This is a genomic window from Paenibacillus sp. Leaf72, from assembly GCF_001422685.1.
Lineage (GTDB): Bacteria > Bacillota > Bacilli > Paenibacillales > Paenibacillaceae > Pristimantibacillus.
Map to the genome: position 1 here is coordinate 115344 of NZ_LMLV01000023.1, position 230686 is coordinate 346029.

The following is a 230686-nucleotide window of genomic DNA, read 5'->3' on the forward strand; positions in this document are numbered from 1 at the left end:
GACAGCCGGCGCAGCAAAATGTCGAGCAGCCACAGCGCCAAAATCAATAGGAGCAGCTCACGAGTCCAATCATAAGGCTGCCTGGACTCTACGGGAATGAAGCGGTAAACCTCCTGCGGCGCGTCCAGCGACAGCAGGCGTCCGCCAGTAGCGTTAGCAAGCTGCTGCAGCGCTTCTGTTCCATTTTCACCCGTCAATCGATACTCAGGCGAATATGGAATGACAAAACCCGTTGTCGTGCCACTACCCGTATTTGGCGTTTCCGCTCCGCCCGCAGCAGCGGTCTGTTCATTCACTTGCATTAAATACACGCCCGGCTCAGACACCGGAAGGCTTGCCGCATATTCGCCCGGAGCCGCGGGAAGCGGAGAAAGCGTCGTGCTTTTGCCAGCTTCGTCCGTGACCACAGCTGACAGCTTCGCTGCTGTATCACTGCCCTCGGTGCGCAAGCGCAGCATCGCCTCTCGACCATCCAGCTCAGCTGTTGCGGAATACGGCGTGCTCTCAAATTGGGGAAACGTCCATTTAATCCACTCGGCGAGAACATTAGGCAAGGCGGACCACTGTACCCAGTCTCGTGACCATTTTCCAGTCAAGTCGCTCGTCCAGGCTACCGTTCGTCCTGAGCCATAAGCCCAGCGTGCCAAAATCGGATCGCCTTGTGGGGATCGCAGCGCGACCTCTGCCGTTTCCTTCGCTGTCGTTGCGATGTACGCCTGCAAAACCGGCAAGCCATTTTGCCACATCGTCGCCCAGCTTCCGGCTTGCCCGATGAGCGGCGGCGCATTTTGCTCCACAATATACGTTCGTGACATTAACACCGTCTCACGGCTGAAAATAGCCGGAAGCGTGCTTTCATCATTTGTAAAATAAAACCGTCCCTTTGCCTGCTTCGCAAGCTGCTCCAGCATCACCTGATCCGCACCGTCTCCTACTGCAACTGTAGACATCGTCATTTTATTGTCGACCATGCCTTGTGTCAGTGCAGCATATCCCGGATTAGAAGCCGATTGGCCATCGGTGAGCAAAATAATATGCTTGCGCTGGGCATCCATTTCCAGCAGCTTGTTGTAAGCGGTATCCAGAGCCGGGAAAATTTCCGTGCCTCCATCAGCCTGAATGCCTTGGATTTTAGCCAAAACATCGTCGCGTTCCGTCAGCTTGGTCGGCTCCACGATCCACCATGGCGTCGAGTCGAAGGCGACTACGCCTACCGAATCCTCGGGACGCATCAGCTCAATCGTTCGCATCGCCGCTTCCTTCGCGAGCTCCAGCTTGCCGCCAGACATACTGCCGGAACGGTCAATTACTAATATCAAGCCGAGCGACGGAAGCTGTCGCTTGCCCTTCAAATCCATGTAAACCGGCAGCGCCTTCTCGATAGGCGTTTGAAAATAGCCGCCCAAACCAAAGCTGTTGTCGCCCCCTAGCATGACTAGGCCGATGCCATAATCGCTGACCGCTTTGCCGAGCCACTCCATCGGTTTTGCCGCAATGCGGGTTGCCGGAACATTATTTAAAATAATGCTGTCATAGGCAGCATATGAAGCCAGCTGTACAGACAGCCGCTCAGGCGGAATCGTCTCGTAACGAATGAGCGAGGCTTTCAAAGCTGCCTCCACATTTCCCGATGAGCCCGGCACGCCTTCGACAATAAGCACAGCGGGCGGGCCGCTAACTCTGCTGAACGCATAAGCCGTATTGTTCTGCTCGCGTTCATCCCCTTCGGCATATAGCTCGGCCCGGAAACGGTGAAAGCCCGGTTCCAGCGCAGCGCTTTGCAGGGCAAAACGATTTTCGCCCGGCTCCAGCACGATATCACTTGTCGAAAGCTCACGGTTATCTTCATAGAGCCTCAGCTTGGCCGCACCGGATGATGTGCTGTTAATCGTAAACTCAAACGTAAACTTCTCGCCCTGACGCAGCGTTTGCGGTACGTCCATCGCTTCGAGCGAAGCGTCCACCCGCTGCGGGGCAGCTATCGGAACGACATCCACCTCAATGCCAGCATGCTTTAGCAGCTCCGCTTGGCGCAGCATGCTTCCGGCGTTTTCAGCGCCATCGGAGAGCAGCACGATTTTGCCGCCACCGGCTTCATGCAGCATGCCAGACGCAAGGCGGAGCGCTTGAGACAGATCCGTGAAATTTTCATTCACACCTGAACGGAACGTATATCGTTCCGCACTTGGAAGCTCATCAGGCGAAAGTACCTTATCGATTGCCGCATCCAGTCCGATGGACACAATTCCGCTTCGGTCCTCTTCGTCTTTCGCCGCCGAGGCTTTGGCAATCCACTCGCCTAAAGAGGCATCGGCATTGACGGACGCGGAGCGATCCGCTACAAAAATAACGTTTCGCTGCTCGACACGCCAGTAAGGCTGCACGCCAGCAGCGATCGCAATGACCAGTAGCAGGATGAGTCCACGCAGCGCAATGGCTATCTTTTTACGAGTGTCCTGCAGCCGCAGCGTACCTCGAATCATCCACCACACCGCCGCAGCCCACGGGATAAGAAGAAGGAGCGCCCAAGGTGAATCAGCCTGCATTCCCACGCCTATACACCTCCCATTCCACCAGCATCAGCGCAAGCAGTGCCAGCGCGAGCCATGCGGCAAAAGCATTTGCAGCATTTGCCGTCTCCACGCTGCCCGCAGCACTTCCCGCATCAGCCTGGTTTTGACTTGTCTCAGAGGAAGCAGCTGCAATCGGCTTAATATCGGCAGTTGCAGACATCGATGCACTTTCGGCGGAAGCCGCATTTACAGCAAGCATCCTCTGGCCGATCGTTTCTCCTTCTGCGTTTTGCTCCATTAAACGGTACAAGCCCGGAACCGCTGGGGCGATAGCCGGTTCTTGCGAAGCAAGCGCCGCAGACAGATTGCTGTCAGGCAGCGATTTTTCGCTATAGCCGCCTATAGTTTCAATCATTTCCCACTTGGCACTTACTGTCTCATTTAAAAAAGCAAGCTGTAGCGCACTTCCGGCATCCGCCGTCCCTAGCTGAGCCCGACTGCCACCGCTCATCCAGTCCGCAGCCTGTACAATTAGCACGGGAAACTCCGGCCGCAGCGGCAAATCGCTGCTTTGCATATCAAAGGTAAAGCGCAGCTGCGGCCTGCCTTGCACCGAGCCTGCATAAATAGCAGGCAAGCCGCCATAGGTGACAATGGCATCTCCCCAAGTCCCCGCATCCTTCGCCTTCACCATCCGTCCAATATGGGTATCTTCAAATGAAAGATAGGCGGTAACGGGATGGTCGGCTATCGCCACCCTGCTATTCGCAGGCGAAGCCGTCTCTTCCTCGGTCGCTTCTGGATGATCAATATACCAGACGGGCTTGGAGGCAAACAGCTCCTGCCAGCTTTTGTCCGTACGAAGCTTCGCTGTGTCTCCATCCATAATGACCCAGTCGATGTCCTTAACATGCTCCTTGGAAGGAACGTATTGTGTTGGATCAACCTTTATCGTTTTTACCCCAGCGAGCTGGAGTGCTTTTTCCAAAAACAAGTTGCCGGATGTAGCCAAAAGCACCTGCTGCGCTTTAGATACAATCGGAAACTGATAGGCGATATTGTCCGCCGCATAATCATCGGTCGTTCCGCTGATTTTGGCTGTATAATAGCTTGCCTCTTCCGGCAGGCCAATCACATCTACGCTCGTCCAGCCTCCAGACTCAAGCTTGACTGATTTTGTCGCCGCAGGCTCAGATTCCTTGTCCGCATAAACAGCAAGCTGGATCTGCTTGGAAGCAGCGCTGTCATTGCGAAGCGTCACTACGCCTGCCCGATTGCCATCCTCCCCAACTGCCGCATGAATGCCAAAATACAAAATAGCACTATTATTGCTGCCAGCTTGTGGGGCAGAAAGCTTGAATTGCTCTAGCTTTGCATGAAGCGTGAGCAGGTTAACGGAGTCCGCATCCTGCCACCTGCCATCGGTTAAAAGCAAAATCTGCCTGCCTTGTTCATTCGCAAGCAGCGAGTCGGCTAGTGATAAAGCCGCTACGTTGTCCTGAGTACCGAAATCTGGCGTTATGGCTTTCAACTGCTGCAGCACGAGCTCATGGTCCGTTTCCTTGGACAAAATAATGCGAGGCTGCTCGCCCGTTACAAGCAAAGTAATGAGCTCCCCTTTCGGCTGCTCGCTCAGCCACAGCTCCGCCTGCTGTACAGCGGCGTGCAGCAAGCTGCCTTGCGAGCTTCCTCCGGGCATAGCCGCTGTCATGCTTGCGGAGCGGTCAAGTACGATGACGGTATGACTGCCGCTGCGGCTATCTGCCGTGAGATACGGCTGCATGAGCGCCAGCATTAATACAGCAGCTGCGAGCAGCTGCAACAGCATTAGCGGGCGGGTGCGCAGCTTTTGCCATGGACGATTCGCCTCCTGCTCGCGCAGCATGCGATTCCACAGCATGTGGCTCGCGATTTCGGTATCCATATACGTACGCTTGAATAAATACATTAATACGATGGCTGGAAGCGCCAAGCCGAATAAAGCCGATAGCGGCGATAGCAGCTGCATTTCTCCTCCTCCTTTCACCCAAGTTGCACGTTTCTCCTCACATCAGTTCCCGTTCAAACTTAACTATGACTGTGCAGCACACCAGCGCGCAGCAGCGTATGCTGAACCGTTTGCTCCATCGGCTTGCTCGTATCAATAAAAATATAAAGCGCTCCGCGCTCTGCGCAAAGCTTCTTAAGATGACTGCAATAATCGTTAACTGTAACGCAATATTGTTCGAGCAAACGGCTGCCTAAAGCAACCTCCTTGCCCGTGCCGAGTTCACTGTCGAGCAAATTCAATTCACCTGTCAAAGCTGGGTTTAGCTCCTCTGGGCTCAATAAATGGAGAAAGACAACCTGCTGCCGGGCAGCAAGCAGGCTGAGCAGCGTCTCTTCAATGCCCGCTTCATACATCGCATCGGATACGACCCAAGTGACGCCCGTACGATGCGGGAGCTGACCAGCCTGCTGAATAGCTTCCCTCATAGACAGGGCTGCCGCCTGTTGTTCCATTGCTCTTCCTAGGCCCGTCATAGAAGGCTTAAGCTCCTCGCCCTGTTGAAAAGACGGCTGCTCCATTCCCCGTTCCAGAGCCGCCGCCAAAAAATGAAATAAACGCGCAGTGGAGCCCCTGCCGCGAAGCGAGGGAAGCTCTGCCGGAGCTGTGCCGCCAAACAGCTTGACCGCAACGCGGTCCTCGCCTGACAGCGCAGCGTATCCGCCGCTGGCCGCCAGCTGCAAGGCGCAGCGCAGCTTATTAGCCTGTTCGCCGCCGAAGTTCATCGATGGAGATACATCAACGTACACATGCAGCGTAAGCTCCTGCTCATCCCAATATTGCCGCATATACGCTCTGCCCGTTCGGCCGTATACATTCCAATCCAAGCGGCGAATGTCGTCGCCGGGCGCATAAGGACGATAGTCTGCAAATTCCTGCGAGCCGCCGAGGGTGCTAGAGCGGCGCTTGCCAGCCATCGAACCCTTCACCCGGCTGCCCGCAGCCACTTTCATCCGCTCCAAACGATGCAGCAGCGAGGAATCGGGAAAAAGCTTGGCTAAGGCACCGCTGAACGCTGAATGCTGGAATCCGCTTCCAGAACCGCTGCCTTGCCCATTCATCTTGTCAGCTCCAATGCGCTTAGGATGGATTCGGTCATTTGATCCGTCGTTATGCCTGCTGCCTGTGCCTCGTAACCGAGCACAACCCGATGCCGAAGCGCTGGCACAGCTACCTCGCGAATATCGCTCCACGATACGTGCAGCTTTCCGCTGCAAAGCGCCCTTACCTTGCTGACCGCCACAATCGCTTGCAGCGCCCGCGGTCCGGCGCCAAATCTAACATATCGCTTCACATCATCAGGAGCATCTGCTTCAGCGGGATGCGTCATCATCACTAGCCTGACCGCCAAGTCCAGCACATCATCAGCGACCAAAATATGCTTGGCATACAGCTGCAGCTCGGTCAGCTCTTCCCCGTTCATCTTCACTTGGGCGCGGGGCTGAGCAGCCGCCGTTGTGCGCAGCACAATTTCTTTGAGCTCCTCGCGCGTCGGATAGCTGACGCCGATTTTGAGCAGGAAGCGGTCAAGCTGCGCTTCCGGCAGCGGGTATGTCCCTTCCTGCTCGATAGGATTTTGCGTTGCCAATACAAAAAAAGGACGCGGCAGCTGGCGGGTTTCTCCGCCAGCTGTCACCGTGCCTTCCTGCATCGCTTCGAGCAATGCGCTTTGTGTTTTTGGCGTAGCACGGTTAATTTCATCGGCCAGCACCAAATTGCCGAAGATCGGTCCGGGCTGGAAGCTGCGTCCCGCTGCCCCCTGCTCGGTAAAATCGATCAGCGTCGTTCCCGTAATATCCGCAGGCATTAGATCAGGCGTAAATTGAATCCTTGAATATTGCAAGGAAATGGTATCCGCCACCGTGCGGACAAGCATTGTTTTCCCAAGACCGGGGATGCCTTCCAGCAGCGCATGTCCGCCTGCCAGCAAGCACCACAATAGCTGCTCGACTACCTTTTTTTGCCCTACAATGACGCTCCCAATTTCCGCTTGCAGCGCAGCTATACGCTCAGCCGCTTGTGTAATCTGTTCCTTGGATTCTATCATTTGACCACCCCGCTCCTTATCGATTCGGCTGTATGTTGTCGAAATATTGCTTTACTTTATCCTGCATGGCCTGTGGCAGCTGGGAGCGTCCAAGCGCTTTTTTGGCTTCGGTCGCATATTCGCTGTACACTTCCTCGTAAGGGCGTGTCGTGCCGTCAATCATTGGAGACTTGCCGCCCGTTTGCTCTTGGCCGCCAGTAGATGGTCCGCCATCCTCCTGCACATTGCCCTCACCCGCCATCGTGCGCGGCGTTGTTACAAGCGTTCGTCCGCCCGCTCCAGTACCGCCTTGCAAGCCTCCTTGCCCACTGCCCGAGCCACTGCCAGCACCTTGGCCGGCCCCGGCGCCTGTACCTGAGCCAGCACCAGCTCCTGCTCCAGCACCGGCCCCAGCACCGGCCCCAGCACCGCTGGACGAAGGATCGCCGCCGCTGCCAGAAGCGCCGGAGCTTCCCGGCGCGGCGCCCGATCCGGGCTCGCTCGGCGAGCCCGATGCTCCGCCAGCGCTGCTGCCGCTAGGCGAGCCATTGCCGGAGGCCGCCGCTGCCCAACTCGGCGGCACGGTACCGCCGCTGGCAGCCAATTGGCCCGCAAGCGGCTGTCCGCTATGTCCAAGCTGGCTCGCCATTGCGCTAGCCAGCTGCTCCAGCTGTGCCTGCGACAATTCGCCGGCCAGCGCTTCTTCCAGGGCGGCGAGGCCATCGCCGCCCTCCGTTTCGCCCGAAGCGTCATCACCCGCTTCGGAATTGCGCGCTTGCTCCGCGGCTTCTGCCAATGCGGACGCGAGCGCCTCCTTGTCTTGCGGCAGCTGCTCGGCAAGCTGCTCCAGCGCCTGCGCAAGCTGCTCCTTCTGCTCAGGCGTCAGCTTCTGCAGTTCCGAGCGCATATCGCTAATCGCTTCGCGCATGCCCGATTCCAGCCGGTCCTGCAGCGCAGCTCCCAGTTGCTTCAGCGCAGGCTCGCGCTGCATCGCTTTCGCAGCCTCATCAAGCTGCGACGCCGTTTGCTTCGCCAGCTCCGCCGTCTGTTCAAGCTCGCGCATCGCCTCGGCCAGCTCGGCAAGCGCCGCTTCCATGTCGCTGTCGTTTTCCTCCAGCTTGCTGCGCAGCTTCTCAAGCGGCTCGGCAAGCTGCTGCTTCGCCTCCTCAGGCACATCTGCCTGCTCCGCTTCCTCCGCGAGCGCAGCCGCTTCTTCCCGCAGCGCTTCGAGCTGCTGCCGCTCAGCAGCCCGCTCCTCCGCCAAATGATCCAGCGGATTCGCCCATACGAGCAAAAGCGCGGAAATAGCCCATACCGCGCTAACCCCCAGCACGGCCCGCTTCCACGCTGGCCATGCGGGCCAAGGCAGCCGCTTGCTCAGCATAGCGGCATAAGCTTTCGCTGCAGCGATAGCCTCCTGCCGCTGCAGCATAACAATAGCAGATGGCTGCCCAGCCGGGCGCAGCCATCCATCAAGCGCGGTCGACACGGCATCATCCGTGTCATGCCGATCCATCGCTCTCGCCGCATCACGCAGCGAGGCGCGCCGCCAAAGCCCATACAGCAGCCCCGCCAGCAGCCCCGCCGCCGCCAAAATCACAGCCGCTGGCCGCGCATGTAGCAGCGGCCACAGCCTGCTTGCGACCAGCAGCAGCAAGCCTGCCGAGCTGCCTATAAGCAAGCCTTTCAGCCCATACTTGCACATCGTGAACATCGTCAATCTCAGGCGCACCGGCAATAGCAGCTCAGGAAGCTGCTGCTGTTCTTCTTTAGCCCGACTGCTTCCGCTTGGCTCCATTCGTGTTCCCTCCTGATTTAATACCGACTTCTCATCCCTTATTTCCGGTTTTGCTTCATGCGAGGACGCAAGTAACGAATACTTAACCAAATCGCTAGAGCGGCTAATACTAGATAAATGAGCATGAACTCCTGCCATAGCTGCAGGAACGGTTCAGATGCTGTTGCACCAGATCCCGAATAAACGATTTCTCTGGTTATATTAGGGTCCAAAATGCTGTACATCGCCACCGCTGGATTCCATGCAAAAATATGAGCGATCCATTCGTTAGAAGAGCTGTTTCCTGAAACCTGCATCGATACCATTATCGCTACATAACCGATGAGCGCCGTGCCCGCGTACAAAAACAAGGTCACGCCATACGTCAAAATGACAGCAATCATCGTCCGCTTGACGAGGGTGGAAAACAAAACGCCGAATGCTCCGATTACGATCATCAAAAATAAATAAAAGCAAAAGACGAGCAGCAGTTGCACAGGCGATATGCCGCCGAACAGAAACATCATGCTGTATATGGGAAGTGTACTTATGACGATTAAAATCATAAAGCTCAGGGAAGACAGCAGCTTGCTTAAAATAATCGTTGTCGAGCTTTGCTGCGTCGTAAGCAGCAGATTAAGCGTCTGCCGCTCGCGCTCCCCACTTATAACGCCAGCCGTCAAGCCCGGAGCCATAAAGGAAATGAGGCCGAGCTGTACGAAGCTGAGAAAATAAAACAATATCCGGCTTTCACTCGGATTAAAGGAAGCAGTATTGCCCGAGCTCATATTGAGCAAATAGATAGAGCTAAGGGCAAACAGCCCAATGGCGAATAAATAGGCAAGCAGCGTCCACATCGTGCGCGGCGTCCGCATCCGCAAGCGGAATTCCTTATCCAGCACCGGATTGATCAACTTGCTGCGCCAGTCTTTGCTTACTGTATCGTTTCTCATTCGAAGCCGTCCCCTCCTCTCGTAATTTCCAAAAAGACATCTTCCAAATTCGTCTGCCCTTCACTGAACGAAATAATGCGATAGCCCGCAGCAATCAGCTCGCCGACCAGCTCAGCCTGTTCGAGATCCTGTCCGCTAAAATGGACATGAATGCCCCGTTCATCGCGCATCAGGCGCGTCACATGCGGCTGCTCCTGCAAAAACTGCTCAGCCTCGTCCAGCCGCTCCAGCAGCCGAATATATAAAATCCGCTTCACCCGCAGCCGGTTCTGAATATCCGACACATTGCCCTGAGCAATCATCTGTCCATGCTCGATGACGCCAATTTCGTCAACCATCTCCGCAAGCTCCGGCAAAATATGCGAGGAAATAATGATCGTTTTGCCCATTGCCTTCAGCTCAAGCAAAATTTCCCTCATTTCGATTCTCGCCCGCGGATCAAGCCCGGAAGCGGGCTCATCGAGTATGAGCAAATCGGGGTCGTGCACAAGGCAGCGTGCCAAGCACAGCCGCTGCTTCATGCCACGCGACAGCGTATCGACATAAGCGTCCCGCTTGTCACTGAGATTGACCAGCTCAAGCAGCTGCGGAATGAGCTCTTCCCGTTCCTTTTTGGGAATGCCATAGCTCGCACCATAAAAATGCAAATATTCGACCGCTTTAAACTGATCGTACACACCGAAGAAATCCGGCATATATCCAATGCGCTTTCTCACTTCTGCCGGATGCTTCGTCACATCAAAGCCATCTACTTTGGCATAGCCTGATGTGGGAGACAGAAGCGTAGCCAAAATCGACATCGTCGTTGATTTTCCTGCTCCATTCGGCCCTACAAAGCCAAACACCTTGCCTTTGGCAATCGTTAAATCGAGCGATTTTAAAGCATGAAACGAGCCGAAAGACTTACTTAGTCCTTTAATTTCAATCATAGGAACGGCTGCTTGCTCATGCTCAGGCACAATCCCCGCTTCCTGCTCCCTTTGTATTTCCGCCTGCTCCGCCTTATTCATGCTTCGCCACCTCGCCTTCCACTGCAACTTGCGGCATTCTCGTCTCGAGATCCGTGTTTACGATCAGCTTCATCCGCAATTTGAAGCCGTCAATGAGATAGCTCGAAGGATCGTCCATTTCCGCTGCTACTTTAATCCATTTGCCTTGCGCTTCATCCCAAATGAGCCACTTCAAATTTTGCCCGGATTGGGAAGGATCAAGGTGAATGTCCAATTGGTCGTATGTCAGCTGTTCACGCTCAGGGAAGCTGTATTCCAGCACCAGCTCACCTTGCCCAATTGAAAAAGTTGAGTTTCCATAATTTTCTATTCGATTGACGCTTTTCTCAATAATAACAGGATTCACGAATCCTGCCGGCACGACAAGGCGGCCGTTTTCATCCGGCTCCATCTCGCCCAAGCTCTGCACCCACATCGTCAAATTAGCAGCTTTTACTTTATTGTTATTAACAGTAAACAATGCGTCTTCATTTTCACTGAATCCGATAATGACCGGACCATAAATCATCGGTATTGTCGAAGAACTGTAGTTCATATTAAAATACGTTTCGACCAGCGTGCGCTGCCTGCTGAACGTATCCTGATTGCCGCTCTGATACGGGAATATCATGCTGCCGTAATTAAAATATCCCATATTCGTGTTGGGATTGTTGGAGATGAGCGCAGAACCTTCTTCGCCTTGCTTTAAATCACCGATTGAATAGCTGCTGCCGTTCATCACCACAACCACATCATTTAAATCGTTCAAGGTGTCATTTTTAATGATATACTCCATTTGCCCGTTGCTGTTCTGGTAGGACACCTTGAATTGTCCGACCTGCTCCTGCATGGGAACATTTTCAAACACGGCTTTGCGTGTCGACCAATATTCCACATTTTTCCATTCAGCTGTCGTTTGTCCTTCTATGCTCACCACTCTGCTGTCGCTGCGCAAATTCAAGTCGCCCGTGCTGCTGCCTGATGCATAAGGTGTGAGGGGAAGCATTTCATCGAAGCGGGCAACAACTTCGCCGCCATTCGGAACGAAGATCGAAAATGCCCCGGTTTTAACCCCGTCGCCTTGGCCAGATAATTGCACGGTTTGAACCGTGTGGGTAGACATAAAACGTTTATTTTCAGCACCGAAGAAGAAAATAGCAACAGCGCAAATAATGGAGATGAGCGGAATGAGCCACCATGACCACTCCCGCTTATCTGCCTTGCGCAGCACCAAATACAGCACTGGAGCTACAATAATCATATAAATGATAAACATGACGAGTAGCAGGCCAAAATTAGGCGGTGTAATCGAAGGAAATTGATCTACAATTTGTTGAAAGCCCCAATACGCATTGTTGCCGCTCATATAGCCCTGCTGCATCGGAAATAACGAGCTTTGCAGCCAATTCGCATATAACGTGGCACTTCCCGACCAAGAAGCAATGGGCTCCAGTGCGGGATCAAAAGCAATGTACAGCACCTTGCCAAGTCCCAGCTTGCGCTCAACCGCAATCGGCGTTTCCCCGCCTATCAGCTTTGTTGCCCCAGTTGCAAGCTTGCCTGTCGACAGTGTCATATCACCTGCACTTGCGCTTTTTGCTTCGCCGGCGTTCACCATTTCAGGCGAAATCGGCTGTGACACCGTCCCGCCATCCGGCTCAACCGGCGCAATAGCTGCAAAAGCTTTCGCTGTTTTGCTGTAGCCTGCGCCTCCAGAGAGCAGAAGCGTGCCTCCCTTGCTGATCCAGCCAGTAATAGCCGCCACCTGCTGCTCGCTCCAATCCGAAGTCGCAACATCATTAATGGCAAGGACATCAAAGTAATCGAGCAGCGAAGCTTCGTTCGGCAGTTGCTCCCGCGTCAGCGGCATTACGGAAATTTGATAGCCTCGCACATTCAGCGAAGGCATGAAATTTAACGTATCGGGATCGCTTGCAAGAACCCCGAAAGTGTAATCGGAAGTGCCATTGCTATCCAAAAAGGCTTTGCCAATGAAAGCTACTTCCTTCCCTTTGGCTGATGCGCCTTCAAAAAAGCGTATTTTGTTATTGTCTTTGCTCAGCTGCGTGCCTGGCAATGAAACCGTCAGCTCGACGGGCGTTTCTTTCGGCAATTCGACCGGCACGACATAATCGGTCGTCATCCCGCCATAAGGCGAAATAATCGAAATGACAACCTCGCCCTTTAAGTCGGCATTCGTCCGATTCGTCAATGTGAGATGGGCAGGCATTCTTTTATCCACTTTCACACTGCCCTGATAGCCTGCTTCTGCTTTCAGCTCAATGCCTGCCGTTTCGGCAAACGCTTTCGAGCCTGTTGCTCCAAGGTCCGCACATAAACTGGCGATCATAATCATCATGACAAAAAGCTTTAATTTAAACCCTAATCGACTCACAGACAGACCCCTCCCTATTTTTTTATGTACTCATCCAAGTTTCTAACGCAAAATACGACGAAAATGTTTCATAATTTTACATAATTCATCCAATGCAGGAAAAAGAAAAGCCTTGTTCGCATAAAGCGACCCAAGGCTTAAGCACAATCTCATTTATTTACACTTGCTGGATAAATCCATAATCGGCAGAAGTTCGCCCCTTCGGGACCACACTGCGGCTTCACGGTACTAGCAGCATTTATCTTATGCCAAAAATATAAAACTCGTCATTCCCATTTATTTGAAGAAACCAACCATATTTGTGGGTGACAAAGAGCCGGATCGTAGGCTAAAGTAGTGATGAAAGGGGTTTTATAAAGATGTCTACTACTTTGTCAGCTTCTGAACCAGCTCATTCTACTGCTTCACAGCGCTTGTTGTTTACGATTGTTACGCTATTATACTGGACTTCAATGTACGTTTACGTACCGACGTTATCGCCTTTTTTGAGCGGCCGCGGCTTGTCGATGCAGCTGATTGGCATTGTGCTTGGCAGCTATGGCTTTGTTCAAATGCTCGTCCGTTTCCCAGTTGGTGTCGCTTCTGACCGCTTCGGCAAACGCAAGCCTTTTATTATACTGGGCATGGTGACTGCTCTGTTAAGCTGCCTGATGTTTCTGGTGCCAGGACACTGGCTATGGCCGCTCGGAGGCCGGGCAATGGCAGGCATATGCGCCTCAACGTGGGTTGCTTTTACAGTCATGTATGCCAATTATTTTGCCGCAGAAGATGCTGCGAAGGCGATGGGAAGCATCAGCGTGATGATCGTTAGCGGCCAAATGCTCGGCATGCTGATGAGCGGAACAGTGACCGATATGTGGGGAGAAGCAGCACCATTCATTACTGGGGCTGTTATCGCTGGGGTAGGGCTGCTGCTAGCCCTAATTTTAAAAGAACCGCAAAAACAGCTGCATGAGCGCATCGGCATGACACTCGCGATGGCGCGCAGCATTATCGGCACGAAGCTCTTGCTTCAAGTATCGCTGCTCTCCATTCTCGCACATGGCGTGCTGTTCATAACGATGTTTGGCTTCACGCCACTCAAGGCAGAGACGCTGGGCATTACCGGGTATGGGCTGACTTTCATTGTTTTTGCCTTTATGCTGCCGCATGCGCTCGCTTCGATGTTCACCGCCAAATGGTTCGCACCGCGTTTTGGCAACTGGGTCACGATTGGAATTGGCTTCGTGTTAAGCGCAATATGTACGGTGGCCATTGCCTATACGGATTCGTTCGCTATGCTGGTACTGACGCAAGCGATAAACGGCTTCGCTCAAGGCTTGCATTTGCCGCTGCTGCTCGGGCTCTCGATTCGTGACGTCCAGCCTGCTGGGAGAGCTACTGCAATGGGCCTTTATCAGGCCGTGTATTCGATTGGAATGTTCTCCGGCCCTTTTCTAGCCGGTTGGCTCAACGACAGCTGGGGCATGAATAGCGGCTTCTGGTTCGGCGGCATGCTCGGCGCTGCCGCAGCGCTGCTTAGTGCGTGGTGGTATATGAAGGAGCTCAGAGAAAAAGGGCGTTGAGTTGTAAGCGTGCTGAAACAACGGTTCGTTCGTGATGAAGATAGCCGTTTCCCAAAAACGAAAAATAGCGCCACAGGTGTAAGTGCCTGCGGCGCTATTTTTGTAATTTCAGCAGAGGGTCTCAAAGGTTGTCGTTCATTTCTGCCCTTTATATATCCGCCCAATGTATTCATTCACATTTCATTATTTGCTTTACGCATCCAGGATCCGCTAATCCATCCAATTTATTTATTCTTCTGTGCCAGCATGTTAAGCAGCACCGTAACTGCCTCAGCTCTTGTCGCAAGGTCTTGAGGGGCGAAATCATTATCTCCTTTTCCTTTTCCTTGCATTAGACCGGATTGCTTCATAATAAGCAATGCTGCCTTTTGCCCATGCCGGAATTACCGCTTCATCTGCAAACCCAGTTGCAGCACTCGCTGCGCTTGTATGGCCTAATGCAATCGCGATCATTGCTGCCATCTAGCACGTGTAATTTGTGCGTTCGGACGGAAGCTTCCATCCTCGTAACCGTTAATAATGCCAGCTTGTAAGGCTTGACCGACTGCTTTATGAGCCCAGCTGCTAATATTCGTTGTATCTGTGAAGGTTAGAGCCTTTCCATCATCTTGCGGCTTCAGCGTATAGCGTATTCATCAGCATCACAACAAATTCCGCTTGAGAAACCATTTTACCCGGTTTAAAGGTGCCGTCTGCATACCCGTTCACAATGCCGCTGCTGACTGCTTGATCAACATTTGCCTCCGCCCAATGCCCGGAGATGTCACAAAAATTAACATTAATTGGATGAATATCCACAACTAATACCGCAAACTTCGTAAAGGGATTGACATCCACTGTGATTTTATTGCCGCTTATTTTGCTGCCTGCGTATCTACTGTCGTTACTGGAATTTCCCCAAAGACAGGCACCCAGGCACCGTTATTCCCGGTATCGCTGTTTCAGCAATTACCGCTGCTGTTGCTGGGAATATCGCTGTTACAACTCCTGAATCCGTTTCATTTGATGCTGCTGCTTCGAAGACATCCAAGGAATCTTCCATTCCTCCTGTTTATGTATATCCGTTTTTCGGTGTAATGGTAATGGTTGCTGTATATGCTGTATTGACAGCAAATGTGCTATGCGCAGGCAACCAGCCAATAGTAGCTGTGTAATCGGTCGTATCCGCTAGAACCGTTACTGGCCTTTCGCCAACTACTGGCACGTTTTTTCCAGCAATTGAAGAGCCTGCAATTGTGACAATTTTGATATTCTCGCTTACTACCACCAGCACTTGTTCATAGGATGCCTGTTTGCCCGTGGTTGCCGCTGTTCGGACATAAATTTTAGCTCCTGAGACAGGCATACTGCTCCTTGCTTAGCGCTTATTCCAGGAAAAACGCCTCTGACGCTTCAAGGCTTGGAAACTACAGCCTTACAGCCTGCGATTGTTGCTCGGATCACTATTGCTGAGAACACAATTGCTGAGATTACTGTGGCTTGGAACACGAAACTCTGGACCCTCACTCCCTTTTTGGCGGACTAAGGATCCGCTATTCTTACTTTTTCTCCGATTTCAGGCCGCACGCGGACAGGAGATCCGCTATTGCCCTCCTCATCCTGCCAAAATGGCGATGGGCAGCATATTAGCGGCTTCTGAGTCCGCAGCCTGTCCCAAAACCCATGCTTCGATTGAAATAGCGGCTGCTGTGTCCTCCAAAGACACCTTTGTGCAGGGAATAATGTAAACACTTGAAATTAAGAGCATGGCGCTACCTTTCAAGGCGTATGCTCACATTCATTAGACGGCAGCATTCCCGGTAGTAGAGGGATTAAGTACAGGGTTCGAATGTCAGTGAAGCCAGCTTGCTTCCTCGAAAAATACGAAAAGAACGCTAAACCTTCGTCATCGTGAACGTTTAAAATAATGCTACCATATACAGCAGAGCCGCTCCGAAAACCGCCCCGGCAAGCAGCAGCACATCCTGACGGCCAAATCGCAAGCGAAAGCCTTGTGTCGAACGAATCTCACTGTTGCCAAACCCTCTCGCCTCCAGCGCCTCTGCCATTTGCTCCGCCATTCGCAAAATCGAACGAATGTAAGGGATAATCGCCGATGCCAGCATCGAGGGCGGCAATGAGCCGACTGGCGTAATTGCCTTCCCTCGCGCATGCGCGATTTTCGCAAACCGCTCCCATTCCTTAAGCAGCAGCGGAATAAATCGAAATATTAAGGTCACGGTCAACGTAATCGCTGAGATCGGTACTTTAAACCGGCTCAGCCAGCCGAATGTTTGCTCCAGAGCCCGCTGAATTCGCAGCGGCGTCATAAGCAGCAGCATCGGCAAGCCCAGCAGCATGGCGCAAAAAAGCGTCGCCAAGCGGAGCATCGTTCGTGCTGATTGCTCCCAATCAAACGATAAGGGCTGGATCTGCGCTCCGGCTACTACACCGAAGAGCAGAATGATTAAGGCGTAGGCTCGAATAAAGCCGAGCCAAGGCCGCATTTGAGCGCGCAGCGGCAGCCATATGGCGGCTGCAAGCGCTCCTGCCAGCAGCAAGCCGCTCCAGCTATGCTGCATGATGATGGTCGCCGCCAGCAGCATGTAGGCGGCGATAAGCGCTCTTGGATCGAAGCGCGTCGCCAGGCGCTGCGCTTCGGGCTGCGCCGGCGGGAGTTGCCGGCGCTTGGTTTTAGGCAGCGGCGGCGAAGCGTTCGCCGCTGTGGGCTTTGCGCCTGGCGATGGGCGAAGCTCCATCGCTGGAGGCGCCTGCGGCGCGGCGAGCGGCAAAGCCGCCGCGCCAGGCAGCGCCGCTGCGGCCGGGGCATCCGCCCGGCCGCTTTGCGGCTGCGCGGCGGCGGCATGGATCGCCGCCGCAAGCGCCTTTGGCGCCGGCCATACGGCGGCGCCACCGCCCGGCGGCTGCGCCGCGAAGCCGCGCAGCTTCGCCAGCGCGCGCAGCGCCTGCGGCGCAGCTGCATCTGCAGCGTGTGCGTTCGCCCACGCCGATGCAGCGACCGCTTCGCGGACTGAGCCGCCCTCGACCACGACGACTTCGTCCGCAAGCGGCAGCAGCGCTCCCGGGTCGTGCGTTGCCACGACCGCTCCGCGCCCAGACGCCTTGTGCGCCGCTAATACGGCGCACAAGCGGCTTATGCCCTCGGCGTCCAGCCCCGCCGTCGGCTCATCCAGCAGCAGCCATTGCGGCTTGCAGGCCAGCAGGCAAGCGAGTGCGAGCCGCCGCTGCTGTCCGCCGCTGAGCGACCAAGGATCGCGGGCAAGCAGCTCGGCAGGCAAGCCTGCTGCTTGCAGCGCATCATGCAGCCGCCGCTCCTTCTCCAGCGGCTCCAGCTTATACGGCTTCAGTGAATAAAGGAGCTCCTCCTTCACGGTCGCCGCAAACCATTGCGACTCCGAATGCTGGAGCGCGATGCCCGTATTCTGCACGACGCTGCGACTGAGACGTCTGCGTCTGCCCTTTTTCATCCAAAGGTTATCAGCGCCAAGCGCAATTTCGCCTTCGTTCAGCCTGCGAAGCCCTGCCATTGTTTCCAGCAGCGTGGATTTGCCCGCACCATTGCTGCCAATGAGCAGTGTAATCGTGCCTTCTTTAAAAACGAGCTTTTCTTTAATAGTCAGAAGCGTCTTGTCTCGTTCTCCCGCAGCACAGACGCGTATCTCTTCCAGTCTCCAGCTAAGGTCGGTCATCTTTGCAGCGCCTCCGCAAGCCTGTCTACGGTCAAAGGCAAAGGCTTTATTACGATGCCCAGCTTCTCCAGCTCCCAAGCGGTCTGTACCGCATAGGGGGCTTCAAAACCGAGCCGCTCGCACCAGCTCCGCCCTCCTTCTTCACTCCCCGTACTCGCAGCATCTTTTACAATAGCACTACGCTCATAAAACGACTCCGTAGTCCCGTCAAAAACGATTTGGCCCTGTTCCATCACAACGACTCGATCACCATGTCGAAGCTCAGCCAGCTTTTGCGTAATCCATATGATCGTTCCTCCTGCGGCATGAAGCTCCCGCACTTGCTCCCCAATAGCCAGGCTTGCTTCAGGATCAAGCATTGCCGTGGCTTCATCGAGCACCAGCACAGGCGAGTTGACCGCCAAACAGCCAGCAATAGCTGTCAGCTGCTTCTGCCCGCCCGACAAGGTGCCGACAGCTTGGTCCTTCCGTTCCAGCAAGCCGGTTAAGCTAAGCGACTGTTCTGCCAATGCAGCTATTTCATCGCTAACAATCCCATGCTGCTCCAGCATCAGCACAACATCCTCCCAAGGTGTTGCGCCAAGCATGGAAGCCTCGGGCTGCTGCATCACAATTGGAATCGGCTTATTGTAGGCAGCAAGCTTGCCCCCCATCAAATAAGTCCCGCTTTTCTCGCCTACAGGAAATCCGGCAATGACCTTAGCGAGCGTACTTTTGCCACTCCCATTGCTCCCTAGCAGCGTCAGCCAATCCCCTTCCTTCAGGGCAAGACTGACACCTCTTATAATTGGAGGCTGCTCACTCGCCGCATCAAAAACGCGTGGCTTAACCGTCAGCCCCTCAACCCGTATTAAATAATCGTTCAAAAAAATTTCACCTGCCCTCTTCCCCAAAGCGCCGCTCTGTGCTACAATCCATTTTGTTAACCATAAACAAATGATAATTGGTTAACATTATAAAAGCAATCATCATTTTAAAGGAGACGATTTCATTGATCAAAAGCAGTACGAATATTCGCAGCATGGTGTACATAGCCTTGTTCGCTGCCTTATTTATTGTCATGAGCAGCCTTCAATTCAAGTTTGCCGCTTCACCCGTACCGATTACCCTTCAAACGCTCGCCGTTGCCCTCGCAGGACTATTCCTCGGTGCACGCAATGGATTTTTCTCTATTTTGATTGTCGTTGTACTGGCCACGATCGGACTTCCGCTTATTAACGGAAATGGCGGCTTCGGCATGATAGCTGGACCTACCGGCGGTTTTCTCGTTGCCTTCCCCTTTTGCGCTCTGCTTGTAGGCTTCTTCACATCCAAGCTGCTTCATAGCTCTTTTGCAGCAAAAAATCGGGTCGCAACTGCTATTTTGCTATTTGTCATTTTCGAGCTGTTTAGTTCTTTTTTTGCTTATGTCATCGGCATCCCTTGGCTCATGCAAGCAACAGGCCTCTCGTTTCAAAAAGCAATGATCAATGGCTGCTACCCATTCCTCCCCGGCGATGCTGCCAAGTCCGTACTGGCCGTCATTATAACGCTGGCGTTAAAGCCTTATATTTTGCGGATACAAGCTTCAACTAGCAATAAAAACGCCGCTCCTGCTGTTCCATTCACAACAACACCATAAATTCCTTCAAATTCATTACACTCTTTACCTTCAATAGTTACAAAAAAAGGGGCTGCAAGCAATGGTATTCCACCATTGCACAGCCCCTTTCCTGTTTCATTGCACTTGCCCGAATTCCACTGGTTCAACCTCAAGCAAGTTGTTAGTCGCACTCAGCAGGCGCTTCCTCAGCTCCTGCCTCCACATTGATTTTCTCAGAAACCGTATCCCGTACAATGGAAATAACGAGCTGCAGCAAATAGTTGATGTCGGACTGGCTTTGCTGGAATTCCGTTACAATCGGAATGCCGTCCAGCTCATCCTGCAGCACTTCCATTTCCTGCTCGATTTTTTTGACCATCGTTTCGTTTTTGAAAGTTGTCTCAAATGCGACTAGTTCCTTCTGCTTTTTCTTTACAGTCGCAATTAATTCCTGAATTTTCGTATTGCCTTGAATTTGGCTTTCCGCACGGCGGTAATGCTGTACTTCCTCAGAAGTATAAATCAGGTCAGCAAGCTCCTTCGCCTTCTTCATAATGTCTTCGCGAATTAGCAAATCACGCGTATCAAACTTTGGAATGCCGCATCCTTCACCATGCTCATGATGGTGATGGCCATGCTCCGTATTGCCTTGGACCGTTTGTTGCTCAGACATATATCATCTCTCCTGTTATTTAGTTTCAAGTGTAAACGGCTGAAGCCGTCCTTTGGCAGCAAAGCTTCCGTTTCGTTTAGAGTACAACCGCTTCGCGCAGCTCCGTTCCTGTAGGCTCTGCTTTAATATACCAGGTTTTCGCTTCTGTTACTTTCGCTTGAATGAGCTGGCCAATCCATTCCTGTGGGCCTTCCAAATGAACGAGCTTGTTCGTACGTGTACGTCCAGCTAGCACATTTGCGTTATTTTTGCTCTCACCTTCAATCAGCACCTCGATTGTCGTGCCGATCATCCGTTCATGACTCTCCAGGCTCATCTGCTTCAGCAAATCATTCAGACGCTGCAGCCGACGTTTCTTGACATCAAGTGGAACATTATCCTCCATACCGGCAGCTGGCGTGCCCTCACGCGGCGAATAGATGAAGGTATAGGCTGAGTCAAAGCCCACCTCGCGAACGAGCGAGAGCGTATCCTCGAACTGCTCATCCGTTTCGCCAGGGAACCCGACGATAATATCAGAGGTCAGCATAGCATCCGGGATAGCCGCCTTAATTTTACCCACAAGCTCTAAATACATTTCACGTGAATATTTACGGCTCATCCGTTTAAGCACTTCCGTGCTGCCCGATTGAACAGGCAGATGAATATGCTCAACCAGATTGCCCCGCTGCGCCAGCACCTCAATGAGATGATCATCAAAATCTCTAGGATGGCTCGTTGTAAACCGAACACGCGGAATGTCGATTTTAGACATGTCGTTCATGAGGTCGCCAAAGCGATACGCTATATCTTCAAAATCTTTGCCGTAAGCGTTCACGTTTTGCCCAAGCAGCGTCACTTCCTTGAAGCCTTGTCTTGCCAGCTCCCTTACTTCGGCGATGACGTCCTCCGGACGGCGGCTGCGTTCCTTGCCTCTTGTATAAGGCACAATGCAGTAAGTGCAAAATTTATCGCACCCATACATAATGTTAACCCAAGCCCGCATGCCTTCACGTTTCTTCGGCATGTTTTCGATAATGTCGCCTTCTTTGGACCACACCTCGACAACCATCTCTTTGCTGAAATAGGCATTTTGCAGCAGGAACGGCAAGCGGTGAATGTTATGCGTACCAAAAATCATATCGACGAAGGAATGTTTTTGCAAAATACGTCCGACAACCGATTCCTCCTGCGACATGCAGCCGCATACGCCGAGCAGCAAGCCCGGCTTCTGCTGCTTCAGCACCTTAAGATGCCCAAGCTCCCCGAACACTTTATCCTCGGCATTTTCCCGGATCGCACATGTATTCAGCAGCACCACATCCGCCTCAGTCCGATCCTCCGTCGCCGTATAGCCCATTTCCTCGAACATGCCCTTCATAACTTCCGTGTCATGCTCATTCATTTGGCAGCCGTACGTTTGAATCAAATAAAACTTGCCTTTGCCCAGCGTCCGGAATTCCTCCGGTATGGAAAAATCATAATGAACCTCTATATCCTCTTTGCCCCGTTTTTTCTCTTCCTTGTGGTTCGGAGCAGCATTGATTTGAATATTGCGTCCTTTGATTCGATAGGTGATTTTGCCGTCTTCCTCGCTAAGCACCTTCGCATCAGAGAAATCAAAATATTTCGAGTAATCCCTATCTTTATTAGCGGCTTTCAAATCCGCTGAATTCCCCTTTGTCATGCTTTAGTCACATCCTTATATCCTTGTGCTCACCCGTGTTTAAACATCAATAAGAAATTATAACACATATAAGTCCATCGAATCCATTACTGTTGCTGCTAATGCTCTATTTTTTCCAACAAATCTTGAAAACGCCTTCTTATTTGCTTGTTAAAATCAAAAAACGGATAGCAGCTTCTTCGCTGCTATCCGTTTCAAAAATGAGAAAAACCTATTACAGCTTCTTCACAAGCTGTATCTTGGAAAAAGGATGATTAGCCTACAATTTCAGCTGTATCCCCGTTTTTAATGCCTGCGGCATTCGCTTCATCCGTATCAATATGCATGTCCAATGCGAAATCTGGGGATACACGGGCGATCACTTCCTCAAATACGACGCCACGATCTCCGCCAAAACGCACTTTCAGCTTTTGCTTGTCGGCAATGCCCCATTTTTCAGCATCGCTCGTGTGGAAATGAATATGGCGGGCTGCAACGATAACGCCCTCCTCAATCGTCACTTCGCCAGCCGGCCCTTTCAGCGTAATGCCAGCCGAGCCGCTAATATCACCGGATTCTCGGACCGGCGGGTTTACGCCAATCGAGAAAGCATCCGTGCGGGAAACTTCAAGCTGAGTCGCCTTGCGGACAGGCCCAAGAATTCTTACTTTAGGAAAAGAAGATTTCGGTCCGATTACGGCAACCGTTTCATTTGCTGCATATTGTCCTGGCTGTGAGAGAGCTTTCGCCTCCGTCAGCTCGTAGCCTTCTCCAAATAAAATCGCGACATGCTCTTGAGATAAATGAATATGGCGTGCCGATACCCCTACAGGTACTAGTTTTTGTGTCATTGCATTTACTTCCCTTCGCTTATTGATCTGCTTTCCTTGCAACAAGGATCATGTGCCTAATCTGCAACATGCTAGGCAATCATAACATTTATTTGTTTTATCCCACAACAACATATGTCACTATAAAGCAAAAAACCTGCTTACGCGATTGTAGGCAGGCGTTACATATGAACTTTTTTCTACATTTCTCTAACGACTTAAGGCTTCGTTTAAGCGCTTATCTAGGCTCAACAATGAGCTTAATCGCTGTCCGATCCTCGCCATCAATTACGATGTCTGTAAAAGCCGGTATACAAATTAAATCCACCCCGCTGGGAGCAACAAATCCTCGCGCAATCGCAACTGCCTTAATTGCTTGATTTAGTGCACCCGCCCCGATAGCTTGTAATTCAGCGGCGCCGCGTTCACGTAAAACTCCGGCCAGCGCACCTGCAACGGAATTTGGATTGGACTTTGCTGAAACTTTTAATACATCCATAAAAATGTACCTCCTCGGGAATGATGGATGGATTCCACTACTAGCAATAGTATTCGAGAGAGGTAGAAAAATTCCTGCTTTTATTGCCGAAATTAACGAACTGTTCTGAATTGTCTAAACTTTCAATAAAAAAAAGCTGCTACATGAGCAGCCAATCTTCTTCTACAAGTCTAATTTTTTGGAATTTGGTCGTTTCGCCTGTCGCATCGTCGATTTGGATCGACACGCCATGCAAATGCCATTTGCCTTCATCCACGACAAAACGTGTAGGCATTTGGGTCATAAACCGATGCAGCACCGCATTGCGCTCCATCCCCAGCACACCGTCCTTCGGCCCCGTCATGCCAACATCCGTCAAGTAGGCTGTGCCGCCTGGCAAAATCGTGTCGTCATTCGTCTGAACATGTGTATGTGTCCCTACAACGACAGAAGCATGTCCAGCCAAATGCCAGCCCATTGCAATTTTTTCCGAAGTCGCTTCCGCGTGAAAATCGACCAAAATATTTTTCGTTGTTCCATGCGCCACCTCGATTAGCTCATCCGCTTTGCGGAACGGACAATCAATCGGCGGCAAAAACGTTCTTCCCTGCAAATTTATAATGGCGAGCTGCTTGCCGTTCGCTTTAATAATCGCCATGCCTTGTCCTGGCGTTCCTTCCGCGAAGTTCGCAGGTCTTACGATACGAGGCTCATCATCTATCCAGTCAAAAATATCTTTGTTATCCCAAGTATGATTGCCCATCGTAATCCCATGAACACCGCATTCAAACAGCTCATTGACAATGTTCTTTGTAATGCCCCGGCCTGCCGCTGCATTTTCGCCATTTACGATAATAATATGCGGGTTGTATTTCGATTTAAGCGCTGGAAGCACTTGCTTAACGGCTGCACGCCCTACACTTCCAACAATATCCCCAATAAATAATACGTTCATTGCTGCTCACTTCCTTTACCTATTCAGACAGGAAAAGTGGCTGCAGGGCAGCCACTTTTCCGCGTTGCTATGCTGTTTACTTCGCGTATTCCACAGCCCGTGTCTCACGAATAACGGTGACTTTGATGTGGCCTGGATAATCAAGCTCACTTTCAATCTTCTTCGTAATGTCGCGAGCGAGTCGGAATGCTTCTGTATCGTCAATCTTCTCAGGCTGTACCATAACGCGTACTTCACGGCCGGCCTGGATGGCATACGATTTCTCAACACCATCGAATGACTCCGAAATATTCTCCAGCTTCTCCAGACGCTTGATGTACGTTTCGAGCGTCTCACGGCGTGCGCCTGGACGTGCTGCCGACAAGGCGTCAGCTGCACCAACCAGCATTGCGATAACCGAAGTGGCTTCACAATCACCATGGTGGGAAGCGATACTGTTAATAACAACAGGATGTTCTTTGTACTTCTTGGCTAATTCAACGCCAATCTCAACGTGCGAGCCTTCAACCTCATGGTCAAGTGCTTTACCGATGTCATGCAGCAAGCCTGCACGCTTCGCGAGAGTAATATCCTCGCCCAGCTCGGCAGCCATAAGTCCAGTCAAGTAAGCAACCTCCATGGAGTGCTTGAGCACGTTTTGACCGTAGCTTGTCCGATACTTGAGTCTTCCCAAAATCTTAATCAAGTCAGGATGCAAGCCATGCACACCCACCTCAAAAGTAGCTTGCTCCCCGTATTCACGGATACGCTCGTCCACTTCCTTGCGTGATTTCTCAACCATCTCTTCAATACGAGCAGGATGGATACGTCCGTCAGCGACAAGCTTCTCAAGTGAAGTTCGGGCAATTTCACGCCGGATAGGATCGAAGCCGGACAGGATGACCGCTTCCGGTGTATCGTCGATAATGAGATCGATACCGGTCAATGTTTCCAGAGCGCGGATATTACGACCTTCGCGTCCGATAATGCGGCCTTTCATTTCCTCATTCGGTAAGGAGACGACTGATACAGTCGTTTCTGCTACGTGATCAGCCGCACAACGTTGGATAGCGAGCGATATAATATCACGTGCTTTTTTATCTGCTTCTTCTTTAGCCTGCTGCTCGATTTCCTTGATCATCTGCGCTGTCTCATGTCGTACTTCCTGTTCAACATTAGACAAAATAATCGATTTCGCACCTTCCATCGTCAAGCCGGAAATTCGCTCCAGCTCGCTAAGCTGCTGCTTATAGATGGTATCAATCTGTTCTTGGGTTTCATCGATCCGTTTCTCTTTGTTGGCAACTAATTCTTCTTTGCGTTCCAGCGCTTCTAATTTTTTATCCAACGACTCCTCTTTCTGGAGTAAACGTCTGTCCTGTCGCTGAACCTCATTACGACGTTCACGAATGTCTTTTTCAGCTTCGGTACGAAGTTTGTGGACTTCATCTTTCGCTTCCAGCACCGTTTCCTTTTTCTGCGCTTCTGCTTCTTTTTTCGCATTTTCTACGATTTGGATAGCAGCCTGCTCAGCACTGGAAATTTTGGCTTCGGCAATCGACTTTCGAATAAAATAACCAACTCCAAAGAAAATAACGCCAACAACGAGACTGATCAAGATCGTCCAAATAGGATTCATCCTCTTGTTCACCTCCTCGTTGCATTCACAAAAGCAAACGCTTGGAATGATATTTGATTTTAGTCGGTTTCCATACCGTTTTCATCTTCTAACAACTTGCCGAAAATAATCTTCTCAAATCAATTTTTGGAAGGAAAATAGATTTGATGTGGAAGGAATACAAATTCATTTTATCTTTTGGTAAAATCAATTGTCAAGCAAAAGCCCAACGTGATCTTTTTGCTTTATTGATTATGCATTCTCTTCCGCTGATTTTACTGCGGCTTTAATAATGTCTACAGGAAAGCCCCTTCGTATTAAAAAAGCTGCCAGCTTGCGTCTGCGCTCAAACGGCTCGCCTTTTATAGTTCGCCATTTTTTGGAAGCTGTAGCAATAGCTGTTTCAAGCTCCATTTCACTGTCAATTGCCGAAGTAGCGGCAAGCGCAGCTGTTTTCGACACACCCCGCTGCAGCAATTCCTGCTGAATGTAACGCCTGCCCTTCTGGCTGCTTTTCATTCGCTGAGCAGCAAATTGCATCGCATACTGTTCATCATCCACAATATGTTCCTTTTCTAAACGCTCAATGGTGTAATTAATATGATCCTCAGCAATTATTTTCCGTTTCAGATACTGCTCTATTTGCTTGCTTGTCCGCGGCTTAAAACCCAAATAATAAACCGCCATCGCATAAGCGCGATAACGCTCGTCCTCGCTGCCAATTTCCTCTATTTGCGCCTCTGTAAGAAGTTGTCCTTTAAACAGTGTATGGCGGATCAACAGATCCTCATGAACCGATAAAATCGGCTCTTCGCCTTCTGCGAATATAAGATAGCGGCTTCGATGCTTGCTGTCTTTCTCAACCGCTCTGATTTCAATCATAGGCCCTCCATGTTACGTTTTGCAACTAGTTATAAATGCTAAATAAAACAAGTTCGCCGTCCCTAGAAAGGAACGGCGTCATCATCATTCTTTATCCATTTCGCTACTAATTGAGCGTATTAGTCCAATTCAGACTCATCAAAATCGTCTTCATCCTCTTCTTCTTGACCAAGACCTGTCGCTTGAGTAGCAGTCGCTACCAAGTTGCTGGCATCACGAATTTGCTTATCAATGACGTCTGCAATATCTTCATGGTCTTTCAAAAACTGCTTAGCATTTTCCCGGCCTTGACCGAGGCGCTCGCCATTGTAAGAGAACCATGCACCGCTTTTTTGTACAATATCGAGTTCAACGCCCAAATCAACGAGCGTACCCTCTTTGGAAATGCCCTCACCGTACATAATGTCAACCTCGGCTTGCTTGAACGGCGGAGCCACTTTGTTTTTGACAACTTTAATACGTGTACGGTTACCAATCATATCATTGCCTTGCTTCAGTGTCTCAATCCGGCGGACATCAAGACGTACGCTGGAATAAAATTTCAAAGCGCGTCCACCTGGTGTCGTCTCAGGGTTACCGAACATAACGCCGACTTTCTCACGCAGTTGGTTAATAAAGATCGTAATCGTCTTCGATTTGCTGATGGCTCCGGATAGCTTGCGAAGTGCCTGTGACATTAGGCGTGCCTGCAAACCAACGTGCGAGTCACCCATGTCGCCTTCGATCTCAGCCTTAGGTACCAGTGCTGCAACAGAGTCGATAACAACAATGTCAACCGCGCCACTACGAACGAGCGCTTCTGCAATTTCCAGCCCTTGCTCCCCTGTATCTGGCTGGGAAAGCAGCAATTCATCGATATTAACGCCCAGCTTGCTTGCATATAACGGATCAAGTGCATGCTCCGCATCGATAAAGGCAGCTTGTCCGCCTGCACGTTGAACTTCTGCAATCGCATGAAGCGCAACGGTCGTTTTACCAGATGATTCCGGTCCATATACTTCAATAATACGTCCTCTCGGGAAACCCCCGATTCCAAGTGCGATATCTAAAGCAAGCGAGCCGCTCGGCACGACCTCCACTTGCATATGTGTTGATTCCCCTAGTTTCATGATAGAGCCCTTGCCGAATTGTTTCTCAATTTGACGCATAGCCATATCTAACGCAGCACGACGATCAGCCAATCAACTCACATCCTTCGTTATTTATAATATAATGATAACCTTTTTCCGACCCTTTGCCAAGCACTTTTTCGAACATACATTCGTTTTTTTTGTGAAGCCGACGGAAGGCATGCAACTTTTAAATATCTGTAACTAAACAAAAAAAACCGCAGCAAAGTTATCTTCGCCACGGTTCTTCCGTAAGTTGAGTTCAGTATACGCCCGTTTCCGGCAAAAAGCAACACCTTTCGCCAAATTTTGGTCGAAGAACTCTTATATAGTTAGTTTTGAATTGCAAGCCACAAACGGTACAGCAATGTTTTTACAGCGCGAACGCGAATAATCGTCCGGCTGCCGCTTAATTGCAATGGATAAACCATCGTCTCCTTGCCACGCTCGGCAATAGCTATATAAACAAGCCCTACCGGCTTGCCTTCACTCTCCGCAGGGCCAGCAACACCTGTTATAGACACGCCGAAATCGCTGTCTGCGAGCTGCTGCACCCGCTCAGCCATTAGCGCAGCTGTCGATTCGCTTATGGCGCCAGGAGCCCCTTCGCCCTCTAGCTGCGCAAGAGGTATGCCTAGCAGCGCATGCTTCATTTCATTCGTATACGTTACAACACCGCCCGTGTATTCCCCACTGCTTCCAGGTACGCTCGTAATCAACTCTGCTAGCAGACCGCCGCTGCAGCTCTCAGCACTAGCTAGCTTGCGTCTGCTAGCGCGAAGCAGTCTTATGACCGCCTCCTCCAGCGGAATGTCCTCTTGGGCGTATAGATGCTCTCCAATGCGTTCAATAATCTGCTCCACTGTCGCATCAATCTTGCCATCAGCCTCTGCCTGTGTGGCCGCCTTCGTCGAAACGCGAATAGCTACCTCGCCTTCCTTCGCATAAGGAGCAATTGTCGGGTCAACCTGAGCCTCGATTAGATCGAGCAGTTTAGCCTCCAAATTGGATTCCCCAATGCCTGCAAACTTCAGCAACCGCGAATAAAGCGGCTGCTCATGCCCGAGCAGCGTCCGCAGCCATTCCTTGCCCGGCCCGTCGATCATCGGCTTCATTTCCCGTGGAGGTCCCGGCAGCAGCATATAATGCGTGCCATCCTCCGTCAGAGCGTTGCCTACCGCAAGGCCCGCCGCATTGTGCAGCGGTACGCTTCCATCGATAGACAATGCCTGTCTGCGATTGCTTTCAACCATATGTACGCCTCTTGAGCTGAACAGCTCTTCGATTTTATCCATGGAAGGCTTGTGCAAGGACAAACCACGGCTCAAATAAGCAGCCAGCACATCCTTCGTCAAATCATCAAGCGTGGGCCCCAAACCGCCTGTAAACACGAGCAGGTCAGCGCGTTCTCTCGCTGTCACAATTGCTTTGCGAATACGCTCGGGGTTATCCCCGACTACGGTTTGAAAATAAACATCAATGCCTAGCGCGGCCAGCTCTTGGGACAAATACTGTGCATTTGTATTTACAATCTGTCCGAGCAGCAATTCTGTACCTACTGCAATAATTTCTGCTTTCATGCTATTCATCCTCCTTTAGGTAATGGCAGCGCCATTTCGCGATGAAATATAAGCCCATTATAGGGGTGTAACTTATAAATTTCTTATATTTTAAGCAAAAGCATCCTTCCCGAAACAGGAAAGATGCTTTTCAAAAAACGGCAAAGCGCGTTTCATCGTTATTCAACCGGTATTAGATGTTTATTTTTCACAAAATAATCAATTCCGGAATAAAGCGTAATCGCAACTGCGACCCAGCTTGCAATCAAATCAAATGGAAATGAGATGAAAGCAAATGGGAAATTGTTAAGCAAAAGCGAGATAATCATCGTAATTTGTATAGCTGTTTTCCATTTGCCCCAGTTGCTGGCCGCCATAACACTGCCCTCAAGCAGCGCAATTTGACGAAGTCCCGTAACGGCGAATTCACGGCTAATAATCAGGATGGCAATCCAGCCAGCCAGCTTATCCATCTCCACAAGGGAAATCAGAACCGCAGCCACAAGCAGCTTGTCAGCGAGAGGATCGAGAAGCTTGCCTAAGTTGGTTACGATTTTGTTCTTACGGGCGATATACCCGTCCAAACCATCCGTACTCGCTGCCACAATAAAAATAATCGCCGCAATAATCTGGTTATATGTAATGGAATAGTCATCAAATACAACTGAGCCCACATTCATATTAACGAGTAGGAAAACCATAATAATCGGCACTAAAATAATTCTAACCAGCGTGATTTTATTGGCGAGATTCATACCTCATCCTCCCCGAATAAAACAAAATCCGTCCTGCCATTGCCTATCATTGCAATCACCTGTTCTGTCATCTGCGTCTCCCCAGATCCCTTCCGCGAAACTATCTTATCAAGTATAATACATTGTTTAATCTGGTGTCAAAATGAAGAAAAACAGGTTTAACAAAGCCCCCTTCTCCCGCAAAAAGCGAAAAAAGAGGACTTCAATACCGCCACATGCGGTTAACGATAATTTGTAAATTGCAGCTCAATCGGCAAGTTAGCACCGCGCAGCAAATTCATAACAGCTTGCAAGTCGTCACGGCTTTTGCCGCTTACGCGAATTTGATCGCCTTGAATCAGGCTTTTCACCTTAAGCTTCGAATCGCGAATCAAAATATTAATTTTTTTGGAATGCTCCTGATCAATGCCCTGCTTAAGCTTTACATGCTGACGAACAGTATTCGCCGAAGCCGACTGAATTTTGCCGTAATCCATATTTTTGATCGGCACGCCGCGTTTAATCATTTTCGATTGCAAAATATCAATTACACTGTTCAATCTGTACTCATCATCAGAGACGAGAACCAGCTCTTCATTTTCCAGCTTAATGCTGCTTTTGCTGCCTTTAAAATCAAAGCGCGTCTCGATTTCACGCTCCGCCTGCTGAATCGCATTGTTTAGCTCCTGCATGTCCACCTTGGACACAATATCAAATGAACTTTCTGAAGACATGTAACTCCACTCCCCTATAAAATAGCTATTATCCGTGTTATGGCGTAGCCGAACCGGTCGCTTCCGGGCTGCCTGCATTCGCCGATGCCGCCGGATTCAACTGGATTTTTTTTGAGCCTGCACGGTCCCCATCGGGAACAAGCACGCCATCAACTGAAATCGTGACCAGATCGGCACGGCCCACATTGATATATAACGGCTGAGTCAATTCAAAGTTCAATGTCGAGCCGTCATTTGCATTTTCCGATAGCAGCGCGCTGCCTTTTGAGCCGCCTTCACGAACTTCCATCCAGCTTTTCCCGCCAGCAACCTTGATTTCCAGCTTGTGCACGGCTGTTCCTGGACCTACATCATAATGGTCGACCTTGCCGATTTTCGATGAAAAAGTAACCGTCACATCCTCCTGAATCGTCGGTGTAGGAGATGGTGTAACCGTAGGCGCAACAGCACCCGTTGACGCTCCAGCTTCCGGCGTTGGCGTAGGTGGTGCAGATTCATCGGTAATTTTCGTACCTTGATCAACCATATCAGAAGGTTTGTCTTTTTGATTAATGACAAAAATCCATACGACCGCCACAATCAAAATCAAAAATGACCACATCATCACATTAAAGCCGAGCTTGCCAATACGGTCAGAGCCGACAGACTGTACGCGTCTGGGCGGCCTTGTGGTAACAGGCTCCGTTAATGTTTCTGTAATCGTATTCGGTACTTCCTTCTCGTGCAGGCGCAGCACCTCTTCGGTATCAAGCCCTACAGCTTCGCAATAATTTTTCACAAAGGCCCGCAAGTAGAAGCTTCCCGGCAGCACGCTGTGATCGCCGCTCTCGATAGCTTCGAGGTAGCGTTTGCGAATTTTCGTCGTTTCCTGAATATCGTCAAGCGTCAGCCCGCGTTCTTCACGCGCCTTGCGGAGCAGCGCTCCAAGATTAGACATGCCTGCTTCCTCCTTTCAACTTAAAAATCATCCGAGTAATTTGCAGTAAACGATTCGTACGTAATTTCCTCATCCGGCGTATTGCGCAGCTCTATAATAATATCAAAATGGCTGTGATCGTATTGGGACTCTTTAATAAAAATATCGGGATGCTCAATGACCTTCGTCGAAGGCATAGCCATAATTTCCTGCAGCAAGGCATGATGGCGCTCATTGGAACGAATCGTGCTCACAATGCCGTCAATAATAAAAATATTATTTTCGTTCATTTCTTCTTCCGACAGCTGGCTTCTTACCGTTTGGCGGAGAAGCGTTGAAGAAACGAACGCCCACCGTTTATTTGAGCATACGCTGCCAGCGATGATGGATTCTGTTTTCCCTACGCGCGGCATGCCACGTAAACCTATTACCTGATTGCCTTCACGTTTAAACACTTCGCCAAGAAAGTCAACGAGAATACCCAGTTCATCGCGGGTAAAACGGAATGTTTTGCGATCGTCAGAATCCCGTTCGATATATCTTCCATGGCGCACAGCTAAAATATCTACAATAGTTGGCGTCCGCAGCTTGTTCACTGTAATATTATCAACTTTTTTCAGCATTTTGCCGAGCAGCACGATTTTTTCTTCATCATCGGTTTGCAGCAGCATGCCGCGCGTCCGGTCTTCTACACCGTTAATCGTCATTATATTAACTTCCAACATACCAAGCAAAGAAGCTATGTCGCCGAGCAAGCCTGGCCTGTTCTTATGTATCTTATATTCCATATACCATTGTTTTGATTCCAGCCTAATCACCATCCCAGCACATTGTTGACCGTACATTTCCTGTTGTCCGTCAAAATCTTATTCTACAATTTTCGCCACAATCCTGCAACCTCACATCAAAACTATTGAAAAGATAGCGGCCGGTGCTTGCGGTTATGATTCATATTCGCAGAAAAGCCTCCGTGCGGGAGGCTTTTCTGCGAATAACATGTAGCGGATTACGCCTTTTGTACCAGCTTTATCATGAGGCAGGCTAGAACTTTACGCTCGGAATCGTCGCCTGCATCCCACAGTTCCTTCAATACGCGCTGCTCCTCATTTTTCGGATCGACCTTTTCATCGAGAAAAGAACCGATTTCGAAGGCCAGGCTGGTGATGGCCTCATCATTCATTCCGATTTGCTTCGCATGCTGCACCTTGTCAGCCAAAAACTGCTTCCACGTATCGAAGTTTGTAAGAACGGTTGACATTTTTCTTCGCCTCCTTGTTTTGTGAAGAATCATCAACAGTCATTATTTTGCTTCGATACGAGGCAGATTATGCGGATCATTTGCCATCAAAAAACAGCATTTTTCCTTACGTATGCCAGCCGCCATTCGGACTTATGACTTGACCTGTAATGTAGGAAGATTCCGGCAGGGAGAGAAAATAAACGAGCGAAGCGACTTCATCCGGCTGGCCGAGGCGGCCCAGCGGAATTTCCTGCTCTAATGCTGTTTTCTCATCCTCATTGAATCCATCCATCATTTCGGTGTTTACCGCTCCAGGAGCAACCGCATTGACTGTAACGCCCGACGGCGCCAATTCCTTAGCCAAAGCTTTCGTGAAAGCGTTCATCCCTCCCTTGGAAGTGGAATACAGCACTTCACAGGAGGCGCCTGATATTCCCCAAACGGAGGAAACATTAATAATTCGGCCGAAACGATTTTCAATCATGGGCGGCATAAAAATCTGGCTGCACAAAAACATTCCCTTCAAATTGACAGCCATCAGGTCGTCCCATTCTTCCTCCGATACGTCCATGAGCATGCCATAATGCGCAACACCGCCATTGTTAACGAGTATATCAGGCATTCGGTTATGTGCCTCAAGCTTGTCTCGCATGCGCAGCAGCTGCTCCTTGGAGCGCAAATCAGCGGTAATGGTCATTGCATCTCCGCCAAGCTGCAAGCATTCCCTTGCTGTTTCATTTGCCGCCTCATGGGCGTTTAAATAATGGATGACGACATTCATGCCTTCCGCCGCGAAGCGCCGCGCAATTGCGGCGCCGATGCCACGGCTTCCCCCTGTTATAAGCACAGTCATCTCCCCCAGCGTCTTCACGCCTCAGGCTTCTCCACTATTGATACCGCCAGCTGATTAAAATCGAAATGCTCGCGCAGGCGCTCATTTGCCTGCTCAAGCGTACAGCTTTCATACAACGGCAGTACATCAAACATATCGCTGTCGCGGAAGCGGTAGCGTGTAAATTCGCCTGCGATGGATTCAGGGGAGTTCAGCATCCGCAAGTAACCGCCGATTTTTTTTCGTTTTGAGCGTTCAAAGGCGATTTCATCGAGTCCACTCTCAAGCGCTTGCTCAATAGCAGACTTAACACGAGCTAGCAGCTGCTCTGGATTTGGCGTATCTCCGCCAAGCACCGAAAACGCATAACCCGGATTTGCATTATATTCGGTTCCAAAGGAATCGGAAATAAGCTGGCTTTCATATAGCTCTTCATACAAAGCGGAGCTTGGCCCGAACAATACGTCCAGCATTAGCTTGGAAGTAACTTCCTGACGCAGCAGCTCTTCGCTGGATAGCCCTGTGTTTTTCTCCTTAAAGCCAAACATGCATTTTGGCAGCGATACCGGAAGCTTCGTTACTTTATGCGGCGTTTTGACCGAAGTCGGCTCATCCTCAAATAAACGACGTATTTCACCCTGCGGCTTGAAGTTTTTAGCCGCTTGATTGCGCCTTACAAGCTCAAATACTTCCTTCGCATCTACGCCGCCAACGACGAACAGCAGCATATTGGATGGGTGGTAAAAGGTTTCATAGCACTGATACAGCGTTTCCTTGTCAATTTGATAAATCGACTCTACAGTGCCGGCAATATCAATATGAACCGGATGGGTGTGGTACAGCGCATCAATAAGCCCAAAATAAACGCGCCAATCGGCATTATCCTTGTACATATTGATTTCCTGTTCGATAATGCCTTTTTCCTTGTCCACATTCGTATCGGTGAAATAAGGATTTTGCACGAAATTAATGAGCGTCTCTAAGTTGGCAGGAATTTGCTCCGTCGCTGAAAACAAATAGACAGTACGGTCGAAGCTCGTAAAAGCGTTCGCTGAAGCGCCTTGGGAAGCAAACGTAGCGAAAATATCGCCAGTTGGCTCCTCGAACATTTTATGCTCCAAAAAATGGGCAATACCGTCGGGAACTTTGACCGCTTCCCCATCGCCGACTGCAAACCAATTATCTACGGAGCCATATTTCGTCGAAAATGTTGCGTAGGTTTTATGAAAGCCCTCTTTAGGCAGCACTATGACTTCAAGCCCATTATCCAGCACTTCACGATAAAGCGTCTCCTGTACGCCCTTATACTCCAATGGTTGCACGATGGTTACGCCTCCTTCCGATCACGCAAATAATAAATCGTATCGAGCTGCACATTTTGTGCGACTCTGACAATATCAGCAGCAGTAACGGCCTGCACCTGCTCAAGCAGCTTCTCGGCACTTCTTTCCTTGCCGGACAGCACCGCATTAAAATCGTAAGCAATCATTTCATAAGCGGAATCCTGCAGCTCGCGCAAATGATTCGCTATCATCGCTTTCGTCTGGCTCATTTCAAGCTCGGACAGCTCGCCTTGACGCATGCTCTCAAGCTGCTCGCGAATAATTTTGACCGCTTTCTCATAGTTCTCGATTTCGATGCCTGACTGCACCGTGCATATGCCTTTATGTCCATCAAGACGGGAAGCGGCATAATAAGCCAAGCTTTCCTTCTCACGCACATTTAAAAATAGCTTGGAGTGCGGATATCCGCCCAGCACACCATTATACATAAGTGCTGCTGCATAATCATCATCGCCATAAGCGACGCCCGTACGCAGGCCCAAATTAAGCTTCCCTTGGGTCACATCCATCCGTTCAACAACCATATGAACCTCGCGCACCTGGTGAGTAACGTCTGCCTTTGGATAATTTGCCGCTGCTCCGTCTGTCAGCTTGAATGCATCACGTACATAAGCTGTCACTTCCTCAAGCGTAGTATCGCCTACTACGTACAAATCGAGCGCCGCTTCATCAAGCCACTTCTTATATTGCTTGTAGAGAGATTCCGGGGTTATCTCGTCAATTACAGCCAGCTTGCCAAGCGGATGCAGCCTATAAGGCTCATTCGCGCACATTTCTTCAACGCAGCGCTCAGCGGCATAGCGAATTTTATCATTGACGATGGACTCCAGCCGCTTCGTGAGCGTCACTTTCTCCGCATCGACGTATTTGCGGCTGAATGCGCCATTTTCCAGCAGCGGCTCAGTCAGCACCTCGCCAAGCAGCCCTAATGACGCAGCAAGCAGCGGCGTGCCCGAAGATACGAATTGATCATTAATCACATCCATGCGGAATTGAACGATTTGAGAATCGCCACGCTTATATACATCAAAGCCGAAGCCGGCACCGTACAAATCGTCGAGTCGCTCGCGAAATGCTTTCGTCTCAGGCGTCGCCGCCGTCCCTCTGCGCAGCACAAAAGGAATAAGAGCTGTCTCTGTAACCGTATCTTCTGCAAGCACGCGCCCGGCAAACAAGGAAATCGCGAACGTCTTGAAACGCTTAGTTGGCAGCACATGCAGCCGTATTCGACCAAATTGTCCTCTTTCGAAAAGTGTCACCTTCGCTAGCTCCTTCCAAACTAAATTCTTATGCCTACAAAAAGCATAACGTTCTATGCTTCAAGTAAATGTATTCCAATTTCGAGCTTCCTATACCATTCTAACCGATGCGAAAAGGAAGAAGCAACCAGAGCTGCGTTAAGGCAGAACGGTTGCTTCTTTACAGGCTCTACATGCAAAAAATATGCTTGCCTATCGTTTTCACTTGAGGCCTGGTCCATATCCACTTCGAGGTTGCCGTTTCCGGATTAAAATAATACAAGCAGCCATTTGATGGATCCTGGCCATTGATGGCATCCATCACCGCACGGCTGGCTGTTTCATTTGGCGTCAGCCAAATTTGGCCATCCGCTACCGCGGTAAAGGCACCCGGCTGAAAAATAACGCCCGAAATCGAATTCGGAAAGCTCGTCGATTGCAGTCGATTTAAAATGACGGCTGCAACGGCTATTTGCCCTTCGTAGGGCTCGCCTCGGGATTCGCCGTAAACGGCGTTGGCCATCAGCTTCAAATCATTGGCGCTGAGGCCCAGCTTATTGCCCTTGGAAAGCGAGCTTCCACCTCCGCCGCCATTGCTAGGGGCAGCTGTATTACCCGAGCCAGCTTGTCCAGATGAAGAATCTGCTGCTGTCGGCTTCCAGGCTTTAGTCGCTTCCCAAAGCTTCAGCTTTGTCGATGCCCCAACTACACCATCGGCCTTCATTCCAAATTTCCATTGGAACCAGGTAACGGCATTTTTCGTGCTTGCTCCAAACTGTCCATCCACTTTGCCGCTGAAATATCCAAGATGCTTCAGCCTGCCTTGCAGCTCGTACACATCATTGCCCGAGGAACCAACCTTGAGCGTAGCATTACTGAACGTCTCCGAAGTCTTGACTTGATGCATATGCCGGAGAGAGTAGGAGCCAAACAAGACGAAAACGAGTACTGCTGTTATGACCATTAGTCGCTTTTTCATAGAAGGATCTGCCTTTCTCTTACAAGATAGTACGCTAATTAGCAGCGTTGCCTAAGTCTAGTATGAGAAATCAGTGCAGCTTCTATGCAAAATTTTTCGCTGCTGGCATTTTAAGAACTGATTCGTCCCGCTTCGAGCTGATCTATTGTAAGCAGCACCTCACGCGGCTTGCTGCCTTCGTATGGCCCCACGATATGACGGGCTTCCATCTCGTCAATAAGCCTTGCAGCCCTTGTGTAGCCAATACGCATGCGGCGTTGAAGCAAGGATACCGACGCCTGCTTTGCTTCGACGACGATCTGAACGGCCTGATCATACAGCTCGTCCATGACCTCGTCAGAGCTAGCCGTCTCCTCCTCAATTTCCGGTACAAGATCTTCTTTGTACTCCGCTTCTGCCTGTCCTCTGGCATAACCGACAAGCGCCTCTACTTCCTGATCGGAAAGGAATGCGCCCTGTACCCGCGTCGGCTTGGAGGTACCCATCGGCAAGTAAAGCATATCGCCGCGGCCGAGCAGCTTTTCCGCTCCGACCATGTCGAGTATCGTTCGCGAATCGACCTGTGAGGAAACGCCAAAAGCAATCCGCGATGGAATATTCGCTTTAATGACACCGGTAATGACGTCAACAGACGGACGCTGCGTTGCAATAATAAGATGAATGCCTGCCGCACGGGCCATTTGCGCGAGTCTGGCAATGGCATCCTCGACATCATTAGCCGCTACGATCATCAAATCGGCAAGCTCATCGACGATGACGACGATGTAAGGCAGAACCGCTTTCGGATTGTCTGCCATTAAAGTGTTATAGCCTTCAATATTTCGCGTTCCCGATTTGGAAAACAGCTCATAGCGTTTTTCCATCTCGACTACGATTTTCTTAAGCGCAAGCGATGCACGACGCGGATCGGTTACAACAGGAGCCAGCAAATGCGGGATACCGTTGTATACGTTTAGCTCCACCATTTTTGGATCGACCATGAGAAACTTCACTTCATCCGGCGTTGCTTTGTACAAAATACTAGTAATAATTCCGTTTATACAGACTGATTTACCGGAGCCCGTCGCTCCCGCTACAAGCAAATGGGGCATTTTCGCCAAATTGCCCACGATTGGCTTGCCCGCAATATCACGGCCGAAGGCAATCGACAGCTTGGAAGGAGAATCATAAAATTCCTTTGTTTCCATTACTTCGCGCATCGTAACAATCGATATTTCCATATTCGGCACTTCAATGCCGATGGCCGATCTGCCTGGAATAGGCGCTTCCATCCGAATATCCTTAGCTGCAAGCGCAAGTGCAATATCATCAGTCAAGCTGACAATTTTACTAACCTTCACGCCCGATGCCGGCTCAACCTCAAAACGGGTAACGGCTGGACCGATAACGGGATCAAGCACCTTCGCCTTCACGCCAAAGCTTTCAAGTGTGCGCTCCAGCTTAAGCTTCGCCTCCATGGAACTGGAGCCAATGCCGCCTCTAACCATATGGCTAGGCTTGGACAGCAAAGTAAACGGCGGTAAAACGTATGGCTTGACTAGCGGTACGTTTGATGCGGCTAGCGCCGGCTTGCTTTCGGCTGCTTGTTGGTTCGCTTCATGGCTGCCAGCGTTTGAGCCAGGAACAGCAGCAGCTTCCAAATGATCTTCTGCCACTCTCTCGCTATCCATTAAAGGCTCATCATATTCATCGTCACCTTGTTGAACAGCTTGCTCCCCAAATGCACCATTCGCTTGCTCATCTGCGTCATACTCCGAATCTTCTGCTTCATTTCCTTCTATATGTACCAGCTCTTGCTGTTCCTGCGTTTCTTGCGGTCTCCATGGCTCTGACCATTCCTGTTCATCGGTTATGCCGGGGTGAGCGTACGGCTGGGCATCTTTAGCAGCCAAATTCTCCTGCTCACTAGGCCATAAGCTAGCGCTTGTCTCTGGCAGCGGAACTGCAGCAGCTGTTGATGAAGCAACTGTGCTGGGCGCTGTTTGGGCAGCAAATTCATCCTGCTCATTGTCCCAGTCCTGATCCCAATCTTCCGCCCAATGCGGTACTGCCGCGCCCTCTTCGCCACGACCAGACTCACCGTGAAGCGGATCATCCTCCAGCTCCCATTCGTCATGGCTGGCGGCAGCCTTCGACTTATCGGATTGTCGCCAGGAGAAAAACAATGACTTTTTATTTTTGACTGGACGTGGTGCAAAATCCTCTTCATCATCGTCAATCGTATTGTCCGAAGTAAGCACGGTGCTTGCTGACGTTACCACGCTTGCATTTCTAGTTGATTGTGCTGCAGCCCGCTCGGCGGAATAATCCGACCATTTGGCTGCGAGCAGCTTGAGCATACGGACAAAGCGGGTACGCAGCGTCTTGAACAACTCCACATACGACTTCCCCGTTATGAGCATAATGGAAATTGCGATCATGACAAGCATGAGCAACTGAGCTCCAATTTTCCCAAATAAGGTGAAAAGTACGGAATATTGCAGCGCTCCAACATAACCACCGCTAATAGCCTTGTCCTTAAGCGGGCGCAAATCCTGCGGATTGGAAGTAAGCAGCTCTCCCCTTAAGTCGCTGTCCAACTGATTCAAAATCACTTTGCCAGACAGCAGTGTCGTATCCCCAAGCTTGCGGTCGATTTCCGCAATGGAGCTCCACAGCGTAAAGGCAAGCACCAGCACAAGCATGCCTGTTTTCCGATTGGACCAGCCTTTCGGCCACATCCGTTTGACCATCACGACCAGCCCCACATATATGCCAATCAGTGCAATCACAAAGTAAAATTTACCCAGAAAGAGGCCGAACAGTTTGGACAATGAACGTCCTACCGTCGCCTCTCCCGATAAAGCAATAATCGATACCGTAATGAGTAAAATACCGTAAACCTCATATTTCAAATTTGCTGCGAGCGATTTCTTGCCCCTTCTTTTCTTAGCCAACGTTCGTCACCCCCGGTAAAACATTATACCATAGGTGGACAAATGTTCCTATTCGTTCGATAGTCCCTTAAACGGCAAAATCCTTTATCAATATTTGACAACAGCTCCTGGCGAAAGCTGCGGATTTAAATAATCATCCAGCCCGCAATGAATGAGTCGAATGACTTTGCCCATCCCTGGCGCAATTGGCTCTACCTGCATATATACGCCATCCACCCAAACTTCGCGGCCCTGATTAATTTTCTCCTCCGCTTGCCGGCCCGCCAGCACTTCTTCCAGCGGAACAATCGTATATAGAACAGACATTAGTTAAACACCCCCGGCATTCCCGTCTGCCTGCGTTCCTCTACTAGCCGCTTAAGCTCCCGAAGCGCATCGCCAAGACCGCCTACCGCATCAATCAAGCCATGGCGAACCGCGTCTCCGCCAATGACTGTTGTTCCGATATCGCGTGTCAGCTCTCCTGTTTTAAACATCAATTCCTTGAAAGTCGCTTCCGACACTTTGGAGTGCATCGTAACGAAGCGAACGACGCGCTCCTGCATTTTATCCAAATACTCGAACGTTTGGGGAACGCCAATCACGGTGCCATTCAAGCGAATCGGATGTATGGTCATCGTTGCTGTCGCAGCAATGAAGGATAGGTTGCCCGCTACTGCTATCGGAACGCCGATCGAATGTCCGCCACCAAGTACGAGCGTAACTGTCGGCTTTGACAAAGAAGAAATCATTTCAGCAATAGCGAGCCCCGCTTCCACATCACCGCCAACTGTGTTGAGAACGATCAGCACACCTTCGATTTTTTGATTTTGCTCGGCTGCGACCAGCTGTGGAATCAAATGCTCATATTTTGTCGTTTTATTTTGCGGCGGCAGCACCATATGCCCTTCAATCTGTCCAATAATCGTCATGCAAAAAATATTGGATTCGACCTGCGGAATGTTTACCTGGCCCAACTGCTGCAAAGCGTCAAGCGCCCCAGCCGCCTTTTTCTTCTCTTCGTCATACGGCTCAGGTTGTTCTCCTGTTAAACTCATTGAATACGGCCACATCGGCGAATTCCCCCTCTTGAACAAGGCTAATACCGTTTTGGCTGAACCTACGGCTCGTCATAGTATGGGAATGTCGCGTTTATTTATGCCCCTGCTCATGCAAAACGTCACTTTACGGCCGAATTATTGTAAAATCGCCAACATGGCAAACGCTCGTTAAGTCAAACTAAGAAATGCGGCCTGCCTTCCTGCCTGAAGGCCTTCACTAGGAATCGCTGCCAATGCATTTGCCCCGGCAAAAGCAGCAATATTTCCCGATTTATCGTTCGGCAGCGGCCTAACCCGCCATTCCCCCTCCTCCATCCACACAAATGCGCGAATATAACGGGGATACGGCGAAGGCTTATCCACATCGTCCATTAATATGGCTTGCTTCCACCCCGCCTCACTTCCATCAAGCCCCATCCCATGTTTTACGATTGGTTTCACCAACAGCACAAGCCCTGTGTAACATGCTCCAGGATTGCCAGACAAGCTGATCAGCAGCTTGCCTTGATTTATAAATGCTGATGAATGCGGCCCAGGACGCATCATCACTTTCGTGAACAAAGGCTCAAAACCAAGGCAGTCTGCCGCATGAGCAACGCAATCGTAATCACCTACCGAAATGCCTCCAGTTGTAATAACCAAATCCGCCTGCTCCGCAGCTAGCTTAATCGCCTTAGCAATTAATTCGGCATCATCCTTAATGGGCAAGGAACGAATAACCGATGCTCCCTGCTCCTGTAGAAAGGCTTCCACGGCGAAGCCATTGGCATCATAGATCCGATTAGGCTGCAAGGGCTGGCCTGGAAGCAGCAGCTCATCTCCAATAGGAAGGATTGCAACTATCGGCCGAGCGACGACTACAGAAGCGTGTTCCTGTCCAAAAGAGGCGAGAATGGCGATTTCCTTCGAACCAAGTATGGTGCCTTTTTTAATGACGAGGCTGTTTTCAGCTATATCTTCGCCTGCTTCGGCAATATTTTTTCCCAGCTGCACGGGCTGATTGATTTGAATTTGCGACATGCCCAGCGCTAAGGCATCCGATTGCTGTCCATGCAGGCTCGGTTGCGACTGAATCTCCTCCTGCCTAATTACAGCATCAAAACCACCGGGTACAGGGGCTCCAGTAAAGATACGTACTGCCGTCAGCTGTTCATTAATGAGAGGACGGCTGCCAAAGCTCGTATGCCAAGCTATTTCTCCCGCCCCCGCCTGCACCTCGCCAGTTACAATAAGCCGAATCGGGTTGCCAGGTGAAGCCGTCTGCGTAAAAGCAGCATGGAGCGCATATCCATCCATCGCTGCTCGACGAAAAGGCGGCATTGGAAAAGGGGAGTAAAAATCCTCGGCAAGCACTCGCTGAGCAGCTTTCTGTAAAAGCACTTGCTCCACCTTTCCCGGCAGCGTATGTTCGAGTAAACAGCGAACCGCTTCGTCAACGCTAAAACCTTTTTTTATATCAACACGATCTACACGGGCAACTGCCATGCTCGACTCCTCCTTCTTATAGCTGAAAATAAGCATAAAAGCCCGTTCCCTGTCTGCAGGGAGCGGGCTTCATTGCCGGTGGGCGGCGGCACACCATTGTGCGGCCTTTTATGTGGATTATGATGAGCATAAAAGAATTCGACATTCATGTCAATATATATGACGCAAATTAAGCGTATAGAGAAAAATTAAGTTTTGTGTAATATTTGTTGACATGAATTAGTCGATATTCTATAATTCAGCTTGAGTTCACAATGAGGTGAGCAACTATCGTCCGCACAGAGTCGTGCTGGCGTTCGGCAATGAGGCCGCAATCCGTCCGAGCTTTAGCTTGGGGCAGACTGCGGCCTTTTCTTCATATGACAGCTGGAATTGCGGTGCGCCATGCACCCCGGGAATGCGAAAACCGCCATCAACCATGCTGACTGAGCACGTGAAAATCAATCATAGAGGAGATAGAGACATGTTAGATAAAAAAGCGTTTTGGAAAAGTGGACATAAACCATCCTTGTTCAGTTCTTTCTTGTATTTCGATATCAGCTTTATGATTTGGATTTTGATGGGGCCGCTCATTGTCGTCATCGCCAGCGATTATCCGATGGATGCTGCACAAAAAGCGAAGCTTGTAGCGCTCCCGATTTTGGGCGGCTCGGTGCTCCGGCTCGTGCTTGGTTTCATGACAGACCATATCGGTCCAAAAAGAACAGGCCAAATCGGCATGCTCGTCACTATGATTCCGCTTATTTGGGGCTGGAAATTCGTTGACTCGTTAACTGAGCTCCACTTTGTCGCTTTATTGCTCGGTGTAGCTGGAGCATCTTTTGCAGCAGCGCTTCCGCTCGCCAGCAGATGGTATCCGCCACAATATCAAGGACTTGCGATGGGTATTGCTGGAGCCGGAAACAGCGGTACGGTTTTGACAACGCTTTTTGCGAACAGGCTGGCACAGCATTTTGGCGGCTGGGAAGCCGTATTTGGACTTGCCCTCATCCCTATTGCAGTCGTATTTGTAATATTCACGATTTTTGCAAAAGAAAGTCCGAATCAGCCTGCTCCTAAAAAACTTTCCGAATATGCGCAGGTTCTTAAGCAAAAGGACGCTTGGCTATTCTGTCTTTTATACAGTGTAACGTTTGGCGGCTTCGTTGGCATGTCGAACTATTTGACGATTTTCTTCAATACGCAGTATGGACTTTCCGCCATACAGGCGGCAGATTTTACAACGATTTGTGTCATTGCCGGAAGCTTCTTTCGACCAGTAGGCGGCTGGCTCTCTGATAAGCTGGGGGGTATTCGCGTCCTGATGTCGCTGTATGTTGGAGCTGGTGTTATGCTAGCTTCCATCTCCCTGCTGCCTCCACTCTATGTAGTAAGTACCTTGTTGTTCCTTGGCATGATGTGTCTCGGCGCAGGCAATGGCGCTGTATTCCAGCTCGTACCGCAGCGCTTTGGTAAAGAGATTGGCATAATGACCGGCATCGTTGGCGCAGCAGGCGGTGTTGGCGGTTATTTCCTCCCCCTTATTCTCGGCAGCCTTTATCAATCGACGGGCTCCTACACGCCAGGCTTCCTCATTCTCAGCAGTATCGCCCTGCTCAGCATGCTCATGCTCGCGTTCATTCAAAAGGAATGGAAGCGTACCTGGATTGGCAGCGGCGGCAAGGCTAAAATCGACAGCAGCGCTACTATAGCAGCAAAATCCTAATCTGCTGCTCTGTTTCAACGATAAAAAGGAGTGGCGAACGTTCCGGCTATCCGGGCGTCCGTCACTCCTTTTTATTTTTAAACTACACTTCCATAATAATCGGCAAAATCATTGGCCGACGACGCGTTTTCTCATAGAGGAAACGTCCCAGTGCATCCTTGACATTCGTTTTTAGCGAAGCCCATTCGTTCACTTTATCGTTCATCAGCTTCAGCAGCGTAGCAGACACAATTTTGTTCGCTTCATCGAGCAGACCTTCCGATTCACGTACATAAACGAATCCGCGCGAAATAATATCAGGTCCAGACACAATGGTGCCCTCCTGCTTCCGCAGCGTCACTACAACGACGAGAATGCCATCCTGAGACAACAGCTTGCGATCCCGCAGCACAATATTGCCGACATCGCCAACGCCAAGACCATCAATCAGCACATTGCCTGCTGGAACCTTCGAGCCTCTGCGCGCCTTGCCCCCCTGCACCTCTACTGTGTCGCCATTTTCCATAACGAAAATATTGGATTTCTCAATGCCAACCGCCTCGGCCAGCAAAGCATGCTGCCGCAGCATCCGATATTCACCATGAATGGGAATAAAATATTTGGGCTTAATCAGATTAAGCATCAGCTTCAGCTCTTCCTGGCTGCCGTGACCAGAAACGTGGACTCCAGATACCGAGCCTGGACCATAGATGACGTTCGCTCCAAGACGGAACAACTCGTCCACTGTCCGCCCTACATACCGCTCATTACCTGGAATGGGCGTCGCTGCAATAATGACCGTATCTCCCGGCAAAATATCGACTTTACGATGCGTCGAGCGCGCCATGCGTGTCAAAGCTGACATGGGCTCTCCTTGACTGCCGGTACATAAAATAACGACGCGATCCGCGGCCAGCTTATTCACGGCTTCCGGTTCAACAATCATGCCGTCTGGAATGTTCAAATAACCTAACTCTCCAGCGATTCCGACCACATTGACCATGCTGCGTCCTACTACAGCAATATAACGATCCGTAGCAATAGCTGCGTTGATGACCTGCTGGATACGGTGAACGTTGGAAGCAAACGTTGCAACTACGACACGCTGCGGCGATTTGCGGAATATATCTTTGAGCTCTTCCCCTACATTTTTCTCTGAAGGCGTATAGCCTGGACGCTCCGCATTCGTGCTGTCAGACAGCAGAGCAAGCACGCCCTTTTGCCCGATTTCCGCCATCCGCTTAATGTCAGCATATTGCTCATTGACTGGTGTATGGTCAAACTTGAAGTCGCCTGTGTGCACGACGACACCTTCTGGCGTCTCCAAGCACACGCCTACGGAGTCAGGAATGCTGTGGTTCGTTTTAAAAAAGGATACATGGATGCTGCCCAGCTCTATCTCCGAATCCGCATTAATCAGTATTCGCTTCGTTTCGCCCAGCAGCCCTGCTTCCTTCAGCTTGCCTTCAATCAGTCCCAGCGTAAGCTTCGTGGCATATACCGGAACGTTAAGACTGCGAAGCATATAGGAAAGCCCGCCGATATGATCCTCATGTCCATGCGTTATGACAATACCGCGCACCTTCTCGCGATTTTCCTTCAAATACGAAATGTCCGGAATAACTATATCTATGCCGAGCATATCCTCTTCCGGAAACTTAAGCCCCGCATCTACAATTACAATATCATTGTCATATTGAATGACGTACATGTTTTTACCAATTTCACCAATACCGCCTAATGCAAAAATCAACAGTTTATCCTGCACATTTTTTTTGGACAATGACTATCCCTCCTTTTTCCAACCTGATGAGGTCATGTTTTTTTCCTGTTAAACAAGAAGGAAGCTGCTCCATTCTTAGCTTAATTTGCAAATCATTTCCGCACCCGATCACTTGAACTTATTATACATGATGAAAAAGATCGAATACAAGGCTGAGGGGCTGGGTGCGGGAAAAGAATGGGGTGAGGTTGGGGCGCTGCGGGAAAGGTTTGGGGGTCGATCGCCATTCCCCTGTGATTTCTCCAATCTGTAAAAGCTTTAGCGGTAGAAATCACAAGGAAAAAGCGAACGCTCGCGCTTCTCACTCCCAAACCTTTCCCTCCGCTTCTTCCTCTTCACCCATTGCTTTTAAAACCGCTTATTGCCCGCATCACCGGCTGTATATGAAAAATAGGGAGTACAAATGTAATAGGAATAACATGAAAGTTCATGTTGGAAAAATAAAGTGAATAAAAAAAGCTGGTGCCTAGGCACCAGCTTAATGATTTATGAAGAGCTTGAATTAAAATGCGGTTGATGAATCGACGAGGTTTTGCAAAAATTCAGCTTCCGATTCGGTAACGCCTACCAATGGAAGTCTAACTCCGCCAACCGGGAAGCCGCTCAGTCCCATTACATGCTTCAGAGCAACCGGGTTCGGTACCGGATTCGGACATTCGAACAAGCCCTTGAATACCGGGAAGCATTCAGCGTTTAGCTTGGCCGCCAAAGCAACGTCTCCACTCACATAAGCATCGATAAGCTGCTTCATTTTTTTGCCGATAACATGGCTAGCTACACTGATAATGCCATAACCGCCTACTGCTAAAGTCGGGAGCGTTGCGGCATCGTCGCCACTGTAAACCTTAAAGCCCTCTGGAGCGCCTGCTACAAGCTGAATAATCTGTTCCGATGACGCACAATCTTTTGTAGCTACAATGTTGCTAATCGCCGCTAGGCGCAGCGTCGTTTCAACCGAAATATTCACGACTGTACGGCCCGGAACGTTGTACAATACAACCGGAAGCTTCGTCGAATCTGCAATCGCTTTAAAATGCTGATAAAGGCCTTCCTGGCTCGGCTTGTTGTAATAAGGAGCAACAAGCAGCACGCCGTCAACTCCACATGCCTCTGACACCTTTGTCAAATGGATGGAATGTGCCGTATCATTGCTGCCTGTGCCTGCGATAATTTTAGCCCGTCCAGCAGCGCGCTCTACCGAAAAACGAAATAGCGCTTCTTTCTCCGCATCCGTAAGTGTAGGAGATTCCCCCGTCGTACCGGATACAACAAGACTCTCGCTAAGCTGCTCTTCAATTAAGTAATCGATTAATCGCCCAGTCGCATCCCAATCAATTTCGCCAGCGGCATCGAATGGGGTGACCATCGCCGTAACTAACCTTCCATATTCCATTTTGACTCCTCCTTAAAGTTTTGCGGAGCAAAACTTACTTCGTAAGCATAATCTTAAAGTTTTGCGGAGCAAAACTTACTTCGTAAGCATAATCTTAAAGTTTTGCGGAGCAAAACTTACTTCGTAAGCTATCTACATTCAAGTTTCGCAAAGCAAAAGCTTCTTCGCAAGCTCAGGCCCAAAGCTTTGCTTCGCAAAACAGGTCTATTGCCTGTGTTTCCTGCTACAAATGAAGCTCGAACTTGGCATGAAGCGCACGCAGCGCAGATGCCATATCCGCATCTTTAACCAGTACCCAAATGGTCGTATTGGAGTCCGCCGCCTGCATTATAGCAATTCCCTGCAGTGTAAGGGCTTCTACAATACGGGCCATAATGCCTGGAACACCGTTCATGCCGCCGCCAATGACAGATACCTTTGCACAGCCGCTAATCGCGGTCGGTGCATAACCGCAGTCCGTCAGTACGGCTACAGCCTTAGCTGCATCGTAGTCAAATACGGTGTAGACGACTCCGCTTGGCGTCACATTTATAAAATCTACGCTAATATGATGACGGGCCATCGTTTGAAAAACTTGCAGCTGGACGTCCGCCTTGCCTTCTACCGTCTGCACCGAAATTTGAGTAATGCCCGCTACATGCGCAATGCCTGTTACATGACGGTCACTTACCATTCCGGTAGCATGGAGCGGGCTATCCGTTACTAACGTTCCTTCATCGAGCGAAAAGGTCGAGCGCACACGAATCGGTATTCTGGCTTGCTGGGCAATTTCAACAGCACGCGGGTGAATGACCTTAGCCCCTTGACGAGCCATATTGCAAATTTCTGCATAGCTGACGACAAGAAGCGGTTTTGCATCATTCACAATTCGCGGATCAGCTGTCAAAATTCCGTTAACATCGGTATAAATATCTACTCGCTCTGCACGCAGCGAAGCGCCAAGTGCAGTCGCCGACGTATCGCTCCCGCCGCGGCCGAGCGTAGTCAGCTCCCCACTTTCGGTACCGCCTTGAAAACCGGTAACGATAACGACTTTATTTTCACCAAGATTCGTTAGAAGCTGTTCCGGACGCAAGTCGGCAATTCTCGCTTGGCCGAAATGCCCGTCCGTTATAATGCCTGCCTGATAGCCGCTTAAAATAGTAGTGGGAATGCCCTTTGAACAAAGCAAGCTGCATAAGACCGCGGCAGAAATCATCTCACCACAGCCCAGCAGCATATCCCGCTCACGCAGCGGAAGCGAGTCACCATTGCTTCGTACTAAATCAAGCAGCGTATCCGTAGCATAAGGGTCGCCTAGGCGACCCATAGCCGAAACGACAACGACGAGCTGAAAACCATTTTCGCGTTCACGCTTAATATGCTCCAAACAATGATTTCTGGCAAAATCGGATGATACCGAGGTTCCTCCAAACTTCATAACGAGAGTTCGCATAAGCCTCTTCCCCCATCACCGAAAGGCAAGATGCCGCCAGCTATCAAGTCCTTACACCGTTTATTCGTTAAGCCTGTGCGATGTGCTCGGCGATTTGAACCGCATTCCATGCGGCCCCTTTAAGCAGGTTATCCGATACGATCCATAGGTTAAGCCCATTTTCATGGCCAAGATCGCGTCTCAAACGTCCGACAAATACTTCCGGCTTGCCGGCTGCTTCCGTTGCGAGCGGGTAAAGCTGATTCGCCGGATCATCAACCAGCACGACACCCGGGGCGTCAGACAACAGCTGCTTGACATCTTCCAAATCGTAGTTATTTTTCAGCTCAACAAAAACCGATTCCGAATGGCCGTAAACGACTGGAATACGTACGCAAGTAGCAGTAACCTCAATGGTCTGGTCATCCAAAATTTTCTTCGTTTCATTGACCATCTTCATCTCTTCAAGCGTGTAGCCGTTTTCTTGGAACTTGTCGATTTGCGGAATCGCATTAAAGGCGATTTGATGCTTCACAGGCAGCGAGCCTACTGGCAAAATAGCCGGATTGACCGCTTCGCCGTCAAGGGATGCACGCGTCTGGCGCAGCATTTCCTCAATGGCTTTCGCACCTGCTCCAGATACTGCTTGATAAGTCGATACGATAATGCGGTTAATGCCGTATTTGTCTTGAAGCGGCTTAAGCGCAGCTACCATCTGAATTGTCGAACAGTTCGGATTCGCAATAATACCTTTATGCTCGCTTACCTTGTCAATATTCACTTCAGGCACAACAAGCGGCGTATTTGGGTCCATACGGTAAGCGTTCGTATTGTCAATACATACCGTTCCATATTCAACTGCATGCGGCGCGAGCGCCTTCGTAACGTCTCCACCAGCGCTGAATAATGCTATATCAATGCCCTTAAAGCTTTCCGGCTTCGCTTCCTCCACCGTCACTTCCTGGCCTTTGAATGTGATTTTCGTACCAGCAGACCTCGCTGAAGACAGAAGCTTCAGTTCCTTAATAGGGAAGTTTCTCTTATCGAGCAAGTTTAGTATTTGTTCCCCTACTGCGCCTGTTGCGCCAACTACTGCAACGTTAAACAATTTTTGATTTGACATTTGCCGTAATGCTCCCCTCGGTCTTATAAAAACTCAGAATAAAAAACTTAATAATTAAAACGCTCAATAATGAGCGGTTGTAACTGTTTGCCTTGCAGCGCCGCCTCGCATGTTTCCAGTGCCAAATCCATTCTCGCTACGAGCGAATTGGGCTTCTGTACCGGATTATCTTGGCCGAACGGCACAAAATAAATATTTTTCGTTACGATCAGCTTCGCAATATTCGCCAAATTAAGGCCAAGGCCATCATTCGTAGAAATTGCAATGACGATTGGCCTTCCATTTCGCATTTGCGATTTGGATGCCATGAGCACCGCACTGTCAGTCTGCGCATTAGCCAGCCTGCTTGTTGTATTGCCCGTGCATGGAGCAATGAGCAGCACATCAATAAGCTTGGATGGGCCAAGCGGCTCCGCTTGCACGATCGTCGAAATAATTTCATTGCCAGTTATCGCTTTGAGCTGTGTCTGCCACTGCTCCGACGTTCCGAATCTCGTATCCGTCGTCATAATCGTCTGCGATACTATAGGTACTACGTTCGCGCCTGCGTCTACAAACCGCTGGATTTGCGGCATAACCTCGGCAAACGTGCAGTGAGACCCTGACAATGCATACCCTACCGTAAGTCCGGACCAATTCATTCCCCATTCCCCCGATTTATCAAGTCGTCCATAATCAATTGTGTTAAACAATCGGCTATGATTCGTCCAGCAGTTCTGGGTGCGACGATACCGGGGAGTCCGGGCGCGAGCATCGCCTTAATAGCTCGTTTCTCAGCAAAGCGGAAATCAGTTCCGCCAGGCTTCGAAGCCAGATCAATAATGACGCTTCGCGAAGGAAGATTTGCTATAATTTGCGCTGTGACTATCATAGTCGGAATTGTGTTAAAAAGCAAGTCAATATTGCCCGTATATTGCCGCAAATTGCTGGTGTAGAAAGGCTCGAAGCCCATTTCGAGCGCTCTTGCAAAATGCTCTCCCTTGCGTACTCCGACAAGCACATTCGCCCCTAAGCCCTTTAACGTCCGCGCCAATGTGAACCCCGTTCTTCCGAACCCGAGCACCATGCAGGTGGAGCCATGAATCGTAATATCGGTATGTTGAATCGCCATCATTACCGCACCTTCAGCTGTCGGAATGGAGTTGTAAATTGCGACATCGTCGCGCTCAAATAACTCTACCAATTCCAGCTGATGCTGCTTGCAAAGGTCGCTTAAATATGGTTTTGCCATACCAGCGTATACTTTGCAGTGCTTAGGCAAGCGTGCCATATGGCGCTCTTCCAGCCTGATCTTGCTATCGCTGAATACAGCGCTGATGACGCCCTGGTCATCGGTTCCGACGGCAGGCAGCACTAGTGCGTCAACCCCGTCAAACAGCCGTTCATTATATTCAGCCTGAACCGCTCCCTCTGGCGTCGACTGCAGACCGTCAAAGCCCGTTATGACTACGGTCGCATCCAGCTCCGCCAGTTTGCGGATCACCTCAAGCTGCCTGGCGTCGCCGCCGATAAGCAGCACTTGAACGCCTGTTAGCATCGGCTTCACTCCTCTCTTGCGCATGTAGATATAGACTATCTTATGCCTGGGCCTAGAATGGGTGAAAAAAAAGACCGGAGCATCTGCTCCGGTCTTCTAATCCTTAAACGCCAGTATGTCCGAACCCGCCGCTGCCACGCACGGTATCCGGCAATTCGGATGTCTCTTCAATGGTGACAACCGGAACTTGCTGGAACACCATTTGGGCGATGCGCTCGCCGCGTGCAATCGTGAACGGCTCCTGCCCCAAATTGACGAGCAGCACCTTCACTTCGCCGCGGTAATCGGCGTCGATCGTTCCTGGGGAGTTCAAGCATGTAATGCCATGCTTGTAAGCCAGGCCGCTGCGCGGGCGGATTTGCGCCTCCAGCTCGGCTGGCATAGCCATGGCAAAGCCTGTAGGAATGAGCTTGCGCTCTCCCGGTGCCAGCTCAACAGGCTCTGATACAGCGGCCTGCAGGTCGAAGCCTGCAGCCCATTCGGACATTTTGCAAGGAAGCTTGATGTCTTCGTTGCCCTCTACTCTTTTAAACAGTACGCGATACAAAACGATCCCTCCCAAGTTTAGATGCAGCCCTTTCACTCGAACCTACCATCGCCACCGCAAAAGGTGCTGCAAGCAAACGCTCTGTTACGTTCCTCACATCTTCCATCTTCACGGAATCAATGCGCTCAAGCAGCTCATCGAGCGTGTAATGCCGGCCCAGCATCAGCTCATTTTTCCCAAGACGGGTCATTCGGCTGCTCGTGCTCTCCAGACTGAGAATCAGGCTGCCCTTCAACTGCTCTTTGCCGCGATGAAGCTCAGCATCCTCAAGCCCCTTGGAAGCAAGCTCCTCTAACTGCTCCATCGTCAAATCAAGCACTTCCTTCGTTTGCTTAGGCGCCGTACCCGCATACAAGGTGAACAGGCCGCTGTCCGCATAAGAGGAGTGATAGGAATAAACCGAATAAGCAAGGCCGCGTTTTTCGCGAATTTCTTGGAACAGGCGCGAGCTCATGCCGCCGCCAAGCGCATTATTGAGCAGCACCATCGCATAAAGCTTCTCATCGGAAATCGAACAGCCCTGAAAGGACAGGCAAAGATGATTTTGCTCGGTTTTCTTTTTATAGAAAATATAATCGCCGCGGAAATCCGGCGCCTCCACCAGCTGCGATGTACCTTTACGGTCAAACTTGCCAAAGTACTTCTCCAGCAGCTCCAGCAGCTTGCCCTCTTCCACATTGCCGGCGACACTGACGACGGTGTTGTCAATCGTGTAATAATCGTTCATATACGCGCGCAGTGTATCAGGCGTCATTTCGGCAAGACGCTCCTCTAGGCCCAGAATCGAATAAGCGAGAGGGTGATCGCCATAAGCGGCACGCGAAGCTTCATCATGCACCTTGTCATCTGGCGTATCCTCATACATCGAAATTTCTTCTAAAATAACATTCCGCTCTTTCGCCAAATCCGCCAAATCCAGCTTGGAATTGAAAAACATGTCCGAAAGCGCATCAACAGCGAGCGGCAAATGCTCATCCAGCACCTTGGCGTAATAGCAGGTATACTCTTTGGAGGTAAATGCATTTACATTGCCCCCAATACCATCGAACAGATCGGCAATATCTTTAGCCGTCCGCTGATCTGTCCCCTTGAAAAGCATATGTTCGATAAAATGGGAGATCCCGTTATTTTCAGGCGTCTCATTGCGGGAGCCTGTTTTGACCCAAATGCCAAATGAAACCGAACGGCAGGTTGGGATATATTCAACTACGACTCTTAAACCGTTGCTAAGCGTATATTTTTTCACGTAGGGTCCTCCTGTAAGCATGAATGTTAACACTATATCAAAATTATGGTTGCGGCTCAACAGCAGCAGGTATCCGCGCCTCCGAAAGCGTCTCGCTAACGGGGCCAAGCGCATAGCCCTGGCGTTTAATTTCACGAATCATTCCGGTTAAAGCATCGCGCGAGGACGCTGTCGGATGCATCAGAATAAGTGCGCCTGGCTCCAGCCGCGACGAAATGCGCCGAATGATCCAGTCTGCTCCCGGCTTGGTCCAATCGACCGTATCGATTGTCCATAACACCGTGCGAAGCCTCTGCTCCGCCGCCACCTGTACCGTCATTTGGTTAAAATCGCCCGAAGGCGGGGCAAACCACTTATTCGTCACGCCAAGCGTCGATTTGAGCAATTCCTCCGTACGGGAAATTTGCAAATAAGCATCATTTCGGCTGAGCTCGCTCATCTTCGGATGCGTATACGCATGATTGGACATTTCATGCCCTTCCGCTTGAATTTGCTTGGCGATTTCCGGATATTTCTTCAGCCACGAGCCATCTAGAAAAAAAGTTGCCTTTACCTCTTCCTTGTTCAAGGTTTCAAGGATCGGCGTTATGTATTCATTGCCCCACGCAACATTAATCATTAGCGATACCATTTTTTTGTTTGGATTGCCTTTGTATACCGGAAGCGGCCCTAAATCCGCAAGCTTAATACGAGGAGGCGTCTCCTTGTATACATATAAAATCGGCGAAAGGGAGCCCGATGCAATCGTCTTCTCCACCGTGGCGTCGACATCCACCTCCAGCCCATTGTAGCCGGGAATAGCCTTCCATACGCGGTCAATCCGGGCATCGATAGGCTTAATGGAGCGGCTCTCGGCTTCGGCTACGACAGCAGCGCGCAGCTTTGCTTTATTTTCATCCAAAACCGACTCTTGCAGCTGCGTCATCATGCCTTTTTCCTGTTTAATTGCGCTGATATAGTCCGCCGTACCTCCTCCATTCGCCCGAATGAACACCACCATAATCAGCATACAGCCTATGGCTGCCCCTATTTTTCTCAGCACCTTCATTCACCCCGTCCCTCATTGCTCCATATGTATGAATATTGGGACGAGATTATGTTAGGGAGATAATGGTTGCCTTATATAAGCAGGGGATTTTTGACGGCAAAATAAAAAGAGACAGATGGAATCTGGCTCTTTGCTTCGAGTATAAAAAACAAGTGTAAACGGCGTTGCCGTTTTTTTGCGGCAACAGTCCGTTTGGCGTAGAAATAGACGCGTAAATATAAGAGAAAATCTCTGCATTCTTATATTTCAAGAAAGCACCTTGCGGTGCCCCTACCATGTAACGCTGCAGCCGTTATTGTGCTGGTACAGTTGGCGTCAATACAGCTTTACGGGACAAGTTAATACGGCCCTGCTGATCAATTTCCGTTACTTTAACTGTAATTTGGTCGCCGATTGCAATGACATCTTCCACTTTAGCGACACGTTCGTTCGCCAGCTGGGAAATATGCACAAGACCATCTTTGTTCGGTAAAATTTCAACGAATGCGCCGAACTTCTCGATCCGTTTTACTGTACCTAAATAAATTTCACCAATTACAACTTCCTTCACGATACCTTCGATAATCGCTTTGGCTTTTTGGTTCATCTCTTCGTTCGAAGAAGCAATGTAAACCATGCCATCCTGCTCGATATCGATTTTCACGCCAGTTTCCTCAATAATCTTGTTGATGATTTTACCGCCAGAGCCGATAACATCACGGATTTTGTCCGGATTAATGCGAAGCGTGAGAATTTTAGGCGCATACTCAGAAAGGTTAGGACGAGCTTCCGAAATAATCGCTGTCATTTTACCTAGAATATGCATGCGTCCTTCACGTGCTTGCTCAAGCGCCTGCTCCAAAATCGAACGATCGATACCGTCAATTTTGATATCCATTTGAATGGCAGTTACACCTTCTGCTGTACCCGCTACTTTAAAGTCCATATCGCCGAGATGATCTTCCATCCCTTGAATGTCAGACAAAATGGAGAAATGGTCGCCATCTTTAATCAGACCCATTGCAATACCTGCAACCGGAGCTTTAAGCGGAACGCCTGCATCCAGCATTGCAAGTGTGCTTGCACAAATACTAGCCTGCGAAGTCGATCCATTGGATTCGAGCACCTCGGATACAAGACGAATCGTATACGGGAAGTCAGCCTCAGATGGAATAACTTTCGACAAAGCGCGCTCGCCGAGTGCACCATGTCCAATTTCACGACGGCCTGGAGGACGAAGTGGTCTTGCTTCGCCTACGCTGAATGGCGGGAAATTATAGTGATGCATAAAACGTTTCGTTTCTTCTGGGCTGATGCCGTCAAGTATTTGCACATCGCCAAGCGGTCCAAGCGTACAAATGCTGAGTGCTTGTGTTTGTCCACGTGTGAATAGTCCAGATCCGTGTGTACGCGGCAATATCGCCACATCACATTCGATTGGACGAATTTCTTCAGGCGCACGGCCATCAGGACGGATTTTTTCATGTGTGATCAGGCGGCGAACTTCTTCTTTAACGATATCATAAAGCACTTCTTTGACATCGCCAAGCAGTTCAGGCGTCTCTGCATATACTTCTTCAAAATGCGCAACCGTGTCCGCATTAACGGCATCAATGGCATCTTGACGCTCATGCTTCTCGGGAATGCGAATCGCTTCTACCAAACGAGCAGATGCAAATGCGCGAACAGCTGCATTTACTTCTTCGTTGACGGCATGAAGCGTTACTTCCATTTTTTCTTTGCCGGCAATGGCCTGCAGTTGCTCGATTGTAGCAACGATTTTCTTGATTTCATCATGCCCGAACATAATCGCTTCCAGCATAACGTCCTCAGGAACTTCATTAGCTTCTGCTTCCACCATCATAATGGCATCTTTCGTACCAGCAACTACAACGAAAATATCGCTTTTCTGCTCTTGCTCAACGGTTGGAATGATCACGAATTGACCATCAACACGACCTACGCTCACGCCGCCGATTGGCCCGTTGAATGGCACATCAGAAATGGCCAGCGCTGCGGAAGTACCAATCATTGCAGCCATTTCAGGCGAGCAATCTTGGTCCACGCTCATGACGATATTCGCGATTTGAATATCATTACGGAACCCTTCAGGGAACAACGGACGAATCGGACGGTCCGTCAGACGGCTGGACAAAATCGCTTTCTCACTTGGACGTCCTTCACGTTTAATAAATCCACCAGGGATTTTACCAACTGCATAAAGACGTTCTTCATAGTTCACCGTAAGCGGGAAAAAATCTAAATCCTTCGGACCTTTGGAAGCGGTCACTGTACAGAGTACAACGGTGTCGCCATAACGAACAGTTACAGCAGCATTCGCTTGCTTCGCAAGTCTGCCTGTTTCCAATACAAGCTTCCGTCCACCCAAAATCATTTCAACTTGTTGCAAACGTATCCCTCCTGTATTTCAAAAATTAATTTAAACGATTGACAAACATAACCTTCGCCAGCAGGACCTCTATATCCTGCTTAACCCTCGCATATTACAAAAAGCAACCCGATTTTGCCAAGTCCGTAATGCCGGACAGCAAAACAACCAGGTTGCTTCTCTTGAAACATGTTTTAGCGGCGAAGGCCGAGTTTTTCGATCAATGCGCTATAACGGCTAACATCTTTGTTTTTAAGGTATCTCAACAGCTTACGACGTTGACCTACCATCTTGAGCAAACCACGACGGGAGTGGTGGTCTTTCTTGTGCTCCCGGAAATGTTGCGTCAAGTTAACGATGTTTTCCGTTAGGATAGCTACTTGAACCTCCGGTGAACCCGTATCGCTCGCATGCGTTTTGTGCGTATCAATCAATTCTTGTTTACGCTCTTGTGTAATTGCCATCCTAAAGTCACCTCCTTGAACTTATATTCAATAATCGCCATTAGCCCAGGCGCCGTCGGTGAGAGCGGACATCCAAGCTAAGGTTCCAATTGCAGCTGCGTATTCTGACAAAAAGTAGAATCGCAACGTGTTTCAGTATATCACAAGCCTATAGCAAAAGTAAATGCCGACCGGCATTTATTCGACGCCAAACTGCCGCTTCGCCTGCTCGGCATCCGCATGGATTTGCCGAATAAGCTCATCTACACCGCTAAAACGCTGCTCAGGACGAATAAAAGAATGAAATTGCAGTTTAATTGGCTCGTCGTAAATAACTTGATGAAAGTCAAATAAATGGGCTTCCAGCACAGGACGAATATCTTCTTTATTAAAAGTAGGTTTCATCCCGTGATTTAATACGCCATAATACGACTTGCTGAGTACGACTGCTGAAATGCCGAAAACGCCGAGGCGCGGCATAACATATGGCAAGGAAACATCCACATTAGCTGTCGGGAAGCCAATGCTGCTGCCTCTGCCATCGCCATGCACTACTGTCCCTGCTAGCTCATAGGGCCGGCCAAGCAGCTTCGTAGCAAGCTCAATATCACCGTCGCTAAGCGCCTGCCTAATGTAAGTACTGCTCACCTTCAAGCCATTATCGTATAACGGTTCAACGATTTCGACCTGAATGTCCGGCTCGCATAACGCCTTCATTGTGGCAGCATTTCCTTGGCCCTTGTAGCCAAAATTGAAATCAAAACCAACTACAATTTGGGCTGCACCTAAAGGGCGAAGCACTTCATCAACAAACTGCTCCGGCATAATCGCTGCAAAATCATGGTCAAATTTGACGACTAGCACCAAATCGACACCTAATTCAGCAAATAGCGATTGCTTGACGGCAAGTGGCGTCAAACAATTGTAATATTGATCGCCACGGCCCAGAACTTCCTTTGGATGCGGGTTAAACGTCATAACCGCAGACAATCCTCCGGTTCTCTTGGCAGCGGCAACGACTTGCTCAATGACATTGCGGTGTCCGCGATGTACACCGTCAAAATGTCCAATTGCAATAGAAAGCGATTTGTTTCGCAGCTGTTCCGGCAGCTCAATTGCCGGATATTCCAATGAAATCATTTCCAACGCTGATGCACCTGCAATTCCTATATGACTTTCCGATAACCGAGTATGGGCTCAGTTACGAGAACACCTTGATAGGCTTCAACACTGATAAAGCATGATCGGCCTCGAAAATACCAATAAACAAACCATTTTCATCAAAAAGACGTACCGGCTGCTCCGTTTCAAGCTTTTCAGCAAGCAAGCGAAGCGGAAGCTTTTGTCCTTTCAGGGCAAGCGAGGCCGAATGAGCATCGACCGTAACGCGAGGCAAATGCTGGATACCCAGCTCAGCAGGCAAAATAAACGGCCCGATTCCCTCCGTGCCAAGAGCTTCAATCTGCTCTAGGCTTACGCATTGCTCCTTCGTAAAACCACCGGACATCGTCCGGGTGAGCTCCGCCATCGCCGCTGGAACACCTAGCGCCTGGCCGATATCTACACATAAAGTGCGGATATACGTTCCTTTCGAACAGACAACCGAAAACGAAAAACGCGGAAACTCCAAATCAAGCTCAAGATTGATCAGTTCAATTTGATGAATCGTTACTTTCCGTGATTTGCGCTCTACCGTCTTGCCTTCACGTGCCAGTTCATACAATCGTTTTCCATCTACCTTTACAGCAGAAAACATCGGCGGAACTTGTTCGATAACGCCCACGAAGCTGCGCAGCACGCGAATAATATCTTCACGCGTTACCTGCACACCTGTTTGCTCCTGCGTAACCGAGCCTGTCAAATCCTCTGTATCCGTTGCAATGCCAAGCTGGATAACAGCTTCATATGCCTTGGGACGCTCCTGCACGTATTCAACTACACGAGTAGCTCTGCCGAGACATAGCGGCAGAACACCTGTCACCATCGGGTCCAGCGTCCCCGTGTGGCCGATACGCTTCATCTTCAGCAGTCTCCGCACCTTGGCTACGACGTCATGCGAGGTCCAGCCAGCGGGCTTCCATACTGCGATAATACCGTCCATCTGTTAGCTCAACGCCTTTCTGACCGCATCGACCAATTGGGCGATTGCTTCTTGAAGCGGCGCATCAATTCGGCAGCCAGCAGCGCGTACATGTCCACCGCCGCCAAAGGATTGGGCAATCGCGGCAACATCGGCCGTTCCTGCTGATCTTAAGCTGGCTTTCACTCCGCCATCTTCTGTCTCTTTAAACATAATGCCGACTTCCACGCCGTCAATGTTCAGAGCATAATTGACGATGCCTTCCATATCTTCCGAAACAGCACCTGTCTCAGCAAAATCATCCTTATTGACATAAAGCCAGCCAATTTGCTGATTATCGCTAAAAGTAAGCCTGCTAAGACAACGCTGCAGAAGCTTCAGCTTTGACATCGTCATCTTTTCGAGCAGCAGATCGGCTAATTTGTGACCCGGTACACCAATCGACAGCATGCGGGAAGCAATATTCATCACATGAGGTGTCGTATTTGAGTAGCGGAAACCGCCAGTATCTGTGATCAAGCCTGTATATATAGCCGTCGCGCATTCCAAATCAATCGAAATGCCCGCACGTTCAATTAAATCATATAAAATTTCAACCGTAGCTGCTGCATTCGGACGAATCAATTGAACCGTACCAAAGCCGTCATTAGTCGGATGATGATCGATGTTAAGCAGTTCCACGCCTGCAGCAAACAAACTTTCCACTTTGCCCATCCGGCGATAATCCGCACAATCGACTGCAATAACGCGAGCAAACGATTCTGATGGCTGTACTTCACCATAATTAATAATCGTATCGAATGAGCGCAAATGAGCAAGTCTTGAAGGCAGCTCACTTTCGTTAATCAGCTTGGATTTTTTCCCAAGCTTCTCCAGCAGCCAGCCGACGACGACCGTCGAGCTAATGGCATCGCCATCTGGTTGAACGTGGGAGACGACCAAAAAGTCGTCCCCATCACGCATAAAAGCAAGTGCATCATCCAACTGCTGCAAATAGGTCGCAGCAGCCGTCATGATCCTTTGTTCTCCCCATTAATTTCCTCGAGGATTCCTTCAATACGGCTTCCATACTCAATGCTGCTGTCGAATTTAAAGATCAGCACTGGCGTATGACGCAAACGCATCCGCTTGCCTAGCTCAGAACGGATAAAGCCTGTTGCGCGGCCGATTGCTTTGAGCGTTTCTTCCTTTTGCTCTTCGCTGCCCAGCACGCTCAAATATACTTTGGCTTGGGACAAATCATTACTCGTTTCAACGCCGGTCACTGTAATAAAACCGACGCGTGGATCTTTGATTTCTGTCTGGATAATTTGGCTAAGCTCTTTTTTAATCTGCTCGCCTACCCGACCTACACGAATTTTAGCCATGCTTTATTCACCTCTCTACTGACTCCATTACGAAGGCTTCAATAATATCCCCTTCTTTGAAGTCGCTAAACCGCTCAAGCGTAATTCCGCACTCGTAGCCTTGAGCAACTTCCTTGACATCATCCTTGAAGCGTTTGAGCGTATCGATTTTTCCTTCGAAAACAACGATGCCGCCGCGAACGATCCGCGCTTCAGAAGAACGAGTGATCTTGCCGGAAGTAATCATGGAACCAGCGATAGCTCCAACTTTGCTTACTTTAAATACGTTACGGACTTCAGCATGACCAATAATTACTTCTTTGAAGATTGGATCAAGCATCCCTTTCATCGCTTGTTCAATCTCTTCAATTACGTTATAAATAACGCGGTGCATACGAACATCAACTTTCTCCTGCTGTGCAGCCAGATCAGCCTGCGGCTCAGGACGAACGTTAAAGCCGACAACGATTGCATTCGAAGCAGAAGCCAGGTTGATATCCGATTCGGTAATCGCGCCTACACCGCTATGAATGATTTTGACACGTACGCCTTCGATGTCAATTTTCGCGAGCGAGCCTTTAAGCGCCTCTGCCGAACCTTGAACGTCGGATTTAATAATAACGTTGAGATCCTTGATCTCTCCATCTTTAATATGCTTATACAAATCGTCAAGCGTTACGCGGGAGTTCGCGCCAAGCTCGGATTGACGGTGCTTAATCGCACGGCGATCAGCGATTGCTCTCGCTTTACGCTCGTCTTCAAACACCATGAACGGATCGCCAGCAAGTGGAACCTCTGTCAAACCAGTAATTTCGACTGGTGTGGAAGGTCCAGCTTCTTTTAAGCGGCGGCCCTTGTCATTAACCATTGCCCGAATACGACCGAAGCAGTTACCTGCAACGAAGGCATCTCCGATTTTGAGCGTACCATGCTGTACGAGTACACGAGCAACCGGACCTTTACCTTTATCCAGTTCAGCCTCAATGACCGTACCGCGTGCACGCTTGTCAGGGTTAGCTTTGAAATCATTTACTTCCGCTACAAGCAAAATCATATCGAGCAGTTCTTCCAGACCAATACGCTGTTTCGCTGAAACGTTAACGAAGATGGTATCTCCGCCCCACTCTTCCGGAACCAGCTCATACTCTGTCAAAGCTTGCTTGATTTTATCTGCATCAGCATCTGGCTTATCAATTTTGTTAACCGCAACGATAATTGGAACGCCCGCTGCCTTCGCATGGTTGACTGCCTCTACCGTTTGCGGCATAACGCCGTCATCGGCTGCAACAACGATAATTGTAATATCCGTTACTTGCGCACCACGGGCACGCATCAGCGTAAACGCTTCGTGACCAGGTGTATCGAGGAACGTAATCTTTTTATGGTTAGCTTCGATTTGGTAAGCACCGATATGCTGGGTAATACCGCCAGCTTCTCCGCCTGTTACGTTCGTTTTGCGAATCGCATCGAGCAAAGTTGTTTTCCCATGGTCAACGTGACCCATGATCGTTACAACCGGAGGGCGAGGCAACAGATCAGCTTCCTCATCCGTTTCTTCAACCGTTTCGAACGTATCTTCTTCAACCGGAATTTTCACTTCTACTTCTACGCCATATTCACCGGCAAGCAGAAGGATTGCATCCATATCGATCTCTTGGTTAATGGTAGCCATTACGCCAAGAACGATCAGCTTCTTAATAACTTCGGAAGCATCTTTATGAAGCAATTTTGCCAATTCGCCAACGGTCAACGTACCACGTACGATGATTTTCTTAGGCGTATTGTCGATTTTCTCACGGAATACTTGCGGCTGATTACGCTGGTTGCGTCCTCTGCCACCGCGATTATTGTTATTGTTGCGGCCAAAACCGCCTGGTCTTCCATCTTCAAACCGTTTTTGCCCTTGGTTTGCGCCTGGTTTTCTTGCACCTGGCTTATTATTCGCATTGCCGTTTGTGCTTCTCGAAGCATCGCCTGACGGACGGGACGGACCTGTTCCAGATGGGCGATTAGCTCCTTGTGAAGCTGGTGGACGCGATGGTCCGCCACTGCTTGGACGGTTGCCTTGGCCTGATCCTTGGCTAGGACGGCTGTTTTGCGATTGGCCACCTTGACTTGGACGGCTATTTTGCGTTTGGCCGCCTTGGCTAGGACGGCTGCTGCTTTGCGATTGGCCAGAACCTTGCGCTGGACGGCTGCCGCTAGGTGCTGCGGACCTGTTGTTGCTGCTTGGGGACGATTGGGACGGACGTTGCTGTTGGTTGTTTTGCGTTGTCGTTTTAATAGAATTCATAGGCTCCTGTCTATCTTGCGTAATTTTTTTATTGTTTAATCCGGAAGCTTCGAGCTCCGGTTTAATGGCTTCTTGCTGTGATACTGGTTGTTGCTTCGGCTGAACAGGCTTAGATGGCGCTTGCGAAGTGGAAGATACGGTTGCTCCGCTTGACTCTTTCGCCCGCTTTGCTGCTGCGTTAGCTTTAATATCGCGGAAAAAGCCTTCCACTTTATTAACCATTTCGTTTTCCATCACACTCATATGGTTGTTAACGGGCATATCCAGCCGTTTAAGAATCGTTATAATTTCTTTACTGCTCATGCTGAGGGATTTCGCATATTCGTATACACGCAGCTTATCTTTATTGTCCTTGCTGTCCTGTGGTTTGTTCAATATGATCCACCTCCGAATTTTGATTCAGATGACCCGCAATCATTTTTCCGAACTTTGCGTCAGTTACCGCCAGTACGACTCGGTCCAGCTTTCCTATAGCTTTTCCAAGTTGATCGCGGTCGAACGCTTCGGCGAGCTCTACCCCATAGGTGCTGCATTTATCTTGAAACTTTTTTTTCGTATTTGGAGATGCGTCACCCGCAATAATGACGAGATGCACCTCTCCCTTACGTACCGCCTTGAGCACGATTTCATCGCCAGTAACCAATTTTCCAGCCCGCATGGCCATGCCGAGCGAGGACAAGCCTTTATTCATCTTCATCGCTTACCCGCTCCTTTTCTGCCAGAAACTCTTCCTCTACCGCAATGAAATCCTGTTCAAGCTGGTCGTAAATAGCTACGCCAACAGGTTGCTTCAAAGCTCGATCCAGTGCTTTTGTCTTTTTGGCCAGCTTAAAGCAGCTGACTTTCCCGCACAAATAGGCGCCCCGACCGGCTTTTTTGCCAGTAAGATCAATTAGAATTTCCTCATCAGGCGTTCTAACGACCCGAATAAGCTCTTTCTTCGGTTTCATTTCCTGGCAGGCTACGCATTTGCGCAGCGGCACTTTTCTCGGTCTCATCGCACATCCCCCCTTTACCCGTTGATGAACGCAGCCGATATATTAGTTAAGCCAGATCAATGGAAACCGAATCTTGCGGCATAACTGCCGTCATCGTTTTCGGACGACCGTACTCCTGCTCAGCTTGCGATTCACTCTTAATGTCGATTTTCCAGCCAGTCAGCTTCGCCGCTAGACGAGCGTTTTGCCCTTTAATCCCGATTGCAAGCGAAAGCTGATAATCCGGTACAATAACACGGGCCATTTTTTCCTGCTCAAAAACGATAACTTCAAGCACTTTAGATGGGCTCAGCGCATTCGCAACGTATTCTTCGACATTTTCAGACCAGCACACGATATCAATCTTCTCGCCTTTCAGCTCGCCAACAATCGTCTGCACACGCATTCCTTTCGGACCTACGCATGAGCCTACAGCGTCAACTTCGTCATTGCGCGAAAAAACGGCAATTTTCGAACGGAAGCCTGCCTCGCGCGCAACCGAGCGAATTTCAACGACTCCATCGTAAATTTCCGGAACTTCTAGCTCAAATAAACGCTTAAGCAGACCTGGATGCGTACGGGACAAAATAATTTGCGGACCCTTAGTCGTATTTTCCACTTTCGTAATATACGATTTCACACGGTCTCCGTGCTTGAACTTATCAGTTGGCATAAGCTCTGTCAGCGGCATTACTGCTTCTACTTTACCCAAATCGATAAAAAGGTTGCGAACGTCCTGGCGCTGCACGATACCATTCACAATATCCTCTTCTTTGTCGATAAAAGCATTGTAGATCAAGCCGCGTTCAGCCTCGCGAATGCGCTGCGTTACGACCTGCTTCGCAGTTTGCGCTGCAATACGGCCAAAATCACGAGGCGTCACTTCAATGTCCGCCACATCGTCAAGCTGGTAATGCGGATTCACTTCACGAGCCGCTTCTACTGTAATTTCCAAACGGGGATCAAGCACTTCGTCCGTCACCGTCTTGCGGGCATATACTTTAATAACACCCGTATAGCGGTTAATATCGACACGCACATTTTGCGCAGCGTTAAAGTTCCGCTTATAGCTTGAAATCAGCGCTGCTTCGATCGCATCAATCAGCACTTCTTTGGCTATCCCTTTATCCCTCTCTATTTCCGATAATGCTTCAATAAAATCCATGCTCATTGGAACTCTGGTCCCCCCTTCAATTATAACAAACGTTGTTCAAGATGAAACGGCTGTCGCCGTCCCTTGGCGGTGCGGCGCGTTTCATTCCGAGAAATATAGAGAAAGGATAACGAAATGATATACTTTCCTATATTTTAAAAAACGATGGCGAGGCGTGCTCCCGCCACTTTAGCATAAGGAATGGCATGCTCTTTCTTGCCGACTTTGACTACAAGCTCTTCTCCATCGAACGAAATGAGGTCACCTTCAAATTCCTTGGATGCGTTAATCGGCTCATAGGTCGTGATGTATACGTGCTTGCCGACGGCTTTGCGCACATCTTCGGCTTTCTTAAGCGGCCTTTCGGCGCCAGGCGACGACACTTCAAGAAAATAAGCATCCGTTACCGGATCGTTCTTGTCCAGTTGTTCACTTAAAAATTCGCTAATACGGCCGCATTCGTCAATATCAATGCCGCCTTCCTTGTCTACTGAAACCCGGAGGAAGAAGTTGCTTCCTTCCTTGACGTACTCAATATCAACAAGTTCAAATCCATTTTCGCTTAGAAATGGTGTTACCATTTCTTCCACGACGGTTTTGATTTTGGAAATGCTCAAATTGCTGCTACCTCCCGTTCGGTCCAAACGATTGATTTGGCCTTTCAGACCCTTAAAGACCCGAAAACAAAACGTAAAGAGTGGGTTTCCCCACTCTTCTGCATCAAACGCTTATCAACATCATTGCCACGAAAATTATAACATAACCGCATAAGTAGTGACAAGAAAACTTTTCAAGTTGAAATGCTGTACAAATGCCGATATACCACGTTCTAAAACAACGAGAGCTGGTTCGATTCCGGCAATCCTCGGAAACAGCCCATCCCGTTCAGCACCTCGACAATCGTTTTACTCGCCTTCGATCTTTGCTGGAAATCCTCAATCGACAGGTACTCGCCATCATTACGGGAAGCGGCAATATTGCGTGCGGCATTTTCACCAATACCCGGAATCGCTGCAAACGGAGGCACGAGCGAATCGCCATCGACTTGGAATTTTGTCGCATCCGAACGGTAAAGATCAATCGGTTTAAAAGAGAAGCCGCGTGCTGTCATCTCAAGCGCCATCTCGAGCAGCGAGATGCTCGCTTTCTCCTTAGGCAGCGCCGCAAAGCCTTTTTCTTCAATTTCGATCAGCTTGCGTTTGATTGCATCGTAGCCTTGGCACAATATTTCTAGGTCAAAATCTTCCGCGCGCACGGTAAAGTAAGTCGCATAATAAGCAATTGGATAATACAGCTTGAAGTAGGCTGTCCGCACCGCCGAAATAACATAGGCCGCGGCATGCGCCTTCGGAAACATATACTCAATGCGCAAGCAGGAGTCAATGTACCACTGCGGTACTTTGCAGCGCTTCATCTCTTCGATCCATTCGTCAGAAAGTCCCTTGCCCTTACGCACGCTCTCGGTAATTTTGAAGGCCAGACCTGCATCCATGCCCGCCTTGTAAATTAAATAAAGCATAATATCATCCCGGCAGCCGATAACGGTTTTGATATTGCAGGTTCCCTTCTTAATGAGCTCCTGCGCATTGCCGAGCCAAACGCCGGTTCCGTGGGACAACCCGGAAATTTGCAGCAAATCGGCAAAGGAAGACGGCTGCGTCTCCTGAAGCATTTGCCGAACGAACTTCGTACCCATCTCGGGAACGCCATATGTGGCTACTGGCGTACGAATTTTCTCTGGAGAAACATCAAGCGCTTTGGTCGAATTGAACATGCTCATCACTTTAGGATCGTTCATCGGGATCGTTGTTGGGTCAACATCAGTCAAATCCTGAAGCATCCGCATCATCGTCGGATCATCGTGTCCGAGTATATCGAGCTTGAGCAAATTCGTCTCAAAGGCATGATAGTCAAAATGGGTCGTCTTCCATTCTGCATTTACGTCATCAGCCGGATATTGAACTGGTGTTACATCCTCTACTTCGATGTAATCCGGCACAACGACGATACCGCCCGGATGCTGACCAGTACTACGCTTAACGCCCGTTACACCGGCAGCCAGTCTGGACAGCTCGGCACCGCGCCATTTTTTTCCATTTGCTTCTTCATATTTCTTGGCAAAGCCGAAGCCCGTTTTCTCCGCTACCGTACCTATTGTCCCGGCCCGAAATACAGCTTTTTCCCCAAACAGCACCTTTGTGTAGTTATGCGCTATCGGCTGGTATTCACCAGAGAAGTTAAGATCGATATCGGGAACTTTATCACCTTTGAAGCCAAGGAATGTTTCGAACGGGATATCCTGCCCTTCGCCCTTTAGCGGCTCTCCGCATTTTGGACAAGATTTGTCGGGAAGGTCAAAGCCGCTCGGAATGCTGCCATCGAGAAACCATTCGCTATGCTTGCATGCTGGATTTTTGCACATATAATGCGCTGGCAGCGGATTAACCTCGGATATGCCGAGAAACGTAGCTACAACAGAGGAACCAACAGAGCCCCTGGAGCCGACCAAATAGCCGTCCTCATTCGATTTTTTCACAAGACGCTCAGAAATTAAATAGTTCGCGGAAAATCCGAATTTAATAATCGGCACGAGTTCTTTCTCCAACCGGTCAATGACGACTTGCGGCAGATCCTCGCCATAAAATCCTTTAGCTGTATTGTAGCAGGTGGTGCGGATCTCCTCTTCTGCTCCCTCCATAATCGGCGTGAACAACTCCGGAGGAAACAGGTCAAACGGCTCAAAGCGTTCGGCAAGCTGCACCGTATTGGTCACAACGACCTCATACGCCCGTGCTTCTCCAAGGAACGCAAATTCCTTAAGCATTTCATCGGTCGTACGGAAGTGGGCATCCGGCTTGCGCATGTCTTTCAGCGGACTAAAACCCGTAATGCCATGGATCGCAATGTCGCGGAACAGCTTATCCCGAGGATTCAAATAATGGACATTGCCTGTCGCAATAACTGGCTTGCCCAGCTCATCAGCAATTTGGCACACACGGCGGTGTGCTTGCTCGATTTCAGCACGGCTGCCAACGAGACCTTTGTCCACTAAATGCATGTAAAAATCAATCGGCTGAATTTCCAGTACATCATAGAACCGCGCGACTTCTACAGCTTCCTCATACGATTTATTCAGCACCGTTTCGTAAAACTCGCCTTTTTCACATCCGGATATGACGAGCAGCCCTTCGCGCAGCTCCACTAGCTTCGTCCGCGGGATGCTTGCTACCCGTTTAAAATGCTGCGTATGGGAGAGCGATACGAGCTTGTATAAATTTTTCTTGCCGACTGCGTTCAGTGCATAAATACAGCAGTGAAACGGGCGGCTGTTCGATAAATCGATACCGACATAATCATTTAATTGATGCAGGCCTGTAACATTGCGTTCAGCCGCATCGCTAATCAAGCCGAACAATACCCCGCCCAAGGCGATGGAGTCATCAATCGCACGGTGATGGTTTTCCAGGCTGATTTTGTATTTAGCTGACAGCGTATTGAGACGATGATTTTTCAAGCTTGGATGCAAAAACCTTGCCAGCTCCAGTGTATCAAGGACCGGGTTTTTAATTTCCGGCAGGCCAAGCGATTTACAGTTTGCTTGCAAAAACCCGATATCAAAGCGGGCATTGTGGGCAACAAGTACGGTATCGCCAATAAATTCAATGAATTCGCGCAGCTTTGGCTCAAGCTCCGGCGCATCCTGTACCATTTCATCATTAATATTCGTCAATTGCTGAATATGATAAGGAATTTTCTCATGCGGATTAATGAAGGTGGCGAATGTCGCCACTTCTTTGCCATCTTTCATTTTCACGCCGGCAAGCTCGATAATTTTGTTATTAATGACCGAAAGTCCCGTCGTCTCGATATCGAAAACGATGTATTCGGAGCCAGCGAGCGGCTGCTCCCGCGGATTAAGCACTATCGGAACCGCATCATTTACCACGTTAGCCTCTAGGCCAAATAATAGCTGAATGCCGTTCTTTTTCGCTGCTTTCGCTGCTTCCGGGTAACATTGCACGTTGCTGTGGTCAGTGACCGCCATTGCTTTATGTCCCCATTTGGCTGCCATCTTTACATAAGCATCAATGGGAGCCACCGCATCCATCGCGCTCATTGTCGTATGCAGATGAAACTCTACCCGTTTCTCCTCCGCATTGTCTTTGCGGTCTGCTGGTGCATGAACCTCATGCAAATCATTCGGCATCATGACAAGCTCCGGCTCCTGCATAAACCGGTCATATTCGACTCTGCCACGCGCCTTCACCCATTTGCCGTTGGACAATAGATCCAGCACTTTGACATCATCTTTTGTTTTGGCGAACATTTTTAGGGACAAGGAATCGGAGAAATCGGTCAAGTTGAAGGTAAAGAGCGTGCTTCCGTTGCGCAGCTCCTTCTTATCCAGACCGAATACGGCGCCTTGCACCGTTATTTTCTTCTCTTCCTCGCGAATGTTCATCAATGGAACCGGCTCTTCGCGAATGTCATATCCGACCGCCAGTCTTGCCGGCGGCTCGCCATCATCGCCCAATTCCTCAGCTGCGGCGCTAGCCATAATTTGCTGAATGACCTCGCGCTCCTCCGCTACCCGCCGCTGCTCGAACTCTTCGTATACCTCTGCTTTAGCTTCGCCAACGGCAAGCTTTACTTTATAGCTTCGGCTGAATTGCCGCTCATAAAAGCGGGTAATTTCTTCATCTATCCGCTTTTTACGCGCCAGCTCCAGCCCCATTTCATCGAGCATCAGCAGCGTAATAACATCGCCTTCCGTCGTAATCGTTGCTTTGAGAAGCCAACCGTTAACCGAAGCAATTTCCTGCTGCGCCCACTCTTTGAAAAGCGGCCAATATTCGCTCGCAAGCTCTTCTGAAGAAAGCTGCTCATCGTATATAAATTGGAAGGAGGTATCAGCAATATGGGCAAACTTTTGCTTGACCGCCTGGCTTAATCCACTATAGGCCTTATAAGGAACCAAAGACGTTTTGCGTATGCAAAACGTCCACTTGCGGTTGTTCTTGGCGACTACAACCTGATCTATATAACCATCCTGAAAAAAGGATTGTATCATTTCCTGCGGTAATTCCGACTGCTGCAGCAGCAGCTCAAAGCGCTGCCTTTTGTTGTCGGTTTGGCTCATGATTTTATCCACTCCTAACGCTCGCTGGCTTATTTTCGCTGTTGCAATGGGGATGGTCGGCTCGGTTAAGGGGGATCGGCGCTGCGTGAAAGGTTTGGCTTACGATCGCCATTGCCCATACATTTCCTCGAAATAAGTCGTTAAACGGCAGAAATGTATAGGCAAAGCTTATGCTTACGAAGCTGCTTTCCTTCGGAAAGCTTTAACGCTAACGCTTCTCCAGCTTAAACCTTTCACTCCACTTGCCCCCTAAACCTCGCTCTCTCCACCGCAAAAACCGTTGTATAAGCGCTCGCTAAACCAGCACTTCTCATAGAAGCAGGGAAATGGCTGATTCCATTTCCCTGCCTTGAAATTGCTTTGTAATCAGCATAACACATCAAAACTCAATGCAGAACAATAAAATACAAATTAAAATTAAAGAAAAAGCGAAAGATTCTGTTGCGTACAATGCACTTCAAGCATTCGAACGAAGACGCTCTGTTGCTACAGGAGAGCCCGTTCTAGTAAGCGCGAGCAAAAACAACTGTATGCTCGGCGGCGTCGCCGCATACGAGGCATGTGCTCTTTTTCTCGGTAGGCTCGAATGGAATGTTGCGGCTTGTTGCTCCCGTCTCTTCCTTGACCTGCTTCTCGCATGCTTCCGAGCCACACCAGCCCGCAAGCACAAAGCCGCGCTGCTCCTCTTGCGATGCCTTCATTTCATCCAGCGTATCTACCGAATAGAAATGATCCTCGCGGAACTGCTTCGCTTTCTCAAACATTTCATTATGGATTTGCACAAGCATCGCTTCTACTTCAGCGACGAGATTAGCCTGCTCGACTACCTTCTTCTCGCCGCTAATGCGTGATACGAGGACAACTTGTCCATTTTCCATATCACGTGGCCCCAGCTCCAGACGAAGCGGAATGCCGCGCATTTCATATTCATTGAACTTCCAGCCAGGGCTTACGTCCGAACGGTCATCCACCTTGACGCGAACACCCGCTTTTTTAAGCTCGGCATATAGCTCATCTACCCGGCCGACAACTTGGTCGCGCGTTTTCGCTGGACCGATAGGAATCATAATCACTTGTGTTGGAGCGACTTTAGGCGGCAACGCAAGGCCACGATCGTCACCATGCACCATAATCATAGCGCCAATGAGACGGGTACTCACACCCCATGAGGTCGTATGGGCAAATTGCAGCTGATTTTCACGGTCCAAATATTTAATATCAAATGCTACGGCAAATTTCGTTCCCAAGTAATGAGAAGTTCCCGCCTGTACGGCACGGCCATCCTTCATCATCGCTTCAATCGAATACGTATCTACTGCGCCCGCAAAACGCTCCGAAGGCGTCTTTTGTCCAACAACGACCGGAATCGCCAGAAATTCCTCGACAAAGTCACGGTAAATGCCGAGCATTTGCATCGTTTCTTGACGAGCTTCCTCTTCATTCTCATGCGCTGTATGGCCTTCCTGCCATAGAAACTCACTTGTGCGCAGGAAAGGCAGCGTGCGTTTCTCCCAGCGGACTACATTCGCCCATTGGTTAATGAGCAGCGGTAGGTCGCGGTACGATTGAATCCATTTGGCATACATATGCCCGAACATCGTCTCCGAAGTTGGACGAATAGCAAGGCGCTCCTCAAGCTTCTCGCCTGCTGCTTCTGTTACCCAAGGAAGCTCAGGATTAAAGCCCTCGACATGCTCCTTTTCCTTCTGGAAAAAGCTTTCTGGAATAAAGAGCGGGAAATACGCATTGCGATGTCCGGTTTCTTTAAAGCGGCGGTCCAGATCACGTTGAATATTTTCCCATAGCTCATAACCTTCCGGGCGAAAAATAATACATCCGCGCACCGGCGAATAATCCATAAGCTCGGCTTTTTTAATGACATCAATATACCATTTCGAGAAATCCTCGCTTTGCGGCGTAATTTCCGAAACAAATTTTTTATCTTTAGACATAAAAGGTTAAGACTCCCCTCGCACCAATCGCAAAATATCGTTATAGGTTACTACCAGCATCAGCAGCATAATGAGCGCAAAGCCGACGAAATGAACCATGCTTTCCCGGTTCGGGTCAATCGGTCTGCCGCGCAGCGCTTCCAGCCCGAGAAAAATAAGTCTGCTTCCATCCAGTGCTGGAATGGGCAGCAAGTTGAAAATCCCCAAATACAAGCTCAGCATAGCGGTCCATCGCGTCAATTCGGCGATGCCCTGCTTGGCAATTTGACTGGTTACCTCTGCTGTACGCACAGGCCCGCCCAAATCATCCAGCTTAAAATCACCGGTGACGAGCTTCTTAAAGCCTTCAAAAATGATAACGGTCATCTGCTTCATCAGCTTGCCTGCACCCGTTACCGTTTCTGTAATCGTTGCAGAGCGCGTCTTGTAAGCAGCCGTGATCCCGACTTTACCGACTCCTTGGTCATCCGGAGCTGGCGTCAGCTCGATCTTCTGCGCTACGCCGCCGCGCACAATGTCCATTTGAATCGGCACGCCAGGCGAACCGCCAATAATATCAATCATTTTATCATAATCCGTACCAATTGGCGTACCATTAATCGCTTGAATCATGTCGCCGCTTTGCAATTGGGCCTTTTCTGCCGGCATCCCCTTGCTAATCGAATCCACGAGCAAATTTTCCGGTGTACCCGCGAGTTGAATATAAGCGCCACACAATACAAACGCCAGCACAAAATTCATAAACGGACCGGCAAAAATAGCCCGTGCCCGCGCAGCTACCGATTTGCTGCCAAACTGCCTGTCCAGCGGGGCAATTTGCGTTTCTTTGCCTTTGCTAATCATCAATGCTTGTGGATGCAGCGCAAAACGTTCCTTCTCGCCTTCAATGTCGAGCGTAACGAACAAATCCCTTTCCAGGTCGATCTGAGTCACTTCGCCACGAATGACGCCGCTGCGCTCATCTAGACGGTCCAGGTACAATCTCGTTACCTTATCCTCTTTAAGCTTGATGGCAATTGTCTGCCCAGAGGCAACGTCCACAATTTCCGGGTCCTCGCCTGCCATACGGACGAAGCCACCTGCCGGAACGAGGCGAATGGTAAATCGCGTCTCGCCGCGCTTAATGGAAATGAGCTTAGGTCCAAAACCAATGGCAAATTCCCTAACCAATATCCCTGCTCGCTTGGCAAAATAATAGTGGCCCCATTCGTGGATAGTCACGATTACAAAAAACACGAGCACGGTTAATAAAACAATCTGAATCGTCTCCATATAGAGCCTCCTGTTCGTAACGGCCTGTACATAGATTATCATTATTCTCCTACCCGTTACAAGAGAACCGCGAGGCAGCGCACAAGTTACACAGTAGCAGCCATTCGACGTGCCCAGCTGTCGACTTCAGCGATAGCTTCAAGAGTATCAACCACCGTTACAGGATGGCGAGTGAGCACTTCCTCAATCGTGCGCTCAATATCCAGAAATTCAATTTCGCCAGCAAGAAACCGGGCCACCGCTACTTCATTCGCCGCATTATATACCGTTGGCGCCGATTGTCCCGCTTTGCCGCATTCGAAAGCGAGACGCAGGCACGGATACCGTTCAAAGTCCATCTCTCGAAAATGAAGCTTGCCAATGGCAGCCAAATCAAGCCGGCCGGTAGGCGTTGGATAGCGATGCGGATACGTAAGCGCATATTGAATCGGAACGCGCATATCAGGCAACCCTAGCTGCGCAATGACGCTATGGTCAGTAAACTCCACATAAGAATGAATGATACTCTCTGGATGAACAAGAACATGGATTTGATCGTATGTAACATCAAACAGCCAATGGGCTTCAATAACTTCCAGCCCTTTATTAGCCATTGTGGCAGAATCGATTGTGATTTTAGCACCCATGGACCAATTAGGATGATTCAGCGCTTCCGCCACCGTAACACCTTTCAATTGCTCGCGCGTGCGATCGCGGAATGAGCCGCCTGAGGCAGTCAGCGTAAGCTGGCTAAGCGATCTGCGATCTTCTCCATTCAGGCACTGAAAAATAGCCGAATGCTCGCTGTCAATCGGTATAATCGAAACACCCTTCTGCCTTGCCCGTTCCATTACAATATGGCCCGCCGTTACGAGCGTCTCTTTATTCGCAAGGCCAATCATTTTGCCCGCTTCAATGGCAGCAAGCGTTGCAGGGAGCCCTCTGCTGCCCATAATCGCCGTAACGACAATATCGGCTTCCGTCTCTCCAGCAAGCTCAATTAAGCCCTGCTCTCCATAAATGACCCGAGTTCCTGCAGGCAGCGAAGAGGCAACCGCTTCAGCCGCTTCCTTCGTTGACAAGCAAACGATGGATGGCTTGAAGCGGATCGCCTGCTGAATCAGCAGGTCCGTATTGCTGCCCGCCGATAAGCCGACAACCTGAAAACGCTCCGGGTCGTTTGCAATAACATCCAGCGTTTGCGTGCCAATGGAGCCTGTTGAGCCAAGAATCGTTATTTTTTTCATCTCAATCTCCTCTGACACTCGGATTAGACATGTACTTTTTGCATCTCTTACAAATTACATGGGGAGCAGACCAGAGAGCACGATCAACGGAAATACGATAATCCAGCTGTCGCAACGGTCCAGAACGCCACCATGCCCAGGCAATATGCGGCCTGTATCTTTGATATCACGTACTCGTTTGTAAGCGGATTGAATTAAATCGCCAAACTGTCCGGCTACAGCGGCCAGCAGCCCAATAAGAAGCGCTTTGCCAAATACGATGACGTCGGGGAAGAAAAAAGCTCCGATAGCTGCCACAACAAGCGACAGCACAACGCCTCCGAGCGCCCCCTCAATCGTTTTATTCGGACTAATCGATGGCCAGAGCTTGTTTTTGCCAAATGCCTTCCCGGCAAAATAGGCGCCAATGTCTGAGGACCATATGCAGCCAAGAAGCAAAAATGTCCAAAACAAGCCATGATCATCCATCTGTCTTACCGCATTCATCGCTCCAAAGCCCATCCCAACGTACAGCGCACCAAGCAGCATAAGTGCCGCATGATCGATCGTTGTTTTGTTTTTGGTCAAGACCGTTAGAGCAAGCAGCAAAAAGGCCAGCACCCACGTTACAAACATGAAGGATGGCGTTTCTACCCCAATTAAGTTCCATGGTAGCACAAAAAACAGCACACCCGCGTATCCGAGCAATGAAGCCGGATGAGCCCAAGCTTGGCCGTTCATCTTGACATATTCAGTAAAGCCTACCATCGCGAGCAAAACGAGCAGACCAGCATATAGCCAGCTTCCCGCTACTGCAAGCGCAATAAAAAATGCGCCTGCTACTACTCCCGTCACTATTCGCTGTTTCAATGTATAGGTCACACTCCGTTATCGAAGCTTATAGTCCGCCATATCGCCGTGCGCGCCGCCCATACTCCTCAATCGCTTCTTCGAAATGGGCCTCTGAAAATTCAGGCCAATAGACGTCCGTAAACCACATTTCGCTATAGGCAAGCTGCCAAAGCATAAAATTGCTTAAACGCAATTCTCCGCTCGTGCGAATCAGCAGATCAGGATCCGGAAGGTCGCGGGTCAATAAATGCGAACTCATCACATGATCATCTATTTGGTCACAGGTGAGCCGTCCTTCTTGCACATCCGCTGCGATCTCCTTGATCGCTTCAAGCATTTCCTTGCGGCTGCCATAGTTTAGCGCAAAAGTAAGTACGAGTCCCGTATTATTTGCCGTCTTGCTCATTGCTTCGTCCAACGCTTTAATCGTAAAGGACGGGAGATCCTCCCTGTGCCCCATGACGCGAACCTGAACATTTTTTTGCATCAAATCGTCTATTTCAATTTCTAGAAATTGCTGAGGGAGCTTCATTAAAAAATCAACTTCGTCTTTAGGCCTTTTCCAGTTTTCCGTCGAAAAAGCATAAAGCGTTAAATATTTAACGCCGAGCCGGTCTGCTGCCATCGTAATGCGTCTGACCGCTTTCATCCCGGAATGATGACCCGCTATTCGCGGTAATCCACGGTCTTTGGCCCAACGCCCGTTTCCATCCATAATAACAGCAACATGTTCAGGCACGTTGTCTAATCGTGGCGGCGCTGCCGGACGTGGGGACGATTTGCTAAATTTAGCCCAAAGTCGACTGATCATCTTCGTTCCTCCAACCCGGATTTAACAAGCGTAAACGGCTGCCACCGTACCCAATAGAAGGCAGCTTGCGTTTCGCGATGATATATAAGGCATTTAAAAAAATAAAAGCCTTATATTTAAACCAAACCCCACCTAACGGAGGGGCTTTAGCGAAATTATACTTCCATAATTTCTTTTTCTTTAGCTACTAATACTTTATCCACTTCTACGATAAAACGGTCTGTCAGCTTTTGAATGTCATCTTGATGACGACGGGACTCATCTTCTGAAATGTCCGTTTTCTCCAGCTTCTTCACATCATCATTCGCATCGCGACGGATGTTGCGGACAGCTACCTTCGCTTCTTCACCGAATCTTTTCGTCATTTTGACAAGATCAGTACGACGCTCCTCGGTCAGCGGCGGAATCGAAATGCGAATCGTTGAGCCGTCATTAGCTGGCGTCAAACCAAGATCCGATTTCATAATCGCTTTTTCAATAGCTGCAAGGGAGGTTTTATCCCACGGCTGAATCATCAGCGTCCGGGAATCCGGCGTGTTAATGTTGGCCAGTTGTGCAACTGGTGTCAATGCGCCGTAATATTCAACTTGCACACGATCAAGCAAAGCTGCTGATGCGCGGCCTGCACGCAGGCTGGCCAAATCGCGGCGCAGTGCACCGATTGCTTTCTCCATACGTTCTTCGGCATTTTTCTTAATAGCTTGAGGCATTATTTCGCACTTCCTCTCACAATGGTGCCAATTTTCTCGCCCAGCACGACCCGCTTAATATTATCCTGCTCTGTAATTGCAAATACAACGAGCGGAATATTATTGTCCATGCATAGCGAAGATGCTGTCGCATCCATAACACCAAGATTTTTATTTAATACTTCCATGTAAGTAAGCTCTTCGAACTTAACTGCAGTTGGATCTTTGAATGGATCAGCAGAGTATACGCCATCCACTTTGTTTTTAGCCATCAAAATGACTTCTGCTTCAATCTCAGCAGCACGCAAAGCAGCTGTCGTATCTGTTGAGAAGAACGGATTGCCTGTGCCAGCAGCGAAAATAACGACGCGGCCTTTCTCCAGGTGGCGAATAGCACGACGTCTAATGTACGGCTCAGCGATTTGCTGCATAGCAATCGAGGATTGTACGCGGGTTGGCACTTCAATTTGTTCCAATGCATCCTGTAGAGCAAGAGAATTCATAACTGTAGCCAGCATACCCATGTAATCCGCCGTTGCGCGATCAATCCCTTTAGCAGTTCCTGCAATTCCGCGCCAAATATTACCGCCGCCTACAACAATGGCAACTTCAACACCGAATGCTACAACTTCCTTTACTTGCTCAGCAATAGAAGCAATTGTCGAAGCCTCAATACCGTAGCCGTTATTTCCTGCCAACGATTCGCCGCTAACTTTTAATACTATACGTTTAAACACGGGTTTTTCCAACGTTGCTTACCTCCATGAATGAATCTAAAGCTCTTAGATTGCATCCGGTTATCAAAATATAAAGTTTCTCCGCTTACGAAAGCAGGCGAGGCGGACGCCCCGCCCCGCCTTTGCGATCGGTTTACAGTTTAGCTTGCGACATAACTTCTTCTACGAAGTTATCAACTTTTTTCTCAAGACCTTCGCCCAGCTCATAACGAACGAAACGACGGATTGAAATGTTTTCACCAATTTTGTTGATTTTATCGTTAAGAAGCTCCGAAATCGTTTGGTCTGGGTTTTTGATGAACGTTTGCTCAAGCAAGCAATATTCTTCATAGTATTTGGAAATACGGCCTTCAACCATTTTATCAACGATTTTTTCAGGCTTGCCTTCGTTAAGTGCTTGTGCACGCAAAATTTCGCGTTCTTTTTCAAGCTCATCGCCAGGAACTTCTTCGCGGCGAACGAATTTAGGGTTTGCAGCAGCGATTTGCATCGCGATATCTCTTGCAAACTCACGGAATTGGTCTGTTTTAGCAACGAAGTCTGTTTCACAGTTAACTTCAACTAGAACGCCAATACGGCCGCCAGCGTGAATGTAGGATTCAACAACGCCTTCTGTTGCGATACGACCAGCTTTGTTAGCTGCAGCAGCAAGGCCTTTCTCACGAAGGAATTCAATCGCTTTCGTGATATCGTTGTCTGTATGATCCAAAGCTTTTTTACAATCGAGCATTCCTGCTCCTGTTCTTTCGCGAAGTTCTTTTACTGCGCTCGCACTAACTGCCATTTTGAGCCCTCCTGAAGGTTTCGATTTATTTAATTAGGTATTCGTGAAAAAAGGGCGGTGAGAGGCTTTCACCTTCTGACCGCCCTTCGCCTAATAGCTTACGTTTATTGAATTAAGCAGTTGTTTGCTCACCTTGGTTAGCTTCAACAATTGCATCAGCCATCTTGGACGTAAGCAATTTAACCGCACGAATTGCATCATCATTACCAGGAATGACATAGTCAATTTCGTCTGGATCGCAGTTTGTATCAACGATACCTACGATAGGAATTCCAAGTTTGCGTGCTTCAGCAACAGCGATACGCTCTTTACGAGGATCGATGATGAACAAAGCGCTAGGCAACGATTTCATGCCTTTGATGCCGCCAAGGAATTTTTCCAAACGGTCTTTTTCTTTGCGAAGAATAATAACTTCTTTCTTAGGAAGAACTTCGAAAGTGCCGTCCTCTTCCCATTTCTCCAAAGTTTTCAAACGGTCGATACGTTTTTGAATCGTTTGGAAGTTAGTCAGCGTACCGCCGAGCCAACGTTGGTTGATGTAGAAGTTGCCGCAACGCTCAGCTTCTTCCTTAACGGAATCTTGAGCTTGCTTCTTCGTGCCGACGAACAGCATAGTGCCGCCCTCTGCAGCGATCGAGCGAACGAAGTTATAAGCCTCGTCAACTTTTTTAACTGTTTTTTGCAAATCGATAATGTAAATTCCGTTTCTTTCAGTGAAGATATAACGATCCATCTTCGGGTTCCAACGACGAGTCTGATGACCGAAGTGTACCCCAGCTTCAAGTAGCTGTTTCATGGAAATAACCGCCATTTCTCCAACACCTCCTGATAATGGTTTTTTTGTAGTGCCCTCCGCCGACGTCATCTTTCGTTAAAACTTCCACCTAAGCAGAAGCACCGTTAACGAAATTAATCAGCGTGTGTTTTTAACACCGTCAATTAATATACCATAACTGCATGCCGTACGCAACAATCTCCGAGCGAAAATTACCGCATTCCGCCATTTTATTACGAATTAAAAGCTTTTACTTCCTCTGGTGTCATCGGCTGTGTCGTAATGGTTGTAATAACTTCCTCAAGCGAAGGATTCCCGGTAAACAAAAAATAACCGGCGCGAACCAGTTTCTTTTCTTGCTTCATTTTGCGGATAAATGCCGCTTTATCACTAATCAGCTTCTCCTTGGCCAGCAGCACAGACGCCGCAGTCAAATTCGTTCCTGCCTGAATGCGAACCATTTTGCGAATGGTATTTTCATCCGTGTCCGCAACAGCTGAAGAATTATCCGTTGGCACTGCTGATGACTTTGGGGAAGCTGGGGCGGAGGCTTGCGGAGCAGCGCTTTCAGAAGGCATTTGTTTAGGCGAAGCGGTTGGTGAAGGCACTGCCGCTGCTTCGCTTTCTTCCTTTATGCTGCTCGTTGCCCGCTGCGCTTCAACAATCGCATCGACTTCACTTTGCGAATATATCTTTTCCTCTTGCCCAGCATCTGCATTGTCGCGGTTACTGAGCTTTTGCTGGCTGGATTCGCCAATCATCATCATTTGGAGCAATAATGCGCCGATAATAATGCCAAGGCCAAGCCCGGTTAAAAAAACACGGTTTTTAAACACGGGCACCCTCCTCCTGTTTCGCAAGCTGAAGGATAAGCTGAACCTCGCCCTTGTTCATGTTCATTTTTTTTGCAATTGCCTCAATAGACTTGCCTTGCTGATGAAGCGCAAACAAATCGGCATAACGCTCTTGAATCGATTGCTTCACTGACGGAGCTGGCTCTTCCTGTAGCGCAGCTGGAGCGGGTGTAATGGGAACGTCAACCTTGACCGGCATCACCTGGGCAGCTTGCACCGACACTGCGGAAGCCTTCTGCTGCTCAAAAAGCTGCTCCATAGCGCTATATTTACGCTCCAGCTCGGCTAAACGCTCCTCGCTGCGCTGTGCCTTGGCACGTGCTTCCTCTTGTGATTGCACGATAAGTGCAGTAAGCTCACGATTGTCCTGCTCCATGTTTTCCATAAACTGTTCCAGTGAAACTTCCATATTATTGACGGCTTGCGCGGCTGCGGGCTGTTTCCTTCTAGGCAAAAGCAACCCAAAAACAACGACTACAGCGCCAAGCAAAACTATGTATTGCCAGTTAGACATGCTTGCTCCCACCTGCCTTTAAAGCGAAATATCTACATGATGTCCCTTATAGGGATGTACAGGGGGATGGCTTTCTTCATGCTTGTCCTGCCCATCCTGTTTTTTGTGTTTGCCCTTGCGTTCATCAGATTGCTTGCTTGTTTCTTGATCCTGACGAACGTTCAGGCCTACGGAATGCTCAACTTCCGTATTTTTGTGGCGAACAAGCTCGGTCTGCGCAGCTTGCTGCTCGGCAAGCTTCGTCTGGTCCGACATCGGCTTATGATTCATATGGCTTTGAAGTCCGCTGGACTCCGGTGTGCGAGGAACCGATATTTGCAAATCAATAGGTTTGAAAGCCATCTTGATTACCTCCCTATTGGGTCAGCTTGCTCAAGTTTTTACGAACGGTAACTCACCTGTGAAATATCTCCATCTAAATACTGAAAGGAAACACGCTGCAGCGGGTCTTTAATATATTTCGTATATCGGCCAATTACAATTTTGATTCCGCCATAAATAATGTTATTGACGTCAACCCCAGCTTGCTCGCTATCTTCAAGCGTGCGCTCAATATCCAAAATCCGTTCACGGAACTGCTCAACCTCTGTCAGCGACTGCCGTTTGGTCGCGCTTAGCTTAATGCGCATGGCCATTTTGTCATCTGTTAGCTGCCCAATTGCAGCCAATTGATCCAAAATCACAAGCGCTTTATCCGCCTTATCCATGCTCTCGTTGTGCTGCTTGAGTTTTGTTCGCAATTCCAGCAGCTCCGAGCGATGCTCTGGCTTTACACCTACTTCAACTACTGTTGCAGTAGACATCGTATTGCCGATTGTACGAGCTTTAACCCGCTCGCCCGCTTGAATAGTCCCGCCAACAATCAGCCCCTTGGCCCCTGAACAAATAACATTTTTACCAGCGCGAACATTCGAATGCATAATACTTTGCGATACGAGCACATCATCGCCGGCAATAACGTTGCCGTCCTGGATAAAGGAGCATTTCACATTTTTTCCGGCTTTGACAAAACCTTTGTTGCCAGCCATAATGCCGCCTGATATTTCAATAGAGCCTTCAGCGTCCAAATCGGCGCCCTCAACTCCGCCAATGATACGAATATCCCCGGCAGATTTGACGCGGAAGCCGCTTAGCACATTCCCTCGGATGACTACGGTACCGACAAAATCAATATTTCCTATTTTATAATCTACGTCGCCATTCACTTCGTAAATAGGAAATACATTGATTTTATCCTTATCCGTCATCGTAATGAGTCCGTCCAGTGCCGCATACATTGCGGTTTGCTCATTGTTCAGCACGACATTTTTTCCTATTTTAAAACGCGCCGCCTTGCCTTCTTTCGATGCAACCTCATTCCCGGTTACCGTCATGCCCGGTTCGCCAGCAGCAGGTTCGACCAGTTCAGCAATCAGCTGGCCGCGCGTCACATTTTTCAACTGCGTCATTTCCTTAAAATCTACGGTGCCATCTTCATTTTCAGCCGGGCGCCGCTCTTTGCTTTTCATATCATAAATAAATTGAACAAAGCCGTCCTTGCCAACTTCAGCAGGCTTTCCTTCAGCAATTAAAGTTTGCTCTTTATAAAAAGCGAGCGGATTGTTACAAATGTTTTGAAGGACGCCGGGCACAATTCCAACGCTCACTCCGCTACTTTGCACAAACTGCTCTAATTGTTCAAGCGAGCATTCAAAATCATCCGTCAAACGTTTGAATGTCAAAAAGGCTGACATTTTATCTGCAGATATTTGAACGCTCATAATGGTATCTAATGATTGACCTTCCATTACACGCCTCCACTCTAGTACTGCATTAGTTGATCTTTATGCTTGGATAAAGCTCCTCTAAGACGTAAAATAGCTTTGGAATGGAGCTGCGAAATTCGTGACGGCGAGAGCGACATGACGTCTGCAATCTCACTTAAAGACAGCTCTTCATAATAAAAAAGGGAAACGACGATACGTTCCTTCTCCGTCAGCTTCTCTATTCCATTAACCAATGAATCTTTCAAATATACTTCATGGACTTTATGGTCAGGATTTTTTGCCCGTTCATCCACGAGCAGCGAAAGTCTTGTTTCCGACTCTTCCTCACGAAGAGGATCCTCAAGCGAACATACAGTCGTTACCGCAATCTCTTGAAGCATCGTTGTAAACTCCTTTTCCGTTATGTTCAGGTAATTGCTAATTTCAGCATCGGAAACCGAGCGTAAATACTGTTGTTCCAGCTTTTGATAAGCCTCTTCCACTTTTTTCGCTTTCTCTCTCACGGACCGCGGAACCCAGTCGCCTTGACGGAGACCATCAATAATTGCGCCGCGAATGCGCCAGGATGCATAGGTCTCAAACTGCAGCCCCCGGCAATAGTCAAACTTCTCTATTGCATCAATTAAACCCATAACGCCATTGCTGGCAAGGTCATCCTTGGATACGTTTTTAGGCAGGCCAATAGCCATACGATTGGTCACATAATCAACAAGCGGCAAATATTGCTCAATAAGCCGCTTCTTCGCTTCAATATCCCCTTCTTCTTTCCAAGCTTGCCACATCGGAATGTTTAAAGAAGCAATCATATTTTTCACCCTCCTGTCAGGTGACGTACTACTTTAGCCAGTTCTTCCGGTTCTTTGTTTTGTGCAGACACGAGCTGTGGCGGCGCTAATGGCCGAAACGGCTCTTGCTCTTGTTCCATTGGCTGCTTGCTATCTGCCTCATCTTGCGCTGGGCGAATATCCAGCCCGTCTTTCAACAGCTGATTTAAATCTTCGCTTTCATCCGGCGTAGTCAAATTAAACTGTGTTCCTATTCCATCTTCTTCTGCAGCGCCGTTATCCAGCAATGCCGGCGGCTTCAAAATAAACGTAAGCACTGCACGCAGTATAAACGCAATGACAACAAAGGCGATGAATGCATATACACTGCGCAGCAGCATGACTGTGACCGCATTTTTACCGAGTGAGAAAAGAATCGTTAATATAACACCCGTGAGTCCTAATCCGACATTCCATCGCCAATTTCCGATCATAATAATTCAAATCTCCTTTATTCCAAGCTGTACGCTGCGAATGAGTAACAGACCGCTTCCGCTGTCGAACTCAATGGTGCGACCATAATTGCCGCCTGTATCCTGTGCAAACACAGGAATTTTGAACTTGTTGACGATCTCAAGGCAAGATTCGACATTTCGCGGACCAATACGCATAGAGTCCGATTGACCTGAAAAGGCGAACATTTGAGCGCCTCCAGCCATTTTCGCTACAAGGCGATTTTGCTGCGCCCCCACATGCTTCATCCGTTCAATAAGCTCAGGAATGGCCGTATCGGCATATTTCGCCAAGTTAATCGTCGCCTCTCTTGCAATTTCAGAGGAAGGCAGCATAACATGGGCCATTCCGGCTACTTTATTAACCGGATCATAAAGCGTAAGTCCTACACAAGAACCAAGCCCTGTTGTTTTGAGGACGGAACCCTCAGTTGCAATATTTAAATCAGCCATTCCAACCTTAATCAAATTTTGCTGTATCATTCGACATTTACTCCCAGAGCGCGGAAAATTTTTGTAAATGATTCAGGGTCAGGTATGAGGAAAAAATGGCCTTCCAGGTCTTGGCAGTCTTCGAGAAATGTCGTCTCTATCAATAGCGCGGAATCGCCCATTTCGCCATATTGCAGCAAGCCATAGCTTAAAATAGCTCCCGCCATGTCCAGCGCAACGGATGGAACCGATGGAGCCATCGCCAAATGGGTAAAATCAGCCAACGAAGACAGATACGAGCCGGTCAAAATATTTCCGATTTCGCATAAAGCCGACAGCTCCATTTCGGAATAGCCGTTCTCATCATCATGAGGCAATGACAGCAGCTGAGTCAGCAAACGCTTCGCTGCGTCCTCCTGAATGATAAAAAACATATTGCCCGGCGCTTCGCCTTCCACTCTTAAAAACACCGCGATGACGACCTGCTCCATACCGCCTACGCGATCGGCAATTTCTTCGAAGGGCAGCAGGCTGACCTTCGGAACACCCATATCGACTGGCTTGTTAAGAAGACGAGACAATGCAGTAGCTGCATTGCCCGCGCCTATATTGCCGACTTCCTTTAGTACGTCAAGCTCAAAAGCTTCAAACTTGCTGAACTGTGCCACTTCTATCCCTCCAGTTGCATGAGCTGTTCGATCTCGTTTTTATTCAGCACCTCAACTAGATTTAGCATAATAAGCAGTCTGCTGTCCCCGAGCTTGGCAATACCGTGCAAGTACTTCGCTTTAACGCCGCCTACGATTTCCGGTGGAGAATCGATGTTGTCCGTATCGATATCTATGACATCATTCGCGGAATCGACAATAAATCCTACTTCAAGATCATCTACCGCTACTACTATAATTCGCGAATTATCTGTCGGTTCCTGCTCAGGTAGGCCAAAACGCCCACGAAGATCGACAACCGGCACAACAACACCGCGCAAATTCATAACGCCTTTAATAAAAGCGGCTGTTTTAGGCACGCGGGTAATCGGCGACATCCGCTCTATTGTTCTAACTTTATCTACTTCAATACCGTATTCCTCATCAGCTAGCGCAAAAACAATGACCTTCAATTCTTCTCCCATTGTGAAAACCTCCTATTTGATTAATGCGTTAGGATCAATAATTAATGCGACCTGGCCGTCACCTAAAATCGTCGCTCCAGAAATCGCCTCGATATTGGTCAAATATTTGCCAAGCGTTTTGAGCACGATCTCGTTTTGGCCGATAAACTCATCGACGGTGACTGCCGCCCATTTTTCTCCCTTGCGCACCACTACAATTTCGGTTTCTTCCTCGGCGCTATCATTAAAGTCAGGTGTCTCAAGCACACGGCTCAGCGATACAAGAGGAATAACGGTATTGCGGAATTCAATCATTAAATTGCCATGAACGTTCAAAATTTGCGATCTGCGGATAATGCTGGTCTCCACAATGGAGGACAGCGGAATCGCATATTTTTCCGAGCCCAGCTTGATCAGCATCGCCGAAATAATCGACAGCGTCAGCGGAAGCTGTACCGAGAATTTCGTTCCTCTGCCAAACACCGAGTCAATGGTAACATTTCCACCAAGCGACGTAATTTTGGAACGTACAACGTCCAGTCCTACACCGCGTCCGGAAATATCCGAAATTTTCTCAGCTGTACTAAAGCCTGCTGCAAAAATCAGCATATTGATTTCGTCGCTCGACAGCTTTTTCGCCTCATCTTCGGTAACGACGCCGTTTTTGATCGCCGTCTTCAGCACCCGCTCCTGGTTAATGCCGCGTCCATCCTCTTCCACTTCAATGAACACATGGTTGCCGCTGTGATAAGCACGCAGGAAAATGGTACCTACTTCTGACTTGCCTGCGGCAATACGTTCTTCCACCGTCTCGATGCCATGATCGACTGAGTTGCGGAGCAAGTGAACGAGCGGGTCGCCAATTTCATCAATGACGGTACGGTCAAGCTCTGTATCCGCCCCAGTAATGACCAAATCGATTTTTTTATCAAGCGACTTCGCCAAATCGCGAATCATGCGAGGGAAACGGTTGAACACCGAATCGACGGGAACCATGCGCAGCTTGAGTACGATATTTTGCAAATCTGTGCTGACACGCGTCATATGCTCGACTGTCTCAGTCAAGTCATTGCGTTTAATTTCGCTTGAAAGCTGTTCTAGTCGAACGCGATCAATGAGCAGCTCACTGAACAGATTCATCAGCGTATCCAGACGGTCGATATCAACGCGAATCGTCCGATTAACTGCTGCTGGCGCAGCTTGAGCAGGCGAGTCTTTACGAGGCGCAGCCGCTGCGGGAGCCTTGGCTGCCTCTTCTTTTTTCTCGACGACTGCAATAGCTGCTGCAACCTCTTCCTTCGCTTTCTTCACCTCAGCCTCAGCTTGCTGATTCGCTGTTGGCGTGCTTAGCAGATGAAGCGATTCCTCATCCAGCAAAGTTATAACTGCCGTCTCCACTTCGGATACATTCATAATTTGCGTATGCAGGTCTTCCAGCTTCGTCTGTGTAATGGTAAATACAGTAAAGGAACGATCGAATTTTTCCTGTTCCAAATCCTGTACAGAAGGTTCCGATTTCACAATCTCTCCGTGTGCTTCCAGCAGGTTGAATACCATGTAGGCACGAACTGCTTTCAGCAAACAGTCCTCGCGAATCGTTACATGAATATGATAAGCCTGATGTCCGCTATCAATGGATTGCTTAATCACCGAAGTCTGGTACTCGTCCAGCAGCAAAATAGGCTTGTCCGCATTGGAAGAATCGCCTTCCGCTGCAGCCTTTTGATCCGGCACCGATAGTTTATGCTCTCCGCTAAAAATCGACTGCAAGGCGGCCACAATTGATGTCACATCCGCTTTACCAGTACCACCGTTAACGATATCCTGCACCATTGCCTCCAGCGCATCAAGACCCTTGAAAAGCGTATCAAATATAAAGCTGTCCATCTTGAGCTTGCTATTGCGAACAAGATCAAGCACATTTTCCATTTCATGTGTCAAGGCAGCCAGATCCTCATATCCCATCGTAGCCGACATGCCTTTCAAAGTATGAGCGGAGCGGAATATATTTTGAACAATTGATAGATCTTCCGGCTCGCCTTCCAGTCGCAATAAGTTTTCATTCAAGGTTTGAAGATGGTCGTTAGATTCGTCGATGAACATCGACAGATAGGCATTCATATCCATTGTATCGCACCTCCTGCTAGACTTGTGATTGCTTCAATCGTTATTTAAGTACACAGCTTTCAATACGTGCAGCGATTTGTTGCAGCGGGAGCACGGTCTTAACTGCCCCGCTTTCGTAGGCGCTGCGCGGCATGCCGTAAACGATGCAAGTTTCCTCCGCCTCGCCTATAGAAGTTACTGCACCGCTCTCAACAAGCTGTTTAAGACCTTTCGTACCATCGCTGCCCATTCCGGTCAGGATGACCGCGTGACGCTTCAGCTCCTTGAAAGGAACTAATGATTCATACATCACATCTACCGATGGACGATGCCCATTGCGCTGCGGCTGCTCTGTTAAATGAATATAATAACCGGAACTATCTTTGCCAAGCTCTAGATGATAGCCTCCGGGAGCAACATAGACAACGCCGGGATGAACCCGGTCGCCTTGAGCTGCTTCAACGACATGCAGCGCACTGAAGCTGTCGAGGCGCTGAGCGAGCGATTTCGTAAATTTCGGCGGCATATGCTGGACAACTAGGACAGGTGCGCCTAGATCGCCAGGCAAAGCGCTAATGACCGTATGCAAAGCACGCGGCCCTCCCGTTGAAGCTCCAATTGCAACAATGTGCTGAAACGAAGTAGACTTCGGCAGCTCTTTTTTCGGCGGAGCGGGAGTTTCCGTTTTTTTGCTCGCTATAATCGGCGGAGCAGTTGGCTTATATGTAGAGGAAGGCGCCACCGCTTTGACTGCCGCTGGTGGTTCCGGCTTTTTGTTCATGCTAGGCGGCTTTATTGGTGGCGTAATTTCCGGTTTCTTCTTCGCCATAGAAGGTGCAGCCAGCCGTGACGCTGCATTTGTTGTTGCTTCGGTTATTAGAGGCTTTTTAATATCTAGCGCCTTCACTTTTACCGGCGGGTCCATCTTCTCCTCAATGAATGAAGGCTTCCTCGCCAGTACAGCTGTTTTTAGCTTCTCTATTAATTGCTCGCCAACCTGGATAATATCATTCGTTGCAATGCCTGAAGGCTTGCGTATAAAGTCAAAAGCTCCAAACTGCAATGCTTTGATCGTATCCCTCGTGTTATCCTCACTAATGCCAGACAGCATAATGACAGGCGTCGGGTTTTGTTTCATAATCTTTTGCAAAGCCTCAAGTCCATTCATTTCAGGCATTTCCAGATCGAGCGTTACAACATCGGGCTTCCATTTCTCCACCGCTTTTACAGCTTCGGCCCCATTGGTTGCAGTCGCTATTATTGAAAACATTGAATCCTTTAAAATTAAGTCACTAAAAATTTTTCTCATAAATGCAGAATCATCTACAATGAGTACACGATAAGGAGCCATCTTTTCCCCTCCCCTGATTAAAAGGACTATCTCGTTAGCTTGAATAATTTATGCAAGAATCCCTTTACACCGTTTTTAGCATCAGATTCCGGCCTCTTTATTTCTAGAAAACGAACTGCAATTTCATGCATAGCTTTCGATGCTTCACTGCTTGGATAAGCGATGGTGAAGGGAATCTGGCGTTTTACCGCCTTGCCTACATGAGCATCATCGGGTACGAGTCCGAGAAATGGCAAGGAGGCTTCTAGGAAGCGCTCGGCAGCCAAATTGATTTTATCTGCTGTCAATCGGCCTTCCCGCTTGCTGTCTGTCCGATTGACGATAAGTCTGAAATTCGGATGGATGCCCATTGCTTTTACCATTTTTATTAAGGCATATGCATCGGTTATAGAGGTCGGCTCTGGCGTCGTTACAACGATCGTTTCCTGTGCTGCGGCGATAAATCTCGCCGTTTCCTTGGAAAGTCCTGCACCAGTATCAAACACGATGACATCGTACAGCCCTTGAAGCTTTGAAACCTGCTCTGTGAACAAGGTCAGCTCTTTCTCTGACAGCTCCAGCAAATCTTTAATTCCCGATCCGCCTGCAATAAAATGCAGTCCTTCAGGCCCTTCCTGAACGACATCCCAGATCGTTTTGTCCTGCTTGAACAAATGATATAAATGGTAGGAGGAGCGCACGCCCATCAGTATATCGATGTTCGCCATGCCAATATCAACATCAAAAACGAGAACCTTCTGACCAAGCTTCTGAAGCATCAGCGCAAAATTGAGACTAAAGTTGGACTTCCCAACGCCGCCCTTGCCGCTGGTGACAGCTATAATGCGCGTTTCGCGCTTGCCGCCTTCGCTGCTGCTTGCCTTTACCATATGTCGCAGCGCTTCGGCTTGATCATTCATCGTCCGCTTCCCCCAGCAAATCATTCATATAAGCAGCAGCGTTAAAGCGATCAATGTCATCCGGCACCGTCTGCCCTCTTGCCACATAAGTCGGCGTTAAACCGAACTTCATCACAAGGTTAAAAATAGAGCCATACACCGCCGTTTCATCCTGCTTCGTAAACAACACCTTCTCGATGCCGTATTTCACAAAGTTTCCGGCTACTGACGTCATATCTTTCGTTTTGCCGGTAAGGCTCAGCACAAGCACCGTTTCATTGCGGTCATGCGATTGAAGCAGGCTGTTTACTTCTGATACATTTAGCTCATTGCGGAAGTTGCGGCCAGCCGTATCCATATAGATGAGCTCTCTATCTTCGAGCTGCTTGAATGCCTTCGGCAAATCCATAGGAGAAAAAACAACCTCCAGCGGAATGTTTAAAATATTAGCGTACGTTCTAAGCTGGTCAACGGCAGCAATTCGGTACGTATCTGATGTAATGAAGCCTACTTTTTTGTTATGCTTAATCGTTTGATTAGCCGCAAGCTTAGCAATCGTTGTCGTTTTGCCTACGCCCGTTGGACCAACAAAATGAACGATTCTGGCCTGCTCATCGATCATGCCCGCTGCATATGGGGCCATCCATTCGAGCAGTTGCCGTTTGGCAAGCTCCCATACTTGCGTACGTGTCAATGGCTCCCTTTGCTGCCCTTCCTGCTCAGAGATGATCGCCATAAGCTGGTCGATCCACTCCACTTCGAGCTCCTGCTCTTGAAGGCGGTCATGAAGGGCTTGTGCAGCTTCTGATAATGAATTTCCTGCTTTTTGCGAAGACAGCTGCAGGAGGGATTGCTTAATCCCTTTAATTTCGTCCATCAGCTGATCGTTGACTGGAGAAGCCGCCGCAACTGGCGCAGGCCTTGCTGGCGGCTCAACCGTAGCTGTAGCAGCTGCGGTTGCTGCTGCGGCACGCTGCTGCTTCTGCATCGTCTCCGTAATAGCTGCCATTACGGCGCTGACATCATCGGGCGCCTTGCGCTTCTGCGGCGGATTTTCCGGAGCCGCCGCATTCGACTCAATAGCGGCAATAACTTCCATCTTCTTTTTGCGGAACATGCCCATGAAGCCACCGACTTTGACTTCTTTCGTATTCAATATAACGGCATCTTTGCCAAGATCGCTTCGAATCATCGGCAGCGCTTCGGGAAGCGCATTGACTACATAACGTTTCACTCTCATAAATTCACCACCCCTACGCTCTGTACTTCAACGTTAGGTTCAAGCTCACTATAAGAGATGACCGGAACCTCCTGCATCGTCCGTTCCACAATCTGGCGCAAATACATGCGGATTGTAGGGGAAGTGAGCACAACAGGCTGCTGTCCGGACTGAATTTGCCGGGTCACTTGCTCATTCAGCTTGGAATAAATTTGTTGAGTGACGATCGGGTCAAGCGCAATGTAACTTCCCTGATCGGTCTGCTGTACGGACTCAGCGATTTTCTTCTCCATCGCCGGACCGACTGTAATCACTTTAAGCTTGTCTCCCGTTGCTGCAAACTGTTGGGTAATTTGCCTTGACAGCGCCTGTCTGACATATTCCGTCAGCACATCGGGATCTTTCGTGTAATGCCCGTGATCGGCCAACGTTTCAAAAATGGTCACCAGATCGCGGATCGAAACTTTTTCACGAAGCAGCTTGGCAAGCACTTTTTGCAAATCGCCAATGGATAGCACCGAAGGTATGAGATCATCGATAAGCGCTGGATACGATTCCTTGACATTTTCAATAAGCGCCTTCGTCTCTTGACGGCCAAGCAATTCATGCGCATGACGCTTAATAATTTCTGTCAAATGCGTAGCGACAACCGAAGGCGGATCTACGACGGTATACCCCGACATTTCCGCTCTTTCCTTCATCTGCTCGTCAATCCAAATGGCTGGCAGCCCAAATGCCGGCTCTGTCGTTTCAATACCAAGTACCGATTCATCATCGAAGCCCGGGCTCATTGCCAAATAATGATTGAGCAGAAGCTCGCCTTTCGCAACGGTATTCCCTTTAATTTTAACGACGTATTCATTGGGTCTCAGTTGAATATTATCGCGGATCCGAATAACGGGAACGACAAGCCCCAGCTCAAGCGCGCATTGCCTTCTGATCATAATGATACGATCCAGCAAATCGCCGCCCTGCTGCGTGTCTGCCAGTGGAATCAGGCCGTAGCCAAATTCGAACTCGATTGGATCCACCTGCAGCAAGCCAATGACACTTTCCGGATTACGAACCTCTTCAATTTGCTGCTCTTCCACAAGCATCTCCTCTTGCTCCACTTGCTTCTCCTGCAGCTTTTTCATTCTCCATGCGCCAAATGCGAGCAGTGCCGCAAAAGGGAGCGTGCGCATAACGCCGATTGGCGAAACGAGACCAAGCAAAGCTATTGTTCCTGCAACTATGTATAAAAGATTAGGGTATTTAAACAACTGTGCTGTCAAATCCTGTGCCAGGTTGCCGTCCGATGCAGCTCTTGTAACGATTAAGCCTGCTGCTACCGAAATAAGCAATGCTGGAATTTGACTGACGAGGCCATCCCCGATGGTTAAAATCGAATACGTTTCGAGTGCCTCGGCAAAGGGAAAACCATGTACCGCCATCCCGATTATAAATCCGCCAACCAGGTTAATAATGAGAATGATAATGGATGCAATCGCATCCCCTTTTACAAACTTGCTGGCACCATCCATAGCTCCGTAGAAATCTGCTTCTCTTTCAATCTTGGAACGCCGGTCCCGTGCCTGCTGCTCATTAATGAGTCCCGCATTTAAGTCGGCATCAATACTCATTTGCTTGCCGGGCATCGCATCGAGGGTAAACCTTGCTGCTACCTCGGCGACCCGCTCAGAACCCTTCGTAATAACGATGAACTGAACGACGACGAGAATAAGGAAGACGATAAACCCGATTGCGATTTGCCCGCCGCCCACCCATCTACCGAATGTTGCGACAACTTCCCCCGCTTCTGCATGCTGCAAAATGTTCCGGGTGGTAGAAATGTTGAGTGCTAATCGGAATAAGGTCGTAACAAGCAAAACTGCGGGAAAGATGGAAAACTCCAGCGCTTCCTTCGTATTCATCGCAATAAGCAATATCATTAAAGCGATGGAAATATTCAGAATAAGCAAAATATCCAGCAAAAGAATAGGGATGGGAATAACCATCATGAGCACGATGCCTATGATCCCGATTAACACGATAAGATCTTTTGGTTTCATGACGCTTCCTCCTCCCTTAAATTACGATGATTTGACACGGCCTTTCAGCTTGTAAACGTATGCGAGCACCTCCGCCACAGCCTGGAACAAATCTGCCGGTATGGCATCTCCGATTTCGGCGCGTTCGTATAATGCTCTGGCAAGCGGCTTATTTTCCATCGTAATAACGCCGTGCTCTTTGGCGATTTCCCTAATGCGCAGCGCCACATGATCCATGCCTTTGGCAATAATAACGGGCGCCTCCATATTAGAGGAATCATATTTCAAGGCGATTGCAAAGTGCGTCGGGTTGGTAATGACGACATCTGCATTCGGGATTTGCTGCATCATCCGCTGGATGGCCATTCTCCGCTGCTTTTCTCGGATGCGGCCTTTAACGAGCGGATCACCCTCTGATTTCTTATGCTCGTCCTTAATGTCCTGCTTGGACATCTTCATGCTTTTCTCCTGCTCGTACTTCTGATACAAATAATCCGCAAAGGCGAGTATAACAAGCGCAGCACCAATTTTGATCCCCATGCTGACCGTCAGTCCAGCTGCAAAGGCGAAAATTTGCTCAACAGACAGGTCCGAAAGAGAAAGCAGCCGGCTCCAATCGCTTGCAATCGTCTGGTATACGAGCACTCCAATAATCAGCAGCTTGAGCAAGCTTTTAAGCATTTCAACAATAGAGCGCATGGAGAAGATCTGTTTCAATCCTTGGAGCGGATTTAGCTTGCTGATCTTCATCTTAAGCGGCTCTCCTGTAAGCAAGAAGCCAAATTGCGCAACGTTACCGATAATGCCTACTAAAATAGCTACCGAAAATATAGGCAGTAAAAAGATGAGCATTTCGGTTACGAGCGTACCGAACAAGTTAAAAACATTTTCAGACGTAAGCTCCATAAGCAGCCAATTTTCGAAAATATCATCAAACATATTCATAATTCGCTGCTTGTAAAAGCCGCCAAACATCGCAAAGCCAGCAAACGTAAACAGCAAAATCAAGGAGCTGGGAAAGTCAGCCGATTTGGCTACCTGACCCTTCTTACGCGATTCCGAGCGTTTTTTGGGCGTCGCTTTCTCCGTCTTCTCTTGGCTGAACAGCTGCAGGTCGAGCTTTAAACGGTACATTTGCACGATTACAGCCTCCTTTACCCGTCCGGCCCTTTGAAAATGGCGAATAGCTGCTCCAAGTTGTCAAACATGATGGCAATGAGCCGCTCATACAGACCACTTAGCCCCGGCATAAGCAGCACGAGCAAAATCGTCCCGATAATAAGCTTAAGCGGTATCCCAATTACGAAAACATTGTATTGAGGCGCTGTTTTGGCTAAAAACGCCAGTCCGACATCCGTCAGAAACATAGCAATTACTAGCGGAGCTGCGACCTGTAAAGCTAGCAAAAACGTATTTCCAACGGCTTTCGTTAAAAATTCGCTAATGCTGCCACTGCTGATTCTCGCAAAAAAGTCTCCAGCAAGCGGCATCCATTTGTAACTGTCCATGAGCCCTCGAAGCAAGTAGTGATGGCCGTTCAAGGAGAAAAAAATGACAATAAGCATCATGTATTTAAAATTACCTAGCAATGGCACGGAAGTACCCGTCAATGGGTTGACGACGTTCGCCATCGCAAAACCAATTTGCAAATCCATTAATGCCCCTGCCGTCTGCACGACTACGAAAAACAAATACACCACGAAGCCGAATAGCAGGCCTATCAATATTTCCTGTACGACATAAAGCACGTAGCTGGCATCTGTCGCTACCGTCTGATTAATGCCATACGTGAGATACACGATAAAAGAAATAAAAAAACTTAAACCGATTTTCGCAATATTCGGCATCATTTTCCCCGAAAACATCGGAGCTACGACGAAAAATGATGTAATTCGACAAAAAATCAACAAAAAAATAGGAAAACCTTGCTCGATAAGCTCCATCGCTGCGATTCACGCCTATCCGATATATTTATGCAGGTTGTTCAGCAGATTATAAGTGAAATCGACGATCGTATTTAGAATCCACGGCCCGAACAAAACAACGGATGCAAAAACCGCTACAATTTTCGGAACAAATGCTAGGGTTTGCTCTTGTATCTGGGTAGTCGCCTGAAAAATACTGACCAAGAGCCCAACAACGAGAGCAATAAGAAGCATTGGAGCACTGCTTTTTAGTACGGTAAATACAGCCTCGCTGGCCAGACCGATAATAAAATCGGCACTCATTGAACATCCCCCCCTATACAGTCGTCAGGTATTAAAGCTTAATAACAAGGATTTGACTATCAAATACCAGCCATCTACCATGACGAACAGCAAGAGCTTGAACGGCAATGAAATCATTACTGGCGGAAGCATCATCATCCCCATCGCCATTAACGTACTGGATACAATCATATCAATAACGAGAAACGGTATGAATATAAGGAAGCCCATTTGAAAAGCTGTCTTGATTTCGCTAATCGCATACGCCGGAATCAAAACCGTCAATGGGATATCCTCGTAAGTTTTCGGCTTTTCCGTCTTCGTATAATCCATAAACAGCTTTAAATCCTTCTCTCTCGTCTGCTTGAACATAAACGCCTTCATCGGTACAGACGCTTTCTCGAAAGCTGCTGTTTGGGAAATTTCCCCTTTCAAATATGGCTGCAAAGCTACCTCATTTACTTGAGAGAAGGTAGGGGCCATAATAAAAAAGGTTAAAAACATAGCAAGTCCGATTAGTACCTGGTTCGGTGGCATCATCTGCGTACCGAGCGATGTACGAACGAAGCTAAGCACGATAATAATGCGTGTAAAGCTGGTCATCAATACTAGAATAGCAGGCGCTATGCTTAGCACGGTAATCAGCAGCAAAATTGATAACGCGCTCGGGTTCGGCTGATCGCTGCCCGTGTTGCCAAAGTTAATTTCTACGTTCGGCAGCGGTTCAGCAAAAGCATGCGATTGAAATATTAAACCGGCTAACTGCACCGCAACAAGAGCTATCCACCATTTATTTTTCATGATCATCATTCAACCGTTCATTAGGGTTAGGGTCTTTGAGGAGTGCTTCGAGCTGCTGCTTGCGATCCGCCTGACGATTCATCTTGTCTTTGAGGACATTCTGAAACGATGAAGCGTCGTTCCACTGTTCATTCTGCGGTTCCTGCTCGCCAGAGCCTTGACGAAAGCGTGATAATAAGCCCGTCAAAGCATTCGGCGACCAGCCACCTTGCACTTGCCTCTCCATTGCCTCAATAATCGCCTCAGCTTGCTTCTCATCATCAATCTTGTCCAATAGGGTAATGTTTTCTCCAACCCCTACAACATATAGACGCCCTGACAGCTCCACAACTTGAAGCGAATGATTTTGACCTAAGGAAATGCCCCCGAGCGAACGAAGCGAACGATTTGTTCCTCCGAACGCCCGGTTGCGCCGCGAAAGCCATTTAATAACAACAATGATGAGTCCAATAATAAGGAGTAGAGAAAAAATAACCCATACTACACTGCCTGCCACGTTGGACGAACTAGTGTATGGCAATTCAGGCTGGCTCGTCTGAACTGCTTCCGCTAAGGCGGCGGCAGGCAGAACGGCCATTCCTGAAAACAATAAAAGCGTTACACGAGCTTTAAGTTTGACCATCGCATACAACCGTTAGCCCAGCGTTTTCTTGATTGCTTCAATAACACGGTCCGCTTGGAAAGGCTTAACGATGAAATCTTTCGCTCCAGCTTGAATGGCGTCAATAACCATTGCTTGCTGTCCCATTGCAGAGCACATAATGACTTTTGCATTTGGGTCGATTTTTTTAACTTCTTTCAGTGCTGCAATGCCGTCCATCTCAGGCATCGTGATATCCATCGTAATCAGGTCTGGCTTAAGCTCCTTGAATTTCTCCACCGCTTGTGCGCCATCAGGTGCTTCACCAACTACTTCGTAGCCGTTTTTGGATAAAATATCGCGGATCATCATGCGCATAAATGCTGCGTCGTCTACGATTAGAATACGGTTTGCCATCTTTTTTCTTCCTCCTAGGATGCTATTGTAATTTTTGAATTCGGTCCCATTGGCTTACGATATCGGTTACACGTACGCCGAAGTTCTCATCGATAACGACAACCTCGCCTTTTGCGATCAGCTTGTTGTTAACCAGAATGTCTACAGGCTCACCAGCAAGCTTGTCCAGCTCGATAACAGACCCTTGCGACAATTCCAAAATATCTTTAATCTGCTTCTGGGTCCTTCCTAATTCTACGGTAACCTTCAGTGGTATGTCGAGCAGTAAATTGAGGTTCGTCTCTTCGCCTTGAATATATGGCGCATTATTGAAATTAGCAAACTGCACAGGCTGAACATTCACATTGCGATTGGCTGCATGGCCATATGTATTCGGGCCAGGCGGCTGCATCATCGGCGCTTCATTATATCCCGCTGGCGGTTGTTGTTCTTGCTTCTGCAACGATGGAGCCGCAGGCTGCGCAGGAGCACTTTGTGGCGCTTGCGGAGCCACTGGCGGCGCTTCTACTACTGGAGGTGCTTCAACTGCTGCAGCAGTCTCTTCAACCGTCTCTTCGCCCATAAGAATAGCTACCATTTGCTTTGCAAAAGAAACAGGCAGTAGCTGCATAATTGTCGAATCTATCAAATCTCCAATTTTAAGCCGGAAAGAAATTTTGATGAATACATCTACCGGAGGCAGATGTCCCATTCCCCCACCGTTGTCTACATCGAGAATATCGATGCCTGGCGGCGATATATTAACAAAACGATTGAAAATGGTTGACATCGACGTTGCAGATGACCCCATCATTTGATTCATCGCTTCCTGAACGGCGCTAATATGAATTTCATTGAGCTCTTCTTCTGTAGGATTGCCTGAGCCGCCGAGCATCAAATCGGCAATAATTTGTGCGTCTCTCGTCTTAATGACAAGCGAATTTATGCCTTGGAAGCCATCTACATATTGAACACTTACAGCAACATGAGGCTTTGGAAATTCATCTGCCAGCTGATCTCTGCGAATAAAGGTAACTTCCGGCGTTGTAATATCCACCTTCACGCCTAGCAATGTAGACAAGGCAGTTGCTGCGCTTCCGAACGTAATGTTACCAATTTCGCCAAGCGCGTCCTGTTCCATAGCTGAGAGGAAATCTGATAACTGAACATCATCGGCAGATGGCTGTTCAGCATCCGTACTGCCAGAAGATTGATTTAGTAACGCATCAATTTCCTCCTGCGACAAATAATCTTTACTCGTCATATTCTTCTCCCGCTCCTTCGTTCACAACTTCATCAAGCTGAATAGCCAACCGATCTTTCACGGAGCCTGGACTGCCGATGAACTTCAATTTATCGCCTACCTTGATATGCAGGCCTTCCCCTACTGGCTTGTTGAGTGAAATGACATCTCCTACATTAAGACCAAGAAACTCCTGAATCGTAATGGAAGATTCACCAAGCTCGGCAACAATCGGCAGCTTCGCTTTGCTTACGCGCTGCTCCAGCATTTCAACTTCCTCTGGAATACGCTCCTTTTTCTGCGAAACGAACCAATGATGCGCCGACAAACGAGGCATAACGGGCTCAATGACAACATGGGGAATACAAAGATTGATCATCCCCGTCGTTTCACCGATTTTCGTACTTAAGGATATAAGCGCGATTGTTTCATTCGGTGATACGATCTGCATAAATTGAGGATTCGTCTCAAGTGCTTCCAGCCGTGGTGATATATCAATGATTGTTTTCCACGCCTCTTGCAAACTCTCAAACGTCCGGCTAAAAATCTTTTCCATAATAATCGTTTCGATTTCAGTCAAGTTATTGATTTTGGAAGGCGCAACGCCTTGCCCGCCAAGCATACGATCCAGCATCGCGTAAGCGATATTTGGATGCACCTCCATCACCATGCGTCCTTCAAGCGGCTCCGCCTCAAAAATATTCAATATCGTCATCTTCGGAATCGAACGAATAAACTCATCATAAGGAAGCTGCTCGACCTGAACTACACTGATTTGAACGAAAGTACGAAGCTGCGCTGAGAAATAGGTTGTCAAATATCGCGCGAAGTTCTCGTGTATGCGAGTCAAGCTGCGAATATGATCCTTCGAAAATCGAACAGCACGTTTGAAATCATAAACTCTGACTTTTTTCGTTACTTCTTCCTTTTTTAAATCCTCGGCATCCATCTCGCCAGAATTAAGGGCCGCCAGCAGCGCATCTATCTCATTTTGCGATAAAACATCAACCAAATTTTCTCACCCCCTTCAAGGAATGTCGCCAACCAGCATTAAATGTTGGTCATGATAAAAGCTGTTATTTCTACCTTGACCAGCTTCTGCTTTTTATCCAAAATTGGATTAATTTCATTAAGCAGCTTCGATTCCAGCAGATCCTCGCCTTTAGAGCCATTCAGCTCTTCAGCCGTCATATCTGCAAGCGCCCGGTTAATAATAGGCTTAACTTCAATTTCGATGATTTTATCAAAATCTTCCTTCGTCTTCTTGCTGTCCAGCTGGAAAGCGAAGCTAACGACAACGACTTTGTTCGAATCTTTCAAGTTGCGCTTAAATTCTTTAAGCTCAGACGTTACTTCTACACGCTCATCGGCGGTAAGATGCTTGACTTCAACCTCTTTGTTTGTTGAACCATCAGTTGTACTTCCCATAATTTTCGGCCACATAATCACAACCACAACGGCAATCAATACAATCGACAGCAGTATAGTTACTAACCATGGCAACATTTTTTTCATCTCTATGGACCCTCCGTCTGTTCACTCTTCTGGGCCGCCGCATATACGCCGATCGTACGAAGATAGTTCTGGATCAGCAGCAAAAGCTCCTCCGAGCTTTCTACCACTATGAATTTTTTACCAGTGGTCAAGGTAATAATGGTATCGGGCACTTCCTCCACCACTTCAATCAACAGAGCATTGATCATGAGCTTAGTACCATTAATACGAGTCACTGTAATCATAAACTGCCCCCTCACATCGCGGGGGAGGCGCTATGGCCCCCCACCTGCGTTATGCCTAACGATTATCGTTTCAGGTTGACAACCTCTTGCAAAATTTCATCGGAAGTCGTGATAATACGTGAATTCGCTTGGAAGCCGCGCTGAGCCACGATCATTTCTGTAAACTCGCCTGTCAGGTCAACGTTTGACATTTCAAGCTGTCCGGCCACGATTGCGCCCGTTCCAAGCTCTGCATCTCCAGCGACCGTTCTGTAAGCCTCAATGTCTCCATCTGGGTTAGCATTGTTGGTCATTCTGTACAAATTGCCTCCCATTTTCTCGAGTCCACTTGGGTTAATGACTTTGACTACACCAATCTGCGCGACTTCTTCTGTTGCATCCGCCGTAACACCTGTAATCGTCCCATCTTGCCCGATTGTGAAGGAGGTGACCTCTGCTGGCAAAGTAATAATACCACCACCACTATCTAATACAAACAACCCGTTTGCGTTTACAAGCTGTCGGTTCGCATCGAGCACAAAGTTGCCGGCTCTTGTCAAAAATGATTCTTCACCATCTGCTGCGGTAACTAGAAAAAATCCATCGCCATCAATGCGAAGATCGGTCGGTTGGTTTGTAGTCATTGCGCTTCCTGGCGTATGAACGGTATCAATAGAAGCAATGCTGACACCAAGTCCGATCTGCTTCGCATTCACACCACCCTGCTCGCCTTCTACCGGAGCGGTAACACCTGCTGTTGTTTGGCTCAAAATATCGCTGAACATGACGCGGCCGCCTTTAAAACCCACCGTATTAACGTTCGCAATATTGTTACCGATGACATCCAGCTTCGTTTGGAAGCCGCGCATACCTGACACACCCGAGTACATTGATCTTAGCATAGTATTTAAGCCCTCCTAATTTAGGTTTATCCTTTTGGTTAGTTGGCTGCCTCTGTCGGTCAGCAGCCTGAAGAGCCTCCGTATTGGTCCGGCTCTAGCTTAAAATAACGGCGCTGTCTATATGCGTGAATACATTGCTTTGCATTTGCTTGCCATCCATTGCAGTAACTACTGTACGGCTAGGCACATTCACGATCATCGCAATATCTTTAAAAACGATTAAAGAGTCAATGGCGCCTTTGGATGCCGCTTCGTCCACAGCATTCACAATTTTCGTTAATGAATCCGCTTGAAGCTGAATGCCTCGCTGCTTCATCCGAACTTCAGCATGATGGCTGAATTTTAATACTTTCGAATCCAGCAAATCTTGAAATTCGCTAGGCTGCTGGGATTTTGCCCCCACCGTCTTCGCATTGTTTAAGGGCGAAGATTTAAGCGGAAAATAATGCCCAATCTTTACGCTGTCGCTCATGAGGTTTGTTCCTCCCCGCTGTCAGCAGCGGATTCTTCATCAGGCGTTTCAGCATCCCCAGCACTTTCAGCTGAAGCATCCGTTACAGGCTCCTCCGTCTCTGCCGGAGTCTGATCAGAAATCGTAACGATATCACTTACTTTAATCATCGTGTTATCTTCAAACTTGGCATACAATACCCCGTCTGTTGCTACAATCGACTTTACAACATCCGTATACATGACGGTGCTACCTTTATCATCAAGCTCCTGCCATGTTACGCTTTTGCCAATCATTGTAGATGCACTGCCGATGTCCGAGTTCAGCTGTGTAAGCTGCTTATTCATATTCATCAGCTGCTCGACTGAAGTGAACTGCGCCATTTGGGCAATAAACTCCGTGTTGCTCTGCGGGCTTAATGGATCCTGATTTTTAAGCTGTGTGACGAGCAATTCGAGAAACGCGTCCTTACTTAGCGATGTTTTATCATCCTCGGTTTTTCCTGCTGTTTTAACGTTTGCCTGATCATAATTCGGCCAGACCACTTTATTCGTAACGACTGCCAATTCCATCACCTCCATCCCGCAAATGATTGCTTAAGTCCATAACATCCTTTTAGACTGTAGCGTTAACCGCCCGTCCGTAGCCCATATCCTGAATGGCAATTTGCTCGATTACATCTGCTTCAAAAGCAGCTTCATCCGCTCTGCTTCCGCCCTTGCCGTTGTTGTTTCGATTCGTAAATTGTTGATTGGAGCCTTGTCCCTGTTGGCCATTAGACAGCTCTGATGCAGCTTGCCCCTGGGTCACTTCAAGCTTGTCAATCGTTAAGCCTTGGGATTGCAATGCCAGTCTCAATTGCGACATTTGGTTATCCAGCATATCTTTCGCCATGACCGTATCCGTATGGAATAGTGCCGTCAACTGGCCGTTTTGCATCGTGATCCGAACATCGACCTGGCCCAACTGTTCAGGGAACAGCATGATTTTAGCTTCGTGCTTGCCATTTAATGAAGAAATATCAAACTTCTGCACGATAAGCCCCGTCATGGATTCCGCAAATTCGTCTGCTAATACGTAAGGCTGGGCGACTGCTCTCGCTGCCACGCTACTCGTTGCCTGCTTAAGCGAATGAGAAAAGTTTGCATTTAAATTGCCGGCCAGAACGGACTCATCATCGGCTGTATCTGCCGTTTCTTCAACCAATGTATCAGCTGATAAAGCTTCTGCCACTGCGCTTTTCAGGGCAATTGTATGCTGGGATTGCTGATTCAAACGCTGAAGCCATGCTGCTGTTTGCTGTGGAGCAGCCTCGCCTGCTGCAGCTGGTTCAAATATCGCTTGAACATTGCTGTTATTACGCTCGGCCGTGCCTGCTTCCTTCTGCTTTTGCAGCAGTTTCTGCAAAGCTTCCAGCTGCTGTCCAATCAACTGCGATGGCTCTTGCTGCTGAACGCGTTTCGCAGATCCCTGCTCAAGCACATTAGCCAGCTGAATCAGCGCATTTTCCAAATCATGCTTCACAAGCGCAATTTGTGCTTTCACTGCCTCATGTCCATTGCCTGCATCTGCTGCTTGAACAACTTCCTCTGAGGATAGCTGCTCATCAGGCTGCTTCAAAGTGAGAAGCGGGGAACCTAGCAGTGCTAGTAAAGCCTGCATTTGCTCCAGCATCACTTGCAAATCTGCCAATTGGGCTTGTGCAGCCTCATCCGTGTCCGCAGTATCCAATTCATCCATTTGCTCTAGCAGTCCATCAATAGCCGCAAGCAAATCCTGATTGTTCGTTTCTCCGAGCAAGCCAGCTGTATTGAGAGTAGTCATCCGAATCGTTCCGAGTGCTGCTGCATCCGCAGTGTTCGCAGTTGCTGCTGTGCCTGCTCCCGCTTGGCCATTATTCAATTGACCATTCAGCGTTTGAGCAAAAGCCGCATCTCCCGTTCCCTTCGCTTGGGCATTTCCGCCAGTGGAAGGAGCCGCCGGCTGCGAAGCTGCTGGTGATGATAAAACATCCATTTATTTTCACCTCCCCTCTATTTACCCGCCATCAGCTTCGAAACGATCTGAGCTGTAACTTTATCATTCAATGTCGACATCTCGCCAACGATATTGGATCTTGTTGTATCATCTACCGCATTCAAAATACGCAGCACCTTGCTGGCACTTACGTCAGACATCGTCATCAGCAGTTTGGCCGCACTTTTCGCATCCATAGCTGCAAATGTTGCTCCTAGCTGCGTCGAATCCAGTGTCGAAGACGTTGTAGTCGTTGTCGCTGTAGTCGACTGGGCATTTTTGAGCTGCGATTGCAGTGCCGCAATTTGCAAGTCTTTCGCCGAAACGGTATCCTTCAGCTTCAGCGTTGCATCAGCCGCTGTTTTCGGCGTCATTTTCTCCAAAATTTTCACACGATCATTTGGAGCCATCGCATCGAGTACAAGCACCATTTCATCAAGCGACATGCTTTCTAAAATGGGTGCGGCCTTATTCGGTGCAATTCGTGCATACATGCTGGCGAGCTCTTTAATTTTGGCCGTGTATGCCTCATCTTCAAGCGCCTGTGTTGCATTTGACTTCTTCAACTGCTCAATTTGGCTTTTCAAGCTTGCAATTTCTTTTTCCTGATCCGTTTTAAGAGTGGACGTTTCCGTCAGCTGGCCCTCTTTCTCCGTCAGTTGAGCTTGCAGCTCGGAAATTTTACGAGTCATATTTTCTGCCTTGAGCGTTTCATCTGTGCTTTCACCGCCAGTTGACTGCGGATTCGGCAGCACATCTTTGAGCAATGGAATCGAATTTCCGACGGTGAGCGCCTGATTTCGCATATCGCTATTAAGAAGGATCAGCAATATGCCAAGCACAACAATCGTAAACAACACCGGGGTCATAAAAAACATGGCCCGCTCAAATCCACTATATCCTTGTTTCTCCACATCTGTATCTGCCACTGATTTCACTCCCTCTAGCCTTGCGCTGCAGCCGGATATTTACGGCACGCTTACCATGAAACGGACAGTCGCCATTTCATCCAACTCGTTTTGCTCCTTAAGCTGCATCGCATACCGGAAACGTTCCTTCTCGTTATCCTTTGCCTTCAACCATACTTTCTCGTCCTGCATTTTATCCGAAAGCTTGATCCGATTTTGCTCGACGACCTTTTGCGCCCGTTTCACTTCAAGCCGTTTAGCTTCAATACATGAGTCCAAATAATCCACATATTGTTGAATGGTCTGAAGCTCAGCCAAAGAAACGCCGGATTGCGAAGACTGATGCTGCTTCTGCTCCCATTCTGCACGGCTTTCACGCAATTGCTCGACGGTCAGCTCGGCAGCCTGCAGCTCTCCAATGGAAGAGGACAGTATCCATTCTGCCTGCGTTTTTTCACTTGTCTTCAGATCAACGATTTTTTGGTAGGAATAACGAAATGCTCCCATTCAACGCTTCATCTCCTGTAAAAATCAATTATTAGCCGCTCCTGAGCTTCCTCCAAGGTGACTTTTTCATTTGTTTTTTGTCTCGTGAACTGATGAATCGAATCAATAAATTGCATCGCCAAATCAATTTCTTCATTAGAACCGCGTTGGTACGCCCCAATATTTATAAGGTCTTCCGAATCTTTATAAATAGATAATAGGCGCTTCAACTGATTAGCCGCATCCTGCTGCTCCTCAGTAATAATTTCTTTCATAACCCGGCTCACAGATTGCAAGACATCAATGGCTGGAAAATGTCCTTTATGCGCAAGATGCCGGCTCAGAACGATATGACCATCCAAAATCCCCCGGACTGCATCCGCAATCGGTTCGTTCATATCATCCCCGTCTACTAATACGGTGTAGAAAGCAGTGATTGAGCCTTTGGGACCAGTTCCCGCTCGTTCTAGCAGTTTAGGCAAATTCGCAAATACGGAAGGCGTATATCCTCTCGTTGCAGGTGGCTCGCCGATCGCAAGACCTACTTCACGAAGTGCCATAGCGTAACGCGTAACGGAGTCCATCATAAGCATGACGTTTAGACCACGATCGCGAAAATATTCAGCAATGGAGGTGGCGATTAATGCCCCCTTCATCCGAATGAGTGCTGGCTGGTCCGAGGTAGCGACAATGACGACCGAACGGGCTAAGCCTTCAGGTCCCAAGTCCTTCTCAATAAACTCTAGTACTTCACGACCACGCTCGCCGATTAATGCAATGACGTTGACGTCGGCCGAGGTGTTTCGGGCAATCATGCCGAGCAGGGTACTTTTCCCTACCCCAGATCCGGCAAATATACCTACACGCTGGCCTCTGCCAACCGTCAGCAAACCGTCGATAGCTCTAACGCCAATGCCCAGCGGCTCCAGAACACGAGGACGCATAAGCGGATTGCTTGGTTCATTATGAGTAGAATAATGCTGCATTCGGCTTGGTAAAAAAGACCCATCAAGCGGCTGGCCGAGGCCATCCAGCACTTTTCCAAGCAGCTCGGAGCCTACCTGCACACTAAGCGGCTTGCCTGTTCCTACAACATCACAGCCTGAGCTGATGGAGTGCAAATCGCCCAGCGGCATTAGAATAACTTTATTGTTCCGAAAGCCTACAACCTCAGCCTTAATCGGCTTTGCCGCTTTATTCGGATAGATATAGCACACATCACCGATACTTGCATCTGGCCCTTCCGATTCAACGGTAAGCCCGATGACCTGGGTGACCTTTCCATTCACACGTATGGGATCAATTGCCTGCAAATGCTCGACATATTTGCCCGCCTGCAATGAACTATTGCTCATCAGCCTGTCCTCGCTCGTCCCTTGATTGATGAGCGAACTGGACCAGCTCGCGTTTTAATTCTGACAGCTGTGTATCGATACGGGCATCAATGCTTCCGTATGCGGAACGAATAACGCAGCCAAAATCTTTAACCGTCGCATCCGGCAAAATTTGCAGCTCGGCTTGCGAGTCGACTGCCAAATTCAGCTCTTCTTGCGCAGCTTGGACGAAAGCCAACTGACCAGGTGCGACGCACAGCGTAATAACACCTTGCTCGCGTCTTCTTGCAAGCGATTTTTTAATTAATTCAATGACCATTTCTGGAGCTTGCTCCAGCTGTTGGCCGATTACCTTTTCCGCTACCGCGCAGCTTAGTTCCACCAAAAACGGTTCCGCTTCCTGAATGATCTGCTCACGCATTGAATAAGCGGAAGATAAAATCGCATTCGCTTCGAACAGCTTTTGCTCCCATTCCTGCTTGGCTAGCATATTCGCTTGCTCGATGCCTTCCGCAAAACCACGTTCATAGCCTTCGCTGCGGGCAGCTTCTGTCGTCGCTTCATCCTCGAGTCTTTTTTCCAACCACCAGGCTTCCACATTCGCTTCAGCCTCGGTCAGCATTTGCTCGCATTGAGCTCCCGTTTCCCGCAATCGTTCTTCTGCAAACTGCCTGGCATCAGCAATAATTTGATCCCGCAGCGTAATCGTTTCTTCATCAGGCTGTTCTTCCTCTGGAGCTTCAGCTTCACCATTCGCATCTGCTGCGAGTGCTGCATGCTTGTTCTTCCAGTAAAGCTCTCTTAGTTGATCGATAGAAACAACGCTTGTGGATTTAATCAAATTAGACAATGATATCATCTCCTCCGCCACGGGCGATAATGATTTCACCTGATTCCTCTAATCTGCGAATCGTTGCGACAATACGGGTCTGCGCCTCCTCTACATCACGCAATCGGACTGGACCCATAAACTCCATTTCTTCCTTGAATGTTTCCGCCATGCGCTTCGACATGTTTTGGAAAATGGCATCCCGCACTTCTTCGCTAGCGACTTTAAGCGCAAGCTGCAAATCGGCATTTTCGATATCGCGGATAATCCGCTGAATCGAACGATTGTCGATGTTGACGATATCTTCGAAGACGAACATCCGCTTCTTGATTTCTTCTGCAAGTTCAGGATCTTGAATTTCCAGAGAATCAAGAATGGTGCGTTCCGTACCGCGGTCAACACCGTTCAAAATTTGAACGATAGAGTCGATACCGCCAGCATTTGTGTAATCTTGAGTGACGGTAGCTGAAAGCTTCTGCTCCAGCACACGCTCCACCTGCGATATAACTTCCGGTGAAGTGCTGTCCATGAGCGCAATCCTTCTTGCAACTTCCGCCTGCTTTTCTTGTGGAAGAGAGGACAAAATGTGCGAAGATTGCTCCGATTGGAGATAGGACAACACGAGTGCAATCGTCTGAGAGTTCTCGTTTTGAATAAAGTTGAGTATTTGCATCGGTTCTGCTTTGCGGGCAAAGTCGAATGGCCGTACTTGCAAAGTAGCAGTCAATCGATTTATCACTTCCGCCGCTTTGCTCTCACCTAGCGCCTTCTCCAAAATATCTCTGGCATAAGTAATACCGCCTTGCGAAATATATTCCTGAGCTACACAGATTTGATTGAACTCTCCTAAAATCGTTTCACGCTCTGAGCTGTCCACTTTACGCACATTGGCTATTTCAAGAGTTAACTGTTCAATTTCATCTTCTCTTAAATGTTTAAAAATTTGAGCTGACACTTCGGGACCTAGTGTAATTAGCAGTATTGCCGCTTTCTGCCTTCCGGTTAGCCCATTCATCGATTTACTCATGCAAACGACCTCTATTCATCGACAAGCCAAGTCCGAAGTAAATTAACAAATTCATCCGGCTTGCGTTTGGCGAGTGTCTCAAGATTTTTACGTGCTTGGCTGTCATTGCTTAAGCTATCAAAATCAAGGGTAGGATATTCTACAGCCGTTGATGCTACAACCGCTTCCTGTGCTTCAGCTGCTGCTGCTTCTGCCGCTTGCTGTCTGCGTCTGCGAACGAGCAAAATAATCAAACCGGCAATAATCGCAAGTGCTGCTGCTCCAATTCCGATTGCCCATCCCATTGATAAGCCGCCAATCGTGTTTGTAGCGGTGCTTTCAGCAAATGTTTGCCCAATAAGTGAAACCTTTTTGTTGATTAAATCGTCATTATTAACATCTTGACCTGAATCAGCAAGCTGTGCACGTACCAAACCTGTCAAGAAGGTCGTAATCTCTGTACGAGATTCTGGAGTGAGTCGACTTGCTTCAACACCGATGCTAATGGATAGATCTTTAATTACGAAAGGCCCTGAAATCGTGGTACGATTAATTCTTCCAAAATCGTAATTAACAGTAGAAGAGCTTTCTTCCGAGGTAGAGTTTCCAGCGGCATCCGTTGCAGTATAGCCCGGAACATCCGTTTCTCCCGTTCCTGCTACACCGCCTGCACTGGAGCTGCCACCTGTAGAAGAACTGGTCTGATCGGACTGGCTAACAATAATTCCGTTATTATTATTGTCAGGCAGCGGCACAACCTGCTGTTCCTCTGTCTTCTTATTATCGAAGTTCAAGCTGCTTCCGATGCTGATGACTAGATTTTCGGAACCGACAATCGGTCCCAGAAACTGTTGAATATTCTTTTTCAATTCCGCTTCATATTTGCGTTGAATTTGGAATTGGCTGTCAACCGCTTCCGCTGTGCCTGCAATCGTGCCCCCTGCTTCGGAGGACATCAGCTCGCCCTGCGGACCAGAGATGGTAATGTTGTCTATTGTCGTACCTGGAACTGCCGATTTTACCAGATTGTAATAACCGTCAATTTCCTTTTGAGTTGGACGATAGCCAGCCATAAATTCCAAGGAGATGGCAGCCGTTGCTTTGTCTTTCTCTTCAGGAGTTAGAAACACGCTTTCTTCTGGCAAGTTCACAAGCACTTTAGAACTTTTCACGCCTTGCATGCGATTCAGCAATTGTTGGATCTCGCCGTTCAAGGCGCTTAAATATTTGACATTAAATTCATTTTCTGTTGTGCCGAAGGTCGAAGAGCTTTGTGTAAAAGCTTCAAAGCCAATTGATCCGTTCTGCACAAGACCAAGTGAGCCGATCGTTACCTTAGTACGTTCGGCTACAGCGCTTGGTACAGAAATACTAGTTCCGCCACTCCCTAGTTCATAAGGGATACCATTGCTATCCAGGTAGTTCATAATGGCTGCTGAGTCTGTTGTATCCAAATTTTGAAAAGCCAATTCATAATCCGTTCTTGTAAAGATTACAGTAAGAAGAATTATAGATAACAACAGTACGCCTACAGAAGCCCCCAAGCCTATTTTCTGTTTTTTTCCCATTTGACTCCAGAATTGCGAAATTCTCAGTCTAAATTGGGCGATTTTCTCGTTCACCTTGTCACCTCACCCAAATTCTTTGCCAGGTTTTTTTATCGTTCATTATACCTGCATCCGCATTATTTCTTGATATGCCTCTACAACCTTGTTGCGGATTTGTGAGGTTAGTTGAAGACTAAGCTGCGCTCTTTCGCCAGCAATCATGACCTGAGAAACATCAACTTCACCAATTAAAAACTTATCGTTAAGCTTATGTACATTTTGTTCCTGGGCGCTAACACCCTCAATTGCGTTATTTAAAAACTGGCTAAATGTTTTTGTAAGTTCTGCCGGAGTAGCTTGCTCTACAGGCGCAGCTGTCATCGTCTTTAAAGGCTGCAACTGGTTCATCGAAATGGCTTGAATCACTATATTCCTCCTCGGCTATTGTTTAATGGTTGTTGCTACTTCCCAATTTCCAATGCTTTTACAAACATCGCTTTAGAAGAATTAATGGCTGTGACATTCGCTTCATAAGAACGCGAAGCTGAAATCATATCAACCATCTCTTTCGCGACATCTACATTCGGCATATTTACATAGCCGTTTGAATCGGCATCAGGATGGGTAGGATTATATACAAGCTTCGTTGGGGCTGTGTCATCAATGATTTTGGCAACCTTTACCCCACCAGTTGTTGTACTTTTTCCCATTTTGGCATTCAGCGCATTGGAAAAGCTTGATTTCAACGGCTCCAAAACGACCATTTTCCGTTTATAAGGCACGAATTGTCCATTCTCATAACCGGCACGCGTCGTTTCCGCATTCGCAATATTTGAAGAAATAACATCCATTCGCAGGCGCTGTGCGGTTAGAGCAGAGGCGCTCGCATCAAATCCGCTGGAAATTTTCACTCTTTAACCTCTCCCTTCTATTGCTGTTCGCATCATTTTGATTTCATGATTGACTTGCTGCAAATAAGCGTTATAGCTCAGCTGATTTTTCGCAAGCAGCGACATTTCCCGATCAATATCCACATTATTCTCATTATTGTTCATGGCGGTTTCTTTATCGCTTATGACTTGAGGCGTAGGATTGACCGGCCCACCTATAGGAATATGCCTTGCATTCGTAAGCTTTCCTTTCAGCTTAGGTGAGCTATTACCCATTTGTTGTTCCAAAAGCTGTTCAAATTCAACCTCTGACCGTTTAAAATGCGGGGTATCCACATTGGCTATATTATTCGAAATGACATTTTGCCGCATTTCTGCTGCATGAACTGCCCCCTCTAGCCTTTGGAATGAAGATCCGCTTAATAAGTTCACTTTATTATCACCACTTTCGATAATTAAAAGATCCTAATATAAGGTATTCAACACACTTCGTAGCATTCCTGCTTTGTTCGACATTAAATTATTAAAAAAATGAGATCATGCTGTCGATATTTGCCGACATGTTTATATTCAACAATTCTCCAAATTATTACAATAAGAAAAAAGCCCTATCTTTAAAATAAGATAGGGCTTTTTTAGTCGTTTAGACTCATATTTTATGATTTAATTTTTTCCAGCTCTTGAAGTAGCTGGTGATTTAATATCTTAATGTAAGTTCCCTTCATTCCGAGTGATCTAGTCTCAATGACCCCCGCACTTTCTAATTTTCTTAGGGCATTTACGATTACAGACCTAGTAATACCGACCCTGTCAGCAATTTTTGAGGCTACAAGCAGCCCCTCTTTTCCTTCCAATTGCTCAAAAATATGCTCGACTGCCTCAAGCTCGCTGAACGATAACGAACCAATAGCAACCGACACGACAGCGCGACTGCGTGCCTCATGCTCAATTTCTACCGAACGCTCGCGTAAAATTTCCATGCCGACAATCGTAGACCCATATTCTGCAAGCACTAAATCATCGTCGTCAAAAGCGCCTTGGTGCCGTGTCAAAATTAGCGTGCCTAAGCGATCTCCGCCACCTGTTATCGGGACAACCGTCATAATTTCCTGCTGCCCTAGCGACGGGAAAGTCTCATAAACACCAGCATACGGCGCCACATTCGTGACCGATTCCGTCATTTCAAGAAATTGCTCGTTGCTTTCCTGCGGGAAACGCAGCTCTTCTGCCGACATGGAACGCAGCGAGTCATGATCATGCGGATTCACAGCTGCACAACCGAGCACCTTTCCCCTGCGGCTTACGACAAATACACTCGTTTGAATGGTGCTGGTCAGCACCTCCGCCATTTCTCTGAAAATAAGCGGTTTGCCAGCCGCCCGCTGCAGCAGGCGGTTTAGCGTCCTTGTTTTTGTTAATAACGTCATGCCATTGCCTCCTAAAACTCATACCAACTACAATATATATTGACTCAAATCTTTATTTTGCGCAATGCTTCCCAGCTTTTCACGAACATATTCCGGCGTGATCAGCATATGGTCCAATGTAATATCAGGCGCTTCAAAGGAAAGATCCTCAAGCAGCTTTTCCAAAATCGTATGCAGCCTTCTCGCTCCGATATTTTCAGTATTCCGATTCACTTCTGCGGCAATGGATGCCAGCTCATGAATAGCCTCATCTGAAAATTCGATTTCAATGCCTTCGGTTTGCAGCAGTGCTGTGTATTGCTTAGTCAGCGCGTTTTTCGGTTCCTTCAAAATGCTCACAAAATCATCAAGCGTAAGCGAAGTAAGCTCCACCCGAATCGGAAAACGGCCTTGCAGCTCGGGAATCAAATCGGATGGCTTCGCAATATGGAATGCACCTGCGGCAATAAAGAGCACATAATCCGTTTTTACCGGACCATATTTGGTCATAACCGTCGAGCCTTCAACGATTGGCAAAATATCACGCTGCACGCCTTCACGCGAAACATCTGGGCCATTTCCACGCGAGGAGCTCGCAATTTTGTCAATTTCATCGATAAAAATAATGCCTGACTGTTCCGCACGTGTAACCGATTCCGAAATGACATCATCCATATTGATCAGCTTGTTTGCTTCTTCCTGAATAAGCACTTTACGCGCTTCCTTAACCGGCAGCTTGCGGCGCTTCGTTTTTTTCGGCATCAGCTGTCCGAACAGCTCCTGCATATTCATGCCCATGCCTTCGGGACCTTGGCCGCCTGCGAGCATGTCCAGCATATTCGGAGCAGCATCTTCAACTTCTACCTCAACCATTTCATTTTCCAGCTTGCCAGCAGCAAGATCTGCCTGCACCTGAGCCCGTTTTTGCACAATCGTCTGATCCTGCTCCGGTTCTTCTGCTTGCAGAATGTCATTTTGCTGGTTGCCAAAAAGCATCTCGAACGGATTTTTTTGCGTCTTTTCCTTTATTTTCGAAGGAACAAGCAGCGTCACCAGCAATTCGTTTGCCAGCTTCTCCGCTTTATCTTTAACCTGCTCGGTTTTTTCCGTTTTCACCATGCGGATCGCTGTTTCAACCAAATCGCGAACCATGGATTCAACGTCGCGGCCTACGTAACCTACCTCGGTGAATTTAGTTGCCTCAAGCTTTACGAAAGGCGCTTTTACAAGCTTCGCCAATCTGCGGGCAATTTCTGTTTTACCAACGCCTGTAGGACCGATCATTAAAATATTTTTCGGCACGACCTCATCACGCAACGATTCATCAAGCTGACTTCTGCGATAACGATTGCGCAAGGCGATTGCGACCGAACGTTTCGCAGGCTTTTGACCGACAATATACTTATCCAGCTCCGCTACGATCTCTCTTGGTGTTAACGCTGCATTTGCCATATTAATCTCCTCCGTTTAAGAGCCGATTTCTTCGACAATAATATTGTGATTCGTGTAGACGCAAATATCTGCTGCAATTTCTAGCGCCGAACGGGCCATTTCCTTCGCATCCAGATGAGTGGCATGGCGCTTGAGTGCTCTAGCTGCGGACAAAGCAAAGCTGCCGCCCGAGCCAATGGCCAAAAGACCATCATCCGGCTCAATAATTTCGCCATTTCCTGAAATCAATAAAAGTCCCGTCTGATCCATGACCAGCATCATCGCTTCCAATTTGCGCAGCACACGATCCGAGCGCCATTCCTTCGCCAGCTCTACAGCCGAGCGCTGCAAATTGCCATGATGCTCCTCAAGCTTTGCCTCGAACTTCTCAAAAAGCGTAATCGCATCAGCAACCGAGCCAGCAAAACCAGCAACGACTTGCCCGCGATACAAGCGGCGTACCTTTTTCGCTTTATTTTTCATCACCATGCTGTTGCCGAACGTTACTTGACCATCCCCTGCAATCGCGCCTTTTCCCTCGTGACGGACTGCACAAATCGTCGTTGCATGAAATTCCATTTCCATCTCTTCGCCTCCTCTATGCAAATGCGCCTGTACTGATCCAAACCTTCAAAAATAGCTGCATGACCGTAATTAGTTGTTTACCAAATGCGTGAAATGCTCCTGCTTAAATTGCTCAATGCCGGCAAGCGCACGGCTCGCAATCGCTTCATTCTTTTCCTTCTTGCTCTTCAATCGTTTCTCAAGCGGCGGGAACAACCCGAAATTCGCATTCATAGGCTGAAAATGCTTGAAATCCGCCGTCGTAATATACTGTGCCATACTGCCCAGCGTCGTGTCTCCAGGAAGCACAAGCGGCTCAAGATTGCGTGCGAGACGAGCGGCGTTGAAACCGGCAATTAACCCGGAAGCCGCTGATTCTACATAACCTTCAACACCCGTCATCTGGCCAGCAAAAAATAAGGTAGGGCGATTTTTAAGCTGATAGGTCGGCTCAAGCAAACGTGGCGAATTGATGAACGTATTGCGGTGCATAACACCAAAACGCACAAACTCGGCATTTTCTAGTCCTGGAATAAGCGAGAATACCCGCTTCTGCTCGCCCCATTTCAAATGCGTTTGAAACCCAACCAAGTTATACAGCGTACCAGCCGCATTGTCCTGACGCAATTGAATAACAGCATGAGGCAGCTTGCCTGTATGCGGGTTCACAAGACCAACTGGCTTCATTGGTCCAAAAAGCACCGTTTGCTTGCCGCGGCTTGCAATAACTTCAATTGGCATACAGCCCTCAAAATATACTTCCTTTTCAAAATCTTTTATTTCCGCTTTCTCGGCATTAACGAGCGCGTCATGAAAAATTTCGAATTCCTCTTCCGTCATCGGGCAGTTCAAATAAGCGGCTTCGCCTTTATCATAGCGGGAAGCGAGATAAACTTTGCTCATATCGATAGAATCTTTCTCCACAATCGGTGCAGCAGCATCGTAAAAGTAGAAATATTCCTCGCCCAGCAGCTCGCGTACTTGCGCGGACAACGCAGGAGCTGTAAGTGGACCTGTCGCAATAATGACGATTCCGTCCGTTGGAATTTCCGTTACTTCCTCGTTGCGGACTTCAACGAGCGGATGCTCGTGCAGAAGGCGCGTTACTTCGCCGGAAAACCCATCCCGGTCAACAGCAAGCGCACCGCCCGCTGGAACTGCATGACGATCCGCGCAGCCAAGAATGAGTGAATCCAGCTGACGCATTTCCTCTTTAAGCACGCCTACGGCATTTGCCAGTCCATTTGCACGCAAGCTGTTGCTGCATACGAGCTCGGCAAACTGGTTCGTGTGGTGGGCTGGCGTTTTCGTCTCGGGCCGCATTTCATAGAGTACGACGGGTACGCCTTGGGATGCGATTTGCCAAGCGGCTTCGCTGCCGGCCAGGCCAGCTCCGATAACGGTTACTTTTGGATAGGATGATGATGACAATGAACTTACCTCCAAATCATAATACGCGCTTCGCGCAAATAAATATCATTTTTTTGCTGGGATTGCGGGGTAAACCAACAGAACGGATAAAACACAGCTGTCCTCCCTATTCAGGGAGGACCGGGTCCACTCACATGTGGAGCTGTGCACAGCATCGTAGATGCCGCTTTATGCTTCTTCTTGTTCTTCATCCTGCAGCTCTTCGGAATAATCGCATGTAGGACATTGCAGCTTTGCTCCGCTGCGATTGCGTTTTTCTACGAGCATGCTTTCGCATTTCGGACATGGCTTGCCTGAAGGCTTATCCCATGAAACATAATCGCAAGCTGGATACGTATCACAGCCGTAGAAAATCCGGCCTTTTTTACTTCTCCGTTCAATAATTTTGCCTTCCTCACATTTCGGACAAGGCACGCCGATATCCTTAACGATCGGCTTCGTATTGCGGCAATCCGGAAAGCCGGAGCAAGCGAGGAATTTGCCGAAGCGCCCCATTTTATAAACCAAATGACGGCCGCATTTTTCGCAAATTTCATCGGAAACCTCATCTTGAATTTCGATTTCCTTCATTTCCTCTTCCGCTACTTCCAGACGCTTCTCGAACGAGTCGTAGAAGGTCGCAAGCACTTTGACCCAGTCCTGCGAGCCTTCCTCCACATGGTCGAGATCCCCTTCCATGTTGGCTGTAAATTCAGCATTCAGAATTTCAGGGAAAAACTCTTCCATTAGCTGGATAACAAGGTCGCCAAGCTCAGTCGGCATAAATTTCTTCTCTTCTATCGCTACGTATCCGCGCTTCTGAATCGTTTCCAGCGTAGGCGCATACGTACTTGGACGTCCTATGCCGAGCTCCTCAAGCGTTTTCACGAGTCTGGCCTCCGTAAAACGCGGCGGCGGCTGTGTGAAATGCTGTTTAGGCTCAATGGCTTCCGCAGGAATCATATCCCCTACTTCAATTGGCGGGAGGAATTTATGCTCCTCTTCGGCCCCATCATCATTACCTTCCACATATACTTTCATAAATCCGGCAAACTTGACCTTGGATCCATTCGCACGGAACTTGACATCGCCAGATATCATATCGACGGTCATCGTATCGAGAACGGCTGAAGACATTTGGCTGGATACGAAACGTTCCCATACCAGTTTGTACAACCGGAATTGATCGCGGCTGAGGAACGGCTTCATCGTATCCGGATCACGCATAATAGCTGTCGGCCTGATCGCCTCATGCGCATCTTGGGCATTGCTGTTCTTTTTCGCATAAATGCGAAGCTGCTCTGGCATATAAGGAGCCCCGTAGCGTTCCGTAATGTATTCCTTTGCTTCTTCCTGCGCAATCGGGGATATACGAGTGGAGTCCGTTCTCATATATGTAATTAGACCGACCGTGCCTTCCTTGCCTAGCTCTACACCTTCATAAAGCTGCTGGGCAACAGACATCGTCTTAGACGCCCTGAAACCAAGCTTACGGGCGGCTTCCTGCTGCAGGGAGCTCGTAATGAATGGAGGTGCAGGATTGCGCAAACGCTCCTTCTCCTTCACTTCCGCCACTTTAAAATCAGAGCCGCTTTCCATCGCATCCAGCACGGCTTGCATTTCCTGCTCGTTGCCGAGCTCGCGCTTCTCGCCGCCAATGGAATGGTATTTGGCCTCAAATGGAACGCCGTTTTGCGATACCTTTGCAGTAATCGACCAATATTCTTCCGGCACAAATTCATCGATCTCATTTTCGCGGTCAATAATCAGCTTGACGCATACCGATTGAACGCGGCCAGCAGAAAGGCCCTTCTTGACCTTTTTCCACAGAAGCGGACTGATCTTGTAGCCGACAAGACGATCTAGAATACGTCTCGCCTGCTGCGCATTAACCAAATCCATATTGATTTTGCGCGGCGTCTTAAAAGCATCCTTAACCGCTTGCTTCGTTATTTCATTAAATACAACGCGGCAAGTATCCGAGGCATCCAGCTCCAAATAATGAGCCAAATGCCATGCAATAGCTTCCCCTTCGCGATCCGGGTCAGCCGCCAGATAAACATGCTTCACTTTTTTGCTGGCGCTTTTGAGTTCTTTCAGTACGCTGCCTTTGCCGCGAATCGTAATATATTTTGGATTGAAATCATTTTCAACTTCGACGCCAATCTGACTTTTCGGCAAATCGCGAATATGGCCCATGGAAGCCTTAACAATATATTTGCTGCCTAAATACTTCCCTATTGTTTTCGCTTTGGCTGGTGATTCGACGATAACTAATGAGTCTGCCACGTTAGGCGCCCCCCTCTCTACTGCTTACTACAATGCTATATATAGCGATCCAGACTGCTGCTCGATCCTACGTTTTATACATAAATTTATCAGAAGAGCGCTTAAATGTCCAAAAGGAACAGCTATCAGCTGGTGTAATTCATTAATGGATAATGGACGCTCTCGCAGCAGTGCGATAATTTTTCGTTCATCAGCGGACAATTCCTTGTCCGATTGGCGCTGTGAAAAGGCAGAAGAATTCGACTGTTTCAGCCATTCATCGCCAAGCCATGTGTATTCTTCAAAAATATGCTCGGCCACGCTAACCAGCTTTGCTCCTTGGCGAATAAGCGAATTAGGCCCTTCACTTTTAGGAGAAGAAATCGGACCCGGCACAGCGAATAAATCACGGTTCATATCCAGCGCTTGCGCTGCTGTAATCAAAGAACCGCTGCCAATTGCCCCCTCTATGACGAGTGTGCCAAGGGAAAGCCCTGCAATAATTCGGTTGCGCAGCGGAAACATGCCGGGATGCAGCGGCGTACCGATTGGCGTTTCCGAGAGCAATAGCCCCTCTTCCGCTATATGGCGATACAAAGTTCTATTCTCTGAAGGATAACAACAATCTACGGCGCATGCAAGCACAGCTATCGTGCTACCAACTCCTCGCAGAGCGGCCTCATGCGCCTTGCTATCGATTCCACGGGCTAAACCGCTCGCAATAGTCATCCCGCCTGCCGAAAGCTGCTCAGAGAGCATAGAAGCAGTATGACGGCCATATGCGGTAGGATTGCGCGTTCCGACGATTGCTATAATTGGACGCTTCAACAGCTCCAGACGGCCAATCGCATACAACACCCAGGGCGGCTGCGGAATTTGCAGCAAATAGTTTGGATAGGCTTCATCAAACGGTGTAATGACACTAGCTCCAAGCTGAACTGCCTTTTCATAGGAAGAGCCTGAAGCAACGAGTCCTTGCCCTATTCGCTTAACAGCCGACCGTGCCTGCTGGGTGCTAAAACCGGCCTTAACATAGGCTGCTTCATCCTGACCGCTGCCCTCTCGCCACGCGCCGCTCGCTACTGCCTTCTGAATCGTGCGCCAGCCAATGCCTGGCACTTCGCTAAGCATCATTACGATTTGCCTGCATTCATCATGATCACGTTCCATATCGTTCGGCCTCCATTATAATGAGGCACGCCCTTACATTCTTTCCTATTGTGCGTTACATGGCTGAAGAATGCAAGTCGCCCTCTCATCTTCATAAAAAAAAGCAACCTTTCAGCTCCCGCTAACGGGAATCGAAAGGTTGCTTACCTTTTTCAAAGCTTTATTATTTTGCAACAGTTGTGCATTTTTCCAACAGGCCTTGCTCTTCAAGCACCGATACGAGCGTGGAGCCCATATCCGATGGAGTAGGCGCTACTTTAATTCCGCATGCTTCAAGCGTAGCGATTTTTTCAGCAGCTGTTCCTTTGCCTCCGGAAATGATCGCGCCAGCATGGCCCATACGTTTGCCTGGAGGCGCTGTTGCGCCGCCGATAAAGCCTACAACCGGCTTTTTCATATTGGCTTTAACCCATTCTGCCGCTTCTTCTTCTGCTGTACCGCCAATTTCACCGATCATAATAACCGCGTAAGTATCAGGGTCATCATTGAAACGGCTCAAAATGTCGATAAACTCGGAGCCTTTCACTGGGTCGCCGCCAATACCGACTGCAGAGGATTGTCCAATGCCGCGAGTCGTCAGCTGGTGAACCGCCTCGTAAGTCAATGTTCCCGAGCGGGAAACAACGCCTACATGGCCTTTCGTGTGAATGTAGCCTGGCATAATGCCGATTTTACATTCGTCTGGTGTAATAACACCTGGACAGTTAGGTCCGATCAAAATCGATTTGCTGCCTTCCATATAACGCTTAACTTTGACCATGTCTAGTACCGGAATGCCTTCCGTAATACAGATAACAAGTTCAAGTCCAGCGTCAACGGCTTCTAGAATAGAATCAGCTGCAAATGCTGGCGGCACATAAATAACCGAAGCTGTAGCGCCAGTCGCTTTTACCGCCTGCTCAACAGTGTTAAACACTGGAAGCGATACCGTTGAACCGTTTTCAAGAGTGATATCGACGTTAGTTCCGCCTTTACCCGGCGTTACTCCGCCTACCATTTGCGTACCGTAATCGAGTGCGCCTTTCGCGTGAAACAAGCCAGTTGCGCCCGTAATCCCTTGCGTAATCACTTTTGTATCTTTGTTTACCAAAATGCTCATCGAATCTCACATCCCCGTCCATGAATTCATACGCGTATTTATTTCACGAGAGCGACAATTTTTTGTGCGCCGTCTGACATAGAGTCCGCTGCTACGATGTTCAGTCCCGACTCGTTCAGCATTTTTTTACCCAATTCAACGTTTGTGCCTTCCAGTCTTACGACAAGCGGACGATCGAGGCCAATTTCCTTCGCGGCCGCAATAACGCCATCCGCAATAACGTCACAACGCATAATGCCGCCAAAAATATTAACGAAAATCCCTTTAACATTTTCATCGGACAAAATGATTTTGAACGCTTCTGTTACTTTCTCTTTCGTTGCACCGCCGCCTACGTCCAGGAAGTTCGCAGGGTCGCCGCCATAATATTTGATAATGTCCATTGTCGCCATAGCAAGGCCTGCGCCATTAACCATGCAGCCAATGTTGCCATCAAGGGCAATGTAGCTGAGATCGTATTTGGAAGCTTCGATTTCTTTCGCATCTTCCTCTTCCAGATCGCGCAATGCGACAATATCCTTATGACGGTATAGTGCATTGGAGTCAAAATTCAGCTTCGCATCCAGTGCCATCACTTCACCATCGCCAGTTACGACAAGTGGATTGATCTCGGCAATAGAACAATCTTTCTCAACGAAAGCGTTGTACAACGAAGTCATGAATTTAACAGCTTTGTTAACGAGTGCAGTTGGAATGTTGATTGCATAAGCGAGCTTACGCGCTTGGAACACTTGCAGTCCCACAGCTGGATCAACGATTTCCTTGAAAATTTTCTCAGGGGAATGCTCGGCAACTTCTTCAATTTCCGTGCCGCCTTCCTCTGAAGCCATAATGACGACGCGGCCTGTGCCACGGTCAAGAACAGCACCGATATAATATTCTTTCTTGATGTCACAGCCCTGCTCAATAAGAAGGCGCTTAACTTCTTTACCTTCTGGGCCAGTTTGATGCGTAACGAGCACTTTTCCAAGGATTTCTCCTGCATATGCGCGAACTTCATCCAAGCTTTTTGCGACTTTAACACCGCCAGCTTTACCACGGCCGCCCGCATGGATTTGTGCTTTTACAACAACAACTTTCGTACCAAGCTCTTCTGCTGCTGCAACCGCTTCATCAACGGTGAACGCAACTTTGCCCTCAGGCACAACTACACCATACTGTTTCAATAACGCTTTGCCTTGATACTCATGGATATTCATTGTTGAAATCCTCCATTTCATAGACCGAAATCAGTCGTATGTACACAAACATCTATTATCATAGCATTTTTCCTCTGGTGTTACCTTATATTCGTGCAAGAAGACTTCGGCTTTTTTGATATGGATTCAATCTCAATTTGAGATTAAACGCCACAATCCGCTAACTTACTGCCTTTTACTCGCATCCACCACCCTTTCGTTCAATATTTGACAAAAATGGACAGCGCCCATTATGATTAGTTTGTACCAAACATTCGTTTGCTACTCCATAAGAGCAATCCATTATGGCATTTCACTTAAAATCATAACCGCGATATACAGGACGTAAGGAAGCACCTTCATCCCACTAATTGGAGGTGCTTTTTGTTATGTTCAGCTTAATGCAGAGCGCGACCGTTTATGGCGTCGAAGGCAAAGAAATTGCAGTGGAGGTCGATATTGCAAGCGGCCTGCCGCAAATTGCGGTGGTCGGGCTGCCAGACCCCGCTGTACGGGAATCCGTCGAGCGAGTACGGGCTGCTATTAAAAATAGCGGCTTCACCTTCCCGATGGAGCGTATTACCGTCAACCTTGCCCCTGCCGATTTGCGCAAGGAAGGCACGGCGTTTGACCTTGCCATAGCTGCTGGCATTTTGGCGGCTAGCGGACAATTAAATGCGGCACTCTTTCATAACACGATGATGCTGGGCGAGCTTTCGCTTAACGGATCTATTAGGCCGGTAACCGGCGTGCTTGCGATGATCGAACAGGCCAAAAAATCAGGCATCCGCCGCGTGCTGCTGCCGCTCGCCAATGCTCCGGAGGCTGCCTGGATAGCCGGTATGGAGCTTTTTGCTATCAAGCATTTAATGGATTTGCGTCCACAGGATAGCGAGGGGTTGGAGGCGATTCGCTATCCTCCGTCCCAACAGAATGGCGACAAGAGCTATTCTGGGATGTTGGCTGAAAATAAACCTAAGCTTGCGCCTCACTGCGGCGACTACAGCGATGTTATCGGTCAGCAGCTGGCCAAGCGTGCGCTCGTTATTGCTGCGGCAGGTCGGCATAATGTGCTGTTTTCAGGCCCGCCGGGCACAGGAAAAACGATGATGATTCGCAGGCTGCCAACCATTCTCCCGCCTTTGACCGAGCAGGAAGCGATTGAAGTGACCAAAATATACAGCGCTGCCGGAAAGCTGTCTACTGACAATCAAGGACTGATTGCTGCTGCCCCTTTCCGCGCCCCGCATCATACGATTTCTGCAGGCGGACTCGTAGGTGGCGGATCTGTGCCAAAACCTGGCGAAGTGACACTCGCCCACCATGGCGTGCTGTATTTAGACGAACTGCCTGAGTTTTCGCGGCAAACACTTGAGGTACTGAGGCAGCCATTGGAAGATGGAATTGTGACGATTGCGCGCACTAGCGCCGTCTTTCATTTCCCCGCCCGCTTTATTTTAGCTATGTCATTTAATCCTTGTCCTTGCGGATTTTCAGGGCATGAGACATTAGATAAACGCTGTACCTGCACGGATGCCATCATTACCCGGTATAAATCCAAGCTGTCCGGTCCGCTTCTCGATCGGATCGACATCCAGCTTGAGGTTCCGCAGCCCATTGACCTCGGCAGCTCAATAACGGATATTAGCCGCAACAATCTGTCCTCTGAAGCGATGCGCCGCCTTGTCGAAGCAGCTCGGGAACGGCAGAAAGCACGTTTTGCAAAGCTGAAAATCGAGGGCGATGCAAGCTTATCTGGCTCATCCCTGCACCGGGTGATGCTGATTCGCCAGGATGCTGCGGAGCTGCTTGGGCAAGCGCTCCAAACGCTCCCTATCAGCATGCGTGCCCATGACCGCATTATGCGCCTTTCGCGAACGGTAGCTGATGTTGAAGGCAGCCACTATATCGAGGCCGAGCATGTAGCAGAAGCTATCCAATATCGAAAGCTACACTTATAAGCTGTTCAAAATAGGGTTAGGCATATAAGAGCAGAGCCGATTTAAACAAGTAATTTTAAACAAGTAATCCATCAAACAACAAAAGGAGCATCACCGCCTATTGCGCAGTGATGCTCCTTTCATTTTTAGCAGGACGGCTTTCATCTTCCAATATCTGGGACTCACACGCTTTAAATGTTCGCAATTCAACCATGCACCGCTAAAATGCCGCTATTATATGCTTCAGCTCACTTATTGCATCATCGTGCTCCAGCGTAATAGCAACGACATCAAAGCGTATGCTCCGTTCCAGCTGCCGAGTCAGCTTCAAGTAAACTTGCGCTGTTTCCGCCACTTGTTTTTGCTTGCGCCAGTCAACCGACTCCGCGGCTGTGCCGAAACGCCCGCCTGACCGGCGTGTGCGCACCTCGACAAATACCAGCTTGTCTTCCCCGCACACAATGAGATCCAGCTCGCCCGATCGGCAGCGCCAGTTGCGCTCCTCAATCGTATAGCCGGCTTCCAGCAAGTAGGCTTCTGCAGCAGCTTCCCCAAGCTTTCCGGTCCATTTACGCTTGTCCGCCCGCTTGCTGCTTATCAGTTCAGGCTGGTCTGGCTTTCTATTAGTCATTCAAATCCCTCGCCTTACGATCCGAGCGATAAACAAAGCTGAGTATTTCCGCTACCAGCGTATAAAGCTCAGGTGGAATCGTCTGATCGATATCAAGCTTGGACAGCACTTCTACAAGCGAAGCATCCTCCTGCATCGGAATGCCGTTTTCCTTCGCCTTTTCTATTAGCTGCTCTGCTAAATAGCCTTTGCCTTTCGCAACGACGACAGGCGCTGTACCGACGCCCGGCTCGTATTTGAGCGCAACTGCCCGCCGTATCGGTTCAGGTTTGTTGTTCTTGTTTTCTTCTGCGCTCATACCTTCAGGTCCACCCCTTTATAACGGCCGGAAAGAAACGTCCTTGGGGCAGTAATATGTCCTTCTGCAGCTCCATCAGCAGCGTGCTCCTCATTTTCTGCAATCGGAGAGGTTCGCAGCGACAGCAGCTGGTAGCCCGCCTGATTCAAGCTGTCTGCAACTTCCGCTCGGGAAGATTTCGCAAGACCATCCATTGCCGGATGATTATTCCACAGTGTCAAGCTTACAATTTTGTCCACGACATGGACGTCTACTACCGTATCTCCTAGCGTTTTCATCGATAAATCAAATAGCAGCCGGCAATTATCCGCATCCAGCTCGCCCTTTCGGCCTCGCCGCGTTTGAATATGGACCGATGCCGTCTGATTGCCATCATCTCCCTTAAAAGGAACGAAAACGGTGAGATGGCTGAAAAGGGCGCCATTGCGCTCAGGAGACATTAGCAGCTGCTGGCCTGTAATATGCTGCACTAGCTGATGCGCCGCCTCTTTAAGTGCGGCGGGCGCGTCATCGGAGGTTGAAAGCGCGAGAAGTACGCTTTTCAGCGATTCCTGCACATTCTGCTTATTATCTTGAGCAAGAGCAGGCAATGGCTCCCCTTTGTACCCTTGCAGCGTATTCGCCCCAGAATCGGCTTTCAGCAAGTCAGCGCCAAGTTTACTGCCTTCAGGCAGCTTGTCGCTTGCCGCTGCTGCCTGCTGGTGTGCTTGGGCAGCTGCTAGAGGCCGCTCAGCTGCTCCAGAACGCTCTTGCAGCTGTCCGGAGCTTGCATTGCGCCCAGACGCGTTTTCACCGCGCAGCGCCTGTTCTGCGCCGTTACGGGACTGATTGGCGGCACCCTGCTCTGCTTCTGCAGCGGCAGGCTCCGTCGAGCCTGCCGCTGGCTGTGTCTGAATGCCAAGCAGTTGCTTTCCGAGCTGCTGCTCGTGATCGACACCGAGCCACTTCATCATCTGGCCGAGCCAGTTGGCCGGACTGGCTTCCGCTTTGCCAGCCGCTGCTGCTGCCGCAGCGGCGGCCCCCGTTCCCGCAGCAGCATCGCCTTTGCTCGCTGCCACAGCCGCTTCAGCCCCGCTCGCCTTCGCGGGCTGTCCACTGCTTGCCGTCTCCGCCGCTCTCGCCGCGGCGGCTTCCGGCTTCTCGCCGCCGCCAAGCCCCCGCAGCAGCTCTGCGCCTTCGCCGAGCAGCGCTTGCAGCTTGCCCAGCTGCTGCGCAAGCTGGGCCTCCTTCCCGCCCGCCTGCGCCTGCCCGCTGGCGGCTTCCTTGCCGCCGGCTGCTGCCGATGACGACGCCAGCTGGCTCAGCTGGTCCAGCAGCTCATGCGCCGCTGGGCCAAACATCACCTGCTGCAGCGCACTAATCGTTGCTGCCGTCACAGGCAAACCGCGCTTGAATGCCGAGGCTGCCGCCTGCATCCATTGCTCTGTATCCGCACCAGACGGCATAGCTGCCGCCGCTTGCTGAAACACCTGCGCGGCATCCTTGTTCAGCGGGATGCCTTCTTGATTTAAGTTCTTTATGATTTGCGCCGCCCATTTCTGGTCGGGCAAAGCGAACTGCTTAAGCAGATCCTTAATTGACTGTTCCGGCAGCTCGGCGAGCGAAGCGTCTATTTGCTTCAGCATAATAAGGCCGCCTTCCGCCTGCGCCCCAACCTGAAGCATCGCTGCTTGGCCTGCGGCCAACGGCACCTCAAGCGTCGCCCTTACCTGCACGCCGTTGATTTGCACAATGGCCTCATTGTTGTCCGATACCTGCAGCACCAGGGCGCGTACCGTCTGTCCCGGCTTCAGCTCAGCTGAACGTATATCCGTTCCCGACGCTTCGCCCAGCATGCTTCTCATCATTTGTCCAATATTCATTGCCATCGCTCCCGTTTTACGATGAAATTCAGCTTACGCCCGTCAGGCTTCATCCTGCTTCGCTATCAAAACATGCTTTATTACCTTTATCGGCTAGTCGCCTGCGTATGATGAATCAGCTTTTTCGCCGCTGGCTCAATCTACTCGATTTAACCCTCATTATACAAAAAAAGACGGCGCATGCGCTGCACCAACAGCACGCCGTCTTTCTTAATTTTAGCAAGTCTAGCAATCACCAGAGCAGCCGATTCTTTTATCAAAATAAGCATATAAACTTATAATCTGCTGCTCAGTTAAAATAATTGCTGCTGCTCCGCAAATATTTTCCCAAGAAAGGTTTTGCGATGCAGCGGGCTCGCCCCATACTCTAGCAGCCGCTCGCGATGCAGCTTCGTCGGGTAGCCCTTATGTACAGATATTCCATATTCTGGGTACAGCTGCTCCCATTCATCCGCACATAAACGATCGCGCGTTACTTTGGCCAAAATCGATGCAGCAGCAATCGTCTGGCTGTTGGCATCCCCTTTGATGATCGCAAGCTGCGGCTTTGGCACATCCACTTTCTCTGCATCAATGAGCAAATAATCAGGCTCTATCGCCAATGATTCGATTGAAAGCTTCATTGCAAGCCTAGCAGCCTGCTTAATATTAATGCGGTCAATTTCAGCAGCGTCTACACGGGTAACCGACCACGCGATACACTTTTCGATAATGATATCATAAAGCTGATCCCGCTTTTTCTCTGAGAGCTTCTTGGAATCATTTACCCCTTCAATGACCAGATCAGGCGGCAAAATGACAGCAGCAGCGACGACATCGCCGAACAGGCAGCCCCGGCCAACCTCATCCACACCAGCAATTGCCTGGCAGCCTTCACTCCACAGCTTACGTTCATACTCCAGCATATCCGCCTATCCCCCGCTTCAAATCCTCAGGACTACAAGGACACTCATTGCATCAAAAATCTAGCTATTTTGCTTCCACGGTGCTTCAAGCGAAATATGGCCGAACTTGCCCGCACGCAGCTCCCGCAAAATAATGCCCGAAACCTTCTCCAGGTCAACTCGCGCTCCGCTCTGCAAACAACCACGCTTGCGTCCGATTTCCTCCATCACCTTGACGATTTCATCAGACTCATTCGTATCCGGCTGTTCCATCGTCAACTCGAAGCGCTCTTTCACACTGTTCCAGTAACGGTCAACCAATTCCTTCAAAGCAAAAAACGCAATATCTTCAATATTCAAAACCTGCTCGCGAATCGCACCTGTCATCGCAAGGCGATAGCCGACAAGCTCATCCTCGAACTTTGGCCACAAAATGCCCGGCGTGTCTAGCAGTTCCATATCCTTGCCTGCTTTTATCCACTGCTGGCCTTTTGTTACTCCAGGGCGATCACCAGTAAGCGCAATATTGCGACCCGCCAGACGGTTAATCAGCGTCGATTTCCCTACATTCGGAATGCCGACGATGAGACCGCGCACCGCTCTTGGATTAATGCCTTTTGCGATCTGACGGTCAATTTTTTCCTGCAGCAGTTCTTTTGCTTTAACCGGAACCTCGTTTACCCGCGTTCCTGTTGAAGAATCGACCGCAATACATTCATGGCCTTCTCCCTTAAAATACGTAATCCATTGCTCTGTCACCTTAGCATCTGCTAGGTCAGACTTGTTGAGCACGATCAGCCGCGGCTTGCCGCCCAAAATTTCATCGACAATCGGGTTGCGGCTGGACATTGGAATACGTGCATCAAGCAGCTCGATCGTTACATCAATCAGCTTGAGCTTGTCCTGTATTTGTCGTTTCGCCCGCGTCATATGACCGGGGAACCATTGAATCGTCAATTTCTCACCTCATTCAAATGCCATTTAATGCTTAATAAAGCTCAGCTTGTTCAGCGGCCAGAAAATAACTTCCGCCCGTCCTACAAGCTCTTTATCCGAAATATAACCAAGGGCACGGCTGTCCTGGCTGTTGCTGCGATTGTCGCCCATTGCGAAAATCGTATCCTCCGGCACAGTCGCTTCCGTTATTCGCTCATTAGGAAAATCTGATTCTGTATTATAAAGCTGACCATTTGCCTGAGCCTGTTTAATGGCATCCGCAATGTATGGCTCTTCCAATTTCACATCATTAATGAAGACGTCATCGCCTTGAACCTTGATCGTATCTCCCGGCAGTCCAATGACGCGTTTAATAAAATCTCTGCCTTGTTCCGGGACATGGAATACGACAACCTCGCCTCTGTCAGGCTCACGGAATTTGTACAAAATTTTATTCACAATGAGACGCTCGCCTGTTTCAAAGTTTGGATGCATGGATTCACCTTCAACCATAAACGGCGCAAACAGAAAACTGCGGATAATGACGACCAGCACGACTGCTATAGCAAGCGCTTTGATCCACTCTACCGTTTCTTTCATCGCTTTTGCTTTTTGGCTAGGCGCTGCCTTGTCAGACTCAGCAGATGGAGTAGCCGTTTCGGCGCTATCTGATGTGATTTCAGTTACATTTTCATCATTACGTGATTGCTGGTCCATAAAAACGCCTTCTTTCCATCCTCGAATTCATACTTTCTGACAAGCTGTAAGAATAACGAAAGGGAGCTTGTTTAACCAAGCCCCCTCTTGTCTATTCGACTTAACGAATTTCTTTAATTCTAGCTGCTTTACCACGAAGGTTACGTAGGTAGTACAGTTTAGCGCGACGTACTTTACCACGACGTGCCACATCGATACGATCGATTTTAGGCGAGTTCAACGGGTAAGTTCTTTCGACGCCAACACCGTAGGAAATTTTACGTACTGTAAAAGTTTCGCTAATACCGCCGCCACGACGTTTGATTACAACGCCTTCAAATAGCTGGATCCGCTCGCGGGATCCCTCGATAACTTTAACGTATACTTTCAACGTGTCACCGGGACGAAAGTTAGGAAGGTCTTTGCGAAGCTGCTCTTGCGTAATCGCTTGTACGAGATTCATCTTGGATTCACTCCTTCCACCATAGACGTTCTTAATAGCTCTCCAACTTCCCATTTGAAATTGGGTCATTACCATTAGCGGACCGTCCGATTAATACGAACAACATTTGAAATCATACCATATTCAAACCCAAATTTCAACATCTTTTTCCGGGCTTGCCAACATTATCGCTTAAGACTGCTGTTTGTCCAAGGAAGCAAGCCATTTACGCTCCTTGGCGGTCAATTCAGCCTTCTCCAGCAGGTCAGGACGCCTGCTCCGTGTGCGAAGCAGCGATTGCTCGCGGCGCCATGTCTCGATGCGGCTATGGTGCCCTGAAATAAGCACCTCCGGCACCTCCATATCACGAAATACAGCGGGCCTTGTATAATGCGGATGCTCCAGCAAGCCTGTGCTGTATGAATCTGTTACTGCCGAAGTTTCATTGCCAAGGACGCCAGGAAGCAGGCGTGCTACGCTGTCGATAACAACCATAGCAGGAAGCTCCCCGCCAGTCAGCACATAGTCGCCAATCGAAAGCTCATCCGTTACTAAATGCTCGCGTATACGCTCATCATAACCCTCGTAATGACCGCAAATCATAATCAGATGCTCTTCCTTCGCCAGCTCCTCTGCCTTCTGCTGGGTGAAGGTTTCCCCTTGTGGACACATTAAAATAACACGCGGACGGGATCCTGTTCCGACCTGCTCCATTAAGTGCTCAACAGCCGAAAATACAGGCTCTGCTTTAAGCACCATGCCTCCTCCTCCGCCATACGGATAGTCGTCTACCGTATTATGCTTATTGCCGGAGTAAGAGCGAAAATTAATGGCATTCAGTGCTACGATGCCTTTTTCCTGTGCCTTGCCAAGAATACTGGCCCCAAACACGCCATCGAACATTTCAGGGAAGAGCGTAAGCACATCTACTCTCACGCTAAATCAACCCTTCCATCAGATGAACGGTTACCGTCTTCGTCGCAATGTCTACGTTCAGCAGTACTTCATCGATAACGGGAATTAGCACTTGGCTTCCTTTTCCTTTAGGGCGGTCCACGACCCACACATCATTAGCGCCTGGCCGCAAAATTTCAGAAATGGTGCCCAACTCCTCGCCCTCGTCTGTTACGACGCGGCAGCCGATAATTTCGTGGAAATAATATTCCCCATCATCCAGCTTCCCAAGCTGCTCCTCTGCTACCTTCAGCAGCCAGCCCTTGTACTTCTCCACTTCATTAATATCATTATATCCCTTAAGCTTAATAATATAATTGCCCTTATGCTCACGGGAGCCCGCAATCTCTACTTCCAGCTTCGTGCCATGCTCCTCATGAATCATAACGAGCTTATTGCCTACTGCAAAACGCAGATCTCCAAAATCGGTCTGGGACAGCACCTTCAACTCGCCGCGCAGACCATGTGTATTAACGATTTTGCCAACTGTAAACCATTTGCCGCTCATTATTCATGTATCCTTTCTTTCGTGTTTTCTTTTTATTATGATCAGGATTTTGCATAAATCAATGAAGCGCAGAACGCCAATAAGCGGTTGCTCCGCCATTCAAGGCCATTTATGCAAAATCCTCATGATACACGCATAAACGGCTGACGCCGGCCCGAAAAAAGGCGGCAGCAGCCGTTTTGCGTAAAAACAGATATATATCCATTATGAATATCATCCTGCTTTTATGTTTGAAAAAGGGTTAGGATAAACTACCCTAACCCTCTCCGAATGCGTTTTACGATATGATGTCCACGATAACCCGCTTCTCTGATTTGACAGCTGCGGAGGTTACAACCGTACGCATCGCTTTCGCGATGCGGCCTTGCTTGCCGATAATTTTACCGACATCCTCCGCATGAACCGACAGCTCATATACGATGCCGCGGTCATCGTCTCTTTCCTTCACGTTTACGTCTTCCGGATGATCCACTAACGCCTTTGCTATGACAAGAATCAATTCTTTCATTATAAAGGCCCTCCGCTGTTCAACAGTTATTTCTGTTGCTTAAGCTCATGGAACTTTTTCATTACGCCTGCTTTGGAAAGCAAGTCGCGAGCTGTATCCGAAGCTTGCGCTCCGTTTTGCAGCCATTTCAAAGCTTTTTCTTCGTTGATGGATACTTGAGCCGGTTGTGCAACCGGGTTATAAGTACCGATCTCCTCGATAAAGCGACCGTCGCGCGGCGAACGGGAGTTAGAAACAACTACGCGATAAAAAGGGGCTTTGTGAGCACCCATACGTTTCAAACGAATACGTACTGCCATGTGAAATTCACCTCCTTCAACTAATAAACCTATTTGCTATTTAAAACGGAAACTTCATGCCTTTGCCCAGCATGCCTTTAAGGCCCTTCTTGCCGCCCTTAAGGCCTTTAGGCCCCATCATGGACGAAAACTGCTTCATCATTTTGCGCATGTCATCGAACTGCTTGATCAGTCGATTGACTTCGGCAACCGATGTTCCGCTTCCAGCAGCAACCCTCTTCCGGCGGCTGTGGTTGAGAATTTCCGGCTTCGTCTTTTCTTCCTTCGTCATCGAGCGCACAATCGCCTCAATACGGCCGATTTGCTTCTCATCGATTTTCATGTCTTTAAGGCCTTTGACCTTGCCCATCCCTGGCAACATATCCATCAACTGGTCAATCGGCCCCAAATTGCGAACCTGCGCCATCTGCTCCAGAAAATCATCAAATGTAAACTCGGCCGTGCGCATTTTGCGCTCCATCTCGGCAGCTTTGTCAGCATCAATGTTCATCTGGGCTTTCTCGATAAGAGAAAGCATATCGCCCATGCCGAGAATCCGCGATGCCATCCGGTCTGGATAGAACGGCTCAAGCGAATCGATCTTCTCGCCCATAGCAGCAAACTTGATTGGCTGGCCTGTTACAGCTTTAACGGATAATGCCGCACCACCGCGGGTATCGCCATCAAGCTTCGTCAATACAACACCGGTCAGCTCAAGCTGCTCATGGAAGCTTTGTGCTACGTTGACTGCATCTTGACCTGTCATGGAGTCAACAACGAGCAGCACTTCATCAGGCTTAACCAGCTGATGAATTTGCTTCAGCTCGTCCATCAGCGTTTCGTCAATATGAAGCCGGCCCGCTGTATCAATAATGACATAGTCATTATGATTATCTTTCGCATGCTGCAAGCCCTGCTTCGCAATTTCTACCGGAGAAGCTTGATCGCCAAGCGCAAACACCGGAGCATTGATTTGCTCGCCGAGCACTTGCAGCTGCTTGATTGCAGCTGGACGATAAATATCGCAGGCTACAAGCAAAGGCTTATGATTGCTCTTCTGTAGAAGCTTGGCAAGCTTGCCGGACGTTGTTGTTTTACCTGCGCCCTGCAAGCCGACCATCATAATAACCGTTGGCGGTTTATTCGCTTTCGCCAGCTTGCTTTGCGTACCGCCCATCAGCTCGGTCAGTTCTTTATTAACGATGTTAATAATGACCATGCCTGGAGTAAAGCTTTTCTCCACTTCCTGACCAATAGCCTGTTCCTTTACTTTGGCGATAAAATCTTTGACGACTTTAAAGTTAACGTCTGCCTCCAGCAGCGCAAGACGCACTTCACGCATCGCCTCGTTTACATCAGCATCGGACACTTTGCCTTTGCCCTTCAGCTTGCTAAAAACGTTTTGCAATCGGCTTGACAAGCTTTCAAATGCCGCCATGATCCATCACCTCCGTTATTTCCTTACCTGTTGTTCGTCGTTATTAATTGCTCGATTATATCTAGAATTCCCTGCTTGGCATCCGTTCCAAGGGAAAGCTCTGTTACGCTATTTCCCAGATGTTCGGCAAGCTGCTGCAGCGCTTCATGCTTCTCCAGCAAGCGAAGCTTGCCCTCGTAGCTTTCAAGCACCTGCACCGCGCGCTTCACATGCTCATAAACCGCCTGCCTGCTAATGCCGGATTCCGCTGCAATTTCCCCAAGCGAGAAATCATCGTGAAAATAATATTTAAGTGAAGTCCTCTGCTTCTCAGTGAGCAGGGGCTCATAAAAGTCAAACAATAAATTAATTCGGGTCGTCTTCGCAAGGGCGTCTGGTTCACTAGCATTCATGACCTTTGCTCCTTCCCGTCAAGGGTAAATCCTTTACACCTAAGCAACGTCTCTTATCTTACACGATTGAAGCAGGCACTGTCAAGCTTTAAACCTTGTCATCCCTAGATGGATGCATTTTAGACCAAGCGTAAACGGCCGAAAGCCGTCCTCTGGCGGCAAAGCTAACGTTTCGCGGTGAAATATAAGCGGAGTATAAAGGGGAAACTTATACATTCTTATATTTTCAAAAAGCTTATTTACTGCTGCGTTTCCGCCTCTTCCGATCCCTCTTGATCTTTAATAAGGCCCGCAAACAAGGCATGTACAAACTGCTCCGAATCAAACTGTTGCAAATCCGTCATCTTCTCGCCTAAGCCTACCAGCTTCACAGGCAAATTCAGCTCATTGCGGATAGCAATGACGATGCCGCCTTTAGCAGTACCATCAAGCTTCGTCAATACGAGGCCGGTTACGCCGCTTTTCTCGCCGAACAGCTTCGCTTGGCTGAGTGCATTTTGGCCAGTAGTCGCATCGAGCACCAGCAGCACCTCATGAGGCGCATCTGGAATTTCACGCTGAATGACGCGGAAAATTTTATTGAGCTCTTCCATCAAATTGGACTTGTTTTGCAGCCTTCCCGCTGTGTCGCAAAGCAAAATATCTACGCCCCGCTGCTTCGCCGCCTGCACCGCATCAAACATGACGGCTGCCGGATCGGAGCCGGACTGCTGCTTAATGACGTCAACGCCTACGCGCTGGCCCCACACCTCCAGCTGCTCAATGGCACCGGCGCGGAACGTATCGCCCGCTGCCAGCAGGACGCTTTTGCCCTCATTTTTATACTTGTAGGCCAGCTTGCCGATCGTCGTCGTTTTGCCAACGCCATTGACGCCGACGAACAAAATAACGGTAATGCCGCTACCCGACATGCGAAGCGCTGTTTTCTCGTTGTCATCACCCCTCAGCAACTCAACGAGCTTCTCCGACAATACCGGCTGCAAATCCGCCGCATCTTCGATTTTGCGTTTTTTCACTTCTGCACGCAGCTCGTCAATCAGCTTCATCACGGTATTGACGCCTACATCGGCGCCAATCAAAATTTCTTCAAGCTCCTCGTAAAACTCCTCGTCAATCTTTTTCCGGCGCGTAATGAGCTCTTCTACTTTTTCGACAAACGCTGTGCGGGTTTTGGATAACCCTTCTTTAAATATCGTCGTGACCGCTTCCGTCTTGGAAGCGATGCTTTCCTTCAATCTTTTGAAAAAACTCATCGCGATTGCTCCTCCGTCTTCGTAACTATGCTATATGATTTCCTCATTCTTAGAGCCGCATGCTACGCGGTAGCCTGCTCCTCTTCTTCCTCCAGACGGACCGATACGAGCTTCGATACGCCGCCTTCCTCCATCGTTACGCCATAAAGCACATCGGCTTCCTCCATCGTGCCTTTGCGGTGGGTAACGACGATAAACTGCGTGAGCTCGGAAAATTCACGCAAATATTGGGCAAACCTAGATACATTCGCTTCATCAAGCGCTGCCTCTACCTCATCCAATACGCAGAAAGGCACTGGCTTCACCTGCAAAATTGCAAACAGCAGCGCAATTGCCGTAAGCGCCCGCTCACCGCCGGAGAGAAGCTGCAAGTTTTGCAGCTTCTTGCCTGGCGGCTGCGCTACAATATCGATACCCGTATCGAGCACGCGATCCGGCTCGACCAGAACAAGATCTGCCCGGCCGCCGCCGAACAGCTTGGCAAACACGATGCTGAAGTGGCCTCTGATCGCTTCAAAGGTCGTTTTGAACCGTTTCGACATTTCATCGTCCATCTCGCGAATAACTTGATAAAGCGTCGTCTTGGCTTCTACCAGATCATCCTTCTGCTCTGATAAAAACTCATAACGCTCCTTGACGCGCTCATACTCGTCAATAGCGCCCAGATTCACGTCGCCTAGCATCGTAATTTGGCGCTTCAAATCACGAACTAGATTTTGTGTACCAATGACATCTTCAGGCACAGGGTATTGCTCTCTCGCCAGCTCAATGCTTAGCTCGTATTCCTCGCTGAGCTTGCGCAGCAAATTGTCCAGCTCCACATCAAGGCGATTGGCGGCGATTTCATTTTGGCGCAGCTGCTCCTCGATTTGCCGGAGCTGCGTACGCTGCTCCTTCGTCTCGCTCTCGCCCTGTTCCAGCTCACGGATTCGATCCGCTCTTGCCGAACGCTGCAAATCCGTCTGCTCCGCGCATTCCTGCTTCTTAAGCTTCAGGTGATTAAGCTGCTCCACCTGCTGCACGCTCTCGTCTGCATGGCGAGCAATCTCCTCTTCCTGCTGTGCAAGCAGGGAACGGACATTGCCAAGCTCCTGCTTCGCTCGTACAATATCAGCCCGAACACGGGCGGCTTGGTCTTCAAACGACTGCTTTTCTTGGTCTGTCTTGGCTGAGCTGATTTTCAAATCGGTCAGCTGGCCTTGCAGTGCTTCCTTCGCCGTTTCGCTCGCTTTGCGGCGCTCCTCGGCAAGCTTGATCGCCTCCTGCAGCCTAGCTTCATCTGCTACCAGCTTCTCAAGCTTCGCCTGCGCCTGCTCAGTAGTAGCCTGCATCGTTTGCTGCTCAGCCAAATGGCTGCTGCGATCAGCGGAATACAGCTGCTCCTGCTCATTAAGCTGCTTTTCCTCAGACAGCATCTGCTGAAGCTCTGCCCGCACCTGCTGCTCGTCAATACGCGATTGCTCCGAACGCGAGCGCAGCTCCTCCATATTTTGCGATCGGATCGACTGCTCCTTGCGTAGGTCGCTGAGCTTGTCGCGGAGCTGCTTCATCGTTGCCTCAGCTGCCGTAATTTCCTCATCCAGCCCTTCAATTTGCCGCTGCCGTCCAAGCAAGCTTGCTCCTTTTTTCTGCAAGCTTCCGCCTGTCATCGAACCCCCGGCATTTACAACATCGCCCTCTAGCGTTACAACCCGGTAGCGATATTGACATTTTGAAGCGATACGGTTCGCCTGCTCCAAATTTTCAGCAAGCAATACATTGCCGAGCAAGTTTTGAATAATAGACTTATATTGCGGGTCGCAAGAGACCAGATCAGCAGCAACGCCTACAAAACCTTCTGCGTTTTCAGCAAGTCGTCTGTCATGCTCAGGCACTTGCCTTCCGCGAATGACATCGAGAGGCAGAAAAGTAGCCCGGCCGAGCTGACGCTGCTTCAAAAATGCAATCGCTGCGCGAGCTGTCTTCTCATCCTCCATGACCACATGCTGAAGCGCACCGCCAAGCGCTGTTTCAACCGCTACCTCGATCCGCTCTGGCACGCGAACCAGTTCAGCAACCGCGCCATGAACGCCGCTAATGCCGCCCGAAGTGCGGCGCGACGCCTTGAGCACCTCCCGAACGCCGTGCATAAAACCGTCGAGTGCATCCTGCATTTCTTTCATCGTATCGCGACGGGAAATGCTGGCGTCGATTTTTTGCTCCCATTTGCGAATAGCAGCAGCCGCTTCATCTACATACTGCCCGGTCTGCTTCGCTTTTTCAGCCTCATCTATGTATTTGTTGCGAGCGCCATTAATATCTTTCAAAATCGCTTCCAGCTGTGCTTCCAACTGCGCACGTCTAGCTCCACTTTTCCGCTTCTGCTCTTTCCACTTCAGCTCATCCTCGCCAAGACGCTCCATCCGCCGTCCAACAGCTTCCTTCTGCTGCTGGGCATACCGAATTTCGTTGCGCAGCTCCGCCATTGCACTAAGCACATCAAGCAGCTCGCCCTTCAGCGTCTCCTCGGCATCCGGCGCAGCTCCGCCAACAACGCCAATAAGACGGTCTTCCTCTTCAGCCAGCTTCGACTTCAAATCGGCAAGCTGCAGCTCCAGAGCAGCTGCACGGCTGCGGAATTCCGCCTCTTCCTGCATCAGCGTGCCAATGCGGGCATCCTGAGACGCAGCAGATTCCTCAAGCTGCAGCTTGTTATGCTCCAAGTTGCGTTTGCGTTCCTTCAAAACCTCGCCGTAGCCTTCGCATTTTTCATAATCCTCGCTATATTGCAGCATCGCTTCATGAAGGCGGTCGAGCTTCTCCTCAATTTCGCGCAGCGCAAGGCGATCCTTCTCCAAATGCGCATCATGCTTGCTCACAACCGTTGACAGCTCCAGCTCGCTTTGCTTGAGCACCTCCAGCTTGGCATTTGCCTCCGACCAAGATTTATGGACCGAATCAATGTTGTGAACGTACATGGAAATTTCTTTCGTTCGCAGCTGCTCCCGCAGCGCTTTATAATGAATCGCTTTCTCCGATTGTTCCTTGAGCGGCCCTACCTGGTCTTCGAGCTCAGTAACCAAATCGTGAATGCGCAGCAGGTTCTGCTCCGTCTCATCAAGCTTCTTCTGCGCTTCACGCTTGCGCGATTTATATTTAACGATACCGGAAGCTTCTTCAAAAATACCACGGCGATCCTCAGACCTAGTGCTTAGTATTTCCTCAATTCGGCCTTGTCCGATAATCGAATAAGCTTCCTTGCCGATTCCCGTATCCATAAACAGCTCTGTAATATCCTTGAGCCGACATGATTGCTTGTTAATCATATATTCACTGTCACCGCTGCGATGGACACGGCGGGTTACTGTCACCTCATTGTACTCCAGTGGCAGTGCTCCATCCGTATTGTCGAGCGTCAGCGACACTTCGCCATAATTGACTGCTTTGCGCGCATCGCTTCCGGCGAAAATAATATCTTCCATTTTGCCGCCGCGAAGGCTTTTGGCGCTTTGCTCGCCGAGCACCCAGCGGATGCCGTCGGAAATATTGCTTTTGCCGCTGCCGTTAGGGCCGACCACTGCCGTAATCCCCGTAACGAACTCCATCTCCGTCTTATCGGCAAACGATTTAAAACCTGCTAGTTCAATACGCTTAAGGAACATAAATTGTCTTTCACCTCACCCGCTATTGTACCACAAAATCCAGACGCCGGATAACCTCACTTTATGCCTTCTAGCATCCTTTCTTACAATAAAAAAAGAGGCTACCAGGATTTGTAACAATCCTGGTAGCCTCTTCCTATAGCTTCCTCTTTACGGCTGAGCGGAAAGGGAGTGCCACGCTTCTTCCGCTGCGCGCTGCTCCGCTTCCTTCTTCGTCCGACCGCTGCCGCTGCCGCATCTGGCATCACCCAAAATCACTTCCACGACAAACTCGCGATCATGCGCCGGTCCGCGCTCCTCGGTAATCCGGTATTCTACCGTACCGAGCCCATGATGCTGGGCGCGCTCCTGCAGCTTGGATTTGAAATCCTTCACAAGCAGTCCGTAATCGTTCGATTCGATGAATGGAAACACATGCTCTTCAAGAAAAGCACGGGCCCGGTCCATACCCGCATCGAGAAAAATCGCACCGACAAACGCTTCAAACAAATCCGCCAGCAGTGCCGGCCTTTGTCTGCCGCCCAGTTGCTCTTCGCCCCGTCCCAGCAGGACGTAGGCGCCAAGAGCGAGCCGTTCCGCAAAAAGGGCAAGTGACGGTTCACATACGACCGAGGCGCGCATACGCGTAAGCTCGCCCTCCGGCCGACGTGGATATGAGCGAAACAGAAATTCCGAGACGAGCAGCTGCAATACCGCATCGCCCAAAAACTCCAAACGCTCATTATGCTCGATTGTGCCATGTTTATGCTCATTTACATACGACGTATGCGTGAAAGCTTGCTTCAGCAGCCTATGTTGTTTGAAGCGTAGCCCCAGACGCGACTGCAGCTCGCTTAGAGAATCATGCTTCATAAACTTTCATCACGATCGTCGCATTATGACCGCCAAAACCGAAGGAGTTGGACATTGCGATACGAACATCCGCTTTGCGCGGCTCATTCGGCACATAATCCAAATCACATTCTGGATCTTGGTTGTCTAAGTTAATCGTTGGTGCAATGATACCGTTTTGCAGCGTCAAGCCTAAAATAACCGCTTCCACTCCGCCGGCTGCGCCAAGCAAATGTCCCGTCATCGACTTCGTCGAGCTGACTGCCAGCTTATAAGCATGGTCGCCAAATGCTTTCTTAATCGCTTTCGTCTCCGAACGGTCGCCTACTGGCGTTGAAGTGCCGTGAGCATTAATATAATCGATTTCTTCTGGAGCAAGTCCAGCATCTTTGAGCGCTTTCACCATACAGCGTGCTGCGCCGTCTGGATCAGGCTCTGTCATATGATGCGCATCGCCGCTCATGCCATAGCCAATAATTTCAGCGTAGATCCGAGCTCCACGTTTTTGGGCATGCTCGAGTGATTCCAATACAAGCACGCCTGCACCCTCGCCCATAACGAAACCATCGCGGTCTATATCGAAAGGACGGCTTGCTTTGCTTGGCTCATCATTGCGAACGGACATGGCGCGCATGGAGCAGAAGCCGGCCATTCCCGTTGGACGGATAGTCGCCTCAGCACCGCCGCACAGCATGACATCAGCGTCGCCGCGCATAATCATCTTATAAGAATCACCAATGGAATGCGTGCCTGTCGCACAAGCGGTAACCGCCGTGCTGTTCGGGCCTTTCGCGCCAGTCAGCATGGATACTTGACCAGATGCCATATTGGCAATCATCATTGGAATAAAAAACGGGCTGACGCGCTTCGGGCCTTTTTCCAGCAAAATATTATGCTGATCTTCCCAAGTGCCCAGGCCGCCAATACCGGAACCAATCATAACGCCTACGCGTTCTTCATCAGCGTTTTCACCGATTTTCAAATCTGCATCCTTAACCGCCAATTGGCTGGCTACCGCAGCGAACTGCACGAAGCGGTCCATACGGCGCGCTTCCTTCTTGTCCAATCCGAAATCCTCCGGATTGAAGTTTTTGATTTCTGCGGCAATGTACGTAGGGTATTCCGAAAAATCGAACGCTTCCACAACGGACACACCAGACTTGCCTGCGAGCAAATTGCCCCAAAACTCCTCAAGCTCATATCCGAGGGAAGTCATAACTCCCATACCTGTAACGACAACTCTTTGCTTCATTTCGATTCACCTCTATGAACTGCAATATAGATAACACGCTGCTGCGCTGTATCTTTTATATATAAATAGCTCTTACGCTCATTTATTCGTATTCATAATCACATGCCCTAGATGGAGAGAAGTCCCGTTTGTGACAACGGGACCCAGGCTTCCTTAGTTAAGAGATTGTATGTATTTAACAACTTCTCCTACTGTTGTGATTTTCTCTGCATCTTCATCAGAGATCTCCATATCGAACTCGTCTTCAAGCTCCATGACCAATTCCACGACATCGAGCGAGTCAGCGCCGAGGTCATCTTTAAATGAAGCTTCAAGCGTTACTTCCGCTTCGTCTACACCTAGGCGGTCTACAACGATACGTTTTACGCGATCTATTACTTCGGACATCCGGTTCACCTCCTCTTTGGTATTATACGAGAATTAAAACTAAAATGCCATACGTAACCGTTTTAATTCCCGGCAAGGCCTTTGCGGCACTTTTTTTACATGTACATGCCGCCATCTACATGAATGGTTTGACCCGTCATATAGCCTGCTACATCAGACGCCAGAAAACGCACAGCTGCTGCAATATCCTCAGGGCTGCCAAGGCGCGCAAGCGGAATTTGACCGGCAAGCGATTCCTTCATTTCTTCTGGAAGCTTGTCCGTCATTTCAGTCTGAATGAAGCCTGGCGCGACGCAGTTGACCGTAATGCCTCGCGAAGCCAGTTCCTTCGCGCTAGCTTTCGTAAGGCCAATAACGCCAGCCTTAGCGGCAACATAGTTAGCTTGTCCAGGATTGCCAAGCACCCCAACGACGGATGAAATATTAATAATGCGGCCTGAACGCTGCTTCATCATTGGACGAGTAACCGCCTTGATGCCATTGAATACGCCCTTCAAGTTCGTCTCAATAACTTGGTCAAATTCCTCTTCCTTCATACGCATGATCAGGTTGTCTCTTGTAATTCCGGCATTATTCACCAAAATATCAATAGCACCGAACTGCTCCAGCACATCCTTGACCATAGCCTCGAATTCAGCCGCCTTGCCTACATTAGCCTGCAGTACAATTGCACGGCGTCCAAGCGCCTCTACAGCTTGAGCTGTCTCAGCGGCGGCTGCCTCGCTGCCCGAATAGTTAATGGCCACATCGGCCCCGGCTTCTGCCAGCGCGATCGCAATCGCTCTGCCAATTCCACGGGAAGCGCCCGTTACAAGCGCCTTCTTGCCTTCCAAATTCGCGAACATGATAAAACCTCCCCTATTCGGCTGCTTGCAAAGCATCCAGAGCTGCAATGCTGTTAAGCGAGATCACCTTGACGGATTTATCGATTTTTTTGATCAAGCCGGCAAGCACCGTGCCTGAACCGATTTCCACGAAAGTATCTACGCCTTCCGCGATTAAATAACGAACGCTGTCTTCCCACAGTACGGGCGAGTAGACTTGCTCGACCAGCAGTCCGCGAAGTTCCGCCGCATCCGTCACTGCACTAGCAGTAACGTTAGCTACAACAGGCACAGCTGCATCGCTCATGCTTACGTCTGCCAATACGCCAGCAAGCTGCTGGGCAGCAGGCTTCATAAGCGATGAATGGAAGGGGCCGCTAACCTCAAGCGGAATGACCCGCTTGAATCCTGCTTCCTTGCCGCGTTCGACAATCGCCTGAACACCAGCCACAGAACCGGAAACGACGATCTGCCCTGGGCAGTTCACGTTCGCAAGCTCGACAACATGGCCTTCTGCCGTCACTGTACGGCATAGCTCGGCAAGCGCCTCGCGCTCTGCGCCAAGCACAGCTGCCATTGCGCCATGTCCACCCGGAACCGCCTGCTCCATAAAGAGACCGCGGGAACGCACTGTACTAACGGCATCCTCAAAGGACAAAACGCCCGATGCTACTAGCGCGCTGTACTCCCCAAGGCTGTGGCCCGCTACATAGTCCGCTTTCAAACCGCGGCCTTCTAGCGCTTGCAGCAGCGCGACGCTTACCGTAAGCAGCGCAGGCTGCGTATTCGCCGTCTGCTTCAGCGTATCTTCCGGCCCGTCAAAAATAATCTCGCTCAGCTTGAAGCCAAGCGCTTCGTCTGCCTGTTCAAAAACCTGGCGCGAGCGCGCGAACGCTTCATAAACATCTTTGCCCATCCCTACAGCCTGAGCACCTTGTCCTGGAAATACAAAAGCGGTTTTACCCATCCTGCAATCCCTCCGTTACCAAATCAATACAGAAGCTCCCCAAGTCAGTCCGCCGCCAAAGCCGACGAATACGAGAGCGTCTCCTTCTTTCACACGATTTTGCTCAACCGCTTCCGCCAACGCAACCGGAATCGATGCTGCGGACATATTGCCGTAGTTGTTCAAATTAATCATGCATTTCTCCTCAGACAAATTCAGACGGTTAAGCGCCGATTGAATGATTCGAATATTCGCCTGATGCGGAATAAGCAGATCGATTTGATCCTTCGTCATATCCGCTTTGCGAAGCGCTTCCTCTGCTGCGCTGCCCATAATGCGTACCGCAAATTTAAACACATCATTGCCAGCCATATGGATAAAATGCTGCCGTGATGCGACACTTTCCTCCGAAGCTGGCATGCGGGAACCGCCGCCGCTTACTTTCAGCAGCTCACCGCCGCCTCCATCCGCTCCGAGCTGGAAAGACTTGAAGCCTCTGCCTTCTGGCACCTCGCCAAGCACAACCGCACCCGCACCGTCGCCGAACAAAATGCATGTATTGCGGTCTGTGTAATCCGTTATGCGCGAAAGCGTCTCTGCGCCAACAACAAGCACATGCTTATACAAGCCGGAAGAAATCATGCTCGTTGCTGTCGCAAGGCCATAAATAAAGCCCGAGCAAGCTGCGGAAAGATCGAATGCTGCCGCCTGCTTGGCTCCAAGCTTCTCTTGAAGCAGACAGGAGGTCGATGGAAACGCCATATCAGGTGTTATCGTCGCCACGATAATGAGGTCGATATCCTCTACCGTAAGTCCCGCAGCTGCAATCGCAGCTTTGGAGGCTTGATAAGCGAGGTCTGAAGTCGCTTCTTCGGGGGCAGCCATCCGGCGCTCGCTAATCCCGGTGCGGGTAACGATCCACTCATCATTCGTTTCGACCATTTGTTCAAGCTGCTGATTCGTAATAATACGTTCAGGCACATATTTGCCTGTACCAATAATGCCTACAGGATGCAAATTCACCACAACACACTCACTTCCCGCTTATTTCCGCTGCGATCGATTCGGTCAGCTTGCCTTGAATGGCAATTCGCGCCTGGCGAATCGCGCTTTTGACAGCTACCTCGTCAGAGGAGCCGTGGCATTTCATGACGAGCCCGTTCAAGCCGAGCAGCGGAGCGCTACCATGTTCTTTATAATCCATTTTGTTTTTGAGCTTGCGCAGCTTCGGCAGCATAATCGCTCCGGCCAGCTTCGTAAGCAGCGTTTCGCCAAAAGCGTCTTTGATGAAGCCAAACAGGCTGCCTGCCGTGCCTTCCATCGCTTTCAACATAATATTTCCAGCAAATCCGTCGCAAATGAGAACATCACAGCTGCGGCTAAGCACGTCTCTTGCCTCAACATTTCCGATAAAATGAATCGGCGACTGTTCGAGCAAATCGTATGCCGCCTTAGTCAGCTCATTGCCTTTGCGAGCTTCCGTTCCAACGTTGAGCAGCCCGATACGCGGCTTTTCCATTCCATGCACTTTGGAGCGATAAATGCTTCCCATAATAGCGTATTGCAATAAATGTTCTGGCTTCGCGTCCATATTAGCGCCCAAATCAAGCGCCAGCATGCCGACATCGTCCATCGTCGGAAGCATAGGCGCGAGCGCCGGGCGCTCAATGCCGTCCAGACGGCCGACAACGAGCAGCCCTGTCGTCATCAATGCTCCAGTATTTCCGGCAGACAGCATCGCATCTGCCCGTTTTTCACGGACGAGCTGTCCCGCCACGACCATGGAAGCCCCTTTTTTACGCCTAACAGCCTTTACCGGCTCATCATCAGGTCCGATAACCTCATCGGCATGACAAAGACTAATATTGGCTGGCTTATTGCCACCCATCAGCTGCTCGATGATGGCAGTATCGCCAACCAGTACAAGCTCCGTATCCGGCCACTCGTGCGCGGCTTCAAGCACGCCCTTCACAATGAGCCCTGGCGCATTATCTCCGCCCATAGCGTCAATGGCGATCCGCATGTTCGTCCCCTCCTTCATTCTCCGCCTCCCCCGCGGAGCGGAAAATCACAAAATTCCCTTGAAAAACCATTTCTTCACCAACATACGTGAAAATTTCGACCTTCGCTTTGGAGCGTTCGCCGGAAATGGACCTCACATAGGCTTTCGCTATGCATTTTTCACCTAATTTTACCGGGCGAATGAACCGAATGTCCGCCGTTACCGTTAAAGCGATGGGATTGTCGATAATGGCGACGGCCAGCGAATTGGCTTGGGCAAAAACATGATGGCCCCGGGCAATGCCGGTTCGCGAGAACACATGCTCCTCACGTATTTCAAAGATCGAAATTCCGCTCTTGTCCAGCTGAAGATCAACAATATCACCTATCACTTCATGAAGCGGCAATGACCGTACCGTATCGTACGAACGCTCCGCCATCAGCTTCAGCCGCTCGCGCAGTTCGGGAATACCAAGTTCCATCCGATCCAGGCGGATCGTTTGGATGCTTACCTTTAAATGCCTGGTAAGCTCCCGGTCTGTCATGAACGGATTTTCCTCCATAAGTTTGGCAAGCAGCTGATGCCGCTGCCGTTTGGGCATTCGTTCGATCGTCGGCACCACCTTGGATTGGCGTGAGCAGGCACAAAAATGGCCTTTTTCACCAATCATATATTTTATAAAAACGTCAGCCCAACAGACCAACATCTGCTATTATCACCTGGTACTAAACTTCTCTATAAAAAAAGCCTCTGTAAGCAGCGAAGCAAGCCTAGACGGTTACTTCCACCTAACTAAAGGCGGCTTCGTCCCGAGAAGAAACGAAAAACGCTGCTATAAGGAGCTAAACGTGTGCAAAAAAACAGCACCTCACCAAGCGATGAAGTGCCATTGTGAGATCCCGGAAATTATTGAGCAATAATTTCTTTCGTTTTGTAGTATCCGCACACTTTGCATACGTGATGAGCCAATTTCAGCTCTCCGCATTGCTCGCATTTTACCATACCTGGCACAGCCAGCTTAAAGTGAGTGCGACGTTTGTCGCGGCGAGTTTTGGACGTTCTTCTTTGAGGTACTGCCATGTTTAACACCTCCTTCACAATATTCGCGAAGCGATACACTATTGATCCTTGAACAAATCCTTCAATGCTGCAAAACGATGGTCTAGCTTCTCGTTGTTGCAACTGCATGTCTGTTCATTTAAGTTCTGTCCGCATGTGTGACAAAGTCCTTTACAATCGCTCTTGCAAAGCGGGGCAAACGGCATAAACAGTTGAAGCGCCTCTTCCACATAAGGCTGCAAATTCAATCTTTCACCGGATACCGCAATGAAGTCGCTGTCGTCATCCTCTTCCTGCTCATCCTCGTCTTGGCCACGTTTCGGCGCAGGCTCAAACTGCTCGGAGAAAGGAATGACTGTATGCTCCTGAACGGCTTCCAAGCATCTGGAGCAAGCAAGCTCCCAATCGATCGTCATTTGACCATCAACCAAGATCGACCCTGCATTTCCTTCTACCTCAAGCGCTACATGGAGCGGACCTGTGTGAATCACATCAGCCCGTCCTTCAAATAGAGGGGCAACATCAATGGATTCATTGATTGTATGCTTCAACCTCTTGGACATTGTTTCTTCTACATGAAACTGCATATTATCACCTCAAACAAACAAAATTTATTATAGCTATTTTATAAGGGTTTTGTCAACATTTTCACAGAGGATTAGCTATTTTCCACTTTCAACGGTTGAAAATGAGGGTCACGATTCATATGTTGATCATAGCTGTGCTATTCTTAAAATATAAGCAATTATAAGTTGTACACTTATTATAGGCTTATATTTCATCGCGAAACGGCTGCTTTGCCGCCAGAAGACGTCTTCAGTCGTTTACGCTTGAAATATAAGCAATTATAAGTTTTACAACTACAATAGGCTTATATTTCTCGGACTGAAACGCGCCGCACCGACAAAGGACGGAGGGCAGCCGTTTCACCTTGTAATGCAATCATTTTACAATTAAGGAGCACGGTTATATGCGTACGGTAGGATTAATTGTTGAATATAATCCGTTTCATAACGGCCATCGCTATCATTTGCAGCAGTCGCTGCTGGCAAGCAGGTCTGACGCCGTTGTCGCTGTCATGAGCGGGCACTTTCTCCAGCGCGGCGAGCCTGCCGTGATGGACAAATGGAGCCGTACGGAAGCTGCGCTGCGCGGAGGCTGCGATCTCGTCATTGAGCTGCCTGTAGCCTACGCTACTCAGGCGGCGGAATGGTTCTCCTACGGCGCCGTTGCGCTGCTGGAGGCAACGGGCGTCGTCGATGGCTTCTGCTTCGGCACGGAAAGCGGCGATTTGGCTCCACTTATGGATGCCGCCTCCGTCATCGCCCAGGAGCCGCCCGCTTTCGCCTCGCAGCTCAAGGAGCTGCTGGCTACGGGAATGAGCTACCCGAGCGCTTACAGCAGCACGGTAGCCGCTTATTTGGGCAGCATAGGCAAGGCGGAGGCTGCCGCTTTTCCTTTTGCCATGCCCAACCATACGCTGGGGCTGCATTATTTGATCGCCCTTGCGCGTCTTGGCGGGCGTATGGAGCCTTTTACGATTCGCCGCGAGAAAGCCGCTTACAACCAGGAAGACGTAACGGACAGCGCCATTGCCAGCGCTACAGCCATACGCAAACAGCTTCTGCTGGAACGGCAGCTTTCAGGCATTAAGCCATTCGTGCCAGACACAACCTATGACGTATTGGCACGCGAATGGGATGCAGGGCGAAGTCCCGTAAGCTGGGACAGCTTCGCCTCGCCGCTGCTGCATGCCATCGTCACCCGTTCAGCAGCGCAGCTGGCCGAGCTGCATGAAATAACGGAGGGGCTTGAACACCGCATCCGCAAAACGCTGCCTCGCCTAAAGGAGCTTCAGGTGGAGCATTTGCTTGCTGAGCTCAAAACGAAACGTTATACCCGAACGAAGCTGCAGCGGTCTCTGCTTTCGATCTTGCTTGGACATGCCAAGTCGGATTTCACACCGGACAAGCTGCGGAGCGGGCTGCAATATATTCGCGTGCTTGGTTTTAGCGAAAAAGGCAAAGGGCTGCTGCGAAAAATGCGCACGACCGCGACGTTGCCTGTACTATTAAGCGCATCGGCTGCCGAGCAGCCCTACCGTTATTTAGAGCTCGATACGCAAGCTACTGCTGCCTATATGCTCGCTAATACAGGAAGCCAGCAGCCGGTCGCCTTATTTCGCGACTATTATGCCAAGCCGATCATGCTCTAATTCACACGGCCTATTTTTCGCTGACATACTGCTCAATGACCTGCTTAGCCTCGCTAAGACTATTCACGCTGACGACCTTCATGCTCGTTCCCATGTCCTTCGCCTTGTCCGCAGCCTCCTTGTAGTTCGCGGACGGGGCGAGAAACAGCTCAGCTCCCTCGCGGCTTGCCGCAATGACCTTGAACGCAATTCCGCCAATTTCACCGACCGTCCCATCCGCTGCGATTGTACCTGTTCCGGCAATAATCGCGCCACCCGTCAAATCCTGATTGCCGAGCAGCAAATCAAGCGACTGCAGAGCAAACATCAACCCCGCCGAGGGGCCGCCAATGGCTCCTGCATCGATTTGCAGCTTAAAGCGGCTGTCATCCGGCTGCAGGCTGCGAAGCTCAGCGAGCTGTACACCGCCAAGCGCGCTAGGAAGCTTGTCCAACGTTAAAGGAGCCTCATAGGCGCCCAGCGTAATCGCAACGTCTTGCACCGCTCCTCCCCGTTTTACGGTAAATACAGCCTCATCGCCAGCCTTATAGGCTCCAAGCTCAGTGACGATTTGCTTGGCATCCGCAAATGGCTTGCCGCCTTTTAAGGAAACGAGAACATCTCCAAGCTCCCATCCACTTCCCTCACTGCCGTCACTGTCCTGCAACACATCCGACACCGCAATGCTGTCGACCACTGATTGATAGGAAAGATGGGCGAAGCGGTACGCGGCTTCAATAGCTTGATTTTGCGAGCCTTGCATGACGACGGTCATTCTCTCGGCATATTCCTGCTCCGTATAACCGCGTAAAATCGATGAGCGGCTGTATGTCGCGATATCCTTATCCCATGCCGAAGAGAGGGTTTCCCACCAATTCGCATCCGAGAGCCTGACAGCCGTCATAAGAAAAGCTCCCTCTTCTGGCGTCGAATTGAGCGATGGGCTTGATGAAGGCTTCACCGCTGCATCGTCATTCCGCTCCTCTACCAAACGCACCATCGGCTTCGTCGGAGCAGCAAGCCCAGGCTCGTACATGACATAAGGCGTTGGTGCATACAACAGCAAATACATGAATAAAGCGGTCGCCAACATAATAAAACCTAGCTGCCTTACTCCAGACGATTTCAAGGACAACTTGCGCCCCTCCGTTCCTCATAAAGCTTCTTTATCACATATAACAACGGTCTAACGGGCCAAGCGAGTGCATACATATCGTACAAGCCGCTATACTAGCTGCCATTTGCAATCTCCCAACGCTCTCAAGCAACCGTAGTATTGCAAAATTTCTCTTTGGCGGCCTTACAGGCGCTGCAAATAGCCCGCATTTTCCATAAGCGCAGCTGTAAAATGGATATTCTCGCCCTTATCGAAGGCATTCCATTCCCTACGATACGATGACCTGAAATGGAGTTGATCGTCCAGTGGCTAAAACCTTGCTCGCAGCGCTAGCATCCATTCTGCTGGTCGGAGCTGTTATTTACCAGTCCGAGGCAGCCTTTCAAGCTTCCCTTCAAGGGCTGACCTTATGGTGGAATATTGTTTTTCCCGGGCTGCTGCCGTTTCTCGTCCTATTTGAGCTCATTACCGCCTTTGGCCTCGTTCACGGAATTGGCGTGCTGCTCCAGCCCCTCATGGGCCGATTGTTCCGCCTTCCCGGTGAGGCTGCACTGCCCTTGCTGTTCGGCTGGCTATCCGGCTTTCCCGCCGGTGCTGAAACGACGGCCGTGCTTCGCAGGCATGGGCATGTTACGCTCCAAGAAGGCCAGCGACTGCTCGCCTTTTCACATATGCCAAATCCTATTTTCATGCTTGTCGTTCTTGGCGCAGGCTTTATGCATCAGCCGGAGCTGGGGCTCTTGATCGCAGCAGCCGTCTGGCTGTCTGCGCTGTGGACCGCCTGGCTGCTGCTGCTCACCAGCAGGTCCGAGGCTTTCCCGGCCCGCGCCGCCCAGGTGCAGGAAGGCCGATTGGTCGAGAGGGCGGCCAAGGCGATCACCGCTGCGCGGGAGAGCGACGGCCGCGGCTTCGGGCGGGTGCTCGGCGAAGCCGTATCCGGCGGCGTGCAGAAGCTGATGCTGATTGGCGGCCTGATCATTTTCACCGCTGTCATCGCCCGGCTTATGCAGCCGCTTTGGCTTTTTATCAGCTCAGGAAGCTGGTGGGAAGCGCTCTTCCTGCCCGCGCTGCTCGAAAGCCATATCGGCACCTACACAGCTGCCGTATTGGAAGCACCGAACCTGGCACCTGTGCTGAGCACAGCAATCACCGCCGCGATACTCGCATGGAGCGGCATCAGCGGGCTGCTGCAGGCAGGCTACTCAACGAGCGGCACAGATCTTAAGCTGCTCCCGCTCGCTGGCGCCAAGCTGCTTCATGCCGGGCATGCCGCTTGGTTCGTGGTGCTCTTGTGGAAGCCGGCGCAGCTGATTCTCGCCAGCGCCTCTTTTGATTTTTTGCGGCAAGCCGCTAGCGCGCTGCCAGCTGTTTCATCAAACGGGGCGTGGATGAATAGCCCTTTTCCGGGCTATTTTCACGCGCAGCATTTCCCTAATCTGTGGCCCTATACGTTGGCTGCATCAGCGCTGCTCGTACTGCTGCTCGCAGCGCTGTATATGCTGGCACGAAGAGAGGCTGAAACACCTAAATAATACCTGGTTTCAACTATGAATACAGCTTAATTAAGCCAAGTGCCTTCTACTGTTTCGACTTGTACTTCTCAGTCAGGCGCTTCTCCACCGCAGGCGGAACGAGCTCAGATACCGCACCTTGAAACTGCGCGATCTCTTTCACGATGCTGGAGCTGAGATAGGAGTATTTCGGATCGGTCATCATAAAAATTGTATCAATATCCTCATCGAGCAGCCGGTTCGTCGATGCCAGCGTAAGCTCGTATTCAAAATCCGTCACGGAGCGAATGCCCCGTACAATTACGTTGGCGTTGCGGGACTTCATAAAACGCACGAGCAGATCGCGGAAGCTTTCAACCGAAACATTCGTCAGATCCGATGTCAGCTCGGTGATCATTTCCTTGCGCTCCTCCAGGCTGAAGAGCGGATTTTTGCTCGTATTATTCAGTACCGCTACTATTAAATGGTCGAACTGCTTCGCCGAACGGCGGATAATATCCAAATGCCCAAAAGTGACAGGGTCAAAGCTTCCAGGGTATACGGCTACGCGAATCTGGTCATTCGTCTGCATCGTTAAATCCTCCATTTTGAGCTTCATTCGGCTCGTATCGATAAATAGTTACCGCCGTGTCGCCGTATTTGTTTTTTTTCAATTGAAAAAAGCCGCTCCACTGCTCCTCATAGGTATGGGCTGCGTCATGTTCAACGACAATAGTTGCCCCATCTTCAAGCATGCCGTGGTCAGCCATGTAAGTCATGAGCTTGTCCGCCGTTATGATTCGGTATGGCGGGTCCAGAAAAACAAGTGAGAAAGCGATTCCACGCTTTTCCAACAACTTTAATGCCCGCTCCGCATCGTTGCGGTAAATTTCTGCTTCCTGTCCCATGCCGGCCGCCTGCGTATTGTGGCGAATGATGTCGATGCTATTTTTCTCCTGATCGATAAAAATCGTCCGCTCGGCCCCTCTGCTCCAAGCCTCTATGCCAAGCCCTCCGGTTCCAGCAAACAAATCCAGCGCAACGCCCCCGTCAAAAAAGGGCCCAATCATGCTGAAAATCGCTTCCTTCACCTTATCGGTCGTAGGTCTTGTATTGTTGCCAGGCACCGCCTTCAGCGGTCGTCCCTTGGCTGCGCCCGCAATAACTCTCACTGCCAAATGCCCCCTTTATTCGCTATCCTCGCCTATCGTACCATAATTGCCCCGGGATGTTAAAGAGGATGAAGCTTTTGTAAAAAAAGCTCGACTATCGCCAATTTACAGCTTCTAAGGAATAAAAAACCACAGCCCGCAATTGTTGCTGACACTACGCGGCTCGGGACACAGCCTCCTTTTTTTGAGGACAGAGGTTCCGCTATTCTGGCTTTTGATCCGATTTTATGACGTATGCGGACAGGAAATCCGTTATCTCCCTCAATATCCTGACAAAATGGCTGTTTGCAGCGTATTAACGTCCCCTGAGTCCGCGGGCTTGCCTTAACACGTGATTCTGTCGAAATAACCGCTGCTATGTCCGCCAACTATCTTTGTACAGGGAGTAAAACCCGGAAGCGAAGTGCATAGAGCGACCTTTCGGTATATAGGTTCACGTTCGTCAGAGGCGACATACCCGGCAGAAGAGGCAATACGTCTGGTACTAAAATCGATCTAGATCAGGCTTGCATACACGGACTAGCTAAGTGGATTGATTGAAACTACCATACTCTCTACTCCTTCTTCCACATATCGCCAAAACATAACTTTTGTAGTATATTGGTGTCGAAACAATGATAAAGGGAGCGGACACATTGCAAACGAGAAAAACATTTTACAAAAAGATTAGTTATGGCCTATTAACAGCGGTCGCTATTGGCGTTCTGAGCGGGTGCTCCTCGGATGAAGCGGCTACTGCATCACCAAGCCCTTCAGCGAAGATTGAAGCTTCGGCATCGCCTTCACCAGAGACCGAGGCAACTGCCGCACCGACCGCCGAGCCTGAAAAGGACTTGAACGTAAGTGAACAGCTTACGCTTGGTTATATTAACTCCTACTACAACGAAACCGATGTAGAGGCCAGAAAGAAATTTGCTCAGGAGTATATGCATCCTGATGTTCAAAGCATATTTGCATTTGCCGCATCTGCGGTTATTGATGAGAAGGATCATTTTTTAAATCCGAAAGTTGTGGAAACGGTCGACTATGAAAAAGACGGAACGAAAGGCTCCTTGACCTTGGTCAAAGGAGACGGGGATAAGGAATTTATCGGCCTTATTATAGAAGATAAATTCAGCTTTGGATTCATTTCAACCGCAACTAGCGATGATATGAAGGCCGCTTTTGAAGGGGTTCGCGAGCAATTCAAGTAGATTTTAGTATAGGAGTCGGTATTGTTGAAAAGAAGAACACTGTTGTTCAATCAGACCCGGTTTATCATTGTCGCTCTCGTGGCAGGCAGTCTGGTTGGGATCATTTATACGGGGAATAAAGATAAGCAAATAGCGGATGAAGTGCCATCTCCCCCTTCAATAACAACGAGTTCGGAGCGGCTGACATCCTTTTCCCCTTCACCAGAAGTGTACGAATACGATAGGAGCAAGCATGAACAATGAAGAGCCAGCCGTTTTATAAAAAATGGTTGTTTTGGGTAATCACCGTCATTTTGATTGCTGGCCTAGTTAATGGCGGGCTGCGTGATGATGATTCCGCAGACACATCTTCCGTGAAAAGTAATGAAAGCAAGCTCGATAAGGCATCGTCCAAGTCGGAATAGCTGTAAAGAGTATAATGAGATCCTAGGGGGCAATTAAAATGCAGCAAAGAAAACCGATTTATACAAAATGGTGGTTCTGGTTAATCATCGTCCTAATCGTAGGAAGTGTAAGTAATTTGAATAAAGATAGAAGCACTACTCCAACTGCTACAAACGCAGAAAGTTCAAAAAATGAAACCAAAGCGGCATCTGAAACAGCGAGCAATGCAACAGACTCTAAGAAGGACGAGTCCTCGAAAACTGAAAAAGCCAAAGCTGAAGGTGTGGTAGCAACCGACGTGGAAAGCTTCCGTAAAGCGTTCAATAAAGCATCAGAAACGCTGGGAGCCAAGTTTACCGTTAAGTCTTTGAAAGTAGAAGGTTCAGGCTTTCAGCATCAGCTTACTGACTCCATCTACCTCAATGGGTTTGTAAATAAAGAAACAGGAGCTATTAAAGAGCTTCTTATTATGGGCGCTGGTGATGGTACTCCGCAATCGGGGGCTAATTTGATTTTGTCATTCGGAGCTTTAATCGGAGCAACTAATCCTGATTTGGAAACCAATGAGAGCGGAGATATTTTTGAGGAGCTAGGTTTGATGGAAAGCAATGTTGATTTATACAACCTTAATAAATCTGCCGAGCGCAATGGCATTGTATACACCATTAAATCCTCAAAGGAAACAGGTATATGGTTTATGGCTCAGAATGCTACTGTAAAATAAAATGCAAAAAAATAGAGCGCCCCTTTCGGGGCGCTCTATTCATGGGAGAGGAGAAACCGGACGAAGAGCTTATGGGGAACGTAAGTCTTCTCCGCGGTTGTCTACGACATCTTGCGACGCCGATAATTTTATTTTGTCCGTTTTGCGGACATTTATACCTTCACGACAAGAAAAAGATGGAAAGACAGCCAAAAAGCTTCGGACATCCTGTATAATTCATGGTAAGCACAAGCGTAAACAGCTGTCGCCGTCCTCTGGCGGCAAAGCAAGCTGCCGTTTTGCTTTGAAATATAAGCCCATTATAAGGATGAAACTTATAACTTCTTATATTTATAAAAAACTTACACCAAATTAAAGGGGATGCACCATGGACTTTGTGGCAATTGACTTTGAAACCGCCAACTCCAATCGCTCCAGCGCCTGCGCGGTCGGCATCGTCGAGGTGCAGGGCGGCAAAATCGTTTTCGAGCAGGTTTGGCTCATTAATCCGCAGCAGCATTTTGACCGGATGAACATCGAAATTCACGGCATCACTCCGGCTATGGTGGCGGACAGCCCTACTTTTTCCGAGCTATGGCCTGTACTAGAGCCATTATTGAATAATAAGCAGGTAGTCGCGCATAATGCTTCCTTCGATATGAGCGTCCTGCGTTATTGCCTAGATGATGCGGCTCTGCCTTACCCAGCATTTCATTATTATTGCACCTATCAGCTTAGCAAAAAACTGCTGCCGGACATGCCTTCCTACCGTTTGAACGTATTAGCTGGCCATTATCAAATTCCGTTGAATCACCATGATGCGCTAGATGATGCAAGAGCGGCAGCGTTAATTTTAGCAAGACTGCTCGAGCGTGAGCAGCAGTCAAGCCCTACCGAGCTTGCGCTCGACAAGGGCTATAAAATCGGTAAAATGCATGCTCGCGGTTACTCGCCCTTCTCAACAACAGCTGCTAAAAGCAAAAAACAAGCAAAGCCAGCCGCCTCTGCCAGCGCTAAACGTGCTGCAGCTAGCGCAACAGTAACAGCAGCCGAAAAATCTGGGCTGCAGCTGATCAGCGGGCAAAAAGCTGATATTACCCGCCATTTGGGGTTGAATCAGCTGGTTGCTCGCGTTTCATGGAAATTATTAAATCCGGCGCTTGAAATTGACGCCACGGCCTTCCTGCTATCTGCTGCAAGACGGTGTGAGCGGGATGAAGATTGTATTTTTTACGGAAATCCCGTTTCATCTGATAACTCCGTCTCCTACTCCAAGCTAGGCCCCAATGCAGCACAGTTTAAAATCGATTTCAGCAAGCTGCCGCTGCAGATCCAGCGAATGGCCTTCACTCTCTCGATCTACGAAGGCGAGGCACAGCAGCATGATTTCAGCCAGGTGGCCGAAATCAGTATCTGTCTGCTGCATCCGCAAACGGAACAAGTGGTAGCTCAATTCGATTTTGGCGAAGATCTGCTTAAAGAAACAGCTATCGTCATTGGGGATTTATATTTGCACAACGGCAATTGGAAATTTGACGCCATCGGCAAAGGTTTTTTTAGCGGCTTGCAAGCTTTATGTGAAAATTTCGGCCTGGAAGTTAGCCATATTTCAAATGAGGCACATTCATTATAACAACCTTGATAACGCTCTGGCCTTACTCCCAGCTGTCATATCTCAAGCCTTCAATGATCTGCGGTCGTTTCGTAATGCCCGCAGCGGCTTGCAGGGCTATTTTGCCTTTGCCGCTCTTCACCAGCTCAAATAGCTGCTCCGTATGGAATACACCGCCTGGCAGGCCGCCTTCATAAACAGCGGTGGCAACAGCGGTCGCCACTTTAGCGGTCGCTGCCGCCTCGTGGGAACCATCGACCAAATATTGAACATGCTTCTTCTTACCCGCTTTCATTCCCCAGCCATCTACTTTAACCGCATAGCCGTCTGAGCCAAAACGCATCATCCCAAAGCTGCTCACAGCGGCAGAGCGAATCCATTTGACTTTCAGCAGCCGGAATAATCCCGTTGCGCGTATCCACGCAACCAAGCGGGTGACCGCACCTGAATCGAAACAAAGCCTTGTTGATACGGTCGGCACTTTCAGCGTTCTTGGCAGCGACTGCTGATCGGAGAACGGGAAACGGTAAGCCATGCGGCTGCCCAACTCCTTGCCGAAGTCGGTGCGCTTGCCGCCGCTAAAGCTGACCGTCTGCGCGACACCGCCATTTTCAACAATTGAAAATGCACTGCCAATGCTGTCGACCGTCCACTCTATCGCCGCCTTGCCATGCTGATCGCCAAGCCCCAGCATAATTGCGATATCTACGCTATCGAGCTGATCCAGCTCCTGCTGCGCCTTGCGTGCGAGCAAATTCGTTACACCTGGCGCTAGCCCGACGCTCAGCACCGCTGTCGCCTGTGCCAAAGCAGCTTCCTCTGTATGCCTCTCTAAGCTGGTCAGGAAAGGGCCATACGCTGAAATATCCACGTAATGCGTTCCACTCCGCAGGCTAGCCTGTACAAAGGCATCATCCGTCTGATCCATACACATGACAATTAGCTTGACACGTTCGAAATCCATTTCCTGCTTCCAGTTGCTTAAATTAAATGCCATTGGTTTCACCTGGCCGCCCGTCTGGTCCGCGAATTGTTTCGCACGCTCTAAGCTTCTGCCCGCCGCATACACTTTACCTGGAAATTTTGCTCCGAGCTGCTTGCTTATATCTCCGCCCACATGGCCGTAGCCGCCTATAACAACGATGTCTTGTTTCATTTGTCCTGCCTCTTCTCTTCTATGTTATGCTCCCCGTCTGCTTTGACAGCAAACCATCCTGTAATAAGGTAGGAACCGAAAAATTTTGAAATATGGTTAAAGCCAACTTCCCGAAGCAGCTCTTCCACCTGCTCTGGCGGCACAGGATCTGATTCGGCGCCAAGAGAGGCGGCAAACCGCTCCCAATCCTCCAGCGGAATGCCATTATCCAGCATGTGGCTTTGCCAAGCGCTCATTTGCACGGCGAATGCTTCCTCCTGGCGATCACAGCTTATTGCGGCAATCAATAACGGCGCTCCCGGCTTCAAACGTTCGGCTATGCTGCGCAGCAGCTTCCTTTTCTGATCCAGCCCCTTTATAAAATGCAGCACTAGCAGGGAAGTCGCTGCATCATACAGCTTGTCCTTCGGCAGCTCGTCTGCCGTTCCCTCGTGCAGCGTTACTCCCGCTTCCAATCGCTCCATCCGAATGCGCTGCTCGGCTATTGCCAGCATGCGTGCAGACGGGTCAACCCCGGTAAAGCTCCACGCTGGATGCGCACCGCCGAGCGTCACAATCTCCTGCCCGCCGCCTGCGCCAACAACTAATATGTCCTGTTCCCTTTCAGGACCAAGCATCGCGTTCATTAAACGATCTGTCATATCATACAGCATGAAATAGCCGGGTATTTTTAAAGAAATCGTTCGTCCATAGCCCTCCACTTGGGGATCATTCCAACTCATTGTTTTCTGTTGTTGCGGCTGCTTCTCATTCATCGGTACAGCTCTCCCTTCAACTCTGTATATGGTCCATCCTTTTCAATTTGGCGGGTATTCTGTAAAATGTAATCTGTAATTAATGTTAATTATATCGGGTCGCCACAAAATCACTATCCCATAAATGTGGGTAATCAGGAGAGCTGGGATGAACAAGCAAAGAGAAAGTGTACGGAAACAGCTCGCCAAATTAGAGGAGGCTAACCTCCGCTCCAGCGAATACAGGGAGAGGCTGCTTGCAGAGCTGCGAACGACGATGCCTTTTGCAGCTGCATGCTGTACGCTGGTCGATCCGCATACGATGCTGTCTACTGGCGCAGTTACGGAGGAAGGCGTAGAGGCCATTCATCATCTATTGTTTGAATATGAATATTTGCGGGAGGATTTCAATTCGTATGAGGAGCTTGCCAAGCTTGCGGAGCCCGTTGCTACATTAAGCGGCGCAACCGAAGGCGATTTAAGTCGAAGCCTCAAATATACAAAGGTGCTGCAGCCTGCCGGCTTTGGAGATGAGCTGCGTGCAGCACTTACGGTGGATGGGGCTTGCTGGGGGTATTTGACGTTATTTCGGCAGCTCAATGAGCCGTTTTTTCAAGAAGAGGAACGCTTGTATATCGCTTCCTTAGTCCCAAGCATGGCCCGCACCTTGAAAAAAGCGAGCTTGCTGCTGCCAGATAGCGAGGGCGCCGCCTTTCAAGACGATCCTGGCATTCTGATTCTGTCTGAGCAGCTGCTGCTTCTATCGAGTAATGACGCTGCAAACAGCTGGCTGTCGCTGCTCCGCGAATGGGAGTTCATCGACGAGCAGACACTGCCGAGACCAATCCGTGCCGTTTGCTCGCGTGCTTTGGCTGCAAGCACCTCGGATAGGGAGCCACAGACCGACGCAAAAGTATGTATCCGCATTCCTGATGGCCCCTACTTATCGCTGCGAGCCAGCAAGCTCCAAGCCGCGGATCACTCGGTTCAGCTTGCGGTATGGTTCGAGCTTGCGAAGCCTGGCGATATTTTGCCAATCATTGCTGAAGCTTATGCGCTAACTTCGCGCGAGAAGCAGCTGGTCGAACGGTTATGGCGTGGCCTTTCCACGAAGGAACTGGCCAGTTCCTTGCATATTTCCTCGTATACGGTGCAGGATCATCTCAAATCTATTTTTGCGAAAACGGAAGTGTCCAGCCGCAGAGAGCTGATCTGGAAGCTTTTTTCCCGTTACAATCTCCCTGCGAATGAATAACGAATCGATAACAGGTTCATTAAGCAGCTATTTGCCTATGTTTCAGCTGTCTGCCTCTGAATGCCAAGAGGGGTAGGCAGCCGATCGAGGCTGTAGCTGTTTTTTTCATTTTGATAGTCCGTTAGCTTTTGATCACCTACCTTCTCAGCCCAGTCTTTCAGCTGTTCCCGCTCGCCCTGATAGTCATAAAAAGGGATGCTGAATCCGCACGCCGTCGTCACCTTATGAATATCTAGCACAATAATTTGCCTAGCGCCTGGCAGCAGTTCAAACCTCCCAATCAGCTCATTCCAGCGCTCAGTTCCTGGCAATACAACTTTCCCTGTGCCGAAAAGTCGCATAATAACGGGCTTCCCCTCCATTGCTATAAACATAATCGTCATCCTGCCATTTTCCAGCACATGCGCACTCGTTTCATTGCCGCTCCCCGTCAAATCGAGATAAGCGACCTCCTGGTTCGACAATATGCGAAACGTATCGTAGCCTTTCGGAGATATATTAACATGCCCTTCCGCCGTCAGCGGAGCCGATCCTACAAAAAACATGTGCTGCCGCCCGATAAACTCCTCGTGCTCCGGCAATAATTTATCAAATGCTTTACCCATTATTTTCAGTTCCTCCTTGTGCAGCTAGCTAACCAAATCATAAATGCCGACTGGATATGTAAGCTTATTATCTTATTATATATCGTTTTTTCTTATTCTATATTCTACTTCTGTATCCCTTTCCTCATCGCCTGTTCCACTGTATAGTATACAGGGAGAGCTTATCCATTTTGTTGCACCCATACGCTGCAGCACTCTATAGAAGGAGAGAAAACAATGACTACCACCACCCTTACCTTGCTTGATGCTTTGAAACAAAGACGCGCAGTGCGTAATTATTTGCCGCAGGAAGTAGAGGAAGAGAAAATCGCCGCTTTGCTGGAAGCTGCAACGCTCGCCCCTAACGACCGCCTGCGGGAGCCTTGGCATTTTTATGTCGTTCGCGGCGAAGCAAAGCAGCGTTATGAGCAATTGGCGCGTACCTATCTGGAGGAGCGTTTTCCAACCAAGCCGCATTTAGTAAAAGAATCGATTAAAGTGCTGGAAACGACGCCCCTTGCCATTGTTGTAACGGCCGATATCATTGAAGGGGACGAAGCTTCCTCCAAGGACAACGAATATGCCGCAGCCTGCGCCATTCACTCGATGTGGCTGACCGCCGAAACGCTGGGACTTGGACTTGTATGGCGTACACGCGGCATCGGCCTCGTCCATGACGAGCGGATGTTTGCCTTTATTGGATCGCCGGAGGGCAAAAAAATAATCGGCACCCTTTTCATCGGATACCCGCAAGGGGAAGCGCCAGCTACTGCGCGCAAGCCTTATGCAGAGAAAACAACCTGGCTGTAACGCTTAATTTTGCGCAGCTCCTATTTTCATGCAACCTGCTAAAGATTGCTTCGTATGATAAGGGATGAGTTCCTTATGCTAGGAGGTGCGCAGATTTTATGAATACTTTCGGAAGAGGCTGTCTGTATATTATTATCGGCTTCGTGCTATTGTTTATTTTCGCTTTTGTTGCTGGCAGAACCATTCACATTCCGTGGTTTATAACGATTCCGCTGATTGTGCTTGCTTTCTGGGCAGCCTCCCAGCGTAAAAAATAGCTGCCTTGCCCTTATATAATCGTCACGGTGCGTGTGCTCGGCTCCCATTCGATTTTTTTATTCAGGGAAGCAGCCAGCGCACGCATCGTTACATACCCCGTTCCTCCATCCAGCAGCGACTCCAGCTCCTGGCTATTCACCGTTACTTTTGAACCTGTCCAGCCAATTTTTCCGCCGAGGCGGCTGCCGAGCGCTCTCGCTGGCACCCACACGGTGCCATCACGCTCATAACCGATCACCTCCACCATTCCTCCTTGCAAAATCGGCACCGTCTTCGCGCCCTGAAATACCGTTGTCTTTACAGCCGCTGCAGCCTCGTTATCATACTGTCGAAGCCCATTGCTGTTTATGATGGCGATCAGCTTGGCTGCATACGCCGGATCGGTTGCATAGCCGCAGGCCAGCAGCATTTGCGCCTGTTCCTCTGGCGTCTTCGCAAGCCTCACTCGATCATACCGCGCTTTCATAAACAGCAGATCCTGATCCTTCATAAAATGATAGACACTGCTGTATGCGCGAAAGGCCGCGCTCGTATTTATATTTCGGCCATCGACATGCTCCCATGTTCCTTTGACGACCGCTTGGCCCTGCCAATAGGCATTGGGCGAAGCTCCCAAGACTTTAATTCCACCTAAATTATACCAGGAATGAATGACACCTCCGGTTTCCAAAATATACTGCGCCAGTCGTACAGATGGCAGCATCGGTGAGCCCTCGCGCCGTACTTGTATGACGGCAGGCACCAATGCCGCAATAAATTGCTGTCTTGTCATAGCCACCATCGCTCTCTCCCCCTTCTTTTTCCCAAGTTGTTTAATCGTCAAGTTGTCCATCTATTATGGCTTATGCAGCAAACCTGTTTGGCGGCACGGCCACCGCACAACCTCCCACACTCAGTGTATAAAGCAAAGCTTCCTCGATGAGTACCGCTCGGTTATTGCCGCACATTCTGCATGCTTCTAGTCATACGCCGCTTTTTACTATCCATTAGGTCATTGTCCATGAATCTGAGGTCCATTGTGAATACAATATAGTCAAGCGCGTATCCGCTAACGATTTCTCCACATGCAAATGACGAGAAAGGAAGGAAACAAGTGGCCAAATCACTTAAGCGCAAGCGACATCAAACGTCCGCCAAACGCAAGCAGCACAGTTCTTCCACAAAATCGCTTCTGGCCAAACGCCGTAAACGCAAAGCTATCAAACCGCGGGCCAAGCGGCGGGCCGAACGCAGAAAGAAAAATAACGGCGGCCTTCGAAAAACAAAAAATCGCGCCTCCTCCAGCCTATCGCAGCAAGTCAAACAGACCCGTCAAGCAGAAGATCACCCATCTGCCGAAGAGGTAATTGATCCGCAGCCTTGGACCGCACAGGGCATAAATCTTGTCGGCTTTATTCATGCGGAAATGGGCATTGGCGAATCGGCCAGACTTGCGGCAAGAGCGATTGAGCGAGCCGAGATTCCTTTTGGCATTTTAAACTTCCCGCTTCAAGTCGCTACCCGGATGTCGGATATGAGCTGGGAGCATAAAAAAACAGAAGACCGCCCCTTTAACACGAACCTGTTTCATATGAATGCGGATTATATGGCGCCGGCTATGGACCATTTTGGACGCAGCCTGTTCCACAACCGCTACAATATTGGCTACTGGCACTGGGAGCTCCCTGATTTTCCAGAAAAGTTCGTTCCAGCGTTCAAGCTGGTGCAGGAGGTGTGGGTATCCAGCCGCTTCGTGCTTGATTCGGTCGTGCAGAAATCACCTGTCCCTGTCGTCATCATCCCTCATGGCGTGGAGGTTGAGACTTCTCCTGAGGTTACGAGGGAATCACTTGGACTGCCAACCGATCGCTTCCTATTCATGATGATGTACGATGTACAAAGCTATACGCATCGCAAAAATCCGCAAGCTGTTATAGAAGCGTTCCGGCTCGCTTTTCCGAAAAATGATCCAACGGTCGGACTCGTACTCAAGGTCAACAATACGAATTTCCGCCCGGAGGATATAGAACCGCTGCAGCAGCTCGCTGCCGAGCACAGCAATATTTTTATTATTGATCGTATTTTCTCCCGCCTGGAAGTCAACTCGCTGCTGAGTGTCACGGATTGTTTCGTCTCGCTGCATCGCGCTGAAGGCTTTGGACTGGGCCTCGCAGAAGCGATGTATTTGGGGAAACCGGTCATTGGCACGAACTGGTCCGGCAATACCGACTTTATGAACGAGACCAATTCCTGTCCCGTCAATTACGAGCTGGTGCAAGTCGGCACCGATTGGGGACCGTATCAGGGATATCAGACTTGGGCTGAACCCGATGTGCATCATGCCGCCTTTTATATGCAAAGGCTTATTCAAGAGCCGGAGTGGCGCCAAGCCATTGCAGCGCAAGGGCAGCATACGATTCATACGTCCTTTTCGCCGCAGGCGGTTGGCGGCATGATCCGCGCACGCCTGACCGAGCTTACGCTTCTCTAACTTTAAAATCACACGAGACACGGACTGCCTCTGGCGTAAATGCTGGGGCAGTTTGCTTTTTCCAGCTTATGCTCAGTTCTCCACCACGCCTGCTTAGCAATTACATAATAGCAACGTGAAAACACCCTCTACACCTTTATCAGACAACGATAAAGCCGCCGTCCGATTTTCCGTCTAGAGGGTATTAGCCAAAAAGTACTCCAAGCTATGCTGTTCCCCACAGACGTGGTCATTCTACATGCAGCCTAACCTAATTCCGCCCGCCAGTAGCTTAACAAATCCTGCATCGTCTGCTCAAAAGGAATTTCCGGACGCCAGCCCGTACGATGATGAAATTTAGAATAATCGCCGACTAGCTCGGGCACATCCGCAGGCCGCAGCCGCGCCGGGTCTTCCTGAATCGAAATGGTGCTGCTGCTAAGGCCGACCAGCGTCTGCAGCATCTCGCCAATCGCCCGCGAGCTTCCCGATGCAATATTGTATACTTCTCCAGGCTCGCATTTTTCAATAGCCAAGTGGTACGCTCGCACAACATCGCGCACATCGGTAAAGTCGCGCTTTGCCTCCAAATTGCCCACATATAGAACGGGCGGCTTCAGTCCCCGTTCGATTTCGACGATTTGCTTCGCAAAGTTGGAGGTTACGAACTGCTCGCCGCGCCGCGGTCCCGTATGATTGAAAGTTCGCATGCATACAATATGCATCCCATAGCTGCGATAATATTGGTAGCCTAAATAATTTTGTGTAATTTTGCTGACAGCATAGGGACTGAGAGGACGCAGCGGCGTCGTTTCCTTAATCGGAATATCCTGCGTGTCTACCTGGCCATATTCCTCACTAGAGCAGGCGAGCAGCAGCTTGCAGTTGATTCCTGCCTTTCGTACAGCTTCCAGCAAATGAATTTGCCCGGCAATATTGTTGTAGATCGTCGCAAGCGGCGATTCCCAAGACTTTGGCACGAAGCTTTGCGCTGCCAGATGAAAAATCATGTCCGGCCTAACGTCCGCTATCATTTTTTCCACATCGGCTTCATTAGTCAGCTCGCATTCATACAGCCTCACAGCGGGCAGCAAATGAGCGATATGCTTAATACTGCTGGTCTTTCTTACGGTGCCGGACACTTCCATTTGATGCGCCAGCAAATACTCTGCCAAATGGCTTCCGGCAAAGCCGGTTATGCCTGTAATCAATGCTTTCACGGCATGCCTCCCTCTCGCTCAGCATCCATCGCGGCTATCGCATGTTTAACCGCCTGCTCCTGTGTTTTATGACAAATCAGCAGTCCTTCGTCCGTCGATACGACGATCAGATTATCAACGCCAATGACTAGCACCCGCTGCCCCTCCGCGTAAACAATGCTATTGCTCGTGCCCGTCGGATAGATTTTCCCGAGCAAAATATTCCCATCAGCATCCGCCCCGAATATGCGTTCAAGCGACGTCCACACGCCAACATCGTCCCATGTAAAAGCAATCGGCAGCGTATACAGTCGTTCCAGCTTTTCTATCAGTGCATAATCGATAGATTGCTTCGGCAGCTGCACATAAGCTTTTGCAAGCTGCTCTCCTTCAAGTTCAAAAACACGCCACATATCTGGCTGGTAAAGCTGCATGTAACCTGCAATAGTCGACGGCTTCCATATAAAAATACCGCTGTTCCAGTACATATTCGGTATCGCGATCAGTTCCTCCGCCCGCGAGAGCGTCGGCTTCTCGATAAAGGCTTTTACCGTCTTAATGCCTGGCCCATATTTGCCATCTTCATGCTCACCCGCTTCAATATAGCCGTATCCCGTCTCTGCTCTTGTTGGCACAATCCCCATCGTTACGACAACGCCTTCATCCCGAGCTGCCTGTTCCGCTGCCCGCAGCGCCTCCATCAGTTCGGCAGCATCTGGAATGTATTGATCCGAAGGAGCCGTTACAATGACTTCATTTAATCCCCGTTTCTGAAAAAAACTCGCCGTCAGCGCAATGCAAGGCGCTGTATCCCGCTGCTCCGGCTCAATAATGAGCTGTTCCTCGCTAAGCTGCGGCAGCTGCTCCCGAACAAGCGGCAAATAGTTGCGGCTTACTGCTACATAAACATCCTCCTCCGGCAAGCAGCTGCGAAAACGGCTGTACGTTTCCTGCAGCATGGTTGCCTCGCCGGATGTTAAGGAAAGGAACTGCTTCGGCTTTGCCGTCGTGCTTCTCGGCCAAAAGCGCGTCCCTTTTCCCCCTGCCATAATAACCGCCTTCATGCCGGTTCACCCCAAAATAAATGGCTTTCTATTATACATGTGCGTGTAGCCAATGTGCAGCTCCTTCCTACCATAGCCGGTGCCGAAAGTATAGTATCGTCTCTTCAACATCGTATGCTTTGCTAGAGCTTTCATAGTGGACGAATTGCCTGCCCTTGCCGCAAATCGGGCATTTATCGCCGCCTTTATTGCATTTGCCAGGAGAAGACTGATCGGATCGCTTGAGTCAGACTTTAGAATCTATCATTTTGTAAAATATACGATTATTCTTGGACAAATACCGTTGCTATTACGCTCTATCAACATATGATGTGATATATGATTGAAAGGAGATGAATCAATTATGGGTGAAACTGGATTAACTGGTTTAACTGGCCTTACAGGACTTACTGGTGCGACTGGCCCTACTGGCCCTACCGGACCAACAGGACCTACTGGTGCGACTGGTCTAACAGGCGCAACTGGACCTGCTGGTCCCGGTTCTCATGTTGTAGGTATCCAAGGTGCTGTTCCGACTGCTATCCCAGCTGCTGCTACAGCTGTCACTGCTGCAACTCTGATTGTTCCGGTAACGGCCACTTCCAACCAGGTGATTATTGAAGGTACCGTTAATGTATCCCTTAACTTTACTGCTCTTCTGGTTGTAGCGCTCAACCCGACCATTACTGTAGACCTGCTGCAAGATAGCGTCACTGTAGCTACAGTAGTAAGCACCGACTTGCTTGCAATCACATTGCTCGGATTGTTCTCTTTAGAAAGAGCGATTCCGATCACTTACTTCAACGGCGGTCTGGCTGCTGGCAGTCACACGTACGAACTGCAAGTTACAGTATCGGGCGTCGTCATCGCGGCAGGTACTACAGCTGACATCACTTACTCGTCGCTTACTGCTACAATTGGCACTATCCCTTCCTAAGCTGCTGCGTCCATTACAGCAAAACAACCGTCCCTCACGGGACGGTTTACATAAGATCGCTTTAAGAAAGAGCTTTACGGTGGAGTTTCGCTTCACCGGCTTAATTATGAGGAGAAAGAGTCTGATTAACGCTGCTGCCACCGATTTAAGCCTGCAATGGCGCCTCCCCTTTGATGATTGCATTAGCCATATGGCCGAAATCAAGCGCAGCCTTGCCCATTTCTGCTGCTATCGCATCCGCAAGGATTACAGCCGCAATGCCCGCTGACACTAACGCCAGATCAAAGTTTTGCCCTCTGATCTCCCCCATCACCCGGTCCACATCATGGATTCCTTGAACCTGCGCAACAGCTCCTGCAACCGCCACGCCGCTCTCAGCGAGCACTTCGGCGAGCGGCTGCGCCAAATTCCCAACAACAAGCACTTTTCGTCCTTTCATCAGGCGGGACAAATGACCGTCCTGATACAAACGATAATTGACGAGCGAATCTGTCAGCACTTTGCTGCGAAAGTCAATGCCATACGATTGAAAAACGTCCGTGGCCAGCCGTTGGTAGTTCGGCTGCCGCAGCTTTGGAATGCCTACAATGTCAGCCCGCTTTACCGCTGCCAGCAAGCGGTCGCGTGCAGCAATGTCCGGCACCTTCACTCCGGCATACTCTAAAAACCCGCCCTCCTGGCGAATCTGTTCAGTCGGCAGCACACTCTCCTGTGCCAGCGTCAACAGCTCACCATCACCAAGACGCACGACAGATAGCGGCTTGCGCTGCTCCAGCGCTTCCAGCAATCGCCCTGCCACCTGCTCAGCAGTCAAAAGGTGGATGATGCGTTCTCCTAGCGCAGCGATGCCCGATGCGATTACCTGTGCTACGGATGTATCTGGAAGCACATGAGTTTCCGACAGCTGCTCGTCGATGATGGCATCGCCGCCCTCGTAGCGTCCGATTTTCAGCCCTTTCTCGTAGCCAGCCTTCTCAGCGAGCTCCCAGCCGTGCGAGTGGTCTGTCTTTTCTTCCTCTGCCTGCTTGCTTCCATCTTCATAGCCTTTGCTGTAGCCTTCCTGATGACCGATTTGATAACCATCCTGATAGGGTGCCTTAGCCGCCTGCGGCTTGTCGGGCTTTGCCGAGCGATTTTTCCTCTTTGAAACGGCACGCCTCTTCCGCCGCTTAATCGGAATGCTGGAGGCTTTGCGCCTTCTCGCTGTTTTCATGCTGAACACCTCCTGCTTTGGTGCAAAATTTGGATTTGGTCAAGGTGAAACGGCTGTCGCCGGCCTTTGGGGGCGCAGCGCGTTTCATTCCGAGAAATATAAAGAAAGGATAGCGTTACGATATCCTTTCTTTATATTTTAAATAAACTGCTGCGGATCCACGCCCCATTTGTCTGAAAACAGCATCCGATTGCGGGCAAGCAGACGCTCTACCGCATCCTCGCCCTCCTGTTTAAAGCTTGCACTGCCATGATGATAAACGAATGTATCCTTAACCATCAGCAGTCGGTAGCCTGCTTGCCGCGCACGATAGCAATAGTCATCATCCTCATAATGGCCTGGCGAGAAACGCTCATCCAGCAGACCAATTCGGTCCATCAGCTCCCGTGAAAACAACAGGCAAAAGCCAACCAATCGGTTGACCTCCTCATAATTGCCTGCCGCCTCTGTGCCAAGCTGCTCCGCCATCTCCGTATAATTGCCGCGCATTTCGATTTGCTGCCTGCCGCTTACAAAGTTGGACATCGGCCCCGCGATGCCAACCTGCTTGCTGCTGCATAAAGCTTGCCTCAGCTTGCCAAGCCAACCAGGCGCCACTAGCACGTCATTGTTCAGCAGCAGCAGTTGCTCCCCGCGGGCCAGACGCAGCCCCCAATTACAGGCGGCGGGAAAGCCCTGATTGCTCGGCAAGCCGACAAATGTAATATGCTGCTCACGTAAAAATTCGATTGTGCCATCCGTTGAGCCATTATCCACAACGATCAGCTCATAAGCTTCCGGTGTACTGCTGCGAATGGAATAAATCGCCTCCTGCAGCAGCGGCAAGCGGTTGTAGGTTGGAATAATAATACTGGTCAGCATCTATTCCCCTCCTCCGCCAGCACTTCTGCGATCCCTTACTCCGTCCGTATATTGCAGGCGGGCATTTCCCGCGTTCATCATCCACGCCAGTGCTTCCAGATGGTCGCCTACAATAAGCCTCGCTACCTGGTTGCCCATGCCTACATTTCCCGGACGCAGCCGATTATGTCGAATGACATCCACCATGCTCGCTGTACCTACCTTGAGGCCATATCGGAGCGCAATCGCCTGCGCCTTCGGCGGAACGGCCAGATGCGCTGCTCCAATCGCCTCAATCGCTTTGCGGGAGAGCGCATGCGGAACGGCAGTCAAGGAATTAACCGTAAGATCGGACCGGTTCACCGAGCGGTTAATGAACTCCTTCAGCATCATAACTTCATCTCTTCCCGAAAAATTTCCCATATAAGATGATAAATTATTGAGCACCATATCCGTCCCTCCAGCGACTGCTTCAATAAAAGGCAGCAATTGCTCCGCAGCAACCGGAATATCCGCATCGACGAACAATACGATATCCGAAACCGTTGTTCTTGCGCCCACCGCCCGTCCCACATCATGACCGAGTGCTCCAGCGTAATGAATGAGTACAGCTTTGCCGCTCTCCCGAACTTTGCTCGCCGTCATGTCGGTCGAGCCGTTCACGACGACGACGATTTCATGTAGAGGAAGCCTCTCCAATTGTCGAATCATGGAAGCCATGGATTCCTCTTCATTCATCGCCATCACGACCGCCGCCACCGTCCGATTAGTCGGCAGCAGCACCCAATTTGGCGCCGGGCTTCCCGTAGCGGCAAAATATCCCTCTATGAAGGCCTTCATACAGGCCAAATATGCTGATTTAGAAGCTGCTCCGCCCGCCGCAAGGCAGTAGCTATGCCATAACCGCTGCAGATGCTGCTGCTCATCGGCTGGCTCAGGCTCATGTCTCGTCGTTAAGCCCGCTGCGAGCCCGCCGTTTCGTGCTTTTGCACACATTCCTCGGATGATCGCAGGCTGCAGCGCCCCCCCGCGCTGCGCCTGACCCCTGCGCTGTCTGCGCCTGCGGACCGCCGGACGTCTGGCCGTGCGGCGGCGAATGCCGCCTTGTGAGCTGCGCGGGGTTCTTCTTCCCGCACGGCCGCTTTTTCTACTGCGGCTTCTCAACCTATTCCACCTCGCATCCATTCGGATATATTCGTTTATGTTGTCATTGTATGTAGGGGAAAAGCGCGCGCAACGGCGGCTGTACGTCTATAAAGAGGAGAAATGTGCGCTTTGACTTGGCGCAACTGCCCTATCCTATCTGGCAAGCTGCACATAGGATAGTGTAGTTATGCTTCTATTTTGCAAGGCAGGGGGATGTTATGGACTGGACGTTTCACAACCCGAAATTTATTGCAGATGCAGCACCTGAGCTTCCCGCAAGCTTTATTGCAGGCGGAGCTTGGTCCGGGCATCGAAAATTTGCTTATGATCTTGTCCGTTTTGCACGCCCAAGCCTAATTGTGGAGCTAGGTACGCTGTACGGCACATCCTATTTCAGCTTTTGCCAAGCAATTAAGGATGCTCAGTTGAAAAGCGCATGTTATGCGGTGGATACATGGATGGGCGATGCCCATACCGGAGCTTACGGTTCGCTTGATGATTCGATGTATGCTGCGGTCAATGCTGTAAGCGCTCGTGAATTTCCCGGAATCGGAACACCGCTGCGCGGCACCTTTGACCAGGCGCTGGCTGCCTTTCCCGACGGTTCCATTCAGCTATTGCATATTGACGGCTATCATGTGTACGAAGCCGTTCTGCACGATTACACGACTTGGCTTCCGAAGCTTGCGGAGGGCGGCATCATTTTATTTCATGACACCGTTGTTCGGCTCGCAGATTTTGGTGTTTATCGGCTTTGGTCGGAGCTTTCGGCAATGCCTCATTTGCATTTCGAGCATTCCAACGGTTTAGGTGTTCTGTTCCCTAAAGGCTGCCCAGCCAGCTTCCAGCCGATCATTGGGCGGCAGCAGGAGCTTGCCGATCATTACGGTTAGAGATAGAAGCATATTTTGCAATTCTAGCATTATGCAGCGCGCAGAACGATACGCTACGCCAAGCGCGCTGCATAATCAGGATTGAAGGAGGCGATCCCTATCTACACTATCCCTCAGCAGTTTTATGAAAAAACGAGAGATTGGGCGCAGCAAGCGGCTGTCCCTCCCGATCTGCTTTCCTATTATTATCAAGTCATTTACCCAGCTGAAATGCTGACGCTTCCTTCGGGCAAAGGCATCGATCAGCCCCGCTGGGTGACGACTTCTGCCTTTGACGAAGCTTTTGTAGCGGCCATTCCTGGCGGACGGCTGGTGACGAGCAATGCTTATGTTGTTACGCCGGACAATAAGCGGCTGCGTGATGTCGAGCTCGACTGTCCGCTCATTGATTTCTCGGAACTGCCAGAGCCTCAGCATTTCAAGGGAACGGTCGCCACGCTCATTTGGGGCTGGAACATGCCGCATATTAAGGCGTGTACGCAAAACATTTTTGGACACTGGTTTTTCGACCTGCTGCCTAGGCTCCATTTGCTGGAGAAAAGCGGCATTCCAATTGACAAATATGTCATTGGCAAGCTGTTTCACCCCTTTCATTATGAATCGCTCGCCATGCTCGGCATTCCGCTCCATAAGTGCATTCAGGTCGAGGATGCAGACTTCCATCTGCTCGCCGACCGCCTAATCGTGCCGGCGGTGCCGCTGATGGTCGGCAAATGTCCGCCGTGGGCATCGCATTTCATGGCCAAGCGGCTTAAAGCTGACCGGCGTGTGAAAGCCAAAAAAGGCTTTGAGCGTCTTTATATTACCCGCAAGGATGCCGCGGCCCGCTTTGTCGCCAACGAGGACGAGGTTCTCCGTTTTCTCAAAGGCAAGGGCTTCAGGGAAATCGTCCTCACACCGCTCTCTACCGCAGAGAAAATCGCGATTTTCTCGTCAGCGCAGCATATTGTGGCTCCCTTCGGGAGCGGCAGCATCAACATCGCTTTTTGCGAGCCGGGCGCAGCTCTTTTTGAGCTTGCTCCTTCCACCTTCGTTGACCCTTATTTCTGGAAGCTATGCGCACATGCTGGCGTAGACTATTATGAAATCGTATGCGAGGTGGAGCAGCCGCCCAAGCCCTTCGTTGGAACAGACAATATTGTCGTTAATATCAATAAGCTTGAACATGTGCTGAAGCTCGCAGGCATTTAGACCCGCTGCGGGCCTGGACATTGCTCCTGCTGCGAATAACTGCCCTCGCGCCAACATATATTGAATTCGCAAGCGCAACACTTATCATATTTCACGGAGCAACGGCTGGCATCCTTCCTATTAGGCAGGAGACAGCATCGTCGCCAGCAGGAGGTTTATAACAATGCGGATTCTTGTATGGTCTGTCCATTTTTCCATCGGCGGTGGGATGAGACTGCTCCATAATTTAATTTCGGCTATGGCCAGGCAGCCGGACGTCGAGCAGATCAGGCTCGTCCTCTCACCCGATTCCCTCATACGCAACGTGGCGGAACTGCGTGCATTAGGCAAGGTTGAGATGGTATCCACCCAGTACAGCATCGATTCCGACCAAAATTCCTATTTGCTCGCCGGTATCGACGTCGTCTATTACTACTGGCCGCACACCCACCCCTATCACGCGCTTGACCGTCCAACCGTCTGCACCTTTCACGATACGACGATGTTCGATTATGTACCGCCATTTATGGATGGGGGGCAGCTTAAGAGCCACTGGATTTTATCGAAAAAATGGCTGGACCACGTCACGTCCGTCGTCGTTTCTTCGGAGCATGTGAAAAATCGCCTCATTGCCCATTTCGGCGCCCGCAATCAATCGGCAACTGTTGTGCCCCATGCCATTACACCGATTGCCGCACAATATGCAAACCAGGTCTCTCCAGCCACCGCTGCCCGCATTCCGTCCAAATACATCATCTACCCATCCAATACTTCGCCGCATAAAAACCATAACAATCTGCTCGAAGCCTTGTCCCACTGGAAGGGGCGCACGAAATGCCCGCTAGTGCTCACCGGCTATTTAACTGAAACGCTGCGGCAGCCGTTTCCGGATTGCACACCGCAGCACAGCTGGATTCCAACGCTCATTTCCACCATTCGCCGAACAGGCCTTGTCGTCAATCGTGATCTTTACCCGCTCGGCTTTGTAGGGGATGAGGATATTCCCGCGCTCATTAAAAATGCCTGGGCGCTCATTATGCCCAGCCTTTCAGAAGGTGGCGGGAGCTATCCTGTCGAAGAAGCGCTTCGCCTCGGTACTCCGGTGCTCTGCTCGGACATTCCGGTCATGCGCGAGCATCTGGCGCGGCATAGTGCCAAAATCGCCTGGTTCAACCCCCATAGCCCCGATTCCATCGTTCAAGCGCTTGAAGATTTGACTGCAAATTATGATGAATACAAAAATGCCGCTGTAGCGGGCATTCATGATCCAGCTGAGAGCTGGGATGATGTGGCAAAGCGTTATTTGAACGTTTTTCGCGATACGTATTGGCGGTATTATGGCAAGCAGCTGCGCTAATCGGCAGCTGCTTGCACCTCATCAATGACGTTTGCATAATCTCCTGCGACATCCAGCCATCTCCTGTTCAACGCGCCGCTAAGTGCGGCCTGCTGAAGTGGGACAACCTCTTTTCCCTCCCGTGACAGACGTGCAATAGCGTCCGCCATCTCCTGGATATTATGCGGATGGAAGGTTGCGAAGCGGCTCATGTCACTGATAACCTCCTGCACCACTTCCAGTCTTCCGAAGGCGACTGGCGTATTCATCAGCAGCGACTCGAGTATAGGAAAAGGGCAGCTTCCCTCGAAGAGCGTCGGGACGATTGTGCCTGCGGCATAACGGTATAGGGAAGGCAAATCTGCCGAAGCTATGCGCCCCATAAACACAATTGAGCCGCGGATAACGGGATCGGCAATTTCGTTGAGCGCTGCCAAAATTTCCTGCTGCCGCGGGCGGTTTCCAAGATCATCTGTAAAAACAAGCTTCATCCCAGAAGCTCTTCCTGCTTCCGTCTGCTTGAACAGCGAAAAGGCTTTGATGAGGCCTTCATGATTTTTATGCAGCCTTACCACCGACGGGAAGGTCAAATATGGACCATCCAGCTTGTAGGCATGGCGGAACTTCTCCTCGCTATGCGTTTGAAAAACCGCATATTCCTCATGCGGCGCTGCAAAGCGCACGACAGCCGTTTTATGGACAGCCAGCTTAAGAAACTCCAACCCCTCATGATTGCGCGTAAACTCGGAAGCGAAGACTACCTTCGCCGCTTTTTCCGTCACCTTTTGCGCTACAGAATGGATATATTGGTAATGCTGGGTATACGCGCTGTACAGCTCAGGCAAATGCAAATATACGAGATCATGCAGACAAACCATATAAGGTTTTTCCAAATATTGCGCGAGCGCCATCCCTACATACGGCACAATCCATATATCCGCAGGCACGCTGCGATTCACCGTATCCATGCTGTCTGTACGGTGCAGCCTCAAGCGATTGCCATAAACCGCGAGCAGCGGGGCATAAACAGCCGCAGCCTCGGCATAATTTGCTTCCGTTGTCGCCACATGAAGTGTGAACTCATGCTCCAGCGCCAGTAAACCTTCCGACAAACGAACGATGAAACGGCCAATGCCTTCGCCATCCATCGCAATTTGCACCCCAAAGCAAAGGAACATACCGATTTGACGGCTGTTTACACGGGCTGCACTTGCTGCAAGCGGAGGCAAATAAGCCATTTCAATGAGCAGGCCGAACTCCTTCGACATGACAAGGCTCGCTATCCATGCGCGCCGCAGCAGTCCTTGCTTCAAGGCCGTCGTGTATCGTCCTACTTTATTGCTATCCGGTGCCCGATTGAGCATTTGCACGTGAATGCCATGAATAAAATCCAAATCCGCAGCGGGGAACAAATGCTGAATCAGGTGGGCAGTCGTATTCGCTTCTCCAGATGGCACGCGGGAAAAAATAGCTTCCGCCTCTGCACTCTGAAGAAGAGCCGCAGCAATAACCGCCCGAGGCGTACCGTGGGCCAAATGGCTGCGATGGCCGTTGAAGCCTTCGATATCCGGTTCGCGCTGGAGTACCTGACGATACAGCTCCCATATAAAATCTTCGTCCCCCAACCGGAATACCCGGCGCAGCAGCTCTACAATTGGTGCCCCTGCGGGCAATCCGTGCCGGAATGCCGCATTATTCGCTTTTAACTGCTCCGTATCTATTGGTGCTGGAGGCGGCTCGACCGGTGCCGGCGGCTCGACTGCAAGCTGTATCTGTTCGATTGCCTTCTGCCTATTCCTGCTTTTTTTCGAGCCGCGCAGTTTCCTGCCGCCCCGCTTGCCTTTGCGTCTTCCTGTCCTTGCTACTTTTCCAACTCGCGCCTGCTTGCCGCGTTTTCTTCGCGATATGCGGCTATGCGAGCCGCGCTTCGCTGTTCCTTGTTTACGAGCTCTTTTGCGTTTCATATCACGCCTCCAATCGCTCTGCCTTCTCCATAGCGTATTGTCCCGCTGATAAATAGCAACGGCACATGCCCCCGCCTGCTAGGGATTTCAACTATATTTGAAAAAATGGACGACTGCCCGGCTGCATGTGAAGCAATTTTCCGGCCTTTGAATATGATGGGAGTAGCTGCATCACCCCCTCATTTTATAGTTGAAGGAGCCTATACGGCATGAATGCTGTTTCAGCGAATCCTTATCGTACCATTGTTGTTGGAGCCGGCGGACATGCCAAAGTCGTCGTTGATATTTTTCGGACCAGCCAGACATATGAGGTTATTGGCTGCATCGGTCGCGAGCAAGACGGGCAGATCTTGAATGTCCCTGTGCTTGGCGATGATGCCCTGCTCCCTCTGCTGCTGGAGCAGGGCGTACGCCATGCTTTTATCGCGATTGGCAATAATGCGACGCGGCTGCGGCTCGCCCGCCATGTGCAAAGCCTCGGCTTTGAGCTGATTAATGCCATAAGCCCTTTAGCTTACATCGCTCCCAGCGCCACGCTTGGCTATGGCATTGCGGTTATGCCGGGAGGCATCATTCAGCCGGATGCCCGAATTGGCTCCCTCACTATTATTAACACGGCTGCAACAGTTGACCATGATTGCATCATTGGCGAGGCTTGCCACCTGGCACCTGGCACCACGCTGTCCGGCGGCGTAACCGTCGGCGACGGCTCTTTTCTTGGAACAGGCACCGTTGTCATCGATGGCATTCGCATTGGCGCAGGCTGTATGATTGGGGCCGGTGCCGCCGTCATTCGGAATATTCCGGACCAAACGCTTGCCGTTGGCGTTCCCGCCACAGTGAAGCGTCTTTTGAACCAAGAGCGAACGTAACACGGAGGAGGCATAATGTTGGGCGACAAATTTTATCCGGTTGCCGTTCCGATTTTTAATGGAAATGAGAAAAAATACGTGATGGATTGCCTGGATTCCACCTGGATTTCCTCAACAGGCAAATATATTCATACGTTCGAGGAAGCTTTCGCCAACTATTGCGGGACGAAATTTGCTGTCTCCTGCAGCAATGGCACAACCGCTCTGCATTTGGCGCTGCTGGCTCACGGGGTAGGCCCGGGAGATGAGGTCATCGTCCCAACGCTGACGTTTATCGCTACAGCCAATGCCGTCACGTATTGCGGAGCCACTCCGGTCTTCATTGACAGCGAGTCGGATACGTGGAACATGGACCCGGAGCTGCTGGAGGGACTTATTACTCCGAGGACGAAGGGCATCATTCCCGTCCATCTGTACGGGCATCCTGCCAATATGGATGCTATTTCGGCAATTGCGGAGAGGCATGGGTTGTTTGTGCTGGAGGACGCTGCGGAAGCGCCCGGTGCAGAATACAAGGGCAAGCGGACCGGCTCGCTTGGCCATACGGGAACGTTCAGCCTGTTCGGCAACAAAATCATTACAACCGGCGAAGGCGGCATGATTACGACCAATGACGAGCAGCTTGCCCGCAAAATGCAGCTTTTGCGCGGACAGGGCATCGATCCCGCCCGCAAATATTGGTTTCCTGTCATCGGCTACAACTACCGCCTGACGAACTTGCAAGCGGCGGTCGGCTGCGCGCAAATGGAAAACATCGACTGGCATGTCGGCGAGCGCATACGCGTCGCCTCGCTTTACCGCAAGCAGCTCGAAGGAAACAGCGCCTTCACGCTGCCTACCGAGCAGCCATGGGCGAAAAACGTTTATTGGATGTTCAGCATCCTGCTGAACGGCTATAACGAAGAGCAGCGCGGCGCTTTCATGGAACGCCTGAAAGAACGCGGCATTGAAACGCGGCCGTTCTTTTATCCGATGCATGTGCTTCCGCCGTATCAAGGCATGCAGCGCAACGAGGAATTCCCCGTCGCAAACCGCATTGCTGCGCAAGGACTGAATGTGCCGACCTACGGCGGCTTGAATGAACAGGACATCGCCTACATTTGCGATTGCCTGCGGGAAAGCCTGTTATAAAGCGGCTGATTGCTGGGCCCCCTTTCCAGTCTTCATCTATGCTGCTCCAAGACAATAAACTTCCGGCTCCACGCTATTGGTGGGGACGGAAGCTTATTCGGGCTGATGGGTATGGGGCTACCCTTTTATACTACAGCGGCTTGTTTACTTGGGTTCGCTCGTACCTTAGTAAGTTTTCTTTATTCGTCACTGGTTTTTCCCACCATTTAGGTCTAGAGTTTCACCTCTTTAAGATTGAGAAAATTATGATTCAAAAGTAGTTCTTTCTTGAAACTGCTATACGTCGCGTTGAATTATGTTTAAATTTCTCCATATTCATGGTTATTCATCTCCTTGATACGATCCTGTTAGTGCAGTTGCCCCAACTCGTATGGAGTGGTTTTATTTCACCTCACTTTTCAGGGTCATTTCCGTTACAAAAAAAGCATACTCCATCTTCTCATTTAAGTGGAATATGCCTTTCAATTTTAGTTGTTTTTGATTAAATCAATAAAGCATGAAAATTATAATTCATCCGGATTTGGTTTGCAAAAAATATTTAAATAAGTAAAATTCATGCAGTTACAATAGATAGAAAACTTGCTAAAACTCTAGAGGGCAACATCTTGGTATCCTACCCTAGCGACTTCTTCATCGATTAGACGAATGCCAACCCCATTTTCCATGTCCCATTTACAGTCAAACGTTAGTCCAATATATCTAGCTTCAAATCGTCTTGCATAAGGTACATAAATCCCTACTAGCCTAATATTTTTAAAAAGTTCGTCGATGTCTTCAATTAATGGATAAATCTCATTGTATGAAACATCATATCCAAGCTCAAACCGTTTTTGTTTATAATAATCTAATATCGGTTGCAAAATACTTTGTTGAAGATGCCCCCAGTTTTCTATTAAAGAATTATACGAAGCATACTGTTTCTCACTAAATTCACCATTGTCGTCTCCGTCTACCATCAAAGCAATATTGGCTTCTGTTCCACAAAATTCAATGGTAGTATTCCTGCTCCACACATAATCATATTCAAGTTCACCGAAAACCACATCATTTATTTTCACTTTGAGAAAGCTCCTTTCTAATTATTTGTAAATCCACCCGGCTTAAATGCTCCTGCGTTTATCTCTCCTACGCCTCCTAGATGTCCGAACTTGCTATTAATTTCTGATGGCACAAGTTGTATCGTTTACCCATCATTTACTTCGTACCATGTTAACCGCGGGTACAAGATTGTCACCCATCTTCTTAATCGTCATAGTAGCATTCTGAAGCTTCTTCCAACCAGTAGCTGCTGCATCCTTGATATCCAATACATCACGTATCAATTTCGCTTTAACCACATCTGCGGCATTCCCAATCCAGCCCGTCATTTTGTTCAGCGAATTGCCAAATGCGTTGCCCAAGGATTTAACCATTTTCGCATTTGCAATCTTGCTACCAATTGCTTTATTGAGACGTGAATCCATTATACCACCGGTTAAACCGCCAATTCCCATATCCAGCGCCATTGTGCCAAAACTATGGCCTTTGCCTTCCATCGTCTGACGAATGACACTCTCGAACCCACTCTACACTGCACCAAACGCCATACGTCCACCTAGATTCGCCATCGGTCCGAACGGGCCAAACACCGCCCCAGATATCGCCCCAATGACCGTCTCTCGGAAGGCCGTTGAAACATACGTGCCCATATCGCTGACCTCACCGCGGGCAATATCGGACACTGCTTGGCTCACAACAGCAGTGGTACCCGCAATGGCTGCTCCAGCCAGTACCATTCCTTTGTAGACCGCAAAAAGGACATTGATGACTTACATCAACTTTTACAAATACGAACGATTACGGGCGAAACTAAACGGCCTCAGTCCGATGAAATTCAGGACTAAGGCCGCTCAACTGATCTTATTTATGGATAAAAAAATGTTTTTAGGTTTTATTAAGCAAATAAATTTGGGGTCTATGAATGGATGCTGTAAATGAGTTTACATAAACTATTTTACAGACTCAATAGAACCACAAAGACTCAGTGAATTCTCATTTGATTGGTTTTAGATTTTTATAATTTAGTTTTTCAATGAACCTATGATAGTTCTCATTATCCCAGTAACCAAATTCATTATTAATATAATATTCTCCATTATTTCTATATAATATATCTGTATCATTTAACAACAACAGTACATTCGTGTTAATATGACTCAATATATTAAATATTATTGCAAACATATTCACAACAGCTAGTTCTGTATCATACTCATTGTTTAATCTGAAATCCAATCTTTTTAAATTTTTAAAATCATTCTCTAAAAACTCTGATTCCCACCCATACAATAAATCAGATGTTGCCATTAAAAATACATAAAAACCTAATTCATTGAATAGATTGGCGATTTGAATACCATTCTTTAGATTAACTATATCTTCACAACAATACCCCAATAATTCTAGTTCATCGATAAGAATTTCTTGTGTTAGTGTGTCATCTTCCATTTTTAGAGAGTATTCCGTAGCCATAGTTCCTCCTAAATTCATTTTAATTTTATTTTACGGGTAAAAATTCAACACTTTACCATCCTTTGAGATCACGATTATTTCTTCTAATCCCTCTACAGGGTAATCCACGAATTGCTTTTTCAAAGCACTTATATCTCCTTCCCAATCTGCAAGATTCAAAACAATCCTACTGGCTTGGTTATCTTCTACCTTTTCTTTAAGTTTAGATGCTATATTTCGAGGAGATTTATTTTTATCGGGTGCAAAACAATCAAAAACTTTATTTTCGATAAGAAAATCAGGATTTTTAACCGTATTAGGTATATTAGGACTTTGTTCAATGTCATAACCATTTTTCGCTAATATTTTAGCAGCTTCATTCTCTCTAGTTCGCCCTCGTTTAGTTGCTTGATCGTCTTGAGGTCTTATCTTTGCCGGATTCCCTCTTGGAACAGCGTTTGGATCAGGCACTCTACTCGGGAGAGTATTACCCATCCCCTCAGCCTCATTCTTCAAACGATCCGCTAATTCCTTCTTACCCGCTTCAGATTCGCTAAAGAAATCCTTATGATGCTGTGACGGACTTGAAGGTATCGAATCAGGACTATCATGAAGTTTAACATTTCCTCCAGGACCTGCGGGAACAAGATCATCCCCCACCTTCTTAATCGTCATGGCATTCTGAAGCTTCTTCCAGCCCGTAGCTGCTGCATCCTTGATATCCAATGCATCACGTATCAATTTCGCTTTAACCACATCTGCGGCCTTTCCAATCCAGCCCGTCATTTTATTCAGCGAATCACCAAATGCGTTGCCTAAGGTCTTCACGATTTTCGCACCAGCGATCTTGTTACCGATTGCCTTCGTGAGACGTGAATCCATTATACCACCGGTTAATCCGCCGATTCCCATATCCAGCGCCAGTGCACCAAAACTAAAGCCCTTGCCTTCCATTGTCTGACGAATGACGCTTTCAAACCCATTCTGCACCGCACCAAATGCCATACGTCCACCTAGATTCGCCATCGCTCCAAACGGGCCAAACACCGCCCCAGATATCGCCCCAATGACCGTCTCTCGGAAGGCCGTTGAAACATACGTGCCCATATCGCTGACCTCACCACGGGCAATATCGGACACGGCTTGGCTCACGACTGCGGCGGTTCCTGCAATCGCCGCTCCAGCCAACACCGCACCTACAACGACTGCTCCCGCTCCCAGCGTCGCTACCGTAAACGCTGCCGCTACAGCAACTACCGCAACAACAGCCAATCCCGCCAGTACATTCCTCGCTAGTTTGCCCCAACTGAATGGCGGCTTTTCCGGCGGTGGCGGTGGGGGAGGTGGCTCGCCTTCTACTGGCGCATCGTCATAAGGCGCATAGCTCGTCCGATCCTTTCCTTCCGTTCGGATCTGCGCCCCCATGAGATTGTACTCGCCTTCCAGCGTGATTCCGCTTGGCGCGCTCGTCTTCTTCGCAACTAGCAGCGCTTGCGCACCAATCACTACACGCTTCGGCGTAAACAGCGAAATCTCTTCCTTCGCTGTCAGCGTCAGTTTGCGCGGACTACTCAAGATAATGCCCACTGCATCGTCAAGCTTCAAAAACAGCGGCTCCTTGCTTCCGCCTGTAAACTCGACCCCCGTAGGGGACAGCTTCATTTCACTGCCATGCTCCGTACCAAAATATCGGTTGTTCGGATCTGCCGTCTTTTCCGCACTTGCTCCGTTCGTCCTTACACCACCCGTGACGATCGCTTCTTGACCACCTGCATCGGCTAGATATAAATTCGCTTTTGTTCCTACCTGCGGCATACTGTACATCACGCTGCCCGTCTCCGGAGCATAACGATACCAGTGCGCCGTTCCCTTGTCCTGCTTGTCGTCGATCGCCAGATGCACCTGCACCTGTTCCCCTTTCACCGCCAGAATTTCTCCTTGCAGTGTCAGACCCGACAGCCTGCGGTTCATCATGGGTAGCTCTCGTATACCTGCTTCCCGCGACAGCCGGTAGTGATAGATCAACTGACCTTTTTCCAATTGCGCCGTCATCGACGATACGATCAGCTCAATATAGCCTCGAATTTTAAAGCGATCACCCAAACGATAGAACGTCTTGGATTGTATTTCATAGCCGAAAAAGTCTGTATCATGCAGACCTGCTGCTTCTCCGCCTGCTTTTTGAAATGCCGCCAAATCCTTGCTCACCGTGTATGATGCTCCATCAGGCAGCTTTTGCTCTTTCCCCTCCGGCATCCCAATAAACAGCTTCAGCGTTTCTTCCAATATATCACAGACGACAACCGACTGGAACTGGCTCGCTAGACGTTTCATCAGCTCCCAATCCGTTTCCTCATATTGAAGGACAGGCTCGGATGGCTTTTCCTTCTCTCCCTGTTGAAGCAGCACATCCCCACCTGAATATGCACGAAGCACGGTGGTCATAATGGCCCCATATGTCTGGCTCGTATCCTGAAAAGATCGCTTCCGCTTCTTCAGATCGCTATAGATACTTCCCGATACCGCCTCGATCTCGACCGTGTACACCCCATTGCGATGCACCGTCTGCACGGATGTGACGACTCCCTTAAACAGAGGCTTCCGCGTGCCTTCTTCTTCGTCGTACAACGCGATTGTATCCTGCCTCACCGCTTCCAGCGTGGCATTCGTCCGCAGCTCTTCCTCGACCATTCCGCTAATTCGCAGCGTCCCATGCTCGCCCGGTTTCCAGCTCATCGCCACATCCGTGATATGTTTCAGCTTGCAGGGGCCCTCCACCCGCAAGCGATCATATCCAATCACATGTATGCCTCTTCCCAGCTTGGTTTCTTTTTTGTACACTTTCAAGTTGCCATTTTATTAACCAATTTGTATTTCAACCCCATACATCAGTAGTCGATCTACTACCAGTGCCACTTGGAAACATGTGTTATCTTGTTGATATAAATGGATATTCGACAAAATAAAACATTTTCCTCCAAATCCTAATATTTCTATGTTTTTGACTGAATCATTCCTCAACTCTAACGGTTCCAGCTTTTAAAATCGCTTCAGCCCATACAAAACAAGCGGACAGGCGACCTTTCCGCCCATCCGCTTGCTTTTTGCTTTTTGCTTTTTTCTTTATGCTTTTATTCCATATCCAAACTCACATCATAACCCAGCTTGCGCAAATTTGCTACGCGCTGCGTCTCCTCCAAGTCGGCGGCGACCATATCCTTGACGAGATCAGCAAGGCTGCTGGCTGGCGTCCAGCCGAGCTTCGCCTGCGCTTTTCCCGGGTCGCCAAGCAATAGCTCCACCTCGGTCGGGCGATAATATCGCGGGTTAACCTGGACGACCAATTGGCCAACTGGAAGCTGGTATTCAGGACGCTTGCAGTTGACCACATGGCCCAGCTCATCCGCACCTTCGCCCGTAAAAGCAACCTCGATGCCTGCCTCGGCAAAAGCGAGCCGCACAAACTCACGCACTTCTGTTGTCTGCCCCGTGGCAATGACATAATCCTCCGGCTCGTTTTGCTGGAGAATGCGCCACATCGCTTCTACATAATCCCTCGCATGGCCCCAGTCACGCTGGGCCGACAAGTTGCCGAGCTCCAGCGTCTGCTGGAGGCCAGAGGCGATGCGGGCAACAGCGCGGGTTATTTTTCGCGTGACGAACGTTTCTCCGCGCACCGGGCTTTCATGGTTGAACAAGATGCCGTTACAGGCATACATGCCGTATGCTTCCCGGTAATTGACCGTAATCCAATAGCCATACAGCTTGGCGACCGCGTAAGGGCTGCGGGGGTAAAATGGTGTCGTCTCGCTTTGTGGAACCGCCTGCACAAGTCCGTACAGCTCTGACGTGGACGCCTGATAAATTTTCGTTTTATGGGTCAGACCAAGCAGCCTTATGGCTTCGAGCAGGCGCAAAGTACCGATGCCATCGGCATTTGCTGTATATTCCGGCATATCAAAGCTGACATGCACATGGCTCATCGCCGCCAAATTATAAATTTCATCCGGCTGAATGTCCTGTACCAGCCGTACCAAGTTTGTCGAATCCGTCAAATCGCCATAATGCAAATGCAATCGCTGCTCTACGCGATTCGCTTGCTCCACAATACGGTCGATCCGCCCTGTATTCGCCAGCGAGCTGCGCCGTCTCAAACCGTGAACAATGTAACCTTTAGCTAGCAGCAGTTCGGTTAAATACATGCCGTCTTGTCCTGTCACACCTGTAATGAAGGCGACCTTATTCATGGCTCCCTCCGCATTCTCTCATATTTGGATAATGGCTATCCTATTCCACTATCTTATGAATAAGGGTGGAAGGTCGGCATCAGGCAAAACACCATTTTTCACAAAAAAGTATATTAACCAACAAAGGCGCGACGCCTTCGCAAAATGCGAAGGCGTCGCGCCTTGTTTACTTCTCTATATTTCGAGTTATCCTGCTTTAATTATTTGCACGCCCCACGGTGCAAGCGTAAGCTGCTCGCCACTGCCGACCGGACGGCCCTCCAGCAATTCATGTCCCGCTGCATGCGGATAAACGAAGGATACCGGCTCAGCAGAGTAGTTGAAATAGTAGCGCAGCTGCGCTCCCTGCCCATTAACCCCATGCTTCACGATGATCGGGAAGCTGACCTGCTGATCTTCACCCCATAGTCCCGCCTCTTGAACGGTGCCCTTCAGCACCTCATGGGCAGAAGCTCCATCCGTCAGGCAGCCAATGTATGTCGCCGTACCTTTGCCGTAGCGGTTGCGGGTAATGGCCGCATATTCGCCCCACTGCGGATGGTCATAATGCGCCAGCACCTCAACTTCGCCGGTAAGCGGCGTCAGCAGCTCCATCCAGCTCGTAACCGTGCCTGGCGCTGCATCCAGCCCTGCACCTTTCAGCCCGACATTTTTCGGATCGATAAACAGGCTGTAGCCGACGCCGCACGCTTTTCCAATAATGCCCGGCTGCTGCGAGGTCCGTACTTTTATCCGCTCGTCGGCAAAGCCGCTTTTGAACGAATATACGGCATGCCCGCCCTGCTCGACAAAAGCATTTAGCCGCTCAAGCGCCAGATCCGGTACGGCATACAAAGCCGGAACAATGACGACCTTGTAATCATCCAGCTTCTCGCAAGCTGGCGTAATAAAATCGCAGCCGATGTTCATTTTGTACAGCTCGTCATACAACCAGCGCACAACATCATTGTACAATTTGCCATCCGGCAGCTTGAACCACTCCATCGCTGTCAGCGCTTCGTTGCTCACCATAACGGCAACGTTGTTTTGCTTGCGCAAATGCACCAGTTCATCGCTCAGGCGGGCAAAATCCCGTCCGATCGTCCCTGCTTCGTTATAAACCGGATTAGGCAGAAAATCGTGGCTGAGCAGCCCTTTCCAATACGTCTCGAACGAATTATGGATCGAGTGCCAGTGCCAATAAGCAACCATATCAGCGCCAGATGCCACATGGCTGAACGCCTGCAGCCGCAGCTGCCCCGGATATGGCGTCCAGTGCGGGAATGCCTGCGCCTGGGTTTCCAGCACCAAATAGTTGCTGCCCTTCAGTGAACGTGTCATGTCGCCGCCAAATGAAATTTCAATGCCCGTCAGCTCATCCTGTGACGGATGATAGATGTCTACACCAGCAATATCGAATGGCACCGCCGCTTCGAAATGGTTGACCGACGGCTGAACGCCAAAGGAATAACCGCGCCATTCAAAATCGAAGTTTTGCGTCACGAACTGCCCTGGCTGCTTGTATTCATTGACAAGGCCTACCTGCCATGCAAGAAACTCATTAACCAGCCCGCGTTGGAATTTGGCAAATTCTGCGCCTAAGCTGCCATTGATGGTTCCGACAACGGACGGAAAGTCCTCCCAGCTGTTAATGCGGTTGCTCCAATAATCGAGGCCGAATAGCTCATTGACCTGGTCCAGCGTCTCGTAAGTATCGCGCATATATTTGACGAAGCGCAGCTGTACATTCGGCCCAGCCGTGCCGTAGTGTTTTGTCTCATTGTCCGTCTGATAGCCGATTACCGCCGGATGCTTGCTGACGCGCTCGATCAGCTTGCGAATGATCCGCTCAGCATGGAACAAATACACCGGATGCGTAATATCCATAATTTGGCGTGCGCCATATTTGCCAGGTCCGGCTGCTGTTATAGCAAGCACATCCGGGTGCTCCTTGACCATCCAGGTCGGTATCGCATAAGTTGGCGTTCCCACGATAACATGGATACCTGCTTCATGCATCGCTTCCAGCACGCGGTCTACCGAGCTGAAATCAAATACGCCATTTTGCGGCTCATGCGTGCTCCAAGTAGATTCGGCAATACGGACTACGTTAATGCCCGCTTCCTTCATCATGCGGATATCTTCACTCAGCCTCTCATAAGGCATATATTCATCGTAATAAGCAACGCCGTATAATAATTTATCCATTAGCCCTTCACTGCTCCTTCTGTAATGCCCTCCATAATAAAGCGCTGGAAGAAGGCGTAAATAATAATAACCGGAATCGCCGTCAGTACAAGCGAAGCGAGGATGAGTGTCCACTCTTTGTTGTATTCGCCAAACAATGTGTTCGTGGACAAAATAAGCGTATAATGATCCGAATCCGTCAGCATCAGCATCGGCAGCAGGAAGTCATTCCAGATCCATAGGAAATCGAGAATGGCAATCGTCACCGTAATCGGCAGCAGCAGCGGAAAAATAATCCGGAAAAACGTCTGGAACTCGCCGCAGCCGTCCATATGAGCCGCTTCCTCCAGCTCGCGCGGAATCGATTTTACGAAACCATGATAGAGAAATACGGCCATATTGACGCCTAGTCCAATGTAAATAAGTGCCAAGCCATAAGTACTGCCCTGTACGGACAAGCCGTTCGCCATGCGAGTAAGCGGAATCATAATCGAGTGAAAGGGCACGAGCATCGAAGCGACGAATAGGAAAAAGATGGCCGCGCTCGCCTTGCCTGGTGTCCTAGACAGCTTATAGCCCGCTAGAGCGGCGCAGAACACGATGCCGCCAATGCCCAGCACCGATACGATTACCGAATTTATCGTGCTGTTAAGCATATTGATTTTGTGAAAAGCCTGCACGTAGTTGTCAAAGGTTGGCGCAGACGGCAAAGCCACGAACGATTGAAACATTTCTCCTTGCGTTTTAAACGAGTTGGCAATGGCCATATAAATCGGGAAGAAGGAAATGGCGGCGCCGATCGAAAGAAACAGCGTAATAAATAACGAGCTCGCGCTTCTGTTTCTCATGCCTCCACCTCTTTTCTTTTCATGACTGCAATCTGAATGAGTGTGAAAATCAAGACGATAATGAATAAAATGACCGATTTCGCGCTGGCATAGCCGTAGCGGAAGTTGTTCGAGAAGGCCTCTTCATAAATATTCATCGTAATAACCTGCGTCGACCGGCCCGGACCTCCGCCCGTAAATCCATATACGACCTCGAACACTTTAAAAGCGCCGTTCAGCGTCAAGAAGAAGCAAATCGTAATGGCATGTGTAATCATCGGCAGCGTAACCTTCATAAAGCGCTGCAGCGGATTCGCACCATCGATAATAGCCGCTTCCATCAAGCTTTGCGGCACCCCTTGCAAGCCGGCCAAATAAATAATCATCATGTAGCCGACGCCATTCCAGAGCGAGATAACCAAAATCGCATAGAAGGAAAACTTCGGATCGCCAACCCAGGATTGATCCAGGAAGGTGAACATTGTTTTTTCCGCCAGCTGCGGCAGCACTTGTGTAAACACGAATGTCCACATAAAAGCGCTAATAATAATACTGATCATGTTTGGCATGAAAAATATCGTGCGGAAAAATCCTTTGCTTTTGTTCCGCGATTCAATGAGAACGGCAAGCAGCAGTGCGATTACATTTTGCAGCACAAGCATATACAGCACATATTTTAATGTGAACAGCAGCGAGTGGACAAAATCCGGGTCGTCCTTCAGCGCCTCCACAAAATTGTCGAGACCAATAAATTGATAGTTGGTGTTCAGTCCATTCCAGTCTGTAAAGCTGTAATACATACCGCCAATAGTCGGAATCAGCAGAAAAATGGCGTACAAAATAAATGCAGGCGCGACGAAGGCCAGCAGCGATACATATCTTTTTAAAACACCCTTCATTGGCACGGTTGCTCACCTCTCCTAAGATGATGATGGGAAGGCTCTGCAGGGTGGGAAGCCTCTCGCTCTATCCCGCCCTGCTCGCCATTCCTTCTTTATTTATTTACTTTGTTAAACGATTTCCATGCCTTGTCGAGTGCCGCTATAACACCATCCTGCGACAGTTGTCCAGCGTAATACGATTGCAGCGCTTTGCCTGACTCATCCTTAACCGCTTGCGGGATGGAAGGATCCAAATACGATTTGCCTTCTTTAACGTAAGTCATTGCATCTTCTACCCAAGGATAAGTGGTGAACGAATGATTTTGGGCAACCGGATTAAATTTGAGCTCTTCGTAAAAAGCATTAGAGTCTTTGTCATCCAGCACGTAGTTGACGAAGTCCAGTGCCACTTCCTTGTTCGCACTGTTTTTTGATACAACGAGTGAAGTAGATGTACTCAGGTTGATCATCGTTGCATTAGGATCATCATTAATCGGCAGCGGAGCTACGCCAAAATCCATATCGGCATTTGCTTTTAGAATCGATTCTGCAAACCATGGTCCTTGGATCCACATAGCCGCTTTGCCTGTAGCGAAAGCTGCTGATCCATCGTCGCCGCCTACCTCCATCGCTTTATCCGTACCATTCTGGTTGACCAGATCGATCACTTCGAACATCGCTTTCATTTCGTTGAAGGAGCCTTCGTCCTTGTTCATTCTTTCCACAAAATCTTTATCTGTCGTATTTGAGATAGCTCCTACTGCCAGCGGCAGGAACAGCTGCGGAATCCATGATTCCTTGTAGGACAGCAGGAATGGCGTTATTTTATTTTCCTTCAGCTTCGCGATAACCGCTTTCATTTCTGTCAAAGTAGTTGGCGGCGTCAAGCCGAGGTCTTTGAAAATCTTTTTGTTATAAACGTATCCCCATGACAGCGTTTCCATAGGTACGGCAACGATTTTACCGTCTGTTGTCGTAACGGAAGGCTTCACGCTGTCCAGTAGCTTGTCGACAAATGGCTGTCCGGACAAATCCTCCAAATAGCCTGCTTTGTAAAACGAAGGAATTTCATTGATCGCATGAACGGCGAACACGTCCGGGGCATCATTGGAAGCCAGTCTTGTTTTCAAAATTTGCGGAGCCGTGTCTGCTGTCGGCATTTCAAGTTGAACTTGAACATCAATGTTTTTCTCTGCTTTTTCCTTCGCTACAAATTGAGCAATGTATTTATCGTAGCTTTCTTTGAGCCTTGGCTGAGCGATAAACATTTTGAGCTTGACCGTTTTCGCGCCGCCTTCGCCTGTCTCTGTGCCATTATTGGTTGCCGTACCGCTGTTCGAGCCGCAGCCTGCCAGCAGTGTTGTAATTAATGCTGCGCTTAGCGCTGATTTCCAAAGCTTCTTTTTCATCTGTAATGACCTCCCGTAAGCTTGTTTGTTTACGCTTTCATTGTATCTGATTTATGAAAGCGTTTAATTGGACAGAATTAGACTGTTCACTTGGACATTTTTAAACCAAGTTAAAGATTGTCCAATCTGTCCAACCTGTCCACTTAATCGCATTAATTCTCGCTGCCACGACGCATTTCTCCTGGGGCAATGCCGAAATGCTTTTTAAACACGCGATAAAAATACGTTACATCTTCATAGCCTGCCATTTCCGCGACTGTTTTAATCGGCAATTTTTCATCAAGCAGCCACTCCCGCGCCTTATCCATGCGAAGCTGCAAAATATAATCGGTCATATTGCAGCCATATTCCTGCTTAAACGTTTTACTCAAGTACTCCTTGCTAACGAAAAAAGCGCGAGCTACCTGCTCCAGGGAAATCGGCTCGGCAAACCGCGCCTCCATATACTGCCTAACCTCGTCCAAATTAAGCCGTTTCTTGAATTTCCGCTGCTGAATCAGCTGCTCCAGCGCCTCCTCATAGCGGGCAGTCAGAAAAGCGGCTGCATTCGCGCTTGAGGCGAGCTCCGCCCCGTCTCTTGCGCCATCCATCGCATTTGCCTCCAATGAATTAGCCAGCAGCAGCTCCTTCAGCATGAGCAGCAGCTCTTGGATAATGCGCTCCAGCAGCTGCGGCTTGCCAGCACCACTGCTATCCATCTCTCTCTCCAGCTCCCCGAACAGCTCCTGCATGCCTTCGCGGTCCAGCTCATTGAACCGGGCACGCAGCCGCTGCTTCATCGATGTCAGCGACAGCAGCCATTCGAGATCCAGCGTCAGCATGCGCCGGCTCTCCGCCGCCGCCGCGATCCCCGCTGCACATTTTGAGAGCACTGCGTTCAGCTCTTTCGGATCAATCGGCTTCAGCAAATAATCTACAGCCTGGCAGCGAATCGCATGCTGCATGTATTTGAAGTCATCATAGCCGCTAATGACGACAATTTGAATATGAGGCAGGCGTTCATGCAGCTCATTCAGCAGCTTCACACCATCCATGCCCGGCATCCGCATATCGGTAATGATGAGCTGTGGCATATGCTTCTCAGCGAGCCGCAGCGCCTCTTCGCCATCCTCCGCCTCGGCGACAATTTCCATCTCATATTCCGGCCAGCGGCCGAATGTGCGAACGATGTCTCGTCCCCAGCTTTCATCATCGACCAGCATTACTTTAATCATGCAGTTCTCCCCCTTGCCTCTCACCAGGAATATGAATGGTTATGCGCGTGCCAACCCCGACTTCACTGTCGATCGCCAAGCCATACGCTTTGCCAAAATGCATTTGCAGCCTTGAGGCCACATTGCCCAGCCCAATCCGCTCCCCGTGTGTCCAAACCTGCCCATCCGCATAGCTGAGCCTTTGGCGAACTTCCCTCAGCCGCTCAGCGCCAATCCCTACTCCATTGTCACTGATTGTAATGGTTACTCCTGCTAATGCTAATGCCCCAACTCCGTCCTCCGCTTCTGCGATGCTGGCTTGAGCTACCTTTACGCTCAGCTCCCAGCCTCCAGCCTGCGAATCGAGTCCGTGCATAAATGCATTTTCCACGATGGGCTGCAGCGTCAGCTTCGGAATGCGGCTTTGCAGCAGCCGCTCATCCACCTCTAGGCTGTATTGCAGCCGCGACTGAAACCGCTGCTGCTGGATGACCATGTAATTGTTCATATGCTCCAGCTCCTGCTTCAGCGTAGCAAGGTCATCTGGCTCGCGAATGACATAACGGAACATTTCGCTTAGCGAGCGAATCGTTTCATAGCTTTCAGCAGGCTTTTTGGAAAAGAGCATGCTGCCGATCATTTGCAGCGTATTTTGCAAAAAATGCGGATTGATCTGCGCCTGCAGCGCCTTGAGCTCCGCTGTCTTTTTTTCCAAATTCATGCTGTATTCGCTCTTAATATGCTCCCTAATTCGATGAGACATATTGTAAAGCTTCGTCTCCAGCAAGCCAATTTCATCCATGCGTCCACTTAGCGGCTTATCTCCCTGTCTGATAAGGTTCAGCCCTTGCATGGAGCGCGCAAGCAGCACAATCGGCGTTGCTGTACGCCAGGCAAGCAGCACGGCAATTAAAATCGCGGCGGCAACCGTTATCGTGCCAATCAATATCCCATAATGCATCGTCGCTTGCGCGCTTTGGTTAATCGCGCTCAGTGGAATAATTTTAATGAGCTTTAGCTTCATCGGATCAATCGTATTGTAAAATACATATTCATCCCCCTGTCGCTCATAGCCAGGCTCTGTACCGCCCTTCACAATTTTCGCAACCTGCTCGGCCGAAAGGGCGTCGCTGCCCATTTGGTACAAAATTTCTCCATCCGGTCCTGCAATAATCACGGTTTGGTCATTGGCCGGATTAAGCAGCGACAGCGTCTGGTCGAGAATGGCCCAGCGCACCTCCAACGTAATCCCGCCAAGAATTTCACGGTTTTCAAACCGGTTAATGCTCCGTATCAGTTGAAAACGGTCGCCTTCCGGACTGTTTTGAATCATAAAATCCTTGCGCTGATTAAACAGTTCATTATAAGGCACAGGTACGCGGTCTAGCGTTTTAATTTGATTTTGAGACGCATTCATCGTGAACAGCTTGCCGCTTCTTTTCAAATAAAGCTCAATGCCCGATATATAATGATTGCCCGAATAAAAAAGCGAGGCCATTGCATCCTCAATGTTGCGCTGTGCCGAAAACTGGCTGGACAGGCCCGATTCCTCCTCGCTGGCAATGTATTCATTCAGGTTCGGGTTAATGAGGACGGAATATAACACGCTGTTCATTTGCGAAAACTGCTCCCCGAGATAAATGCTCGTCCACTTCATATTGGACACATTCGTCCCAATAAGCTCGGTCTCCATCGACTGGCGGTTATTGTCCACGGCAAGCGCAGTTACCGCTATAATCGGCAGCACCGATACAACCACCATAATGAAAATCAGCTTATTGCGAATGCTGCGCCGGAACGGGTGCAAAATCGCCCGATATATTTTAGACAACAGCCTCATTGCTCTTCCCTCCCTGCTTTTTACTTTCAATAACGACAAAACAAACGCCATGCTTAAGCGCAAAGGCGTTTGTTCATTGAATTTATATTATATACTAAGACAGCACAATCGTATGGAAAGATTCCGGCTCCAGCTCGAATACATGCTCCGCTTCGCCATCGAACAGCCTAAGCTCTCTTGTATCGGTATACGGATTCGTAATTACTACGACCCGCGAGCCGTCTTCGCGCTTGAAAGCAATGGAATGGCCGCTCCACGGGCCTTCCAGCCCGATACGCTTCGAGCCCGGTGCCACAAAATGGCTGAAATGCTTCATCACGTAATATTCCGGATTGTTCATAGCCCGCTTCGTATCCGGCTCTATTGTAATCATGGCATTTTGCTCCCAGCCCCATGTGCTGCGCCCTTTCGGCTCCAGCGCCATATTCCAATAAATGTAGCTGTTCACGCCATTGCTGAAATAATGCTGGTACAGATGAAACACATATTTGGCATACGCCCACGTGTTTTTGCCATCCCCGCATTCATTCTCCGTCTGCATATAACGCAGCTCCGGATAGCTCTGCGACGTCCGGGCTATCGCATATTTGCCTGCCCACTGATAGCCGACGCCTTTAATATATTTATAAGCTTCGGGGTCGCTCAGCACAAGACCCGCATAAGCGTCATAATCGTTCGTTGTCCCTTTCATCAGCTCCAGCCATGGATCGGGCGCATTGATCGTTCCAAGCCAAATTTCCGTATCCAGCCCATGCTGTTCAAAAGTAGGTCCTAAATAATCGCGGATGAACTCCTTAAGCTGCTCGCCCGTCCATACGCAGGAAGGAAACTTCTGATCGGCTACGACTTCATTTTGCACATGGACCTGATGAATCGTAATGCCTTCCTCTTGGTAGGCCTGAACGAATTTGACGAAATACAGCGCATAGGCTTCGAGAATTTCCTTCTCCCAGCGCAGCGTTCCGTAGTTATAAGCCTTCGGCGTCTTCATCCACGTCGGCGGGCTCCATGGCGAAGCGAACAGCTTCAGCTCCGGATTAAGCGCCAATGCTTCTTTTATATAAGGAATCAAATACTTGCGGTCGCGTTCAATGGAAAAATGCGCCATCGCCACGTCGCCGTCCGTTTCGTTCAAGCTGTACCACTCCAGCGCATAGTCGCTGGCGCCGATAGGCAGGCGGCAAATGCTGAAGCGCTGCTCGCCTTCCGGGTGGAACAGCTCGTGCATGACTGCCGCGCGTTCTTCCTCCGATAAGTGGCTCAGTGCAGTAAAGCCCAGCTCATTGAAGCAGCCGCCAAAGCCCTCTACTGTTTGGTATGCGCTTTCAGTTATTGCCAAGTTAGATAGAGCAGGTGAAAAGGTGCGTGTTTGTGTGCTTTTCTCCGTCCAGCTCGCTGTTTGTGTGCTTGAAAACCATTTTGCCGTTTGTCCCATATCGACACACCCCTATCGTTTCATCACTTTTGCTTATTGCTTTAGCTTGCCCTCTTAGTATAAATTAAATAGAATAAATCGCCGATTGTCCAAACAACGTGAAATTTACCCAAATCAAAGGTGGTTCTGCCTAATGGATGATGAAGTGACACTTTCGCCGTGGATTCAAAATGTGCGTTTTCTGCCCGCTATCGACTGGAACATTAAGTTTTTTGGCGCGCATGAACAGCGTGTAGACAAGCATTGGCAGATGCCGCTGGAATCCCATATCGGCTTTGAAATGATTTTTATTCAGGAGGGCGCGCAGGAAACCGTCATTGGCGAAAGCAAATATCAGCTGGGCGCCGGCGACTTTCTGCTTATTCCGCCCGGCTTTAAGCATAAGAGCCGCTGCATTTCGGAGGAAGGCATGGCTTATTTTTGCGCCCACTTTAATGTGGACGATCCGGCTTTTCGCCAAGAAATGATTCGGAGTGGCCGCCTGCTGTTCCCTGCCGGAAGCGCCGATCATGAGCGGCTGCTGCCTATTTTGAAGCAATGGATTGCGATGCTTAGGCGGGGAGGCGGCTATACGACGGCGGATCGCTTTCGGCTGCAGGCGGATTTGTTTGAGCTGTTTGGGCTATTAGTGGGCACGATCTGTTTCCCGGAGGAGGAGATGGCAGCTATGCCGCCAGCGTCGGTGCAATATGCCAAGGCGATTGCTGAGGCGATCAAGGGGAATTTTGACCCGCATAAGCTTCCAGGCGAGCCGGCGGCCGAGAGCGCTTTTTCTATTGAAGAGATTATGCGCTCACTCGGCATCAGCCCGGGCTATGGGCTTGAGGTGTTTCGCAAAGTGTATGGCCTGTCGCCACGTCAGTTTTTATCTGAGCTCAAGCTGCAGGAGGCTAAGGTGCTCATTCGCCAGCCGGAGCTGTCGCTGAAGGAAATCGCTGTGCGTCTGGGCTACTCCCAGCTGTCGCATTTCAGCAGGCAATTCAAACGCTGGACCGGGATGAGCCCGCTCCATTACCGCCAGCAGCATTTTCAGCTGTAAAGGTTCACCCTCGAAAATGCGATTAGCCTACGTGTTTTGCCAGCGCGGATAGGCTCTCTAATAGGACCTCTCCTTTTTGGAGGACTGAGGTTCCGCTATTTTAGCTTTTTTTGTGATTTAAGTATGTAGGCGGACAGGAGATCCTTTATTGGTCTCATTATCTCGGCAAAATAGTGATTGGGGGACCATTAGCGGCTTCTGTGTCCGCGAGGCATCTCCATGACCGTTTACTTGAGTAAATAGCGGATTTGGTGTCCGCCAAAATAGGGGCCATCGAATCAACGCTCGAAGAGCCTAGAATATGAAATAAGGCGCAAAATTTTCGCTGCTGCGAAAACCCTGCGCCTTATTTATTTTTCTTAACTGACCACAGTTGCAACAAAGCTCCTCTAGATGTATTTTTGCGGATTTTTCAGTTGTTCAGTTTTGCAGCTTTTTCATTTCGTGTAGCTTTTGCAGTTGCTTGTAGTTCTTGCAGCTCTTGCAGCTCTTGCACTTGCTTGCATTTTTTCAGTTCGTGCAGCTTTTGCACTTGCAAGCTCTACCCGTTCTACCCTAGCAGTCCTTCCTGAAAGGCAACAACCTGATTATTCTTTGCCGACTCGTACGCGCCATCCAGCAATGAAACCGTATGCAAATTGTCAAACGCGCTATTTTCGGCTTCTACTCTCGTTTCCAGCCAGACGAGCAGCTGATTGAGGCCGTCAAATATCGCCTCCTCTATCGGCAGCGCATGCTCCCATGTCTGCACAGGCTGCGGGTTCCAGTTCGGCTCCCCGCTCGGTTCGCGGCGATACAGCCCGATCGTATTGGACGTCGTGCTGAGCACGCCTTCACTGCCAAGCACGACGAGATCATTTTTATGAAATGGACTGGAGAAGCTTTGGGTAAAATGGGCGCGCACGCCGTTCTCAAACGTCATCAGCACGGTCGCATCCGTCTCCCCTAAACAATCAACCGCCTCCGAGGAGTAGGCGCTGCAGTAAATGGAAGCCGCCTTGGCACCCGCGATTCGGCGCATACCGTCAAACCAATGAATCGCCATGACGGACAAGGCGTGACGCTCCGTGTGTACTCGCCAGCCTGCATCCTGCCGATAAAACAAGGAATCAAATTGAATCGACTCCAGCTTGCCGATTGCGCCTGACTTGACCAAATCGCGAATAAAATCAAATTGATGATGCTTGCGAAAATTTTGATTAATGCATACCGGAACGTTCAGCTGCTTTGCAAGCTCCGCTATTTGCTGGGCCTCGGCAAACGTATCGGCGAAAGGCTTTTCCAGAAATACCGGAATGCCTGCTTCCAGCAGCGGCCGCATAATGCTTCCGCGTATCGTCGAAGGTGTACAGACTACTGCGGCATCTAGCCCGCTATGCGCCAGCATTTCCGCAAGGTCCGTGTATCTCCCCGCAATGCCAAACTCATCCGCCCGCTCCTGAGCGGCCGCTTCGCTTGGGTCGCAAATCGCAACGACTTCCACGCGATCCTGATGGTTGGCATAACCTCTCAAATGCAGCCGTGTGACAGCCCCCGCGCCGACAAATCCAATTTTATATTTTTTCATTCCGCCACTCTCCCAACACCTGATTTCATGAACGGCAAGCATTGCTGCATGCCCGTCACTATGTCACCGCCGCTTTCCTCATCCGCCGACATCCAGCCCGCATAGCCTATCCGCTTCACTTCCGCCATAATCGGCTGAAAATCAATCGAGCCCTCTCCTAATATCCGATATTCGCCAGCCGCAAAATCCTTCATATGAAAATTATTGATAAATGGCGCAAAGCTGCGAATGACCTCCGCCACATCGGAAATGCCTGACTTCACCAGATGCGCCGTATCAACCGTCAGTCCAACTCCGTCCTCCGGCCGCAGCTCGCTGAAAAATATATCAAAATCCGCCCGGTGCATCACCGGCTGATCATAGTGATGATGCAGCGACAGCTTGAGTCCGCTGTCTTGCGCCTCCTTGCCCAGCTCCGCGAACAGACGCGCAAAGCCAGCAATAGCTTCCTTTTCCAGCCCCGTCCTTGGGACGCTGTGGCAGTAGACAATTAGCTCCGTGCCCACCTGCTTCCCAAAGCGGAAAATACGGCGCAGCTCCTCCTTGCTATCGTCGCTAAGCAGCGTACCTCCCGTAATAAGCGCGGATGCGAGGCCCGGCGGCTGTCCCCAGCGTTCCATAAACCGCTCCGGTTCCTGCACGTGAGGCATATATTGATTCCATTTGAGCTGCAAACCCTCGTAGCCTGCCGCCTGATAGCCATGAATTAATGCCTTCTCTTCCTCTGCCCCTGCCGTTGGCCGGGAAAAAGCATACCGGATTCCCACTTATCGTCCTCCCTGCTTATACTAGGTCGCCCAACGCTCGAATGGCCGCCCTATTCGCCCACCGTCTGCCGATCGACTGCGGAATACGCAATGATCATCCGGCACGGCTCCCAGCCGGTTACCTTGGCATGATGCAACACATTTTGCGGAATGCGCAGTGCCATGCCTGGCTTCAGATGATACGTTTCATCCCCCAGCGAATGCTCGCATTCGCCCGACAGCACAAAAATAATTTCCTCGCAGTTCGGGTGCCGATGGCGTCCATTTTCCTGGCCTGCATTAATGTAAACCTGCCCAAATGTCATTTGGCCCGCAGGATCAATTTCTTGGCCGTACAACCACGATATTTTGCCCCAGCCCATATCCAGCACATGCTGCTCCTCATTCAAATCCGCCGCCTTGACCATTTTGTCCCTCCCTGTTTCGTCTATCCTTCAATGCTTCAAGCACTTAGCTTAAGATGATTGCAGGTTTATTTTAATTCAACTAAGTTGAATTATCAACAACTTTATTGAATCGTTTTCAACTCGGTCCTTTTATGATACGATAGAAAACAAGTATGACAAATAAAGGTGTGTGACTGATGAGCCTCGGCAAAAGAATCCGGCTGATCCGCATGGAACAGAAGCGGACGCAGGAAGAAATCGCAAAACAGTGCGGCTTTACGAAGAGTCTCCTGTCCAAAATTGAAAACGATCTATCCGCTCCTCCGGTTGCGACACTGATGAAAATTGCCGGAGCTTTAGGCGTCCGCGTGTCCGACCTGATTGAAGAGCAGAGCGCCAATGCGACCGTGTTCAATTCTAGCCTGCAGTACAGCGATAAAGACAGCTGGCTCCGGACAGACAGAGGGTATTCCTTCTACGCGTTTGCCAGCGAGCGCAGAGACAAGCTGGTCCAGCCTTATTTGATTACGGCCCGCAAAGGCGAGGTCAAGCCGCACGGCTTCTCCCATGAGGGCGAGGAATTTATTTATATGATCAGCGGCGAGATGACGTATAAGGTTGGTGCGACTGAATATTCGCTGCATCCGGGGGATACGCTTTATTTCAATTCGCTGGAGGAGCATCTCCTCTGCCCCGTATCGGACGAAGTGACGTACATGGCTATCTTTACGCAAAAATCACTGGAGCAATAACGGCTGCGGCCAGAGATGAGCATTTACTTTTTCAACGAAAGCGGAGGAATCAGGGTATGAAATACAGACGCATCGGTTCAAGCGGCATTAAAGTAAGCGAAATCGGTCTTGGAAGCTGGCTCACTTATGGAACAGCTACCGAGCAGCAAGCGGCTGACGCTTGCATTCAGCAGGCCTTTGAAAGCGGCATCAATTTCTTCGACACTTCCAATGCCTATAATCGCGGCGAAGGCGAGCGGGCGCTTGGTTCTGCCCTGCGGCCATTCGAGCGCTCCAGCTATGTGCTTTCGACGAAGGTCTTTTTCAATATGGGTGACGGCCCCAATGACGGCGGCTTATCGCGCAAGCATATTATGGAGCAGTGCGATGCCAGCTTGAAACGTCTGGGCACAGACTATATTGATATTTATTTTTGCCATCGCTATGATCAAAATGCTCCGCTGGAAGAGACGCTGCGGGCGCTGGACGATTTGACCGCGCAGGGCAAAATTTTGTATTCCGCTGTCTCCGAATGGAGCGCCGCTCAAATCGCCGATGCGACTGGCATTGCGAAGCGGCTGAATTTGCGCCCGCTTATTTCCAACCAGCCGATCTACAATATGTTTGAGCGATATATTGAGCAAGAGGTCATCCCTGTCAGCGAGCGGGAAGGCATCGGCCAGATCGTCTTTTCGCCGCTGGCGCAAGGCATCCTGACCGGAAAATATAGAAAAGGCCAGCAACTGCCTACAGATAGCCGCGCTGCCAATGATTCGATCAACCATGTGCTGAAAAGCTATTTGCGCGACGATGTGCTTGACTGCGTAGAACAGCTTGATGGGCTGGCTAGCCAGCTTGGCGTCTCCATTTCCCAGCTGGCGCTGGCTTGGGTGCTGCGCTTGCCGGGCATCAGCTCCGCGCTGATTGGCGCGAGCCGTCCGCAGCAAATCGTCGAAAACGTCAAAGCTGTCGAGCTTGAGCTTTCCGCAGATGTGATTCAGGAAATCGAAGGCATTTTGGAGCAAGTGAAGCATTTCGCGCCGCTTAGGTAGTAGCTGCGGGTGCTAAATTCTGCATCTTGCTGTCTATTTTCAATGAAAGAACCCCTCTCCTTGATCGAGCAGCGTTCGGCTTGCCGGAACTGCTATAGCTCAGGAGAGGGGCTTTTTTTCGCCTAAAAGCTAGAAAATATCGTGTTTGATCCTCATTCTAGCCCCGCCGCAAGCTTCGGCGCTTAACGGTCAGGATCGATTCCTTTTGTTTCTTTACCTAGGAAAGCAACCGCCAGCGCACCGCATACGATCGCCACAAAGAAAATGATGAACACCGTTTGAATCGATGTGCCGCCCGCCACGAGCATCCCTACCATGTAAGGGCCGATGATGCCGCCGATCCGGCCGAAGGAGGCAGCAAAACCTGCTCCCGTTGCCCGAACCGCCGTCGGATATTGCTCCGGCGTGTAAGCGTACATCGCTCCCCAAGCGCCAAGGTTGAAGAAGGACAGGCAAGCTCCGGCAGCAAGCAGCATGCCTTCTGTCGTCGCGCTGCCGAACCAGATGGCACTTACCGCCGTCAGCAGCAAATAGGTGACCAGCACAAATTTGCGTCCCAGCTTCTCGATGAAATAGGCCGCCGTAAAATAGCCCGGAAGCTGCGCAAGTGTAATGAGCAGCACATATTGAAAGCTTTTGACCAGTCCGAAGCCTTTCAGCACCATGACGGTCGGCAGCCACAGAAACATGCCGTAATATGAGAAGACGACCGTCAGCCATAGCAGCCACAGCATAATGGTCGAGCGGCGATGCTTCGGTGACCAAATCGCCGCAAGCCGCTGGCGCAGCGGCAAAACGTTCCCCTTTTGCGCCACATAACGCGGTGAATCCTCAATGGCTCTGCGCAAATACAGCGCGTACAGCGCCGGAACTGCTCCAATAATAAACGCCGCTCGCCAGCCATAGGCCGGTATAACAAAATACGAGACGAGCGCAGCGACAATCCAGCCGCCTGCCCAGAAGCTTTCCAGCAGCACGATCGCTCTGCCTCTATCCTTCACGGGAACCGACTCGGATACGAGCGTCGAAGCGACGGGCAGCTCGCCGCCAAGTCCAAAGCCGCCAGCGAAACGCAGCAGGCACAGCACGGTAAAGGTGCCCGCCAGCGCCGACAAGCCGCTTGCTGCCGAGAAAATGAGCAGCGTCCATAGCAAAATCGTCCGGCGTCCGTAGCGGTCCGCAAGCGCACCCGCCGCTGCCGCGCCCACCGCCATGCCAATGGAATTAATTGCAGTCAGCTGTCCGATCTGCTCGGTGCCAAGCCCCCATTCTACGCTTAGCGCAGCCACGATAAAGGACAGCATGCCGACGTCCATCGCGTCAAACATCCAGCTGAGCCCAGCGCTGAACAGCAATTTGCGTTGTTTTTTGTCTTGCAGCAGTGATGCCTGTTTCATTTTGTTCTAACTCCTTATGTAAGCATGTGATTTATTTATCATCGCATCTTCTGACCTTTTGGACAAGCTTCATTATTATAACCGCCCCCGCAAAACGCTAGCCCCCTGCCACTTCCCGAAGCAAAGCCCAAGCTGGTCGAAATTACCTGCCCAAGAAACCTTGCATAGAGAACATACATTCGGTATATAATACAGAATACGAATAAACGTTCGCGTCATGGTGGTGTAGCTATGAGTGTCCATTCAATCATCGAAACGGAAGAGGATCTGCAAATTATTAAAAAGTTTACCTTGCTGCCGATTCTTCTCGATATGCTAGCTAGAGACATCAACGAATTAAAAATGCATCGAAATAAAATCATTTATAACCATATCCTTTTTTATCTCAATGAAATGGAGCAAAGCATCTATCTTGAACTGCAAAGCATTAAGAAAAAGATGAGACAGCGGAACATTAAAGCGTTAAACACCGAGATGAATGCGCGGGGGGTCCATGTTGAATATAAAGTTCGCGGTTATATCCACCATTTCACCATGCTGAGAAGCTTAGTGAAAGCCGAGCTAATGACCATGCTGATGAATATGCGGAGGCGGTTGGAATGAGGGAAACAGCTGAAAGAGTTATATTGCTCGCAGATTGTCAAAGTTTTTACGCAAGTATTGAAAAAGCCAGTCATCCGGAGTGTAAAAATAAACCCGTTGTTGTAGCCGGCTCTGTTGAGCGCCGCTCAGGCATTATTTTAGCGGCTTGCCCCATTGCCAAGCAATACGGCATCACGACAGCCGAACGGCTCGGAATCGCGTTAAATAAATGCCCGGAGCTCGTCGTCCTGCGTCCCCGCATGCAGCATTATATCGATGCCTCCCTGATGATTACGGGCATTTATGAGGAGTTTACGAATCTGGTTGAAATCTTTAGCATTGATGAGCAGTTTCTGGACATTACGGCAAGCCTCCCTCTTTTCGGAGACCCTGTTACGATAGCTAAAGCCCTTCAACAGAAGGTTCTCCTGCAAACAGGCGTATGGATAAGGGTAGGCATAAGCTCCAATAAAATGCTCGCTAAAATGGCGACTGACATCTGGGCAAAAAAGAATGAGGACGGCATCTTTACGCTGCCTAAAGCAGAACTCGAAGCTTTGCTGTGGCCGCAGCCGGTCCATAAAATGTTTGGGGTCGGCTCACGCATGACCACCCATTTCACCCGTCTTGGCATGCATACAATAGGCGATATTGCCAAAACGCCTCTGCCGCGTCTTAAGGACCAGTTTCGCTTTCGCTTTGGCAAGCAATCCGATATTCATGCCGAGGTGCTGTGGCGAACGGCCAACGGCATCGATGATAGCCCGGTTACGCCTGGAACATTCAACAACCCGCCAAAATCGGTTGGCCATATGATGACTTTGCCAAGAGATTATATGGAGCCATGGGAGGTAGATACCGTTTTATTAGAGCTGACCGAGGAAGTTTGCCGCGATTGCCGCCGCAAAAAATATATGGGCCATGTCGTTACGGTCAACTGCATGTGCAGCCCCTACGAAGCGCCCACCGGATTTTCGCGCCAAATGAAGCTGCTGGACCCCACTAACCATACCAAAACGGTTTTTGAAGCGGTGAAGCAGTTGTTTTATAAATTTTGGGATGGCATGCCTGTGCGCCGGGTCGGTGTGACCATCAGCCAGCTCATGGACGATCAAAACTATCAGCTCACCCTCTTTGAGGATCAGATTAAGCTTAGAGCGCTGGAGAAAGTGACAGACGGCATCAAAAATCGATACGGAAGCACCGCAATTGTAAGAGCTTCATCCCTTACTGCCGCAGGGCAAGCAGCAGATAGGTCTATAAAAATCGGGGGGCACTACAAATGAGTAAAAAACTTGAAAAGAACGGGCTCTGGGAATCTAGCCGAATGATGCTTCCGCAGCATAAGGAGGCTTTTCAGAACAGGTTCCAAAAGCAAGCACTTCAGCCTGTTCGTCCAACAGCGGAAGAAATCCATATGATGAAGGATTATGTGCTGCTGCCGATCATGCATGCGATCATCGTCAAAAAAGCCCGCGAGGCAGAGCAATCCTCAGAAACGCTAAGACTGCTCTATTCTAAAGCGGCCCAATTGCTGGCTAGAAATGTTCATGATGACTTAAACCGATTAAAGAAAGGATTGACGGAGAAAAGCATCCGCGTTTTTGAAGAGGAGATAAATCATCAAGAGGCCCGTTACCGCTATATTTGCCGGGAATATGAAGATCATTTCACCATCACCAGAGACTACATGCGTGCCGAGATAAGCATTCGAATAGGACGTTATGTGGACGGTCTTGTGGCAACCGTGATCGGTGTTGAAAGGACGAATTGATTTCTTCAATACACGAAGTGAAATAAAAGGAAGAATCCAAAATCAAAGTGGATTCTTCTTGAATTCCATATAAATATCTCACATCACAAAGATGAAAAAGACCGCAGCAAGCGCAAAACGATAAAACGCAAACCACTCCAATCTCAGACGTTTGATCAGGTTCAGGAATGTGACCACGGCAATCATCGCTACTACAAAGGCGGTAATGAAACCAATAAGGAATAATAGAAGGGTATCCCCGTTTAATAGCTCACGACTATCGTACATGTCCAATATCGTTGCACCAAGCATAACCGGGACGGCGATGATGAAAGTAAAGTCTGCAGCGGCTTTCTGGCTAGTACCAAGCAGCAGCCCGCCGGATATTGTCGATCCTGATCTCGAGAACCCGGGCCATAGGGCTAGACATTGGAATAATCCAATACCAAATGCTTGCTTGTAAGTAATGTCGTCCGTATTCTCGGCGGTTACCTTTCGTTTGGCCCTTGCGGCTATAATCATCAGGATGCCGCCGACGATCAAACCGATCAGGACGGGGGCTGGTCCGAACAAATGCGATTTGATATCATCTTTAAAAATCAGATAAACAATTAAAGCGGGAATCATGGCAATCACCATGTGAATCGCATTCAATTTATTTTTAGCCGAAAAATTAAAAGTTAGCAAATCCTTTAGAATATCCATATACCTTTTCCAATAAAGCATAAATACAGCCATCACGGCTCCCAACTGAATCACGATCTTGAACGTTGTCGCCTTATCCCCTTCAAAGCCTAATAAATTACCGGCCAAGATCAAGTGACCGGTAGACGAGACAGGCAGAAATTCCGTCAATCCTTCAAGGATGCCGAGTATTATGGCGCAAATGATTTCATACATTAGTGAATATCCGCCTTCCTAAAGTAAACTAGAGTAGCGATGAATCCAATAATCGAAGTAGCCCCAATGGCAATATAAGAATATTCCGGTGGATAAACTGGCAAAAGCGTGCCGTTGGCAATGTCAAATGCGGCTGTCCAAGGCACCAGCCCTTTATATTCAGAATTGGAGCTCATGACATTGATCAGTGTGATGACGATCGTCAAAACGATGGTCGGTACAAAGTTTTTCAGCACGATGGTGATCAGGATGATGGGGGTTGATAAAATAAATAGAAACGCTCCGGCGATTATAAATTTCTGCAAGGATTCCACGAGCAGCAAAGTGCTCAGCCCTTCGAACTGGCCAAGTATGCCGAGCAGCAGCGTTAGCCCCCATGCAAGTATGGTCAGCAGCATAATCCACAAGAACAAGAGGAGCATCTTGCTCAACATAAGGCTAATTCGGGATACAGGGATCGTTAACAGGTTTTTGAGAGTATCTTCCGCATATTCCCGGTTAAAAAGATATGCCGTAACTACACCATACAAAGGAACTCCAACTAATAAAACCGTATACAAATTGGAATCGAAAAATAGCTCCTCAAAAGGAACAAACAACGTGGGGTCCTTCGTCTTGATATGGATGTAAGTGGAGACCACTACCAAAAAAGGTGCTACCGCAGCGCCAATCATGCTTAATAGAAACATTTTGGAGCGTTTAAGCTTCAAAATTTCCGTATACAGCAAATCAACCAATTGTGCCGCCTCCTACCAAATTCGTAAAATAATCTTCCAGTCTATCCTCGCTAAGCATGATCTTGGATACTTCAATTTCATGCTGCACAAATACTTTATTGATCTGCCCCTGCTGCCCCAAATGAGAATATACGCGGATGAGGCCTTCATCATGTACTTCATAATCATAAATATGGAAGTGCTTCTCCAGCAGCATAGCTGCTTTTTTGTCATTCGACACCTGTAATTCCATGTATTTTCGATTGATTTTCCGCAGCTGATCAAGCGAAATCTCTTCCAGAAGCTTCCCCTCGTGAATAATTCCGATATGATCGGCCACCTGCTCAATCTCTGATAAAATGTGGCTAGAAACCAGAATGGTAATCTTTCTCTCTTCGGCCAGCGCTTTAATAAGCTTTCGCATTTCTTTAATGCCAATCGGGTCCAGCCCATTCATAGGCTCATCCAGAATCAGCAGCTCAGGATAATGGAGAAGCGCTCTGGCAATACCAAGACGCTGCTTCATACCCAAGGAATATTTCCCCACCAGCTTCCTTGTTTCATCCTGCAGCCCTACCATTTCAAGGGTTTCCTCGATGACATTTTTCTTATGAATACCCATGATTTTGGCGTTAATCAGCAGATTTTCCTTGCCCGTAAGGTTTTCGTAAAAACCCGGAACCTCAACGATAGATCCGATCCGACGTAATATTTCCTTTTGATTGTTCAACAAATTTTCGCCAAAAATTTCGATTTGTCCATGGGTAGGTTTAATTAACCCGACCAGCATGCGGATTGTGGTTGTCTTGCCTGCGCCATTACGACCAAGAAAACCATAAATTTCGCCTTGCTTCACTGTCATATTCATAAGATCCACCGATTTCTGATTACCATAAATCTTCGTCAAATCAGTGGTTTTAATAACAACACTCAAAATGCGGCCCTCCTTCTATAAGCTATAAACCATTATAAAAAGGAAGATTTAACTGCTTCTTACCTATTCTTTAACAGTTTCTTAAATGATGTCCCGAAAACCGTCTTTTGCCACGGCTCACTCTCCACCCATATTGCACCGCCGTTTTTCTCTATAAGAGCTTTGGCAATGGCAAGACCCAAGCCGCTGCCTCCTTTAATCAGCGTTCTGGCTTGATCGGCCCGGTACATTCTCTCGAACACATTAGCAAGATCCACTTTTGAGATACCAGGTCCCCGATCCCAAATGAGCAACTGGTGTTCTTGAGCGGTTTGAGTGAGCTCAACCCCTATCACTTTCCCTTCTCCCCCATAGTAAATGGCATTCTTGATGATATTGCCTATGATTCGCATAACGCTTAGATGATCTGCATGGATAAGGCACTTTTCATCCGGAATACTGACATGCAGATCAATTTCATTTTTGTTCAATTCAGGTAAAAATGCGATTAGCGACTCTCTAATCATTTCTGCCAAATCAAGAGAAACCGGCTTATGAGGCATTTCGTCCGCATCCAGCTTCGCTATCATAAATATTTCATCGATTAATTCCTTCAACCCGTTAGATTTTTTGGATATGATCTCAATGTATTCCTGTTTTTCCTCTTCCGAAATTGCGATATCATCTTTAAGGGCATTCACATAGCCAATAATAGACGTAAGAGGGGTCCTGATATCGTGCGAAATATTGGACAGCAGGCTTCTTCTTGCTGCTTGGGATTTGATCGTCTCGATTTGAATGTTTTCCAACTGCTCCAATAATTCATTAATCGAAAAAATCACTTCATTCCACACGTCATCATCTTTTGCAAATAATCTCATCTTCAAATTCCCGCTCGTTGCTCGTCTTAGCTCCGCCGTCATTTGCTTTAGTCTGGTGCGAGTACGAAATCTAGTGAAGAAAAGAAATGCGCTTGTCAAGCAAAGTGCTGTGAATAAAATCCATCTGAGTACCCCGGACGCATCGTCATTGAATTCCAGAATCAAAAGCCCGGCGATGATGACTGATTGAATGATAAGAACAAAGAAAAACTGATTATGATTCATCTTTTTCACCTGTAAATTTGTATCCAATTCCCCAAATCGTTTGAATAAATTGCGGATTAGAAGGATCCGCTTCTATTTTTTTACGAAGCTTTCTGATATGCACCATCACTGTATTATCGTCTTCTATGTAGTTGCTGTCCCACACATTGCGAAAAAGCTGCGTCTTCGTAAAAACCTGTTCAGGATGGGAAATGAAAAACTTTAACAATTCAAACTCTTTCGCAGTTAGAGATATCTCTTCACCGGCAATATTGACCGTATATTTTTTAAGATCAATCGAGATGCCCTTAAATCGGATCATTGTTTTCTCATAGCTGTGTCCATCACTGCCCAGAATTAAAAATCTCCTTATGAGCGCCTTCACTCTAGCGACAACCTCGTTGATGCTGAACGGCTTGGTGATATAATCATCCGCACCTATACTAAGGCCCAAAATCTTTTCAACCTCATTGTCCTTGGCCGTGAGCATCAGAATGGGGACATTGGTTTTGTTACGGAGTCTTCTGCATACTTCTATACCGTCCACCTTAGGCATCATGAGATCCAGTATGACAAGGTTATAACTGTTTTTATCGAACATGCAAAGAGCCTCTTCTCCATTTTCAGCAACATCCACCTTGTATAATTCTCGATCTAAATATTTTTTTAATAAATCACTAATTTCCCGTTCATCCTCAGCGATGAGCACTCGAACGTCTTCCATACTTCACCTTCCTTTAGTCCAGATCTTTAGCAAAATGCGGGCATTCAAAAGAGACCGGAGAATGGCGTCTTTATGCAGCGCCAAATACGATCCTCAAAGAGCTATACGAATTGTTCGAGGGACAGCATCTTACCTTACTAATTGGTCAAAAGTCCACAAATTCCTTTTTAAAATTCAAATTATTTTGCAAACGACTGCGAAGCCAGCAATGCTAGCTCGCTTTTATTCAGCAGCAAGCTATATAGAATCGTTCCATTAGAAAGGACCACCGGGCAGCAGCCTGCCGCAGTGGTCCCCCATTTTACCCTTTAATCGAACCGATCATAACACCCTTCTCAAAATACTTCTGCAAAAACGGATACAGCACTAAAATCGGCAGCGTAGACACGATAATGACGCCATATTTAATCTGATCTGCATATTTCTGCGCGTAGCCGCCGGAGTCGCCGCCTGTCCCCGCCCCGCTGGCAAACACCTGGTTCGACAATAAAATGTCGCGGAGAATAATTTGCAGCGGCTTCAGCTCGTTGTCGCGAATGTAAATAAGCGCAGTGAAAAAATCATTCCAGTGCCCGACCAAATAATACAGGCCGATGACGGAGATCAAGGCTTTGGACAGCGGCAGCGCCACCTTGACGAAATAGACAAAATGCGAGCAGCCGTCAATTGCAGCCGCCTCATAAAGCTCCGAAGGAAGCGTCGATTCAAAAAAAGTACGGGCGATAATTAAATAAAATACGTTAACGCTAAACGGCACGATAAATACCCAAGGCGTATTTGTTAGATGCAGATCCTTCATGAGCAAATAAGTCGGAATGAGCCCGCCATTGAAAAACATCGTAAACACAAACGCAAACATAATGTATTTTCTCGCCTTAAACTCCTTGCGTGACAGCACGTAGGCAGCAGGCAGCGTGAACAGCAAATTGACTAATGTGCCCACGGATGTGTAAAAAAGCGTATTGCGGTAGCCGGTCCATATGCGTTCATCCTTAAAGATCTCTCCGTAGCCGAAGAAGCTCGTTCCTTTGGGGAACAGCAGCACTTTACCGGTTGATACGAGTGTCGAGTCGCTTACCGACGCGATAATAATAAAATAAAGCGGGTAAGCAATCGTCAGGAAAATAACGGCACAGACGATGACTAGCACGATTCTAAACAAAATTTCACCGCCGCCAAGGCGCGGGCGTATTCTTTCCATTGCAGTGCCTCCTTCCGCTGTAGGCTAGAACAGACTCGTGTCGGACACCCGTCTAGAGATAGCGTTCATCGTATACAGGAATATAAAATTAATGAGCGTATTAAACAAGCCTATAGCTGAAGCATAGCTGAATTGGTTGGACACGATCCCCATTTTGTAGACATAGGTCGCAATCACTTCGGATACGGGCAAGTTCAATGCATTTTGCATCAAAAATATTTTTTCGAAGCCCGTACTCAAAATGCCTCCCATGCTTAAAATGAACAAAATGACGATCGTTGGCATCAGCGCCGGAAAATCGATATAACGTATCGTCTGCCAGCGGTTTGCTCCGTCTATTTTGGACGAATCATAGAGCTGGGGATCGACACTTGACAGCGCTGCCAAATAAATAATGCTGTTCCAGCCGCAATGCTGCCAAATATCCGAAATCACATAGGTAGGTATAAAGGTATTGCTTGAGGCCAGCAAATTGATATGTCCCAGCCCAATCGCCTTCATCAAATGACCGACGATGCCAGTCTCAGGGGAAAGCAGCACGTTCAACATGCCAACCAGCACGATGACCGAAATAAAATGCGGCAAATAGACGGTCGTCTGCATCATATTTTTGAACGATTTCCGGCGAATCTGGTTCAGCACCAGCGCGAGAATAATTGGAGCGGGAAACCCGATAATAATGGTCGCCAGACTGATCAAAAACGTATTTCGCATCAGATCGCTGAACAGATAGCTTTCGATAAACTGCTGAAAGTAGAATAATCCCTTCCACTCTCCGCCAGTCAGCCCTTTGCTGAAATCGTAATCGCGAAAGGCCAGTTGTACGCCATACATCGGAATATAGTTGAAGATAAAAATAGTGGCAAGCGCCGGCAAAATCATCAGCCATAGCTGATAGTCACGCTTAACGGTGCCGAGCTTCGCTGCTGTACGCATCGCCGCGCCTCCTTTCATGAGTAAACCTGCACTACAGCCTCCGCTACAGCTTGCTTACAAATTCATCGTAGTACTTCTGCATAATTTCAACATTTTTATCAAGGCCGGCTTTCTGGCTCTCCTTCACATAAGCATCCCATTCCGCCTCGATTCCGCCTTTCGTAACCCATTTGGCGAAGGTCGTATTGGCCAGATTCATAATGTTCGTATTGTTTAAGCTCATCGCATTGTTGTCTTCATTCGTATATTTAACAAAGGTGCCCGGATAAATATCGATCTGGGAATCTACTTGCGCAAGTGCCTCTTTAAGCGGCTCCGACTGGGTCAGCACCTCCTGCATATCCTTGCCGAGTGTCAAGTCGATCGAATCCGAAATGTAGAAAGCGCCATTATCTGCCCAAGTGGACGTCCATTTCCAGGTGCCGGGGTCCATCTTCGCATCCTTTGGTGGAAGCACCGCATAGGAGCCATTGCCCTTGTCCTCAATGTTAGGGCCAATCGAGCCGAACAGCACTTGAATGCCAATTTCCGGCTTATACAGCTCATTAATGAAGCGCATAGCTGCTTCCTTGTTTTTCGTTTTGGCGGACATCACAATATTATTGGCGCCATAATTCAGCGTGTAGCTGTCATAGCTCCAGGATACTGGGCCCGAATAGCTGGAAGAGGATTTAAGCGGCGACATCGACGCATACTGCGGAGCAAGCTGCTCCCCAAACCGATCCGATGCTACCCAGCCCCACGTAAAGCCAACTTTGGCTATATCCCCTTCCCCGCGGGCAACAGCCTGCAGCTTCGTATAATCGTGAGTAAACACCTCAGGGTTAATGAGCCCTGCCTTGTATAGCTTGTTCAGGAACATAACGAGCTCCTTGTAGCGAGCATCAGTCAGGAAATTTTTCACCTTGCCGTCCTCAACAAAGTAGCCTTGCCCGCTTACATCGGAGGACAGCTTAATGCCCATGCCGCCTAGAAGCACAGCTGGATTGAAGAAGCCGCCGATTCCGCCCGACCAGTCCATCGGAATTTCATCATTAGGATCTCCGTTGCCGTTCGCATCCTTCTCCTTAAAGGCTAACAGCACATCATACAGCTCATCCCATGTAGTAGGCATCTCTAGGCCAAGATTGTCCAGCCAAGTCTGATTAATATATTGTCTGTTAACCGTATCCGGCCAAAATCGCTGATACTTCGCAAGTCCATAAATTTGACCATCGCGCTGCGTGGAAATTTGTTTGGTTTCCGGCTTCTCTTCGAACATTTTCTGAACGTTGGGAGCGCCTTCAATTAACTCGCTCATGTCCTGAAATAATCCCTTGAATTGGGCAAAATCAGCGTCTGTAATCACATTCGGGCCAACGAATAAATCTGGAACATCACCGCTGGCGAGCATCGTTCCTTTCTTTTGCCCCCAATCCGCGGTTATTTCTTGCCACTGGATGTCTACGCCAGCCGCTTCCTCAATCTGCTGAAGCCATTCCATCTCGGCAAGCGGCTTCGTTAATGGATGCTTGACGATAACGCCAGTCAGCTTAACCTTCGAGCCGCTTTGCCCGGCACTTCCGCTCGGGTCGCTTGCGCTGCCTTCATTAGAGCCGGAACATGCCGCCAAGAGTGTCGTCCCGACCACCAACAACGACAACATCGTAATGATCTGCTTCTTCATGTGCATTCTCCCCCGATATACATTTAGTCTGCCGATCTGTTGTTTCTGCTTGCTCGCTGCTAAAGGGAGCAAGCCTGCTGCCTGTATCTGCTCGGCTCCCTTACTCTAACCGTTCTGACACAAAGCTGTATACAAACAGTTTTTGACTGATCAGCACTTTTTGAAAACGCTTTATATTTGGTTTTGCAAGCGATTTCATTCAAGGAATAGCCTCTCTTTGAAATATTGCATATGCTCAAAAAGTGTACGTTCTGCATAAAACAAGCGACTGCTCCAGGCTGCTTGACCCGGAATTGCAGTTTAAAAAAAGCTGCCACCATGCCCGAACGGCATAGCAGCAGCTTGATCACGCTTACTTGCAAGAGTCCCGGTATTGGCCGGGAGTTGTTCCAACCATTTTCTTAAAGGATCGAATAAAGCTCGATGTGTTGGAATAGCCTGTCTGCTGCGCGATAGAGTCCAGCGTCCCTCCTGTGCTCCGCAGCAATTGGATCGACTTCTGAATGCGCAGCCTGTCGATATACTCTTTAAAATTATGTCCGATTGTTTTTTTAAAATGATAGCTGAAGCCTGACTGCGACATGCTGAAATGGTCGGCGAACATTTGCAATGAAAAATTAGAGTCAAAGCCCTTTTGCTCAATGACCGCCAAAATTTCCTCTTGGGTTGCGGTACGGGCGGCAGGCAGCGTCTCGCGAATAATATCGCATAGCTTGCTGCAGCTTTCTCGCATAATGCCCACCATCTGCTCAATCGTATAACGGTGCGAAAAGGCAGCATCCGTAAGCCTGAGCAAATTGCCATCATCCTGATGGAACCTTTGCAGCCCGCTCAAAATAACGCTGATCGTATTCGAATAGACCGTTCTGATCATATGTGGCGGCATGCCGCTGCTTGCCAGATAGTCAATGATTTTCTCAAGCACGGATTGTACGATGTTAGGCTCGTTTTTGAGAATCGCCATTTCCAGAGATTGCAGCAGCTCGGCAAAATAAGATACCATCCCATTTGGCGAAATTTCGATTTCGCCAAACTCCAGCAGCTCATCATGCTGGCGAATACGCAAATATTCAGCAGCACGCACCGCCTGCAAATAGGACAAATGCACGCCTTCCGGCGACAACCCGCTCTTAGCTAAGCCGATGCCGACTAGCACCTCCCGCCCCAGCTGCTCCTTCAGCTTGCTCTGTACGCTGGACAAATACGTCTTGACGTCGATGCCCTCATGATGCGAGCAGACAAATATCCATTCCTGGTTGTAAATGCTTGCGAAGAAATGACCATCTAACGTTTCAGGCAGCTGCTGCTCCTCCTGCCGCAAAAAATCGGATACTTCCTCCCTATCCTCCTTGCTCGCATCGAAAGAGAGAACAGCAGCCGTTACCGCATCGCGGTTTTTAAATACGCCGTAATCCGCCCCTTGCGAATGAAAAGCCTCCCAAGTCGCATAATGGCCGCTGACGAGCTCAAACAACATATTGTCGCGCAAAATCGGCAGCGATCTCTGAACCCGTTCATCCAGCTTCGTATTCGTTAAGGAAAGCCCATCCAAGGCGTAACGAATCGTATCGATTTCATTCATCCGGCCTGGGCCGCTATCCTTATGCTTGAACACCTCTGTGGCAAAGCCCACAAGCCGCTTGATCGGATGATAGTTTTTGCGAATGGAAATATAAATAACGATGCCCTCTACCAGCAGGATCAATAGAAGAATAAGTATCGTATTCCACTGGATGGTGCGTATATCCTGCAAAGATTCGGTAACGGGCAGCATGCTGACATATTGCCAGCCGTTTTTGTCCGATACATTATGCGAGACAATATAGGCTTTGCCGTCAATCGTCTGAACGGTTGATCCTGCTTCACTAGCGCCGAGCTGCTTAACCATCTGGCGGAAATCATCCGTCTCGCTATATGCCGCTTCTTTGGACGCAACAAGCTTGTTGCCCTTCTGGTCAAAAATATAAAACTCGCCATTATACGATTCGGATACCGAATTCATCATGCGAATAATCGTTTCTTCTTTCACAAGAATGAGCACCGATGCCGGGGAATGCTCCCCTCCTAGCGGCATTGGCAGTATAAAGGTCAGCATCCTGATGCCATTATTGCCCGGAACAATGACATTTTCGGCTGGCCTTACGGAAGGCAGGGTGAGCTTGTTCAGCTCCTGAAACATTTCATCATGAGGCCATGCTTCATAATAATAGCCTACGCCACGATCCGCAAAATCCTGCACGCTGTAGACACTGCCCGTCTTGGCGAACAAGTAGCCGATGTTTTTGACATACAGCAGCGTATTGTAGATAAAATCATCGGTTGCATTATATTTGCGCATTTCATTGGCAATGATGATACGCCGATAATCGTCCTCCATCGCCATGTACATCCTCATGTCCCCATTGAGCATTAATTCCGAGGGCAAGTCATAAACATAGCGGGTAAAAATATCGAGAGAGGTCATGAACTGCTCCGTCACATGGGCATTCCATTCCATTTCCTTCTCCTTGGCCGCTTTGGTCGAGTGAGGATAATAGTAGAGCAAAATGCTGACAATCGGCAGCAGCAGCACCAGCACATATGAAATTAGAAATTTGGCCAATAAGTTCACTTTTATTTTTTTCAAGCAGACCCGCCCTTCCTTACCTTTCCTATGAACTGTGCCTCGCCGGCTTTTTGAGCGTATGGATAACTTTAGAAAACGCTTACATTTCAATGCAGCAAACTAGTCGCTTCTTGCTATGGGCTTGCCCTTGCCTGTATGTTCCCGTTGTCCCATAGTCTATTGTCCCGTTATAGCATTCACAGCCCCTCTTTCCCATTTTATAGGATCAGCCTAGCCCTTTCAACCATTTGCTCACACATCCAAGCCGCAAATCTATTTATTTAGCCAAATCATGGCTTCCACTGCTGTGAAGCCAGCACAGCCAGTTCAATTTTATTCAGCAGCAGGCTGTATTCATTGGTCATTTCAAAGGAATGCGGCAGCGGCAGTTTTTGAAAATAAGGAAGCACCTGCGCTGCCCCCCGGAACCAATCGCCAGGCTCAGGCGCCTCAACCGCTCGATCCGGCCAGACGCTGCTCAGCTCCGGACTGAATAATGGAGCCGCACCCGGCGCCAGCCGTCTCCCCGATAGCCGCTCCCTGTAAGGCTTCTTTGGCGGATCACGCCTAACTACTGCAAACAAATGAGGGGCATAATCCGCACGTGAACCCGTGTGACGAATGGCCCGCGCGAAAGCAATAGCGCCGCCATGCACCTCCGGCACACTGAACAGCAGCGCATACAGCCGTTTGCCGAACTCAATTCGTTCTTTCAGATTGTCGAAGTTTTCCAAAATGAGCCCCGCCAGCTTCATTTCTTCCCCCCCGGAGCGATAACAAAACACAACCGCATTAAGCTGCAATAACGACTGCAAGCCAAAAAACACCGTATCCAGCACCTCCTTGCGGAAAAAGGGATGCTGTACAATTCGCTTTTCAATGTAATTTTGCTCATTCACGATCAGCGCAACTGTCAAAATAGCGGAATCGCCGCTCTCCCAAAACGTTTGCCAGACCGGTATCATAAAGCGGGAAACACCAAGCTGCGGCAGCAAATGAAACAACGGACGCCCAGCTCTGCAGCTCGCCTCATACAGCAGCAGCTGCGGAAAAGCATCCTGAAAAATCAACGCATTCGCGCGCTCTAAAAAGCGGAATACGGCCTCGCGGGCGGAACGGCCCAGCAAATACGGCAGCCACTCTCCTTGTAAATCGGTCATATTCCAGCCGCCATTACGCGAAACCAAATGCGCCAGCAGCGCCCAGTGCAGCTCGGGCCTGCGTTCATAGATCGCCAAATAAGCTTCCGTTCTCGTCACATTGTTGCGATTCAAATGAACGGCGTCCGCTCGAATCGCTGCAAGCAGCTCATGCTCGGCTTGGCTGGCAGCGGCAGTGCTGTTCACAGGAAGGTTGGCATTAGAGTTAGCATTGGGACTGGCATTTGGGCTGGCATTTGGGCTGGCATTGGAGCCGCCAGCTTCCTGCTCCCGCTCAAGCAGCGTCCATGAGGCCGCAAGCTTGGCAACGATTGCGGGCTGCATCACAAGCGGGCGCGCCGCAGCAGCCATTTTTTGCGACTCGCCAAAGCTATGCCATTTGCCAACCGCATACAGAAAGGCGTCTGCCGGCAGCTGGATGCAACGCCGCAGCCATGCCCTAAAACCGCTCCCAAGCTTTTCAACTGCGCCTCCCATGAGCTCTCCTCCATCCTTTTTCACAAACGCCATATTCCAAAAGCTACAATGCTGCTAAAAAGATAGTATAGCCGGAAAAGAAGCGCACTAGCAGTGCAGCTGCAAGAAAATCAATATATCTGCTTATATTAAAAAAAGCTGACCGCAGACGGTCAGCGAAACATGCCCCAAAGCTTGAGCAAGTGAAACGTATTGTTGGGGTCGATCTTCTGGGCGAGAACGAACGCGACGATCTGCTCCTCCTGCGTATCCGTAAGCGGCTCCTGCAAGATGCTGGCGGTTGATTTCACCAGCTTTCTAACTTTGACGCGATCCTGCAGGTCGAATTTAGTGACATTAGCGAGCAGCAGGCGCACACGATCCTTCAGAAGCGGATTTTTCAGCTTTCCTTTAATACGTTCGACCAATTGCGGGCGAATACCGTACTTTTGGTAGCTCAATGTTCCAGACACCTCCATCTTGGCATACCGTTTTCACGTTTAACTATATGCCAGAGCTTCCCGGAAATTGCCTAATCGAGCTGTTCTCCTTGAAAAAGTTGATCCCGATTCAGCTTAGCCTGTATTCTTGCATAAGCCGGATTATCCCAAAAATCATCGCGGGCGCACAGCTCCGCCGCATCATCCCGCGCCATTTCCAGCACCTCAAAGTCCGCCGCCATGTCCGCAACACGAAATTCCGGCAAGCCGCTCTGCTTCGTTCCGAAAAAATCGCCCGGCCCCCGGATTTCCAAATCCCGGCGCGCCACCTCAAAGCCGTCATCCGTTTCCGTCATGACCTTCATGCGCTCACGCCCTGTCTCCGACTTTGGATCGGCGACCAGCACGCAATAAGATTGATGGGCGCCACGGCCAACCCGGCCCCGCAGCTGATGCAGCTGCGACAAGCCGAACCGCTCGGCATCCATGACGATCATCAGCGTCGCATTCGGAACATCGACGCCAACCTCAACTACGGTCGTAGCCACGAGTACATGCAGCTCGTTCGCACCGAAAGAGCTCATGACCTGTTCTTTCTCAGCCGCGCTTAGGCGCCCATGCAGCAGGCCGATTTTCAGATCGGGAAAAGCTTGCTGAACCTGCATATACTGGTCAATGGCATTTTGCACATCCAGCTTCTCCGACTCCTCAATAAGCGGGCATATCATATAGGCTTGTCTGCCCTCTCCTACCTCGCGGCGGATAAAACCAAGCACGCGGTCCATCATGCTATGCTTGACCCAATATGACTTAATCGGCTTGCGCCCCTGCGGACGCTCGCGAATCGTCGATACATCCATATCCCCGAAAGCAGTAATCGCCAATGTTCGGGGAATCGGCGTCGCCGTCATCGTCAGCACATCGGGATTCATTCCTTTGCGCCGCAAAACGCTGCGCTGATTTACGCCAAAGCGATGCTGCTCGTCCACTACAACCAGACCGAGACTGCGGAAAAAGACCGTCTCCTGAATAAGGGCATGCGTACCGACGACAATATCGATCAGGCCCATCTGAAGGCCAGCGAATACATCGCGGCGGCGGCGCTCCGTCATGCTTCCCGTCAGCAGTCCAACCTCTATATCCATGCCCTCGAACAGCTTCGTCAAGGAACGCATATGCTGCTCCGCCAATATTTCCGTCGGAACCATCAGTGCGCCTTGATGGCCGGACTTCACTGCTCCATACAGCGCAATGGCGGCAACGACCGTTTTACCCGAGCCGACGTCTCCTTGGAGCAGCCGATTCATGCTCGCAGGCTGGCGCATGTCGACCAAAAGCTCATTTACGACCTTCTTCTGCCCATCCGTCAACTCGAATGGCAGCGTAGCTGCGAATTGCCTAATCGTCTCCGCTTCAATAGAATGAGCGATGCCATCGCCCCGCTTGCGGCTGAGCATTCGGTACGCCTGCAATTTCAGCTGAAATAGAAACAGCTCCTCATAAACCATCCGCCGCCGCGCTTCGAGACCTTCGCGTATATCACCCGGCTCGTGAATATGCAGCACCGCATCACGGCGAGGAATGAGCCGGTGCCGCTCCATAAGCTCAAACGGCAGCACCTCTTCGATCATCGCGCCATATTGCTGCAAAGCCTGCTTAATCGTCTTGCGCATCCATGGCTGCGTAATCGCCCCGCCGACGGAATACACAGGCTGCAGCGTCCCTGATTTGGCAGAGCCAGCCCCTTCCGGAAACTCGGACTCCGAGACGGTCATCTGCTGGCGATGCTGCTCCCACTTGCCCGTCAAAATAATCGTACGGCCAGGCGTCAGCTGATCCCTTAGAAAATGGCGGTTAAACCATACCGCCGTAACGAGCAAAAAATCGATCTCAATTTTACAAGTGAGCCGCGATTTATTTTTCCCGTAACGCTGCAGCACGGGCATGCCCCGCACAACTCCTTGCACGGTAGCTTTGTCTCCATCCTTGACATCCGCTAGCGCGCGAACGCGATAATCCTCATAACGAAATGGAAAATAGTCCAGCAAATCGGCAACGGTATGAACGCCAAAGGCGTGAAGCTCTTGCTCCTTCGGAGCGCTCACGCCTTTAATTTGCCGGACGGAATATTGCTCCAGCGTCATCATAATCATTCCTCACACTTTATACATAAATACGGCCGATGTACCAGGTCCCACATGAGTGCCAATCGTCGCACCAATCGTTATAAAATCAATGAATGCCACATTAGGCTTGTCTCTCAGCAGCGCCGCAAGCTCCTGCGCCGTCTGCTCGCCGTGCGTCCAGCCAATCGCAACCCCAACGCGATCACTGCCAAAATCCTTGTCGAGCATTTCCATGATGCGCTGCATCGCTTTTTTCGTACCGCGCACCTTATCGACAGACTGAACCGTACCTTCCTGGTCCAGCGAAAGAATCGGCTTAATATTTAAAATCGAGCCAAACAACGCCGCAGCCTTGCCGATTCGGCCGCCCTTCTGAAGAAATTCCAGCGATCCAACCAGAAAATAAAGGCTGAGCTCTTGTTGAAGACGAGCTACTTCTGCCAAAATCGCCTCTTTAGAGGCGCCTTCGCGAGCCATCCGTGCTGCCGTAACCACCTGAATGCCATAGCCATACGAAGCCGACTTGGAGTCAATGACCGTTACGTCCGCCTGCTCATCCAGCATCGACTTAGCTATGACACCGGACTGATAAGTGCCGCTGAGTACAGAAGCCAAATGAATAGAAATAATAATCGCTTGCGGATCATCGTGCAAAATCCGTTCATATACTTCAAGAAACTCCGCCGGAGACGGCTGTGAGGTTGTCGGAAGAACAGGAGAAGCTATCAGCTTTTCATAAAACTGCTCTTTCCCAATTGTCACGCCATCCAAATAGGTTTCTTCACCGAACAGCACCTTCAGTGGAATAACCTGAATGCCAAGCTCTGCACATCGTTCAGCCGGAATATCGGAAGTGCTGTCGGTAATAATATGAATGTTCCCCATCTTCGCCACCCCTTTCATACCCTATAAACGATTGCTATTTCACTAGTTCTCCATCCTTATTCCACTGCGAATAAATAGGGATAAAGCGGCTGTCCGCCCTCTTGAACTTCAAGCTCTGCATCCGGATAAGCCTCTGCCACCCATGCTTTCAGCGCTTCCGTATCTTCAGCCTTCGCCTCTGCTCCAGTCAGCACCGTAATGAGCTCGCCGCCGTCAGCCATAAGCTCAGCTATGAGCAGACGGCAAGTCTCGGCCAAATCTGCATGTGCCGCAACAATGGCCTTCTCCTTAATGCCGATAAAATCGCCTTCGCGAATGCTCACGCCATCGATCGTCGTGTCGCGAACCGCGTGCGTCACTTGGCCGGAAACGACTTGCCCGGCAGCATTTTTCATCCAATCCGTATTGCGCGAGACGGTCTCATCCTCTTTGAAAGCCAGTACCGCTGCAAGCCCCTGCGGAATCGTTTTTGTCGGGATAACCGTCACGTTGCGCTCACTAAGCTCCGCCGCCTGTTCAGCAGCAAGAATGATATTGCCGTTATTCGGCAGCAAATAAATATGATCCGCGACGAGCGATTCAATCGCCTTGACGAAATCTTCCGTGCTTGGGTTCATCGTCTGCCCGCCGGACAGCACAATATCCACTTCATTATCCAGAAAAATGTTCGAAATGCCTTCGCCCAGCGCTACAGCAATGATGCCGAATGGCGCCAGCTCATGAACTTGTCCAGGCGGCACAACCGCCCCCGACGTTCCCGCCAGCAGCTCTGGCGAGGAAATGCTTCCCGTCAGCGCATAATCAGGCAGTACCGCGTAGGATGGAATCGCTGCTTCCTCCTCTAGAAGCTCGCGGTGCTGATCACGCATATTCAAAATATGCAGGTTCGTCAGCTCGCCATACGGCAGCGCCAAATTCAGCACATCACCCGGCCTGCGGGAATGCACATGAACTTTAATGATATCGTCCTCGGCGATGACGAGAATGGAATCTCCATCTTTGCCAAGCGCTTTCTTGAAAGCGTATTCATCAAAAAACGGCGCAGTTTTGCCCCCAGGCTTGCGATTTATAAAAAACTCCATGTCATAGAAAAATTCAATATCCGCCGTCTCCAGACGGGATTGTGCAGCAAAATTCGTCGTCTTAAGCGGAGCGGGAGCTGGTTGTGCCCTCGGAATGCTTACTTCTTCAGGCGGCGCCGCTTCAGATAACAGCGAATAGCTTTCATACGACCCTTCGCCTTCAACTAAATAGCGCACAAACCCTTCATAAATAAGCACTAGTCCTTGACCGCCAGAATCAACAACGCCAACCTGCTTAAGCACAGGGAGCATATCCGGCGTACGCTGAAGCGTTTCATTCGCTTTATCGTAAACCTCTTTCATCAGCTCAGTGACATCATTCGTACGGCGTGCATAAGCAACGGCATGCTTTGCAGCTTCCTTCGCTACCGTCAATATCGTTCCTTCCACAGGCTTTACAACAGCTTTATAAGCAAGATCAACACCGTGCTGCAAAGCCGCTGCAATCTGCTGGGGGCCTGCTTGCTCAGCGTTTACAAGCCCCTTGGAAAAACCACGGAACAGCTGTGACAAAATAACGCCGGAATTGCCTCTAGCTCCCATCAGAAGCCCTTTAGACAATACTTCCGTCGCTTTGCCCAAGTGGTCGGACGGCTTGCTGCGCAGCTCACGAATGCCCGAGGCAATCGTCAAATTCATATTCGTTCCCGTATCGCCATCAGGCACAGGGAAAACATTCAACGCATTTACCTTGTCGACATTTTGATTTAACAACTCAGCGCCCAGCACGGCCATGGCGGTAAAATCGGAACCGTTAATGAAGCCCTTACTCAATGAAAATTCCCCTTCCTGCTATGTAGATACCCTAACATCCTGCACAAATATATGGACCTGGTCCACGTTAAGACCAATAACATCGCTCATCACATATTTTACTTTCGTCTGAATATTATGCGCTACTTCTGAAATTTTCGTGCCGTAGCTCACAATAATATACAAGTCAATATAAAGTTTATCCTGTTCTCTGCGAACTTCAACGCCGCGGGCCAGATTGTCTCTGCCCAAAAGCTCAGCAATGCCGTCCTTTAATTGTTTGCGAGAAGCCATCCCGACAAGGCCATAACAATCCAGCGCAGCGGAACCTGCCATGACGGCAATGCATTCCTCTGTTATGAAAATTTGGCCAAGTTCAGTGCTGAGCGCAAGTGGCATGGAAATTCACTCCTTTATCGTGTAGATCTCACAGCTATTTCCCGTCTAGCATGAATTACCCCGTTTAAAGTCAAATGCTACTGAAGAAGCAAGCTAATTCCTTGACTATTTATTATTGTACTATAAACTGTTACGTTATAGAAGGGCAGACGGTGCCAACCTTGGGCAAAGCGCCATAAAAAACAACAGTTTTAGTTGCTCAGACATCACAACTATGATACGATATCAAAGTATGTTTTTGTGCAGGCTTCTTCGACGCTTTTTCAAGCCAATGAAGCGGTTTTGCTCACGCAGAACCGGGAGCTTATGCTACGATGCGGTTTTGCTTATGCAATAACTGACAGCTTATGCTAACAATGCGCTTTTAGCTCAGCACTACTTGAAGGAGGTGTACTCATGTCCCGCAAATGTTTTCTAACAGGCAAAAGCCCTGGTACAGGCAATAACGTTTCCCACGCTAACAACAAAAACCGTCGTTCTTGGGGAGTAAACGTTCAGAAAGTTCGCATTCTAGTTGACGGTAAACCGAAACGTGTTTATGTCAGCGCGCGCGCTCTGAAATCCGGCAAAGTAACTCGCGTATAATTCATCTCCTGCAGCTTTATGCTGTATGGTAGACAAAAAGCACCTGGGCTCAGGTGCTTTTTATTGTTCACATAAACCACGATCATTCGAAGGCGGCTGCAAAGGAACTAACTTTTTTGGAAGGTATTCAAAATCGCCTTTACGAACCCGCCCAAAAATTTCGGCAGCTTGATCGTGTAAAATTTCATGCCCATCCCTCCTCAGACACGCTCATCGAAATGGTGACTTACATGCTTTTTCTTCCCGCATACACATGCTATGTTTCACGCAAAAAAATGGCTACACGAACCTTCGTTCATGTAACCATCCTATGCGCTTAACCTTAGTCCTATTCCATTTCAACGAGTGTGGAAAACCCCTCTACGCAATGCTTACGCCATTGGTGGCGGATTTTCACTGACGAATTGGATTGCCGTATAAACCAATACGGCCAAGAAATAAAACAGCAGCCCCAGCACAATAACCGTTATACGTGCCCATAGCTTCTCAACCCTTTTGAAAAACTGAAAAATCAAATACAAAGCAAGCAAAGAAAAAACGTATTTGATTACCCCAGTCAAAATAGAGAAGGCTGCCAGCAGCAGGCCTATCCCGAGCGCAAATAGCAGCACCCACAGCCATGTCTTCCCTCGAGATGTCTCGTATTCTTCCATTACAGCCTCCCAAGTGCAACCAGCTGTGCCACTAGAGCCAGAGACATCAGCGTTCCACATCGAAATACAAGCCTATTCACTCGCAACCCTAGCAGCCATTATGTAACATCATAATAAGATATGCCACCTAGCGTAAAACGGATATAGCTGCCGCGCGATCGGCTTGAGCAAATACCGCATTGCCGGCAACGAGTACATTCGCGCCCGCCTCCGTCACAAGCTTAGCCGTTTCTTCATTGATGCCGCCATCCACCTGTACATGCACATGCTGCAGCTCGCGCTCCATAAGCATGCTGCGAATTTGACGCAGCTTGTTAAGAGAATAAGGGATAAACTTTTGTCCGCCAAAGCCCGGATTTACCGTCATGACCAATATGAGATCCAAATCGCCCAGCACAGATTCCAGCACAGATACAGGAGTCCCTGGATTAATAGCTACCCCTGCCGGAAGGCCAAGCTCCTTAATTTGATAAATCGTACGGTGCAAATGCACACATGCTTCTGCATGTATGGTAATCCGATCAGCACCAGCAGCTGCATAATTCGCGATTGACAGCTCCGGACGCTCGATCATCAGATGCACATCAAAAGGCAGCTTCGTTGCTGGCCTTACAGCCGCAATGACAGGAGGACCGAAGGTTAAGTTCGGGACGAACTGTCCATCCATGACATCTACATGAATCCAGTCCGCTCCTGCCTGCTCAATACCTGAAATTTCTGCTCCGAGGCGGCTGAAATCAGCCGATAAAATAGAGGGTGCTATTATAGTCATGGGTTTGTCAGTACCTCCGTTTTTTATCTTTCATTTCATTTAAAAACTGCAAGTAATTTTCATGGCGGCTTGGTTCGATTTTCCCTTCTGCCAAAGCAGCAAGGACGGCGCACCCTGGCTCCTGCACATGCGTGCAGCCACGAAATTTGCAATCCGGAGACAACGCGCGAATTTCCCGAAAACAGTAGCCTAAATCTTCAATGCCAAGCTCGGTGAAATCTAGCTGGCTAAAGCCAGGCGTATCGGCTACATAACCTCCGCCAATTTCAATCAGCTCCACATGTCTCGTTGTATGCTTCCCCCGTCCAAGACGGTTGCTAATCGCATTCGTCTCAAGCTGCAGCCCCGGAACAATCGCATTAAGCAGCGAAGATTTCCCTACGCCCGATTGACCGGCAAAAACCGCCAAATGCCCTTGCAGCCGCTGCGCAAGCTCCTCAATGCCCTTGCCTTGTCTGGAACTTGTCCCATATATCTCGTAGCCAATGGCCGAATAAATGCGGTTGACAGAAGCAGCGGCTTCAGCAGCCGCTTCTGTCTCCTCGCCATCATGCTCCAAATCCTGCTTGCTGAGGCAAAGCACCGCTTCTATTTCCGCATGCTCGATATGTACAAGAAACTTATCGAGCAGCGTTAAATTGAGCGCTGGCTCCGTTACGGAAAACACCAGCATCGCCACATCAATATTGGCTACCGGAGGGCGTATAAGCTCGGATGAGCGGGGCAAAACCCGCTCTACCGTCCCCTCGCCGTTCTCCGTCAAGCTATACACAACTTCGTCGCCGACTAATGGCGTAATTCCTTTGTTTTTCAAAACGCCGCGCCCGCGGCATTGTACCGTTGCATCCTGAGATTCAGCATCATCAGGCAGTACATAATAATATCCACTGAGCGCCTTCACAATGCGTCCGCGAAGCTCAAGAGATGCGTGATTATGGCTGCTGCTCATCTTTTCCCTTGTCTTTTCCTTTCGCTTTTCCCTGGTCGCTTCCTTGGTCATTGCCGTTGTTAACCTCCGATTGGTCCGGCTCCACTGTCGGTTCAGGAGCTGGCGATTCCGATACGACCGGCTCTTCAGTAACAGGCGTTGTCACCTGTTCGTCTTCGCCCGGCACCGTGACCGTAGATGAACTGCTGCTTTGCGCCAGTTGATCATAAGTGACGGATTTCGTATCTACAAACTGGCTGTCCCGATAAATCGTAATCATGGCCTCGGTATTCGGTGCTAGGACAACAGTTACGGGAAACGTCTGGGTATCTTGAATTTGGTTTCTGCCCCATTCAATGTTTTGCCCTCTGGAGTCGGTGTAGACGATGCGGATTTCGCTCGTTTTTCCAGCCTTCGCAGGCGAAATGACAACATTGAACTGATGCTCTTTCGCTTCTGCAGAAGGACCTGAGCTGACTCGAATGGTGATTTTTGTGCCTTTCGGAACAAGGTCATTTGGCTTGTATTGATCTTGATTAAGCACAAGGCCCTTGGCCTGTACATAGCTCGGCTCATACAAAATATCATCGTCTGATAGCGTCAGCCCATTCGCCTTCACCATATCTTTAGCCTCAGCTACTGTCTTGCCAATTAAATTCGGCATTTTTATCGTTTCCATGCCTTTGCTGACCATAAACTGGAATTTCACCGTATTCGGATCAAAATCCTTTCCCGGCTCCGGCTGTTGTGTAACAACCGTATCCACTTCCTGCTCGCTGAATACTTCTTCAACATCGATTTGCGTATCCGGATCAATGCCCAGCGCAGAAAGCTCATCCTTAACCGCCTGCAGCGTCTTGCCCCGGTAATCGCCAAGCTTCTTCAGCATCGGCCCATCACTTACAGATAACTGGATGAACGAGCCCTGCTTGACGCGCATATTTCTCTTCGTCTGCTCAAATACCTGATTGACCGGTATATCATCGCGGTACTCCCGTATCGTCGGCTCCTGCACCTTCAGCCCGAGCTCCTTAAGCTCTGCCGTCGCCTGCTCCAAATCGAGGCCGACAACGTACGGCACATCCACTTCCTCAACGTCCAGCCGGTCGAGCAATGTTACGAATCCCCATATAATGAATGCCAGGACAACCAGCGTGCTAGCCACGATTATCGTCGGTCGCTTCCAGCCTTTTGCTTTCTTGTTCAGAACTTCTTTATCTCCCTGCCGGCCCGTCTGTCCCGAAGAAACCTCCGCCTTGTCATAGCTTGACTCGCTCTGGCGAATAGGGCGGATATCACTGCCGCGAATGGCTGGCATGACACGAGTCTCATCCAAATCATTCACATGGGCAAATGAAACCTTCTCCTCATTCCTGCGATTAGGCGCAAGGCAAGTTTCCAGATCGTTCAGCATTTCCTGGGCCGAATGGTATCGTTCCCCCGGATTTTTGCGCATCGCCCGTAAAATGACATTTTCCACACTTTGGGGAATATGAGGATTCACAACACGCGGCTCCTCAAATGTGTCCTGCAAATGCTTCAAAGCTACGCTGATCGGGCTTTCTCCCAGAAAAGGCAAATTGCCAGTCAGCATCTGATAGAGTACTATGCCAAGGGAGTACAGGTCGGATTTCTCACCTGTGCTTACCCCTTTCGCATGCTCAGGAGAAAAATAATGGACCGACCCTAGCACGGAGCCTGTCTGAGTAATTGTAGAAGAAGTAACCGCACGGGCAATACCGAAATCGGTTACTTTGACCCTGCCATTTTTACCAATCAAAATATTATGTGGTTTAATATCGCGATGAATAATATGATTCTGATGGGCATGACCGAGCGCATCGCAGATTTGAATGGCAATACGAACCGATTCATCCGCCTGCAGCGGGGCACGCTCCACAATAATCTCATTAAGATTGCTGCCTTCGATATATTCCATAACGATATAATGCGTATCTTCCTCTTGTCCTACATCATAGATGCTAACGACATTCGGATGGGATAACGCAGCTGCCGATTGCGCCTCACGGCGAAATCTGCGAATAAATTCTTCATCATGCACAAACTGCTGGCGCAGCACTTTAACCGCTACATTGCGGTTCAACAGGACGTCATGGGCTTTATAGACAAGCGCCATGCCGCCTCCGCCGATGCGAGTCAGAATTTCATAGCGACCGCCTAAATTATGCCCTATCATCAGCTGTACACTCCTCTCGATCTGCGCTGGAATTTACTTGCAGCAGCACGACGGTCACATTATCGTCCCCGCCGGCGCGCAGCGCCAAATGGATGAGATGCTCCGCTTTATCTTTCAGGCTCGCTCCACCCTTCGTTACTGTATGCATAATTTGATCATCGCTGACCATGTTCGTCAGCCCATCGCTGCAAAGCAGAATGAAATCATCGGCCGAGTAGGAAATCGTCTGTATATCAACCTCAACAGATGCATCGGTGCCTACCGCACGGGTGAGCACATTGCGCCGTGGATGAACGGCCGCCTCCTTCTCGCTGATCTGCCCTGATTTCAGCAGTTCATTGACAAGCGTATGATCCTCCGTCAGCTGCACAATGCAGCTTTTGGATATGACATAAGCGCGGCTGTCCCCGATATGCCCGATGACGGCTTCCCGCCCTTGAAACATGGCAGCAACTATTGTAGTGCCCATATTATAATATTGCTCATTGCGCGATGCCATATCATAAACGACATCATTCGCACCTACAATGGCTTTGCGCAAAAATGCTTTGCCTTCCTCAATAGAAAAGTCAGGTCTCGCCGTAATAGGCTCCAGCATTTCACGGAATGTATTCACTGCCAGCTGGCTCGCTACATCGCCCGCCTGATGGCCGCCCATCCCGTCAGCGACTATAGCAAACGTGATGCCATTATCCAGCTGTCCTACCCATGAATGATCTTCATTGACTTGACGAACTTTTCCGATATCGCTCAGGTTTGCCGTAATCAAACGTTATCACCTCGTCGTAGACTCCATGTGCTTCGCACGAAGCTGCCCGCAAGCGGCGGCAATGTCATGCCCTTGCTCCCTGCGAATCGTTGCATTTATTTTGTTTTTCTCCAGTATACGCTGGAACTCAAAAATATCCTCCCGCGGCGTACGCACATAATTTCGCTCCGGCACATGGTTGACCGGAATCAAATTGACGTGGCACAGCAGCCCTTTAAGGACATCCGCCAACTCCTGCGCATGCTCGGGACGGTCATTGACCCCGCCGATCAATGCGTATTCAAACGAAATCCGGCGGCCTGTCTTAGCCAAATAATAACGGCAAGCCTCCATCACATCGTCAAAAGGAAAACGGCGGTTAACCGGCATCAGCTTGGAGCGCAGCGTATCATTCGGCGCATGAATGGAGAGCGCCAGATTGATTTGCGTATTTTCGTCGGCAAATTTGTACATGCTCGGCACGATTCCGCTCGTCGAAACGGTAATGTGGCGCTGGCCGATGTTCAGACCTTTCTCGTGAATCATCGTGCGCAAAAACATCATCGTCGCATCATAGTTCTCGAACGGCTCTCCGGAACCCATAATAACGATGCTTGATACGCGCTCATTCGTTACGTCCAGCATTTGCTGTGCTACAACGACTTGGGCAATAATTTCTCCAGCCGTTAAGTTCCGCTTCAAACCGCCGAGCGTCGACGCACAAAAAGTACAGCCAATCCGGCAGCCGACCTGCGTAGTCACGCAAATGCTGTTGCCATAGTTATGGCGCATAATAACGGTCTCGATCGCATGGTTGTCATGCAGCCCGAACAGAAACTTGACAGTTCCGTCCTTGGATTCGAATTTCGTTATTTCGGAGAGCGTTACAAATTGAAATTGGTCAAACAGCTTCGATCTGAGCGATTTGGACAAATTGCTCATTTCTTCAAAGCTGGTTACACGCTTAACGTACAGCCAATCGTACAGCTGGCCGGCGCGAAACGCTGGCTCGCCATTCTCTTTCATCCAATCTTGCAGCTGTTCGAGCGTATAGTCGTAAATAAAAGGTTTCATTAAATTATCACACCTGACTGTATAATAGCGCGGCAAAAGCTCTCTACCTGCGCCGCTGATGATTTATTTTACCACAAACGTCCATCATGAACCACAGGCAACGATTAGGCGCGCCTCAACAGGCGGGCAATGAAGAAACCATCGCTGCCGTAATGCTGCGGAAGCAGCTGCGCATAACCTTTAAACGCCTCATCGATCGCTCCCGCCTCCTGCAAAGCATGGACAATAGCTTCCGGCCAGTTGCGGTCCAGTTCAAATTCAGGATGCGCCTGCAGAAAACGCTCCACCTGCTCCTCATTTTCGGACCGTTCAATGGTACATGTGCTGTAGACAAGCACACCACCAGGCTTAACAAGATCGCTCACCGCTTCAAGCAGCTCGCGCTGAATGTCCGCAATAGCTGCTACATCAGCTGCCGTCTTCGTCCACTTGATTTCTGGCTTTCTCCGGATGACGCCAAAGCCTGAGCAAGGCGCATCCAGCAGCACAGCATCCATTGAACCGCTGGCAAAACGCTCAGACAGCTGCGCTGCATCACTTGTTATGGCCTCCACGTTCGTCAAACCGAGCCGCGAAGACTGGTCAATAATAAGCTGCCGTTTATGCGGGTGCAAATCGTTCGCCCACACTTTGCCTTTATTACCCATGAGCTCAGCCAAATGCGTCGTTTTGCCTCCCGGGGCGGCACAGCAATCCAGCACCTGCATGCCGGCTGCTGGTGCGACGACCTCGGCTACGAGCATGGAGCTTTCATCCTGCATCGTCCACAGCCCTTCGCGGAAACCGGCCGTCTCCACCAAGTTGCCGCCGCGGCGAATCGTAATGCCTGCGGAAGCAAGCGGCGATGCTTCGGCGTCAAGTCCAAGCTCAGCAAGCTGCTCAATCGCTTCTGCCCTTGTTCCTCGGACGGGATTGACCCGTACGCTTCCATGCGGAGAATCATTGCCCGCTGCGCAAATGGCTTCAGTTGTTTGCTCGCCGTAAGCGAGCACCCAGCGCTTAACGAGCCAGTCGGGATAGGAATGAAGGATCGCGAGTTTTTCCGCCGGTGATCCAGCTTTAATTGCAGACGGTACAAGCTCTGCACGGCTGCGATCCATACTGCGCAGCACCCCATTGACCATGCCGGAAATACCTTGATGTCCCCGCTTCTTGGCAATGGCAACCGCTTCGTTAACTGCGGCATGCACCGGAATCCGGTCCAAATACAGCAGTTGGTAAGCACTCATCCGCAGCAGCTGATGAACCCATGGCTGCAGCTTATTAAAGCCCTTCGCCACGAATCGCGCCAGCCAATAATCGAGTGTGCGCTGATGCTGAATCGTCCCGTATACGAGCTCTGTAGCAAGACCCGCATCCGCACGAGATAGATTAGCATCCTGCAGCGACTGGTTGAGCTTGAGATTGCTGTAGGCACCGGCCCCAGCAACACTTACCAAAATATCCAGCGCCAGCTCCCTTGGCGTACGAGGTACACGCGTCGAGCTGCTTTTGCGCGCTCCCGCCTGACCCGCCGCTTGGTTGCTCCGGCTGGACGCTTGTCCTTTAGCAGCCCCAGCAGTGCGGGACTTGCTGCCTGTTTTGCCCCCGGCCTGCGGGCGGCGTCCTTGCGCAGGCTTAACCTGCTTCTGCTCACTCATTGCTCTGCACCGTTTGCCATGCTTGCTTCGCCGAAGACAGTCCCTTCAGCCAGCCGTGAGCCTTTCAGCCAGTCAGCCGCCGACATTGCTTTTTTGCCTGCTGGCTGAATTTGCGCAAGCACGAGCACGCCATCACCCGTCTGTACGGTGATGCCCGCTCCACTTGCTTCGCGCACCGTTCCCGGCAGCGCTGCAGCAGCACTACCCGCGCCAGACGTCTCCGCTGGCTTGGCGCAAGCCCATACTTTGAACAGCTCGCCGTTCAAATAAGTGAATGCACCGGCCATCGGCGACAGACCGCGCACTTGATTATAGATTTGGCGGGCGGACTTCGCCCAATCGATCCGTTCGTCCTCACGCGTCAAGTTAGGCGCGTAAGTAGCAAGCTCGTGCTGCTGCTCCGTAGCCGTCGCTTCGCCTGAAATAATGCCTGGCAGCGTCTGCTCCAGCAGCTCCGCTCCAGCCGCGCTCAGCTTCTCAAACAGCGAGCCCGATGTATCCTCATCCGTAATCGCAACTTCGACCTTGCTGATCATATCACCAGTGTCCAGCCCTTCAGCCATATACATAATTGTAACGCCAGTTACCTTCTCGCCGTTAATAATCGCGCGTTGAATCGGCGCCCCCCCGCGATAGCGTGGCAGCAGCGAGCCATGAACGTTAATGCAGCCAAGACGCGGCAGCTCCAGCACACCTTTGGGCAAAATCTGCCCATAGGCTGCGGTCACAATTAAATCAGGGCGATACTGCGCCAGCGCCTCTACCGCTTCGCTGCTGCGCATACGCTCAGGCTGCAATACCGGCAAGCCTAAGGCTAGTGCCGCTTCTTTCACAGGCGGAGGCGTAAGCGTCCGCTTACGCCCCTTTGGACGGTCCGGCTGCGTGACAACTGCCACGACCTCATAGCCGTTATTAATTAACAACTGCAAAGAAGGGACGGCGAACTCCGGCGTCCCCATAAATACAATACGCATGGCCTTATTCGCCGCCTTTTTTCTGTCTTTCGGAAATATCGTACACGCTCTCTGCGAGATCCGTGAACAAGATGCCGTTCAAATGGTCAACCTCATGCTGGAACGCACGCGAGAGGAAGCCTTGTGCTTCAACCGTAAACGTCTCTCCATCGGAGTTTTGACCTTTTACGACAATGCGGTCTGAACGCATCACATCTCCGTTTAAGTTCGGAATACTTAGGCAGCCCTCAGGTCCGAGCTGCTCGCCTTCTTCTTCTACGATGACCGGATTGACCATTTCGATCAGTCCATTCTCATCGCCGATATCTACCACGATGACACGCTTGGAAATGCCGACCTGCGGAGCCGCTAGACCGACGCCATCAGCGTCATACATCGTTTCCGCCATATCTTTAAGCAGCTTTTTCAAGTTGGAATTAAATTTAGTAACTTCCATAGCTGGCTCCCTCAAAACGGGATCAGGATCTTTTACAATAATACGAATGGCCATTGCCGTTCCCTTCCTTTACGACGAAATCTATAATATGACTTGCGGATCTACATCAATGCTGAACTGCACAAGCTTCTGAGGCGAGCCTGCAACGAATGGCGCAAGCGCACCGCGCAGAAGCGCAGGCACATCAATGTTCCCCCGATATTTTATCACACATTGAAAACGGTAGCGATCTTTCATTCTCGATATAGGCGATGCGACTGGCCCAAGCACCTCAAGCGCACGCGGCAAACCCGCTCCAAGCGGTCCTAATACGCCTTCGTCAGCTGCCAGCTCGCGCAGCCGCTCCGCAACCTGCTCTGACACCGAGGACAGCAGCGCAAGCTGCTCATGCGACATCGTGACCAGTACAAGCCGGCAATAAGGCGGATAGCCCATGACGCCGCGATGCTTGAGCTCCTCTTCCACAAACCGAATGTAATCATGCTTTTGCGCGGTTGTAACCGCATAATGCTCGGGTGAATAAGTCTGGACAACGACCTCCCCTGGCAGCTGATGGCGGCCAGCACGGCCTGCCACCTGTGTAAGCAGCTGAAACGTCCGTTCCGCTGAGCGAAAATCCGGCAAATTCAGCGACGTATCCGCTGCAATAACGCCCACTAGCGTTACGTATGGAAAATCAAGCCCCTTCGCTACCATCTGCGTGCCAAGCAGCACATCCGCTTCACGGTCGCCGAAGCGCTTTAGCAGCTTCTCATGCGCGTTTTTCTCCGTCGTCGTGTCCACATCCATCCGAATAACCCGAATGCCGGGAAACAGCTTGGCAAGCTCCTCTTCTACGCGCTGCGTCCCCGTACCAAAAAAACGGATATGCTCGCTTTCGCAGGACGGGCAGGTTTGCGGCGCCTGCTCCGCATGACCGCAATAATGGCAGCGCAGCAGCCGCGACTTCTGATGATACGTCAGCGAAATATCGCAGTGCGGACAAAGCGCCGTGTAGCCGCAGGAACGGCACATGACGAAGGTGGAATAACCGCGCCGATTGAGCAGCAGCACAGTCTGCTCGCCGCGCTCCAGCCGCTGTACAAGCCCTTCATGCAGCTTGCGGCTGAACATCGAGCGGTTGCCTGCCGCAAGCTCCGCACGCATGTCAATGACCGTTACGGGCGGCAGCGGCCTGCCACCAACGCGATCCGGCATCGGCAGCAGCGATGATTCGCGCCCTTCTGCAGGACGCCGGCTCGCCGCCGCATACGATTCAAGCGATGGCGTCGCCGAGCCTAATA

General features: G+C 49.5%; 222 protein-coding genes and 1 pseudogene (2 of these 223 only partly in view). 29 read left to right on the forward strand and 194 right to left on the reverse strand.

Annotated elements, in window-relative coordinates; genetic code table 11:
- The 8 genes from ASF12_RS19125 to ASF12_RS19160 all read right to left on the reverse strand — a co-directional run.
- Nucleotides 1–2546, reverse strand: partial view of a VWA domain-containing protein gene (locus tag ASF12_RS19125; RefSeq protein ID WP_235533230.1) — the 5' portion only. 466 nt of this gene lie to the left of the window's left edge; the window shows 2546 of its 3012 coding nt (coding positions 1–2546); the start codon lies at nt 2544–2546; its stop codon lies beyond the left edge, outside the window.
- Nucleotides 2536–4521 (reverse strand): vWA domain-containing protein, encoded by a 1986-nt coding sequence (locus ASF12_RS19130; RefSeq protein WP_056038032.1) that lies wholly within the window; start codon nt 4519–4521, stop codon nt 2536–2538. The genes ASF12_RS19125 and ASF12_RS19130 overlap by 11 nt, the downstream gene beginning before the upstream one ends.
- Before the next feature lie 59 nt (nt 4522–4580).
- Nucleotides 4581–5621 carry a DUF58 domain-containing protein gene (locus tag ASF12_RS19135; RefSeq protein ID WP_056038036.1) on the reverse strand — a complete coding sequence of 347 codons (1041 nt, stop codon included), beginning with the start codon at nt 5619–5621 and terminating at the stop codon, nt 4581–4583.
- Nucleotides 5618–6607, reverse strand: coding sequence for an AAA family ATPase (locus ASF12_RS19140; protein ID WP_056038039.1), 990 nt, complete (start codon nt 6605–6607; stop codon nt 5618–5620). Before ASF12_RS19140 ends, ASF12_RS19135 begins: the two co-directional genes overlap by 4 nt.
- Nucleotides 6608–6623: 16 nt before the next feature.
- Entirely contained in the window at nt 6624–8384 is a 1761-nt protein-coding gene (locus ASF12_RS19145; protein ID WP_056038042.1) for a hypothetical protein, read from the reverse strand.
- 38 nt (nt 8385–8422) lie between these two features.
- The gene (locus tag ASF12_RS19150; RefSeq protein ID WP_056038045.1) at nt 8423–9316 is read right to left on the reverse strand and encodes an ABC transporter permease; all 894 of its coding nucleotides are present in this window, start codon (nt 9314–9316) and stop codon (nt 8423–8425) included.
- Entirely contained in the window at nt 9313–10245 is a 933-nt protein-coding gene (locus tag ASF12_RS19155; RefSeq protein ID WP_056039053.1) for an ABC transporter ATP-binding protein, read from the reverse strand. The genes ASF12_RS19150 and ASF12_RS19155 overlap by 4 nt, the downstream gene beginning before the upstream one ends.
- Before the next feature lie 73 nt (nt 10246–10318).
- Nucleotides 10319–12700 (reverse strand): hypothetical protein, encoded by a 2382-nt coding sequence (locus tag ASF12_RS19160; RefSeq protein WP_056038048.1) that lies wholly within the window; start codon nt 12698–12700, stop codon nt 10319–10321.
- A 359-nt stretch (nt 12701–13059) separates the two neighbouring features.
- On the opposite strand from ASF12_RS19160, the gene ASF12_RS19165 reads away from it, so the two are divergent.
- Nucleotides 13060–14265, forward strand: coding sequence for an MFS transporter (locus ASF12_RS19165; RefSeq protein ID WP_056038050.1), 1206 nt, complete (start codon nt 13060–13062; stop codon nt 14263–14265).
- Nucleotides 14266–14489: 224 nt separating this feature from the next.
- On the opposite strand, the gene ASF12_RS34600 is transcribed toward ASF12_RS19165, so the two are convergent.
- The 7 genes from ASF12_RS34600 to ASF12_RS19185 all read right to left on the reverse strand — a co-directional run bounded on the left by ASF12_RS34600 (nt 14490) and on the right by ASF12_RS19185 (nt 18820).
- Nucleotides 14490–14615: an S-layer homology domain-containing protein gene (locus ASF12_RS34600; protein WP_155973309.1), complete on the reverse strand. Its 126-nt coding sequence runs from the start codon at nt 14613–14615 to the stop codon at nt 14490–14492.
- A 99-nt stretch (nt 14616–14714) separates the two neighbouring features.
- Entirely contained in the window at nt 14715–14897 is a 183-nt protein-coding gene (locus tag ASF12_RS36600) for an S-layer homology domain-containing protein (RefSeq protein WP_081418950.1), read from the reverse strand.
- Nucleotides 14869–15102, reverse strand: a complete 234-nt coding sequence (locus tag ASF12_RS19170) for an S-layer homology domain-containing protein (protein WP_056038055.1) — start codon at nt 15100–15102, stop codon at nt 14869–14871. The genes ASF12_RS36600 and ASF12_RS19170 overlap by 29 nt, the downstream gene beginning before the upstream one ends.
- Before the next feature lie 46 nt (nt 15103–15148).
- Nucleotides 15149–15307, reverse strand: coding sequence for a hypothetical protein (locus ASF12_RS34605; protein WP_155973312.1), 159 nt, complete (start codon nt 15305–15307; stop codon nt 15149–15151).
- Nucleotides 15308–15316: 9 nt separating this feature from the next.
- On the reverse strand, nt 15317–15610 hold the full coding sequence (locus ASF12_RS19175) for a hypothetical protein (RefSeq protein WP_056038058.1): 294 nt from the start codon (nt 15608–15610) through the stop codon (nt 15317–15319).
- A 553-nt stretch (nt 15611–16163) separates the two neighbouring features.
- A complete protein-coding gene (locus ASF12_RS19180; RefSeq protein WP_056038061.1) occupies nt 16164–17954 on the reverse strand; it encodes an ATP-binding cassette domain-containing protein in 1791 nt (596 codons plus the stop codon).
- Nucleotides 17951–18820 carry an ATP-binding cassette domain-containing protein gene (locus ASF12_RS19185; protein WP_056038062.1) on the reverse strand — a complete coding sequence of 290 codons (870 nt, stop codon included), beginning with the start codon at nt 18818–18820 and terminating at the stop codon, nt 17951–17953. The genes ASF12_RS19180 and ASF12_RS19185 overlap by 4 nt, the downstream gene beginning before the upstream one ends.
- Nucleotides 18821–18945: 125 nt before the next feature.
- On the opposite strand from ASF12_RS19185, the gene ASF12_RS19190 reads away from it, so the two are divergent.
- On the forward strand, nt 18946–19575 hold the full coding sequence (locus tag ASF12_RS19190; protein WP_235533218.1) for a biotin transporter BioY: 630 nt from the start codon (nt 18946–18948) through the stop codon (nt 19573–19575).
- A 142-nt stretch (nt 19576–19717) separates the two neighbouring features.
- Here the strand turns inward: ASF12_RS19190 and ASF12_RS19195 are convergent, their stop codons facing one another.
- From ASF12_RS19195 to ASF12_RS19300, 22 genes are all read right to left on the reverse strand, one after another.
- A complete protein-coding gene (locus ASF12_RS19195) occupies nt 19718–20209 on the reverse strand; it encodes a RicAFT regulatory complex protein RicA family protein (RefSeq protein WP_056038065.1) in 492 nt (163 codons plus the stop codon).
- A 76-nt stretch (nt 20210–20285) separates the two neighbouring features.
- A complete protein-coding gene (miaB, locus tag ASF12_RS19200) occupies nt 20286–21875 on the reverse strand; it encodes a tRNA (N6-isopentenyl adenosine(37)-C2)-methylthiotransferase MiaB (protein ID WP_056038068.1) in 1590 nt (529 codons plus the stop codon).
- Nucleotides 21876–22129: 254 nt separating this feature from the next.
- Complete coding sequence (locus ASF12_RS19205) at nt 22130–22705, reverse strand: phosphate propanoyltransferase (RefSeq protein ID WP_056038071.1); 576 nt, start codon at nt 22703–22705, stop codon at nt 22130–22132.
- Nucleotides 22706–22922: 217 nt separating this feature from the next.
- Nucleotides 22923–23183, reverse strand: coding sequence for a stage V sporulation protein S (locus ASF12_RS19210; RefSeq protein ID WP_025335291.1), 261 nt, complete (start codon nt 23181–23183; stop codon nt 22923–22925).
- Between the two features lie 139 nt (nt 23184–23322).
- Nucleotides 23323–24117 carry a TIGR00282 family metallophosphoesterase gene (locus ASF12_RS19215; RefSeq protein WP_056038072.1) on the reverse strand — a complete coding sequence of 265 codons (795 nt, stop codon included), beginning with the start codon at nt 24115–24117 and terminating at the stop codon, nt 23323–23325.
- 76 nt (nt 24118–24193) lie between these two features.
- Nucleotides 24194–25735 (reverse strand): ribonuclease Y, encoded by a 1542-nt coding sequence (gene rny / locus ASF12_RS19220; RefSeq protein ID WP_046230788.1) that lies wholly within the window; start codon nt 25733–25735, stop codon nt 24194–24196.
- Nucleotides 25736–25966: 231 nt separating this feature from the next.
- Nucleotides 25967–26596 (reverse strand): RecX family transcriptional regulator, encoded by a 630-nt coding sequence (locus tag ASF12_RS19225; RefSeq protein WP_056038075.1) that lies wholly within the window; start codon nt 26594–26596, stop codon nt 25967–25969.
- Between the two features lie 119 nt (nt 26597–26715).
- A complete protein-coding gene (gene recA, locus ASF12_RS19230) occupies nt 26716–27777 on the reverse strand; it encodes a recombinase RecA (RefSeq protein ID WP_056038078.1) in 1062 nt (353 codons plus the stop codon).
- 260 nt (nt 27778–28037) lie between these two features.
- Nucleotides 28038–29285 carry a competence/damage-inducible protein A gene (locus ASF12_RS19235; protein ID WP_056038082.1) on the reverse strand — a complete coding sequence of 416 codons (1248 nt, stop codon included), beginning with the start codon at nt 29283–29285 and terminating at the stop codon, nt 28038–28040.
- Nucleotides 29286–29443: 158 nt separating this feature from the next.
- On the reverse strand, nt 29444–30019 hold the full coding sequence (pgsA, locus tag ASF12_RS19240) for a CDP-diacylglycerol--glycerol-3-phosphate 3-phosphatidyltransferase (protein ID WP_056038085.1): 576 nt from the start codon (nt 30017–30019) through the stop codon (nt 29444–29446).
- A gap of 221 nt (nt 30020–30240) precedes the next feature.
- Nucleotides 30241–30732, reverse strand: a complete 492-nt coding sequence (locus ASF12_RS19245) for a YajQ family cyclic di-GMP-binding protein (RefSeq protein WP_046230783.1) — start codon at nt 30730–30732, stop codon at nt 30241–30243.
- Between the two features lie 37 nt (nt 30733–30769).
- Nucleotides 30770–31669 (reverse strand): helix-turn-helix domain-containing protein, encoded by a 900-nt coding sequence (locus ASF12_RS19250; protein ID WP_056038088.1) that lies wholly within the window; start codon nt 31667–31669, stop codon nt 30770–30772.
- 20 nt (nt 31670–31689) lie between these two features.
- A complete protein-coding gene (locus ASF12_RS19255) occupies nt 31690–32457 on the reverse strand; it encodes a DUF3388 domain-containing protein (protein ID WP_046230848.1) in 768 nt (255 codons plus the stop codon).
- 197 nt (nt 32458–32654) lie between these two features.
- Nucleotides 32655–32906 carry a DUF3243 domain-containing protein gene (locus ASF12_RS19260; RefSeq protein ID WP_056038091.1) on the reverse strand — a complete coding sequence of 84 codons (252 nt, stop codon included), beginning with the start codon at nt 32904–32906 and terminating at the stop codon, nt 32655–32657.
- A 106-nt stretch (nt 32907–33012) separates the two neighbouring features.
- Nucleotides 33013–33741 (reverse strand): elongation factor P 5-aminopentanone reductase, encoded by a 729-nt coding sequence (gene ymfI / locus ASF12_RS19265; protein WP_056039063.1) that lies wholly within the window; start codon nt 33739–33741, stop codon nt 33013–33015.
- Between the two features lie 14 nt (nt 33742–33755).
- Nucleotides 33756–35042 (reverse strand): EF-P 5-aminopentanol modification-associated protein YfmH, encoded by a 1287-nt coding sequence (yfmH, locus tag ASF12_RS19270; protein WP_056038094.1) that lies wholly within the window; start codon nt 35040–35042, stop codon nt 33756–33758.
- A 5-nt stretch (nt 35043–35047) separates the two neighbouring features.
- Entirely contained in the window at nt 35048–36322 is a 1275-nt protein-coding gene (gene yfmF, locus ASF12_RS19275; RefSeq protein WP_056038097.1) for an EF-P 5-aminopentanol modification-associated protein YfmF, read from the reverse strand.
- A 169-nt stretch (nt 36323–36491) separates the two neighbouring features.
- Nucleotides 36492–37280: a spore cortex-lytic enzyme gene (gene sleB, locus ASF12_RS19280; protein ID WP_056038100.1), complete on the reverse strand. Its 789-nt coding sequence runs from the start codon at nt 37278–37280 to the stop codon at nt 36492–36494.
- 110 nt (nt 37281–37390) lie between these two features.
- Nucleotides 37391–40216: a DNA translocase FtsK gene (locus ASF12_RS19285; protein WP_056038103.1), complete on the reverse strand. Its 2826-nt coding sequence runs from the start codon at nt 40214–40216 to the stop codon at nt 37391–37393.
- An 87-nt stretch (nt 40217–40303) separates the two neighbouring features.
- Entirely contained in the window at nt 40304–40522 is a 219-nt protein-coding gene (locus tag ASF12_RS19290; RefSeq protein WP_056038105.1) for a YlzJ-like family protein, read from the reverse strand.
- Entirely contained in the window at nt 40522–41268 is a 747-nt protein-coding gene (locus ASF12_RS19295) for a ClpP family protease (RefSeq protein ID WP_056038109.1), read from the reverse strand. The genes ASF12_RS19290 and ASF12_RS19295 overlap by 1 nt, the downstream gene beginning before the upstream one ends.
- 156 nt (nt 41269–41424) lie before the next feature.
- Nucleotides 41425–42741 (reverse strand): molybdopterin molybdotransferase MoeA, encoded by a 1317-nt coding sequence (locus ASF12_RS19300; RefSeq protein ID WP_056038112.1) that lies wholly within the window; start codon nt 42739–42741, stop codon nt 41425–41427.
- A 463-nt stretch (nt 42742–43204) separates the two neighbouring features.
- Here ASF12_RS19300 and ASF12_RS19305 point away from each other — a divergent pair, with 463 nt between their 5' ends.
- Complete coding sequence (locus tag ASF12_RS19305; RefSeq protein ID WP_056038115.1) at nt 43205–44446, forward strand: nitrate/nitrite transporter; 1242 nt, start codon at nt 43205–43207, stop codon at nt 44444–44446.
- Nucleotides 44447–44528: 82 nt separating this feature from the next.
- Here the strand turns inward: ASF12_RS19305 and ASF12_RS19310 are convergent, their stop codons facing one another.
- The 75 genes from ASF12_RS19310 to sucC all read right to left on the reverse strand — a co-directional run bounded on the left by ASF12_RS19310 (nt 44529) and on the right by sucC (nt 120791).
- Nucleotides 44529–46208: a ribonuclease J gene (locus ASF12_RS19310; protein WP_056038118.1), complete on the reverse strand. Its 1680-nt coding sequence runs from the start codon at nt 46206–46208 to the stop codon at nt 44529–44531.
- Nucleotides 46209–46710: 502 nt separating this feature from the next.
- Nucleotides 46711–47601, reverse strand: coding sequence for a 4-hydroxy-tetrahydrodipicolinate synthase (dapA, locus tag ASF12_RS19315; protein ID WP_056038120.1), 891 nt, complete (start codon nt 47599–47601; stop codon nt 46711–46713).
- A 223-nt stretch (nt 47602–47824) separates the two neighbouring features.
- Complete coding sequence (gene dapG / locus ASF12_RS19320; RefSeq protein WP_056038124.1) at nt 47825–49036, reverse strand: aspartate kinase; 1212 nt, start codon at nt 49034–49036, stop codon at nt 47825–47827.
- Nucleotides 49037–49103: 67 nt separating this feature from the next.
- Nucleotides 49104–50138, reverse strand: a complete 1035-nt coding sequence (locus ASF12_RS19325) for an aspartate-semialdehyde dehydrogenase (RefSeq protein ID WP_046230766.1) — start codon at nt 50136–50138, stop codon at nt 49104–49106.
- 47 nt (nt 50139–50185) lie between these two features.
- Nucleotides 50186–50779 (reverse strand): dipicolinate synthase subunit B, encoded by a 594-nt coding sequence (locus ASF12_RS19330; RefSeq protein ID WP_046230765.1) that lies wholly within the window; start codon nt 50777–50779, stop codon nt 50186–50188.
- Nucleotides 50776–51675, reverse strand: a complete 900-nt coding sequence (gene dpsA, locus ASF12_RS19335) for a dipicolinate synthase subunit DpsA (RefSeq protein ID WP_056038125.1) — start codon at nt 51673–51675, stop codon at nt 50776–50778. The genes ASF12_RS19330 and dpsA overlap by 4 nt, the downstream gene beginning before the upstream one ends.
- Before the next feature lie 103 nt (nt 51676–51778).
- Nucleotides 51779–52222, reverse strand: a complete 444-nt coding sequence (gene dut / locus ASF12_RS19340; RefSeq protein WP_056038128.1) for a dUTP diphosphatase — start codon at nt 52220–52222, stop codon at nt 51779–51781.
- Nucleotides 52203–53468 carry a M16 family metallopeptidase gene (locus tag ASF12_RS19345; protein WP_056038131.1) on the reverse strand — a complete coding sequence of 422 codons (1266 nt, stop codon included), beginning with the start codon at nt 53466–53468 and terminating at the stop codon, nt 52203–52205. The genes dut and ASF12_RS19345 overlap by 20 nt, the downstream gene beginning before the upstream one ends.
- A 43-nt stretch (nt 53469–53511) precedes the next feature.
- Nucleotides 53512–54516 (reverse strand): polysaccharide deacetylase family protein, encoded by a 1005-nt coding sequence (locus ASF12_RS19350; RefSeq protein WP_056038133.1) that lies wholly within the window; start codon nt 54514–54516, stop codon nt 53512–53514.
- A 292-nt stretch (nt 54517–54808) separates the two neighbouring features.
- Complete coding sequence (gene pnp, locus ASF12_RS19355; protein ID WP_056039065.1) at nt 54809–56890, reverse strand: polyribonucleotide nucleotidyltransferase; 2082 nt, start codon at nt 56888–56890, stop codon at nt 54809–54811.
- A gap of 188 nt (nt 56891–57078) precedes the next feature.
- A complete protein-coding gene (rpsO, locus tag ASF12_RS19360) occupies nt 57079–57348 on the reverse strand; it encodes a 30S ribosomal protein S15 (RefSeq protein ID WP_046230760.1) in 270 nt (89 codons plus the stop codon).
- Between the two features lie 177 nt (nt 57349–57525).
- On the reverse strand, nt 57526–58467 hold the full coding sequence (locus tag ASF12_RS19365; RefSeq protein ID WP_235533232.1) for a bifunctional riboflavin kinase/FAD synthetase: 942 nt from the start codon (nt 58465–58467) through the stop codon (nt 57526–57528).
- A gap of 61 nt (nt 58468–58528) precedes the next feature.
- The gene (truB, locus tag ASF12_RS19370; RefSeq protein ID WP_056038141.1) at nt 58529–59428 is read right to left on the reverse strand and encodes a tRNA pseudouridine(55) synthase TruB; all 900 of its coding nucleotides are present in this window, start codon (nt 59426–59428) and stop codon (nt 58529–58531) included.
- Between the two features lie 3 nt (nt 59429–59431).
- Complete coding sequence (locus tag ASF12_RS19375) at nt 59432–60421, reverse strand: DHH family phosphoesterase (protein WP_056038144.1); 990 nt, start codon at nt 60419–60421, stop codon at nt 59432–59434.
- Entirely contained in the window at nt 60418–60774 is a 357-nt protein-coding gene (gene rbfA, locus ASF12_RS19380; protein ID WP_046230756.1) for a 30S ribosome-binding factor RbfA, read from the reverse strand. The genes ASF12_RS19375 and rbfA overlap by 4 nt, the downstream gene beginning before the upstream one ends.
- 7 nt (nt 60775–60781) lie before the next feature.
- Nucleotides 60782–63349: a translation initiation factor IF-2 gene (gene infB / locus ASF12_RS19385; protein WP_235533233.1), complete on the reverse strand. Its 2568-nt coding sequence runs from the start codon at nt 63347–63349 to the stop codon at nt 60782–60784.
- Between the two features lie 40 nt (nt 63350–63389).
- Nucleotides 63390–63737, reverse strand: a complete 348-nt coding sequence (locus ASF12_RS19390) for a L7Ae/L30e/S12e/Gadd45 family ribosomal protein (RefSeq protein ID WP_056039066.1) — start codon at nt 63735–63737, stop codon at nt 63390–63392.
- Nucleotides 63730–64044: an RNase P modulator RnpM gene (rnpM, locus tag ASF12_RS19395; protein WP_046230754.1), complete on the reverse strand. Its 315-nt coding sequence runs from the start codon at nt 64042–64044 to the stop codon at nt 63730–63732. The genes ASF12_RS19390 and rnpM overlap by 8 nt, the downstream gene beginning before the upstream one ends.
- A 46-nt stretch (nt 64045–64090) precedes the next feature.
- Nucleotides 64091–65194, reverse strand: coding sequence for a transcription termination factor NusA (gene nusA / locus ASF12_RS19400; protein ID WP_056038147.1), 1104 nt, complete (start codon nt 65192–65194; stop codon nt 64091–64093).
- 137 nt (nt 65195–65331) lie between these two features.
- Nucleotides 65332–65793 (reverse strand): ribosome maturation factor RimP, encoded by a 462-nt coding sequence (gene rimP / locus ASF12_RS19405; protein WP_046230752.1) that lies wholly within the window; start codon nt 65791–65793, stop codon nt 65332–65334.
- Nucleotides 65794–66005: 212 nt separating this feature from the next.
- Entirely contained in the window at nt 66006–70316 is a 4311-nt protein-coding gene (locus tag ASF12_RS19410) for a PolC-type DNA polymerase III (RefSeq protein ID WP_056038149.1), read from the reverse strand.
- A 503-nt stretch (nt 70317–70819) separates the two neighbouring features.
- Nucleotides 70820–72268: a proline--tRNA ligase gene (gene proS, locus ASF12_RS19415; RefSeq protein ID WP_056038153.1), complete on the reverse strand. Its 1449-nt coding sequence runs from the start codon at nt 72266–72268 to the stop codon at nt 70820–70822.
- Nucleotides 72269–72274: 6 nt separating this feature from the next.
- Nucleotides 72275–73540 carry an RIP metalloprotease RseP gene (rseP, locus tag ASF12_RS19420; protein ID WP_056038158.1) on the reverse strand — a complete coding sequence of 422 codons (1266 nt, stop codon included), beginning with the start codon at nt 73538–73540 and terminating at the stop codon, nt 72275–72277.
- Nucleotides 73541–73626: 86 nt separating this feature from the next.
- Nucleotides 73627–74766 (reverse strand): 1-deoxy-D-xylulose-5-phosphate reductoisomerase, encoded by a 1140-nt coding sequence (locus ASF12_RS19425; protein WP_056038161.1) that lies wholly within the window; start codon nt 74764–74766, stop codon nt 73627–73629.
- Between the two features lie 54 nt (nt 74767–74820).
- Nucleotides 74821–75615 carry a phosphatidate cytidylyltransferase gene (locus ASF12_RS19430; RefSeq protein WP_056038164.1) on the reverse strand — a complete coding sequence of 265 codons (795 nt, stop codon included), beginning with the start codon at nt 75613–75615 and terminating at the stop codon, nt 74821–74823.
- A gap of 28 nt (nt 75616–75643) precedes the next feature.
- Nucleotides 75644–76408, reverse strand: a complete 765-nt coding sequence (locus ASF12_RS19435) for an isoprenyl transferase (RefSeq protein ID WP_056038167.1) — start codon at nt 76406–76408, stop codon at nt 75644–75646.
- A 155-nt stretch (nt 76409–76563) separates the two neighbouring features.
- The gene (gene frr / locus ASF12_RS19440) at nt 76564–77118 is read right to left on the reverse strand and encodes a ribosome recycling factor (RefSeq protein ID WP_056038169.1); all 555 of its coding nucleotides are present in this window, start codon (nt 77116–77118) and stop codon (nt 76564–76566) included.
- On the reverse strand, nt 77118–77846 hold the full coding sequence (gene pyrH, locus ASF12_RS19445; protein WP_046230744.1) for a UMP kinase: 729 nt from the start codon (nt 77844–77846) through the stop codon (nt 77118–77120). Before pyrH ends, frr begins: the two co-directional genes overlap by 1 nt.
- 121 nt (nt 77847–77967) lie before the next feature.
- Nucleotides 77968–78618 (reverse strand): translation elongation factor Ts, encoded by a 651-nt coding sequence (gene tsf, locus ASF12_RS19450; RefSeq protein WP_056038172.1) that lies wholly within the window; start codon nt 78616–78618, stop codon nt 77968–77970.
- Nucleotides 78619–78730: 112 nt separating this feature from the next.
- Nucleotides 78731–79429, reverse strand: a complete 699-nt coding sequence (gene rpsB, locus ASF12_RS19455) for a 30S ribosomal protein S2 (protein ID WP_046230742.1) — start codon at nt 79427–79429, stop codon at nt 78731–78733.
- A 197-nt stretch (nt 79430–79626) separates the two neighbouring features.
- A complete protein-coding gene (locus ASF12_RS19460) occupies nt 79627–80229 on the reverse strand; it encodes a hypothetical protein (protein WP_056038174.1) in 603 nt (200 codons plus the stop codon).
- Complete coding sequence (locus ASF12_RS19465) at nt 80222–80761, reverse strand: hypothetical protein (protein ID WP_056038177.1); 540 nt, start codon at nt 80759–80761, stop codon at nt 80222–80224. Before ASF12_RS19465 ends, ASF12_RS19460 begins: the two co-directional genes overlap by 8 nt.
- Before the next feature lie 18 nt (nt 80762–80779).
- Nucleotides 80780–81103, reverse strand: coding sequence for a hypothetical protein (locus ASF12_RS19470; RefSeq protein ID WP_056038180.1), 324 nt, complete (start codon nt 81101–81103; stop codon nt 80780–80782).
- 38 nt (nt 81104–81141) lie between these two features.
- Entirely contained in the window at nt 81142–82548 is a 1407-nt protein-coding gene (locus tag ASF12_RS19475; RefSeq protein WP_056038182.1) for a DUF342 domain-containing protein, read from the reverse strand.
- Nucleotides 82549–82562: 14 nt separating this feature from the next.
- The gene (locus ASF12_RS19480) at nt 82563–83333 is read right to left on the reverse strand and encodes a FliA/WhiG family RNA polymerase sigma factor (protein WP_046230737.1); all 771 of its coding nucleotides are present in this window, start codon (nt 83331–83333) and stop codon (nt 82563–82565) included.
- 5 nt (nt 83334–83338) lie between these two features.
- Nucleotides 83339–83785 carry a hypothetical protein gene (locus ASF12_RS19485; protein ID WP_056038187.1) on the reverse strand — a complete coding sequence of 149 codons (447 nt, stop codon included), beginning with the start codon at nt 83783–83785 and terminating at the stop codon, nt 83339–83341.
- A 6-nt stretch (nt 83786–83791) separates the two neighbouring features.
- Nucleotides 83792–84286 carry a chemotaxis protein CheD gene (locus ASF12_RS19490; RefSeq protein WP_056038189.1) on the reverse strand — a complete coding sequence of 165 codons (495 nt, stop codon included), beginning with the start codon at nt 84284–84286 and terminating at the stop codon, nt 83792–83794.
- Nucleotides 84283–84903: a chemotaxis protein CheC gene (locus tag ASF12_RS19495; RefSeq protein ID WP_046230734.1), complete on the reverse strand. Its 621-nt coding sequence runs from the start codon at nt 84901–84903 to the stop codon at nt 84283–84285. The genes ASF12_RS19490 and ASF12_RS19495 overlap by 4 nt, the downstream gene beginning before the upstream one ends.
- A 2-nt stretch (nt 84904–84905) precedes the next feature.
- Complete coding sequence (locus ASF12_RS19500) at nt 84906–85367, reverse strand: chemotaxis protein CheW (RefSeq protein ID WP_056038192.1); 462 nt, start codon at nt 85365–85367, stop codon at nt 84906–84908.
- 12 nt (nt 85368–85379) lie between these two features.
- The gene (locus ASF12_RS19505) at nt 85380–87473 is read right to left on the reverse strand and encodes a chemotaxis protein CheA (RefSeq protein WP_056038195.1); all 2094 of its coding nucleotides are present in this window, start codon (nt 87471–87473) and stop codon (nt 85380–85382) included.
- A gap of 40 nt (nt 87474–87513) precedes the next feature.
- Complete coding sequence (cheB, locus tag ASF12_RS19510) at nt 87514–88803, reverse strand: protein-glutamate methylesterase/protein-glutamine glutaminase (protein ID WP_056038198.1); 1290 nt, start codon at nt 88801–88803, stop codon at nt 87514–87516.
- A 26-nt stretch (nt 88804–88829) separates the two neighbouring features.
- Nucleotides 88830–89702: a MinD/ParA family protein gene (locus ASF12_RS19515; protein WP_056038201.1), complete on the reverse strand. Its 873-nt coding sequence runs from the start codon at nt 89700–89702 to the stop codon at nt 88830–88832.
- Nucleotides 89695–90921, reverse strand: a complete 1227-nt coding sequence (gene flhF / locus ASF12_RS19520; protein WP_056038204.1) for a flagellar biosynthesis protein FlhF — start codon at nt 90919–90921, stop codon at nt 89695–89697. Before flhF ends, ASF12_RS19515 begins: the two co-directional genes overlap by 8 nt.
- Nucleotides 90918–92951, reverse strand: a complete 2034-nt coding sequence (flhA, locus tag ASF12_RS19525; RefSeq protein ID WP_056038208.1) for a flagellar biosynthesis protein FlhA — start codon at nt 92949–92951, stop codon at nt 90918–90920. Before flhA ends, flhF begins: the two co-directional genes overlap by 4 nt.
- Nucleotides 92952–92972: 21 nt before the next feature.
- Complete coding sequence (gene flhB, locus ASF12_RS19530; RefSeq protein ID WP_056039068.1) at nt 92973–94064, reverse strand: flagellar biosynthesis protein FlhB; 1092 nt, start codon at nt 94062–94064, stop codon at nt 92973–92975.
- 20 nt (nt 94065–94084) lie between these two features.
- The gene (gene fliR / locus ASF12_RS19535) at nt 94085–94873 is read right to left on the reverse strand and encodes a flagellar biosynthetic protein FliR (RefSeq protein ID WP_056038210.1); all 789 of its coding nucleotides are present in this window, start codon (nt 94871–94873) and stop codon (nt 94085–94087) included.
- Between the two features lie 15 nt (nt 94874–94888).
- Entirely contained in the window at nt 94889–95158 is a 270-nt protein-coding gene (fliQ, locus tag ASF12_RS19540; RefSeq protein ID WP_056038213.1) for a flagellar biosynthesis protein FliQ, read from the reverse strand.
- 24 nt (nt 95159–95182) lie between these two features.
- The gene (gene fliP / locus ASF12_RS19545; RefSeq protein ID WP_056039070.1) at nt 95183–95938 is read right to left on the reverse strand and encodes a flagellar type III secretion system pore protein FliP; all 756 of its coding nucleotides are present in this window, start codon (nt 95936–95938) and stop codon (nt 95183–95185) included.
- The gene (locus ASF12_RS19550; RefSeq protein WP_056038216.1) at nt 95928–96560 is read right to left on the reverse strand and encodes a flagellar biosynthetic protein FliO; all 633 of its coding nucleotides are present in this window, start codon (nt 96558–96560) and stop codon (nt 95928–95930) included. The genes fliP and ASF12_RS19550 overlap by 11 nt, the downstream gene beginning before the upstream one ends.
- Before the next feature lie 12 nt (nt 96561–96572).
- Nucleotides 96573–96935 carry a response regulator gene (locus tag ASF12_RS19555; protein WP_046230724.1) on the reverse strand — a complete coding sequence of 121 codons (363 nt, stop codon included), beginning with the start codon at nt 96933–96935 and terminating at the stop codon, nt 96573–96575.
- A gap of 22 nt (nt 96936–96957) precedes the next feature.
- Nucleotides 96958–98178, reverse strand: coding sequence for a flagellar motor switch phosphatase FliY (gene fliY, locus ASF12_RS19560; RefSeq protein ID WP_056038219.1), 1221 nt, complete (start codon nt 98176–98178; stop codon nt 96958–96960).
- Complete coding sequence (gene fliM / locus ASF12_RS19565; RefSeq protein ID WP_056038221.1) at nt 98168–99169, reverse strand: flagellar motor switch protein FliM; 1002 nt, start codon at nt 99167–99169, stop codon at nt 98168–98170. Before fliM ends, fliY begins: the two co-directional genes overlap by 11 nt.
- Nucleotides 99170–99207: 38 nt before the next feature.
- Nucleotides 99208–99672 (reverse strand): flagellar basal body-associated FliL family protein, encoded by a 465-nt coding sequence (locus ASF12_RS19570; RefSeq protein WP_056038224.1) that lies wholly within the window; start codon nt 99670–99672, stop codon nt 99208–99210.
- Nucleotides 99673–99674: 2 nt separating this feature from the next.
- Nucleotides 99675–99896 carry a flagellar FlbD family protein gene (locus ASF12_RS19575; RefSeq protein ID WP_056038226.1) on the reverse strand — a complete coding sequence of 74 codons (222 nt, stop codon included), beginning with the start codon at nt 99894–99896 and terminating at the stop codon, nt 99675–99677.
- Between the two features lie 62 nt (nt 99897–99958).
- The gene (flgG, locus tag ASF12_RS19580; protein WP_056038230.1) at nt 99959–100777 is read right to left on the reverse strand and encodes a flagellar basal body rod protein FlgG; all 819 of its coding nucleotides are present in this window, start codon (nt 100775–100777) and stop codon (nt 99959–99961) included.
- A gap of 94 nt (nt 100778–100871) precedes the next feature.
- Nucleotides 100872–101249, reverse strand: a complete 378-nt coding sequence (locus tag ASF12_RS19585) for a TIGR02530 family flagellar biosynthesis protein (protein WP_056038235.1) — start codon at nt 101247–101249, stop codon at nt 100872–100874.
- Nucleotides 101246–101794 (reverse strand): flagellar hook capping FlgD N-terminal domain-containing protein, encoded by a 549-nt coding sequence (locus ASF12_RS19590; RefSeq protein WP_063892604.1) that lies wholly within the window; start codon nt 101792–101794, stop codon nt 101246–101248. Before ASF12_RS19590 ends, ASF12_RS19585 begins: the two co-directional genes overlap by 4 nt.
- A gap of 49 nt (nt 101795–101843) precedes the next feature.
- On the reverse strand, nt 101844–103244 hold the full coding sequence (locus ASF12_RS19595; protein WP_056038237.1) for a flagellar hook-length control protein FliK: 1401 nt from the start codon (nt 103242–103244) through the stop codon (nt 101844–101846).
- A gap of 17 nt (nt 103245–103261) precedes the next feature.
- Nucleotides 103262–104173 carry a MotE family protein gene (locus ASF12_RS19600; protein WP_056038241.1) on the reverse strand — a complete coding sequence of 304 codons (912 nt, stop codon included), beginning with the start codon at nt 104171–104173 and terminating at the stop codon, nt 103262–103264.
- Between the two features lie 39 nt (nt 104174–104212).
- Complete coding sequence (fliJ, locus tag ASF12_RS19605) at nt 104213–104659, reverse strand: flagellar export protein FliJ (protein ID WP_056038243.1); 447 nt, start codon at nt 104657–104659, stop codon at nt 104213–104215.
- An 8-nt stretch (nt 104660–104667) separates the two neighbouring features.
- Entirely contained in the window at nt 104668–105993 is a 1326-nt protein-coding gene (gene fliI / locus ASF12_RS19610) for a flagellar protein export ATPase FliI (RefSeq protein WP_056038246.1), read from the reverse strand.
- Nucleotides 105983–106831 carry a FliH/SctL family protein gene (locus ASF12_RS19615; RefSeq protein ID WP_327204929.1) on the reverse strand — a complete coding sequence of 283 codons (849 nt, stop codon included), beginning with the start codon at nt 106829–106831 and terminating at the stop codon, nt 105983–105985. Before ASF12_RS19615 ends, fliI begins: the two co-directional genes overlap by 11 nt.
- The gene (fliG, locus tag ASF12_RS19620) at nt 106815–107828 is read right to left on the reverse strand and encodes a flagellar motor switch protein FliG (RefSeq protein WP_046230712.1); all 1014 of its coding nucleotides are present in this window, start codon (nt 107826–107828) and stop codon (nt 106815–106817) included. Before fliG ends, ASF12_RS19615 begins: the two co-directional genes overlap by 17 nt.
- A gap of 11 nt (nt 107829–107839) precedes the next feature.
- Nucleotides 107840–109429, reverse strand: coding sequence for a flagellar basal-body MS-ring/collar protein FliF (fliF, locus tag ASF12_RS19625; protein WP_056038252.1), 1590 nt, complete (start codon nt 109427–109429; stop codon nt 107840–107842).
- Nucleotides 109430–109474: 45 nt separating this feature from the next.
- Nucleotides 109475–109780, reverse strand: coding sequence for a flagellar hook-basal body complex protein FliE (gene fliE / locus ASF12_RS19630; RefSeq protein WP_056038255.1), 306 nt, complete (start codon nt 109778–109780; stop codon nt 109475–109477).
- A gap of 35 nt (nt 109781–109815) precedes the next feature.
- A complete protein-coding gene (gene flgC, locus ASF12_RS19635; protein WP_056038258.1) occupies nt 109816–110265 on the reverse strand; it encodes a flagellar basal body rod protein FlgC in 450 nt (149 codons plus the stop codon).
- Nucleotides 110266–110268: 3 nt separating this feature from the next.
- Complete coding sequence (gene flgB / locus ASF12_RS19640) at nt 110269–110676, reverse strand: flagellar basal body rod protein FlgB (RefSeq protein ID WP_056038261.1); 408 nt, start codon at nt 110674–110676, stop codon at nt 110269–110271.
- A gap of 224 nt (nt 110677–110900) precedes the next feature.
- Nucleotides 110901–111671: a GTP-sensing pleiotropic transcriptional regulator CodY gene (codY, locus tag ASF12_RS19645; RefSeq protein ID WP_056038264.1), complete on the reverse strand. Its 771-nt coding sequence runs from the start codon at nt 111669–111671 to the stop codon at nt 110901–110903.
- Between the two features lie 27 nt (nt 111672–111698).
- Complete coding sequence (gene hslU / locus ASF12_RS19650; RefSeq protein WP_056038267.1) at nt 111699–113102, reverse strand: ATP-dependent protease ATPase subunit HslU; 1404 nt, start codon at nt 113100–113102, stop codon at nt 111699–111701.
- 15 nt (nt 113103–113117) lie between these two features.
- Nucleotides 113118–113666, reverse strand: a complete 549-nt coding sequence (hslV, locus tag ASF12_RS19655; RefSeq protein ID WP_056038270.1) for an ATP-dependent protease subunit HslV — start codon at nt 113664–113666, stop codon at nt 113118–113120.
- 69 nt (nt 113667–113735) lie between these two features.
- Nucleotides 113736–115076 (reverse strand): FADH(2)-oxidizing methylenetetrahydrofolate--tRNA-(uracil(54)-C(5))-methyltransferase TrmFO, encoded by a 1341-nt coding sequence (gene trmFO, locus ASF12_RS19660; RefSeq protein ID WP_056038273.1) that lies wholly within the window; start codon nt 115074–115076, stop codon nt 113736–113738.
- 168 nt (nt 115077–115244) lie between these two features.
- On the reverse strand, nt 115245–117344 hold the full coding sequence (topA, locus tag ASF12_RS19665; RefSeq protein WP_056038277.1) for a type I DNA topoisomerase: 2100 nt from the start codon (nt 117342–117344) through the stop codon (nt 115245–115247).
- 27 nt (nt 117345–117371) lie between these two features.
- Nucleotides 117372–118493 carry a DNA-processing protein DprA gene (gene dprA, locus ASF12_RS19670; RefSeq protein ID WP_056038280.1) on the reverse strand — a complete coding sequence of 374 codons (1122 nt, stop codon included), beginning with the start codon at nt 118491–118493 and terminating at the stop codon, nt 117372–117374.
- Between the two features lie 163 nt (nt 118494–118656).
- A complete protein-coding gene (gene sucD, locus ASF12_RS19675; RefSeq protein ID WP_056038283.1) occupies nt 118657–119592 on the reverse strand; it encodes a succinate--CoA ligase subunit alpha in 936 nt (311 codons plus the stop codon).
- 38 nt (nt 119593–119630) lie between these two features.
- Nucleotides 119631–120791, reverse strand: coding sequence for an ADP-forming succinate--CoA ligase subunit beta (gene sucC / locus ASF12_RS19680; RefSeq protein WP_056038286.1), 1161 nt, complete (start codon nt 120789–120791; stop codon nt 119631–119633).
- Nucleotides 120792–121159: 368 nt separating this feature from the next.
- Here sucC and ASF12_RS19685 point away from each other — a divergent pair, with 368 nt between their 5' ends.
- A complete protein-coding gene (locus ASF12_RS19685) occupies nt 121160–122731 on the forward strand; it encodes a YifB family Mg chelatase-like AAA ATPase (RefSeq protein WP_056038289.1) in 1572 nt (523 codons plus the stop codon).
- Nucleotides 122732–122930: 199 nt separating this feature from the next.
- On the opposite strand, the gene ASF12_RS19690 is transcribed toward ASF12_RS19685, so the two are convergent.
- The 25 genes from ASF12_RS19690 to ASF12_RS19810 all read right to left on the reverse strand — a co-directional run bounded on the left by ASF12_RS19690 (nt 122931) and on the right by ASF12_RS19810 (nt 145319).
- On the reverse strand, nt 122931–123341 hold the full coding sequence (locus tag ASF12_RS19690; protein ID WP_056038293.1) for a YraN family protein: 411 nt from the start codon (nt 123339–123341) through the stop codon (nt 122931–122933).
- Nucleotides 123334–123639, reverse strand: a complete 306-nt coding sequence (locus ASF12_RS19695) for an EscU/YscU/HrcU family type III secretion system export apparatus switch protein (protein WP_056038296.1) — start codon at nt 123637–123639, stop codon at nt 123334–123336. The genes ASF12_RS19690 and ASF12_RS19695 overlap by 8 nt, the downstream gene beginning before the upstream one ends.
- Nucleotides 123636–125501: a hypothetical protein gene (locus ASF12_RS19700; protein WP_056038299.1), complete on the reverse strand. Its 1866-nt coding sequence runs from the start codon at nt 125499–125501 to the stop codon at nt 123636–123638. Before ASF12_RS19700 ends, ASF12_RS19695 begins: the two co-directional genes overlap by 4 nt.
- Nucleotides 125502–125794: 293 nt before the next feature.
- Nucleotides 125795–126406 (reverse strand): ribonuclease HII, encoded by a 612-nt coding sequence (locus ASF12_RS19705; protein WP_056038302.1) that lies wholly within the window; start codon nt 126404–126406, stop codon nt 125795–125797.
- A 60-nt stretch (nt 126407–126466) separates the two neighbouring features.
- Complete coding sequence (gene ylqF / locus ASF12_RS19710) at nt 126467–127342, reverse strand: ribosome biogenesis GTPase YlqF (protein ID WP_056038305.1); 876 nt, start codon at nt 127340–127342, stop codon at nt 126467–126469.
- Nucleotides 127343–127366: 24 nt separating this feature from the next.
- The gene (gene lepB / locus ASF12_RS19715; RefSeq protein WP_081418927.1) at nt 127367–128038 is read right to left on the reverse strand and encodes a signal peptidase I; all 672 of its coding nucleotides are present in this window, start codon (nt 128036–128038) and stop codon (nt 127367–127369) included.
- A gap of 100 nt (nt 128039–128138) precedes the next feature.
- On the reverse strand, nt 128139–128480 hold the full coding sequence (gene rplS / locus ASF12_RS19720; RefSeq protein ID WP_056039073.1) for a 50S ribosomal protein L19: 342 nt from the start codon (nt 128478–128480) through the stop codon (nt 128139–128141).
- Nucleotides 128481–128651: 171 nt separating this feature from the next.
- Nucleotides 128652–129395 carry a tRNA (guanosine(37)-N1)-methyltransferase TrmD gene (trmD, locus tag ASF12_RS19725; RefSeq protein ID WP_056038307.1) on the reverse strand — a complete coding sequence of 248 codons (744 nt, stop codon included), beginning with the start codon at nt 129393–129395 and terminating at the stop codon, nt 128652–128654.
- Between the two features lies 1 nt (nt 129396).
- On the reverse strand, nt 129397–129921 hold the full coding sequence (gene rimM, locus ASF12_RS19730) for a ribosome maturation factor RimM (protein WP_056038311.1): 525 nt from the start codon (nt 129919–129921) through the stop codon (nt 129397–129399).
- Nucleotides 129922–130198: 277 nt separating this feature from the next.
- The gene (locus ASF12_RS19735; RefSeq protein ID WP_056038316.1) at nt 130199–130429 is read right to left on the reverse strand and encodes a KH domain-containing protein; all 231 of its coding nucleotides are present in this window, start codon (nt 130427–130429) and stop codon (nt 130199–130201) included.
- Nucleotides 130430–130455: 26 nt separating this feature from the next.
- A complete protein-coding gene (gene rpsP / locus ASF12_RS19740) occupies nt 130456–130728 on the reverse strand; it encodes a 30S ribosomal protein S16 (protein WP_046230688.1) in 273 nt (90 codons plus the stop codon).
- A gap of 40 nt (nt 130729–130768) precedes the next feature.
- Nucleotides 130769–132145, reverse strand: coding sequence for a signal recognition particle protein (ffh, locus tag ASF12_RS19745; protein ID WP_056038318.1), 1377 nt, complete (start codon nt 132143–132145; stop codon nt 130769–130771).
- 23 nt (nt 132146–132168) lie between these two features.
- Complete coding sequence (gene ylxM / locus ASF12_RS19750) at nt 132169–132537, reverse strand: YlxM family DNA-binding protein (RefSeq protein WP_056038321.1); 369 nt, start codon at nt 132535–132537, stop codon at nt 132169–132171.
- 239 nt (nt 132538–132776) lie between these two features.
- Nucleotides 132777–133790, reverse strand: coding sequence for a signal recognition particle-docking protein FtsY (ftsY, locus tag ASF12_RS19755; RefSeq protein WP_056038324.1), 1014 nt, complete (start codon nt 133788–133790; stop codon nt 132777–132779).
- A 62-nt stretch (nt 133791–133852) separates the two neighbouring features.
- On the reverse strand, nt 133853–137431 hold the full coding sequence (smc, locus tag ASF12_RS19760; RefSeq protein ID WP_056038327.1) for a chromosome segregation protein SMC: 3579 nt from the start codon (nt 137429–137431) through the stop codon (nt 133853–133855).
- A 150-nt stretch (nt 137432–137581) separates the two neighbouring features.
- The gene (gene rnc, locus ASF12_RS19765) at nt 137582–138283 is read right to left on the reverse strand and encodes a ribonuclease III (RefSeq protein ID WP_056038330.1); all 702 of its coding nucleotides are present in this window, start codon (nt 138281–138283) and stop codon (nt 137582–137584) included.
- On the reverse strand, nt 138273–139514 hold the full coding sequence (gene fabF / locus ASF12_RS19770; protein WP_056038332.1) for a beta-ketoacyl-ACP synthase II: 1242 nt from the start codon (nt 139512–139514) through the stop codon (nt 138273–138275). The genes rnc and fabF overlap by 11 nt, the downstream gene beginning before the upstream one ends.
- Nucleotides 139515–139667: 153 nt before the next feature.
- Nucleotides 139668–139901 (reverse strand): acyl carrier protein, encoded by a 234-nt coding sequence (gene acpP, locus ASF12_RS19775; RefSeq protein ID WP_046230681.1) that lies wholly within the window; start codon nt 139899–139901, stop codon nt 139668–139670.
- 95 nt (nt 139902–139996) lie between these two features.
- Nucleotides 139997–140746 carry a 3-oxoacyl-[acyl-carrier-protein] reductase gene (gene fabG / locus ASF12_RS19780; RefSeq protein WP_056038335.1) on the reverse strand — a complete coding sequence of 250 codons (750 nt, stop codon included), beginning with the start codon at nt 140744–140746 and terminating at the stop codon, nt 139997–139999.
- 13 nt (nt 140747–140759) lie between these two features.
- Nucleotides 140760–141692, reverse strand: a complete 933-nt coding sequence (fabD, locus tag ASF12_RS19785; protein WP_056038337.1) for an ACP S-malonyltransferase — start codon at nt 141690–141692, stop codon at nt 140760–140762.
- Between the two features lie 15 nt (nt 141693–141707).
- Nucleotides 141708–142694, reverse strand: coding sequence for a beta-ketoacyl-ACP synthase III (locus ASF12_RS19790; protein WP_056039075.1), 987 nt, complete (start codon nt 142692–142694; stop codon nt 141708–141710).
- Between the two features lie 10 nt (nt 142695–142704).
- Nucleotides 142705–143694, reverse strand: coding sequence for a phosphate acyltransferase PlsX (gene plsX, locus ASF12_RS19795; protein WP_056038340.1), 990 nt, complete (start codon nt 143692–143694; stop codon nt 142705–142707).
- Nucleotides 143678–144274 (reverse strand): transcription factor FapR, encoded by a 597-nt coding sequence (gene fapR / locus ASF12_RS19800; RefSeq protein ID WP_056039077.1) that lies wholly within the window; start codon nt 144272–144274, stop codon nt 143678–143680. Before fapR ends, plsX begins: the two co-directional genes overlap by 17 nt.
- A gap of 305 nt (nt 144275–144579) precedes the next feature.
- On the reverse strand, nt 144580–144753 hold the full coding sequence (rpmF, locus tag ASF12_RS19805) for a 50S ribosomal protein L32 (protein WP_042160385.1): 174 nt from the start codon (nt 144751–144753) through the stop codon (nt 144580–144582).
- A gap of 38 nt (nt 144754–144791) precedes the next feature.
- Nucleotides 144792–145319 (reverse strand): YceD family protein, encoded by a 528-nt coding sequence (locus ASF12_RS19810; RefSeq protein ID WP_056038343.1) that lies wholly within the window; start codon nt 145317–145319, stop codon nt 144792–144794.
- Nucleotides 145320–145702: 383 nt separating this feature from the next.
- Here ASF12_RS19810 and ASF12_RS19815 point away from each other — a divergent pair, with 383 nt between their 5' ends.
- The gene (locus ASF12_RS19815) at nt 145703–146947 is read left to right on the forward strand and encodes a nucleotidyltransferase (protein ID WP_056038346.1); all 1245 of its coding nucleotides are present in this window, start codon (nt 145703–145705) and stop codon (nt 146945–146947) included.
- A gap of 10 nt (nt 146948–146957) precedes the next feature.
- Here the strand turns inward: ASF12_RS19815 and ASF12_RS19820 are convergent, their stop codons facing one another.
- Entirely contained in the window at nt 146958–148061 is a 1104-nt protein-coding gene (locus ASF12_RS19820) for a YlbL family protein (RefSeq protein ID WP_056038348.1), read from the reverse strand.
- 287 nt (nt 148062–148348) lie between these two features.
- Between ASF12_RS19820 and ASF12_RS19825 the strand changes: the two genes are divergently transcribed.
- Complete coding sequence (locus ASF12_RS19825) at nt 148349–149575, forward strand: nucleoside recognition domain-containing protein (RefSeq protein ID WP_056038352.1); 1227 nt, start codon at nt 148349–148351, stop codon at nt 149573–149575.
- A 46-nt stretch (nt 149576–149621) separates the two neighbouring features.
- Here the strand turns inward: ASF12_RS19825 and coaD are convergent, their stop codons facing one another.
- Nucleotides 149622–150125 carry a pantetheine-phosphate adenylyltransferase gene (gene coaD, locus ASF12_RS19830; RefSeq protein ID WP_056038356.1) on the reverse strand — a complete coding sequence of 168 codons (504 nt, stop codon included), beginning with the start codon at nt 150123–150125 and terminating at the stop codon, nt 149622–149624.
- Nucleotides 150112–150705: a 16S rRNA (guanine(966)-N(2))-methyltransferase RsmD gene (gene rsmD, locus ASF12_RS19835; RefSeq protein WP_056038359.1), complete on the reverse strand. Its 594-nt coding sequence runs from the start codon at nt 150703–150705 to the stop codon at nt 150112–150114. Before rsmD ends, coaD begins: the two co-directional genes overlap by 14 nt.
- A gap of 635 nt (nt 150706–151340) precedes the next feature.
- Here rsmD and ASF12_RS19840 point away from each other — a divergent pair.
- From ASF12_RS19840 to ASF12_RS35085, 5 genes are all read left to right on the forward strand, one after another.
- Nucleotides 151341–151898: a hypothetical protein gene (locus tag ASF12_RS19840; RefSeq protein WP_056038360.1), complete on the forward strand. Its 558-nt coding sequence runs from the start codon at nt 151341–151343 to the stop codon at nt 151896–151898.
- 24 nt (nt 151899–151922) lie between these two features.
- Nucleotides 151923–152141: a hypothetical protein gene (locus ASF12_RS19845; RefSeq protein ID WP_056038363.1), complete on the forward strand. Its 219-nt coding sequence runs from the start codon at nt 151923–151925 to the stop codon at nt 152139–152141.
- A complete protein-coding gene (locus tag ASF12_RS34610) occupies nt 152138–152302 on the forward strand; it encodes a hypothetical protein (RefSeq protein WP_155973317.1) in 165 nt (54 codons plus the stop codon). Before ASF12_RS19845 ends, ASF12_RS34610 begins: the two co-directional genes overlap by 4 nt.
- A gap of 38 nt (nt 152303–152340) precedes the next feature.
- Nucleotides 152341–153006, forward strand: coding sequence for a hypothetical protein (locus ASF12_RS19850; RefSeq protein ID WP_056038366.1), 666 nt, complete (start codon nt 152341–152343; stop codon nt 153004–153006).
- A gap of 367 nt (nt 153007–153373) precedes the next feature.
- Nucleotides 153374–154618, forward strand: a complete 1245-nt coding sequence (locus tag ASF12_RS35085; protein ID WP_063892605.1) for a TerD family protein — start codon at nt 153374–153376, stop codon at nt 154616–154618.
- 22 nt (nt 154619–154640) lie between these two features.
- Here ASF12_RS35085 and ASF12_RS19860 read toward each other — a convergent pair whose 3' ends face one another.
- On the reverse strand, nt 154641–155753 hold the full coding sequence (locus ASF12_RS19860; protein WP_056038369.1) for a saccharopine dehydrogenase family protein: 1113 nt from the start codon (nt 155751–155753) through the stop codon (nt 154641–154643).
- The gene (locus tag ASF12_RS19865) at nt 155750–156508 is read right to left on the reverse strand and encodes a class I SAM-dependent methyltransferase (protein ID WP_063892606.1); all 759 of its coding nucleotides are present in this window, start codon (nt 156506–156508) and stop codon (nt 155750–155752) included. The genes ASF12_RS19860 and ASF12_RS19865 overlap by 4 nt, the downstream gene beginning before the upstream one ends.
- A 148-nt stretch (nt 156509–156656) precedes the next feature.
- Between ASF12_RS19865 and ASF12_RS19870 the strand changes: the two genes are divergently transcribed.
- Nucleotides 156657–157742: a helix-turn-helix transcriptional regulator gene (locus ASF12_RS19870; protein ID WP_056038371.1), complete on the forward strand. Its 1086-nt coding sequence runs from the start codon at nt 156657–156659 to the stop codon at nt 157740–157742.
- Between the two features lie 35 nt (nt 157743–157777).
- Here ASF12_RS19870 and ASF12_RS19875 read toward each other — a convergent pair whose 3' ends face one another.
- The gene (locus ASF12_RS19875) at nt 157778–158347 is read right to left on the reverse strand and encodes a pyridoxamine 5'-phosphate oxidase family protein (RefSeq protein ID WP_056038374.1); all 570 of its coding nucleotides are present in this window, start codon (nt 158345–158347) and stop codon (nt 157778–157780) included.
- Between the two features lie 216 nt (nt 158348–158563).
- On the opposite strand from ASF12_RS19875, the gene ASF12_RS19880 reads away from it, so the two are divergent.
- A complete protein-coding gene (locus tag ASF12_RS19880) occupies nt 158564–159136 on the forward strand; it encodes a nitroreductase family protein (protein WP_056038377.1) in 573 nt (190 codons plus the stop codon).
- 98 nt (nt 159137–159234) lie between these two features.
- Nucleotides 159235–159393, forward strand: coding sequence for a hypothetical protein (locus tag ASF12_RS35245; protein ID WP_200931650.1), 159 nt, complete (start codon nt 159235–159237; stop codon nt 159391–159393).
- An 11-nt stretch (nt 159394–159404) separates the two neighbouring features.
- Here the strand turns inward: ASF12_RS35245 and ASF12_RS19885 are convergent, their stop codons facing one another.
- Complete coding sequence (locus ASF12_RS19885; RefSeq protein WP_056038380.1) at nt 159405–160175, reverse strand: glucosaminidase domain-containing protein; 771 nt, start codon at nt 160173–160175, stop codon at nt 159405–159407.
- Between the two features lie 312 nt (nt 160176–160487).
- Between ASF12_RS19885 and ASF12_RS19890 the strand changes: the two genes are divergently transcribed.
- On the forward strand, nt 160488–161864 hold the full coding sequence (locus tag ASF12_RS19890; protein WP_235533220.1) for a glycosyltransferase family 4 protein: 1377 nt from the start codon (nt 160488–160490) through the stop codon (nt 161862–161864).
- 245 nt (nt 161865–162109) lie between these two features.
- On the opposite strand, the gene ASF12_RS19895 is transcribed toward ASF12_RS19890, so the two are convergent.
- Both ASF12_RS19895 and ASF12_RS19900 read right to left on the reverse strand, forming a co-directional pair.
- Nucleotides 162110–163063, reverse strand: a complete 954-nt coding sequence (locus tag ASF12_RS19895; protein WP_056038383.1) for a GDP-mannose 4,6-dehydratase — start codon at nt 163061–163063, stop codon at nt 162110–162112.
- A complete protein-coding gene (locus ASF12_RS19900; protein WP_327204930.1) occupies nt 163060–164091 on the reverse strand; it encodes a mannose-1-phosphate guanylyltransferase in 1032 nt (343 codons plus the stop codon). Before ASF12_RS19900 ends, ASF12_RS19895 begins: the two co-directional genes overlap by 4 nt.
- Before the next feature lie 358 nt (nt 164092–164449).
- Here ASF12_RS19900 and ASF12_RS35250 point away from each other — a divergent pair, with 358 nt between their 5' ends.
- Nucleotides 164450–165022, forward strand: coding sequence for a hypothetical protein (locus ASF12_RS35250; RefSeq protein WP_056038390.1), 573 nt, complete (start codon nt 164450–164452; stop codon nt 165020–165022).
- Nucleotides 165023–165167: 145 nt separating this feature from the next.
- Here the strand turns inward: ASF12_RS35250 and ASF12_RS19910 are convergent, their stop codons facing one another.
- The 3 genes from ASF12_RS19910 to ASF12_RS19920 all read right to left on the reverse strand — a co-directional run bounded on the left by ASF12_RS19910 (nt 165168) and on the right by ASF12_RS19920 (nt 168239).
- Nucleotides 165168–166235 carry a GT-D fold domain-containing protein gene (locus tag ASF12_RS19910; RefSeq protein ID WP_063892608.1) on the reverse strand — a complete coding sequence of 356 codons (1068 nt, stop codon included), beginning with the start codon at nt 166233–166235 and terminating at the stop codon, nt 165168–165170.
- A gap of 138 nt (nt 166236–166373) precedes the next feature.
- Entirely contained in the window at nt 166374–167096 is a 723-nt protein-coding gene (locus tag ASF12_RS19915) for a glycosyltransferase family 2 protein (RefSeq protein WP_056038392.1), read from the reverse strand.
- Complete coding sequence (locus ASF12_RS19920; RefSeq protein ID WP_056038394.1) at nt 167097–168239, reverse strand: glycosyltransferase; 1143 nt, start codon at nt 168237–168239, stop codon at nt 167097–167099.
- A 200-nt stretch (nt 168240–168439) separates the two neighbouring features.
- On the opposite strand from ASF12_RS19920, the gene ASF12_RS19925 reads away from it, so the two are divergent.
- The 3 genes from ASF12_RS19925 to ASF12_RS19935 all read left to right on the forward strand — a co-directional run bounded on the left by ASF12_RS19925 (nt 168440) and on the right by ASF12_RS19935 (nt 171641).
- Complete coding sequence (locus ASF12_RS19925) at nt 168440–169114, forward strand: class I SAM-dependent methyltransferase (protein WP_056038397.1); 675 nt, start codon at nt 168440–168442, stop codon at nt 169112–169114.
- 81 nt (nt 169115–169195) lie between these two features.
- Nucleotides 169196–170305 carry a glycosyltransferase family 61 protein gene (locus ASF12_RS19930; RefSeq protein WP_327204931.1) on the forward strand — a complete coding sequence of 370 codons (1110 nt, stop codon included), beginning with the start codon at nt 169196–169198 and terminating at the stop codon, nt 170303–170305.
- Between the two features lie 163 nt (nt 170306–170468).
- A complete protein-coding gene (locus ASF12_RS19935; RefSeq protein WP_056038404.1) occupies nt 170469–171641 on the forward strand; it encodes a glycosyltransferase family 4 protein in 1173 nt (390 codons plus the stop codon).
- On the opposite strand, the gene ASF12_RS19940 is transcribed toward ASF12_RS19935, so the two are convergent.
- The gene (locus ASF12_RS19940; protein WP_056038407.1) at nt 171638–173584 is read right to left on the reverse strand and encodes a DUF4214 domain-containing protein; all 1947 of its coding nucleotides are present in this window, start codon (nt 173582–173584) and stop codon (nt 171638–171640) included. The genes ASF12_RS19935 and ASF12_RS19940 overlap by 4 nt on opposite strands.
- Before the next feature lie 209 nt (nt 173585–173793).
- Between ASF12_RS19940 and ASF12_RS19945 the strand changes: the two genes are divergently transcribed.
- Nucleotides 173794–174456 carry an acetyltransferase gene (locus ASF12_RS19945; RefSeq protein ID WP_081418929.1) on the forward strand — a complete coding sequence of 221 codons (663 nt, stop codon included), beginning with the start codon at nt 173794–173796 and terminating at the stop codon, nt 174454–174456.
- Nucleotides 174457–174471: 15 nt separating this feature from the next.
- Complete coding sequence (locus tag ASF12_RS19950; RefSeq protein WP_056038409.1) at nt 174472–175587, forward strand: DegT/DnrJ/EryC1/StrS family aminotransferase; 1116 nt, start codon at nt 174472–174474, stop codon at nt 175585–175587.
- Between the two features lie 590 nt (nt 175588–176177).
- Here ASF12_RS19950 and ASF12_RS19955 read toward each other — a convergent pair.
- From ASF12_RS19955 to ASF12_RS19965, 4 genes and pseudogenes are all read right to left on the reverse strand, one after another.
- Entirely contained in the window at nt 176178–176645 is a 468-nt protein-coding gene (locus tag ASF12_RS19955; protein ID WP_056038412.1) for a DUF6985 domain-containing protein, read from the reverse strand.
- A 17-nt stretch (nt 176646–176662) separates the two neighbouring features.
- Nucleotides 176663–176803: pseudogene (locus ASF12_RS35780) on the reverse strand (HNH endonuclease); the annotation flags it as partial.
- A complete protein-coding gene (locus tag ASF12_RS19960; protein ID WP_056038416.1) occupies nt 176778–177122 on the reverse strand; it encodes a hypothetical protein in 345 nt (114 codons plus the stop codon). The pseudogene ASF12_RS35780 and the gene ASF12_RS19960, both read right to left, overlap by 26 nt.
- Nucleotides 177123–177152: 30 nt before the next feature.
- Complete coding sequence (locus ASF12_RS19965; RefSeq protein ID WP_056038419.1) at nt 177153–177362, reverse strand: hypothetical protein; 210 nt, start codon at nt 177360–177362, stop codon at nt 177153–177155.
- A gap of 28 nt (nt 177363–177390) precedes the next feature.
- Between ASF12_RS19965 and ASF12_RS36605 the strand changes: the two genes are divergently transcribed.
- Nucleotides 177391–177564: an IS3 family transposase gene (locus ASF12_RS36605; RefSeq protein ID WP_442952541.1), complete on the forward strand. Its 174-nt coding sequence runs from the start codon at nt 177391–177393 to the stop codon at nt 177562–177564.
- Nucleotides 177565–177618: 54 nt separating this feature from the next.
- Here ASF12_RS36605 and ASF12_RS19970 read toward each other — a convergent pair whose 3' ends face one another.
- From ASF12_RS19970 to ASF12_RS20015, 10 genes are all read right to left on the reverse strand, one after another.
- Nucleotides 177619–178098 carry a SitI3 family protein gene (locus tag ASF12_RS19970; protein ID WP_056038422.1) on the reverse strand — a complete coding sequence of 160 codons (480 nt, stop codon included), beginning with the start codon at nt 178096–178098 and terminating at the stop codon, nt 177619–177621.
- 30 nt (nt 178099–178128) lie between these two features.
- The gene (locus ASF12_RS19975; RefSeq protein WP_056038426.1) at nt 178129–180879 is read right to left on the reverse strand and encodes a contractile injection system protein, VgrG/Pvc8 family; all 2751 of its coding nucleotides are present in this window, start codon (nt 180877–180879) and stop codon (nt 178129–178131) included.
- 329 nt (nt 180880–181208) lie between these two features.
- Entirely contained in the window at nt 181209–182324 is a 1116-nt protein-coding gene (gene gmd / locus ASF12_RS19980) for a GDP-mannose 4,6-dehydratase (protein WP_056038429.1), read from the reverse strand.
- Between the two features lie 186 nt (nt 182325–182510).
- Entirely contained in the window at nt 182511–184511 is a 2001-nt protein-coding gene (locus ASF12_RS19985; RefSeq protein ID WP_056038432.1) for a beta-galactosidase, read from the reverse strand.
- Nucleotides 184511–185338, reverse strand: a complete 828-nt coding sequence (locus ASF12_RS19990; protein WP_056038436.1) for a carbohydrate ABC transporter permease — start codon at nt 185336–185338, stop codon at nt 184511–184513. Before ASF12_RS19990 ends, ASF12_RS19985 begins: the two co-directional genes overlap by 1 nt.
- Entirely contained in the window at nt 185335–186216 is an 882-nt protein-coding gene (locus ASF12_RS19995) for a carbohydrate ABC transporter permease (protein ID WP_442952542.1), read from the reverse strand. The genes ASF12_RS19990 and ASF12_RS19995 overlap by 4 nt, the downstream gene beginning before the upstream one ends.
- 95 nt (nt 186217–186311) lie before the next feature.
- Nucleotides 186312–187607 carry an ABC transporter substrate-binding protein gene (locus tag ASF12_RS20000; RefSeq protein WP_056038441.1) on the reverse strand — a complete coding sequence of 432 codons (1296 nt, stop codon included), beginning with the start codon at nt 187605–187607 and terminating at the stop codon, nt 186312–186314.
- A gap of 152 nt (nt 187608–187759) precedes the next feature.
- Nucleotides 187760–188821 carry a response regulator transcription factor gene (locus ASF12_RS20005; protein ID WP_056038444.1) on the reverse strand — a complete coding sequence of 354 codons (1062 nt, stop codon included), beginning with the start codon at nt 188819–188821 and terminating at the stop codon, nt 187760–187762.
- Nucleotides 188814–190640 carry a sensor histidine kinase gene (locus ASF12_RS20010; protein ID WP_056038447.1) on the reverse strand — a complete coding sequence of 609 codons (1827 nt, stop codon included), beginning with the start codon at nt 190638–190640 and terminating at the stop codon, nt 188814–188816. The genes ASF12_RS20005 and ASF12_RS20010 overlap by 8 nt, the downstream gene beginning before the upstream one ends.
- 94 nt (nt 190641–190734) lie before the next feature.
- Nucleotides 190735–192075, reverse strand: a complete 1341-nt coding sequence (locus ASF12_RS20015) for a glycoside hydrolase family 30 protein (protein ID WP_056038450.1) — start codon at nt 192073–192075, stop codon at nt 190735–190737.
- Between the two features lie 133 nt (nt 192076–192208).
- On the opposite strand from ASF12_RS20015, the gene ASF12_RS20020 reads away from it, so the two are divergent.
- Nucleotides 192209–193114, forward strand: coding sequence for a helix-turn-helix domain-containing protein (locus tag ASF12_RS20020; protein ID WP_056038453.1), 906 nt, complete (start codon nt 192209–192211; stop codon nt 193112–193114).
- A 550-nt stretch (nt 193115–193664) separates the two neighbouring features.
- On the opposite strand, the gene ASF12_RS20025 is transcribed toward ASF12_RS20020, so the two are convergent.
- The 3 genes from ASF12_RS20025 to ASF12_RS20035 are packed head-to-tail and all read right to left on the reverse strand — an operon-like array spanning nt 193665 to nt 195855.
- Nucleotides 193665–194681, reverse strand: coding sequence for a Gfo/Idh/MocA family protein (locus tag ASF12_RS20025; protein ID WP_056038456.1), 1017 nt, complete (start codon nt 194679–194681; stop codon nt 193665–193667).
- Entirely contained in the window at nt 194678–195448 is a 771-nt protein-coding gene (locus ASF12_RS20030; RefSeq protein WP_056038459.1) for a sugar phosphate isomerase/epimerase family protein, read from the reverse strand. The genes ASF12_RS20025 and ASF12_RS20030 overlap by 4 nt, the downstream gene beginning before the upstream one ends.
- 50 nt (nt 195449–195498) lie before the next feature.
- A complete protein-coding gene (locus tag ASF12_RS20035) occupies nt 195499–195855 on the reverse strand; it encodes a cupin domain-containing protein (protein WP_056038461.1) in 357 nt (118 codons plus the stop codon).
- Nucleotides 195856–196031: 176 nt separating this feature from the next.
- Between ASF12_RS20035 and ASF12_RS20040 the strand changes: the two genes are divergently transcribed.
- Entirely contained in the window at nt 196032–196586 is a 555-nt protein-coding gene (locus ASF12_RS20040) for a helix-turn-helix domain-containing protein (RefSeq protein WP_056038465.1), read from the forward strand.
- A 56-nt stretch (nt 196587–196642) separates the two neighbouring features.
- Nucleotides 196643–197617: an aldo/keto reductase family protein gene (locus ASF12_RS20045; RefSeq protein WP_056038466.1), complete on the forward strand. Its 975-nt coding sequence runs from the start codon at nt 196643–196645 to the stop codon at nt 197615–197617.
- A 182-nt stretch (nt 197618–197799) separates the two neighbouring features.
- On the opposite strand, the gene ASF12_RS20050 is transcribed toward ASF12_RS20045, so the two are convergent.
- Nucleotides 197800–199014: an MFS transporter gene (locus tag ASF12_RS20050; RefSeq protein WP_056038469.1), complete on the reverse strand. Its 1215-nt coding sequence runs from the start codon at nt 199012–199014 to the stop codon at nt 197800–197802.
- A 231-nt stretch (nt 199015–199245) separates the two neighbouring features.
- Between ASF12_RS20050 and ASF12_RS20055 the strand changes: the two genes are divergently transcribed.
- Genes ASF12_RS20055 through ASF12_RS20065 form a run of 3 tightly spaced genes read left to right on the forward strand, consistent with a single transcriptional unit; the run spans nt 199246 to nt 201370 of the window.
- On the forward strand, nt 199246–199617 hold the full coding sequence (locus ASF12_RS20055) for a hypothetical protein (protein WP_056038472.1): 372 nt from the start codon (nt 199246–199248) through the stop codon (nt 199615–199617).
- Nucleotides 199614–200882, forward strand: a complete 1269-nt coding sequence (locus ASF12_RS20060; protein ID WP_056038476.1) for a DNA polymerase IV — start codon at nt 199614–199616, stop codon at nt 200880–200882. Before ASF12_RS20055 ends, ASF12_RS20060 begins: the two co-directional genes overlap by 4 nt.
- Nucleotides 200879–201370 (forward strand): hypothetical protein, encoded by a 492-nt coding sequence (locus ASF12_RS20065; RefSeq protein ID WP_056038478.1) that lies wholly within the window; start codon nt 200879–200881, stop codon nt 201368–201370. The genes ASF12_RS20060 and ASF12_RS20065 overlap by 4 nt, the downstream gene beginning before the upstream one ends.
- Before the next feature lie 78 nt (nt 201371–201448).
- On the opposite strand, the gene ASF12_RS20070 is transcribed toward ASF12_RS20065, so the two are convergent.
- The 15 genes from ASF12_RS20070 to ASF12_RS20140 form a co-directional block, all read right to left on the reverse strand.
- Complete coding sequence (locus ASF12_RS20070; protein WP_046230631.1) at nt 201449–202249, reverse strand: undecaprenyl-diphosphate phosphatase; 801 nt, start codon at nt 202247–202249, stop codon at nt 201449–201451.
- Nucleotides 202249–202986, reverse strand: coding sequence for an ABC transporter permease (locus tag ASF12_RS20075; RefSeq protein WP_056038480.1), 738 nt, complete (start codon nt 202984–202986; stop codon nt 202249–202251). The genes ASF12_RS20070 and ASF12_RS20075 overlap by 1 nt, the downstream gene beginning before the upstream one ends.
- Nucleotides 202979–203899, reverse strand: coding sequence for an ABC transporter ATP-binding protein (locus ASF12_RS20080; protein WP_056038483.1), 921 nt, complete (start codon nt 203897–203899; stop codon nt 202979–202981). Before ASF12_RS20080 ends, ASF12_RS20075 begins: the two co-directional genes overlap by 8 nt.
- 59 nt (nt 203900–203958) lie before the next feature.
- Complete coding sequence (locus ASF12_RS20085; RefSeq protein WP_056038486.1) at nt 203959–204984, reverse strand: sensor histidine kinase; 1026 nt, start codon at nt 204982–204984, stop codon at nt 203959–203961.
- Nucleotides 204974–205687 (reverse strand): response regulator transcription factor, encoded by a 714-nt coding sequence (locus ASF12_RS20090; protein ID WP_056038489.1) that lies wholly within the window; start codon nt 205685–205687, stop codon nt 204974–204976. Before ASF12_RS20090 ends, ASF12_RS20085 begins: the two co-directional genes overlap by 11 nt.
- A gap of 301 nt (nt 205688–205988) precedes the next feature.
- On the reverse strand, nt 205989–206888 hold the full coding sequence (locus ASF12_RS20095) for a carbohydrate ABC transporter permease (RefSeq protein ID WP_056038491.1): 900 nt from the start codon (nt 206886–206888) through the stop codon (nt 205989–205991).
- A 24-nt stretch (nt 206889–206912) separates the two neighbouring features.
- Nucleotides 206913–207824, reverse strand: a complete 912-nt coding sequence (locus tag ASF12_RS20100) for an ABC transporter permease (RefSeq protein ID WP_056038494.1) — start codon at nt 207822–207824, stop codon at nt 206913–206915.
- Nucleotides 207825–207867: 43 nt separating this feature from the next.
- On the reverse strand, nt 207868–209490 hold the full coding sequence (locus ASF12_RS20105) for an extracellular solute-binding protein (protein ID WP_056038497.1): 1623 nt from the start codon (nt 209488–209490) through the stop codon (nt 207868–207870).
- Between the two features lie 352 nt (nt 209491–209842).
- Nucleotides 209843–212116: a helix-turn-helix domain-containing protein gene (locus ASF12_RS20110; RefSeq protein WP_056038500.1), complete on the reverse strand. Its 2274-nt coding sequence runs from the start codon at nt 212114–212116 to the stop codon at nt 209843–209845.
- A 269-nt stretch (nt 212117–212385) separates the two neighbouring features.
- Nucleotides 212386–213732, reverse strand: coding sequence for a DUF2515 domain-containing protein (locus ASF12_RS20115; RefSeq protein WP_056038503.1), 1347 nt, complete (start codon nt 213730–213732; stop codon nt 212386–212388).
- 152 nt (nt 213733–213884) lie between these two features.
- On the reverse strand, nt 213885–214172 hold the full coding sequence (locus ASF12_RS20120) for a stage VI sporulation protein F (protein WP_046230621.1): 288 nt from the start codon (nt 214170–214172) through the stop codon (nt 213885–213887).
- Between the two features lie 71 nt (nt 214173–214243).
- Nucleotides 214244–216295: an ATP-dependent DNA helicase RecG gene (recG, locus tag ASF12_RS20125; protein ID WP_056039091.1), complete on the reverse strand. Its 2052-nt coding sequence runs from the start codon at nt 216293–216295 to the stop codon at nt 214244–214246.
- Nucleotides 216296–216307: 12 nt separating this feature from the next.
- Complete coding sequence (locus tag ASF12_RS20130) at nt 216308–217162, reverse strand: DegV family protein (RefSeq protein ID WP_056038505.1); 855 nt, start codon at nt 217160–217162, stop codon at nt 216308–216310.
- A 56-nt stretch (nt 217163–217218) separates the two neighbouring features.
- Nucleotides 217219–219018 (reverse strand): DAK2 domain-containing protein, encoded by a 1800-nt coding sequence (locus ASF12_RS20135; protein ID WP_056038509.1) that lies wholly within the window; start codon nt 219016–219018, stop codon nt 217219–217221.
- An 18-nt stretch (nt 219019–219036) separates the two neighbouring features.
- A complete protein-coding gene (locus ASF12_RS20140) occupies nt 219037–219396 on the reverse strand; it encodes an Asp23/Gls24 family envelope stress response protein (RefSeq protein ID WP_046230618.1) in 360 nt (119 codons plus the stop codon).
- Nucleotides 219397–219792: 396 nt separating this feature from the next.
- Between ASF12_RS20140 and rpmB the strand changes: the two genes are divergently transcribed.
- Nucleotides 219793–219981, forward strand: a complete 189-nt coding sequence (gene rpmB, locus ASF12_RS20145; RefSeq protein WP_046230617.1) for a 50S ribosomal protein L28 — start codon at nt 219793–219795, stop codon at nt 219979–219981.
- Between the two features lie 107 nt (nt 219982–220088).
- Here rpmB and spoVM read toward each other — a convergent pair whose 3' ends face one another.
- The 11 genes from spoVM to priA all read right to left on the reverse strand — a co-directional run.
- Nucleotides 220089–220169: a stage V sporulation protein SpoVM gene (spoVM, locus tag ASF12_RS20150; RefSeq protein ID WP_040711006.1), complete on the reverse strand. Its 81-nt coding sequence runs from the start codon at nt 220167–220169 to the stop codon at nt 220089–220091.
- Nucleotides 220170–220352: 183 nt separating this feature from the next.
- A complete protein-coding gene (locus ASF12_RS20155; protein WP_056038513.1) occupies nt 220353–220634 on the reverse strand; it encodes a hypothetical protein in 282 nt (93 codons plus the stop codon).
- Between the two features lie 127 nt (nt 220635–220761).
- Nucleotides 220762–221406, reverse strand: a complete 645-nt coding sequence (gene rpe, locus ASF12_RS20160; RefSeq protein ID WP_056038516.1) for a ribulose-phosphate 3-epimerase — start codon at nt 221404–221406, stop codon at nt 220762–220764.
- Between the two features lie 7 nt (nt 221407–221413).
- Nucleotides 221414–222355, reverse strand: a complete 942-nt coding sequence (gene rsgA, locus ASF12_RS20165) for a ribosome small subunit-dependent GTPase A (protein WP_056038519.1) — start codon at nt 222353–222355, stop codon at nt 221414–221416.
- Nucleotides 222339–224531, reverse strand: coding sequence for a Stk1 family PASTA domain-containing Ser/Thr kinase (pknB, locus tag ASF12_RS20170; RefSeq protein WP_056038522.1), 2193 nt, complete (start codon nt 224529–224531; stop codon nt 222339–222341). The genes rsgA and pknB overlap by 17 nt, the downstream gene beginning before the upstream one ends.
- Nucleotides 224518–225300, reverse strand: a complete 783-nt coding sequence (locus ASF12_RS20175) for a Stp1/IreP family PP2C-type Ser/Thr phosphatase (protein WP_056038525.1) — start codon at nt 225298–225300, stop codon at nt 224518–224520. The genes pknB and ASF12_RS20175 overlap by 14 nt, the downstream gene beginning before the upstream one ends.
- 6 nt (nt 225301–225306) lie before the next feature.
- Nucleotides 225307–226353, reverse strand: coding sequence for a 23S rRNA (adenine(2503)-C(2))-methyltransferase RlmN (gene rlmN, locus ASF12_RS20180; RefSeq protein WP_056038530.1), 1047 nt, complete (start codon nt 226351–226353; stop codon nt 225307–225309).
- 104 nt (nt 226354–226457) lie between these two features.
- A complete protein-coding gene (gene rsmB / locus ASF12_RS20185) occupies nt 226458–227993 on the reverse strand; it encodes a 16S rRNA (cytosine(967)-C(5))-methyltransferase RsmB (RefSeq protein WP_056038533.1) in 1536 nt (511 codons plus the stop codon).
- The gene (fmt, locus tag ASF12_RS20190) at nt 227990–228967 is read right to left on the reverse strand and encodes a methionyl-tRNA formyltransferase (protein ID WP_056038536.1); all 978 of its coding nucleotides are present in this window, start codon (nt 228965–228967) and stop codon (nt 227990–227992) included. The genes rsmB and fmt overlap by 4 nt, the downstream gene beginning before the upstream one ends.
- A 4-nt stretch (nt 228968–228971) precedes the next feature.
- Nucleotides 228972–229457: a peptide deformylase gene (def, locus tag ASF12_RS20195; RefSeq protein WP_046230610.1), complete on the reverse strand. Its 486-nt coding sequence runs from the start codon at nt 229455–229457 to the stop codon at nt 228972–228974.
- 27 nt (nt 229458–229484) lie between these two features.
- Nucleotides 229485–230686, reverse strand: the 3' portion of a protein-coding gene (gene priA, locus ASF12_RS20200) for a primosomal protein N' (protein ID WP_056038539.1). The gene runs 1294 nt beyond the window's last position; the window shows 1202 of its 2496 coding nt (coding positions 1295–2496); its start codon lies beyond the right edge, outside the window; its stop codon occupies nt 229485–229487.

What these genes read in the sequence shown, in the direction of transcription:
- ASF12_RS19875 (WP_056038374.1), bottom strand. Translation starts at nt 158,347, where the DNA reads ATGGGTAAAGCATTTGATAAATTATTGCCGGAGCACGAGGAGTTTATC.
- ASF12_RS19225 (WP_056038075.1), bottom strand. Translation starts at nt 26,596, where the DNA reads ATGATTGAAATCAGAGCGGTTGAGAAAGACAGCAAGCATCGAAGCCGC.
- ASF12_RS19500 (WP_056038192.1), bottom strand. Translation starts at nt 85,367, where the DNA reads ATGGGAGAAGAATTGAAGGTCATTGTTTTTGCGCTAGCTGATGAGGAA.
- ASF12_RS19995 (WP_442952542.1), bottom strand. Translation starts at nt 186,216, where the DNA reads ATGAAGGGTGTTTTAAAAAGATATGTATCGCTGCTGGCCTTCGTCGCG.
- ASF12_RS19470 (WP_056038180.1), bottom strand. Translation starts at nt 81,103, where the DNA reads ATGGCTTTCAAACCTATTGATTTGCAAATATCGGTTCCTCGCACACCG.
- ASF12_RS19970 (WP_056038422.1), bottom strand. Translation starts at nt 178,098, where the DNA reads ATGGCTACGGAATACTCTCTAAAAATGGAAGATGACACACTAACACAA.
- ASF12_RS20060 (WP_056038476.1), top strand. Translation starts at nt 199,614, where the DNA reads ATGAGGGAAACAGCTGAAAGAGTTATATTGCTCGCAGATTGTCAAAGT.
- lepB (WP_081418927.1), bottom strand. Translation starts at nt 128,038, where the DNA reads ATGGACCAGCAATCACGTAATGATGAAAATGTAACTGAAATCACATCA.
- ASF12_RS20025 (WP_056038456.1), bottom strand. Translation starts at nt 194,681, where the DNA reads ATGAAAAAATATAAAATTGGATTTGTCGGCGCGGGGGCTGTCACACGG.
- ASF12_RS19330 (WP_046230765.1), bottom strand. Translation starts at nt 50,779, where the DNA reads ATGAATTGGTCCGGACTTACGGTAGGGTATGCATTGTCAGGGTCTCAC.
- ASF12_RS19325 (WP_046230766.1), bottom strand. Translation starts at nt 50,138, where the DNA reads ATGTCAAATCAAAAATTGTTTAACGTTGCAGTAGTTGGCGCAACAGGC.
- ASF12_RS19940 (WP_056038407.1), bottom strand. Translation starts at nt 173,584, where the DNA reads ATGAAACGCAAAAGAGCTCGTAAACAAGGAACAGCGAAGCGCGGCTCG.
- ASF12_RS19475 (WP_056038182.1), bottom strand. Translation starts at nt 82,548, where the DNA reads ATGGAAGGTCAATCATTAGATACCATTATGAGCGTTCAAATATCTGCA.
- ASF12_RS19425 (WP_056038161.1), bottom strand. Translation starts at nt 74,766, where the DNA reads ATGAAAAAAATAACGATTCTTGGCTCAACAGGCTCCATTGGCACGCAA.
- flhF (WP_056038204.1), bottom strand. Translation starts at nt 90,921, where the DNA reads ATGAGAGTGAAACGTTATGTAGTCAATGCGCTTCCCGAAGCGCTGCCG.
- ASF12_RS20115 (WP_056038503.1), bottom strand. Translation starts at nt 213,732, where the DNA reads ATGGGAGGCGCAGTTGAAAAGCTTGGGAGCGGTTTTAGGGCATGGCTG.
- ASF12_RS19865 (WP_063892606.1), bottom strand. Translation starts at nt 156,508, where the DNA reads ATGAATGAGAAGCAGCCGCAACAACAGAAAACAATGAGTTGGAATGAT.
- flhA (WP_056038208.1), bottom strand. Translation starts at nt 92,951, where the DNA reads ATGAAACCAAAAGATCTTATCGTGTTAATCGGGATCATAGGCATCGTG.
- ASF12_RS19485 (WP_056038187.1), bottom strand. Translation starts at nt 83,785, where the DNA reads ATGATCGGAAATTGGCGATGGAATGTCGGATTAGGACTCACGGGTGTT.
- rimM (WP_056038311.1), bottom strand. Translation starts at nt 129,921, where the DNA reads ATGAGCGGCAAATGGTTTACAGTTGGCAAAATCGTTAATACACATGGT.
- ASF12_RS19295 (WP_056038109.1), bottom strand. Translation starts at nt 41,268, where the DNA reads ATGTGGCCGTATTCAATGAGTTTAACAGGAGAACAACCTGAGCCGTAT.
- ASF12_RS19195 (WP_056038065.1), bottom strand. Translation starts at nt 20,209, where the DNA reads ATGTCTGAGCAACAAACGGTCCAAGGCAATACGGAGCATGGCCATCAC.
- ASF12_RS19935 (WP_056038404.1), top strand. Translation starts at nt 170,469, where the DNA reads ATGCGGATTCTTGTATGGTCTGTCCATTTTTCCATCGGCGGTGGGATG.
- ASF12_RS19945 (WP_081418929.1), top strand. Translation starts at nt 173,794, where the DNA reads ATGAATGCTGTTTCAGCGAATCCTTATCGTACCATTGTTGTTGGAGCC.
- ASF12_RS19215 (WP_056038072.1), bottom strand. Translation starts at nt 24,117, where the DNA reads ATGAACGTATTATTTATTGGGGATATTGTTGGAAGTGTAGGGCGTGCA.
- ASF12_RS19505 (WP_056038195.1), bottom strand. Translation starts at nt 87,473, where the DNA reads ATGGATATGAATGCCTATCTGTCGATGTTCATCGACGAATCTAACGAC.
- ASF12_RS19850 (WP_056038366.1), top strand. Translation starts at nt 152,341, where the DNA reads ATGCAGCAAAGAAAACCGATTTATACAAAATGGTGGTTCTGGTTAATC.
- ASF12_RS19900 (WP_327204930.1), bottom strand. Translation starts at nt 164,091, where the DNA reads ATGGCAGGGGGAAAAGGGACGCGCTTTTGGCCGAGAAGCACGACGGCA.
- ASF12_RS19985 (WP_056038432.1), bottom strand. Translation starts at nt 184,511, where the DNA reads ATGGATAAATTATTATACGGCGTTGCTTATTACGATGAATATATGCCT.
- ASF12_RS19375 (WP_056038144.1), bottom strand. Translation starts at nt 60,421, where the DNA reads ATGACGGCTGCTGCGACCTATTTGCAGCAGTTGGATGATGCACTTGCT.
- ASF12_RS34610 (WP_155973317.1), top strand. Translation starts at nt 152,138, where the DNA reads ATGAAGAGCCAGCCGTTTTATAAAAAATGGTTGTTTTGGGTAATCACC.
- ASF12_RS19700 (WP_056038299.1), bottom strand. Translation starts at nt 125,501, where the DNA reads ATGAATATTGGACAAATGATGAGAAGCATGCTGGGCGAAGCGTCGGGA.
- fliP (WP_056039070.1), bottom strand. Translation starts at nt 95,938, where the DNA reads ATGAAAAATAAATGGTGGATAGCTCTTGTTGCGGTGCAGTTAGCCGGT.
- pgsA (WP_056038085.1), bottom strand. Translation starts at nt 30,019, where the DNA reads ATGAATCTCGCCAATAAAATCACGCTGGTTAGAATTATTTTAGTGCCG.
- rsmB (WP_056038533.1), bottom strand. Translation starts at nt 227,993, where the DNA reads ATGAGTGAGCAGAAGCAGGTTAAGCCTGCGCAAGGACGCCGCCCGCAG.
- fliR (WP_056038210.1), bottom strand. Translation starts at nt 94,873, where the DNA reads ATGGAGCTTATCGAGCAAGGTTTTCCTATTTTTTTGTTGATTTTTTGT.
- flgG (WP_056038230.1), bottom strand. Translation starts at nt 100,777, where the DNA reads ATGCTAAGATCAATGTACTCGGGTGTGTCAGGTATGCGCGGCTTCCAA.
- ffh (WP_056038318.1), bottom strand. Translation starts at nt 132,145, where the DNA reads ATGGCGGCATTTGAAAGCTTGTCAAGCCGATTGCAAAACGTTTTTAGC.
- ASF12_RS20155 (WP_056038513.1), bottom strand. Translation starts at nt 220,634, where the DNA reads ATGGAAGAATACGAGACATCTCGAGGGAAGACATGGCTGTGGGTGCTG.
- ASF12_RS19150 (WP_056038045.1), bottom strand. Translation starts at nt 9,316, where the DNA reads ATGAGAAACGATACAGTAAGCAAAGACTGGCGCAGCAAGTTGATCAAT.
- ASF12_RS19910 (WP_063892608.1), bottom strand. Translation starts at nt 166,235, where the DNA reads ATGAAAACAGCGAGAAGGCGCAAAGCCTCCAGCATTCCGATTAAGCGG.
- rpsO (WP_046230760.1), bottom strand. Translation starts at nt 57,348, where the DNA reads ATGGCAATTACACAAGAGCGTAAACAAGAATTGATTGATACGCACAAA.
- ASF12_RS20095 (WP_056038491.1), bottom strand. Translation starts at nt 206,888, where the DNA reads ATGGAAAGAATACGCCCGCGCCTTGGCGGCGGTGAAATTTTGTTTAGA.
- fliG (WP_046230712.1), bottom strand. Translation starts at nt 107,828, where the DNA reads ATGAGTAAATCGATGAATGGGCTAACCGGAAGGCAGAAAGCGGCAATA.
- ASF12_RS19950 (WP_056038409.1), top strand. Translation starts at nt 174,472, where the DNA reads ATGTTGGGCGACAAATTTTATCCGGTTGCCGTTCCGATTTTTAATGGA.
- ASF12_RS19705 (WP_056038302.1), bottom strand. Translation starts at nt 126,406, where the DNA reads ATGCTGGAGTATGAACGTAAGCTGTGGAGTGAAGGCTGCCAGGCAATT.
- fliJ (WP_056038243.1), bottom strand. Translation starts at nt 104,659, where the DNA reads ATGGGAGCATTTCGTTATTCCTACCAAAAAATCGTTGATCTGAAGACA.
- ASF12_RS19815 (WP_056038346.1), top strand. Translation starts at nt 145,703, where the DNA reads ATGCGTACGGTAGGATTAATTGTTGAATATAATCCGTTTCATAACGGC.
- ASF12_RS20085 (WP_056038486.1), bottom strand. Translation starts at nt 204,984, where the DNA reads ATGAATCATAATCAGTTTTTCTTTGTTCTTATCATTCAATCAGTCATC.
- ASF12_RS20040 (WP_056038465.1), top strand. Translation starts at nt 196,032, where the DNA reads ATGAGCCTCGGCAAAAGAATCCGGCTGATCCGCATGGAACAGAAGCGG.
- ASF12_RS35245 (WP_200931650.1), top strand. Translation starts at nt 159,235, where the DNA reads ATGAATACTTTCGGAAGAGGCTGTCTGTATATTATTATCGGCTTCGTG.
- rnpM (WP_046230754.1), bottom strand. Translation starts at nt 64,044, where the DNA reads ATGAGACCGAGAAAAGTGCCGCTGCGCAAATGCGTAGCCTGCCAGGAA.
- ASF12_RS19595 (WP_056038237.1), bottom strand. Translation starts at nt 103,244, where the DNA reads ATGGATGTTTTATCATCACCAGCAGCTTCGCAGCCGGCGGCTCCTTCC.
- proS (WP_056038153.1), bottom strand. Translation starts at nt 72,268, where the DNA reads ATGTCTAAAGATAAAAAATTTGTTTCGGAAATTACGCCGCAAAGCGAG.
- ASF12_RS19235 (WP_056038082.1), bottom strand. Translation starts at nt 29,285, where the DNA reads ATGAAAGCAGAAATTATTGCAGTAGGTACAGAATTGCTGCTCGGACAG.
- ASF12_RS36605 (WP_442952541.1), top strand. Translation starts at nt 177,391, where the DNA reads ATGACTTACATCAACTTTTACAAATACGAACGATTACGGGCGAAACTA.
- ASF12_RS20055 (WP_056038472.1), top strand. Translation starts at nt 199,246, where the DNA reads ATGAGTGTCCATTCAATCATCGAAACGGAAGAGGATCTGCAAATTATT.
- truB (WP_056038141.1), bottom strand. Translation starts at nt 59,428, where the DNA reads ATGGACGGTATTATCGCAGTATGGAAGCCCGCTGGCTGGACCTCGCAT.
- ASF12_RS19615 (WP_327204929.1), bottom strand. Translation starts at nt 106,831, where the DNA reads ATGATATCATTGTCTAATTTGATTAAATCCACAAGCGTTGTTTCTATC.
- ASF12_RS20090 (WP_056038489.1), bottom strand. Translation starts at nt 205,687, where the DNA reads ATGGAAGACGTTCGAGTGCTCATCGCTGAGGATGAACGGGAAATTAGT.
- ASF12_RS19260 (WP_056038091.1), bottom strand. Translation starts at nt 32,906, where the DNA reads ATGTCAACCGTTCTTACAAACTTCGATACGTGGAAGCAGTTTTTGGCT.
- ASF12_RS19245 (WP_046230783.1), bottom strand. Translation starts at nt 30,732, where the DNA reads ATGTCTTCAGAAAGTTCATTTGATATTGTGTCCAAGGTGGACATGCAG.
- ASF12_RS19435 (WP_056038167.1), bottom strand. Translation starts at nt 76,408, where the DNA reads ATGATCAGTCGACTTTGGGCTAAATTTAGCAAATCGTCCCCACGTCCG.
- smc (WP_056038327.1), bottom strand. Translation starts at nt 137,431, where the DNA reads ATGTTCCTTAAGCGTATTGAACTAGCAGGTTTTAAATCGTTTGCCGAT.
- ASF12_RS19130 (WP_056038032.1), bottom strand. Translation starts at nt 4,521, where the DNA reads ATGCAGCTGCTATCGCCGCTATCGGCTTTATTCGGCTTGGCGCTTCCA.
- ASF12_RS19480 (WP_046230737.1), bottom strand. Translation starts at nt 83,333, where the DNA reads ATGATTGCTTCTTTAAACATTCCGATGTGGCAAGCTTGGAAAGAAGAA.
- ASF12_RS19965 (WP_056038419.1), bottom strand. Translation starts at nt 177,362, where the DNA reads ATGGTACTGGCTGGAGCAGCCATTGCGGGTACCACTGCTGTTGTGAGC.
- pnp (WP_056039065.1), bottom strand. Translation starts at nt 56,890, where the DNA reads ATGATTTTGGGTGGACGGAAGCTTGTATTGGAAACAGGCAGACTTGCG.
- ASF12_RS19515 (WP_056038201.1), bottom strand. Translation starts at nt 89,702, where the DNA reads ATGAATGATCAAGCCGAAGCGCTGCGACATATGGTAAAGGCAAGCAGC.
- ASF12_RS19390 (WP_056039066.1), bottom strand. Translation starts at nt 63,737, where the DNA reads ATGAATAAAGGCTTGTCCTCGCTCGGCATGGCCATGCGGGCTGGAAAA.
- ASF12_RS19860 (WP_056038369.1), bottom strand. Translation starts at nt 155,753, where the DNA reads ATGAAACAAGACATCGTTGTTATAGGCGGCTACGGCCATGTGGGCGGA.
- coaD (WP_056038356.1), bottom strand. Translation starts at nt 150,125, where the DNA reads ATGCAGACGAATGACCAGATTCGCGTAGCCGTATACCCTGGAAGCTTT.
- ASF12_RS19880 (WP_056038377.1), top strand. Translation starts at nt 158,564, where the DNA reads ATGACTACCACCACCCTTACCTTGCTTGATGCTTTGAAACAAAGACGC.
- ASF12_RS19990 (WP_056038436.1), bottom strand. Translation starts at nt 185,338, where the DNA reads ATGAGAAACAGAAGCGCGAGCTCGTTATTTATTACGCTGTTTCTTTCG.
- dapG (WP_056038124.1), bottom strand. Translation starts at nt 49,036, where the DNA reads ATGCGAACTCTCGTTATGAAGTTTGGAGGAACCTCGGTATCATCCGAT.
- ASF12_RS19140 (WP_056038039.1), bottom strand. Translation starts at nt 6,607, where the DNA reads ATGATAGAATCCAAGGAACAGATTACACAAGCGGCTGAGCGTATAGCT.
- ASF12_RS19685 (WP_056038289.1), top strand. Translation starts at nt 121,160, where the DNA reads ATGTTCAGCTTAATGCAGAGCGCGACCGTTTATGGCGTCGAAGGCAAA.
- rpmB (WP_046230617.1), top strand. Translation starts at nt 219,793, where the DNA reads ATGTCCCGCAAATGTTTTCTAACAGGCAAAAGCCCTGGTACAGGCAAT.
- ASF12_RS19300 (WP_056038112.1), bottom strand. Translation starts at nt 42,741, where the DNA reads ATGGCAGTTGCCCGTGTAGATCGTGTTGATATAAAAAAAGGTTTTAGC.
- fapR (WP_056039077.1), bottom strand. Translation starts at nt 144,274, where the DNA reads ATGCCCAAACGGCAGCGGCATCAGCTGCTTGCCAAACTTATGGAGGAA.
- ASF12_RS19350 (WP_056038133.1), bottom strand. Translation starts at nt 54,516, where the DNA reads ATGAAGGTGCTGAGAAAAATAGGGGCAGCCATAGGCTGTATGCTGATT.
- sleB (WP_056038100.1), bottom strand. Translation starts at nt 37,280, where the DNA reads ATGAAAAAGCGACTAATGGTCATAACAGCAGTACTCGTTTTCGTCTTG.
- dpsA (WP_056038125.1), bottom strand. Translation starts at nt 51,675, where the DNA reads ATGCTAACAGGCGTTCAAGTGCTGCTTATCGGCGGCGACGCCAGGCAG.
- fabD (WP_056038337.1), bottom strand. Translation starts at nt 141,692, where the DNA reads ATGGGTAAAACCGCTTTTGTATTTCCAGGACAAGGTGCTCAGGCTGTA.
- fmt (WP_056038536.1), bottom strand. Translation starts at nt 228,967, where the DNA reads ATGCGTATTGTATTTATGGGGACGCCGGAGTTCGCCGTCCCTTCTTTG.
- ASF12_RS19365 (WP_235533232.1), bottom strand. Translation starts at nt 58,467, where the DNA reads ATGATTTCATTGGAATATCCGGCAATTGAGCTGCCGGAACAGCTGCGA.
- rny (WP_046230788.1), bottom strand. Translation starts at nt 25,735, where the DNA reads ATGAATCCTATTTGGACGATCTTGATCAGTCTCGTTGTTGGCGTTATT.
- ASF12_RS20050 (WP_056038469.1), bottom strand. Translation starts at nt 199,014, where the DNA reads ATGAAACAGGCATCACTGCTGCAAGACAAAAAACAACGCAAATTGCTG.
- codY (WP_056038264.1), bottom strand. Translation starts at nt 111,671, where the DNA reads ATGACGTTATTAACAAAAACAAGGACGCTAAACCGCCTGCTGCAGCGG.
- ASF12_RS20020 (WP_056038453.1), top strand. Translation starts at nt 192,209, where the DNA reads ATGGATGATGAAGTGACACTTTCGCCGTGGATTCAAAATGTGCGTTTT.
- recG (WP_056039091.1), bottom strand. Translation starts at nt 216,295, where the DNA reads ATGACGCTGGAGCAATATTCCGTCCGGCAAATTAAAGGCGTGAGCGCT.
- ASF12_RS19735 (WP_056038316.1), bottom strand. Translation starts at nt 130,429, where the DNA reads ATGAAAGAATTGATTCTTGTCATAGCAAAGGCGTTAGTGGATCATCCG.
- ASF12_RS20130 (WP_056038505.1), bottom strand. Translation starts at nt 217,162, where the DNA reads ATGGGGAACATTCATATTATTACCGACAGCACTTCCGATATTCCGGCT.
- nusA (WP_056038147.1), bottom strand. Translation starts at nt 65,194, where the DNA reads ATGAGCATGGATTTTATTGAAGCATTATCGGAAATAGAGAGGGATAAA.
- flhB (WP_056039068.1), bottom strand. Translation starts at nt 94,064, where the DNA reads ATGTACCGTTTAAAGCTCGACCTGCAGCTGTTCAGCCAAGAGAAGACG.
- fliQ (WP_056038213.1), bottom strand. Translation starts at nt 95,158, where the DNA reads ATGAGTGCCGATTTTATTATCGGTCTGGCCAGCGAGGCTGTATTTACC.
- plsX (WP_056038340.1), bottom strand. Translation starts at nt 143,694, where the DNA reads ATGCGGATCGCCATTGACGCTATGGGCGGAGATAATGCGCCAGGGCTC.
- rpmF (WP_042160385.1), bottom strand. Translation starts at nt 144,753, where the DNA reads ATGGCAGTACCTCAAAGAAGAACGTCCAAAACTCGCCGCGACAAACGT.
- sucC (WP_056038286.1), bottom strand. Translation starts at nt 120,791, where the DNA reads ATGAATATCCATGAGTATCAAGGCAAAGCGTTATTGAAACAGTATGGT.
- infB (WP_235533233.1), bottom strand. Translation starts at nt 63,349, where the DNA reads ATGAGCAGTAAAGAAATTATAACGATTCTTAAACGGCTGGATATGCCC.
- ASF12_RS19585 (WP_056038235.1), bottom strand. Translation starts at nt 101,249, where the DNA reads ATGAGCGACAGCGTAAAGATTGGGCATTATTTTCCGCTTAAATCTTCG.
- frr (WP_056038169.1), bottom strand. Translation starts at nt 77,118, where the DNA reads ATGCCTCAAGCTATTAAGAAAAATGCCGAAGAACGTATGGAGAAAGCA.
- ASF12_RS19690 (WP_056038293.1), bottom strand. Translation starts at nt 123,341, where the DNA reads ATGACTAATAGAAAGCCAGACCAGCCTGAACTGATAAGCAGCAAGCGG.
- ASF12_RS20015 (WP_056038450.1), bottom strand. Translation starts at nt 192,075, where the DNA reads ATGGGACAAACGGCAAAATGGTTTTCAAGCACACAAACAGCGAGCTGG.
- fabF (WP_056038332.1), bottom strand. Translation starts at nt 139,514, where the DNA reads ATGAAGCAAAGAGTTGTCGTTACAGGTATGGGAGTTATGACTTCCCTC.
- ASF12_RS19810 (WP_056038343.1), bottom strand. Translation starts at nt 145,319, where the DNA reads ATGCAGTTTCATGTAGAAGAAACAATGTCCAAGAGGTTGAAGCATACA.
- def (WP_046230610.1), bottom strand. Translation starts at nt 229,457, where the DNA reads ATGGCCATTCGTATTATTGTAAAAGATCCTGATCCCGTTTTGAGGGAG.
- ASF12_RS19305 (WP_056038115.1), top strand. Translation starts at nt 43,205, where the DNA reads ATGTTAGATAAAAAAGCGTTTTGGAAAAGTGGACATAAACCATCCTTG.
- rnc (WP_056038330.1), bottom strand. Translation starts at nt 138,283, where the DNA reads ATGAAGCATGATTCTCTAAGCGAGCTGCAGTCGCGTCTGGGGCTACGC.
- tsf (WP_056038172.1), bottom strand. Translation starts at nt 78,618, where the DNA reads ATGGCAGTTAGTGCGAGCGCAGTAAAAGAACTTCGCGAAAGAACAGGA.
- ASF12_RS19180 (WP_056038061.1), bottom strand. Translation starts at nt 17,954, where the DNA reads ATGACCGACCTTAGCTGGAGACTGGAAGAGATACGCGTCTGTGCTGCG.
- ASF12_RS20000 (WP_056038441.1), bottom strand. Translation starts at nt 187,607, where the DNA reads ATGAAAAAGAAGCTTTGGAAATCAGCGCTAAGCGCAGCATTAATTACA.
- spoVM (WP_040711006.1), bottom strand. Translation starts at nt 220,169, where the DNA reads ATGAAATTTTACACGATCAAGCTGCCGAAATTTTTGGGCGGGTTCGTA.
- rbfA (WP_046230756.1), bottom strand. Translation starts at nt 60,774, where the DNA reads ATGGCTAAAATTCGTGTAGGTCGGGTAGGCGAGCAGATTAAAAAAGAG.
- gmd (WP_056038429.1), bottom strand. Translation starts at nt 182,324, where the DNA reads ATGAATAAGGTCGCCTTCATTACAGGTGTGACAGGACAAGACGGCATG.
- rlmN (WP_056038530.1), bottom strand. Translation starts at nt 226,353, where the DNA reads ATGAAACCTTTTATTTACGACTATACGCTCGAACAGCTGCAAGATTGG.
- pknB (WP_056038522.1), bottom strand. Translation starts at nt 224,531, where the DNA reads ATGATAGGGCATAATTTAGGCGGTCGCTATGAAATTCTGACTCGCATC.
- ASF12_RS19210 (WP_025335291.1), bottom strand. Translation starts at nt 23,183, where the DNA reads ATGGATGTATTAAAAGTTTCAGCAAAGTCCAATCCAAATTCCGTTGCA.
- ylxM (WP_056038321.1), bottom strand. Translation starts at nt 132,537, where the DNA reads ATGAATGCTAGTGAACCAGACGCCCTTGCGAAGACGACCCGAATTAAT.
- rsgA (WP_056038519.1), bottom strand. Translation starts at nt 222,355, where the DNA reads ATGAGCAGCAGCCATAATCACGCATCTCTTGAGCTTCGCGGACGCATT.
- acpP (WP_046230681.1), bottom strand. Translation starts at nt 139,901, where the DNA reads ATGTCCGAAGTAATAGATCGCGTAAAACGTATCGTTGTAGACCGCCTA.
- ASF12_RS19145 (WP_056038042.1), bottom strand. Translation starts at nt 8,384, where the DNA reads ATGGAGCCAAGCGGAAGCAGTCGGGCTAAAGAAGAACAGCAGCAGCTT.
- ASF12_RS20010 (WP_056038447.1), bottom strand. Translation starts at nt 190,640, where the DNA reads ATGAGGCTGTTGTCTAAAATATATCGGGCGATTTTGCACCCGTTCCGG.
- ASF12_RS20005 (WP_056038444.1), bottom strand. Translation starts at nt 188,821, where the DNA reads ATGATTAAAGTAATGCTGGTCGATGATGAAAGCTGGGGACGAGACATC.
- ASF12_RS20070 (WP_046230631.1), bottom strand. Translation starts at nt 202,249, where the DNA reads ATGTATGAAATCATTTGCGCCATAATACTCGGCATCCTTGAAGGATTG.
- ASF12_RS35085 (WP_063892605.1), top strand. Translation starts at nt 153,374, where the DNA reads ATGGACTTTGTGGCAATTGACTTTGAAACCGCCAACTCCAATCGCTCC.
- ASF12_RS19915 (WP_056038392.1), bottom strand. Translation starts at nt 167,096, where the DNA reads ATGCTGACCAGTATTATTATTCCAACCTACAACCGCTTGCCGCTGCTG.
- ASF12_RS19575 (WP_056038226.1), bottom strand. Translation starts at nt 99,896, where the DNA reads ATGATTACAGTGACTCGTATTAATGGTACTAAGCTCATGATCAATGCT.
- rpsB (WP_046230742.1), bottom strand. Translation starts at nt 79,429, where the DNA reads ATGGCGGTTATTTCCATGAAACAGCTACTTGAAGCTGGGGTACACTTC.
- sucD (WP_056038283.1), bottom strand. Translation starts at nt 119,592, where the DNA reads ATGAGCATTTTGGTAAACAAAGATACAAAAGTGATTACGCAAGGGATT.
- ASF12_RS19555 (WP_046230724.1), bottom strand. Translation starts at nt 96,935, where the DNA reads ATGGCAAACCGTATTCTAATCGTAGACGACGCAGCATTTATGCGCATG.
- dprA (WP_056038280.1), bottom strand. Translation starts at nt 118,493, where the DNA reads ATGGAACGTGATCATGATGAATGCAGGCAAATCGTAATGATGCTTAGC.
- ftsY (WP_056038324.1), bottom strand. Translation starts at nt 133,790, where the DNA reads ATGAGTTTTTTCAAAAGATTGAAGGAAAGCATCGCTTCCAAGACGGAA.
- rpsP (WP_046230688.1), bottom strand. Translation starts at nt 130,728, where the DNA reads ATGGCAGTACGTATTCGTTTGAAACGTATGGGTGCTCACAAAGCCCCT.
- ASF12_RS20035 (WP_056038461.1), bottom strand. Translation starts at nt 195,855, where the DNA reads ATGGTCAAGGCGGCGGATTTGAATGAGGAGCAGCATGTGCTGGATATG.
- rseP (WP_056038158.1), bottom strand. Translation starts at nt 73,540, where the DNA reads ATGGAGACGATTCAGATTGTTTTATTAACCGTGCTCGTGTTTTTTGTA.
- ASF12_RS20045 (WP_056038466.1), top strand. Translation starts at nt 196,643, where the DNA reads ATGAAATACAGACGCATCGGTTCAAGCGGCATTAAAGTAAGCGAAATC.
- ASF12_RS19870 (WP_056038371.1), top strand. Translation starts at nt 156,657, where the DNA reads ATGAACAAGCAAAGAGAAAGTGTACGGAAACAGCTCGCCAAATTAGAG.
- ASF12_RS19465 (WP_056038177.1), bottom strand. Translation starts at nt 80,761, where the DNA reads ATGTCTAACTGGCAATACATAGTTTTGCTTGGCGCTGTAGTCGTTGTT.
- hslU (WP_056038267.1), bottom strand. Translation starts at nt 113,102, where the DNA reads ATGGCAAATGCAGCGTTAACACCAAGAGAGATCGTAGCGGAGCTGGAT.
- ASF12_RS35250 (WP_056038390.1), top strand. Translation starts at nt 164,450, where the DNA reads ATGGGTGAAACTGGATTAACTGGTTTAACTGGCCTTACAGGACTTACT.
- ASF12_RS19290 (WP_056038105.1), bottom strand. Translation starts at nt 40,522, where the DNA reads ATGTCTGTTCTATATACGATTGTTCCGCTGGAAGAAGTGCTGGCGGGC.
- ASF12_RS20100 (WP_056038494.1), bottom strand. Translation starts at nt 207,824, where the DNA reads ATGCGTACAGCAGCGAAGCTCGGCACCGTTAAGCGTGACTATCAGCTA.
- rplS (WP_056039073.1), bottom strand. Translation starts at nt 128,480, where the DNA reads ATGAATCTCGTACAAGCGATTACGCAAGAGCAGCTTCGCAAAGACCTT.
- ASF12_RS19175 (WP_056038058.1), bottom strand. Translation starts at nt 15,610, where the DNA reads ATGCCTGTCTCAGGAGCTAAAATTTATGTCCGAACAGCGGCAACCACG.
- ASF12_RS19490 (WP_056038189.1), bottom strand. Translation starts at nt 84,286, where the DNA reads ATGATACAGCAAAATTTGATTAAGGTTGGAATGGCTGATTTAAATATT.
- ASF12_RS19570 (WP_056038224.1), bottom strand. Translation starts at nt 99,672, where the DNA reads ATGAAAAAAATGTTGCCATGGTTAGTAACTATACTGCTGTCGATTGTA.
- dapA (WP_056038120.1), bottom strand. Translation starts at nt 47,601, where the DNA reads ATGGAATATGGAAGGTTAGTTACGGCGATGGTCACCCCATTCGATGCC.
- ASF12_RS20105 (WP_056038497.1), bottom strand. Translation starts at nt 209,490, where the DNA reads ATGAAGAAGCAGATCATTACGATGTTGTCGTTGTTGGTGGTCGGGACG.
- ASF12_RS19165 (WP_056038050.1), top strand. Translation starts at nt 13,060, where the DNA reads ATGTCTACTACTTTGTCAGCTTCTGAACCAGCTCATTCTACTGCTTCA.
- ASF12_RS19250 (WP_056038088.1), bottom strand. Translation starts at nt 31,669, where the DNA reads ATGTCTAATCTTGGAGCGCTGCTCCGCAAGGCGCGTGAAGAACGCGGG.
- ASF12_RS19550 (WP_056038216.1), bottom strand. Translation starts at nt 96,560, where the DNA reads ATGGTCAAACTTAAAGCTCGTGTAACGCTTTTATTGTTTTCAGGAATG.
- ASF12_RS19695 (WP_056038296.1), bottom strand. Translation starts at nt 123,639, where the DNA reads ATGAGCGCAGAAGAAAACAAGAACAACAAACCTGAACCGATACGGCGG.
- miaB (WP_056038068.1), bottom strand. Translation starts at nt 21,875, where the DNA reads ATGACAAAGGGGAATTCAGCGGATTTGAAAGCCGCTAATAAAGATAGG.
- ASF12_RS19410 (WP_056038149.1), bottom strand. Translation starts at nt 70,316, where the DNA reads ATGAGCCAAACCGACAACAAAAGGCAGCGCTTTGAGCTGCTGCTGCAG.
- ASF12_RS20140 (WP_046230618.1), bottom strand. Translation starts at nt 219,396, where the DNA reads ATGCCACTTGCGCTCAGCACTGAACTTGGCCAAATTTTCATAACAGAG.
- ASF12_RS19885 (WP_056038380.1), bottom strand. Translation starts at nt 160,175, where the DNA reads ATGGTGGCTATGACAAGACAGCAATTTATTGCGGCATTGGTGCCTGCC.
- hslV (WP_056038270.1), bottom strand. Translation starts at nt 113,666, where the DNA reads ATGGAAATGGAATTTCATGCAACGACGATTTGTGCAGTCCGTCACGAG.
- fliI (WP_056038246.1), bottom strand. Translation starts at nt 105,993, where the DNA reads ATGAGCAATAGTTCATTGCAGGCGGGCAAATATGTCGAGCATTTGCAG.
- rpe (WP_056038516.1), bottom strand. Translation starts at nt 221,406, where the DNA reads ATGACTATAATAGCACCCTCTATTTTATCGGCTGATTTCAGCCGCCTC.
- cheB (WP_056038198.1), bottom strand. Translation starts at nt 88,803, where the DNA reads ATGGCTCCTTATCGTGTACTCATTGTAGATGATTCTGCATTTATGAGA.
- ASF12_RS19925 (WP_056038397.1), top strand. Translation starts at nt 168,440, where the DNA reads ATGGACTGGACGTTTCACAACCCGAAATTTATTGCAGATGCAGCACCT.
- ASF12_RS19205 (WP_056038071.1), bottom strand. Translation starts at nt 22,705, where the DNA reads ATGACACAAAAACTAGTACCTGTAGGGGTATCGGCACGCCATATTCAT.
- fabG (WP_056038335.1), bottom strand. Translation starts at nt 140,746, where the DNA reads ATGTTCGCGAATTTGGAAGGCAAGAAGGCGCTTGTAACGGGCGCTTCC.
- ASF12_RS34600 (WP_155973309.1), bottom strand. Translation starts at nt 14,615, where the DNA reads ATGAAGCAATCCGGTCTAATGCAAGGAAAAGGAAAAGGAGATAATGAT.
- ymfI (WP_056039063.1), bottom strand. Translation starts at nt 33,741, where the DNA reads ATGACTGTGCTTATAACAGGGGGAAGCCGTGGCATCGGCGCCGCAATT.
- ASF12_RS19960 (WP_056038416.1), bottom strand. Translation starts at nt 177,122, where the DNA reads ATGGAAGGCAAAGGCCATAGTTTTGGCACAATGGCGCTGGATATGGGA.
- ASF12_RS19155 (WP_056039053.1), bottom strand. Translation starts at nt 10,245, where the DNA reads ATGATTGAAATTAAAGGACTAAGTAAGTCTTTCGGCTCGTTTCATGCT.
- fliY (WP_056038219.1), bottom strand. Translation starts at nt 98,178, where the DNA reads ATGACGAGTAAAGATTATTTGTCGCAGGAGGAAATTGATGCGTTACTA.
- ASF12_RS34605 (WP_155973312.1), bottom strand. Translation starts at nt 15,307, where the DNA reads ATGGAAGATTCCTTGGATGTCTTCGAAGCAGCAGCATCAAATGAAACG.
- ASF12_RS19135 (WP_056038036.1), bottom strand. Translation starts at nt 5,621, where the DNA reads ATGAATGGGCAAGGCAGCGGTTCTGGAAGCGGATTCCAGCATTCAGCG.
- ASF12_RS20065 (WP_056038478.1), top strand. Translation starts at nt 200,879, where the DNA reads ATGAGTAAAAAACTTGAAAAGAACGGGCTCTGGGAATCTAGCCGAATG.